Here is a 230,686-nt window from a genome sequence, read left to right as displayed (position 1 = left end):
AAAGATCCATTTGAAAAACCAGATTTCGTATTTAACTACTTATCTACTGAAGAAGATAAACGCGAATGGGTTGAAGCCATCAAAGTAGCTAGAAACATCTTGTCTCAAAAATCTTTAGATCCATTTAATGGTGGAGAAATTTCTCCAGGACCTGAAGTACAAACAGATGAAGAAATTATTGAATGGGTTAAACGTGATGGCGAAACAGCATTACACCCATCATGTAGCTGTAGAATGGGACCAAGCATCAGACGAAATGTCAGTTGTTGATCCTGAGACATTCAAAGTACATGGTATGGAAAACTTACGTGTTGTAGATGCATCTGTAATGCCGCGCACTACAAACGGAAATATCCACTCACCTGTATTAATGATGGCAGAAAAAGCATCAGACATTATCCGTGGTAAAAAACCTATGGAACCAGAAAACGTTGATTTCTATCGTCATGGTGTACATGACAAAGATGCGGGAACAGTAAAATAAAAGCAATGAACCAATCTATATAATTTAAAAACAGCAACTGGTGAAGTCATAAATTTAATGATTTTCACCAGTTGCTTATTATTTGTAGCTGTTAAAATGATACTGCTTTAGAGTTGTAAATTACAAAGAGAACTATTGATCCAATAGTTAAATAGGACTTTGATATTGATTAAATGGAAGTAGCGTGATTGGTAAAAGCGTTAATATAAAAACGATTAACTTTCCAAGTGCTTCGATTTAGGGAAGGAGTATTATGGCTTATTTATATTTATTGATTGCTATTATTACTGAAGTAACAGGCACTGTTTCACTTAAGGCTTCTGAAGGTTTTAGTAAATTATACCCAAGTTTATCAGCAATCATCTCATTTATGATTTGTTTTTATTTTTTTAGTTTAGCTATGAAATATCTACCGTTAGGCTTAAGTTACGCCACTTGGGCTGGTTTGGGATTAGTACTAAGTACAGTACTCGCAGTCGTTTTATTTAATGAAAACCTAAATCTCACAGGCATCATAGCAATCGTGTTTATACTCATAGGTATTGTATTGTTGAACACGATAGGTGTTTCAAAATAAGGAAGTATAGATTTGAATATCATCCTAGATAAGCATAGATATTTTCACTGTCACCAAAAGTGTATAACTTTTTGGTTGGCAGTTTTTTTATATTTTTCATAAATTTATAATGTGCATAATTGATAAGTTTTTATTTGAAGTTGTAATAGGTGTTTTTATGATGAGAATAAGGCTATTATAAACATAAGTTGATATAACAAATTTAAAGATGTGGGGTGTGGCAGAATGGAAAATATTAAAGTACAAATGGTGAGAACACAGTTAGATGACATACCACAGTATGATGTGCCTAAAGGTTTTGTCATTAGGAAATTTCGTAAAGGCGATGAAAAATTATGGGCTTATATAGAAACGCTAGCAGGTGAGTTTACAACTGAGGACATGGCATTAGAAAGGTTTGATAAAGAGTTTGGAGATCATGTAACAGAGATGGAACAACGTTGTATCTTCATTGAAAATGAAGAGCAGGAAGTTGTAGGCACGACTACTGCATGGTATGGCTATTTAGGTGATGATAGTCAAATGATGGGGAGAATTCATTGGGTTGGTATCATACCAAGCATATCAAGGCAAAAAGTTATCTAAGCCATTACTTAGTGCGGCAATGAATATTTTAGCGTTACATCATAATAAAGCTTATTTAACTTCACAAACGATAAGTTATAAAGCCATCAATATGTATCTTGAGTTTGGTTTTAAACCTGTACAATTAGACGATAATTATCACAGAGCTTGGCAGTTATTAGCTCAAAAATTAAATGAAAATAGGGGTGGAAACAAGCAATCAAAATTTGAAATTTGATTGCTTGTTTCCACCCCATAAGGCTAATTTAATAAAGGAATACAAGCGCTGAAACGCTTGTATAAAAACTACTCGTCTTGTTGACCAGTAATTAAATCAGAAATTGCTTTAGACGATTTACCATCTTCTAATGAACAAAAGTCATTATAGAAAGTGTCGATTTTATCTTTGTAATCTACTTTTACCTGGTCTAAGTTTTTCAAATCATCAGCTAATTTATAAGCATCTTGATAAATTGGACCTGGTAAATCTTTATGATAATCAAGATAGAAACCACGTAAATCTTGACCGTATTTATCTAAATCATAAGCGAAAAAGAACTGTGGTCTTTTTAGTACGCCGTAATCAAACATGACTGACGAATAATCTGTGATTAAACAATCTGAAATCAAGTATAATTCAGAGATGTCACTGTAATTTGAAACGTCAATTGCAAACTCTTCATAACCTCTTAAATCGAGGGCATTAGAAATTAGGTAATGCATTCTTAATAAAATCACATATTCGTCACCTAATTGTTCATGTAAGTTATCTAAGTCTATTTTCAAATCAAACAAGTATTTACCTTTTTTAACAAATTCATCATCTCTCCATGTAGGAGCGTACATAATCACTTTCTTATCTTCAGGTAAATTTAAGTTTTCTTTGATTTCTTGAAGATAGGCTTCGTCTTGTGAACGATTAACTAAAACGTCATTTCTAGGATAACCAATTTCTAGAATTTGTTCTGGGTTCATCCAGAATGCTGTTTCAAATATTTTTGATGAATAAGCATTTGGTGAAACGAGATAATCCCAACGATTTGTTTCTTCTCTGAAGTTGCGTTTATAACGATCTGTTGTTGTTCCAGGCATACGAATGACTTTCATATCGTTTGCCAAGCGTTTTAATGGCGTACCGTGCCAAGTTTGGATATAGACTTGGTTAGGCTTTTTATTTAGAAACAGTGGGAGCCTAGCATTTGATACCCAATATTTTGCTCTAGAATAAGCATCATAGTATGCTTTAGAATTTTTTCGAACCTTTTTTGCTGGGCCTGGTATTTGTATGCTGTCAGGCTTTTTTAATACCCATATAAATTCATAATTCGGATGATGTTTCATCATATATTCATAAACATATTTAGGACTATCGCTGTAATTTTTACCACCAAAAGCTTCAAATACAATTGTTTTTGGATTAACTTTATTTTCAGAATCTGTCAATTGGTAAAGTGCACGATGTTTATTTTTTCTGCGTAAAACAACATTTTTAGCTAATCTTGCTTTATTTCTAAGCTGATTAATTTTAAATGCTGATTTTCTCTTATTAAACATAAGCATGAGTGCTTCAGCGATAAATAAAGGTTTTTCATTTTTGAAAATTGTAGGAAAGAGTTGTCTTGTAACGCTTGGTAATAACTCACTATTTTGTTCATATCTTTCAGGTGTTTTTCTCAACGAAGGCTCAAACGAATATTTAAATAAATTTTTCATTTTATTTTTTATGAAACGTTTGTTTTCTTTTAAAGGTGCGCGTTGGATAGAATCTGAAAAACTATAAACATAATCGTTGAAGACGATGCCGAAATCTTGTTTAGATAACCTTGGTTTTAAGAATGGGTCATAAACTTCGCCTTTGATATAAAATGGGAAGCGACTCACACGTACAAAACCGTTTGAGTATTTTATGAAATCTAATATGAAAGACCAGTCAATAAAGACATCTAAGGCTTCATTAAATTGTAAATTATGTCCACGTGCGATAGCCGTTTTAAAGACAATATTACATGCTGAATTTTTGCGTAAAAATTGATTTGATTTAGTTTTCGTATCTAAATAGTCTACACGCACTAAGTCTTGGTCTATATATTGTGGTATATCAAGTGTAAATGAATGTATTGGTGAAATAAGTGCGTCAAATTGATTTATTTTTTTCATATAAAATGCAAGTGCATAAGAAGCTAAATAATCATCTGAATCAATGAATATAAAATATGGTGCATCTACTTCTTGCATGGCAATATTTCTTGCATGTGCATGACCTGTATTTTGTTGTAAATCAATTTCTTTTATTGGTATATCCCAATTTGCAATACTTTGTGTTGCGATTGTTTTTGAATTATCAGTTGAACCATCATTAACTAAAATTAACTCAAAATCTTGAAATCTTTGTTTTTTAAGACTAGTTAAACATCTTTCTATATAGTCTTCTGAGTTGTAATAAGTCACTATGACAGATATAGACTTCATTATTTATTCCCTCTTTTTAAAAAATTTTCTCTTTATATTTTGATATAAGGTAGAATATATCGAACTTTTTATAATATTTTCAACTATTGATAATAGCGTTGTAAGTTATTGAAATGCTCTATTAAAAAAACAATGGTTGTCAATCATCGGATGATCTGTTGATTGTAAAGCATCCATTGTATCATGTACAGTATTCACATTTGAAAAATAGGTATTTGTATATTACAAAAACCATCTTAATAATATAGTGAAGCCGCCTGTAATTAATGGTATATAGATAAAGTCACTATCCTATTTTACTATAAAAATACAATATATCCAGTAGTTAATAAGAATTCTATTGATATTAAAGTTGTCAGACGATAAAGTTTTTATTGTGCAAAGTCTTGAAATTAATTTCTTTTGATTTAGGGTATTGTCAAAGTAATAAAAATTATTTGAAATGTAAAGTGATATAACAATGATTGTAAGTATTTACAATGAAAGTGTGTTGAAGAAAGGGTGCATAATAATGACAATTAGAAAAGCAAACCAAGAAGAATTGAAAATAATCAATGAGACGATACCGACTGTATTTAAAGAAGCAATAACAGCAGACTTTGACTTATCAGATCATGCGATGAGATCAGTGTCAAAACAGTTAATAAGCGAAGGTGCTGAATATTATGTATTAATAGAAGAATCACACATGAAAGGTTTCGTACTTATAGATGACAAAACAGATTATTTTATTCAAGAAGAGTATGGATTTATATATGAGTTGTATGTATTTGATGAATATAGAAGACACGGGGTCGCTGAAGAATTAATACAATTTGTCGGCGAGTATTTTAAAGCGAAAAATATCAAAGAAGTAAGGCTGAATGTTTTTGCGAATAACTTTGCTAAAAAATTATACGAAAAAATGGGTTTTTGTGATAGAAATATAACGATGTCTATGCAAATAACAGATTAGAACAACTTGTGATTTTGCACTCGTGAAGTTTAAGTGAATGAATTGTATTTAATTAAAAAGAGTATAATAGATTTTTTGAAAAACGTATCCTTATATTAAGTTTCTGATGAAGTATTGTTCATGATTATTTAAGTTCTCGTTACTATTTATTTCATTCTCAAACAGATGATTTGTAAATATAAATAAATTGAGTATAATTTGATTTTGTTAAAAATAGTTAAGGAGAAATGAATAATGATTAATAACGACTTTGAAGATATAGTAATGAATAGAAAATCTGTAAAACTTTTTGATGAGCAAGTTAAAATACCAACTTCAGAAATGGATGAAATGATTCAAAAAGCAACAAAAGCACCGTCATCAGTGAATATGCAACCATGGCGCTTTTTAGTTGTAGAAAGTGATGAAGGTAAAGATAAATTACGTCCACTTATACGTTTTAATACACGTCAAAATGATACTTCGTCCGCAATGGTAGTTATCTTTGGGGATATGCAAAGTCATGAATACGGTGAAGAAATCTATAGTAACGCTGTTAAGCAAGGGTTAATGCCCGAAGATGTGAAAGATGAATTGCTTGGGAAAGTATTACCTTTCTATAGAAGTTTAGAAAAAAGTGAAATGAACGATATTATAAAAATTGATGGTAGTCTAGTCGCTATGCAATTCATGTTAGTTGCCAGAGCTTATGGTTATGATACGAATCCAATAGGTGGATTTGAAAGTGATCAAATAGCAACAACCTTTGATATAGATTCAGAACGTTATGAACCTGTCATGATTATAGCGATAGGAAAAGCAAAAAATCCTGCTCATGGTTCATATCGTTTACCAAGAGAAACAATTACTAAGCACGTATAATATTATAAGCTGAATCCAATTGGGGCTGAGACATAAATTTATGTCTGAGCCCCAATTATTATATTGTTAAAGAAGTTTGAGTTTATTGTAAATACTCTATAATAAATTGAGATATTTAATTATAATAGAATTAATATATGTAATATGAATGTTTTTTGAAATGGTCAAAGGGGGAAAGCTATGTGGAAATATAAAATAATGATGACACTGTTATTTACTGTTTTTATATTTTTTAGTGGACTATGCTTGCAAGACCAAAAGCAATTAGTAGATAAAATTTCATTTTATGCAGTTGGAGATAATTTAATCCATCCAGTAGTTTATCAGGATGCATTACAAGATGATAATAGTTTCGACTTTAAACCTATGTATGAATACTTACAAGAAGACATTAAATCTGCGGATATTTCGTATATAAATCAAGAATCACCAATTGGTGGAGATGAAAAAGGATTTTCAGGCTTCAAACAATTTAATACGCCGACGGATATAGCGGATGATATCGTTGATGTGGGGTTTGACATCGTTAATGGTTCGAATAACCATGCGCTTGATCAAGGGACCGATGGATTGCTGAATGAGATAAATTTATGGGGAAAATTTGACGATATTTTATATACTGGCGCGTTTAATTCACAAAAAGAGAGAAACCATATACCCGTTGTTGAGAGGAATGGAATCAAAGTTGCACTATTAAGTTATACATATGGCACAAATGATATTTCTCCTGAAAAACCGTATCATATCAACTATTTTGATGAAGCTCAGATTAAAAAAGATGTAGCGAAAGCTAAAACACAAAGTGATGCGGTTATTGTGTCGGCACATTGGGGAAGTGAAGGTAAACATAAACCAACGCGCAAACAGAAAAAATATGCTGAAGTATTTGCAAATGCAGGAGTAGATGTTGTAATTGGGACACATCCTCACGTCATCCAACCTATAGAATGGGTAGAAGGTAAAGACAATCATAAGACACTTGTAGCTTATTCCCTGGGAAATTTTTTGAATGGGCAAACTACTGGTGATGAAAGTAATGTATTAGGGGGTAATATTCGTTTTAATATTGAGAAATTGCCCAAGGGTGTAACGATTAAAGATGTTAAATGGCAATCTTTAATTACGCATTATGAAATAGCTCATCCGCTAGATGACAACACAAGACATAGTTTTAAAATGTATCCACTCAAAAGATACGATGATAAGTTAGCAAAACGACACGCATTAAGCTATGATCACGAAAATGACGTTACGAAACAGCGTTTAGAAACAATTACTAAAGATGTCATCGATAAACAATATTTAACTCCGGATAGTTACTAATATATGTGTCTGTTAATAATATTTAATGAGTAGAGGGATCTTCCAAAAATTGGAGATCCCTCTTTTTTATATTAGTAAAACTAGTATTTACTTTTTAACGTATGACTTTTTTAGCTAAATCAGTGATGTATTTGAAGAAAGCATCATGTTCAACGTGGTCAACAACTGAAATAGCTCTACCATTTAAGTTGTCAATATACGTTTGGCCTTGGCCGGCACCTTCAGTATGTACAGATACATTTACGCTATGTTGGTGAACGAGTTCAGGCATGCCAATGTAAGCTGTTGTTAATACATCCCATAAGAAGTAAGTAGAATTCGTTTGGAAATGTGTTAATGGTGGGACAGCGAGCATAGCTTACACCTAAGAAATCTACACCAGGATAATGACGTTCGTTAGCCCATGCTTGTCTAACATCCCATGTCATAGGCACTTGATTCGTGCTTTCTAAAGCTACCATTTCTATTTTGATATCCGTATCAAACACAATTTGAACAGCTTCAGGATCCCAAAAAGCATTCCATTCAGCTGTACCATCATGTTCAGGTTCTTCTACATTACCTTTATCTAAAAATGTACCACCCATCCACACAAGGCGGTCGATATTCTGAACAATAGTAGGCTCTACTGTGATAGCTTTGGCTAAATCTGTTAAGGGTCCTGTAAAAAGTAAAGTGACTTTTTGAGAATGGTCTTGTAATTTATCTATAATATCTCGGTAAGCAGGCTGTTTTAATAACAAAGATTGTTGGTTTGATGATTCGTTTAAAATAGGTAATGCATCCATAAAAAATGCATGCATTCGCCAATCTTTTGGAAAAGGATGTTTACCACGTTCTTTTGAAGCGGCCACATGTATTGGTTGGTCGGAGAAGCGGTTAATTATTTTTTGAGATGCACTTACTGCCGGTTCGATATAACTATCTGCGCCAATTGCGCTTACACCAATAAGCTCTACATCATCCATTTGTATTAAAAGAAATAAAGAGATGAGGTGATCTACGCCGCCATCATGGTTAAAATAAATTTGTTTCATAACTTGAGTGCCTCCATATGTTCATTTTTATGAGGCTATTATACCAAAGAAATCAATATGTTTCGTTCTGAATAATTAATTTAAGAATGATTTTTGAGTTGTAAAAAGTATTTATATAACATAATGTGATTTAAAATGAATTAATTTTATCTAATTGATCTTATTTTTTAATCCATGAAGTCCAATGCTATGGTAATTATAATAAATATAGAGAATAAAGTAGGGTGCTGTATCGTTTTGATATATAAGTATTTATGCATTTTAAACGCAAAATACATGGAACATTAAATTTAAATTGTTTAAAAATTTGTGCACAGGTTATGTTATGTTATATTGATAGACAAAAATTAAGGGGTGTTTTTTTTGTGAAGTTTAAAAAAGAAAAAGTTAATAGGGTAGATTCCGATCAAGCTAAAAAAAGTGTGGTTGCCACAGGTATTGGTAACGCAATTGAGTGGTTTGACTTCGGGCTATATGCGCAATTAGCGGTAGTTATAAGTGCCAATTTCTTTGGTAATTTACCGCAAGAGATGCAAATTGTATCTACATTTGCTGTATTTGCTTTTGCATTTATAGTACGACCGATTGGTGGTATCTTCTTCAGTCATATAGGGGATAAATATGGACGGAAAGTTGTATTATCATCAACAATATTACTTATGGCGGCTTCAACATTGATGCTTGGGTTACTACCAACGCAAGATCAAATCGGTATATGGGCGCCAATTCTATTACTTGTAGTACGTATGATTCAGTCATTTTCAACTGGTGGAGAGTACGCCGGTGCGATGACGTACATAGCAGAATCATCACCAGATAAAGCACGTGGTAAGTTAGGTAGTGGACTAGAAATTGGTACACTCGCAGGTAGTATTATGGCGGCAGTTCTAGCTGGTCTTATGTATGCATTGTTAAGCGATCAACAAATGGCAGACTGGGGTTGGAGAATTCCATTTATCCTTGCTCGCGCCATTAGGTATTGTAGGTATCTTCTTGCGTACAGGATTAGACGAAAGTCCTGCTTATGAATCGACATTAGAAGAACAAGAAGAATTAGAATATTCTTATTTAGATATATTTAAATATTATTGGAAAGATATCATCGTTTGTTTCGTCGGTGTAGCATTCTTAAATGTGGCTAACTACATGGTGCTATCCTTTATGCCATCGTACTTAAACTCAACCATTAACTTAGGGGGCACCATGAGTTCTATACTGAGTACAGTCACGATGTTAGTAATGATACCAGCCGTATTTTTCTTTGGTTGGTACAGTGATAAAGTTGGTAATAAGAAGACGATTTTATTTGGTTTAATTGGCTTTAGTTTATTCTCTGTGCTTGCTTTCTGGCTCATGAGTATTCCAATGATACCAGTCGTTATCTTAGGATTATTTATCATCGCACTATTCATGTCTACATTTGAAGGCGTAATGCCATCAGTGTTACCAAGTATGTTCCATACAAAAGTGAGATTACGTACCTTGTCACTTGTTTATAATATCGGTGCTCGCAATATTTGGTGGTTTGACACCATTTATTCTATCAATGTTAGTACAAACGACAGGTCAAGAAATTTCACCTTCATATTATTTGATGTTTATTAACGTCATCGGACTTATTATTTTCTTAACAATGTTTAAATCAACATCAAATAAATCATTGAGAGGAAATTATCCAAACGTTGAAAACCAAGAAGATTATGAAGACGTCATTCAAAATCCTAAAGATGCACTTTGGTGGGAAGATGAAGTTAAAAAAGATTAATAAAGTGAATTATAAGAATTAAATAATTTCGAAAGGACGCAATGCTTATTCATGGGCATTGCGTCTTTTTTATGTGATGAATCTATAAGAGTGATTTGTAATAATTTGTACAATCGTTAATTAAGCACAATATATTGCACTTAATTAAATAATATCATTGGTATAAAAAGTATAAATATATAATTTAAAAATATGTAAAAAATTATAAAAATTATCAAATTAATTAATTAATATTATAAGTTTTGTGATATTATAAAAGAAATAAAAGTTTATGGGAGGTTGGACGATATGTCAAAGACAGTGAAGATTGTCATAGCAGTCGTTATTGGGGTGTTACTCGTTGTTGGGATAGGTGGTGCGGCTACTTATTATTTCATGAAAAATTCACCGAAGAACACATATTTATTAAGTGAGCAAGAAACCGCTAAGCAAATGCAAGAATACGCTGAGGACCGTTTTGAAAATGAATTTAAATTTCAAGACAAAATGAAAGATGAGTCATATTTAATTAGTTTAGATGCAAGTGCAGATGTACCAGAGAAATTACTTAAATCATCTGATATACCAAAATCTGCAATAGATGCTTCTGGGTTAGGATTTAAAATGGGACATGATCCAGAGAACGAAAAGTCAGTACTAGCATTAAACCCTACTGTAGCCGACAATGAAATTGGGGAGTTTCAATGGGCAGCAGATAAGGACAATCAATATTACTCAGCACCAATTTTAGATGATGTTTACAAAGCTAAAAATGATGAACTCGTAGATGTTTATGAAAAATTAACGGGTGAAAAAGTGGATAGTTCATCAACTAGTTCGTCAAGCAGTTTTTCAAGTAGTTCATCAAGTATGAACAGCAACAATTCAGCAATCACGAATGATACATTGAATTTAAATTCTCTATTATCTGGTACACAAATTTCACAAGAAAAAGTTGAGAAAATTAGTGAACGCTATAGTGAATTAATTATCGATAAACTTGATGATGATAATTTTGAAAAAGAAGACGATAAGATCGATGTGGATGGCGAAGAGAAAGATACGAATAAAGTAACAATGAATATTAGCAAAGCTGAAACGAAATCAATTTTGACAGCAGTTTTAGAAAAAGCTAAAGAAGATAAAGATATTAAAGGCATTGCAGAAGACCAATTTAATGCTGAAGAATATGATGATTCAATTGATGAAGCTTTAGAAGAAGTGAAAGATGCTGATAAAGATGAATTCCCAAGTATTAAATCTGTAATATGGGAAGATGATAATCAAATTCTTAAACGTGATTTAAGATTGAAAGATAACAGCGGTGCTGAAATTAAATTAGAGGGTACAAGTCTAATCGAGGATGACAAGTTAGTTATGGATTATAACGTATCTGCTGATGAGGCTAAGATTTCGCTTAAAGGTGAGTCAACAAAAGATGATGATAAGTATGAAGATAAATATACTTTAGGTTTTGATGATGGTATTAAAGAATCAGATATCAAAGTTACAAATAAAGAAACAGTGGACGGTAACAAACGTACTGATAAAGGCGATGTCGAAATCAGTGCAAACTACGATGAAACTACAATTGAATATGAAAATAAATTAGAGACTGATGTGAAGAATAATTCACAGAAACAAGATCTCGACATTACTACAGAAGTTCAATATGAACCTGTTACAGTTAACATCAAAGGCGAAACTAAACTTAAAGAAGACATTAAGTTTGATAAAGCCGGTGCGAAAGACTTAAATACAATGTCTAAAAGTGACTTCAGTAAATTACAAAAAGAAATTTCTGATAATGCTCGGAGACATCTTGAAAGATGTTGTGAAAGATCTTGAAGATAAATAAGCATTGCAAGAATTTAAACTAAACTAAAATATTAATGAAAGGAGTGGTTAAATGAGAACATTACAATTGTTTCGCATTTACCACTCTTTTTTATTGAAAAAATGGCATTTATTTTTATATTTAGTGTTAATTATCATTGGTTTGTTTTCAACCTTACTTGTCATACAACAATTTAATCAAGATGATTCCAAATTTAGAATTGGTGTTGTAGATCGCGATCAATCGACAGAAACTGCATTAATACTTAAATCGATGGGCGATGGGACAAACTTAGGCAAAGATATTAGTATCAAGCGCTATAATAAACACGAAGCACACCAATTGTTAAAAGCTCAGAAGTTAGAAGGATACTATGTGTTTGAAAAAGGAATGACTAAGTCATTTTATAAAAATGGTAACTTGCCTATTTCAGTTTATACATATGATAAACAATCGACTAAAAGTTTAGTTATTAATCAATTAACAGGTTCAGTGTACAATCGACTCATGTTGTCTATGGGTGGGGGACTCGCTTATACATCACTTGCAGAGGATGCAGGAAAAGAAGACACGATGCTTTTATTAACAGACTTATTGTTTACAGGGTTAAATCGTACAGGTGGATTTGATTATAAACCTGTACAAATATACGATACTGCGAGCTATTATGTGATAACCGGCTATTTAGCGTCTATTTTTATCTTCGCTTTATCATTATTTTCAATTTTAAAAATGAATCAAGTAACAGCACTGAAATCTAGGTTAAGTATGTATCATTTTTCATTTGAGAAACTGACGCTTATTCGAAGTTTATTTACATTATTTTATACAAGTATCTGGGCTGTAGTTGGCTTGTTTTGGATGCTCAATGTATTGCCGAATGATTTTGAAAGCTACAATTGGTCTACTGTAGTGATTCAACTCATATATTATATCTTGATGTTGATAATCTGGCTGACGATTATTGATTTAATATCATCTAAATGGATGAATTATATTTTGAAAAGTATATTCAGCATTATCATATTGTTACTATCAGGTCTAATCATACCTACTATATATTTCAAGCATTTATTCAATGGTATTTTCACGGTACAACCATTTAGTTTTGTAACAAATCAAATGTTGGAAATCATATTAAATAATTACATTTTAGAAACGCCGCTCATGTTTTATATTAGCTTTCTATTATCATTTGTTGTATTAATATTTGTCATTGTTGGGAGGTATCGTAAATGATTCAACCTTACCTTTTTATCGTAATTGTAAAACAGTGGAAACAATACGTGTTACTAGCGCTACTATTATTATGTACCTTATTAGCGGTGTGGGGCGTATATAAGACACTCAATCAATCGTTTCAAATACCAGTGGCAGTCCAAGATCAAGAACGTTCGTCAGCATCTAAAAATTTGATTGAAGCTATAGATGGCAATGAATTTGTGCAAGTAGAGCATGTGCCGCTTGAGGAAGCATACATTGAGGAACGCGTTACTAGAAAAGAAGCGGTAGTCAGTTTGCAAATACCAGAAAATTATAGTGACAAGTTGCATAGTAATCATTTAAAAGATGCACTAACCCTATATGGCAGAGATGACTTTATTGGAGATATTACGTTAGAAATGATTAGTCGTTCTTTGTATGAACAGCAAATACCTAATATAGTGAAGTCGCACTTAGAAGATAATGATCAAGATACTTCGTTAAAAGCAGTTAATAGAAAATTAAATCAAGAAACACCAGAATCAAAGATTGCGCATTATGTTATTAATCACAGTTCTAATACTTCTATATCATTAAGTATTGTCTTTGCAATTTTATTATGCGTCAGCAGTGTTCAAATTGTGTTACATCAAAGATTGAAACAAAATGGTGCGCTGGCAAGACTGTTTATGTTCCGCTATAGTCGCCTTAAATTGTTTGGCACATATGTTATTGCACATACTATGATATTAATGGTTTTATTAAGTGTGACAGCAGTCGTGTTTCAGCAAAATTTATCGTTGATGTTTTATGTGAAATCGCTATGGGTTATTTTAATTTATGAATTAGGCGTAGCTTGGCTATTATTTAAAGTAAATACATTAAGTCATAGACTATTTATGACACTTATATATGCACTGGTGATGGGTTTAATTTATATCTTCATACAATTATAGGAGTGATAAGATGATAGAATTACAAAATATCAAAAAACATTACCGTAGTAAAAGCATCTTTGAATCGCTAGATATGACATTTGAAGATAAACAGTTAACTATTTTACTTGGTGAAAATGGGGCTGGAAAATCCACTTTGTTAAGAATGGTTTCAGGATTAGAGGAAGCGGATTATGGCAATATTACTTACTTTGGTGACCAAGTTGCAAAAAAGCAACTTCAAGATATGATCGGTTATGTACCTCAAGATATTGCGTTATTTGAACACATGACAGTAAATGAAAATATCAATTGCTTTAAGGCATTATGCAAAAATCCTATAACCGAAGACACGATAAACCAGTATGCTTCCCAACTTCATTTAACAGATAGAACAGTTGCTGTGTCGAAACTATCAGGTGGCACGAAAAGAAAAGTGAATGTATTAATAGGACTTTTAAGCAACCCGCAAATATTAATATTAGATGAACCAACTGTAGGTATAGATTTGAAATCAAGATATGATATTCATAGCTTGCTCAATAAAATGAAAGCACAATGTCTGATTATATTAACCACACATCATTTAGACGAAGTAGAAGCGTTAGCAGATCGCATTAAAGTGATCGGCACTGATCCGTTCTATAGAGATATTCTGAAAGATAAGCAATGGCATTTTGATACGTATCATAAATAAAATTAAAAAGCATATCCGTTATTGTTATAAAGCGACTTATATACAGTGACGGGTATGCTTTTATTTTTATATTAATATGTTGAATACCTTTTGAGAAATTAAATTAAATGCAATTTTTAAATAACAACGTTGTTATTTTTAATTAAATCTATTATAATTAGGAATTGTGAATTCGCTTTCATAAGTTATTAAGGGATGGGAGGACATGAAATTGTCATTTTTAAGCGAACATCTACCACTCATTTCACTCGTAATAGGGGTTGCCTTACTATTATTCTTAAATATTAAGCTCAAAATCAATAGTATTCTAGCACTCATTTTTTCAGCAATAGTGGTTGGTTTTATAAACGGGATGAAACCTGTTGCAATATTAGACACGATTAAAGAAGGATTAGGATCAACGTTAGGAAGTCTTGCACTTATTATTGGATTTGGTGCAGTACTTGGTAAATTAATGGTGGATTCAGGTGCGAGCACAACGCATTGCATCAACACTTATAAATAAATTTGGTGCTAAACATGTGCATTGGGCATTAATTATTGTAGGTGCTGTATTTGGGATTTCTGTATTTTATGAAGTGGCATTTATGATTTTAGCACCATTAGTAATTAGTATTGCTGTGGAAGCAAAAACACCATTTATGAAGTTAGCTATTACTATGGTTGTCGCCACGACACTATCTCATAGTATATTCCCACCTCAAGCAGGGCCAACTGCACTTGTAGATGCTTACAATGCAGATATGGGTATGGTTTATATATTAGGCATTATTGTCTTTGTACCTAGTGTAATTATGGCTGGTGTTGTATTGCCTAAGTTTATGAAGAAAATGGATTACCCAGTACCTCCGTTATTAAAAAAGAACAAGGTTTTTTCTGAAAGTGAAATGCCAAGTTTTGGAATGAGTTTATTTATACCACTTATTCCTGCTATTTTAATTTCTATTTCAACAATTCTAAGTTTATTTATAACTGAAGATACATTATTACATGAAGCTGTGACATTTATAGGAAGTGCAGAAATCAGTCTTATTATTGCTATTTTAACTGCTATTGTTATCTTCGGTCTTAGAAAAGGTAAAAATATGGATGACATGATGAAGACATTTGAAACTGGCTTGAAAGGTGTTGCAACGATTATATTCATAGTCGGTGCAGGTGGTGCGTTCAAAGAAGTTATATTAGAAGCTAATGTTGGGAACTATATAGCAGACATTATGAAAGATACTAATATTTCACCACTTATCATGGCTTGGCTCATTACAGCGTTAATTCGTATTGCTACTGGGCAAGGTGTAGTTTCAGCGATTACTGCAGCAGGTATTGTAGGACCACTGATCCCTACATTTAACGTAAGTCCAGTGCTTATGGTTCTTGCTACTGCGGTAGGTAGTAATACCATTACACACGTAAATGATGCTTCATTTTGGCTATTTAAAGAATACTTTAATATTTCAATAAAAGACACTTTTAAAACATGGGGCGTCTTATTATTGACGACATCAATTACTGGATTAATTGTTGTTCTAATACTAGATTTATTTATGTAATCACCTTACTAAAAGCATAATTATATATTTGAGTAACATCATAAAAAGCAGTATCTGAATGGATTAAACACAATTCCTTGTAGATACTGCTTCATTTGTGTATAAATACAATAAAAAAGTAAAATAAGGGTAAATTTGTGATTTGAAAGGCGATGAATTGGCTGAAAGTGTTGGTGTTACAACGTTTGAAGGCCATTAAGCGTAAAAGTGATATTTAATGTGAATATACTTTTAATGAATAAATGAGTAACATCGTAAAATGACACGCTATGGACTTTATCTATAGGACTGAAGGCGAATGAATTGTGCCATATCTTTATACATTAAGTAAGCCTAATTTGTATAAAGATACTTTTATATACAGTTATTACCGATTGAAAAGTCGATTTGACTTGAGTTTTTATATGCGTATAATAACTTCGTATACAAGAGTTTGTATAAAAAGTGCATTCGCCTTGTTTTGAACGTAAAATAAATTAGCAAGCACGCAAATAAAATGGTAGCAGTTTATGAATTATTTTATACTTTGTAAGCGTTGCTTTCTTATTGTTAACAAGTAACGTTAAATATTGTATTAACGAGATTTATTCCCCGCATGATTTCATATCTAATTATTAAAATTTGATACAGCATTTTACGGCGAAGTTTATCTTTTTAAATGTACTAAGCAAATCAATAAAGATTAAAGCTAAAATTTACGTAAAAAACATAATTCTAAAATAGTAAATGAAAAATCTTAGATAGTGATAATTAATATTAAGCAAACTAAGTGAAAAGTAAACTTAGTTTGCCTTTTTATGAAAATAATAGAGCGGTACTACCATGAAATAATTACATAACAAATTTTTTACAAGCCAACAGGCACCAAGTCATACAACATATATACATTCTGTAGTTTGACATCGCAGTATTTAAAGAAATGTTAAATCTGTATATAATTTGTAAAAAGGCTTTAAAACAATCGTTTATTTAATTATTATTTTAATTAGTCTTTGACTAATTGTAAAATTACGTGTATGATTTATGGATATTAATTCAAAATTTAGAATATTTATAGAAAAGGGATGAGGGTTTCGATGAATGATTTATTTGCACTAACAGATCAATACAGTTCGAACAATTATAGCCCACTTAAACTGGCTTTAACGAAAGGTCTAGGTGCTAAAGTTTGGGATGTTGAAGATAATAGCTACATTGATTGTATTTCAGGTTTTTCAGTCGTCAATCAAGGGCATTGTCATCCGAAAATTATAAAAGCATTTCAAGAGCAAAGCGAAAAAATAACTATGGTGTCACGTGCATTATATAGCGACAATTTAGGCAAATGGGAAGAGAAAATATGTTCCCTTGCCAATAAGGAAAAAGTGTTGCCTATGAATACAGGCACTGAAGCCATTGAAACGGCAATTAAGATTGCACGTAAATGGGGATCTGATGTTAAAGGTATAGCGGAAAACCAAGGCGAAATTATTGCAATGAATGGTAATTTCCATGGTCGTACACTAGGTGCCTTATCGCTATCTTCGCAAGAAAGTTATAAAAAAGGTTTTGGACCTTTGCTAGATAATATGCAATATATGGATTTCGGAGATATCACTCGCTTGAAATCACTCATTAACGAAAATACAACAGCAATTGTACTTGAGCCAATCCAAGGTGAAGGTGGCGTCAACGTACCGCCAGATTATTTCATCCAAGAGGTTCGAAACTTATGTGATGAACATAACGTTCTATTTATTGCAGATGAAATACAAGTTGGTCTTGGTAGAACAGGTAAGATGTTTGCAATGGAATGGGAAGGTGTAGAACCAGATATCTACTTATTAGGTAAGTCACTTGGTGGTGGTCTTTATCCGATCTCAGCAGTGTTAGCTAATGATGACGTGATGAAAGTACTTACACCTGGCACACATGGTTCGACATTTGGAGGTAATCCACTTGCATGTGCAGTATCAATGGCGGCATTAGATGTGTTAATTGATGAAAACTTAATCGAACGTTCTGCTGAACAAGGACAAAAATTACTTAACCATTTACAGCTGATAGACAGCAACATCATAAAAGATGTGAGAGGCAGAGGATTATTTATCGGCATTGAATTAACTGAACCAAGCACAATCTTATTGTCAAGAGATGATTGAACAAGGTGTGCTATGTAAAGAAACACAAGGAAATATTATTAGACTTGCACCACCACTTGTTATTGAAGATGAAGACATTGATAAAGTTATAAAAGTAATAACAGAAGTTTTAGAAAAAAAGTAACGCATAACACTTAAAAAAGTTCGAATATTCAGAAAGGAATGAACGTCATGATAGAAGTTGGGATAGTAGGAGGAAGTGGTTATGGTGCGGTCGAATTAATTCGATTATTACAGCACCATCCAGATGTAAAAATTAAATATATCTTTTCACATTCTAAAGCGGATGAACCAATAAAAGAAACATTTCCTCACTTAACTCATTTAACGCATCGCTACGAGGCTTTAGACACTGAAACAGTTGACTGTGATGTGATGTTCTTTGCTACACCTTCAAATGTAAGTAAACATATAGCGCCTGATTTGGTAGAGAAAAATATAAAAGTCATCGATTTATCAGGTGATTTCAGATTAACTAATAGAGATGTCTATCAACAGTTTTATGGTGAAGCGACTGCGACACAACAACAATTAGATGATGCAAATTATAGTATTGCAGAATGGTCTGAAGTAGATCAAAACAATACACAACTTGTAGCTAATCCAGGTTGTTTTCCTACTGCTACATTATTAGCGTTACATCCGTTAATAGATCAAAAAATAATTCAACAAGACTCAATTATTATAGATGCCAAAACAGGTGTTTCAGGGGCTGGAAGGTCACTGGCACAACACGTCCATTACGCTGAAATGAATGAGAACTTGAGTGCTTATGCGATTGGTAAACATAAGCATAAGCCTGAAATAGAACAGTATATCTCGCATTTAGCAGATGAAGATATCAAAGTAGTATTTACCCCACATTTAGTACCAATGACACGTGGCATACTTTCTACGATATATGTGAAGTTAAACAAGCAAACTACTAGCGAAGATTTACATGCAACTTTCAAGCAATATTATGATAGTAAACCCTTTGTACGCATTAGAGATTTAGGTAATTACCCTAAAACTAAAGAAGTATATGGTAGTAATTACTGTGATATTGGTATGTATGTTGACGAAGAAACACAAACAGCAGTGATTGTCTCTGTTATTGATAACTTAGTCAAAGGTGCAAGTGGCCAAGCGATACAAAATTTAAACTTAATGTATGGATTAAATGAAGCAACAGGGTTAATACAACTACCTGTATATCCGTAATATAAAAGAAAGGTGAGATGGGATGAAAGATATTGAAACGTTAGATACACTCAACCAATTGAAAATAGATTTACAAGGTGATGTAAGTTCTCCATTAGGTTTTATAGCCGGAGGCATGCATGTTGGATTAAGAAGAAAGAAAAAAGACTTTGGATGGATATACTCTACGACAGCAGCTGCAGCAGCAGGTACTTATACACTGAACCGTTTTAAAGCAGCGCCGTTAAAAGTTACTGAAGAAACGATTAAAAATAATCAATCGTTACAAGCCATTGTAGTGAATTCAGCAAATGCTAATTCATGTACTGGTGAAAAAGGTATTCAAGATGCCAAAGACACTCAAGCATGGGTAGCAGAGCATTTGAATTTATCCAAAGAGAGCGTAGGCGTTGCATCTACGGGCGTTATAGGATCGTTTTTACCTATGGATAAGATACAACATGGTACACAAAATGTCTTAAAAGAACAATATAATCAAAGCGAGTTTTTCAATCAAGCGATTTTAACAACGGATACATTTACTAAACATTTATCTGTGCAAGTTGAAATTGATGATATAACTGTAACAATTGGAGGAACAGCTAAAGGTTCAGGCATGATTCATCCGAATATGGCAACAATGCTGTCATTTATTACGACAGATGCCAAAATTGATGCGGACACGCTAGACAATTGTTTGAAACAAACGATTGATAACTCTTTTAATATGATTACAGTTGATGGAGATTCTAGTACAAACGATATGGTGCTTGGCTTAGCAAATGGACAAGCGAACCATAATAAACTCGATACGTTACACCCTGATTGGGAAAAGTTTGAATATGCATTAAATTTCGTGAGTCAGTATCTTGCTAAATCAATAGCTAAAGATGGTGAAGGTGCAACGAAATTAGTTACGGCTAAAGTTAAAGGTGCAAATGATGTTGCAGAAGCAAGAAAAATTGCTAAAAGTATTGTATCATCAAGCCTTGTGAAAACAGCAATTCATGGCGAAGATGCCAACTTTGGAAGAATCGTTACAGCAATGGGCTATGCTTCTGAAGACATAGAACCAAGTCAGACGAATGTTTCTTTATGTAATGTGCCTGTTGTTGAAGAAGGCATGTCAGTTGAATTTGATGAGTTACATTTAAAAAAACAATTAGAAGCAGATAACATTTATATTGAAGCATCAGTCGGTAATGGTGAAGGCGCAGCTTCGGCATATGGTTGTGACCTATCATATGAATATGTACGTATCAATGCTTCATATAGAACCTAAGGAGTGTGACCAATGAGCTATATTGTAATTAAAATAGGTGGCGACACTCTGACAAATCTACATGATTCAACAATAGAAGACATTGCACTTTTAAGACAACAAGGATTTAAACCCATTATTGTACACGGCGGTGGACCTTTTATTAATGAAGCTTTGGAGCAACAAGGCGTGTCTACACAATTTAAAGATGGTTTGAGAGTAACAACGCGTGAAGTACTTGCAGTGACAAGTCAGACATTAATTGGATCAGTGAATCCAACGCTTGTTAGCAAAATTAATAAATCAGATATTCAAAGTATTGGTATAAATGGCGTAGATGCAAAATTATTTGATGTCATCCCATTAGACGATAAATATGGTTATGTCGGTGAACCTACAGATGTCGATACTTCTGTACTTGCTTCGTTAACAGAACAATTTGTACCAGTCATTGCATCTATAGGTCAACATAGAAGTACAGGGCAATTGTATAACATTAATGCAGATACATTAGCATATAAAATCGCACAATTTTTACAGGCGCCAATTTATCTATTAAGTGATATTCCTGGCGTCATCATTGATGAAAAAGTGCAAGCTACACTGAATGCTGAACGTATCAATCACTATATTGATCAAGCGTCAATATATGGTGGTATGATTCCTAAAGTTCAAGATGCGATTCAAGCGATTGAATCAGGCTGTGAAAAAGTAGTCATTGCTCGCAGGTAATGAATCACATATTATTAAGAAATTACAAAGTGGTCAAAACGTTGGTACAACCATCCAACAATAGTACGACCAATCATATATTTAAAAAAAGGCTAACTATTTATTAACAATAAATAGTTAGTCTTTTTTAGCTTGGGAATCACCTCAAATCACTGCAATTTTTAAAAATACAAGTTCAATCATTCATTACAATGCTATATAATCGCCTATTATCCTCAGTTTCCCTAAATAAACCAAATACATCCATGAGTCTCAAATATCTTCTCAAAAGACCTCTATATCCCTTGAGGTGTTAATACCATATTTATCCTCGTCAATTATAAAATTTAAGCTAGCGTGATAATTATTTTTCTTATCAATTCTCACACCAAAGCTATCATAATCAAATGAATAATAAATATCATTTAAGTTATAATAATTTAAAATGAAATTGTAGGACAATTGAAAAAGTTTAAAATTATTTGTAAAACTGCTAAGATATGTGGCTCTAGGTTTCAAAGATTTAAATCATACTAAATATCTCGGAATTATTAAATAATAGGTTGAATATTCAGAAAGTTCCATCTATAATGATTTTTAAATCTTTATAGGAGGCATACACATGACAACTGAAATTTTAAAAGGTGAAAAAGGAAACTTTAATCTTCAAGATTATGAACATACATATAATAACTTTGATTGGAAAGAAGCGGAAAAAGCATTTTCTTGGTATGAAACAGGAAAAGTAAATATGGCATATGAATGTATAGACCGTCACGTAGATAACGGTAAAGGGCAAAAAATTGCCTTGAATTATAAAGACAGTGCACAAGAAGCATCTTTTACTTTCGAAGAATTAAAGCTAGCTTCAAATAAAGTAGCGAATCTATTAAAGACAGAAGCTAACGTAGAAAAAGGCGATAGAGTGTTTGTGTATATGCCTAGAATGCCAGAACTGTATTTTTCATTTTTAGGTATTTTAAAAACTGGAGCAATATGTGGTCCATTATTCGAAGCATTTATGGATCAAGCAGTAGAAGAACGTTTAAGCAATGCGGATGCTAAAGTCTTAGTTACAACAGAAGATTTATTACCCCGTGTGCCTTACTCAAAATTACCAGACTTAGAAACTATTATAGTTGTGGGTGACAATGTATCACCAGAACATATTGATTTTCATACAGCGTTCAAGCATGCGAGTGATAGTTTCGACATTGAATGGCTAAATCGTGAAGACCCACTTGTATTGCATTACACGTCTGGGTCAACTGGCCAACCTAAAGGCGTCTTACATGCACAGGATGCGATGATTGTGCATTACATTACAGGAAAATATGTATTAGATTTACAAGAAGATGATATTTATTGGTGTACTGGAGATCCAACTTGGGTAACAGGATCGTCCTACGGCATATTCAGTCCTTGGCTTCACGGCGTAACAAATTGTGTCATAGGTGGAAGATTCTCTCCAGAATTATGGTATGAAATGATAGAAAAATATAAAGTTACATTATGGTATACCGCACCTACAGCATTACGTATGTTGATGAGTAAAGGTGAGACATTCACTAAGCAATATGATTTATCAACTTTAAGAAGTATTTTGTCAGTCGGTGAACCTTTAAACCCAGAAGTGATTCGTTGGGGCAATGAAGTATATGGCAGACGTATACTAGATACTTGGTGGATGACAGAAACCGGTGGATTAATGATTGTGAATTATCCAAGTCAGACTATTAAATTGGGTTCTATGGGTAAACCATTACCAGGTATTACAGCAAGTATTGTCGATGACGAAGGTAATGAATTACCTCCGAATACATTAGGTAATTTAGCGTTAAAAGCAGGATGGCCTTCCATGATGAGGAAAATATGGAAAAATGAAGAAAAATTCAATTCATATTTTGTGAATGGTTGGTATATTTCTGGAGATTCAGCATATCGAGATGAAGACAATTACTTTTTCTTCAAAAGTAGAGTAGATGATGTGATTATGACATCAGGCGAAAGAGTAGGCCCGTTTGAAGTTGAGTCTAAACTTGTAGAACATCCAGCGATTGCAGAGGCAGGAGTTATTGGTATCCCTGATGACGTAAGAGGTGAAATTATCAAAGCATATGTCACATTGCGTGAAGGCGTAGAAAAAACGGATGAACTTAAAGTTGAAATAAGACAATTTGTTAAGACTGGTTTAGCCGCACATGCCGCACCAAGAGAAATTGATTTTATGGATAAATTACCGAAAACAAGTTTTGGTAAAATTATGCGTCGTGTCTTAAAAGCTTGGGAATTAGATTTGCCGACTGGAGATTTAAGTACGATTGAAAAATAATTTTCAACTAATATCCGATTAAATTTATCTGATTAATATAAAAATATTTTACAAAATAAATGAAAAAATAAAATCACAACCATGAAATATAAGCATAAGCGTGACTTAAACTCATAGGAGGTAATACAATGGGAAAAAAACAAATACATTTTAATGGCTTTATTCAGAACTCACCAACACCACATGCAATTGGTCTTTGGAAACATGACAAACATGAAGGCGCACAACATGGCACCATCGATTATTGGGTGAAGCTTGCAAAGCTTTTTGAAAAAGGGAAGTTCGATTCACTATTTATCGCTGATGTATTAGGAACGTATAGTGAATATGGCAATGATTATAAAACAGCTGTACAACATGCCGTACAAGTTCCAGATCATGATCCATTATTAGTGATATCTGCTATGGCGCAAGCAACAGAACACGTAGGATTTGCACCAACTGTATCTACGACTTATTTTCAACCATATGATATTGCGAGAAAATTTTCTACATTAGATCATTTAACACATGGCCGAATTGGTTGGAACGTTGTGACATCTTATTTAGGAAGTGAAGCGGAAAATTTAGGATTAACAGAACGTATGCCTAAAGAAACAAGATACGATCGTGCAGACGAATTTTTAGATGTAACATATAAATTGTGGGAAAGTAGTTGGGAAGATGACGCCGTTGTAAAAGATAAAGCAACCAACACGTATGCAGATCCAGATAAAGTACATTTAATTAATCACAGTGGGCGTTTCTTTAATGTCCCTGGGCCACATATTGTAGAGCCATCTCCACAGCGTACACCAGTATTATTTCAAGCAGGAGCTTCGGATAAAGGACGTAACTTTGCAGGTAAACATGCAGAAGCAATCTTTGTCGTGAATCACTCACTTCAAGGCCTAGCTAATGATGTAAATGACATTCGTTCTAGAGCAACACAACAAGGCAGAAATAAAGAAGATTTAAAGGTGTTTACTATGATTGTTCCCGTTATTGGTGATACGGTAGAAGAAGCAGAACAATTACATCAAGAGTTAATCGAACATATCACTTATGAAGGAACTGTCGCTTTATTAAGTGGACACACAGGCATAGACTTTTCTCAATTTGACCCAGATCAATATTTAGAAGATATTGAAACAGATGCGATTCAAAGCTTGTTAGATATTTATGCGAAAGATCCAACACGTAAATGGACGTTGAAAGAAGCTATTAAGCATCATGGCTTAGGTATTGGCTCAGTTCGCTTTGTCGGCACACCTACGCAAATTGCTGATGAAATAGAGCACTGGGTTGAAGTTGCTGATGTAGATGGGTTTAATATTGCGTATGGAACGATACCAAATTCATATGAAGATTTCATAGAAAAAGTGGTTCCAATATTACAAGAACGTGGCGTTTATCGTAAAGATTATGATGAAGAAAATACAACTCTTAGAGAAAATTTATTCGGTAAAGGTGAAAAGTATTTAAGATCTACGCATCCAGGATCACAATATAAACCGCAATTTAATAAGCAATATAGTTATAGTACAGCAGAAATTTAAATTCAATAGAAACAACATGCATAACAATAAAATGTTTAGTTTTTAAAAATTGAGATCCTGTCAGGTGTCTGAGAAAGTATAAGCAGTTTGAATAAATAAAGGAGGACATTAAAGATGGCAAGTGTAGCAATCATTGCAGGTGGAAATAAATTACAATCTCGTTTAACAGGTATTGTCGAGTATGCTGAAAAATATCTAGAAGATGAAGGTATTGATACAGATGTTGTACATGTTCATCAATTAGACGCAGAAGCGTTGATTACAGCGGATTTTTCTAATGCATCTATTAATGAAACGCATCAAAAAATAGAAAACGCAGATGGTATCATTATCGTATCTCCTGTATTTAAAGCAGCTTATTCAGGTATTGTTAAAACGTATTTAGATTTATTGCCAAGAGGCGCTTTCACAGGTAAGACAGTATTGCCATTAGCATTAGGCGGAACCTTTGCGCATGTATTAGCAATTCAATATAGTTTGGATCCAGTGATTAAAGAACTAGGTGCAGACACAATTCACAAAGGCAGATTTATATTAGATAAACACATCACTTCAAATGAAGACGGCACTTATGATTATGATCAAGAAGCCAAAGATGGATTAGATAAAACATTAAAAAAGTTTGTCAGTGACAAATCACAAGTCAGAGAATAATATGTTGAATATAAAAAGGATGGAAGCGAGACATTATTTATGTCACGCACCCATCCTTTTTTATGTATAAATTTATAAAGATACTAAAGACCATTGATGTTTGTCATCATAAGTTAATTTGAAGTCTTGTGTTTCAATAGCTATCGGAAATGCAGTAGATGCTTTATCGGAAAAAATCCATTTTTTATTTTCAGGTGTTAACAAAATATAACTCTCATCCTCTGAATCACACATAAAATTTAAAGCTTCTGGAGAAAATGAATGCCCTTCATGTGTTGTAAGATGGTGATTGGTTAAAGCTTGATACACATCATCCGGCTCATTACAGACAAATCCAACTTCACTAATTCTTGAAAATTCAGGTTCATCCGTCATATTAGATACTCTTGCAATGAGTTCGACAATATTACCTGAAGGATCATTAAAATAAACTGAATGTGCAACGAAAGATTCAAAATAAGTTGTATGTTGGCCATCTTCCATCAATAAAAATAAAATATTTTGATAGTGTTGTTTCATATCGTAAAAATGATTGTAAGGAATATCTATTGCAAAGTGGTAAAACGGTTGATTGATTTCTTCGGATTTTTGAAAATTTAATTGAGTTTCCCCAATTTGAACAATAAAAGAATCGTGATCAAGAACTTGAACAGGACATTCTAATGTTTCTTCGTAAAACTGCAAAGTTTCTTCCAACTCAGAGGTTAATAACGTAACGTTTTTAAATTTCATTTGTAGATCCCCATCCAATCCATTGTTTAGTTTGGCAAATAAATTTAATTAATAAGTTAATTGTACTTTATCAAAATATTAAGGAGTATGATAATATAACGAAGTTATAAAGTAAAAATACACTTTAATCTATTGAATATCCCAGGTGTTTTGTAGTATTAATAAATAAATAAAACAGACTAAATGCTAATCAAAGCACTTAGTCTGTTTTATTTATTTATTAAGTTTCAACTAAATTAGAAGAAAAACAGTGTGAAGATATATGCACTAATACCTGCGAGTGCACAATATATGAGGGCAGGCGCTAGTGTTTTTCTAATTACGCCACCTTCTTCACCCGGCATATTTACCACGGCACACACTGCAACAACATTATGAACACAAATCATATTACCTGCAGCGCCACCAATAACTTGTGCGACTAATACAGTAAATGAATCAGCACCAATTGCGTTTGCGATGTTCATTTGAATTGGTGAGAATGTAAGTGTTGATACTGTTGCGCTTCCTGTAATAAAGGAACCTAAAGCACCTAAGAACGGAGCAACAAATAACCAAACTGGGCCTAAATATTCGGACATAGCATTAGCTATATATTCAGGCATACTAATTAAGTCATTAGCATTAATACCAGAGTTAATGAATACGTGAACCATTGCGAGTGTCGCAATAAGTGTAATACCAGTTATTTTAATCGTTTTTAAGGATTCTACACTAGCTTCAGCCATATCCTTAAATGGTTTTTTCTGAATAATGATAGCAAATATTGCGGATAGTAATAAGATGGTTCCTGGTGAATACAATACTTCCCAATCTGATGAAATACTTTCAAAATTCATAATGTTAGTCCAAGTTAAATCTAAAACACTTGTTGTGAATTCTTTAATAAATGGTACTGTTCTAGTAAGTAATAATAAGACAACTACCATTAAATATGGTGCCCAAGCAGTAAGTAAACTCATTGATTCTTCTGATTTTTGCACTTCTGCAGATTCATCTAATGCGTCTTTCCACTCAGTCTTAGGTAATAGCCAACCTTTGCTTGCAGTTACAACTGCTACAACAAGTCCAGTCAACGAACCTAATATTGCTACGAACTCCGGACCAAATAAAAATGCATAAGCAAATGCTGAAACCGCGTAAACAATACCGATTAAAGCGAGCCATGGTATCATTTCAAGTATAGATTTCATTTTATTTTTCTTACCAAAGAAGACAACCATAGTAATGATTAAAATAATTGGTATAAAAATACCGCTTAATAAATCTAATGTAGCAATGCGTTCAGCTGTTGATTGGAAAAATCCACTGTCAGCATCTTGCAATGTACTAAGTCCAACTATGACAGGTGTGCCAACCGCACCGAATGATACGGCAACACTATCTGCAATTAATGCAGTAGCCACAGCGACCATTGGTCTAAAACCTAAAGCTACCATTAATGGTGCTGTCACCATAGCAGGAGTACCAAAACCTGATGCGCCTTCAATGAGTGACCCAAATAAGAATGCCACGATAATGACTTGAACACGCATATCCCCAGATATTTTTTCAAAACCTGCGTTAATACGATCTACAGCTCCTGTTTGTCGTAATGTATTAAGTAGTACAAGTGCACCGAATAAGATATATAGAATCGTAAACGTTTTATGTGTACCTTGTAATAATGAGGCAATTATAACATTACCTTTCATACCCCAAACAAATATTCCCAATAATGTAACAACAATTGCACTGATTATCATACCTTTTAAAGCTGACATACGAAGTAGCACTAAAAAGATAAACGGTACAATTACTGCACTTAAAGCAATTAATAACAGCATATATTTTAACCCCTAACTTACAAAATTAATATCATCTAGTCATATGATGATTAAATCATAATTATTGTAAACGTTTTCAAAATAAAAATCAATCTTCTGTAATTAATATATAACTTAAATAAATTATTAAACGTATCAAAAAAATAGCTATGTAGAATTAATAAAGTGCTATAGAAGTGCTGATTATATCAAAAGTATCTAAAAATAATCATTAATCGAAAGAAAACGAAAGAAAACGAAAATAAATTTGCATTATTAGAAAAAATACAATAATATAAAGACAATATATGAAAGCGTTTTCTATACGATGAAATATGAAAGGCAGCAATTAAAATTTATTTTTATCACTTAGGATTTTAGTATGTTTTGTAATTGTATAAGTAGCCACAAGTTATCAATTTAATTACATAGGGGTGTGTTAAATATGAATAAAAAATTATCGAAAATGGGTATGCCACCAACTTTATTATGGGGGTATATTGGCGTATTAATCTTTATGATGGGTGATGGATTAGAACTTGCTTGGATAAGTCCTTATCTTCATGATCACGGCTTATCCGTTCAACAAACTGCAATTTTAACGACTTGTTATGGTGTGACCATTGCAATTGGATCTTGGTTCTCAGGCGTCTTGGTCGAAATTATTGGACCGCGTAAAGTTATGTTGTTAGGCACAGGGCTGTATATTGTTGGTCATATTATATTTGTAGGATTTGCAATACCTACGATGAATTATGAACTAATGATTCCGTCGTATGCCATTCGAGGATTTGGTTATCCGTTGTTTGCTTATTCATTTTTAGTGTGGGTGGCTTACCGTTCACCTCAAAAACGATTAGGTGCGGCAGTAGGTTGGTTCTGGTTTGTATTTACAGGTGGTTTAAGTGTGCTTGGATCATTCTATTCATCATTCGCAATTCAATGGTTTGGTCATGTGTTCACTTTATGGACAGCTATTATATGGGTTCTTATTGGAACGTTTTTAGCTGTATTTGTAAACAGAGATCAATTTGAAATAGAAGATAAAGGCCATGGTGTGAAAGAACATGTAAAAGAAATGGGTGCTCGGAATTACGATATTAAAAAGAGAACCACGTGTCGCAGTGGCATGTATTGTAAGAATTATTAATCAAGCATCACAATATGCATTCCCGTTGTTCTTGCCTATATATTTAGCATCAAAGGGTATTGAAACAACAACTTGGCTTAATATTTGGGGAACAATTTTTTTCGCGAATATTATATTTAATATAATATTCGGTGCATTGAGTGACAAGATTGGTTGGAAAAATACAATCTCATACATCGGCGGTATTGGTTGTGCTGTGTTCACATTAGGATTGTATTTTGTACCAGAATTATTTACAGGTAATGTATTTGTCATCGGCACTGTAGGGTTTTTATGGGGTATGTGTCTAGCAGGATTTGTTCCAATTTCTGCGCTCGTACCTTCGCTTGTAGGTGATGGCGACAAAGGGCCGGCGATGGCTATACTAAACTTAGGTGCAGGGTTATGTGTATTTGCTGGGCCTGGATTAGTAGCGTTATTCTACGATAGTATTGGCGTAAAAGGCATGATGTACTTAATCTTTGGATTATATGTAGCAAGTGCAATTATGACACGTTTCTTAAAAACGCCTGAAGAGCGTGCAAAGCTTAGTAAGAAAGAAGCAACGTAATCGTAAAAATTATGTATTAAAAAATAAATATTTACCATTAAAAAAGTCTCATTCTAGTTTTAAAACTAGAATGGGACTCTTTTATTTTTAAAAGCTGATTATGCAATCGTTTTGAAATGGGGTGGAAATGAATGACTTATTTTTCTTGGAAGCCACCAGAAATAAATTGAGCAACGATCTGTTTGATTACAGTCACAATTTTAGTTAACAGAATCAATCACCTCCGTCAATTAAGTATTTCAGCGTCATTGTAGTACAAAAAAGTAGTACAATGCGTATTCATACATAACTCAAAAAATAAATTTCACAAGTGTTATTTATTGAAAATTCACAGTGCATAAATGCTTTGAAAAACTGCATAAATGTTAAATTCATTAGTTAAAATGAGTGCTGTTTATCAAATAATTAAAGATAACATTCTAAACTAAAATTCAACAATATACATAATAAAGCATATTTATACTTGTTTTATATGTGAATTACGTATATTATGTATATAAATCTTATAAAAATATTGGAGTGATGAAAATGGGGTTGAACACAACAGCTTTAAATAAGTTACAAGTTTTTAAAGGAGAACACTTTTTGAAAACATGCGATTTTTCAGCAGAAGAATTGAATACATTAATAGATTTTACTGGAGAGTTAAAGGAAAAGAAAAAACGTGGGATCCCTCATCCTTATCTGAAAGGAAAGAATTTAGCGTTACTCTTTGAAAAACCCTCTACAAGAACACGTTCGGCATTTAGTGTTGCTCGCGTATGATTTGGGCGCTTATCCAGAGTATTTTGGCCAAGGTGATATTCACTTAGGTGTGAAAGAATCTACAGCTGATACTGCAAAAGTATTAGGTCGTATGTATGACGGCATTGAATTTAGAGGTTATCATCAAAAAGATATAGAATCTTTAGCTAAAAATGCCAATGTGCCAGTTTGGAATGGCTTGACGAATGAGTGGCATCCAACGCAAATGATTGCGGATTTCTTTACATTAAAAGAAAATTGGGGAACTTTAGAAGGTAAAACATTAACATATGTAGGTGATGCTAGAAATAATGTAGCACATGATTTACTTATCACTGGAGCTATATTAGGCGTTAACGTACATATTGCTCGCACCTAAATCTTTACAACCTGATGAAGCAATTCAAAAGATGGCTAAGGATTATGCTCGCACAATCTCAGAGTGAAATTTTAATTACGGATGACGTGAATCAAGCAATTTATCAAACAGATGCTATCTATACAGATGTATGGTTATCAATGGGTGAGGATCAATCTGTTTTAGAAACCCGTATTAATGAATTATTACCTTACCAAGTAAATGAATCAATGTTATTGAATACGATGAATCCTAATGCAATCGTCTTACATTGTTTACCAACATTTCACGATTTAAACACTGAAGTAGGACAACAGATTTATGAAAAATATGGTTTGTCTGAAATGGAAATTACGGATGACGTATTTCAAGGTGAGCACGCTGTGATATTTGATCAAGCTGAAAATAGATTACATTCTATAAAAGCAATTATGTCAGTGACACTAGGCGATATATTTTAAGCGAAGCAATAGTCGTAGGGGAGGGAATACGAAATCAAATTTCAAATTTTGGTTTCTGTCCCTCCCCATTTTTTTGCACACCTTACGAAGTCATAGCTTGTAGTCTTCAGCACTATTATTTACCGAAAATGTTGGCTCAAAACACTGCCGTGAAACTTTTAATATGACGATGTAGATTGTGAAGTGTCCTAATGGGTGAAACAGATTATTTAATGTATAAAGAAAACTGTTATTTAAGTGAACTAAACGAGGTTTATAATAAAGGGCTTACATAAAAAGCGTTATATCCTTTTGAAAATGTTTTTCATAATGACGAATTGTATTGATTATCATTTTCTTTGCTTGTATATTTATGGTAATTAGGAGGTTAATCAATTATGAGTAAGCTATTTGAGAAAGCACAACAATTCGGTAAGTCCTTTATGTTACCTATAGCAATTTTACCAGCAGCCGGTTTATTGTTAGGTATTGGTGGCGCATTAAGTAATCCAAATACAATCAAAGCATATCCTTTATTGGATATTGAACTATTACAAAATATATTTATATTAATGTCATCTGCAGGTGATATTGTCTTCCAAAATTTACCTGTCATTTTTGCAGTAGGTGTTGCGATTGGTTTAGCCAAAAGTGATAAAGGAACAGCAGGTTTAGCTGCCATGTTAGGGTTCCTCATTATGAATGCTTCAATGAATGGTTTGTTAATTATTACAGATACATTAGCAGACGGTAATTTAGCTAAAGAAGGTCAAAGTACAGTCCTTGGAATACAAACAGTGGAAACAGGCGTATTTGGCGGTATTATAACCGGCATCATGACAGCGCTTTTACATAATAAGTTCCATAAAATATCCTTGCCAACCTATTTAGGATTCTTTGGCGGTTCACGTTTTGTGCCTATTATCACAGCATTAGGTTCTATTATATTAGGTGTCGTGATGTTCTTTATTTGGCCAACTGTGCAAGGTTGGATATTTGGTGTTGGAGGACTTGTAGATAAAACAGGAGTTATTGGTACTTTTTTCTTTGGTTTTATTTTAAGGCTTTTGGGACCATTTGGTTTACATCATATTTTTTACTTACCATTTTGGCAGACAGCGCTGGGTGGTACTTTAGAAGTGAAAGGACAAATTGTACAAGGTACACAAAATATCTTTTTTGCTCAATTGGGTGATCCTGATGTTACTAAATATTATTCAGGTGTATCAAGATATATGTCAGGTAGATTCATTACTATGATGTTTGGTTTATGTGGTGCTTGCATTGGCAATCTACCATACTGCAAAGCCAGAACGTAAAAAAGTCGTTGGCGGATTAATGTTATCTGCAGCGTTAACATCATTTTTAACAGGAATTACAGAACCATTAGAATTCAGTTTCTTATTTGTAGCACCGGTTCTTTATGTCATACATGCCTTTTTAGATGGTTTAGCGTTTATGCTCGCAGACATATTTAATATTACGATTGGTCAAACATTTAGTGGTGGTTTCATTGATTATCTATTATTTGGTATATTGCAGGGCAATGCTAAGACGAATTTCTTGTGGGTAATTCCAATAGGTATCGTTTGGTTTATGCTTTATTATATTATATTCAGATTTTGCATCACGAAATTTAATTTCAAAACACCTGGACGTGAAGAAGGCGAAGCGGCTGAAACTGTAGAAGCAACTGATCGTGCTAAAACGATTATTCAAGGTCTTGGTGGTAAAGAGAATATTGATATCGTTGATTGTTGCGCAACAAGATTAAGAGTTACCTTAAAGACTGATAAAGATGTTGATAGAAAAATATTAGAGTCGACCGAAGCGAGAGGCGTGATTCAGAAGGGGAACGGCGTTCAAATTGTTTATGGTCCCCATGTAACTACGATAAAAAATGAAGTAGAAGAACTATTAGATAGTGAACAGTCATAAACAAGCGTATAATAGTATTGTATGCATGATTCATTTTATATTAATTTGATAAAAAACAGATAATTATGTAATATAGGTTATTAAATGTTAATTATGAAAATATATAGTGATATTAGAAAGAATGGGGTAGAAATATGAACGTTATAAATTTGAAAGACCGCACAACGGCGAGTCAATATGTTGCTATAGAGCTTTTGAAACAAATAAAGTCGCAACCTAATGCTGTGTTAGGACTTGCTACGGGAAGTACAATGATTGATATCTATAAATACTTAGCGGAATTAATTAATGTTAATCACACAGAATTAACTGATGTGGTGACATTTAATTTAGATGAGTATATTGGGTTAGCGGCAGATCATGAACAAAGTTACCATGCTTATATGAAAGAGCACTTATTCAATCATAATAGCACTTGGAACGAAGATAATATTTATTTACCTAAAGGTGATGCAGAAGATGTAGAAAAAGAATGTATTGCCTATGAGCAATGTATACACAATGCGGGGCCAGCAGACATTCAAATCTTAGGTATCGGTGAAAATGGACATATTGGTTTTAATGAGCCATTTTCATCATTTGAAAGTGAAACACGCGTAGTAGATTTAACGGATTCAACAATCAAAGCAAACAGTCAACACTTCGATAATATTGAAGATGTACCTAAACAAGCTATTTCAATGGGCTTAGCATCTATTATGAGTGCGAAACGCATCATTCTAATAGCGTTTGGAAGTAATAAGCAAGATGCAATCCAACAATTAATGGATGGTAAAGTGTCAGAATCACTTCCTGCTTCAATATTGCATCAACATCCGAATGTAGAAGTTATCGTTGATGATTCAGCTTTAAATTAAATAAATATACAAAAGCGATACAAGTTTGTATTGGTTTAGAATGTCGACAAAGTTTCCGACTTTGTTGGCATTTTTTTGTGCGCGCTGTCCGCGGGCGCAACCTCAGCCTATAGTATTCGGCTAGTACATTATTAACTAATGAGGAATTGGACCAAATCGCCGACATTTTCAAGTGGTATTGAGTAATGAATGAACAAAAAATAGATTCAAAAACCAAATACATTTACAGCATTTGGTTTTGAATCTAATTTACGTAACATGTCTATTTTTATTTAATAAATATAGTTTGTATAAAAATTTTCTAATTGGAATTATAAAATCACCAATATATTCTTCTACGTGTGCATTAAAGCCTTTTTTAAATTGCTGTACACCATAATCATCAGAATTTTCACTGAAGTCTCCAGTAATGCCATAAAAATTATATCTTGGAATGTCGTTCTCTATGGCAAATTTAATCATATCCCATTGTAAACGATAAGACCCCATAAATTGGTTGTATTTAGGATTAGAACCACTAGATAGGTAATAAACTTCATCTTTCGTGTATATATAAAATGCAGCAGCTAAATTCAAGATATTTCCTTCTGTTGAAATTAATTCAATCGTCTCATTAATTTTTCTTTCGTAACTGTTTTGTTGTTGCGTTAACTGGTTCAATTTCGTTTTTGTTTTTTTAGAATTAGTGTTTTCTTGTAATTTATTCTCTAAATTTTTAATTTCTAAAAGAAGGTTATCGTTTTTCTTTTGCAATTGCTCGCTTATAATTTTCTAAATTGATATACGCGAGTTTTAACATAGAATGATTAGCATAAATTTTTTGCATTTCCTCAAAATAAGCTTTATCTCTAAATTTAAAATTATGCTTTTCTTCTGCCATTTGAAATAGTTCAAAGAATACATCGGTTTCTGAAATATCCAATGTTTTTATTTCCACACCCATTTCAAAAGTTTTTTTAATATTACGACGTGTCTGATAATCCATTTCTTTTAATATGGTACTTTCACTTTTATCTTTTAAATTTAAAACAGATAACCATCTAATTTGGCTAGTAGTAGAGTAACCAATACTATAACCTTGATGGGCATAACCTAATTTTGATAATGCATTTTTAAGCTTTTCATTATCATAGTGTTCAATTATTTTTCCATCAGTATCTCTAATATTTTCTAAAATATATGGATCTATTAAAGCGAATAATGCTTTTTGAGTTTTTAAATATACTTTTAAATTTTCAAAAAAGAATTTAATTAATATTGGATTACTATAATCTAAAACAGGACCTCTGTGAGAATAAAAGTATTTAAAAAACCTTAATGCCCTAGCTTCTGTTAATAGACAAGTCGCTATCACTTTATCATCTTCTTTAACGCCTACTAAATGTACATCGTTCTTATTCTGATTTCTATAATGAAAATGAGAATAAGACTGGGTATAATGCACAAAATGTTGATTAATAAAATCAGTGAATTCTTTTGCTGTTAATTCTACGAAGTTCATTTTTTCACCTATTTCTTAAATAATAAGAAACCTGGATCAGCAGTCCAGATCCCTAGGATCTAGTGGATTTATAGATATTTATAGATAAATATTACGAGTTTAATTCAATAAAATTCTAACATGTAATATTACATCAGTATAGATTTACATATAAAAGTTACTAAAATTGTGACAATTAAAAAAGATAAATGAAAGTGGCGTAGAGTGATTAGAAAAAAGGGGAAGTGAAGATGTTCGAATAACGTGAATAACTACATATTATTAAAATTATTTTGAAAAGAAGCAAGAAAGATTTATTTAAATAAAAAACAGCCTGGGACATAGCACATGTCTCAGGCTTATTTTTTATATTGGCAGTGGCTGACTGAATTGAAAATGCGCTTATATCAAGCTTTTAAAGAACTACTACTTCATTTATGAAGACAAGTAGTTCTTTAAAAGCGCTGAAGCACTTGTTTACAGTAGCTGTGCCGGGCTGGGTTCATACGACGAAATTTATTAGAAAAATTAGATTTCTGTCCCACTCCCTATAAAATAATATTAATATCCAGAATTGACTTTTTTACCGTCTTCATCATATTCTGTGACATAACCGTCATCATCTATAGTATATGATCCAGCTAAATTACCGTCTTTATCGGTAAATGAAAATCCCCAACCATCATCTGTTTCTTCAGGTTCTTTATAAGTATAAGTATCAGTGTCTAAACTTTCGCCTTCATATGATTCGACTTTGTCTATAACATTATCATGTGTGACATCCTCCTCATCTGAACTGGATGCGTCTTCGTCATCTTCAGATTGAGTTTCTTTTTCAAATACTTTGTCTTCATGGTCGCTAATAGCATCATCATCAAAGGTTAAAGTAACGTCAACTTCTTCTTCGTCGTTTTCAGGGCTTGAAACATTCTCGACATTTGATGTGAATTGTTTATCTTCAACTTCAGTTGTAGCATATACTTCTACTTTTTCGTCAGGTGAGTATGGACCAAATGTTTCGCTAGCGTATTCATCAAAGTCTTGTTGTTTTTCACCATTGATATAAAGCTTTAGTGAATCTGAATCGATATATGCTGAGTCAGTACTTACAGTAAAACGCTTTTGTTTGAATTGAGGATCAGCATCGTTACTTTCAGACATATCGATATGAACGACACCATCAAACTTTTTACCATCTACTTTTTGAGTAGCTTTTAAATCGTATATTCCAATAGGGAAGTCATCAAGTGTTTTTGTCTTACCTTGTTTTAGTTTCACTTGTTTCGTATCGTCGTTATGTTTGTAAGATAACGTACTATCTTCTTCAGGAAGAATGGTAACAGACGCTTCATTTACATTAAAATTATAGTTTTTAAATATGCCCCATTTTTTACCATCTTGAGAGATGTTTATGAGTTCGTTATCGCCAACCGTAACAGAAGTGCCACCCATTGTATTATCTTTCATACCTTGTGCGGCGCTTTGAATTTCATCACCAACACGTTCAGGGCTATCTGTTTCATTAATATATTTATAGACAGCTTTGGCTTCGTCTTTAGACAGAGACCCGCCGTTTGCTTTTAAATTATGAGTTAAGTTACTGGGCTTATTATTTTTTAAATCATTTGAAATAGCTTCAGCTTGTTTTGTCGGTGAAAGCTGACTTTCAATTATCTTATAAGCTGTAAATAATGCAATAATGATAACTACAATGACAGCAATTGTAATATAAAGTGGTAATTTTGATTTTTTATTATGATTGTCGTTGTTATTTGTACTACGTTGTTGATGTACAGGTGTGCCACACTGTGTACATACTTTTTGGTTTGGTTTAATTTCGGCTCCACAATTACTACAGTATTTCATTAATTAACTCTCTCCTTAATAATCTGTATTAAAATATGAATCTAAAGCACTTAAAGAATTTGAAACTGTTCCTTCAATAAGAATGCGAAGGAGGACACCTAAAATAAGAATATAAATTAAAATAGCATAAATCACGGGCATACGAAGTTGGTGCATATGACTGTGCTTTGTTGTGAGATAAATTGGTGACACTAATGTAAATAGCATAGAAATTAAAACAAGCATTGATCCAAAGCTTGGCACATTAATAGCTAGAAATAATAAGCCTAATAAGAACGCAATTACAGAAAAAGTATTAATTAATACAAAATCGGAAAGTGCTTTATGTACACTGATTTTAATGTTTAGCAGTTTAATCAATAATAATGTAATGGCAAAAATTATTGAAATAGATATTAGTATGTAAAAGGTAATGTTAAAAACGATATTAGCCTTACTTGTCGCAAAAAATGCTACCTCTGCTTGGTATAACTAAAGATAATAAAATAAGTGTAATTATAAACCCTGCAATAATGAGACTGAAAAGCGTTTTAAATGTAAATTGATGTTTACTTATAACTGCCTCATCTGTCCTAGAAAATGAGCTGGAGAAAAATAATTTTGCCTCATTAAAAATATCATCAGAATGTTTGGTAATGTTTTTGTTTGATTGACTTGGTTGTTTTGGCTGATGAGAGGTATGAGATGGTTCATGATTCTGTGATGCATCAGACTGAGATGTATGTTGATTAGTAGTTGGATTGTCAGTAGATGATTGATCTTGAAGTGTTAATTTGGTACCACACTCGCCACAAAATAAATCTTTTTTTGTAACTGACTCCCCGCAATTTGGGCAATGCATAAAAATCCCCCTTATAATATGTTTATTAAAATAGAATATCACAGTTATATCTAGTGCGCACCGCTTTTTCAAAAAAGGAAAAAATTAATAATTTAAAAAGTTATTTTTATTTAATTTTTGTGAGGGATAAAAATTTTTATAGATAATACTTGTCATTAAGAAGTGTTAGAAATCAAAAAAGAAGGCGGAAGACAAAAAATCCTCCGCTATCTCTTTTATCGAACTATTATATTTTGACATAACCTATAATTCTGACCAAATTAAATGTTGGTGGATGGCAAGGGCACAGGCACCTTTGGCCCCATTAATGGGGTGATAAACTTTCATTTGAAAATCAATTTCACCTAATCCACCGTATAAGTTTTGATAACTTAAATATTCTTTTAAAATGACATCTGTAATATCATTGTTAAATAATGGACCATGCAAATAAATTTTATTAGTATCTACTAACATGGTTAAATTATTGAGCGTAATTGCGACTGCACGCATAGCATCTTTGATAATTTGTACGATGCCACTATCGCCTAAACGATACGCTTCTATAACAGTATCTAAAGTTATATCATTTGAGTCTGCTACTAAACTTGTGAGATATGTGCTTTGAGCACTTCTATAAATAACTTTAGCTTTATTTATAATATTCATACCACCTAAATAGTTTTGTAAGCACCCTCTACGACCACATTCACAGCGTTCACCGTCTGGATGGATGATGGTATGTCCGACTTCCCCTACAGAAAAATTGGAAACTCCATATAAATTACCACGGTACATACTAGATGAAAAAATCCCTTTTACAGCATGGAAGAAGATGAAATTTTCGCCATCATTTTCTGATGTAAGTAAATGTTCATATAGACTCATACAATGTACGTTATTTTCTAAAAATACAGGCAGGTCAATACGAGAAAGTAAATTTTTCAAATCAAAACCGGACCAATCACTATTCGAAGCAATTTGTTGATCTATTTCATCAAAGTGACCTGGTAAAGCAATGCCAACTGCTTGAATATTATAAGCCGCATGTTGTTTTAAGAAATGATTAAGTTCTTCCAATATAAAGTTTGGAGTGATTTTTTTAAGAATTGTGTTGTAGTAATATCAATCATATTCTGATCAACGATATTGCCAAGATTGTCAGTTAAACATAACGTTACAAAATCTCTGGCTAATTCAATACCAACATAGTAATTATATTTATTACAAATTGTAAGTAATATTTTTTTGCGTCCTGATGTTTTTTTAGTGTCAATATCGTAATGATCAACTTCAATATCCGTAGATTTAATGAGATTATCTTGTATTAGTTCTGCGGTTACTGCAGTTGTTGTTGCTGGTGTAATTCCTGTATTTCTTGCTATGTCAACTCTTGATATAGGGCCACGTACGTATATTTCATTTAAAATTTGGCCACGTATCATCCGCTGTTTATTTGTCATGTTTGCTTTCATTTTTATCACCATAATTTCTTAATACTCTTATTATTATATTAAAAATAAAAAGTTGCAACTATATTGACACATAATTGATTATAAATTATAATTAATCAAAAACATTGAAAGCGTTTTCAAAATCGAATCTACGATGGGGTGTTGATGTGAGTAAATTTAATGACGCATTAGAAAAACATTTGTTACCAGTCGCTTCTAAATTGGGATCAAATAAAATTTTGATTTCAATGAGGGATGGCATTATCGTTGCAATGCCTTTGATTATTATTGGTTCATTATTTTTAGTAATCAGTGGTATTGCGATACCAGGCTGGATAGAGTGGCTAGAAGCACAGGGGATTCAACCATATTTAATGAAAGCAGTGAATGGGACATTCGGATTAATGGGACTAGTTGCAAGTTTTGGTGTCGCCCATAGTATTGCCCGGCAATATAATACAGATGGGGTTTCAGCCGGTATTATTGCGATGTCAGCATTTTTAGTTGTCACACCGAATGTAATGACTGGAGATAAAGTACCTGAAGAAGCAATACCTCAAATATATATGGGAAGTCAGGGTTTATTTGTAGCACTTATTATTGGTATTATTTCAGGGTTAATTTTTCAGTGGTTTATCAATAGAAACATTAGAATCAAAATGCCAGATCAAGTGCCGCCAGCAGTCGCACAAAGTTTTAGTGCATTAATACCTGGGGCAGCGATTATCATATTATGGCTTGCTGTATATATCGCATTGGATAATTTACCGTTTGGCAACATCCATGAATTAATTGTTAATACATTAGGCGTACCGTTAAGTCTGATGGGAGGAAGCTTGATCGGTACCATTATCTTAGTTGGTCTTAATAGTGCTTTTTGGTTTGTTGGTATCCATGGTGCAAACGTAGTAAATGCAGTTATGCAACCAATTTGGTTGAAAAATATTGATGAAAACCGTCTAGCATATCAAGCCAATCCACACGGAGACTTACCGCATATCATAACGCGACCATTTATTGATAATTTTGTATTTATGGGTGGTGGCGGCTCAACAATAGGTCTAGTCATCGTAATTGCGATATTAGCTTTTAAAAAACGTTCCAGTAAAATCACAAAAACGATGGCACCACTTACTTTAATGCCGGGAATATTTAATATTAATGAACCAACATTGTTTGGTTTGCCTGTTGTACTTAATGTGAGATTAATTATTCCATTTGTATTAGCACCAATGATTAATGCGACGATAACGTATTTCGCAATGTCGAGCGGGATTGTGCATCTCACCAATGGGACGGCGATGCCATGGACGATACCACCTATCATCAGTGGATTTTTAGCGACAGGGCATTATAGTGGTTCATTGGTTCAAATTGTATGTATCATTATCGATATTTTACTCTATTACCCATTTTATAGAGCAATGGAGAAATATAATTTATATTTAGAAGATAAAGAAGTAAACGGAAAAAAAGAAACGGAAGAACCAAAATAAAGGAGTAGATAATATGGTTAAGAGATTATTAAGTGCTAATGCCTCAGAAATAGTGAAAATGACGGCCGAAGAATTAAAACAAAGTATCAAAGCAAGTGATGGTCGCGTTGTTTTAGCAGAGAATGTTGTTACGCGTACACCAGTCATACCAGACATAACAAATGCAGAACTATCACGTGCATTCGGAGCAGATTTGATTTTATTAAATGGATTAGACGCGTTCAATCCTAAAGTAGAAAATATAGATGAGAAAAAACATGTCATTAAAGAATTAAGACGTCTTGTTGCAAGACCTATAGGTGTCAATTTAGAACCAGTAGATGAGCAAGCGAGCATGGCAGAAGAAAAATTAAATATTGCTAAAGGACGACAAGCAAGTTCGAAAACAGTAAAAGCTTTAGAAAAATTAGGCATAAACTTTATTTGCATGACAGGTAATCCAGGTACTGGCGTATCTAATGAAAAAATTGTTGGTGCAATTGCTGAGACAAGAGCAAATTTTTCAGGATTGATTATAGCCGGAAAAATGCACAGTGCGGGTGTAGATGAACCTGTAATTACTAAAGCATATGTTGAAAAATTTATTGATGCGAGTGCTGATATTATTTTAGTACCATCTATTGGAACAGTTCCAGGATTTGATGAAGCACAATTAAAAGACATAGTGAAAGCAGTCCATCATCATGGTGGTTTAGTCATGTCAGCAATAGGGACAAGTCAAGAGAGTTCTGACGCCAGTACAATTAGGGACTTCGCAATTCGAAATAAAATATGCGGTGTGGATATTCAACATATTGGTGACGCAGGCTATGGCGGTTTAGCTCCTGTAGAAAATATTTTTGAATTAAGTAAAGCGATACGTGGACAACGCCACACATTATCCATGATAGCGAGATCAATTAACAGATAGGGTATAGTAATAATAAATGGAGGGAATTATATGGCAGAAAAAACAATAATGCTTGTATGTGCAGCTGGAATGAGTACAAGTATGTTAGTTCAGAAAATGCAAAAAGAAGCTGAAAAACAAGATTTAGACCGTGAAATATTTGCAGTCTCAACGACAGAAGCGGATCAAAAAATTGAAGATGCTCAAGTAGATGTTTTGTTATTAGGTCCACAAGTCCGTTTTAAAAAAGATGAATATACTAAAAAATGTACAGACAAAAACATACCTGTAGAAGTCATTGAAATGACAGATTACGGTACGATGAACGGCGCAAACGTATTAAGTGCGGCGGAACGTTTAATGAGCGAATAGGGGTGGAACAATGACTGAAGAAGAGAAGAATTTGGAATTTGCAATGTCGCTCATTGCTTATAGTGGTGATGCTAAAAGTCATGCGATGGAAGCCATATTTGCAGCTAAAAAAAGTGCGTTTGATGAAGCGGAAACGAAACTGAAACAAGCTGAAGCCGCTTTGCTTGAAGCACATCATGTACAAACGAATATGTTAACAAAGGAAGCACAAGGTGAACATATCAATTTGACGCTGTTAACAGTGCATAGTCAAGACCATTTAATGACAGCAATCACTTTTAAGGATATTGCCCAGGAAATGATAGATTTATATAAAGAAGTAAAAAATAATAAATAATTGTATGATTTGTTATGGTATTGAATCAATGTCAGCAAAAGATGTAAAAGTTTAATTACTTTTACATCTTTTTTGTTTTGAAAAATAAACAAAGAAGTATCAAATTAGGTCTATGCATTTTATAATTTAAAAATAGTATTTTTTATTTAGATGTGCAACTTTTCGTATTGTGAGACGAAATAGATTACACATCCACACGTACAAGAAAGCGATTACAATATAACTGTAAGGAGGTTGCTGATGTGTTAAGCAAGAGACAACATCATATATTAACGTACTTACTTGAACGTGAAGCCTTTGTTCAAATTCATAATTTAGCAACACAGTTCAATGTATCTGAAAGAACAATACAATATGACCTTGAATACATTGAAACTATGGAAGATAAATTAGATTTAACGATTCATCGGAATAAATATGAGGGGATAAAGATTACAACGACAGCGCTTCAGTTGGCAACATTAGAGCCAAAATATACGGGAACATCGATGCATTATTCAAAGAAAGAACGCATATTATATATCACTTTGAAGTTGTTTGAATCGATTGAACCCACATCATCCCAAGTATTAGCAACATTGGTTTCAGTAACACGTCGTACAATTGTTGAAGATTTAAAAAATGTTCAATCTTGGTTAGAAGAAAACGATTTGTTTCTTGAGTACAAGAAAAATAAAGGGTTTGTAATTCAGGGTGAGGAAAATGCTTATCGTAAAGCCTATGCCACACGTGTACATGAATATTTTCAAACGCACACACATCACATGGGTCATCAACTTTTTTCGAATAAAGAGTTAGAACAAATTCGTTTAACAGTAACTTCTATATTATTAGATGCAAAATATCAATTAGTTCAAAGTGCAATTGATGGATTGATTTATCACATTTTGATTGCGCTTCATCGTACAAATGAACATTTTGCCTTCGATATACCTGATAAAGAGTATGAAAAGCTCGCTAAAACAGAGCAATTTCATATTGCACTTAAAATTAAAGAAAAATTAGAAGCTATTTTTCAGATTGAATTTCCAAAAAGTGAAGCGGCTTTTATTACTTTACATTTATTGGGTGCTAAAACGTCAGAAGTGAATGAACTCAATCAACAAATAGGCGATTTAGAGATATTAACAGAACAATTGATTGAACGTATGAGTGGTGAGTTAGGACTAGATTTAATGTCTGATAGCAAATTAGCAAATGGTTTAATCGTACATTTGAGACCTGCAATTCATCGATTGAAGTTTGATATGACGCATGCGAACCCTTTAAATAAGGAAATCCATACGCAGTATCACCATATTATAGAAGGAATTAAAAGGCATGTATGGGGCATTGAAGAAAATTACCAAATACACTTTACTGATGATGAATTATCGTATATCACATTGCATTTTGCTTCTGCGATTGAACGGATTTCAGCAGTGACCACAAATGCCATTAAAGTCGTGTTACTTTGTGGATCAGGTATAGGAACATCTCAATTATTAAAAAGTAGGATGGATCATATTTATCCAGAATTAGAAATTGTAGATGCTTATTCTATATATGAAATAGATGAAGTAATGCTAAAACATGAAGGTATTGATTATATCATTTCTACGGTTCCTTTTGAACAAGCAAGCGTACCAGTAATTAGGGTTTCGCCATTTTTAAATAAAGACGATCGAAAGCAATTAAATGAAATTATTAACCATTCAAGAGAGCGATATGTAAATGATGTTAAAGGGTTAGGGCCAACGTTACAAGAAGTATTACCACAATCTCGAATATTGACACAACAGCAAACACTTTTAAGAAATGATGCAATTAGACAATGTGTATCACCGCTTGTAAATGATCAAATCGTAGATGAGGCCTATGCTCGCTGACATTATTGAACAATTAGATGCATTTGGACCTTATATGGTAATTAGTCCTCATATTGCATTGATTCATGCTAACCATAAACATGTTAAACAACCTGTGGGATTTAGTTTAGTTCATTTTAAAACGGGTGTGATCTTTAATCATCAGCAATATGATCCAGTGCATATCATTATTACATTAGCTACGGAGCAGCCGCAGATACATTTAAATGCTTTGCGACAATTTAGCGAGCTAATCATGGAGGAAGCAACGAGAGCAACACTGTTTTCTGGAAATATAGCAGATATCATGTCATGTATTCGTGATGTAAGTCAACATTAATAAGGGGGATATAAATGAGTCCGGAAATTTTATCATCGGATAAAGTACAGATACGAGATCGAGTGGATGATTGGAAACATGCAATTCGTGTTGCATCTGAACCTCTGCTAGAACAAGGGTACTTTAAACAACAATACATTGAAAAGATGATTTATAGCGTAGAAGAATTAGGGCCCTATATTGTAATAGCACCTGAAATTGCAATAGCGCATGCTAGACCGAGTGATGATGTTAAAAAAATAGGATTAAGTTTATTGAAATTGAATCACCATATTAACTTTTCTGAGAACGGACATCATGCGTCTCTCGTGTTTGTATTAAGCGCTGTTGATAACGAGGGACATTTAGAAATTTTAAGAAATTTAGCAACAATCTTAGGGGATTCGAACACAGTTAATAAATTATTAGCAGCAACAGACATTGATGAAATAATAAATATATTTAAAGGAGAATGATGAAAATGAAAATTTTAGTTGTATGTGGTCACGGTTTAGGAAGTAGCTTTATGGTGGAAATGAATGCACAGGAAGCTTTAAAAAATTTAAATGCACCATCAGACTTTAAAGTTGAACACAGTGATGTCATGTCTGCAAGCCCTGATATGGCAGATTTATTTATTTGCGGTAGAGATTTAGAAGAAAATACAAAGCACTTAGGGGACGTTATTGTTTTAGATAACATTCTAGATAAAGAAGAGTTACAAAATAAATTGAATGAGAAATTAAGTGATTTGAACATTTTATAAATTAGAAGTAAGGGGGCAACGTTATGAAACCTATCCTAGATTTTATCGTTGATATTTTGAGTCAACCTGCTATATTAGTTGCTTTAATTGCTTTAATAGGTCTAATTATGCAGAAAAAATCAGCCACTGACATCACGTCCGGTACGATTAAAACGATACTTGGATTTTTAGTGTTAAGTGCAGGGGCGAATGTTGTAACACAATCATTAGAACCATTTGGAAAAATATTCCAACACGCTTTTGGCGTGCAAGGTGTCGTACCTAATAACGAAGCGATTATTTCAATTGCTTTAGAACAATATGGCACAACAGCAGCATTAATTATGGTATTTGGGATGATTGTTAATATCATTATCGCACGTATTACGAATTTGAAATATATCTTTTTAACAGGTCATCATACATTTTATATGGCAGCCTTTTTAGCTATATTACTGTCAGTAGGTAATATCACTGGGACATTGACAGTAATCACAGGATCTATTATTTTAGGATTGATTATGGCTATATTACCAGCGTTAGCACAACCAACAATGAAGAAAATAACTGGGACTAACCAAGTCGCTTTAGGTCACTTTGGTACGATCAGTTATTGGGCAGCTGGAGAGATTGGAAAGTTATTTAAAGGAAAGTCTAAATCAACAGAAGAAATTAATTTTCCTAAAGGCTTGAGCTTTTTAAGAGAAAGTACAATCAGTATTTCATTAACAATGACATTACTCTATTTTGTGGCAGCGTTATTTGCGGGTCCAACCTTCGTACATACAGAAATTAGTGACGGTCAAAACTTTATTGTATTTTCACTGATTCAAGGGGTTACTTTTGCAGCTGGTGTGTTTATCATATTAACGGGTGTACGTTTAATATTGGCTGAAATCGTGCCGGCGTTTAAAGGTATTTCTGAAAAATTAGTACCTAACACAAAACCAGCATTAGACTGTCCTATAGTCTTCCCTTATGCACAAAATGCTGTATTAATTGGCTTTTTTGTCAGTTTTATAGTTGGGGTCTTGGGCATGTTCGTCTTATTCTTATTTGGTGGGGTAGTTATACTTCCAGGTGTAGTAGCTCACTTCTTCCTTGGGGCAACGGCTGGCGTATTTGGTAACGCGCGTGGTGGTATTAGAGGTGCAATAGCAGGTTCAGCATTAAATGGCTTGTTAATTACATTCTTACCACTGCTGTTCTTGCCATTCCTAGGTGAACTTGGTGGCGCAGCAACGACATTCTCAGATACAGATTTCTTAGTTGTAGGTATCGTCTTTGGTAATATTGCGAAATATCTAGGGCTTATCGGTATCGCCGTTTTAGTCTTAATCTTAGCAACGGCAGCAATTTTATTACAAAAACGTACGAATCAAAAAGAAGCAGAGGAACAGTAAAATTAAATAATTAAAATAAAACAGGTGAGCATCTTATAAATTAAGGATGCTTACCTGTTTTTTTATGTCAATTTAGTATGAAGTCTTATTAAAAATAATCAATGAAACTGTAAAAGTTAATTTGTTAGCTCATAACTTTCTGCTATTAAATCTTTAATATGATTTATAGAGTTAATCTCATTTAAATTGATACTTATCCAATTGGATTTATCCATGTGATAGGCTTTGTAAAATCCTTCTTTTTTTCTTAAAGGTCCAATAAATTCTTGTCTGATTTTCAAATTTAATACATCTATTTCATCAGAGCCATTTAACCCTAATTTGTCTTGAGCAATATTCATCACTAAAGCAAACCATTTTTTGTTAGCTTTATGTCTTAAAGCTGCAAAATTCGAATAAGTTTTCCAAGGGTAATCTGGTTTCACATCATACTTACGATTTACATAATTAAAAACTTCTTCCCTATCTAACATCATTTCACCTTCTTAATCATTATCTTCCCGATTTGTTTTAATTTAATCTCTAGCAAAATTCATTTTTGTTAGTTTACAATATAATTGTTCATTATATTAAATTGTAAAATGAAATTAAATAACAATTTAAATACATATGATTTATGTGGTACAATATTGATATTGCAAGTGAAGATATCGGGGGAATGTTATAAATGTTGTACACAATTACATCAACATTACCACCAGTTCATGGTGGAAGAACGAAAGCGTTATTAAATAGAATTCAATTAATGCATAATGATTTAAATGAAACAAACACAATATTAACGACAAATTATAATCCTAACTATTATGACGTTATTAAATCATTTGTGGAAAATAATAAATTAAATGCTCAAATTAGAGTAGAAAATATTTATGATTGGCTATCTGATTTTAAGTTATTATATAATCCACACGCTAATAGTGACACAATAGAATATCATGAAGTTGAACGGGATATTGAAGGATTAACAAGTGAAATCAGAAAGAATAATAGGGATGTCGTTCGTTATTATGACGGCGATACATATGTTCTATATAGAAAATTCAGAACAGGAAGTAATATTTTAGAATTCGAAGATTTTATGACGCCTTATTGTAAAAAAAGAGTAGAGAGACATCAATATAATACTTATGGAGAATTGCATAAAAAAGTTTATTTTTCCACTAAAAATTATGGGAAAATTGCAGAAAAGTTCTACGATAGAGAAGGTTATAAATATTGTGAAAAGTTTTTTGCTGATGATGAGAACACAACACTATTATTAGTTCAATTATATAAAGAGGGTAAACATTTTAAAGCATTTGAAAATGAAAAACAGCTTTTTCAATATTATTTCCAAAACCGTTTAAAGGATGGAGATATTGTCTTTAATGACGCCAGACTTTTAGACGGAGCATTACTACAACAAACGAATAATACTAAAAATGTGTTGGTTTTTCACAACTCACATTTAGACGGCAGTAATGTAAAAAATTCCTATAAATATGCACTTACAAATTCAGAACGTGTCACTAAATATTTAGTGTTAACGAACCATCAAAAAAAGATATACAAAATTTATATTCTATTGATGATGACCGTTTTGCTGTAATTCCCCACTTTATTGAAGTAGCGGAGCCTTCTCGTGAACCTTCAAGTTTTAAAGATCAATTTATCTATATAGGTAGATTTGGATTACAAAAACAATTAGACCATCTTATAAAGGCGTATAAATTATTTCGTGAAGCAGGTTACACAAGTAAATTAGTATTATATGGAAAAGATGAAGCGGATCAATTAAAAATGATTAAAGATTTAATAAATGAATATGCTTTAAATGAGTACGTTGAGATTAATGATTATACATCCAATCCATTAGCAGAATTTAAAGCTTCAAGAGCATCATTATTAACAAGTGATTTTGAAGGATTTGGCTTAACAATTATGGAAAGTATAGCAGTTGGATGCCCTGTTATTTCGTATGATGTTAAATATGGCCCCCGAGAAATAATTGAAAATGGACAGAACGGATACTTAGTCGAACCTAATAATATTTCATATTTTGCAAAAAGCATGATGAAAATTGTTGATGAACCACTTAACAACGTAAAAAATAATGAACGATTAAAACATCAAACAGCAATTGATAATTATGCTGAATTATTGGAGCAACTTAGACGATAGAAATTAAGCAAATATTAAAATTACAAAACGCAAAATGTGGATCTGTGTTTAGATATAGAGGAGAAAATTTATGCAAATTAAAAAAGCGATTATACCCGCAACAGGTTTAGGTACGAGATTTTTACCAGCAACAAAGGCCATGCCGAAAGAAATGTTGCCAATATTAGATAAACCTACGATTCAATATATAGTTGAAGAAGCAGTGAATGCTCGGTATAGAAGATATTATTATAGTTACAGGTAAACATAAAAGAGCAATAGAAGATCATTTTGATAATCAAAACGAACTTGAAATGATACTTAAATCTAAGGGCAAAACAGACTTATTAAATGCAGTACAATATTCAAGTAATTTAGCTAATATGTTCTATGTAAGGCAAAAAGAACAAAAAGGTCTAGGTCACGCGATATGGTCGGCGAAACAATTCATTGGTAATGAACCTTTTGCGGTATTATTGGGTGATGATATTGTGAAGTCAAATACACCAACAATTAAACAATTAATGAATCAATATGACAAAACTGGTAAACCAATCATTGGTGTGCAAACAGTGAATGAAAGTGAAACACACAGATATGGTATTGTGGATCCATTAGAATCAAATGATCGATTATTTGGTGTTCGACAATTTGTAGAAAAACCTGAAAAAGGCACGGCACCATCAAACTTAGCGATTATGGGACGTTATGTATTAACACCAGAGATATTTGATTATTTAGAAAGCCAAGAAATAGGTACAGGTGGGGAAATACAATTAACAGATGCAATTGAACGGTTAAATAGTGACGATTGCGTTTATGCTTTCGATTTCGAAGGAAATCGCTATGATGTTGGTGAGAAATCAGGATTTGTCAAAACAACAATACAGTTTGCTTTAGATAATGAAGAAATGTCTGAAGATATAATTGATTTTATTAAATCACTAAATATATAATATGAATAAAGCATAAAAAAATCTCAACCAACATTGGTTGAGATTTTTTGGTTATTAAGTTATTTAACTTCGTTTGGTACGTCTTTCGGCACGTTTTTGGCCTGATATGTTTTTTTATATTCTTCACTTGCATGCCGCATTGGTATTAAATAAAGTGCTAAGGCAGCTATTAAACCTGGAATAGCAAAAGCGATAAAGTACAACGGCATAGGTAATGCAAATGTGAGTAAAAAGCCACCCATTAGTGGTCCAATCATTCCGCCGACTCTCCCAATACCAGAAGCTGTACCTAGCGCTGTGGATCTAATATAAGCTGGGAAATATTGCGATACGAAAGCTTGAACGAGATTTTGTGAACCTATGGTAGCAGCGCCTGCGATTGCAATTAAGATATAAATAACAAATATATTAACATCTTTACCTAAAGACAATAGAGATAAAGAGATAGCGCCAGCAATGTATAATGGCACAAGTAGTTTTTTGGAACCAAATTTGTCGCATAGTCTTCCGATTATAAGTGTTCCAATGATTGCTCCAACTTGTAATACGATTAAAAATACTAAACTAGAATTTAATTCATATCCAGCACGCATCATTAAATTTGGTAGCCATGTATTTAAACCAAAAATCATTAACAAACAGCAAAAGAAAGTTAACCAAAATAAGACTGTACTGAGCGCCCGATTTTCTTTAAATAGGTCCATTAAAGGCACTTTAGTAGTAGAAACTTCGATATCTTTTATCGTATCGTTCATAGATATGTTAAGTTTTGGATCAATTTTTCTTAATGTATTTACTGCTTCTTTTTTCCTATTAGTACGATTTAAATAACTAAAAGTCTCAGGTAATTGTTTAAGTAAAAAAGGTAGTGCAAATATAGGTAAAATTGCTACCCAAAAGATTGAACGCCAACCTCCGATAGGCATTAATGTTAACCCTAATACTGGTGCAAGAATACCACCAATTGAGTAGCCACATAACACAATTGAAACTACAAGATTTTTCATTCTTTCAGGTGCAAAATCAGTTGCTAGTGCAATGACATTAGGCATGATACCCCCCAAACCTAAACCTGCTAAAAAGCGATAGATGCCAAACTGTGTTGTATTTGCGGCAAACCCACAAAGACATGTAAATAAGCTGAATAAAATCAATGTGATTGCTATGACATTTTTTCTACCAATACGATCAGCTAAAATGCCAAAACCTATAGCCCCAAACATCATACCGAATAGGCCATAGCTACTTAAAGTACCTGCTTCAATTTCGGAGAGCCCCCAATCCTCAATTAACATAGGTACTGCTGTCCCGTACAAAACTAAATCATAGCCGTCGAAAATAATAAGAAAAAAGCTCCAAAAAATTAATTTGAAATGAAATTTGTTGAACTTACTTTTATTAACTACTTTGGTTGTATTGATTTCCCCCATAAATATACCCTCCATGAAATTAAACACTAATAATAAAATATAATAATAAAACAGTATATTTATCATATTAGTGTCCTTTGTTCTTTAGTGGTGATTATATAGGTGTTTTTTTACAATTACAATGAAAAATGTGAAAATTAAGAATATTTAACTGTTATGGAGTGGTAATTCAAACTGTTAGAAAACTAAGTAGAAAAGGGGTGAGTAGCGAAATCAATATGACATTTAAAGCTTAAAAAAATCACCCATTAAAATAATTTAATGGGTGATTATATATTCAATTATTAGACTAAGCTACAGAAAATAATTTAAATTATCTTGAATATTAAAGGTGTAATCCTAATAATTTAGAAATTTCTTTTTGTTTTTCTAATAAATAATATGTATCTGGTGAGTCTACCGAATCTGGTAAATTGTCTTTTACTCCTATAACAGAAATGATTCCTTCTAATTCTTTATTAAATGTAAACACAGGGAAAGAAACAGAAGAAATTGCAGGGATCAACGGTTCTTCAGCAAAAGCAATTTGTTGATTGTGAATTTTATTTAATTCTTCATCTTCGTACTCTTTTTGAGTTTCATCAAAAAAGGTTGCAAATATTTTACCGGAAGAAGATTTCGGGGGAGTACTGTACCAATTTGTGCACCAATATTTAAAATACCTTCTGCATGCCAAATTTTTGTAACGACTGGGCCTCGTCTAGTGATTACTGAATACAGCACTGTATTATTATTGTGACGGCCAATTTCTTGTAAGTATGGTGTCACAATAGCTAGAGAGTCTAAATTACCCATTGCCGACATACCCAGTTGTATGAGTTGGTTCCCTAAATGATATTCACCTGTAGTCGGATTACGATAGACTAATTCATTATTAGCTAAAGTATTCATATACTTATATAAGTTACTTTTCGTAATAGAAGTAATTTGTTGAATCTCACTAAATTTCATAGGAGATTTAGATTTCTGTAAAACATTCAATATTTTAATACCTGTATCTAAAGATTGGATATAGTCTTTACTCTTTTTATCCGCCATTTATTACTCACGCTCCTTCATGCAACCAAATTATAGCACAATATTCTACCACTATACATTTCCTAAATTTTAGTTTGAAATAATAACTTTTTATACTAATAGAAATGAATTACTACGAAAAGGAAGATTGACAATTTTCTGACAATTAATTATAATTGTTTACAAATGGTGAACTCATTATCACATGAGTGGAAAATCATTAGAAAAAATAAGTTTTTATTGATAAAGAAAACTTAAATTTTAAAACAAAGGGAGATATTTTATGAAACTGATTACTTTTAAAACAAATGGTTATTCTAGGTTAGGTACATTAACAGAAAAAAATGAAGTAGTAGATTTAAACTACGCATTTCAAGCTTTATTACAAAGCAAGGAGAAATATCGTAGTGAAACGATTGCTGAAGCATATGTTCCATCTGATGCGAAGGGGTTCATTGAAGGTGGAGAAGAAAGTTTAAACTATGCTAAAGAAGCAATCGAGTTTGCACAAGCTAAACCAGATGTATTTAATCATCAATTAATTTATAAAAAAGAAGACGTGAAAATAGAGGCGCCTATTCAAAATCCAGGAAAAATGTTTTGCGTAGGACATAATTATGAAGAACACATTAAAGAAATGGGTCGTGACTTACCTGAAAATCCAGTAGTATTTGCTAAATTTGATAATACAATCGTTGGTCCAGAAGACGATATTGTTCATTATCCTATCTCAGATAAATTAGATTATGACGCAGAACTTGCTTTTGTAATAGGTAAAGAAGCAAAAAACGTACCTGAAGCAGACGCACTTAATTATGTAGCAGGATACACAATCGTTAACGATGTGACTTATCGTGATATTCAACAAAGAACATTACAATGGCTACAAGGAAAAACAGTAGATGGCACAGCGCCAATGGGGCCATGGATTATGACTTCTGATGAATTACAAGATCCAGACGGATTAGAGTTGGTACTCACTTTAAATGGTGAAGAAATGCAACGTTCAAATACATCTAATCATGTATTCACAGTTCAAAAATTAGTTGCTTTCTTATCTGGATTAGCAACATTGAAACCAGGAGATATCGTTTTAACAGGTACACCAGGTGGCGTAGGTTCAGCACGTGATCCACAAGTATTTATGAAAGATGGCGATGTCGTAAAAATAGAAATCGATAAAATAGGTGCTTTAGAAAATAAAGTAGTTGCAGAAAATAAACAAAAATAAATTTGAAGGAGGCATATAAAATGTCGAAAATAGAAACGTATATCGAATCAATTCAAAGTACTTTAGATAATATTTTAGAAGTAGTAGATGGTTTGCCAGAAGAAACGATACGTTGGAATCCAACAGAAGATGAATGGTCTATTTTACAAATTTTAAATCATGTTAAAGAAGCGACTTCATATTGGTTAAGCGAAACTGAAACAGTATTATCAGAACCAGGTTCAAAATGGGGAAGAGGTTTGAAAGATGAAGCTAGATTAGAAGCAGTGTCTAACCCAGAAGCATTAAATGTTGAAAATGTTATACAATCAATTTCAAATTTGAAAGACGAAGTAAATGAAAGACTTTCAAAAATTGACGAAAGCCGTTTAACAGAAGAAAATCCACATCGAAATTTCGAAAAATTTGGTAATAAACCTGTTTCATTTATTATTGAACATTTTATTGACGAGCATATTGAAAAGCATCTTGGACAAATTAAAAGAAATTTAAGTAAAGTAACTGAATAAAATCATATTATAAAGGGGAGATTTTTTTATGGCAGATAAAGGAAGTTTCTTACAAGACAATGACGTAAAAGATTTCACACGAGATATTCAACAATATAATTTAGGACCACTTTGGGAAGCTATTCCTGAAGTAATGAATAAGACACCACAATCACAGGCACAGGCTTATTTATGGAGTGGGGAATTGTTGAAGAAGAAATTATCAGAGGCAGCGGAAATATTTACGCCTGACAGAGGTGGCGAGCGTCGTGCTATCTATTTTCAAAACCCAGGTTTAACTTATCGTCAACCATGGGGACATGTATCAACAACTCAGACGCTTTATGCAGCAGTGCAATTATTACAACCAGGAGAAGAAGCTCCTTCACATCGACATACGCAAAGTGCACTCAGATTTATAACTGAAGGAGAAGGCGCATATACAATTGTTCAAGGTGAACGTATATTTATGGAAGAAGGGGACTTTTTAACAACGCCTAAAAATTTATGGCATGGTCATGGTCATTTAGGTGATGAACCAATGATATGGATGGATGCGTTAGATATTCCTACTATTTATAATCTAGGTGGTACTTTCTTTGAACCATACGAAGATGGATTGCAACAACCTGATGTTCCAGATAACTTCTCTGAAAAAAGATATCGAGGTGGAATGGTACGTCCAATTGGTGATGACAAATTTGATGTAGCACCACTGGCTAACTATAAATGGGATCGTACTGTAGATGCAATCAACGGTCTTATGAACTTTGAACCTGATCCATATGATGGATTTACAGTTGAATATATTAATCCGTCAACAGGAAAATCTGCTAACCCAACGGTCGGCTCTAGAATGACACATTTACCTAAAGGCCATCATACAAAAGCACATAGACATACACACTCAGTTATATATTGTGTGCATAGAGGATCTGGTTATACCGTTATTAATGGTATGAAATTTAATTGGAAAAAAGGGGATTACTTTGTAGTTCCAAACTGGAATTGGCATGAACATGTAGCAAGTGAAGATTCATATTTATTCTCAGTTAATGATATTCCAATTATGGATCGCTTTGAGTTAGAAAGAGGAAATAGTTTAGAAGAAAACAAGGGGCATCAAAAAATAATTAGCGAATTTACAGACGATTTTCGTTAATAACATTACATGATATAAAATAACTTAATCATAATAATTTTTTAAAGTTGATTTTTAAAACAAGGGGGTAAACATCATGAGTAATGAAAATAAAAAAATGATCATTATTGGCGGCGGTATTGGAGGTTTAGCAACAGCTTTGGGTGTCTGCTCAGAATGGAAATGATGTTAAAGTTTTAGAAAAGGCACCAGAAATCAAAGAAATTGGCGCGGGTATTCAACTTGCGGCGAATGGTACAAATGTATTACAAAAATTAGGCGTAATGGATAAGATTAATGAAGTAGCTGTTTTTCCAAAACGGTTAGTATTAATGAACGCATTTACGGGTGAAGAATTATCTGCGCTAGATATCGATTCAAACTATCGTGAGAGATATGGTGCACCTTATATCGTACTTCATCGTTCTGATTTGCATCGTATTTTATTAGAAGCATGTGAAGAACATCCTGGTATTGAATTATCTACAAATCAATACATCAAAAACATAGAAACAAAAAACAACGGAGATGTAAAAGTTATAGCTAAAAATGGTGATAGCCATGAAGCAAATGCTGTTATCGGCGCAGATGGTTTATGGTCTACTACACGCGGTTATTTAATTGATGACGAACCTATTTGTTCAGGATATGTTGCATATAGAGGTGCAATTCCAATGGAAGAAGTTACTAATATTGGTAATCTGGACGACGTCTATATGTGGATTGGTCCTGATATGCATGTTGTACAATATCCAGTACGTAAAGGTGAACTTTATAACCAAGTTGTTGTATTTAAAAGTAAAAACTATCAACCAGGTAATGAACTCGCAGATGACTGGGGTACACCAGAAGAAATGGATGAAGTATTCTCAGGAACATGTGATAAAGTGCAAACTGCAGTTTCCTATATTTCAAGACAAAAAAGATGGCCAATGTTTGATCGCAAGCCAATTGATAAATGGTCAGAAGGCAACTTCACATTGATGGGCGACGCGGCGCACCCAATGCTACAGTATCTTGCTCAAGGCGCATGCCAAGCTTTAGAAGATGCATCATTCATGGCTGATATGTTAGAAAAACATGAAACAAATTATGAACAAGCATTTAAAGAATTTGAAGAAGAGCGTAAACCACGCACCACATTTGTACAAGAAAATGCACGTGTATGGGGCGAAATCATACATGGTAAAAATAAAGTGAATAATCTATTAAGAAACGCAATTTTGAAAGCGCGTACAGAACATGATTATCAATATGTAGATCAATATCATGGTGGGCATTTTCAAAATGAAGAAGTAAGTCATTAAAATATTTCATAAATTGAGCTATAAAGCATCTATGTCGTAGATGCTTTATAGCTTTTTTTAATTCTTATGAAATTTAAGATAGTTATTCTTTATAATAAACAAATTGGCTCGTCGTCGCGAGTAAAATTCCATCATAGCTCCATATTTCTCCAGTTTGATCAAAGAAGCCATCATAGAATTTTAGCGCACGCGTATGACCTAAGACTTCTCGATCGCCATGTGTTTTAAGTGTTTCTGAATCAGCATGAAAATAAATGGTAAGTGAAACTGTTCCAATCGGTACCATTTTTTCACGACGCACCCAAATACGTGGAAAGAAAGCATCACATATTGAAGTAAGTGAGAGAAAATCGAGGTTTCTCTTTGGATTGTCTTGTATCCATTGAAGCGTCGTTGAATCATGAGCATTGTTAGATTGTGTTTGTGATAACGCGAGTGGTGCCCCTTTAATAATTCGTATATCATAATTCTGTAACCAAGGTGGTGCGCCCTCTATAGAAGGAAGTGCAACTTTTTCAGCAGCTGGTACATTAGGGAAAGCTATCTCGGTAGTAGACCAAGTATCTCGTCGTTGAGCAGTAACAGCCGTTCCAGTAATGACAGTTTTATCATTTTGAGAAAGCACAATATACCAATGCTGAGTGGATCTATTTGTTCGAGTTGGTGTTGCTATAATATTAAAATCGCCATCAGCTACAGGTGCTGCGTAGTTGATAGTTAATGATGCTTGGTTCTCCTAATCGTTCTGGATGTTCTAAGACGGCACGAAGTAACGTAGATGCAATAACACCACCAAACGGCCCAATCATATTGGCATACTTTTCGGACGTATGGCCACTATAAACACCTGGCGTTTCTTCAGTTAGTTGTGTAGCTTTATCAAATGGATGATTCTGTCCCATAGTAAATCCCCCCAAAAATTATGCGTTTAATCCTTATTAATACATATTTGATTAAAATAGAATTTTAAAGAAAGCATTATACTTAATATATCCTGTTTCTACTGTGATTAAGCATTTATTTTAACTACTAGATAAAGTATTATAACGAAGATTATTGATTCCCTTTTTAAATAATACTTAGCACTTTTATTAATATTTTAATATAACTTTTAAAATGTTAACTTTCAAATAAGAAAAACATAAAAAGCATAAATTAATGTTTTAATAGACTGAATTATCTGATAATATAAAGTTAGTTTGTAAACGCTTTCAACAAAAGGGGGATTAGGATGAAAAGATGGGGGATTTTAATTGTCATTTTTTCAATTGTGCTAGCAAGTTGTGGCAAAGATAATAATTCGAATGCGTCAAATAAGGAATTTCCCAATGAAACGGTAGAAATTGTTGCACCGGCTTCTCCAGGAGGCGGGTGGGATACAACAGCTCGTGCCATTCAAAAAATTATGATTGATGAAAACTTAACCAAGCAAAATGTCAATGTTATTAATAAACCTGGAGGTGGTGGAGAGGTAGGTTGGCAATATTTAAAATCACGTTCACCGAACACCATATCTATTAATTCTAGTTTATTATTATCTAATAATGAATTAGGGCTAAGTGATTTAAGTACAGATGATTTCACTCCTATTGCTATTTTAGCAACTGAATGGATTAGTTTAACAGCATCTAATCAATCTAATTTAAGCTCTGGTAAAGAAGTGATGGAAAAACTAAAAGAAGATCCAGAATCCTTAACTATAGGTGTTGCACCAGGTTTAGGAAACAATGATCATTTAGCATTTGTTCAAGCGACAAAAGAACAAGGTGTTGATGTAGAAAAAATAGATTTCCTTGTGTATAAGAGTGGAGGAGATTTACAAACGGCTTTATTAGGTGGTCACGTAGATGTTGCATCTACTGCAGTCTCTGAAGTTAAAGAACAACACCAAACTGGGAAATTAAAAATGTTGGCAGTCACTGCAGATAAACCAGTTGAAGGTATTGAAGAAGTGCCTACTTGGGAAGAACAAGGTGTTGATGTCGTATTTCCACATTGGCGTGGGGTCATGGGACCGAAAGATATGACACCACAACAACGTGAATATTGGGATACTACAATGAAAAAAGTAGTTGAATCTGACAGATGGCAAGAAATAAGAAAAAACAATGATTGGGAAAACTTTTACAAAGATAGCGAAGAAAGTGAAGCGTTCTTAAAAGAACAACGCAAGAAATATAAAAAATTAGTCGAAGATTCAGGTCTGAAATAAGGGGGAGTATAAATGTCACGACTTGTCTTTCCAGTATTATTAATATTATTTGGTGTAGTTTATTTAGTATTAACAATTAATATACCAAAATCAAACATTGGAGACCCTAATAGTCCGATGTATTTTCCAATGTTAGTTGGTTTATTACTTCTTATAATGAGCATTGTTTATTTTTATCAAGAGTTTAAAAAACGTCACGAAGAATTCACAGCTTTTTCACAATTACTAGAAAGAAAAACATTTATACGTATCGTTTTAACAATTATCTTAACAGTGATATACGCTTTAATATTCGAACGTCTTGGTTTTTTAATTTCAACAATTATATTCTTAGGTGCGATTATGTTCTTAATTAATGGATATAAAAGATGGTTACAAAATATTTTAGTTACGGTGATTTTTTCTGGCATTGCATGGTACACATTCGCACAATTATTGAATGTCAGTTTACCTTAAGGAGGGTGATTTAAATGGGGATTGATGCAGGTAGTTTTTTAGAAGGATTATCAACTGCGTTTCATCCGATGAACCTTTTATGGGTACTTATCGGTGGTTTTCTAGGTACAGTGGTAGGTATGTTACCTGGATTAGGACCTGCGACTGCGGTTGCAGTACTGATACCTGTGACATTCGGTATGGAACCAGTAAGTGCACTGATTTTGATGGTTTCAATTTATTATGGCGCCATGTACGGTGGCTCGAGAAGTTCGATTTTATTAAATACGCCAGGTGATGGTTCAGCGATTGCGGCTACATTTGATGGTTACCCGATGACCAAAAATGGAGAGGCTGGTAAAGCACTAACTATCTCAGCTATAGCTTCATTAATAGGTGGTATTACTGCAGTGTTTGGTTTTATCATTTTAGCTAAGCCATTGTCTGCCTTCGCTTTAAAATTTGGTCCACAAGAATATTTTTTACTATTCTTATTTACACTTTCAGCTATTGTAACTTTATCATCTGGAAAGATGGTTAAGGGGTTTATTGCCACGAGTATCGGTTTAATCGTTAGTACAGTAGGTGTTGATTTACAAACAAGTATTTATCGTTTCACTTTTGACATACCTCATCTAAGTGAAGGTATCAACTTCTTAGTAGTTATCATTGGTGTATATGCAGTAGCAGAAGTGTTATATAATTATTTACATTTAGATGCATTGAAACCACCTAAAGCTGATGTAGGATCAATGAAATTATCAAAAGAAGATTGGAAACGAACAAGAGGTGCTATGTTTCGACAAAGCCCTATTGGATTTCTAATAGGTGTTTTACCAGGAGCCGGTGGCTCTATTGCGGCAATGTTAAGCTATTCAACCGAAAAACAAATTTCTAAAAATGGTAAGAATTTTGGGAAAGGTCAAATAGAAGGTGTAGTCTGCGCCAGAAGCTTCTAATAATGCTCGCATCAGTAGGTGCTTTAATACCATTATTAACGATGGGCGTTCCAGGCTCAGGGACAACAGCTGTGATTTTAGGTGCGGTAGTTATGCTAGGCTTACAACCAGGGCCTTTATTATTTGCAAACGAACCTGAAACGATATGGACACTCGTTAATAGCATGTTTATCGGTAATATATTTTTAGTGATTTTAAACATTGCTTTAATAGGATTGTTATTAAAGATATTACGTACACCGCCAAAAGTTTTATATCCACTTATTTTGGTGCTAGCGTTTATCGGTACATATACATTAGGTTATAGTATAACTGATTTCTATATTTTAATTATTTTCGGTATTATTGGATTAGTTATGAAATTATTAGATTTTCCACTTGCACCTTTGATTTTGGCAGCAATTATAGGTTCAGATATGGAACAGAATTTCCGTAAAAGCTTAATAGTTAGTAATAACAATGTAGGAGATATATTTTTGGGATCCCCAATTAGTATCGTTTTATCATTGATGACTATTTTAGCGTTGTTCTATCCGCTGATTATAAATGGTTTCAAAAAATTAATGATAAAAAAATAACATAATGAAACTTTTCAATATGTTTTATTATGAATACTTTCAAAACATAAATAAACCAAGTGCTTTTATAGCACTTGGTTTATTTTTTATAGGTATTTTTCCTTGAGACAATCTTTCTTTAATAATAAAATTATTTTTGTTTAAATAAAGTCAGTGATTTGTGCCGACTCCGGCGGGAAAAGCACTAGCCGAAGACTACAGGCTGAGGTGTGCCCGCGGAAAGCGTGCACAAAAAAATGCCAACAAAACAATAGATTTTGTCGACACTCTGAAATCAATAATAAATAGTTATTATTGAAGCATTTCTTTATATACTTTTTGGTTTTGATAAACAGTAGTTAGTAGAGGCGCATCTATTTGGTATGATGCTCGCCAAATGTAACAAATAACCTTGTAAATGATCTGCTTCAATATTTAATCCTTTTTCCATATCTCGTTGCATAGAAGTCTTGAAGTGATAAGATAATTTCGGCAGTGATTTCATATATTGATCGACGATATTATCCGAAATGGGCGCATTATGTGCACGCATAATTGAAGCGGCTTCGTTGTATAGTGACTCAATAAAATCTACGCCTCCCACGCTATCACGAATTGGTCCAATTGGCGCATGCATGAGTGTAGTAAGACTTGATAGTACAGTGATCATTAAATATTTATGCCACATACCTTGCTGGATATTTGAACTTAAAATAAATTCAGCCTTAGTATTTGAAAAAGCTTGAGCAATTTGTTCAGCACGTTCACTTTGGTCGCCATTCAATTCACCAAAAAAGAGTTTGTCAAAAGGACTTGTATGAACGATTTCACCTACGGGGTTTATCGTCGTTTCAATGACACAATAGCCACCCATGACTTTATTGTCGCCAAAAGTTGACTGTAACTTCGGTAGATGTGCGATTCCATTAAGTAATGGAATAATCACCGTATTGCCATTAACAAATGGTGTTAAATCTTCAAGGGCATGTTCTAAATGATAAGACTTAGAAGACAAGAGTACTACATCAAATGGTTTCACGCGGTCTTTTCTTGTAATAAGTTGAGGGTTAAAATGATAGTCACCTTTTTCGCTATGAATAGATAGACCATTTCGTTCTAGATATGCTTTTCTTTTTGAACGTACTAGAAATGTAACGTTTTGACCACCTTCAGCTAGGCGACCACCAAAGTAACCACCGATACCACCTGCTCCTAAGACTAAAATTCTCATTATTATGCAACTCCTCATGTTATGTATTGTTTCTATCTCGTTAATGTATATATACCACTTCATAAAATTATTACGCATACTTTTATATATATTTTATATTATTATTGTAGATGTATATATTAAATTAAGGTATTATTCTTTCTTTAAACTCCTCAAATTATAAAGTTATTTATCAGAATGATTATTGTTTCACATGGAACGAAAGTGAAAATATTTATGAAAGCAAATGATTTAGAATTTTCTAAAAACTCATTGACTAATCATGATCGCGATGCTAGGATTAAAACAATCAATTGCATATGATTTACTCTTATCTAGAGTGGTGGAGGGATGTGCCCTATGAAGCCCAGCAACCGTCGTTTTTGAAATGGTGCTAATTCACAGAAAGTAATTTTACTTTCAAAGATGAGAGAAGGTGGATACTTTCTCTTGAAAATGAAGAGAAAGTATTTTTTTATACATAGCTTTAGTCGTAAAGTAAAACAAATTATAAGGAGAGATTTGATGAAAAGGGTTATAAGTTTAGTTTCATTATTAGTATTAGTAGTTATATTGGCGAGCATGCGGAAATTCAAAGGGCGAAGGTGAAGATAAAAAAATCACGATAGCAACATCTCCAAGCACCACATGGCGAAGTGCTTAAACATGCTAAAAAAGCAATGAAAGAAGAAGGTTATGATTTAGAAATTAAGACGGTGAATGACTATAAAGTACCTAATAAATTATTGGATAAAGGCGATGTAGATGCAAACTTTTTCCAACATGTACCTTATCTAAAAGCTGAAAAAGAAGATCATAACTATAATATTGAAGAAGTAGGAAAAGTCTTAACTACGCCAATGGGTGTTTACAGTAAAAAATATAAAGATATTAAAGATATCCCTAAAGGATCAACGATTTATGTATCGAACAACCCTGCTGAAGAAGGACGCTTCTTATCATTTTTTGTTGATAAAGGCTTAATTAAAATTAAAAAAGGTGTAAATATTGAAGATGCAAAATTTGAGGATATTGTAGAAAATAAAAAAGATTTAAAATTTAATAACAAACAAGGCGCTGAATTTCTACCTAAAACATATAACAGTAAAGAAGGCGCGGCAGTTATTATGAATTCTAACTATGCTATCGATAACGGTCTAACACCACATAAAGATTCGATTGCAGTTGAGGATAAATCATCACCATTTGCAAATATAGTTGCCGTTCAAAAAGGACATAAAAATGATAAAAAATACCAAACGTTAATTAAAGTACTACAATCAAAAGATACACAAGACTTTATTAAAAAAGAATACGGTCAAGATGTCATTCCATATGAAAAATAAGATATAACACAATGCGTTTGTTACATTTTATATAGTAGTTAAAAGTATCATATATTAATATTCTATAGATAAGGTAGGGATAAAATGTCCAAAATAGGAATCATTGGACTTGGTAAAGTAGGAAGCCAAGTACTCACAGACGTCCAAAATTTAAATTTATTCTCAGATATTGTATTAATTGATACAGATACAGAAAGAGCAAGTGGTGAAGCACTGGATCATTTGCACACGCAAGGTTTACCGAATTCAACACACATCAATATTCGAGAAAGTAGTTATGAAGATTTAGCTGATGCATCATTCATTGTGATTACAGCGAGTGTGCCAACAGATCCTAATGAGGGCGATCGTGTATTGCTTGCGAAAGGTAACCGAATTATGATTGAGGAAGTCATGAAACAAATTAATCAAGTGACACAAGATGCGATTGTTATTTTAGTTTCCAATCCAGTAGATACAATTACTTATATGAGCAATGCATCTCAATATCCTTCTCATAAAATAATGGGTACTGGAACAGCTTTGGAAACATCTCGCTTTAAAACATTGATTGCGAAATATTACCAAGTTGACCCTAAGAATGTTGAAGCATTTGTGATTGGAGAACATGGACAACATGCAGTGCCAGTATGGAGTAAAGTTAGAATTTATGGCATGACATTAGATGAATTTGAACAATTGACGCATACGTCACCAATCGATAAAACACGTATAACTTCAGAAATTGATCAGGTATCTATGGATGTGTTTTATAAAAAAGGATGGACAAATGTAGCGATATCGAAAGTAGTTAATTATTTAATACAAGCAATTGCATTAAACCAACAGACCATCATGCCGTTAACTTCAATAAGTAATGAATATGGTTTGAATGAGAGTGCCTTTAGTCTACCTACATTAGTGGCACGTGAGGGTATTAAACAGAGGTTTGAAATTCAACTCAGCCAAACAGAAATTGAACAGCTTAAAGTGGCACATCAATATATACAACAAACAATTAGTAAAGTAACAAACTAATAATTGAGAGATAGTAACGAATGATAATTTCAGTTGCTATCTCTTTTTTATTTAAAACAATAATTTACAGCAGAAATTAATGCAACGTTATGCAAACAGTGAACTCCTTGCTTATATAATGAGTTATAGCTACAATGTATTTGATATTATAGGAAGCGCTTACTAATAAGGCGTGTAATAATGTGGAAAGTGCGGTGCGACTATGCAAGAAAGACATGCTAAACTTATTCGTTTAATATTAAATAATAACAATGATTATTTAAGTGCAAACGAAATAGCGAACTACTTGAATGTTTCCAACAGAACTGTACGAAGTGATATTAAGTATATTAATAGCGAGTTAGTGGAAGAACTTATTGTTAGTGTAAAAGGTAGAGGATATAAAATGAATCGTACCTTATATAGTGTGGAACAATTGACAGAAATCGTTACAGCATTTACGAATAAAGAAAGTGAAATACTGTTGAAATTAGGCTATCAGTTGCTAATGCATCAACAACCTATGACCATTGATCAATTGGAAAACGACTTTGATTTAACAAAATCAGAAGTAAATGACTATTTAAATAGAATACAATCATGGTGTACATCATTTGATATTAGTGTAAACATTACTAAGAAAAAAGGTATCACAGTTAATGGTAACGAAATGAATATAAGAAATGCGATTCTGCATTTAAATCAGCTCTCGACAAAAGACCAGACCGTAGAGCAATTCATTCTAAATGAAATACCGGAAGCACATATTCAAATGATATTTCAAATTATTAAAAGTAACTTAAGTGATTACCAAATACAAACTTCCGATATTCGAATTCGACAATTGCTTATACATCTTATTATTATATTTAAAAGAAACAATGACGATGATGCTTCGTGGGTTATAGATGAAGAATCACAAATTATAGCCCAACATTGTATAGACGAAATAAATCAAAAATTAGCATATGGGTTAAGTGATGAAACTGCAAAATTGTTTTCATTTTTTATTAGTTACTATTTTAATAAATACGATTTAGGCTTAGAAAAAGTGTTCGTTAAAAGTTACATCGATAGAATGATATATCAAATGGAAAAAAGTGTAGGAGTGAATTTCACCCAAGATAAAGCATTGCGAGACAATGTTTATTCACATTTTAGTAGAACCTATTTACGCATTGCTAAAAATGTCTACATTAACAATCCATTAACGGAAGATATTAAAAAACATTATCCTTTTGTTTTTAACACCTTATATGAAACTGTAAATCATCTGTCTAAAGACGCAAAAATAAATCTAGTAGAAGATGAAATTGCATTTTTAGCATTACATTTTCAATCATCCATAGATCGTAATGAGAAAAATCGTTTTAATATCGTAATTACTTGCTATTATGGTTTGGGTATTTCAAGTTTATTGGAAGCTAAGATAGCAAATTTAGATGATAGGATATACGTGATAGATACATTGAAGTTAGAAGATGTGTCACAGTATGATTTTTCAGGTGTCGATTCTTTAATTACGACACACTTTGTAGATAAATCTCAGGTGCCAGATACATTGCAAGTAATGGAAGTTTCGCCACTATTTTCCAACGAAGATGCTAATAAAATTCAATCCTTTATACGCCATAAGCAAAATCCTGTGCTAAATCAGGATGAATTAGCAACCATTCAATTTGATGTACACTCAGACAAACAAGAGCTAACAGAAGCATCCTATGTATTTGAACAGGCGCAAATTATTTTCAGAGACAACCATTCAGTTACCGAAAAATATATTCAAAGTGCTTTAGAAAGAGAAAAATTTTCTTCTACTTTTATAGGAAAGGGTATTAGTATTCCCCATGGCGACCCTGAAAAGGTGCTGAAATCACACGTGGTCATTTTTAAAAATATGCAGGGTTTTGGCTGGAAACAAAATAGGGCGAAATTAGTCTTTTTCTTAGCAATAGCAGAACAAGATATTCCAGCCATGAAAAAAATCATTCATACGATAGCTAATTTAACTGAAAATGATGTAGATCAGTTGCTAGTGCTTGAAGATCAAATTTTAAAAGATAAAGTAATTCAGTTAGTGAAAGAATAATTGCCACTACCAACGGCAATTATTCTTTTTTATATGCTTATGAATGCGTTTACAATTATAAGTAAGGAGGATGAACGTTATGAAAATTTTAGCGATAACATCGTGTCCAAATGGGATAGCACACACGTATATGGCTCAAGAGAAATTAGAGCAAGCAGGTAAAGAAATGGGTGTAGACATTAAAGTAGAGACGCAGGGAGGCGTCGGTGCTGAAAATGTTTTAACAGCGAAAGAAATTAGAGAAGCGGATGGGATTATCATTGCCGCAGACCGCCAAGTAGATTTATCTCGATTTGATGGGAAATTATTAATTAATGAAAGTGTTCGAGAAGGTATTCATAAACCACAAGAACTCATTCAACGTATTATCGATAAAGATGCGCACATACATCATGACGCTAATGCGACAGGCACTTCTAATCAAGATGATGAAGAGCAAAAAAGCGGCGTGCAAATGATATATCAACATTTGATGAATGGTGTTTCATTTATGGTTCCATTTATCGTTGTTGGTGGACTATTAATGGCGATTGCATTGACTTTAGGGGGCAAAGCTACACCTGAAGGTTTAGTAATACCAGAAGATTCATTTTGGAAATCAATTGAAAATATTGGGAATTTAGCATTTAGCTTTATGGTCCCTATCTTGGCAGGTTATATTGCTGTAAGTATTGCAGATAAACCGGGACTTGTGCCAGGGATGATCGGTGGTGCGATTGTCGCTGATGGTAGTTTTTATGGTAGTGACGCAGGTGCAGGATTTTTAGGTGGTATCGTAGCAGGTTTCATAGCGGGTTATATTGCAAAATGGATAAAAAATATTAAAATACCAAAAGCAATGGCTCCAATTATGCCGATTATCATTATACCGATAATATCTTCACTTATCGTAGGGCTCATTTTTATTTTCTTAATTGGCGCACCGATTGCTAGTATTTTTGAAGGCTTAACGACATGGCTGAAAGGTATGCAAGGAACAAATATCGTGATTTTAGCGTTGATTATTGGCGCAATGATTGCTTTTGATATGGGTGGACCAGTAAATAAAGTTGCATTTCTATTTGGTTCAGCACTGATTGCTGAAGGAAACTATGCGGTAATGGGTATGGTTGCTGTTGCGGTATGTACACCACCTATTGGTCTAGGTCTTGCAACATTTATCAACAAACGCAAGTTTAATAAAGGTGAAGTAGAAATGGGTAAAGCTTCATTTACAATGGGATTATTTGGTATAACGGAAGGTGCGATTCCTTTTGCTGCCCAAGATCCTTTACGTATTATACCTTCTAATATGGTAGGAGCCATGATTGCTCGCGGCGATTGCGGCAATTGGTGGTGTAGGTGATAGAGTAGCGCATGGTGGACCTATCGTAGCTGTGCTTGGTGGTATTGATCAAGTGCTCTGGTTCTTTATAGCAGTAATTGTAGGTAGTGTTGTGACAATGTTCTCAGTATTGACACTAAGAAGAAAAACACCAGCAATAGCTGGAGATGCGACGCATACAGACGCAGGAATGGCTGCGCAAACTCAGAATGATACAGAAGTAGCAACGCAAAATAGCGCTGAAATAAGCGAAGATAAACAAGCAACAACAGATGACGAAATTGAAGTGTTTCAGCAAGAGGTAATTGAAATATCAGAGAAGAAATTGACAAGAGACGAAGCAATTGAACATCTTGTAGGTCAATTAAATAAATATGATTATATTACAGATATGGAAAGACTGAAAGCAGACGTCTTAAAACGAGAAATGGAGTCGACAACGGCTATAGGCATGAATGTGGCAATTCCTCATGCTAAATCAGACGCAGTGAAAAAACCAATCGTAGCAGTTATGAATAATAAACAAGGCGTGAATTGGGATAGTTTAGATGGCACATTACCAAAAATTGTTTTCTTAATTGCAGTACCAAGTGATAGTAGTGATACTCACTTGAAATTGTTACAGCGTTTATCTAGAGCGCTAATGGATGATGATATCCGTCAAAGTTTAATCGATGCAACACATACAGAACAAATATACGATATACTAAAAGAAATATAAGTGGAGGTATGCGCATATGCCATTATTCTTACAACCCGTTTTTCAAGAACGTATATGGGGCGGTACGGCTTTAAAATCATTCAATTATGACATCCCTAATGAATATACAGGTGAATGTTGGGGGATTTCAGCACATCCCAATGGACCGAATATAATTGAGAATGGTAAACATAAAGGTAAAACACTAGAAACAGTATGGAATGAAGATAAAGCATTATTTGGTGAAACTGGTGATGCTAAATTTCCTTTATTAACGAAAATATTAGATGCAAACGATAAATTATCAGTTCAAGTCCATCCAAATGATGAATATGCACAAAAATATGAAGGTGAATATGGCAAAACAGAGTGTTGGTATATTCTAGATGCACAAGAAGATGCAGAGATTATTTATGATGTAAACGCTAAAAATCAGGATGAATTAAATGAAATGATTGATCAACAACAATTTGATACCCTTTTTAAAACAGTAAAAGTACAAGCAGGAGATTTCTTCTATGTACCAGCTGGAACAGTACACGCTATTGGAAAAGGTATTATGATTTTAGAAACACAACAATCTTCGGATACGACATATAGAATATATGATTATGATCGTGTAGATAAAGATGGAAACAAACGTGATTTGCACTTAGAACAGAGTAAAGCAGTAATTCATCTTTCAGAAGACTCACCTAATACAACGCCAATATATGAAAATATCCAAGGACAGCAGTACACACAATTTGTGTCCAATGATTTTTTCACAGTTGAACGTTGGGTAATCGATGGTAACTTAAATTATAGAAAACCGCAGGACTATTGTCTTGTTTCAATTGTTGAAGGCAGCGGACAAATCATTGTAGACGGAAGCGACTACAGTTTAAACAAAGGTGCGCACTTTATACTGACAACAGAAGACGATGAGATTCAATTTAATGGTGACATGACGATGATTGTCAGCCATGTATAAATAAGGAGAGGCGAGATGAATTTGATTTGTCACAAGGCAAATTGGTTTTGTCTGTGCCTCTTTTTATACATAATTAAGATAAAATAATAAATGATGGAGTTGGTGCTTGATGTTGAAAATTTGTGTTGATATTGGAGGAACTAAAACGATTGTTGGGCTTATCAATGAAGACTTAGAAATCGTAGCGAGTCAAAAATTTAAAACGAATAAAGATGTGCCAGAAAAGGAATTCAATGAAATTATAAGTCTGGCGAATGACTATATAACAAATTATAAGGACGTCGATAAGACTGTTTTAAATATTGCGATGCCAGGGCCGTGTGATTATACTCAAGGCGTATTTTTAAACCCACCTAATTTGCAAAAATATAATGGATTTAATGCGGGTGCTTATATAACGCAGAATAGTGAATTTAAGCCACAATTTGTTAATGATACGGATGCTCGCAATTTTAGCAGAACATCAGTATATAAAAGCACAAACTGAGGATTTTATTTATTTAACGATTAGTACAGGTGTTGGCATGGCCTATATGAAACAAGGACAATTAGTTTCTGGCGTTGACGGGAATTTTGGTGAGATTGGCCATACAGTAATTAAAAGTGATAGCAGTTACCAATGTCCTGTCTGTAAGCAATATGGCTGTGTTGAAAATGAAATTTCCGGTTTAGCGATTAGCAGAAAAGCGAGTGATATTTCACAAAGAGAAGTGAGTACGAAAGAAGCTATTGAAATGTACGTCCAAGGGGAAGATGAAACAATAATTCAAATGATTGAAGAAGTGTTAAAACTAACTCAACAACTGTGTACAAATTTATTTAGTGTATTTAATATTTATCATATTGTATTAGGTGGTGGCGTGACACAAAGTGCATTGCCTTATAAAGAAAGTATAGAAACATATGTAAAAGCACATCATTTAATACGCAATAGTCCGATTAGTATTAAAATAAGTGATTTAGAAGCCAATGTATTAACGGGTTTATATTTTGTGAATGAATCCTAATAAAAGACTACACATGTATTGTATTACTATCAAATAACGTTTTTATAAACCTATTTGAAGTGTATAACAATAGTGTGTAGTCTTTTTAAAGTTTATTTCTTTTAATAGCTAAGTATTTTCGTATATTCAATGTTTTAGATAATTGATCTGAAATCAACAAACCTAAAGCAATTGCACCTGCTATCAAAATAGCGCGAATGAATGTGTTAGTCGCGTCAGTAAAATTAAGCGTAACGAGCTGTTGTGTCGCACTGAAAGCAATACTACCTGGAACAAGTGGAATAATGCCAGGGATCATAAATAGCACAACAGGCGCTTTATATATTCGACTCATAGTATGGCTGATTAAACCTAGTGTTAAACTACCCAATAAACTTGTATATATTGTATCCATTTGTCCGTGCTCGCTTAAAATAAAATGGACGATATAACCCATGGCTCCAGCAAATCCAGCAGGAAGAAATACCTTTTTATGCGAATCGTAAATCACGTTGAAGAAATAGGAGGCGCTGAAACTGCATAAGAATGTAATTAAAATAGTCATGAAGAATCCTCCTTAAAATAGTGAATACGCAATTGCTATGCCTGAACCAATCGCAAAAGCAATAACTAATGCTTCCAAAAATTTTGCTGTAAACATAAGCATGTGACGGCCAAATAAATCTTGTATTGCGGTTGTTATTAATACGCCAGGAACGATTGGCATAACTGAAGCAAGCATGGCAGGTCCAAACATATTATCAACATTGAATAATTTAGACCCAAAGATAACGATTGTTCCTATTACAAAAGAGGCTACAAATTCAGGGATAAACATAGTCAGTGACTTGCTATGCATAAATTCTACAATTAAAAATCCTGTAGCACCGGCTATGATTGCGGTAATCGCATCTGGCCATGTACCATTTTGTAAATATAAAAAGCTCAGCGAGATAATGCCAGCTGCTATCCCTTTCTTCCACAGTGGAATTGTTACTGATGTGCGATCTATATTTTTTAAAAGGTCGTAAGCTTCTTCTATAGATAATTGATTACTTGTGAGTTTCCGTGAAATTGCGTTAACTTGAAATATTTTCAATAAGTTGGTGGTATTTTTATTAATACGCAAAATGCGTGTATCGTGTTCTTCACTTAGTGAAAAGTTGATGAACACATTTATGACATATCCTTGGCTATTGTAATAGCCCATACAAATTGCTATACGACGCATAGTATCTTCAACACGTGATACTTCAGCGCCAGAGGACAAAAGTATTTTACCGGTAAGTAATATGACATTCATGGTTATTTTATCTTTTTGATTATCCAAACATGCACCTCCCACTTATTGGCTAATTATTGTTATTATCCCAATATTAATTAACAAACACAAAGGTAAATCTCTTTATGATATAGAATAAAGGCGTTAAAATATAAAAATTACACATACAGGAGACTTCGGTTTGTGTGGTAGGATAATAGCGCGCAGTCTAAAAACGCCCAAACAAATCAAAGTTGGGCGTTTTTGATGTTATATATTTTTAGAGTGTGAACTAGATTCTTAGCATCACTAAGGAAATTTTTTTCATTAATTTCCAAGTGATGCTTTAAAACCTTTATCAAGATCTGAAATGATGTCTTCTACTTTTTCTGTTCCAACTGATAATCTTACAAGTTCTGGAAGTACACCTGAAGCTTTTTGTTCTTCTGGTGACAATTGTAAGTGTGTTGTGCTTGCGGGATGAATAATTAATGATTTAGAATCACCAACGTTTGCAACGTGTGAGAATAAATCTAATCCTTCAACAAAATTAGCAATATCGTCTACTGAACCATCAACGCCAAATGTAAGTATAGCGCCTTGGCCATCTGGTAAATATTTTTGAGCTAATTCATTGTAAGCATTGTTTTCTAAACCTGGATAGTTCACCCATGTTACATTTGGATGTTTTTCTAAGTATTGTGCGATACGTAAAGCATTTTCTGAATGACGTTCCATACGTAGGTGTAATGTTTCTAAACCAATCAAGAATTCATGAACATTGAAAGGTGATACAGATGCACCTAAATCACGTAATAATTGAACACGTGCTTTAGTGATATATGCAGCTTCTCCTACATCTTTCGCATAAGACACGCCATGATAACTAGGGTCTGGTTCTACTAAGCCAGGGAATTTACCGTTATCCCAATTGAATTTACCACTATCAACAATGACACCACCGATTGAAGTACCATGTCCACCAATAAATTTAGTAGCTGAATGAACAATAATGTCAGCACCGTACTCAAACGGACGTAATAAATAAGGCGTTGGGAATGTATTGTCAACAATTAATGGAACACCATTATCATGTGCAATATCTGCAACAGCTTCTATATCTAGAACATCAATACGAGGGTTGCCAATTGTTTCTGCATAAACAACTTTCGTTTTATCTGTAATAGCATTTTTAAAGTTTTCAGGATTGCTAGGATCTACAAAATGGACTTTAATGCCTAATTTTTTGAATGTCACTTTTAATAAATTATATGTACCACCGTACAAGTTTGAAGAAGCAACAATTTCATCACCTGTCTCAACAATGTTTAATAATGCGAGATGTATTGCGGCTTGTCCTGAAGCAGTAGCTAAAGCGCCAACGCCTCCTTCTAGAGCCGTGATGCGTTCTTCAAAGACATTTTGTGTTGGATTCATAATTCTCGTGTAAATATTACCGTCTTCTTGTAGCGAAAATAATTTTTGTGCATGGTCTGTACTATCAAATACATAACTCGTTGTTTGGTGGATAGGTACTGCACGTGATTTTGAATCATCCACTTGTTGACCGCCATGAATTGATAATGTGTCTAAATGCCATGAATTCTGACTCATAATGTAAATCCTCCTATAAATTTGAATTTTCTGATAACTAACACTATACAAGAGCTATATAGTGAATTCAAGTATTCTTATTAAAAAAGTAAGGATTTATTTTAAGTGTTTTGCAATATTTTAATTATAAAATTTGCAAAAAGGGATGAAACTATTTATAATTCATATCAGTATAGTAGGGAATAAACAAAAACATTAAAAACACCTGTGTGTGGAGGACTATAATGATTGCATATGATTTAATCGGCAATACACCTATGGTATTATTAAAATCTTTTAGTAATGAAGATGTTCAAATTTATGCTAAATTAGAACAATTCAATCCTGGCGGCAGTATTAAAGATAGACTTGGAAAGTATTTAATTGAAAAAGCTTTAGAGAACAACTTAATACAAAAAGGTGGAACTGTAGTAGAGGCATCAGCAGGCAATACGGGTATTGGCGTAGCTATTGCGACTAACCATCATAATATAAATGCAGTGATTTTTGCACCTGAAGGTTTTGCAGAAGAAAAAATATCCATTATTAAAGCTTTAGGTGCTGAGGTTAGAAGAACTGAGAAAGCATTAGGCATGCAAGGTGCTCAAGAAGCGAGCAAAGCAATTTGAATTGCAAACGGGCGCACTTTATTTAAATCAATTTGAATCTGCGAACAACCCCAAAGCATATTTAGAAACGTTGGGTAAAGAAATTACAGGAAAGTTGCCTGAAGTAGATTATTTTGTAGCAGGTATAGGTTCAGGCGGTACATTTACAGGTGTGGCAGAACATTTAACTTCATTTAATGTAGAGAATGTCATTGTTGAGCCAGAAGGTTCTATATTAAGTGGAGGAGCTCAACACGCCCATGATATTGAAGGCATCGGTTCTGAAAAGTGGCCTCAGTTTTTACCTGAATCCTTAGTTTCTGATATTGTGAAAGTGTCTGATAAAGACGCTTTTGAAAATGTAGCATTATTGGCAAAACGAGAAGGCTTACTTGTAGGAAGTTCCTCTGGTGCAGTCTTACAAGGTGCATTAGAAGTAAAAAAACATATCAATAGTGGCATTATAGTAACGATTTTTCCTGATGGTAGTGATCGATACATGTCACAAAAAATCTTTAATTATAAGGAGAATCATTAATGAATAAAAAAACACAATTAATTCACGGCGGATCTACTACTGATCCATATACAGGTGCAGTAACTACACCAATTTATCAAACAAGTACATTTATGCAAGATGACATCGGTGATATGAGACAGGGATATGAATATTCTCGTTCAGCTAATCCAACACGTAGTTCATTAGAAGGCCTTATTGCTGATTTAGAGCATGGTCAATATGGTTATGCATTTGGTTCTGGTATGGCGACCATATCTGCAGTAATCATGTTATTAGACGAAGGTGATCATTTATTAATAAATTCCGACGTTTATGGCGGCACATACAGAGCACTAACAAAAGTATTTTCACGTTTTGGAATAAAAGCAGATTTCATAGATACAACACATATAGATGAAGTGGAACAATATATTAAACCAGAAACAAAAATGTTATATATTGAAACACCATCAAACCCATTGTTACGAGTAACAGATATTAAAAAATCAGCTGAAATTGCGCAGAAACATAATTTGATATCAGTTGTTGATAATACATTTATGACACCCTATTTCCAAAACCCATTAACATTGGGTATTGATATCGTATTGCATTCAGCTACAAAATACATTGGTGGTCATAGTGATGTTGTTTCTGGTCTAGTTGCTACAAATGATGAGGACCTAGCTGAGCGTATTGGATTTATTCAAAATTCAACAGGTGGCGTGTTGGGACCACAAGATAGTTATTTATTAATTCGTGGTATTAAAACATTAGGGCTAAGAATGGAACAAGTACAACGTAATGCACTTTCAATTATTGAAATGTTGCAACAACATCCAAATGTTAAACAAGTATTCCATCCAAGTATCGCTGAACATTTAAACCATGATATCCACGAAGCACAATCAGAAGGACATACTGGGGTTGTTGCTTTTGAAGTTGAGGATATAGAAAGCGCCAAAGCAGTTATTCGAGAATCACAATATTTCACATTAGCTGAAAGTTTAGGCGCAGTAGAAAGTTTAATTTCTGTACCAGCATTAATGACACATGCATCTATTCCTAAAGACATTCGTGCCAAAGAAGGTATTGCAGATGGTCTAATTCGTCTCTCAGTTGGAATTGAAGACACTGAAGATTTAGTAACAGATTTAAAACAAGCTTTAGATCACTTAAACTAATTAATAAGAGAGCCTCTAATCATTTAGAGGCTCTCTTTGTTATATAAGATAATATTTTGTGTGTTATCAATATGTTACTGTTTGGAGCCTTTGCCTCGCTATATTGAGAAATGCTTACTGAATCTAAATTTAGATTCAATAAAAGTCTTCTAAGTATCGCATAGTTATTTTCTAGGTATACTAATCACATGACCGAGTTGTTTAGGTACCTCGAAAGATTGTTGACGATCAAAATAAGCTTTGATTTTATCATAAACAGGTTGAGGAAAATTCATGCTACGGCGTGTTTGATTACTTACACCCATCATAATAACTTCATATGTAGCGTTACGTTCGTCTTGCTGATTATACATTGTTAAGAAGAGGTGAACTCTTTTGGCATCATAATCATAAATGCGAACTTTAATATAAAACGAATCATCTAGTAGTAATTCTTTTAAAAATGAAATATGTGCTTCCATACTAAATATCGTTACTTCTTGATTAGGACGATATGAAATTGATAAATCTACAGATTCAAAGAAACCAACAACTGCATCGCTGAATATTGAATAATATTGTGCGTCGTGCATATGGTTGTTACGGTCAATCCAAGATGGTTGTACAGTATTTCTATATATGTATTCTTCTACCATGAGACCACTCCTATAATTATCTATTAATATTGGACTACATAATTGTATCAGTTTTATAGTGAAAAGTTTAAAAATTTGTTTTCTCTATAATGATATTATTATTAGTTGAAAAGTGCGTATTATATAATGTAAATACCATCAAGGATAAGTGTTTTTAGCGGTTTGAAAATTAAAGCCAAGTGAGTTACTATGAATATGTAAACGTTTACATTGCTGTGGGAGACAATACGAAGTTACATTGATAGATGTGTACAAAGGGGTTATATAATGTAATGCGATCTATTTCACAATGATGATTTTACGTTTTTAACAAAAATTACTACTAACAAAGGGGATTACTATGAAGAAGGTATTTTTAATAGGTAGTGCCTTAATTGGTATCATTGTAGGCGCCGGATTTGCTTCAGGACAAGAAATTCTACAATATTTTACTAGTTTCGGTATGATGGGCATATTTGCGGCAATTGTTTCAACAATGCTATTTTCATATATTGGTATGGTGCTTGTATGGCTAGGTAGTAAGTTTAAAGCTCAGAGTCATAATGATGTAATACATAAATTAACAGGCGGTACATTGTTTGGTAAAGTGCTTGCATGGGTGATAGATATTGTACTCATCATCGCCTTGTTTGGATTTGGTGTCGTAATGCTCGCCGGTGGTGGCTCGAACTTTGAGCAACAGTTTGGTATACCGGCAGTCATTGGAACGCTATTAATGGTTCTTTTAGTATTTTTATTCGGTATGTTACGTGTAGATAATGTGGTTAAAGTTATCGGTAATATTACACCGTTATTGATTATAGCTATTCTAGTTGTTGCTGTGTATTGCTTGTTTACAATGTCAGGTACGTTTACTGAACTTACTGACATAGCTAAGGAACATACATCAGCGGTGCCGAATTGGTTTATTTCAGGCGTTAATTACGTTTCGTTAAATATCAGTTTAGGAGCAACTATGGCAATCGTTATGGGTGGTAGTGAGAAAAATCCTAAGATAGTCGCATGGGGCGGTTTCATCGGAGGATTCGTTTTAGGTGTGATGATCATGATAAGTCATTTTGCGATACTTTCTAAAATTGAAACGGTAGGAGATTTACCAATGCCGATGTTAGGGCTTGTCAATGATATCTCACCAATTTTAGGTGTCCTTATGTCTATCATTATCTATTTAATGATATTTAATACGTGTTTAGGTATGTTCTATTCACTTGCTACACGTTTTACTACTCCTGAAACAATACAGTTTAAAGTATTTTATATCGTATCTATTTTAATTGGCTTTGCAGTAAGCTTTGCAGGATTTACAGACTTAATGTCGTTCTTTTATCCATTTATTGGTTATTTAGGATTAGTATTAATTGTGGTATTAATTTACGCACCATTTAAAGTTAAACGATTAGAGAAAAAAGGACAATTACCATAATATAATAGAAATAAAATCACTATGATCATTTATATAGGCTTTATTTTACAAATTTGAATATTAAGATAGAATGAATAGGCATAGAACTAAGAAAAACAGATTGTATTGTGAGAGGAGTACTATTATGGTATTTGTTGCATTAATATTATTTATTTTATCTTTAGTCTTACTTATTTATTCTATTGCATTATTAATGGGCAAAGATGGTTCGTTATTTAGTTTGTTTACGGACGGTGAAAAAACTTTAACTAAAGGGCAAAAGTTATTGATTTATATCGTTACGATTGTTTTATTAGTGATAAGTTTAGTCTGGTTACTTAATTTAATTTAAAAGTTGTGTCTGTAGTTAAAAATTTATATATATTTAAAAAGCCTTTAAGAATATTTTGAGTTCTTAAAGGCTTTTTTACTATCGATAGAACGTTATGAACTTTGATTTTATGCATGCTTCCCTTAGAATCGGGCAAAATCGTAAATTTTTAAATATAAAAAGGACTAATCCATTATTAAATGGATTAGTCCTTTTATTTTGAGGCTAGGTGTTTATGTCCAACCTCGAGAACAACTAATATTTTCTTAAAAAGTCAACGTCACGATTGAAGATTTCTTTAACAACGTAAGTTTGTAATGTCGTTAAAATCTTTTCAATTACTTGCGTTTTGTTAGATAAAATACGAATGCTAAAACCATGTGTTGGTAAGTGTGTAATACCAAAGCGACAATCATATGCTTGTTGCAAGTGTTTAATTTGATCGAATACGTTATCTATGAATTTTTGGTTAACATTTGGGTGGATAAAATAACAAGAACCCAAGTGACTATAATGCTCCATATAACCGATATCATCAACTTTATTTTTAGTTGGATCAAGTAACATATTATCAAATACAACGAGATCATCATCTACATAAATTTCATTTAATAAATGCATATATGTGTAGCTAAAGGCTTTACCTTCTTTAGAATATCCAGGTGTTAAAATATCTGTATAAAATAAAGCCGCTGTTGAACTCAAGTTAAATGTATTATGTTGGTAGAATTTGGCATTTTCAAAAGCGATAATTGGGTCGCCTACATATTCCGCATAAGCGTTATCTTTAATATTGAAATTTTGATATTGTTCCACATGGTCATTCAACGTTTTATAAATCTTTGTTGCACCTTGCGAAGTTAATATGACTTTCGCATTAGTGTCTATATTGAAGTTCATGTTATAGCGATCACCATCTAAATAACCGCCACCTACGTTTACAATATAAAATGTAGGAATATCAGAGCCGTTTAAGTAAACTGGACGCATTACTTTTAATGCTCTTTCAAAAAAGATATCACGCGCAACAGATTTTTTTCCGTTATTAAAAACAGTTAGATCTAATTGGCCGGTCCATTGTGGATTTGATTCAGACATTAAGCTAATCCTTTAAGAAATACATCTTGTTCAATCCACTCAAGTACATTGTCTAAGCCTTCATCGGTTTTAAGGTTTGTAAAAGTGAATGGGCGGTTACCGCGGAATGCTTTTGTATCTTCTGCCATGCGTTCTAATGATGCATCAACATAAGGCGCTAAGTCAGTCTTATTGATTACAAAGTAGTCAGATTTAATCATACCTTGTCCACCTTTGCGTGGAATTTTTTCGCCTTGTGCCACATCAATAATATAAATTGAAAAATCAACGAGTTCCGGACTGAAAGTTGCGGCTAAGTTATCGCCACCAGATTCAATGAAAATAAGTTCTATATCTTCATTGCGTTCTTTTAATTCATCAATTGCTGCAAAGTTCATTGACGCATCTTCACGAATTGCTGTGTGTGGGCATCCACCTGTTTCAACACCGATAATTCTATCTTCAGGTAATACACCTGAGTTAACTAATATTTTTTCATCTTCTTTTGTATATATATCATTAGTGATAACACCAATGCTTAAGTCTTTTGCTAAACGTTTAACAATTTTCTCGATAAGTTGGGTTTTACCTGCACCGACAGGGCCCCCGATACCTATTTTAACTGTCTCTGTCATAAAAATTGTCCTCCTAAGATATAAAAATTCTTACATTGACGTTCTCGTGTTCCATCTGGTTGATTTCTAATCCTGGCGCAGTAATGCCTAATTGGGATTCATCCAATGTCATGATATGGTCTCTTGTCTCTTTCATAAGTGGAATCATATGATGGACAATACGTTGACCAACAGTTTGCCCTAAAGGAATTGCACGTACAGCATTTTGAGTTAAACTAGACACGTTTTGATATAAATAATAATCAATAATTGTTTCGATATCGACCCCTAAATGATGTCCGAGCATCGTAAAACAAATGGCAGGATGCAACTTGGCTTTCTTCTCTTTTAGTTGTGCATTGTACCAGTCAATCCAGTCACTATCATAAAGTTCTGAAGCGAGTTTGACCATGCGGTTACCCATTTGTTTTGAACCTTGTCGTGTTTCTTTTGGTAAGTTTTGCACGAAAAGAATTTTATCTAATCGCAATATAGATTCTGAATCATTTTGATTGAGCGCATCATAGACAAGGCGCATGGCTAAGCCATCTGCGTATGTCAATTGTTCGTTTAAGAATAGCGTGAGCCATTGTTGGAAGCTTTCTTCGTCATGTACTGTGTCCCGCTGAATATAAGTTTCAAGTCCAAATGAATGACTAAATGCACCTGTCGGAAATTGGGAATCACAAAATTGAAACAGACGTAGGTGTGCATGATCAGTCATGTGAATGACCTATATGTCTAAATGCTTTATTTACTTTACGATCTTCATGTTCGTATGGAATCCCTAAATCTTTTAATAAAGATTCTACTAAGTAGTCGTATTGTACAAGCATTTCAGTTTCTGTAAATTGTGCTTGGCAAATGTCTGTTTCCAAGTTGATGCGCGATCTCTCCCATTTCTTGGAGCGTACGTGGTTTAATAACGAGTAAATCTTCAGAATTCACATCTACGATAATCATATTCGTATCGTCTTTATATAAAATATCACCATATTGTAAATCAATAGGTTGTTTTAAACGTATACCAATTTCATTACCATGGTCTGTCGTTACACGCTGAATACGTTTAACTAAATCAGAGTTTTCCAAGTATACTTTTTCTGTATGCTTACCTTTTTCACTATCAGCAATGTTAGCGATATTTCCTACAATTTCTTCGATGATCATTTTTTACCTCCTAGAATAAGAAATAGCGTTGAGTTAACGGTAGTTCAGTAGCTGGTTCACTTGTGATTTTTTCACCGTCTACGAATACTTCATATGTTTGTGGATCAACATCTATTTTTGGTGTTGCATTGTTGTTTTTCATATCTGCTTTACTTAACTTACGAATATTGCGAACAGGTCTCACTTTACGTTTTAAGCCGAGTACTTTATCAATATCATTTTCGTATGCTGTTGAAGATACGAAAGTCATTGAAGTACTTTGCATATTGCCACCTAGTTGTCCGTACATTTTACGGTACTTCAATGGTTCGGAAGTAGGGATAGAACCGTTAGCATCTCCATTAATGGCTGTATTAATGAGTCCGCCTTTAAGGATAACGTCTGGTTTTACGCCAAAGAAAGCAGGTTCCCACATGATAATATCGGCGAGTTTGCCTTCTTCAATAGAACCAACGTAATCTGAAATACCATGTGTAATTGCAGGGTTAATCGTATATTTCGCTATATAACGTTTGATACGATTATTGTCATTATGTTTACTGTCACCTTCTAATGCGCCGCGTTGTTCTTTCATACGGTGCGCAACTTGCCAAGTACGTGTGATAACTTCACCGACACGTCCCATAGCTTGAGAATCAGAACTTACCATACTAAATACGCCAATATCATGTAATACATCTTCTGCCGCAATTGTTTCTTTACGAATACGTGAATCAGCAAATGCGATATCTTCAGGGATTGCGGCGTTTAAGTGATGGGTAATCATGACCATATCTAAATGTTCGTCTACAGTATTTACTGTGTATGGAAGCGTTGGGTTTGTAGAAGAAGGTAAGATGTTTGGATAGGCAGCAGATTTAATTAAATCTGGCGCGTGGCCACCACCAACACCTTCTGTATGGTACATGTGTAATACGCGGTTTTTTACTGCGGCCATCGTTTCTTCCATGAAACCAGCTTCATTTAATGTATCGGCGTGTAATGCGATTTGAACATCATAGTCATCTGCGACTTGTAAAGCATGGTCTAATGCTGAGGGCGTTGCGCCCCAGTCTTCATGTACTTTTAAGCCAATCGCACCAGCATGTACTTGTTCTACTAATGCAGTGTGATTTACTGCTTGTCCTTTACCAGTGAAACCGATATTTAATGGCAATGATTCCGCTGCTTCTAACATGCGGTGTAGGTGCCATGGTCCTGGAGTAACTGTAGTTGCTTTTGCACCTTCAGATGCACCAGTACCGCCACCAATATGTGTAGTTATACCACTTTCAAGTGCAACTTGTGACTGTTCAGGGTTAATAAAGTGAACGTGTGTATCGATACCACCCGCAGTTACGATTTTGCCTTCTGCAGAAATGATATCCGTCGTAGCACCAATGATAATATCTACGTTATCCATAATATCAGGGTTACCAGCTTTGCCGACTGCCATAATATAGCCATTTTTGATACCTATATCAGCTTTAATGATTTTATCGTAGTCGATAATCATTGCATTTGTCATAACTAAATCTGCAACTTGTTTATCATCACGCGTGACATTAGGGTTTTGAGCCATGCCATCTCTGATAGATTTACCGCCACCAAATGTTGCTTCGTCGCCATACGTAGCGTAATCTTTTTCTACTCTTGCAAATAAATTTGTATCTCCAAGTCTTACAGAGTCACCAACAGTTGGACCATAAAGACTTGTATATTGTGATTGCGTCATTTTAAAACTCATGCTTTATACCCACTTTCTTTATTCGCATTTTCGTTTTCTTCATTAACTTCTTCTGTTGATAAATCTTCATCTCGATAGACACGAGATTCATCAATTGGCCCGTTTACTGCACCATGAAAACCATAAATTTTTCGTTTGCCAGAATATTCAACGAGTTGAATTTCTTTCTCATCACCTGGTTCAAAACGAACGGCTGCACCTGCCGGAATATCTAGTCGTTTACCATAGGCTTTTTCGTGGTCAAAATCTAGCGCTGGATTTGCTTCAAAAAAGTGATAATGTGAGCCAACTTGTATTGGTCGATCTCCAGTATTTTTCACATTAAGTATTGTGGATTTATGACCTTTATTTACTTCTATTTCTGTACGTTTAACTATAATTTCACCAGGTTTCATAATATAAATCCTCCTTTAAACGATTGGGTGATGGACGGTAATCAATTTAGTTCCGTCAGGGAAAGTCGCTTCAATTTCCATTTCTGTTAGCATGTCGGCAACGCCTTCCATTACATCATCTTCACTTAATATTTGTTTTCCGTAACTCATCAGTTCAGCCACGGTTTTCCCATCTCTAGCACCTTCAAGCAGTTCAAAACTAATTATGGCTACTGCCTCAGGATAATTTAATTTTAAACCGCGTTGTTGACGTCTACGTGCTAAATCTGATGCTACGACTAACATCAACTTATCTTGTTCACGTTGTGTAAAATGCACGAGCTTCACTACCTTTCCATTATTTATATCGTGTACGTTAATTATGTCCGCTATATAATGATATTCCGAATACTATTTAACTACAAGAATAACCCCTTGAGAGTGTGAAAAAATAAAAAAATGAATTTTATTACGGGCGATATGTATCTCTTTAAATTTAGTGGATATTAATATATTATTATTTAAGTCAAAGTATATAGAAATCAGGTGACGATGTGGACGCTATTCGGATAATATTGAAGAATATTGCGCAAGTATTATTATTGAACAATCCATGGACAGGGTTGTTTGTTTTAGTAGGTATTTTTGTAGGTAATTGGAAAGTGGGGCTAATGGCTTTGAGTGCAAGTGTCATTTCCTTATTACTTGCAAAACGAACGAATTATTCCGAAGAGGAAATCAATACAGGATTGGCCGGATTTAATCCCGTACTTACTGCCATTGCATTAACATTATTTTTAGTACCAGAATGGTATAGTGTGGTTATTGTATTAGTGGCAATTATTATAACAATGCCTATTGGTTCGGCATTTAGAGAGTTTTTCAAACCATTTGGTGTGCCAATGTTAACAATGCCGTATGTATTTGTAAGTTGGATTGTATTACTCATGTCATTCCAATTTAAATTTGTGAATGCAGATGTAAATATTTTACCGAATACTGTTCAGGAAATTGAGTTTTCTGGTCATAGTATCGACTTTATAAGTGCATTTTTAACGGGCTTCAGTGAAATCTTTTTACTCAAAAATATGATTGCGGGTATATTAATTCTTATTGGTATTTTTATTGCTTCTCGAAAAGCTGGTATATTTGCAATAATTGCAAATATTATAGGTTTTGCGACAGTCACGGTACTTGGTGGCAATCACGACCAAATTAATGATGGTCTGTTTGGCTATAATGTCATACTTACAGTGTTAGCTTTAGGTGTCGCGTTTAGTACTAGAATTCCGCGTTATATAAGTATTGTGTTAGGCATTCTGCTAACTGTCGTTTTACATGCGGGCATGACTACGCTATTAACGCCATTTGGCTTGCCGGTATTTACATTGCCATTTATTATTGCTACGTGGATTATGCTATTTGCGGGTAATCAAATGAAAGAACAACAAATAGAGTGATATAATATTTAAACTTAAAACAATAGGGCTGAAAGGATAGTAAGCCTTATTGTATGAGTTTTAAACTATAAATTTCTAATTGATTTTAAGAGTGATTTTTTAGAAAGAAGGAATATAAATGAAAAAAATAGTTGTATTGTTTGCAACCGCGGCAATTACTTTAGCAGGTTGCAGTGGATCTGGAAGTCAATCTAAAGGAAACACTTTAGACATTGAATTACCTTTAAAAACAACTTCAATCGCCCCTTATGAAACAGATGTACCAGTGAAAATTGGCGCAGCAGAATCTTTGTTTAAAGCCTCCGCAGAAGGAAAAGTTCAAAAATTATTAGTTGAATCATATAATCAAAAGTCACCAACTCAACTAGATCTAAAATTAAAAGATGATATTAAATTCCAAAATGGTAAAAAAGTGACTGGTAAAGCAGTGAAATCTAGTTTAGAAGAAAGTATTGAGAAAAGTGACTTAGTAAAAGGTTCACTTCCTATCAAAGACATTAAAGTAGATGGACAAAATGTTACGATTACGACAAAAGAAGCATATCCTGAGTTAGTTTCAGAGCTTGCTAGTCCATTTTCTGCAATCTATGATACGGAAGCAGAAGGCGATGTAAATAAAACCCCTGTTGGTACTGGGCCATATCAAATTAAAGACTATAAGCAATCTCAAAAAATTAAGTTAGATCAAAATAAAGACTACTGGCAAGGTAAACCGAAACTAGATCATATCAATGTTACATATCAAGAGGATGGTAACGCACGGACAAGTGATTTAGAATCAGGTAAAGCAGATGTCATTACAGATGTACCTGTTGAAAAAGTAAAAACACTAAAAGAGAGTGATAAAACAAAAGTATCAAATGTCTCAGGATTTAGAACAGGCTTACTCTTGTATAACCATACAAGCGATAAGATGACGCAACCTGTACGCGAAGCACTTGATAAAGTCATAGATCGTGAAAGTATTGCTGAAAATGTGTCTAAAGGTCACGCTAAACCAGCGACTGGGCCTTTTAATACCAAATTAGATTTCATAGAGAATCAACAAGTACAGAAACAAGATATAGATAAAGCCAAGCAAATCATGGAAAAAGAAGGCTATACAAAAGAACATCCATTACAATTAACAGTTTCAACATATAATGGACGTCCAGAGCTTCCAAAAATTGCACAAGTCATCCAATCAGATGCTAAAAAAGCAAATATTGATATTAAATTACGTAATGTCGATGATATTCAAGGTTATCTCAAAGATAAAAGTCAGTGGGATGCGTCACTTTATAGCTTTGGTACGATTCCAAGAGGAGACACAGGTTATTTCTTCAACCAAGCGTACAAACCAGAAGGTGCGATTAACGCAGGTGATTATGACAATGACAAAGTGACTGAACTAATAAATCAATTTAATAAAACAGTAGATACAAATGAACGTCATCATTTAACGAATGAAATTATTGATATAACGAACAAAGACTTAGCAAATAGTTATATTTCATATAATGATAATATCGTCGGTATGAGTAAAGATGTAGAAAACTTAAAAGCAACACCTGAAGGCGTCTACCTTATCGATTATAAAGTAGATAAAAAACAATGATATTAAAAAATATACTTTCTAGAATTGGACAAATGATCATTGTATTGTTTGTCCTTTCTACTATCACGTTTATATTAATGAAACTTACGCCAGGAGACCCAGTCGACAAAATCTTACATTTAGATGTAGCTAATGTTTCAAGTGAACAAATTGAAGCCACTAAACAAAAATTAGGTTTAGATCAACCCGTAGTCATCCAATATATTCAATGGTTAGGACAAATTGTACAATTGAACTTTGGTACGAGTTATCAAACCGGTGAACCTGTAATCAATGAATTGATTTATTATACGCCACCTACAGCATTCATAGCTGTTTTGACTATTATTATTGTTTTTATTGTAGCAGTGCCATTAGGTATTATTGCGGCGAAATACTATCATACTTGGATTGATACATTGATCCGTATAGTAACATCTTTTACTGTTAGTATACCGTCTTTCTTTTTGGGAACATTATTGATTTATGTGTTTGCTCAAAAACTCAACTTACTCCCATCATCCGGATTAGATTCGTTAGCGGGGTACGTCTTACCTGTGATAGCACTTAGCATAGGTATGAGTGCCTATTATGTCAGGTTAATGCGTTCTAATTTAGTAGAATTGTATCAATCAAAAGAAGTAGAAGCGGCTCGTCTCAGAGGGATGTCTGAACGTTATATTTTATGGAAAGACTTGTTTAAACCTGCTATTTTACCGGTCGTTACAGTCTTGGGTATGTCTATAGGCAGTCTTATTGGAGGCACAGTGGTTATTGAAAACTTATTTGGCATACCAGGTATTGGCCATTTCTTAGTCGATAGTATTCGAGCAAGGGATTATCCTGTCGTGCAAGGAGCAGTCCTTATGATCGGGTTCCTTGTAGTTCTAGCTAACACAATCAGTGACTTACTGCTATTATGGCTAGATCCAAAACGGCGATACAATAAAAAACGTAAAAAGACTAAAGTAGCGCGTCAGGATGGTGAGATGTAATGAAACATATGAATAAACACAATCTCATTTTCTATGTTTTTGCCTTCTATCTCATCATAATTATCATAGCGCAATTTTTTGTTTCAACTCATAGTGCATTAGAAGTACATTTAGGTAATGCTTTGGAAACGCCAAGTTTGGTCCATTGGTTAGGCACAGATGATTATGGTAGAGATTTATTATCGAGAGTTATTGTTGGAGCAAGATACACTTTACTCATTAGTTTGGTTACATTACTTGTTACAGTAATTATTGGTGTACCACTTGGACTTTTAGCAGGCTACAAAAAAGGCATCGTTGATACAGTGATTATGCGTTTAATTGACATTGGACTAAGTATTCCAGAATTTGTATTGATGATTGCATTTGCCAGCTTTTTTAAACCAAGTATTTGGAATTTAGTCATCGCCATTACAATAATTAAATGGATGACATATACAAGACTTACGCGTTCTGTAGTAAGCAGTGAAATGATGAAACCTTATATACAAATGGCTAAGCTTTTTAATGTGCCAACGCGTACAATTATTTGGAAGCATTTTTTACCACAAGTTACGCCATCTATTATTGTGCTGATGACTGTGGATTTTGGTAAAATCATACTTTATATTTCATCACTATCCTTTTTAGGATTAGGTGCGCAACCACCTTCACCTGAATGGGGTGCAATGCTTAATGCTGGACGTGACTATATTAGTTCTTATCCATTATTATTAATTGTGCCGACAACTTTAATTACACTAACAATATTATTATTCAATTTAGTTGGTGATGCGTTACGAGATAAATTATTAAAAGGGAAGCGTGATTTGGATGACTAATATACTCGAGATATCCAATCTATCAATCAAAGATAATTCAGGAACTGAACTCATCCATAATATCAATCTAGGACTAAAGCAATTTAAAGTGAATGTCCTAGTTGGTGAAAGTGGTTCTGGTAAAAGTTTAACTGCTAAAGCACTTGTTCAACGTGTACCACGCGCATTAGATATGGAATTCGATGCACTACATTACAAAAATCAAGTTGTCAGAGATATGCATACTTTATTAGGCAAAGAAATAGGCTTTATTTCTCAGGACTACACACACAGCTTTAATGATCATACAAAACTTGGTAAGCAACTTATGGCTATTTATAGAATGCACTATAAAGTGAAAAAAACAGTGGCAAAGCAATTTGTCACAAAAGCATTACAATGGGTAGATTTAGCACCTGATCAAGTTATGGAACGATACTGTTTTAGCTTATCTGGAGGCCAACTTGCCAGGGTACAAATTGCGAGTGTTTTGATGTTAAACCCAGAAGTCATTATCGCTGATGAACCAACCTCATCATTAGATGCGATAACGGGTTATAATGTAATGAATTTAATTAAACATTTAGCAGAAGTGCATCAAGTGACGTTATTAATCATCACACATAATTTATCCCACGTTTTAGATTTTAGTGACTGGATTCATGTAATTCGTCACGGAGAAGTGATAGATTCTAATCATGTTACAGCCTTTAAAAATCACAATGTAAAACCCTATAGCTTGGAGCTATTTAATTCCCGTAGCCAGCTAAGAAGGGAGAATGTTTATGATTGAATTAACAGGAATAAACTTTAAATATGATCAAGCGCCTATTTTAACTCATATTGACCTGACTATAAAAGCGGATGAAATTATTGGTATCGTAGGTGAAAGTGGTTCAGGAAAGACCACTTTAGCGCATCTCATGCTAGGTTTACTTCAACCGACCGAGGGACAAATCAACACACATGGATTAACATTATTACCTATATTTCAGCATGCATATGATAGTTTTAATCCGAAGTTTAATATAGGAAAATCCTTAGCAGAACCTATACAGTATTATAAAGGCACGGATACGAGTGATGTAAATCGAAGAATGAAAGCATTGATGACATTTATGGAATTAGATGCTAAGTTGTTAGATAGGTTACCTGATGAATTAAGTGGCGGCCAATTACAGCGATTTAATACAATACGTACACTGATGTTGGAACCAGATATGCTCTTATGTGATGAAATCACAGCTAGCTTAGATGTTATTGCAGAGCAAAAAATGATTGAAGTACTAAAAGATTATCATCACAGAACACAAAAAGGCATGTTGATGATTTCGCATGATATGGCCTTTTTAAATCATTTGGTTGAAAGAGTTATTGTAATGAAAAATGGTCACATTGTAGACGATTTTAGTATAGAAGATTTATTTAGTGATCAACGGCATGAATATACAAAACAGTTACTTTCTATATATTAAGAAAGTAACTGTTTATTTATATAACATTCACAATCATTTAGAATTTCAAATAGTAATTCTTTATATATGATTGTGTTTAATACAACTTCCTGTATAATTTAAAATACTATAAAAAAGGGGGACATAAACAATGAAGAAACTATTATTACCTTTGTTAGTGTTGGTGCTTGTACTTGCGGCGTGTAGCAATGGCTCAGAAGGTAAGTCGTCTAAAAAAGATAGCGAAAAAACAACTTACAAACAAGACTCAGGAGATAAAGTGAAAATACCTAAAGATCCTAAGCGTATTGTCGTTTTAGGGGCAACATATGCGGGTGGTTTAAAACAACTTGATGCAAATGTTGTAGGTGTTGCGAATATCGTTGATGACAGTAAAGTATTAAAAGAAAAATTTAAAGATGTTGAGAAGGTAGATGCTGAAAATGTAGAAAGCGTCGCGAAACTCAAACCAGATTTAATCATTACTTATAATACAGATAAAAACTTAAAAAAAATGAAAAAAATAGCGCCTACTGTTGCCTTTGATTATGCAAAACATGACTATAAAGAACAACACTTAGAACTTGGGAAAATTGTTGGCAAAGAAGATAAAGCAAAAAAATGGGTTGAAGACTGGGAGCAAAAAACAAAAGATGATGGTAAAGCAATTAAAGATGCCATTGGCGCAGATACAACAGTGTCTATCATCAAAGACTTTGATAAAAAAATCTATGCACTAGGTAAGACATATGGTCATGGTAGTGAGATTTTATATGACTCATTTGGTCTGAAAATGCCAGAGACAGTAGAAAAAGCAACGAAGAAAAATGATTTAGCTGATATCTCAGAAGAAGAGCTTCCTGAAATGGCTGGCGATTATGTTGTGACTCCTGTAGCAAAAGGGTCAGACTTATCATTTGAAAATAAAGAAATTTGGAAAAATACTGAAGCGGTACAAAACAATCATACATTTAAAGTAGATGAAGGTATTTATTGGTTGAATGATCCATATTCATTAGAATATGAACGTAAAGATCTAAAAGAGAAATTATTAAATAGCAATTCATAGTGAGCTGAACATACTGAGAGGACTTTTTATTTATAAAGCCTTCCAGTATGTTTTTTTATTAAAAAGTAAGTTGCTAGTTGTATTTAGGCGTACTTTTTTATTTAATAATGAATGTGTTAATCTTAAGTGAATGCGCTCACTTTTTAATGGTAAATTATGGGATTAACAGTTGAATCAAGCTTAGACGTAATTTAAATCGATAAATTCAAATAAGAATAAATAGAGATGTTAGATAAGTATTGGGGGATGTTATATGGAACAACAGCAAAAAATAAATAATTGGATTGAAATGACAAAATATGTGCACTATACAGAATCATTAATAGAAAAAACGTTAAAACAACAATATCATTTAAGCTTAAAAGAATTTTATGTACTATACGAAATTTATAAAGCAACAGGAAAAAAATATAAAATGAATGATTTAATCAAAATTGTAGATTTGAGTCAAAGTGCAATGTCGCGTTTAATCGTTAGGATAGAAAGAATGGATTGTCCGCTCGTTTATAGACAAGAATGTGTTGAAGATCAGCGTGCTATGTATATCTATCTAACTGAAGAAGGATTAACAATGACTAAAAAGGCATTAAACACATATGAACAATTGATTGAAAAGATCGACCTATCGCAAATTCGTAAACTCACTCAAATTAATGATGATTAATTCGTTAGATTTTAGCTTTTATAGTATAACCTAGGAAATAATTACTTGAACTATAAGTATAATCACAATGTAAGTGGATAAGGATTATGTAGTTTAAAGCAGATGATTAATGCCCCATATAGAGTGAGATATGGTATGGTGAGTAAAAATAGGGGGCATGTTAAAATGGATATACAATCAGCGTGGCTAAATTTACCAGTAAAAGACCTTAAAGCAAGCGAAGCATTTTATAGCGCAATTGGCTTTAAAATTCAGCAAAATGACGCTGTTTTGGATAAAATGAGAGGAATTCAAACGATTGATAATAAAATTATCATGCTTATTGAGCATAGCCAATTTAAAAAAGCAGCTCACCTTTCTAATATAGGCTCAAATGAAGCATTAGTTTCTATTTCCGTATCCCAGTTCCAAGAGGTTGATGCATTATTGAATAAAGTTGAAGAAGCGAGGCGGTAAAGTATTGCAGAGCGGTACGATGCTAGAAGGGTTTTATGGTGGTTTGTTTAGTGACATAGATGGTCATTTATTTAATATTATTGTGATGTAAAGTAAGTAGTAACATATATTGTTAGGGTTGATAACGAATTTGGAAGGATGTATACCGATGATAAAAGCAATTGCAGTAGACAAAGATGGAACGTTATTTAAATCCAATCATACGTTTGATGAAATATATTTTGAAAAAATATTTGAAGAAGTAACGAAACGTAATATAAAATTTATTGTAGCAAGTGGAAACCAATATGCGCAATTACGATCATATTTCCCAGGCAAGGAATCACAAATTACGTATGTAGCAGAAAATGGTGCTGTTACATATGTTAATGATACGTTAGTATCTTCCTCACATTTTGACCAGCAACTTACTTTTGACATTTTACAGACAATTATGGTGGATTATAATATCTCTGACGTTATAGTAAGTGGGATTAAATCAGCATATGTTAAAAGTAATTGTAGCGATGAGTTTATGAATTTTATTACCAACTATTACTATGATATTGAAAAAGTTGAAAACTTTAGTGATATCAAAGATGACCAGTTTGTTAAAGTGGCGATGAGAATCAAAGATGACGATATCGTAAAGCAAGTTAAAGCTGGTTTGGAAAGTGAATATGCACACGAAATACGTGCCGTGACAAGCGGTGCTGAGAGTGTGGATCTTATTTTACCTGGTGTGAATAAAGGTGTGGCGATTCAAGCACTTTTAAACCAATGGGGAATAGATAAAGACGAATTATTAGCTTTTGGAGATGCTAATAATGACTTAGAAATGCTTGCACTGACGACCCATAGTTATGCTATGGCAAAATGTAGTCCAGAACTTGAAAAAATAGCCCAACATCGTGCACCATCTAATGATGACTCTGGTGTATTACAAGTGATTGAAAGATACTTGAATCAAGAGGATCAAGAATAAATAGAAGTCGAAAATAATCGACGATAATGCTAAAAAAATAAGGAAGCTTCCAAGATTTAGATGGAGGCTTCCTTATTTATATACCTATTATTTTATAATTAATACAGGAAGATTCGCGCTGTTAGCAATTTTATGAGTGACATTGCCTAGGACATTTTTAATGTCTGATTTTGCACGTTTATTACTCATGACGATAATGTCATAATGATTTTCTTCTACTTCTTGTAGAATAGATTGCTTGATGTACCCTGTACTAAATCTCACGCGAACATTTAAACCAAGATCTTCTAATTTTTGAACAAATGGATCAAGTTCTTTGCCCTTTTCGTTTGCTAATTCTTCAAAATGTTTACCATCATAGCGTACTGAGGTTTGCAATTCTCCTTCAGAAATAACATTGAAAATTGTAATTTCTGCGTCATCTACGCCGACAGTTAAGTTTTGTAGTTCTTTCGGAACGTTATCGAATGTGTTGCCAAAGTCATAAGCTAATAGTATTTTCTTGTACATAATAGCGCCTCCTTTATTATTTACATACCCTAATAAAAATAATGTAATATGATTTTAAATTAAATAATTGCTGAATTTTATACGTCTAATCCTATAATATCACTTATATGCGCATAACCTTCTGTTTTAAGATATTTTGCCAAGTTCTTATTTAATTTTTTAGTAAGACCTGGACCTTCAAATACTAATGCACTATAGAGTTGTACCAGTGAAGCACCATGGCGCATCATTGTAATAACGTCATTTGTATTAAATATACCACCAGTACCAATAATTAAAAACTGACCATTTGTTTGTTTGTAAGCATAAGAAATGAGTTCTAGATTACGCTCAAATAGTGGTCTACCACTTAAACCACCAGTTTCATGTTGATTGTCAGAATGTAACTGTTCACGTTTTTGAGTGGTATTAGCTAAAATAATGCCATCAAAAGTTTCAACGATAAGGTCCAACATACGACCTAAACTATCTAAATCAAGATCTGAAGTCAGCTTGATAAAAATAGGAACGTTGATATCGTGACTGTCTTTATATGATTGAATTGCAGAACAAAGCTGTGAGAATTCATCTTTGTCATGGAAGCTTTGTAAATTTTTAGTGTTAGGTGAGCTAATATTCACAGTAAAGAAAGTTACATCATTTCTAAATGTATCAATTACTTTTATATAATCTTGATAACGTGATTCATAATCAGTAAATTTATTCACGCCCACATTCAAACCTACAGGTATTTGATAGCTATATTTACGTAAGTTACTAAGTGCCTTATTCATACCTAAATTGTTGAAGCCCATACGGTTAATTAAAGCATTATCCTCAACTAATCGGTACATACGTGGTTTTGGATTACCAGGCTGTGGTTTAGGTGTAACACCACCGAGTTCTATTGCACCAAATCCTGCTTTTTCTAAAGCTTTAGGAACTTCACAAGATTTATCAAAGCCTGTCGCAAGACCAATTGGATTGTCAAAATGAATACCATGAATTTTTTGATGTAGGGCCGCATGCTCATAATGAAATAATTGTTCGATGACTGGTAATAATTTAGAATGTTTTTGTACGAATTTCAGTGCGTCGATCGTCATACCATGTGCTTTTTCAGGATCATATTGAAATAAAATAGGTTTGATTAGTTTATACATGAGATTATCACTCCGTTAATCGAATTTTATTAGTATTGAAAATATGTATTTAAGCCAAAAGTTAATTTATATTGTTGGCCATATTGAAAATGATGTCTTTAATAGACTAGCATTTTACTGAATATATGCCTAGAGTAAATCAAGATAATTTTAAGAAGTGTCACATAAAATGTATGACAATAAGCATTATTGATTAATATATGTTGAAAACGGTAATAATAATGAAGTAACGATATTATAGTTGAAAAGTTATGGAGGGGTTACAAATGAAACAAGAATGGCAAGCACAACTTCCATTAAATCATATAGAATCTATATCATCTGTTGGTGGTGGAGATGTGAATGAAGCATTTCAAGTGAAAACGCCCGATGAAACTTATTTTTTACTCGTGCAACGTGATCGTAATGAAGCGTTCTTTGCGGCAGAGATTGCAGGTTTAAACCTTTTTGAGCAAGCTCAAATTACTGCGCCTAAAGTAATTGGGAGTGGAGAAATTAATGGCGATGCTTATTTATTATTAACCTTTTTAGATGAAGGTACGACCGGTAGTCAAAAAGAATTAGGACAGCTTGTTGCGAAAATGCATAGCCAACAATCAGCTGGAAAATTTGGCTTTGATTTACCTTATGAAGGCGGAGATATTTCATTTGATAATAGCTGGACAGATTCATGGACAACATTATTCGTGGAACGCCGTCTGGATCATTTAAAAGATGAATTATTGCGATTAAAACGCTGGACAGATGATGATGCTCAAACATATGCACATGTACGTAAGGTCATTATAGAGGCGTTGAATCAACATACAAGCAAACCATCCTTGTTGCATGGAGACTTATGGGGAGGCAACTACATGTTCTTGGAAGATGGTTCGCACGCGCTATTTGATCCGGCACCCTTATATGGTGATAGAGAATTTGATTTAGGTATTACTACTGTGTTTGGTGGTTTTACTCAAGCATTTTATGATGAATATAATAAGCATTATCCATTGAGCGATGGCGCAGAGGCACGCTTAGAATTTTATCGACTTTATTTATTAATGGTGCACTTAGTAAAATTTGGAAATATGTATGCGAATAGTGTTGATCGCTCAATGCAACAAATTTTAAATGATTGATATAAGTAACTGCATATTGTGAAACTTAGAAATAACAAACGGCTGTGCGCTTTGATATGAAAGCGCACAGCCGTTTTTTGTGAATATTTATTATATAGTTATAAATTTAATTTAAATCTAAAGTGCCCATATTTTCACGTAATTCATAGACTTTATCTGGCGTAATGTCTTCACCTAAAGGGTCAACGACTTTCAAAGTTGAGAATGTGTTAACAACTTGTCCACGAATCATTTGTAAATATTCTTGTCTTAACACATGTTGTTCTTGTTTTTCTTCAATGCTCAATGTTTCAACTTTTTCTTTATTTGCGAGTATATTAATTCTATCTAATAGTGTCATAATTTTTTCCTCCTGTAATTCATGAGGTGGAAAGTGTGGAATAATATAATTTCCTACCTCTGTTAATATATTTTTATAAGTTCTTTCATTTTCAACTAAATGTAGCATGATATGATTCGTACCTATACGTTCATATGATTTTAATATTTTTATTAAAGTATTTCTACCTAAGCGATAGCCACCTTTAATAGGTTTAACCAACTCATTTGGATTCATCGACAAATCGATAACAAGTGGATGCATAAAAGGTTTGAATACATCGTTTTGATGCCAATCTTGTAATAATTTCTTTTGCTTTTGAAAATCTTGTGGGTAAAACATCCAACCATCCATGTGCGCTTTTAACCAAGATATATCTTGGTTTGAATACCCAGTAGCAAACATTGGAATATGCTTATGTTTTGGTAATATTTGTAAACCGGCATCCTCATATAATTCAAATATAGAATTTGAGATTTGTGGCGAATGTGTTTTCCATAAATCATTTATAGAGGTTATCGCTGTTTGAAATTGCTCAGTTAAATGGTCTGTATTTACTTTAAAAGCTGGAAATTCGAATGATCGATCTCCTGTAGCAACACCTAACAATAATCGCTCATTTGAAATCAAGTCAAGAGAAGTAGTAGCTTTCGCTATATGAATTGGATGACGTAATGTAGCAACAATACTAGATGTTCCGAGAGCGATTTTCGATGTCTTGGCGCTGAGATAAGTTAAAAATACAAACGGATCGTAGTTTGTCGTTACATTTCCTAAATGTGGGCTATAAAGCGGACTGTCCCGTACAAAAAGGCTTGTAAATCCAAGTGTTTCAGCGTATTGTGCTAAATCAACTTGATGTTCCAACGACAATGCGATGTGTTCAGAATTATCAAAAGGTAACGTTAAGCCTAACGTCAAATGATCCTGTTGAAAAGTCCGTTTGAAACCATTGTGTTTTTGAATTGTTGTCACGTCTATCCCTCCTAACTTTACTTAAACAACAAGTATTAACTAACTAACACCTGTTGCTTAAATGTATTGTATTACGTTATGAAATATAATGCAAACAACATGTTTATCGATTTATTGTTTAAACGACATAAGGAGAAATGTGTTGTTTTGAAAGTGATACTATTTTCGAAGATAGGGTATAAGCTAAGAATATACTATTAAAAAAACTTATAAATTAAGGTGATATATTTTCAAAAGCTAATATTAACATTTGATTATTTTTGAAAATTTCTTTAAATTTTAATAGTATAATATATTTTGATGGAGGGTTATTTATGTTTACAAGAAAAATGATAGGTAGTATAGCTTTTTCTTTAGTAATGTTATTCGCAATTGCACCATTTAGTAGTTTTGCGGCTACGGATACGCAAAATAACGATACAACAACTCAGCCAACACAAACGCAACAAAATGATAATACAACTAATAATCAATCATCAGAAGTTATGCCAAGGGTCATATTACCTGATGAAGATAGAACACAAATTGAAAATACCACTACAGGTCATTATCAATCAGTAGGGTACATGAATATGGGATCAAATATAGCGACAGGTGTAGTCATCGATAAAAATACTGTATTAACAAATAAGCATGTTGCTAATCTTTCAAACGGCGATATGACATTTGCACCTGCAGCTAAAAATGAAGGTTCATTTCCGTATGGTGAATTTACGGAAAAAGATGTCCAACCTTATCCTGGTCAAGAAGATTTAGTACTTGTACATTTCAATACCAATGATGAAGGGCAGTCTGTAGGTGATGTAGTACAACCTGCAACAATCCAAGATGCATCAAGTGTTAGTAAAGGTGATCCTGTGACAGTAACTGGCTACCCGGGTGATAAATCATTAGCTACAATGTGGGAAAGTAAGGGGGAAGTACTGACAAATAATGGTACGCAACTTACATATGGTGCGAGTACATTTGGCGGCAACTCTGGTTCTCCAATCTTTAATGCGAATAATGAAGTAGTAGGATTACATTACGGTGGCGTAGAAGGCGAAAGTAACAATGGCGTCGCGTTAACTGGTGATGTACTAGACTTTATTAATGAAAACAAAAAATAGTTTTTTGAAAAATATTAAGCCTCTAGAGCAAATATGCATTGCTTTAGAGGCTTTTTTGTATAATTTATTTTAATACTTGGCTCATAAACAAAGGTAGTGCTTTTTCGATATAGTTACGTGCAGAAGTATTACTCGTATGAAACCAATGTTTAGCTGTGCCATATAGCCCCCAAGATAAAAAGCGAGCACTCGTAGCTAATGCTTCTCTGTCTTCATTTGGATGTTTTTGTACAATTAACGTTAAGAAAATATCTTCCAGTTCTTCTTTCACTCTCTTTTCAACTACTTCACCATATGCGACACTATTTAATTTACATTCATTATGTGTTTCTTCAATATAACTCGTAATTGTGATGAACGTTTTGCATAATGTTTCATCATTAAGTTCAGAAGATAAGGTTAAGTTATCGTTTAAATTTTTAAGAATGGTTTCTGACAATGTGTAGTCCATAATGTCATATTTATCATAAAAGTGAGCATAGAACGTAGCACGGTTAACAGTTGCGCGTTCAGTTATATCCTTCACTGTAATGGTTTGTAACTTTTTTTCTTTAGCAATGTCACGAAAGGCATCCATCAATAATTTTTTTGTTCTAGTAATTCGTGGATCAATATGTGTTGTCGTCATTGACTTCGCACCTCCTTAAATAAGTTGCAAATAATATAATTTATACAAATTATCTGGCTTTAGTTCATGAATGTCAATGTGCTTGATTTGTAATGAGTAAAAATAAATATAAAATTGAACATTAAAAATAAGGGAGTGGGACAGAAATCTAATTTTTCTAATAAAATTTCGTCGTCCCACCCCGGCACAGCTGACTAGAATTGAAAAAAGCTTGATATAAGCGCATTTTCAATTCAGTCAGCCACTGCCAATATAAAAAACTGAGGCTAAGACATGTGATATGTCCCAGCCTCTTATTTATGGCTAGATAAAGTATATATCTAAATATATTATTATTTATATTTATTGAGCAATTCTTTCCCATTTTGGTATAATATGGCTTCTAAAGTTGAACTTGAGACAATGTCATTTTCTTCTAGTTGCTCTGAAAGTACATGAACTGCTTTATGTGGCGTGTATGGCGAATCAGAGCCATATATAATTTTGTTTTCATCGGCCCAAGGTAAAAGGTTAGCCAACTGATAAGGAATCACAATACCAGCCAAATCGAAATGAAGGTGTTTCATTACTTGCTCCAAATCATCAGTGTTGTTGCTATGATTAAACGTTTCATTACCTATCTTCACACGTTGCGCTATGATTGGTAATACAGCCCCACCATGAGGGACAATCCATTGAATATGAGGATACTTACTAAAAACGTTTTGCTGACTCATATAAATAATTGTACGGGTCGTATCAAAAATAAATTCCATTAAAGGTGGCAAGATCACATCTTTCATGACCGCTACACTTGGCTTTGGTTCATTTGGATGGATTGCAACAATCGCATGTCTAGCATTTAATTTAGCTAGTACATCGTCAATCACTGGCTCACCTAGATAAATACCTCTCGCATTTGTAGGTAATGTGAAACCTAAAGCGTTGTGTTTATCTAGTGCATGGTCAATGGTTTCAATACTTTCTTCCACAAATGGTAATGGTAATGTTGCGAGAAATCCTAACTTATCAGGATGTTCTGCCACAATTTGAGCGCCATATTGGTTCACTTCTTCTGTAAGTGGCAAGATATCTTCATCAAGTGCGAGCACTAATATGTGGGCTAGAAATAGATAACACGCCAAATTCAATATCTAAAGCACGCATTAGTTTCAGATATGCATCCACTGAAAAAGTGGGCGTGGATATGCCATCGCCTTTACCTTTAAAACATTCATCTAAATAATCATTGTAACCAGGTGAAATATAATGCGCATGCCAATCTATTTTTTTCATTGATAACACTTCCTTTAATTTTTATAATTAGCACATGTTCTATAAATTTAATTACAGGTTTTTAGTAACACGTTAGCAAATTCATTAGCTTTTTAAACGTAGCCTAAACGATCAAGCTTATGTTTGTATCATTTAAATAAAAAATTTCATAATAACTCTTCAAATTTTTAATTACTATTGTAATTGTTCCCTGTTTTTTATTATTTTAAATATTTCATATTTGAATTATTAATATGGTTTTTGGTGTGAATATGGGTTAGTTATTGTTATTAATACCATGTTAAAAAGTAGTATGATAGTAATGTAGCAAGATTTCGAAATAAAGAATTGGAAATATCGCAAAGTTTAAGAGGAATATTTTGTTATAGCAAATTTTAGTATTAGTTATAATTTTAAGGTTTGAAATGAGCAAGACGTCTAAAATATTTTGATTGGAGTGAAGCATATGAGTAAAAAGATTATTATGGATTGTGATCCAGGACATGATGACGCAATTGCTTTAATTTTAGCTGGTGCAAAAAACAGCTCACTTGATGTCTTAGCAGTAACTACAGTGGCAGGTAATCAATCTGTTGAAAAAAACACAAAGAACGCATTGAATGTGCTTGAAGTTATGGGGAGAGGAGATATCAATGTCTCAGTTGGTGCAACACGTCCGTTAATTAAGCCAGCTTCATTTGCCTCGCAAATTCATGGCAACACTGGTTTGGATGGTCCAAAATTACCTGAAGTACCGTCTCTTAAACCTACGCCTGATCATGCTTGCTGATGTCATTATTAAAACATTAAAGCAAAGTGAAGCACCAGTTACCATTGTTGCGACAGGCCCATTAACTAACATAGCAACTGCATTAATTAAAGATCCAAGTATCACGCAATATATCGATTCTATAACAATCATGGGAGGCGGTACGTTTGGGAGGCTCTACCCACAAACCCCATCTAAACTTTATAGTCTATGTGCGTGACGCTCATTGAGTTAGGGGTGCGATTTTTACCGTGGCCATGTCCTCGATAGAAATTATAGTCAATATTAGATATTGAGGCGTTTATCAAATCTTCTTTATCGTTGCTGGCCATCTTATCCCACACATTGAGTATGAGGTCGTGAGTGGCCTCTATTTGTTTATGGTTGTCTTTGTTTTCCTTTTTCCTTAGTCTGCTGTCGGTTGTGCTTGGTCGAGCAGGTCGTCAGTTTCTTTGATTAGAGCCTGAAACTCATCATCACTCATTAAGTCCATAGCCCATGCTTGCCGGTACTTCTTACGCTGTCTCTTAATCTTGTCTACATCAATGACGCTTTGCTCTTCCTGCTCCTCTGTGTCCTCGACATCGACCTCTATTTCGCCGTGCTGGATAAAATCAATAAAAGCTCTCTCTACTTCTTTTGATTGTATCGTTATATTCTCGGCTGACTTATCGCTCCGACATCGGTCACATACATAGCGCTCGTCATAATCTACTGAGCCGTTCTTATTTGTCCGTTTGCTTGTGTTGAGTGTGAGCGAGCGCCCACAATTAGGACAGGTCAGCTTGCCTCTGAAAATAGCTGTGTGCTTAATACCTCGTGAGTGCGTGCGCTGTGAAATGCTTTGCATGTAGATATTATAATCATCTTCACTGATAACAGGCTCGTGCGTATTCTCGACGTACACGTCGCCTATATGCGTGTGGCCACGAGACACAGGCGACATCAGAACGTAACTAATCACTGACTTATCCCAGCGCTGGCCTTTAGGTGGGTTGTATATTGAGTTGTTAAGCTCTTCTGTAATACCCCTTATGCTGACGCCAGCTTTTGCCCTGCTGACGATATAGTCCACGATTTCTTTTTTGTCATTAGGGTAGAGTTTACCCTCAATCTTGTCATAGAAGAACGGGGGCACAGTGGTGTACACCCCTTTTTCTGTTGCTACTCGACGCCCTTGTGTCGTTCTCTCGGTAATTGTCGACCGTTCCCATTCGGCCATAGCACCTACCAGCGTTATGAACAACTTGCCTATTGCGCTTGTAGTGTCAAATACCTCTGTTGCTGAACGGAATTTGACGTCTTTTTCTTCAAATATATCTAATAGGCTCATAAGGTCTCGCACTGAGCGTGTAAGCCTATCTAGTTTGTAGACCAAGCACGAGGTCGAACTCGTCTAATCGGTTAAGTAAATTTTGCAGACCTGCTCTGTCAGTATTGCCGGCAGATTGCCCGGCGTCCACAAAGAACTCGAAATTGTCCCAGTCATGAACTTTACAATATGCTTTTAAGCGTTGCTCTTGACCCTCAATAGAGTAGCCCTCATTGGCTTGCTCTAAGGTCGAGACTCTTGTGTAAATCGCAACTTTTTTTATCATTTCTTATCCTCCTTAAATACAACTTAATTTAATTATCACAGAACACTATTGAAATCAACCCTTTAAATCTTAAATAGTATTTGCTAAAGTGTTACATGCTTGACTAAAAATTCTGAAAAGAGGGATTGAATTTATGAAAAAGGGATTATTTGGGTGTTTAGGCTGTCTCGGTGTTGTGGTTGTAATTGTCATCATAATTGCTGTGATTGCAACCGTTTTTGGTGGTGGCGATAGCTCCAGCTCTAACAAAGATGAAACGAAAGACGCCAAAATAGGCGAAAAGGTAAAAGTTGATGACCTTGAGTACACAGTTAACAGTGTTGAAACGGCAGACTCAGTAGGTAATCAATACGTTTCAAGTAATGCTGACGGCAAATATATAGTTGCAGACGTTACAGTTAAAAATAATGGCGATAAAGCTATTACTATTGATACAGAATTGTTTAAAATAATTGATGGCGACGCAACAAATGGTGCAGATGCCTCAGCATCTACTGACGCCAACACGTCAGCCTCAAACCCAAGTGACATTGGTTTCTTCTTAGAAAAACTTAACCCTGGTAATGAAAAAACAGGTAAAGTAGTGTTTGATGTATCTGAGTCAACTGCTCAATCAGATAAGACAAAAATGCAAGTCAAATCAGGCATGTTCGGAAATCAAAAAGCAAACATAAAACTGAATTAATACATTTTGACCTCACATACTATGTGGGGTTTTTTGTTGTTTAAAAATCACAAGCTCTTAAAAAATTAATGTAGCCGTCAGGTGTTCTCAGTTGGGGCTCTGTTAGGTATTGGTCAATGCCACTAGCAAGACAATCCTCGAGCCGGCACATAGAGACACGGACGGCTTTAAAACTTATATTGAAAGTATTTGCAATTTCATACGAGCTTTTCCTCCTATATTCGTAGCGTTTATGCAATGGAAACAGCAAATTTCCTGCAAATGTATCGGCCTCAAATTCTTCTTTTGTGTACTCAATGTCAGACTTATCAGAGTCATATATAGACTTTCCTGTATGGTTTAGTTTGACGTGACCGTATTCGTGAGCAAGCGTAAAACGTAACCTCTTTGAGTATCTCAAGGCATTATATACAATTATAGATTTTCTCCCTTTTCTAAAATGAAATGCCTCATAAGATTGGCCAATTTTGGAAACATCTGACCTGCTGACACCTGACAATTTAGCAAATTCGCCGAAAGTAAATAATTCGACATCAGGGTCGTTGTTAATAATCCCTTTTATATCTATTGGAAATTTATTCTCATATCCAAGTATCAGATTTGCAGTTTCTATTGCACGAGTAAACGCCTCATTTTCTTCATAATTCAAATGTAAAACTCCCTTAACGATTAGTTACTTATCATCTTTTGTCATTTCTTCCCAATTTTCAAAGAACGCCTCAAATACTTTGATAGCTTTTTTCCTATCTTCTTCGCTCATGTTTTGAGCCGCACGTTGCATGATACGAATATCCTGAGACATTTCAATGTCAGATGGTTCTGTTGTATCGTCGGCTAAAAATTCCAAAGAAACATTGAAGTAGTTTGCGACTTTCTTTAAGTTCTCTACGCTAGGGCTACTTTTAGCCCAACGCTTAATTTGCCCGTTAGAAATACCAGTTTCACGTTCTAAGTGAGCTATAGAAATTCCTTCTTTATCACACATGTTTTTTATTTTCTCATATAAATTCAAAATTTTTTTGCTCCCTTTAAAACACTGTCATATCAACGATTAGCTAATTCTCTAACTAGCTATTTAGTGAAAAAGCTAAATTTAACTGTTGCAATATAGCTAATTCTCTATTATAGTATGACATGTGCTATTGATTAGCTTACAAAAACAGCAAATAAATTTTCAGTTCTCCAAAACGTAAATTTTAATTAAAAGACTGTAATTGTAAGGTTTTGACACGTAGCAACTAAAAAGCAATACTCGAAAAATGCAACCCCATCCAACGGGACAAGTATGTCTAATTAGCTAATTACTACATTTTTAATATTAGCATATTAGCTAATTAGGTGTAAAGGGTTTTCAGTAACATTTTAGAGTATACGCTAAAAAGGAGGTAGAAAATGAGCAGTTTCGGTTCAGATGTATTTGAAGAGCTTGAACGTAAAGGCATAACCCAAAGACAGTTAGCCCAGGCGTTAGGCATATCAGCGCCGTACTTAAACGACATATTAAACGGTCGTCGAGAGGCTACATTGCAGAAAGAACGAATTAGAGCGTATCTAAAAGAAAAAGAGGAGGCTAAGCATGGCCAACGATAAGAAACGACCTGACGAGTACATGCCTCAGAGAGTAGCTCAGTTTTGGTACGAGTTCATGAAAGCGAGGGGCTATGTATAGTGAAAACCTTAACGACAAGTTTTTATACAGTAACTTTGTCAGTGGCTATCGGTTTAGCAGTTGCGATGATGTTTGATGTTTATATCGGAACAGTTGTCTCATTTGCAGTCGGTGCTATGACAGAGCTCACATTCTCAGAAATGGAAGAAAACAAAAAAGGCCTCACTCGCTCCAACGAGTAAGACCAGACATTAAGAAAATTAATTGTACGAACATTGTAAATCAAATTAGGAGGTAGCGCAAATGCTAGAAGTAAAACAGGCCTTAAAAACGTTAGAAGATAAGGGACTTAACCTGAACGAAGATAAAGCTGTCTTTCAATTAGAAAATGGCACGCTTGAAACATGGGTTGACGAAGAAGAAAAAACACTTAAAACACAATTGCATGATATGAAAACATATTTCTCAAACGAATTAAATAACAGAGATATGATGAGTATTTTATTCGAGATATCAGGTATCGAAGAGGAGGACTTGTAATGTTAGAAACTATCCTACAAGAAATCAGAGACGAGCTAAGACGCTCTAACGATTTGAAATCTAAACAGTTGCAGGACTTCACTAACACAGCAGAAGAGCCAGCAGGTTGGACGCAGTTGCCACAAGAAAAGCCTAAACAAGAGGCGCCGGCTAAGGAAGAGCCTAAGCAAGAAGAGGCGCCGGCAACAGCTGAGGCACCTGACGAGGCTACATTCAAGAAAGCTATTGCTCAAATCATCAAAAGTGGTACTAAAGAGCAAAAAGACAAAGTTAAGACTCTAATCAAAGAGTCAGGCGCCTCTAAGGTAAGCGACGTTCAAGCTGACAAGCGTCAAAGCATTATAGACGCTATTGAGGCGATGTAATGACTTCACAAAACCACTCAAGCAGAAAGCACGCATATTTGTCAGCGAGTAGTGCCAATCAGTGGTTGAACTGTCCTCCCGAGCATTAAAGCAAGTGAGGGCATAGGCGACAAGACAACAACATTTGCAGAAGAGGGAACATTCGCTCATGAACTGTCAGAGCTGTATTTCGTAAGGCTATATGATGGCATGACTGAGGATAAGTTCCAGCAAGAACTAGAACGCTACAAGCAAAACGAATACTACTCAGAAGAGTTAAGAGAATACGTTGAGCAGTATGTCGATATCGTAGAGGAAAAAGTCAACGAGGCAAGAGCTCAAGACGAGCCTATCTTGTTTTTTGAACACAGACTTGACCTCACGAGATATGTGCCCGAGTCATTCGGTACAGGCGACGTAATCATCTATTACAACGGCACAGTTGAGATTGTAGACCTCAAATTCGGCAAAGGCGTCGAAGTGTCAGCCCTTAACAATCCACAGTTAAGGCTGTACGGGCTAGGTGCCTATGAGCTACTCAAAGACTTTGAGGACGTTCACACAATCAAGACAACAATCATACAGCCGAGATTGCACAACGTATCATCTGAAAGCATGACAGCTGACGACTTAGTCAGTTGGGGGCTTAACGTAGTTAGGCCTCAAGCCTTGAAAGCCATTGAGGGCAAAGGCGAGTTTAAACCAGGCAACCATTGCCGATTTTGTAAGATACGCCACTCATGCAGAGCTAGAGCAGAGGCAAACTTGAACGCCGGCAAAGAGCTGTCGACCCCAACGACGCTCACTGACGACGAGCTTGCTGAGCTACTTCACAAACTACCTGATATTAAACGCTGGGCAAGTGATGTTGAAGATTATTGCAGAGAGCGGGCGCTTGAAAACAGTCGCAATTTTGACGGCTGGAAAGTGGTCGAGGGCAGAGCAAGTAGAAAATATGTTGATAACGAACAGGTTTTTGAAAGGCTCAAGGAGCACTACGACCCTAATGAAGTATCAGAAACAAAAGTGTTAAGCATATCTAAACTAGAGAAACAAATCGGTAAGAAGAAAGTCGCTGAGCTATTAAGCGACCTAGTAGAAAAGCCTCAGGGCAAACCGACTCTAGTGACTGAGGACGACAAACGTCAACCTATCACAGACAGTGCTGAAAGTGATTTTACTGAGTTTATTAATAAATAAAAGGCTACGGCCATTAATACTATATTATGCAACAAATCAAACTATATTATAAATCAAATTTAAAGGAGTTTTTCACAATGGCAGAACAATTAAAAACAAGAGTAATGGTATACGCAAGAGCGAGCTACGCACACATTTTTGAGCCTCAAGCAATCAACGAGGGCGATGAACCTAAGTACAACGTGAGCTTAATTATCGACAAAAATGACGAGAAATCAATAAACAATATCAACAAAGCAATTGAGAACGCTAAGCAAAACGGCAAGGAAAAATTCGGTGGTAAGATACCAGCTAACCTTTCAACGCCTTTACGTGATGGCGACACAGACAGAGAGGACGACGAGGCCTATCAAAACGCTTATTTCTTAAATGCTAAAACAAAACGTAAACCTCAAGTATTAGACATGGACGGCCAACGTACTGACGACCCTGACGAGGTTTACAGTGGTTGCTATATCCGAGTAACAGTTAACTTCTACCCTTATGCTGTATCAGGAAGTAAAGGCATTGCGTGTGGATTAGGCAATATCATGAAAGCTAAAGACGGCGAGCCACTTGCTCGGTGGAGGCGCTAAAGCAGAGGACGAGTTCGCAGAGTTTATCGACCTTGATAACGACAATTTAGACGAGCTGTTTGAATAATCAATCAAGGGAGGCAACGTCATGACCGTAATGCACATTGATATTGAAACTTACAGTAGTTACAACTTGAAAGATACAGGGGCTTATCGGTACGCCGAGGCTCCTGACTTTGAAATATTAATCATTGCTTTTTCTATTGATGGCCAGCAAGTACAGGCTATTGATATGCACGACATAGATGACAGATTGTACAAACAATTTAAATGGCACTTACTCGACCCTGAAGTCGAGAAACGAGCTTTTAATGCGTCATTTGAGCGTGTTTGTTTAGCAAAGCATTTCAGAACAGCAATGCCACCTGACGAGTGGGCTTGTGACATGGTCGACGCAACTCGTGTTGGCCTACCAGACCTCACTTGAAAAATGTGCAGAGGTGCTGGAAGTAGACGCACAAAAAGACAAAGCAGGTAAGGCCTTAATCAGATATTTTTCAGTTCCTTGCAAACCAACAAAAGTGAACGGTGGCCGAACTCGAAATCTACCTGAACATGACACAGAGAAATGGCAACAGTTTATTGATTACTGTATTAAAGACGTTGAGGCTGAAATGGCCATCGGCGAAGAAATATCAGACTTTGAGGTGCTACCTAGTGAGCAGGAATTGTGGACGATTGACCAACACATAAATGACAGAGGCGTTCACATTGACCGTCAGCTCATGCTAGGGGCTTATGAACTAGATAAAATCAGCCAGGCGCAACTCGCAGAACAAGCTCAAAAGCTGACAGGGCTCGACAATCCTAACAGCCAGCAACAACTCATGGCATGGTTTCGTGAGCAGGGCGTTGAGATTGAGAACTTGCAAAAGAAAACAGTCGGCGAGTACCTAGAGAAAACCTCAGGCAGAGCTCACAAGATGTTAGAGCTACGCCAACAAATGAGCAAGACCGGCGTTAAGAAATACAACAAAATGTATGACATGGCATGTGAGGACGACCGTATTAGAGGCATGTTCCAATTCTTCGGAGCCGGCACAGGGCGCCGGGCAGGTCGAGGCGTACAAATGCAGAACCTCACTAAGCACAAAATGACAGATGAAGAGCTAGACATAGCAAGAGAGTCAATCAAACAGCAGGACTTTGACTGGTTAGACCTGACACTCGAATACAGCTATCAAGATATACTCAGCCAGCTTGTCAGAACAACATTTACAGCTGAGCATGGCTATCAGCTAGCTGTCAGTGACTTTTCAGCCATCGAGGCACGAGTTATTGCATGGTACGCAGGCGAGCAATGGCGCTTAGATGTGTTCAATACACACGGCAAGATATACGAGGCGTCAGCGTCTCAAATGTTCGATGTTCCTGTAGAGAGTATCGGCAAAGATAGCCCTTTGAGGCAAAAAGGTAAAGTGGCTGAACTTGCACTCGGTTATCAAGGAGGCGCGGGCGCCCTCAAATCAATGGGAGCCTTAGACATGGGCATTGAAGAGGACGAGCTCAAGCCCCTAGTTGATAGCCGGCGAGAGGCGAACCCTAATATCAAGTCTTTTTGGTATAACTGTCAGAAATCAGCAATCAAAGCTATTCGCAGTGGTAAGCCACAAATGGCAAACGGGGTTAAGTTCTACACTTATAGAGGCCATCTAATACTAGAGTTGCCAAACGGTCGCTGTATCGTCTACAGAGACGCAAAGACAGCGCAAAACAGCTGGGGCTCAACGGTCGTTGAGTTTCAAGGCTTAGACATAAATCGTAAATGGACGACAGTGAAAACATACGGAGGCAAACTGGTCGAGAACATTGTACAAGCTACAGCAAGAGACCTGTTGGGCGTATCAATGGCAAGGCTCGAGAAACAAGGCTACAAGATAGTGGCTCATGTTCACGATGAACTTATTCTCGAAGTGCCTGACGACCAAGCACGACCATTTGAAAGATATTGAGGACATTATGAGCCTGCCTGTTGATTGGGCTGAGGGCTTGAACTTAAACAGCGACGGCTTTGTGAGTCCGTTCTACATGAAAGATTAAAAGGACGTGAGGAGTATTAAAACAGAATACAGTTTAACTCAACATGCTTATGAGAGATTTAGGCAACGTGTCGGCAAAGGTAATAACAAAGATGACGCATTAAACTGGATTGCTCAAGCAATCAGCAACTCAGTTTTTGTAAGGCAAACAGACGGCTACAGGTACTACAAATATGGCGAATATAAAATCGTTGTAGGCGAAGAAAACAAAGTAGTCACGATTTCATACTTTAACGACTCTCATACAAAAGAGTTTAAAAAAGAAGTTAACAAGATGATAAGAGCTAAATTCAAGGCTAAGCTACAGCCTTTTTATAGAGCTAAGAAGAGCCTGCAAATAGAAGTGTACGAGGCTAAAATCAGACAACTAAAAGCCAAGAACCCAAAAACGCAAGCAATCATTCAAGAAGAGATTTCAGAGTTAGAGACTCAGCTCATAAGAACGATTGCGAGCATAGACGAAATTATCAAGCTAGGCCAGCACTTCAACGTGCCACCTAACATGCTTGAAAGGAGTTAACTAATGACTAAATTTTTAGAGATAGTTTCCCAAATAGCATTTTATCTATTAGTTGGTTTAGTTTATGGCACAGCATTAATAGCTTTTCTTTTCGGGCTTATCTTACTACTTTTAATCGTTATCTTATAGGAGGTAAAACAATGAGCGCACTAGATGGCGTGAGCGAGTGGGGCACTTATAAGGTGCCTGTCAAGCTCACTATTGAATACGAGGCAGAGGTCACTGTTACAGCGAATAACTGGGACGATGTCTCAGAGAAAGCAGACGAATATATAAGCGAATATTATGACGACATGGCAAGTGAAGTTATGGCCATGACTGGAAAATCAGAGTTGAAGAAATGGGAGGAACGATTTTAATGCACTTTGAGGGAAGAACCAAATACCCAACAACGCCAAACGGCGAGATTATATGGCTAGATGACGCAGACAGATTGAAATTAAAATCGCTATTCGTATCAATAGACGATGTTCAGGCAAGACTCGACAACGGCTGGAAACCTTACGAGGCAATCAATTTCAGTATTAAATATAAATTGCACGACGGGCAAATTTGCTACACCCACAATACAGGCGAGCGCACGTTCTACCTTCCTGCTGAGGATATGGAAAAAGCAGAAATCGAGGTCGGACTCGACCCAAGAACAATTGCTAAACGTTTGAACAGAGGTTTTTCAATTCAAGAGGCGCTGACAAAGGCACCTGTGACCAATGACTTTAATGAAGTGAAAAAGGATATTGAAGAGCAGAAAATAAAACAGCGTAAACGAGAAGAGCACAGACGTAGAAAAATGGAAGAGTACAAAGCTCGTAAGTATAGAGAGCGTAAACCTCATTTATTCGATGGCACGCCCCAACAGCACACGCCGGGCGAGTACACACAGCATTTAATGGAAAATAACATATTCCCTAAGGTGGTTAAATAATGACGACAATACACATGTTAAATAAAGGCGATATTGTTTCTTTTGAGTACCCTATCGACTCAGGCGAAGAGATTAGAGCAGAAGTTACTGAACTACACCACGACGTTATGAGAGCAACGGTCTACGATGGAACAGAAACATATCACATAGACGACACACTGAAAATCACAGTGCTGACACCAGCAGAGACAATCGAAGAGCAACACTATCAGAGCAATACAGATGACGGCATAGACCTCATTGACTTTTGGTACATGCAAATGACGCCCGAAGAGTTTCAAGGTGCTATGAAGTCAAACCTACAAAGATATTCAACTCGATTAGGTCGTAAAGATGACCGTATAAAAGAGCTCAAGAAAATTGAGGATTACGCAAGACGCTACAGAGAGAAACTCGAGCAGGAGGCTAAATAATGAACTTTGATGAAATTACTGAAAAGCTAGGCGAATTTGAGCAGGAAATGCTCGAGCTGAGAAAAGAGAATAGACGACTCAGAGAGCAAAAGGGAAATCTCGAGGGCTTTGTCAGAGAACAGCAGAACAAACTCTCACATATTTATGAGGCGTCAGCTAAGGCACAATACGACGCTTTATTATGGCAGAAACGTTTTGAGCGTATAGAGGACTTTGTTGCATTTAAGCTGGAACTCACACCGACAAGCCTGCCGTACATGAGAGTTCGGTTTGAACTTATAGAGCTAAAGAAAAGAGAGCTACATGAACTATATCAAAACAGCCCTAGAGGCTAGGGGCGTAAGAGCTACCATAATTAGGAGGACACAATCAATGAGTAATTTAATAGATTTAACAAAGAAAATCGAACAATGGGCAGAGGACAGAAACCTGCATACAGCAGACCCAATCAAACAATACGACAAGCCGGTAGAAGAGTTCGGCGAGTTGATGAAAGGTATCAACAAACAGGACATGGACATGATTAAAGATAGTATCGGCGACATATATGTAGTTATGGTCATTTTGAGTGTTCAGACAGGTAACTCAATATTAGGATTATTAAAAAATAGTACGGTCGATACGTTAAGACCTAAGCACAGCACATTCATGTACATATCTGTCATGGACGATTTAGCGAGAGAGCTCAACAAAGGTTATTACATCTTATCGGAAATTTACGAATTGAAAAAACAACTTGCTAAAACTTGTGGCGAGTATTACCTCGATTTCACTGGTTGCGTAGTGCTTGCCTATGACGAGATTAAAGACCGTAAAGGCAAAATGATAGATGGCAAATTCGTAAAGGAGGCTGACCTGTAATGTCAATATTCACAATAGTAGTTAATGCTTTACTTTTAGTAGCTATATTTTGGCTGATATACAGAGAGGCTCGAGACAGATATAAAAACAACAGACGAGTGAACGTGCACATAGATGAAACAAATCAAGTGGCATTTATTGCACCTAGACCGAAAGCAAGTGACAGAGATATAGATTTAATAACTAACGAGCTAAGAGGCTTATACAAAACAGTCCTAGTATTTGAAAACGATGTGAGCCTAAGAGGATTAAAAAGAGGAGGCAAATAATGGGGCGTTACACAATTAAAGAGCTAGAGGACAATTTCCAACTAGCAAGGCATTACACAATGAAAGTAAGAGAACGTAAGAGGTTGAAAGCATTACAAATACGACTAGGCCTCAGCACTGAGGACATGAGCCTAATTGAGCAAGTTATTAAAGATGACAGCGAAATCGTACCAAATGACTTTGCTGACCATGAACACATAGATATAAACGATTAGAGAGGAGCACAACAGCCATGCACGAGTTAGACAATATAGAGCCATTAGAAACGCTAAAATACGATGGCAAAATGACATACGCACAAGCGACAAGCAGGCTATCAAGCTATTGGCGTAACACTGAGAAGAGCTGGAGCGAATTATTGCAAAAGCTCTCAGTGACTACTAGAACACAGGAAACTATCGCAGAATACAACACAATGAAAAAGGCTGAGCAATCAGAAATTAAAGACGTGGGAGGTTTCGTCGGAGGATATCTCAAAGAGGGCAAACGCCGTAAAGGTTACGTGATGAACCGTTCAATGTTGACCTTAGACATTGACTTTGCTGACGAGAACATGGACGAAATCATCGAAATGTTTTTCGGTTATGCCTACGCTGTGTATTCAACACATAAGCATAGAGCTACTACGCCACGCACGCGCTTTGTTGTCCCACTTAAAAGACACGTCAACGGCGACGAGTATGAGGCTGTAGCACGTAAGGTTGCAGAGTCAATCGGTATTGATTACTTTGACGATACGACCTATCAGCCACACAGACTCATGTACTGGCCAAGTACCGGCGCCGACGCTGAGTATTTGTTCACGTATCAGGACGCACCTTTTATTGACCCTGACGCCGTGCCGGCTGAGTACAAAGACTGGAAAGACCCTCTTGAGTGGCCTTATTCAGAACGAGAAACAGCAAGCTACAAACGCTTAGCTGATAAGCAAGGCGACCCACACAATAAACCTGGTATCGTTGGCGCTTTCTGTAGAGCCTACGACATACACGACGTAATAGAGCATTACTTATCTGACGTTTATGAGCAGTACGACGACACACGCTACACGTATGTAGGAGGTTCAACAGCCGGTGGCCTAGTAATCTATGAAAATGGCAAATTTGCATATTCCCACCATGGTACAGACCCAGCAGGGGGCGAGCTATGCAACAGCTTTGATTTGTTACGTGTACACAAGTTCGGCATACAGGACGAAGAGACGCCCGAAGATACACCTATTAATCGCCTACCATCTTACATTTCAATGCAGAAACTCGCACAGAACGACGGCGAAGTTAAAATAAATATGATGATGGAAACATACGAGGCTGAGGACGATTTCAGCGACTACATCGACAAAGCTGAACGTGACGAGCGTCGTGAGCGCTACAAATGGGCGACACAGCTCGACGTGGATAAACAAGGTAATGTGTTGGCCACAACGCCTAATATCGGTTTAATCCTACGCCATGATGACAGGCTGGCAGGCAAGATTGCCTATGACGAATTTAACAATCGCTTGAGCATATTAGGCTCGACGCCGTGGCGCAAGGAAGAAACAACAAGCTACTGGCGTGACGCTGATGACGCAGGCCTGCGCATATACTTAGAGCAAGAGCACGGTATCTACAATAGAAGTAAAACAGATGACGCTGTGAACGAAATTGCTACAGAGAACAAGTTCCACCCTGTCAGAGATTACCTTGACGGGCTAGAGTGGGACGGTGTCGAAAGATTAGACACATTATTCATCGACTATTTAGGTGTGGAAGATACAGAGCTCAACAGAGCTGTGACGAGAAAAGCCTTTACGGCTGGTGTTGCACGTATTTATCAGCCTGGCATTAAGTTCGACTACATGACGACGCTATACGGTGGTCAAGGTCAGTACAAATCAACAGTATTGCGCAAAATGGGTGGCGCATGGTTCAGTGAGTCACTTACAAGCGTGACAGGCAAGGAGGCCTATGAGGCATTGCAAGGCACTTGGCTCATTGAAATGGCTGAGCTGGCTGCCACTAAAAAAGCAGAGGTTGAGGCGATTAAACACTTTATAAGTAAACAGGTCGACTCATTCCGTGTGGCGTACGGCCGACATGCTGAGGACTTCCCTCGTCAATGTGTATTCTTCGGAACAACGAACAAAATTGATTTCTTACGTGATGAAACGGGAGGGCGTCGTTTTTGGGCGTTAGCCGTAGATAAGCGCAACGCTAGCAAGAACATTAATGAGCTAGATGACCCGAGCACTCACTAAGCAGTTATGGGCAGAGGCGAAACAACGCTACAATGACGGCGAAAAGCTGTACTTACCTAGTCACTTAGAGGACAGAATGGGCGAGCGTCAGGCCGTTCATACCGAAGAAAGTGTCTATCAAGGTATCGTTGAAGAGTTCATCGACACGCCTATTCCTTACACACAGGACTACAGCCGGCGTGACTTAGACCTAGACACGAAACGTGCTTATATTCAGTCAGGCAATCCTGATGTATTACCTCAAGAGCCAGCAGGTTATGAGTACAGAGACCGTATTTGTGTATCTGAGGTGTGGTGTGAATGTTTAGGCAAAGACAAAGGTAATTTCCCTAGAATGATACAAACGGAATTGAAATCAGTGCTAAAAAGTTTAAAAGGTTGGGAACCTTATACGGGAAATAATCGAGGCAGATTAAAATTTGGCATAGGATATGGAGCTCAAAAAGCGTTTTCAAGGGTCGAAAATGATTAAATTGTCAGACTTCTTGCGTTGCCCATGCGTTGCCCTGCTTTTTGGAGCTGGGACACGGGGCAAGCCCTTGAGTCTGTAAGCCTGGGAGGCTATCGTTGCCCTGGTTCCATAAAAACGGCCATCTTCTCAAAAACCATTCACAGGCAATTTTCTGCGTTGCCCTACTTCTGGGACACGCAAGAAAACCTGCGTTGCCCTGGTTCCGCTCGGTTGCCCTAAAATTTTAAGCAGGGCAACGGCCTCAGCCCTTATATGTCAAGGGATTGAGTCCTATCGTTGCCCTGGTTCCATAAAAACTCCCATTGAGCTAAAGAATAGAGTATAGGGAATATAGAGAGTGTAATAATATACCCTGTACTCCCTAACACGTATTTTTATAAGTTTGGCGAAAAAATTTAGAGATTTTTGGGCAACGCAAGGGTTGAGCCTTACGGGCAGTAAGCGTGAGGGCAGTTGCCATGTAAAATTACATTAAAAATGGGTGTAAAACTACATTTTAGCAAGGAAATGATGAAAAAATGAGAGAAAGCAAAATCGAAGAATATCTCAAAAATGAAGTTGGGAAATATTCAGGGTTATGTCTGAAATTTACTTCATCTGTTTCAGGTGTTCCTGACAGGATTGTGATACTTCCTGAAAATAGAATTTATTTTGTTGAGTTGAAACAGGAAAAAGGTCGGCTCTCAAAATTACAAAAATACATGCACAGACAATTTGAGAAAAGGGGCGTACCTGTTTACGTTCCTTACTCAAAAAATGATGTCGATAAATTTATAAATGAGGTGGTCAAGAATGGCAATTGATTTTAAGCCATATGACTATCAGGCTTATGCGATAGATAAAATCATAGATAACAAAAGATATGGTCTCTTTTTAGATATGGGACTCGGCAAAACAGTCTCAACGCTCACAGCAATTGAGCAACTCAAATATGATTACCTTGATGTAGACAAAGTGCTGGTCATAGCTCCTAAGCGTGTAGCAGAGGACACATGGGCACAAGAAGTTGATAAATGGACGCACTTAACCCATTTAGATGTTTCGCTTGTGCTGGGCACACCTAAGCAACGAGAGCAGTGCACTCGAAAAGGACGCAGACATATACGTTACGAACAAAGAAAACACGAAATGGATATGTGAAAGATTTAAAAAAGATTGGCCGTTCGATATGGTCGTAATTGACGAGCTATCCACTTTCAAGAACTCAGACAGCCAACGCTTTAAGATACTTAAAAAGAAATGGCCATTGTTTGAAAGGTTCGTAGGACTTACAGGAACGCCTGACACCTAAAAATATTATGGACTTATGGGCTCAGATATATTTGATTGATGGAGGCGAGCGTTTAGGAAAGTTCAAAACTCATTTTAGACAAAGATATTTTTACCCAACGCATAAGGTTGCTGAGCACACATTCAACTGGGAGCTGAAAGACGGTGCGAAAGATGAAATCTACAAAATGATTAGCGATGTAACTGTCAGCATGGAAAGTAAGGACTATTTGAAAATGCCTGAACGTGTCGACACAGTCAAAGAGGCTAAGCTAAGTAAAAAAGAAAGAGCCTTATATGACGAGCTAGAGCAGAATATGGTCATAGAGAACGACATAGACGACGATAAAGACATAGTGGCGTTAAACTCAGCCGGCTTGAGTAATAAGTTGTTACAGATGTCTAATGGTGCCGTTTATGCTGATGATGGCTCTATTACTCACATACATGATAAGAAACTAGAGTTATTAGACGAGATAATCGAAGAGTCACAAGGCCAGCCAATACTTGTTATGTATAACTACAAACATGATAAGGAGCGATTATTGGAACGCTACGACTTTGCTGAGACCTTAGACAGTGACAACTATATGGAGCGCTGGAACAATGGCGAAATACAAATGCTTATCACGCACCCGGCAAGTGCAGGGCATGGACTCAATTTACAGTATGGAGGTTCAATCATGGTTTGGTTTGGCCTAACTTGGAACCTTGAATATTATGAGCAGGCCAATGCTCGACTGTACAGACAAGGGCAAAAGAAAACGACTGTCATTCATCATCTACTTACTGAGAACAGCATTGACCAAAAAGTCTATGAGTCACTCAAAAATAAGAAACTTGGTCAGAATGAACTTATGAACGCAGTAAAAGCACGTTTACTTTAATTCTGAGGCCTCTCAGCCTCCACACATTGAACATAAATACAAAATAGGATAATTACCCTACAAATAGATTAAAAGCTAAAATAAGGCGTTTAAATTAGTTTATACGCTACGGAGGTTAAAACATGAAAATATATCAAAAGTTACTTGAGATTTTAATATACACAGTTTTTACAGCAATTATTCTAGGAACAGCACTGATAATACTAGGGTTGTTGCTTGTAGGAATACAAAACATTTACACATTCTTATTCTAGGAGGCCAAATCATGCAAGAGTTGAAAAAGGTTGATTATGCAAAATTAGAGGACTATATTGAAAATTTAGACAGATACAGAGAAGAGTTGAAGTTCAGAGAATATGAGCTCATGAGTAATCATGAACCCGACAACCCTGAGGGTGGCAAAGCAAATTTTGTTAACAACCCAATTGAGCAACAGGTCATTAAATGTAACCAAGACGCACAATATAGACGCTTGCGGGACGTTGTGAAAGGTACTGAAAAATACTTAAATCAATGTGACGATGAAACAATAGAGATATTTAGGCTCAAGTTTTGGGACAAGCCTTTTGATTGCAACACTTGGAACGCTATTGCTGATAGATACTACATAAGCCACTCAGGCATGAGACGATTTAAAACAGCACAGCTTGAAAAATTAGCAAAATTTATCGGCTATGTTTAAATTTGGTTTTTATACCTGTAGAAAACCAGGAATTTAGGGGTTATTATGGTAATGTGTTCAAAAAAGATGAACACTAGCAGTGATTACGGATAATCTTGGCTTGTTTATTCGACTTCTTCTAATTTTATGTTGCGACACAGACCTAATTTTTCTTTTATTACATTCTTATTTACTCCTTTAAGTCGGCTGAGAGCACCTCAGTCGGCTATTTTTATACAAAAATTTAACAAGTTATTAACGTGAAAGAGGTGGTATTTGGCATGGCACGTCAAACATTATACGAAAAACTAGATATTAAAGATAAACTCGGATTAGTTGAGGGCTGGAAAAGAGACGGCCTTACAGATGAGCAGATTGCTCACAATTTAGGTGTATCTAAGCACTCACTTATCAAGTGGAAAAAAGAGAAACCCGACTTTTCAGACGCCATAAAAAAAGGTAAAGAGGTTTCTGACTATGAGCTAGAGAACGCTCTACACAAGAGAGCAACAGGTTATTATTACAAAGAGGAAACAGTGACAAATAAAGGCGATGTAGTCGAGATAGAGAAGTACGAACACGCAAACCCTACCAGCTTAATATTCGCACTGAAAAACAGGCTACCAGCTAAATATAGAGATAAGGTTGAGCAAGAAGTTACTCAGCGTAATATTGATTTGAATATCGGAACTTACGACGATGACGACGGCGACAATTAATCTTAACTTTCCTAAGCCGACAAAAGTGTTTAACAGAAATATTTTCAATATCCTAACAGATTACAGCCATTTCACAGAGGTGCATTATGGTGGTGGTTCGTCAGGCAAGTCACACGGCGTAGTTCAGAAAGTCGTGCTCAAAGCCTTACAGGATTGGAAATATCCACGCAAGATACTATGGCTCAGGAAAGTCGGAGCAACGATTGCAGACAGTTTATTCCAGGACGTGAAAGGTTGCCTAGTTGATTTTGCAATATGGGACTTTTGCGAGTGGAACAAAACAGACAATCGAGTTACATTGCCTAATGGGGCTGTGTTCCTGTTCAAGGGCATGGATAATAGCGAGAAAATCAAATCAATTAAAGGTATCAGTGATGTAGTAATGGAAGAGGCCTCAGAGTTTCACTTGAATGACTACACACAGCTCACTTTAAGGCTGAGAGAGAAGAAACATTTAAATAAACAAATATTCTTGATGTTCAACCCTGTGAGCAAGCTCAATTGGGTATATAAATATTTCTTTACAGGCGAGCCTCACAAGAACACGCTCATACAGCAATCAAGCTACAAAGATAATAAGTTTCTTGATGAAATGACTCGTCAGAACTTGGAGGACTTGGCCAGCAGGAACCCAGCCTATTACAAAATATATGCGCTGGGCGAATTTGCTACGCTTGATAAGCTGGTTTTCCCTAAACATACTGAAAGGCTCATAAACCCTGACGAGGTCAAGCACCTACCGTCATACTTCGGCTTAGACTTTGGTTACATAAACGACCCTAGTGCTTTGATACACGTCAAAATAGACACTAAAAACAAACAGCTATATATCATTGATGAATACGTCAAGACAGGCATGTTAAATGATGAAATAGCAAATGTAATCAAGCGACTAGGCTATGCAAAAGAGCGCATAACAGCAGACAGTGCTGAGAAAAAATCTATTGCAGAGATAAAGCGTAAAGGCATTGAACGTATTAAGCCGGCAATGAAAGGCGCTGACAGTATAATGTCAGGCATACAGTTTATAAGCCAATTCGACATTATAGTCGACGAGCGCTGTACTAAGACGATTGAAGAGCTTAACAACTACACTTGGAAAAAAGACAAGAACACAGATGAATATTACAACGAACCAGTTGATACATACAATCACAGCATTGACGCCCTACGCTACAGCGTTGAAGAGCTCATGCTCAAAGACAAGCAAGGCAAAAAAGACGCTAAGCGGCTACGACGCATTAAAAGCTATTTTTAGGAGGTGCGGCATTTGGGCTCACACTATCATGTAACTAATAAACACCAGTATAATTTGAAATTTGGCAGAGAGGCAAACAGAGACATTCTTGCTAACTCGCCCGAAGAGCTAGAGAACATTGACGTGCTTAATAGCATTGTCAGTGAGCACAAGAACAATCAGGTGCCACGCTTGCGGGTGCTAGAGGATTACTTCCTAAGCCAAAATACAGGCATACTTGAGGGACAGCGCAGAAAAGACGCAGAGAAAGCTGACCATCGTGCAGTTCATAACTTTGCTAAATACATATCGCAGTTTATTGTTGGGTACCTGACAGGCAATCCGATAACGTTCACTCATAAAGATGAAGAAACGCAACAGGCAATCTATGACCTGAACGACCAAAACGACGGCGACGCTGTGAACAGTGATGTCGCATTAGACTTGAGCATATATGGCCGTGCATATGAGATTGTGTTCAGAGACGAATACGGACTCGACAGGTTCATGACCTTAGACCCTAAGAGCACATTTGTCGTATACAATCATGACATTGATAAGAAAGTCATTGCGGGCGTTCGATACTACGACACAGTAGACAAAGACAGCGTTAAGACAAATCACATTGATGTGTACACAGATACGCATATTCATCACTATGTAATCAAGGACGGCGCAACTCAGACAGTTGAGAGCTACCGAGCACTTTTATAATGATGTGCCAATCGTTGAGTATCTGAACAATAAATTTAAGCAGGGCGACTTTGAGAACGTGCTCAGCTTGATTGACTTGTACGACTCAGCACAGTCAGACACAGCAAACTACATGAGCGACACAAATGACGCAATGCTGGCACTAATTGGCAACGCTGAACTTGACGGCGAGGACGCTAAGGCGTTCAAAGACGCTAACATGATACATATTAGACCTGAAATCAATGCAAACGGTGGCGAGGGCAAAGCTGACGCTAAGTACATATACAAGCAGTATGATGTGCGGGGCTCAGAGGCCTACAAGACTAGATTGCAAGATGACATTCACAAGTTCACGAATACACCTGACATGAACGACGAGAAATTCTCAGGCCGGCAGTCAGGCGAGTCAATGAAATACAAGCTGTTTGGCTTAGAGCAATCAAGAGCCACTAAAGAGCGACTGTTCAAAAAAGGCTTAATGAAACGCTACAAGTTGCTACTCAACAACAAGAACATTGAGGGCACTAAGGCACATGACCATGAAGTAATTGACATAGCGTTCACGCCTAACTTACCGAAGTCAATGAAAGACAATGTGGAAATGGTCAACATGCTTGCTGGTACCGTATCAGAGAAAACTCGACTTGGCCTCTTAGACTTTATCGACGACCCTAGCGCAGAGCTAGAGAAGATACAAGAAGAAGAGGACGAACAAATCGACAGAGCTGACAAGCGTGAGTATAGTTTCGAGCCTGCGGCAAACGATGACGACCCACTGAAAGAGTGATAAGCTATGACAGAAAGCAAAAAATATTGGCGTGAGAGAGCAGAGCGAATAATGGCCATTGAGGCCAAAAAAGATGACGAGGTCATCGAAGAAGTGCGCAAGATTACCGGCTCGACAATGAGCCATTTAGCCAATGAGATATACAGCTTTTATGCTAAGTATGCAAATGCTGAGGGTATATCAGTCGACGAGGCTAAGAAGAAAATTCAAAAGACTGATATAAGAGAGTTTGAGGACAGAGTCGCTCAGTACGTTAAGAACAAAGATTTTAGCGAGAAAGCCAACGCAGAGCTGAGACAATACAACACTAAAATGTATGTAAGCCGAGAGCGTATGCTCATGCAACAGCTATCAGTTATCATGGCCAATGGCACAGCTCTCACAGAGGTTGAGCTTGAGAAATACCTGACTGAGTCAGTAGACAGAGAAGTCGAAAGGCAATCAGGTATCTTAGGCCAATCAGTGAGGGTAAAGCCAAACCATGTCAGAGCGATTGTAAATGCTGATTTCTACGGGCAATCATGGAGCGAGAGACTTTGGGGCAACATGGACGAGACACGCAAGCAGGTGCTCAAGACAGTGCAGAACTCATTGCTAAGGGGTCGACACCCTAACGAGTTTGTTCCTGAACTTAAAAAGAAAATGGGCGTATCTACCTCAGACGCTAAGAGATTGCTTATCACTGAAACGTCAAGAGTTCAATCAGAGGCTCAAAAGCTACACTATCAAGCTACGATGGACGAGGACTCAGAAATCGAGTTTGTGGCTAAGCTAGATGAGAGAACCTCAGACGAGTGCGGGCACCACAACGGCGACAGAATAAAAGTAAAAGACATTGTGGTCGGTGTGAACGTTCCACCTCTACACGCTCATTGCAGGTCGACAACGATACCGGCTAAGACAAACTGGCGTGACGAGTTTTTCAAAGAACGTGAGGGACGCTATAACCTTGATGACTTCGAGCTCATAGACGATGAGGACGAAGAGGACGACGTTATCGACTTGGGCATGGATTGGGACGACGAGGACGACGAGCCTGACGAGCACAAGTTCAATGACAACCTATCAGACGCATTAGGCGAAGAGCAAACAGCAGAGCTTAAACGCAAGCTCGATATTAATATGAACGCTGACGGGGCTCAAGAGTATCGCAAAATATGGAACCACTTCGCAGATGATATGGTTATCGAGCGACCTAATGGACGCAAAGGTGCTCACTTCAACCCGATGAGTGAAAAAGTTGTAATGAGTACGGACAACCTAGCTGAGCGTGATGTAATCGGTATAGGCAACAGTAAGCGTGAGGGCGATGACAACTACAGCACAGTGGTGCATGAGTTCTCACATATGATTGACCACGCAGTTATCAGAGACCTGAAAGGCTCTAAGAACATGTTGAGTGGTGCTTTCTCAGCAGACCCTACCAACTATGAGGCAGATGAAAAAGGGGACGTTGAGACGCTAGCAGAGGTAATCAAAAAAGAGCTAGACGCTAAAGCTAAAGCAGAGCTCAAAGTGCTTAAAGACGCACACAAGAACGGCGACACTGAGACATGGAACCATGCTTATAAGCCACGTTTAAATAATGGCCGTACAGTCATGGTCAGAAAGCTCAGAGAACAGTATCATGTAGGACATTCAAGTGGTTTGTCAGACATGATTGAGGCAGCGACAAATGGCATATTCAATATTGAGTATGGTCATGGTAAATCTTACTGGAAGAAACACCCAGCATTTAAAACACCTCTACAAGCGAACCTCGAGGCCTTTGCAGAAATGTCAGAGGCGTTTATGGACGAAAACAAGAGGGAAATATATGAAAAAGAATTACCTAAATCGTATGCTCTTTATATTCAAATGATTAAAACAATTGTTGAAAGGTTGGGGCTGTAAATGGAAGAGTTAGAACAGGCAAAAAAAGATTACGAGGATAAGTTCGGCGAACAGCCTCCTATGATGTTTTTAAGAGGCATGAGCCCGAGCAGAGCAAGTCAGCGCTATTAATGAGCGCATAGAAGATGGCAAAGACTTCGGCGAGCACGCCAATGAGGAGGACGAGCTATCATGAACGGACAAGGCATAGGCTATTTGAAACTGATAGCACAGAGCCTACATGGTATTCACAAAGAGCTTATCAAGCTAAACAACACGCACCCAGCCAACAGAGCTGAGGGTAAAGCAGAGAAACCAAAAAGCACAAAAGAGTTAGACCCTAAAGACTTTATATAAGCTACTTCCCTATTGCTGGGAGGTGGCTTTTTATTATGCCCAAAACGTGCTGACGGCGTAAAAAGCATGTATGGAAATCAGAGCCGACGGGCTATAAATGGAGGTAACAACATGACTGAAAAATTAAGATTAAACTTACAGCACTTCGCTGAGCAAGGCGACAATCCTGAGGGCGAACCTGACGCAGATAGCAAAACAGACGAAAACCCTGAGGGCAAGGACGACCGAGCAAGGCGAAAAGACGTTCACACAAGAAGAGGTTGACCAAATTCTTAAAGACCGTGTGGCACGTGAGAAGAAAAAAGCTGACGAGAAAGCTAAAGAGGCTGAGAAGTTGGCGAAAATGAACAAAGACCAAAAGGCTGAATATGAGCGAGAGCAAATGCAAAAAGAGCTGGACGCTTACAAGGCTAAAGAGGCACGCAACGAAATGAAACAGACAGCTAAGGACATGCTCAAGGAAAAAGACATTGGAGCAGATGACGACTTGCTAGAGATTGTTACAGCTGACACAGCTGACCAAACAAGCGAGAACGTTAAGGCTTTTACAGATGTACTTAACAAAATGGTTAAAGAGCAGGTTCAAGCTAAGCTGACACAAGGCACGCCTAAGAGCTTTCAAGCTACAGGCTCAATGAGTCGTGAGGATATCATGGGTATTAAAGACGACTCACAGCGACAAAGAGCAATCGCTCAAAACAGACATTTATTCTAAACAAATTATCGGAGGTTTTACATAATGGCAGTAGAAAATAACTTAATTGATGTAGAGGCATTAGGCGAGGCAAAGTCGATTGACTTCGCAAACAAGATGGGCGAACGCTTAAACAAATTATTTGAGGCGTTAGGTATCACAAACAAAATTCCAATGAACGTTGGTTCAGCATTAAAACAATATCGTTTCAATGTAGTAGAGTCAGAGGCTCCTAACGGCAACGTTGAAGAGGGCGAAATCATTCCGTTAACTAAAGTTGAGCGTGAACTTGTTAACATTACAGAGCTTGAGTTCCGTAAGTTCCGTAAATCAACATCAGCAGAGGCTATTCAGTCGCACGGCTATGATTTAGCAATCAACCGTACAGACGCAGAGCTTATTCGCTATGTACAGAAAAAATTCAGAACTGACTTCTTTAACACTATCGACGGCGCTGTGAACAACCCTGACCGTACAAACACTGAGGCGTTATCAGCTCCTAACTTGCAAGGTGCGTTATCTCGTGGCCGTGCTAACTTATCAGTATTACTTGATGATGAAGTGACACCTATCGCATTAGTAAACCCTAATGACGTAGCAGGACACTTAGCAGATGGTTTCATCAACTCAAACGGTTCTCAATTCGGATTGAACTTATTGACACCATATGTAGGTGTGCAAGTAATCGAGTTCGCAGACGTACCACAAGGCACTGTATACATGACTACAGCTGAGAACTTAAACGTTGCATATGCAAACCCTCAAGGCGAAATGAGCAGAGCGTTCAACTTTGCCTCAGACCAAACAGGCTTTGTTGGTGTCATTCACGACATTCAACCACAACGTTTAACAGCTGATACTGTATATGCGTCAGCAATCTCAATGTTCCCTGAAAACGTGGACGCAGTTATCGCTGTAGACATTGAGGGCGAACAAGCTGACGGTGGTTCTACTCCCGCCGAGGCCTAAGGGCGTAAGCGTTAGACCTAACGTAAAATCGGCAAGAATATCAGTTAAATAATATTTAGGAGGCTACACTATGGCAGACGTATTAAAAGTGTATCAAGGCGAGAACGTTGTAGGAACAGCAGAACGTGCAGAGGACGGCACAGCGTCAGTTACGATTGACGGCTTAGAGGCTGGTACTGAGTACGCAACAGGAACGTATCAAGTAGCTTTCAGTAATGAGGCAGGCGAGTCAGCTAAGGTTGACGTGCCATCTTTCACTACTAAGGAAAGCGCACCAAGCAGAACCTCAAAACGTTACTACAGAAACGACAGAGGACTCAGCAGACGTGAGCGCAGAATAAGGAGGCGTTAAGCAATGGCACACATTGACGGCGTAAAGCTCCTTATAGGTTTGAATGATAATAAGCAAGATGACCAGCTACAAAAGATAATCGACGTTACGGAAAAACGCCTAATATCAATGCTACCGAAAGACGTAGAGGCAGTGCCTAGTTCCCTTGATTGGGTCGTCGAAGAGGTAGCAGTTAAGCGTTACAACCGTATAGGCGCAGAGGGTATGAGCTCCGAGAGCATTGACGGTCGCTCAACAAAGTTTCAAGAGAACGACTTTGACGAGTACCTATCAATCATCGAGGACGAGTTCCCGTCTACTTCTAGTAAAAAAGGAAGTATCAAGTTCTATTGAGATATGAACATAGAGCTACCCTTGTTAAAGAGGGTCAAAAGCAATACAACCCTGACACTGGGAAATATGAAAATGCTGGTCAGCAAGTTTTCGACTCAGTTCCTTGCAACAAGTCGCCTCTCTCGCCTCAGCGTACAGCTGTAGAGTTCGGGGAGGTCACTCGTGATATAAGTATCATAAGACTAAACAATCGCTTTGACGAGCCCGTGACGCACGCCTATATAGATGGCGTTAAATACCTCATAGTTAGGCCTGTTAGATATAGACGAGACACAGTTTTCTATATTGAAGAGGTTAACTAAATGAGGATAACAGGCGTTAACAAACTCATTAAGAGAATACAGAGAAACCAACAGACCATTGACGACGACGTCGAGCACATTCTGAAAGAAAACGCTAAAGAGTTTAGAGCAGATACAGTGCTCGAGGCTCGCAAGGTCATGGTCAAAGGTTACTGGACGGGCAACCTCGCCGAGCATGATTGAAGATACTAAGCAGGGAAAAATGAGTTACATTATCACATCAAACGCACACTATTCAGGCTTTCTTGAATACGGTACTAGGTACATGGAGCCTGAGACATTTATGAAACAGATTTACCAAAAATATGGTGCTCAGGTAAACGCAGACATTGAGAGATTGCTCAAATAAGGAGGGACAAAAGCTAATGGCTAAACAATCAGCAAAATTCGAGTTATTCAATTATCTATTTAAGACTTTCAGAGCGCTGGGGGTTCCTGTTGTACGAACAAAAGAACTTCATCAAGAGCTACCTTATCCGTTTATCGTACTTGAGGACGTCGAGGACAGTATCGGCGTAATGAGTATTGATAACTATTCGGGTACGCCAACAGTGAGAGCTCACTTGTGGTGCACGGAGGACGACCTTGCTAGCGCTGACAGGGTATACATACAGATACAAGAAACTCTACTAAATGTTGAAATGCTCCCGTCTTACAGAGTAACTCTCGAGAACTTAGACACAGTAGACGCAACAGACACAACAACAAATCAAACATTACAGCATACAGTCATAGACGCAACTTACAGAGCGTCATAGGGCAGGCCTAGTCTAGGGCTTGCCTTTTATTATGCTGATAAATCAGGAGGGCATTTATATATGGCAATTAAACAAGGTTCTGACGAGTTAGCGTTAGTCCGTAAGTTAGGCGACGCTACAGAGGCAGACAAAATCATGTGGATTACAGAGTTAGAACGTGAAACAGAGCGAGATACTGACAACGAGGCTACAGTTGACGGCTCAGTTAGCTCAGGTGGTACTCAAGAGTCAACGGTAACTATCACGTCTTATATGGACGTTGATGACGAGTTAAGTGACGAAATCGAGGACGCTACAGAGGACGCAATCCCTTATGAGTTATGGGTCATCAACAAAAAGGTACAAGGCTCAGGCGAGAACGAGGGTAAATATAAGGCTGAATATCGTCAAGGACATTTCAACTCAATCACTCGTACCAACGAGGCTGACTCTATTGCAGAGTTCGAGACTGAGTTCGGCGTTTATGCTAAGAAACAAAGAGGCTGGGCGTCATTACCTGAAATCGTAGAGCAAAACAAAGCAGCTTACGGTTTCCACGACACTACAGCAGATGACCCAGCAGACGACGGACTTGCTGACGCACCTGACGAGAACATTCCACAACCTGACGAGGGTGCGACAGGCGAAGAAACTCCCTAAGGCGCCCCAAATTACTGAGGTCAGACCTAACACGAAAAGCGTTAGGCTCTCAGCTAAGTAGGGGTTAACTACACATGAGGGCGAAAAGCCCTCTCTTTTTATTACTAAATTAAAACATACAAGCGAGGTTATTTTTATTATGGAAATTCAATTCAAAGGCAAAACTGTCGACTTATCATTCGGCTTTAAAGCATTATCTATCATCGACAAACGTCTAGGCATGGAAATCGAGCAAATGAGTATCGGACAAGGCTTGCAGCTTTTAGTTCCTAACTTAGCACAAGGCAACCCAATCACTATTGGCGAGGTTATCCTTGCGGCAACAGCACATCACAAGAAAGCTCCTCAAGAGTCAGACCTTGACGACATTCTTGACGATATTGCAGAAAACGAGGGCTTTGAGGCGTTCGGCGAGCAAATCATTAAGGAACTGGGAAAGAGACCTACAACCCAAAACCTAGTACCGGACGAGTACAAACCGAAGAAACAGAGCAAGTAAGTGAAGAGCCTGACCCCCTCACTTATGACCGTGTAGTCGTTTTGTGTATGAGTGAGTTGGGCATTTACGACATTGACTACATCGACACTATGACTTTACGTGAGTTCAACTATCGTATGTACGCCTTAGAGTATGAGTTGCTCAAAGAAGAGTATCAAACATACAAATTGGCGTTTGCAATCAGAGACGTTGAGGCTAAGCGTGAGGTTGGCGTCGGTAAGAACAAAAAAGAGGAATATATCCTCAGTTCAGTCAATGATTTGATAGATTATCAGAAAAACGTTAAGCGATTGAATAAAGGCTTGCCTATTGAACTTGAGAACCCTGACAGCAAGTCGGATAAAAACAAACCATCGCTAGACGTTTTAAAACAAATCAAAAACCATAATAAAAAATAGATTGGAGGGTATATCGTGGCTAAATCTGAATATAAAATCAGCACTGAGATAGACGCAGATACGTCCAAGTTTAAAAAGCAAATGAAGTCAGCTGAGAAAGTTGCTCAAGACTTTAAACGAGTTGCTGAAAGTATAAAAGACGCTGACATCGGTGCGAACATAAAAGACTTTATGGCTAAGCTGAAACAGGCTAAGAGTGAGCTCAACGGCTTTGACGGCTCTGAGGCAGACGCAGACCTTGATTTGAACGCCTCTAGTTTCAATCGCAAATTGAGCTCAGCAAGTCGTTCACTAACAGACTTTAAGCGCCAAGCAGAGAGTGTTCAAGACGCTCGTATAGGTGCGAACATAGCAGAGTTTCAAGCTAAAATGACCAGCGCTAAAAGGAGCCTGAACAGTTTTGATGGTTCGGACGCAGAGGCAAGTGTCGACGCAGACACATCAAGATTTACAAGCAAAATGAAAACAGCGAAAGCTATCGCAAGAGACTTCGAGCAAGTAGCAAAGAATATTCAAGACGCTCGTATAGGTGCAGACATTTCAGAGTTTCAACGTAAAATGGTCAGCGCTCGTAAACAAATGGCGTCATTCAGTCGTATGAGAGCAAAGTCACGCCTAGACGTTGACAGCTCCTCAGCTATCTCAGCCATTGAGAGATTTAAGGCTATGTTACGCTCTATACCAAACAGACATCGCACACGGTTAACCGTAGACTCAAAAACAGCTATAAATGCAATTCGTGCAGTTTCTTCGTCATTGGATAACTTTGAGACTTCACTTCATAACATTGCTAACAGAGTTAGAACAGTGGGAACAGTTGCGGCAAACGTGTTCAAAGGTATGTTCCTATCAAGTATCACAACGTTAGTTCCAGCAATTGCCTCACTTGTACCAGCATTAATGGCAGTTATGAACGCTATTGCTGTTGTCGGTGGTGGTGCGGCTGGACTTGCTGGCGCATTTGCAACGGCAGGCGCGGGCGCAGTTGGTTTCGGCGCTATGGCCATGAGTGCGCTACAAATGGTTGAAGATGGCACGCTAGCTGTTACGAGAGAAGTTGAGCAGTATCGCTCGGCAGTCGACAGCCTCAAATCAGCATGGCAAGGCGTAGTTGCTCAGAACCAATCTGAAATATTTACGACACTTGCAAATGCAGTGAATACGGCAAAAGTCGCCCCGCAAGGTTTAACGCCATTCTTAGACGGTGTAGCTCAAGGTATGGAGAAAGCCAGCCAGGCTACACTGAACTGGGCTAAAGAGTCACAAACAGCAACTAGATTTTTTGAAATGATGGGCTCTACAGGCGTTAAGATTTTCAATAACATGCTTAGCGCAGTTGGTAATTTCGGCTCAGGCTTTATTGCTTTGATTACTGAACTTGCACCACTCACGGAATGGGTTTCTCAAGGTTTCGAGAACATGGGTAAATCATTCAATGAGTGGGCGAACAGTGTTGAGGGCAGTACAGCCATTCAGGACTTTACGAACTATGTGAAAACAAACTTGCCAATTATTGGCGAGATATTCAGCTCGACTTTTAAAGGTATATTCAACCTAATGAAAGCATTTGCGCCTAACTCTCAGGTTATATTTGAGTCACTAGCTCAAATGGCCAATCGTTTCGAGCAGTGGAGCGCAACTATTGCAGAGTCGGACGGGTTCCGAGCAATTCGTTGAGTACGTGCAAACAAATGGCCCTGTATTAATCAGCCTTATAGGCAATATTATCGACGTACTTGTGAACATAGCCGTCGCATTGGCTCCTCTAGGTGCTAAAGTGCTAGAAGTAGCTGAGGCGTTCTCAGCATGGCTAGCAGAGCTTACAAGAGTGCACCCTATTGTTGGCGTGCTCGTTGGGGTTATAGCCTCACTATCAGGTGTATTTATGGCATTATGGCCAGCAATTCAGTTTGTGATACAGGTTATCGCTCCTTTAATAACAGGCTTTATGAGGTTCGTTGGCGTTGGCCAAATCGTTCAAGGTCTGTTATCAGTATTAGGTGGCGCATTTGGAGCATTGAGTGCTCCTGTGTGGGCTATAATCGGCGTAGTTACAGCGCTTATAGGCATATTCGTGGCGTTGATGACAAGCTCAGAGCAACTTAGAACTCAAATGACTCAAGCGTGGGAGGCCATTAAACAAGCTGTCATGCAGGCTGTTCAGGCTATTGTGCAGTTCGTTTCTCAATTGATTTCAAGAATACAAGAAATAGTAGCGCCTTTAGTTCCTATATTCCAGCAAACCTGGCAGGACATCGTCACTGTAGTAGAGACGGCAGTAAACTTAATCGCACCAATCGTGCGGCAGGCCTGGAATACCATTAAGGCTGCGACACAGGTGGCGTGGGAGCTTATTAAAATGGTCATCACAGTTGCTATGGAGGTAATCGTTAGCACTATAACAGCATTACTTCAAGCTCTATCAGGCGACTGGTCAGGTGCTTGGCAAACTATCAGCTCAGCAGGTCAAGCTATTTGGCAGGCTATCGTTACGGCAGCACAGAACATCTTCGGCATTTTAAGAGATTGGCTTTCTAATTTATGGAATAGCATAACTCAAAATGCCACGACAGCGTGGTCAGCGTTGCAGGGGGTAGCCTCTAGCATATGGCAGGCCATTGTTTCAGCGATACAGTCCGTAGTTCAAGGATTGGTAGGCGTACTTAGCTCTATTTGGTCAGCAATCACTAGCACAGCAAGCTCTATGTGGTCAGGATTGGTCGGCATAGCGTCCTCAATTTGGGGCTCACTTGTCAGCACAATAAGTTCTATCGTTTCAAGTATCGTCAGTGCAGTGAGTTCAGCATGGTCGGCAATTTCTAGCACGACATCATCAATTTTCGGAACGGTTGCGTCAATTGTATCAAGCATTTGGTCATCAATCGTTAGCACGATAAGCTCAGTCATTTCAACGATTGTCAGCGTAGTGTCATCAGGTTGGAACAGCGTAATGAGCACGATTTCATCAATTCTCAGCTCAATTGCGTCGACCGTATCGAGCGTTTGGTCATCTATCGTCAGCACAATAAGCTCGTTCATATCATCTATTGTCAGCACAGTAACATCAGGTTGGAATAGCGTACTAAGCGCAATCACATCAGCAATGAGTGGCATTATCAGTGCAGTAACATCAGGCATGAGCAATGTAGTCAGCGCAGTAACATCAGGCGTTCAGAACGCTGTAAGCGCAGCGAAATCATTTGTTGGTGCAATGGTGTCAGCTGGTGCAGACCTAATCAGAGGTATGATAAACGGCATTAAACAGATGGCTGGCTCATTAGTGAGCGCTGCTAAAGGCGTTGTATCTAATGCCGTGAATGGAGCTAAGAGCCTATTAGGCATACACTCGCCATCGAAAGTGTTCAAAGAAATCGGTCAATACACTATGCAAGGTATGCAAATTGGACTTAACGACCGAGGCAAGAAAGTTGTACGTGATACAGGAAGAATTGCACAAGATATGACAAGTGGGTTCAACCCTGACTTGCAAGCTAAGCCTATGGTGCAAGGTATCAACCGAGAGTTGAGCAACCTTTCAGCTAGAGGGCAAGTGCAATCTAACCACACAAGCACTTTCAAGGCCGAACCTAGCAAGACTACATTACATGTACAACTCGACACAGATGACGAAGTGCTAACAGCTAAAGTAAATGGCGTTAACGCTCGTGATGGCGAGGTACTTTCATTCTAGGAGGCTTAACAAATGGACTTAAAAATCACTAAGCTAGACGGCTCCGGCTACACGCTGGGGCAATACGGCGTTACTGTGAAAGACGTTGTCATAAGTCCTATTGAGGTAGAGCACGAGAAAAGAGACATCAAGGGCTTGCACGGAACATTTGACGCAGTGCACAACATTCAAGGAGCGCACAATAAGCGTTCCTTTTGTTTTTGTTGCTGAAACATTGGCGTCCTATCCGTTGTATCGAGACTTAATATCAGAGCTGGTTTATGATGACCAGCCATTCTATGTGCAAGAAATGCGCAGACCTCAAAGACAACAATATGAATTTAAAGACACGTCATTCAATGATACAGCACTATCAGTTGACCAATACGGGTATGACACTGTTTTTGATAGCCCTCAAGGCGACAACGAAGTATCTACAGGCAAACGTTATTTTGTGCAACTTAGCGCTTGTGAAGAATTAGAGCAAAAAGGCCTGAAAGGTACAGGCTCAATGTCATTCACAACAACAGAGTTGCCGTTCGCTGAAAGTGTTGGAACTTCTCTCGACCTTGAACGTGACGGATTGAACAATGCTAGCAATCCTATTTGGTCATATGGTATGGGGCTCTCAAGAGACCCTGACACATGGCAATATACGTTCAATATCAGCGAGCAAAAAGAGCACGAGGTTTACAACTTCGGCAACGTTCCTATAGACCAATTCAACCAGCATTTAGTTATCAGGTTGAAGTTCAACAGCGAACCATCAGGCACAATCAAGTTTGGTTTTAATGGTACACAGTGCGAAATCGACACAAAAGACGCAAACATAAAAGCAGGCGACGTAGTAACTTACGAGTCTAGCGACTACTTTAAAAACGGCCTTAGTATTTTAAACAGTACAAACTACGGCATACCTGTTATGCGTGCAGGTAGAAACGACTTACTATTCGACAGCAACTACAACATAGAGGCTCAAGTCGAATGTAGGTACTACTATTATTAGGAGGTCATTTCAGTATGGCAAGAAAAGAAATCACTACGCCTTTAGACCTTAATAACTTGAATAACCACAATCAAAATTACAAGGAGCTCTACAACGAAATTCAAACAACTGATAAGCGACTTAGTGAGAACATGTGGGAAGAAATCAAAGGCGCTAACACAATGAAAATGCTCGAGCCTGTTCAAACATCTGACCAGCTCCCAAGCAACAGCTGAGGACAAATCTCTTATCACTGTTATAGATGAGCAAAGAGTTTATGCGTACGTTCATGATGAATGGCAACCGTTCAGCGAGATTGACCTCGACCCGTTCGAGCCTTTCAAAGATGAGTTAGCAGAAATCGTCTCAGCCTATGAGTCGAAGATACAAACTATCACTCAAGAAGTTCAGACGACTAAAGACTCAGCAATAGACTCTATAGAAAGCACACAGAGCCAATCTGAGAGCAATATAGAAAATACTAAGCAAACGGCTATAGACTCAGTTGAAAAAGCACAGCAAGACGCTGAGAGCCAAATAGGCGAAACTACAGAGGCGCTCAAAGGTAAAACGTCAGAACTTACAGCAATGTTCAATGATTACTTAGAGCAACTTACCGACAATCGAGATACGACACTTGTTGAAGTTGAGAACGCTAAGCAAGACGCATTGGACGCTCTCAACGATTTTCAAAGTGTCGACACATCTAATTGGCAGAAACATAAACTTACCGAAGATGACGGGTATATCCCTCGTATGGATAACGTAGACATGTCAGACTTAGACAGTTTTATGGAAATTAATTCAAAACATGTGTACCTTTTTGACCCTATCAACACACCTACGCTTGATGATGATAACGGCTATCTTACCATAATTGCTCGAAGTAGCACATATGCTCAGGCTATTTTCAGCCCTATAAACGACAATACTGTCTACATGAATAATAAAATAGGTAGCTCAAACGGTCGGGACGGCTGGGAGCCTATGAGTGGAACTAAAGTTGTATTGTTTGAGGGGCAAGCTAAATCTACTGGAGAGATAATAAACCTTAACACTTCTTATGAAAACTTTACTGAGTTAAGAGTGAAATTAAACCGTACAGGTGGTAATGAAATTTTCAATTTTGATGCAGAGAGTGGTGTAGGAATTTCTATCAATTATTCAAATGTGTACGGAGATAACAGCGAGGGCAAACTTTACGAGATGACGCTCAATAAAAAATCTCCAACTGAATTAGAGATAACTTCACAAAGGTCGCTGACTTTTAGTGGTACAGCGTCTGACGATAGTGGGGTTACTATATTAAAAATATGGGGGGTTACTTAATGGAAGATGAGAACAAAACGATTAACATTAAAGTAAATAGTGACAATGAGATAACAGCATACGCAATCGTAGGGGGCGTGAATGGCATAGATATTCCTATTGACACCTTACCTGATAACTTTAAAGGGGATTTTGACGCTAAATATTTTTTATACGTTGACGGGGAAATCACAGTCAATCCTGATTATGTAGCACCTGAAATTCATATATAGGAGGCATTACATGGCTTTAATACTTAAAGACCTAAAAGGGAACGCCTACCCTGTCGAGACTGTAACCAACCACACTGTGAGAATGAATGGCGACGGTATGCTGACATTCAATGTCATTGAGAACAGGCAAACAGAGAACTTTATCAATGACATATCTAAGCTGTGGCACGTTGAGAACGTGACGGGCAAAGACGACAAAATGGTGTATGTTGTTGTGCTTGCGAAACGTAAAGCCTTAAAAGATAAGCAGATAGTTGAGGTTACAGCGAAAGAGGAGCAATTCGACTATTTAGAAACTCATAGAGTGTATGAGAACATCACAGGCAGTCGCACAGCAGTAGACTTTTTCAACAGAATATTTGACGGCACACCATACAGCTACACTATGCTCAATGACGCATATGCTAAAGAGTGGGAAAATGCAGGCGACGGACAATCTAAGTTTGACATGTTCCTAAAAGGTTTAGAGCGTTACGGTTTTGAGTTCCAATATGAGCCAGCCTCAAAAACTTTCAAGTTGGGCGAGCGTATTTCACGCCGTCCAGCTTATTATATTTCTAAAAGGCTGAACGCAAATGACATCAGCTTTGAAGAGGACGCAACTAATTTCTATACATACGCTAGAGGCTATGGCGATTATGAGGGCGAGGACAACATGCACGAGGCCAACCTAACTCGTGAATATCCTGAAAATGCTGAAAGTCCTATGATTGAGTTGTTCGGTATCAGAGAGGCGCCACCTATCACAGATGGTCGTATTACTAAGAGAGCGACTCTTGATAAGCAACTCGAGGACTTAGTCGAGCAGTCAGCTAAACTGTCAATCGAACTTGATTTCGTAGCGCTTGGCCAAAACTACCCATTTGCTCAACCTGAAATTGGCGACGAGATACCTGTCATTGACGACACAATTAATTTCAACAGATTGCTAAGAATACACGAGATTAAAACAACAAGAGACGCACATCACATTGTTACTAAGCAATCAATTGTTGTCGGCGACCCTAAACGTGAAATCAGATACAGACAAAGTCAAGCAGGTGCGATTTCAAACATGAACGACCTGATTGCTTGGGCGCACTAAAATACGTCAATCAGTTTTACCTAGAGCAATCAATGAGGCGACTGAAATGCTACAGAAAACCTCAAGTGAGCTGACGTTCAGTGAGCAAGGCATTGTTGCTGTAGATAAAAGCAACCCGAACTATGTGGCACTGTTAAATTCAAGTGGCTTGGGTGTCAGTAAAGATGGAGGCGACACGTTCCACAATGCTATTACTCGTGGAGCCATAAACGCTAACCTGATTACGACAGGGGCATTAAACGCTGATTATATAAGAGGTGGCACGCTAGACGCAAACCTTGTCAATGTTGTCGGAGGCGATGGCGACAAATACATATCTATGAAAAACGATGAATTGAGGTTGAACGGTACCTATACAAGAATGTGGCGAGGCGAAACTACGACATCAAACGTATTTACCAGCTTAAAAAATGGCTACATAAGGTTTAGGAATAACTCAACTCAGAGCTCACTGTACATGTCCGAGTTTGGCATATCTACTTATGTAGACCAAACAGGCGAATATTTAGACGCACCAGGTAACTCATCAGGAACAATTGCATGGTGGGACAAAACCTATAGCCCGAGTGGGGCGAATGGTATCACTATAAATTCTTATGGGGGTGTGGCGGCTCTCACAAGTTATAAAAACAGAGTCATGGTTGCTGGGGGTGGCTCAGTCAACTTAGAAAGCACAAACTCAAACATATATGTTCGCCCTGACACAGGTCTGTTAGGCGACAACACATTCTCTTTCAGTCTTGCAAGTAGCAGGGAATACAGAGACGGCTATATCATGTTCGGAGGACAAGACACAGGCACATATGCAAGTGGCCTGAGATTTAGCAGAGCTTACTCAAGGCTTGAGGTTGTTGACAGTTCATACAGCACAGGTGGAGGGACTTCGATTGAGGCTGGTTATGGTAATTTCAACACAGTCAGCAGACGTGACGGAAACCAATATCTGAATATCGTCCACCCTCAATTGCTTAAAGTCGGCAGTGACGGAAAAGACAGGGTGGCCTCTCCTACTGTTTATAACAGGACTTATTCAGGCAGTGCCAACGTTTATGTTACAAGTTACGGCACGTTAGGCCGTGCTACATCAGCTAGTAAATACAAACTGAGCATAGAAAACCAATATAAGACTGAAAAAGAACAACTCGCCCACTCTAGGAACTTATTAAACCTTGACGTTCGCCATTGGTTTGATAAAGAAGAGTCGGAAATAACAGCAAAAGAGTGTGAGGTAAAAGGCGTTTGCAGTGCTGACGCTTTCAAGCTAGACAGACATGTAGGCCTAATAGCAGAAGAGGTTGAAAGTGCAGGGCTCAACGAGCATGTTGTTCGTAACGAGAACGGCGAAGTTGAGGGCATTGAGTATGACAGGCTTTGGGTTCATCTACTACCAATCATTAGAGAACAACAGCAAAAAATAGAAAATTTGGAGGCTAAAGTTTATGGAACAAAACAATAACAGTATAAGTGAACAAGTGTTAATGGCGAGATTGCAGGAAGAAATGCAAAAATCTATCAACTTACATATTCAGTTAGTAGAAACTACTAAAGAGCTAGAGGCATACAAATCACAGTTAGAACATGACGATGATTAATTGAGAGGTGTGCCAAATGGATAGTATTGACTCACGGCTCACAAATGTAGAAACTGAGCTGAAACGTATTAAAGACAGTGAAATAACAGATTTGAGAAATCAAGACAGGAAACTCGACCAAAAAATCGAGGATTATTTCAACCGTATTGACCAAAAAATAGACAGCAATTTTCAATCTCAAAAAGAGAGCTCAGATAATGTCAGAAACTCATTAGACGTAGTCAAGGAGGGGCAGTTCGAGCAGAAAATTGTTAACAAAGAAATTAGTTTAACGCTTGAGCGTTTTAATGATGAACTTACAGCCCATAAAAAAGAGAGGGACGAGAGCCGAAAAGAGATTAAATCACAGCGCCGATGGGTCATTGGTATTGCTGTGCCTCTGATTGGCTCTTTTATGATTGCAGTTATTCAAATGCTTTTCTGATAGGCGTAGCGACTCTTTGAAAGGGGGTGTTTATCATGATGAAAGCTAGAGCGTTTAAATTCGCAATTTTCGCAGGTTCATTCTTAACTTGCATGTGGTTCGGTTACGAGTGTTAGTTGAGATTTGGGTCATTGCCTGTCAGGCAGTGGCCTTTTTATTTTAATTATATTTAGGAGGCAAATTTTGGAACAGATAATCGCATTTGCTGGGGTAATCTCAGTTTTAACAATAGCAATAACAGAGGTATTCAAAAGAATTAAAGGTGTGCCAAAAACAATTATACCCGCACTGTCTATGCTTATCGGTGTAGTTATTGGAGGCGTCACTGTTTTCATTCCTGAAATCGTTACAGAGTTGTCATTCGGTGGTCGATTGTTAGCTGGTTTAATTAGTGGACTTATGGCCACTGGCATATGGGAAACATTCAAAAAACGTGACGGTAGAACGAAAGAGAATACTAATATTGGTGGGGGAAGTGTTAAGTAATGACAGAAAAATGGAATGGCGTACCTGTACGCTATGAGTTGCTACCTATCGGAACAAGACGTAGTGGCCAAAAGTTAACATCAGGAACACCAGCATTTGCAGTGGCACATGACACAGGTAACTTAAACACTACAGCACAGAACAACGTAGACTATTACAGAAACTCATATAATATTGATTGGGCGCTTGTTGCAAGTGCTCACATCTTTGTTGATGACAAAGAGGCAATCATTTGCATACCTGTTACAGAGAAAGCGTGGCACGTGCTCTACAACGCAACAACGGACAATGCCTGGTATGGTGCAGACGCTAACGACGTAGCTTTCGGCGTTGAGGGCTCATATTTCACAGATAAGGTACGCTCTAAGAAGTCACTCGATAATTTGGCTCGAGTGCCGGCTTACCTTTGTGACTATTGGAAGATTGACCACAAAACAGAAATGCCAGGCCATCAAGATATACAAGCGGGCAAAGTTGACCCTGGCAACTTACTCGAACACGCAGGCTACAGCAGGAACATAAGCAGTTTAGACAAATTGGTTATCAAATACATAGGGGGCGTGAAAGATAGCTCAGAAGAGCCCTCAAAAGAGTTGAGCGAGCCAACATCAGAGAAACCTACAAAATCGCCTCAATCTCACGTTGAACTTAAAGAGGCTATTGAGTACATGCACAGTATGAAAGGTCAATACATTGATTTTGACGGAGAATTTGCTTATCAGTGTGTTGACGTTATTACTGATTTTGTGCACCACGTTACAAAAGGTGTAAGGTTCTGGGGTAATGCGAAAGACCTTATCAACAATGTTATGCCTAAAGGCTGGAAGGTTGTCGAAAACACAGCTGACTATATCCCACCTGTTACAGCAATTGCTGTGTACACTAAAGGCATATATAGCAGATGGGGTCACACAGGCTTAGTGTGGGATAACTCAGGAGGCACAGACTCATTTACAATCCTTGAACAGAACTTTGACACTTTAGCAAACAGTCCTGCAAGGCTAAGAGTAGATGATTACTCAGGTTTAACACACTTTATCGTCCCTGACTTTGCTGACGACAGTGTCGACCTAGCAGACATCGGCACAGTTAAGCCTAAAGAGACGAAATCAGGCAAAGCGTTGAAACTTAACTCAATCCCTCCGAAAAATCTTTCATGGTCAAATCAGGCGTATTTCAAAGCAGTTGCAGATAATGCAGGGGCTGCTATTTGTAGACCTAACCACAACAATGTAATGACATTGACTACCGAAGAGTATGGTCAGGGCGACGTTTTCTATATCTATGAAATTCGTGACGGTTGGGCTCGTGTCTACAGCCCTGACAATGACGGTTATGTTTGGCATGAGCGTTTGCGTATTACTGAGATTTTCAAGCCAGCAGGTGGCGACAGCAAACACGACAAACCTGACAAGCAGGCAGTTAGCCAAAAAGAGAAAGCGAAAAAAGCTAGCAAGGTAAAAGTGGGAGGTATTCCACCGGCTACAATCAAATGGGGGCGTAAGGCGAAGTTTAGAGGTAAGCTCGACTATTACGGCGCTACGATTGCAAAACGTTCAGGCAAAAAAGGCAATTACAGCCGGAACCTCACAAGCGAAAGTTATCCAGCAGGCTATGACGATTTCTATATATTTGAAATCTTAAATGGCTGGGCTCGTGTGTACAGCTCTAGCAATAACGGCTGGGTATGGCACGAACGCCTAAGAGTTGAAGAAACTTTTTAATGTGTTGTCGTAATTAATCGGTTGTTAATACTATATTATGTTTTAGGGTAGGCACTTTGGTTTGTGCTTGCCCTATTTTTTTATGCAAAATATATTCATAATAGATGCAAAATAGGCACTTTTTGTGCATAAATATGTGCGTTGCCCTAAAAATTATCTCGAATTCGAGGCGTTGCCCTGGTTCCGTTCGGTTGCCCTGAATTTCTAACCTGGGCAACGGGTAAACCCCAACAGCCCGTTGACTTTCAGGTCTATCGTTGCCCTGGTTCCATAAAAGTTCCTATTGAGTTAAAAAATAGAGTATAGGGGATATAGAGAGTGTATTATTACATAGGCTATTCCCTAACACGTATTTTTATAAGTTTGGGAATTATTTTTTGCGATTTTTGGGCAACGCAAGGGTTTAGACTTAGGGGCGCAAGGGGTTTGGCTAGTTTCCACCTTAAAAATGGGTGGCAACGCAGGAATTTTGCATAAAATGTATAAAATCTGTTGCAATATTGGTACAAAGTCTGTATAATGAATTTTGTAAGGTAATCAATCGCCTTACAAACTCTCTTGAAAAAGGGGGTGTAAAAGTGGAGGACATAATAAAAACGCTAGCAATCGTATTCCTAGTACGACTACCGGCGTTAGTAAAGCAACTTAGATTGTGGCACCTCGGTTACCTAGACCGAAAGCCAAACAACAAAGATAAGTAATTCACTTATTGCCTAGTCCCGTTAATTCGGGGCTACCCTTTTTCAAGACCTATTGTATTACATTCTCAGGGAGGTTTCAACATATCATGATTGTTGCAATTGCTGTATGCGTTATATTAGTATTGTCCCCCGAAATAGTTAAGGTAATCAGGAAAGCACATTTTAAATATATGGATAGAAAATAAAAATTTTAAGGTTTCTGTTGCAATATTGGTACAAATGATTTATAGTGTTAACTGTAGCAGACAGAGGCAAACGAAAACAAAGGAGCGAATAAAATGAAACTTAAAAACTTATCAAACTACACAAACCAAGAATTACAGGACGTACTTACTCAGGTTAAGGCTTACTTGCAATTAGATGAGTTCGATTTCACGCTAGTGACTTTAGTAAATTACCAAGAGCGTGAAGAGGACGGCACGACTTACTATGAGATTTATGAGTCAACGCTTTTCATAGAACAAGAGACAACACTAGAAGAAATGCAAGAAATGCAAATCAGTAAGGAGCAACTTGTTAAAACATACAAAACTAAAAGAGGTCTATTGCAAGCTATGCTGAACGACTCAGATGTAGCAGGCAGCCGATACAGAATACACACAGTAATATAATCAAACGGGGCGCACAGCCCCTACTAAATAAAAAGGAGCTAAAATAATATGATTAATTTACAAGATATGTTTAAAGTAGCAGAGGATAAAATCGCAAAGGCACTTGATAGCTGTGGATATAACGGCGATTTCAGAACGATAGTAAAAAATATCATGGATATAGACGAAAGAGCTTTCGATATGCTTTGGGACGAGGACACAATCAACTCAGATGAGTATGACCTAGAAGAGGTTGACCTTGTAGAGGTACATAAGAAACTAGAGAGACTACAATAAAACACACGGGGCGCACAGCCCCTAAATACAAATTAGGAGGCAATAAAATGAATGAATTAATTAGATTAATTAAAAAGGCCGTAGCAAACCAAGACCAACAGCCGCACAATGTAACAAGAGAGGATTACAGAAACCTCAATGAACTTGAGAAAAGAGGTTATATAGTTTATAAAGATTTTAACAACGCCCCTGACATAATAGTGTTTGAAAAAGGCGAAAACTACGACCAACTTTAGGGGGGGTTAAGCAATGGATAAAAAAGAACATACAGTATTTTCAGGGCTACTTCTCAGCCTATTAGGGATTATGGAAGAGTCGAACGACCCAGCAACGAGAGACAGACTTGACGAGAAAATCAAAGAAGTAATGAAAGAGCTAAACTTAACATGGGAGGATATAGGGTAAATGAAATTCTTCATCGGGTTTATATCAGCAACGGTAATCATAGCCTTAACCTTAACAGGGGTATACGCATATAAAGAACTTAAACCAAACGACAACGATAGCGCACAAACAAAAGAACAGAACAACCAATTAAATGAAACGCCAACACAACAAACTGATAATGAACAGACAGCGCCAGCAGAGCAAGAGAATACTGAAAATGTAGAACAAACAGCACCGAGCAACCATACCATCACACGAGAATGAAAATACAGAGAAACAGGACATGAAACAAGGCATGTCAGATAATCAATATATACAGGAGCAATATAACGGATTAATAAAACATATGAAAAAAAGAGCAAGTCAAGGTGCTGACGCAGACGAGTTACACGAACTACAGTCACAACTAGATGATTATGCAACACAACATGCAGACGAACTAGACCTTGACGAGGGCTGGACACAATAATATTGACTAGGAGGTGTAGGCGATGACTGATACTAAAATCAACACAGACACTACTCAGCGACTCACAGAGCGTATAAATCAAGTGTTAGAGTCAAACGTACCGAGCAAACAGAATACAAGCTATAACAGGCCTACAGCGTTCACTTATAAGCAAGTTGAGACGTGGCGAGGTTAAACTTGAAAACGTAACATTTCAAAAAGCTATGACGCTATATGAATATGCTGACGAAATTCTAAAAGAGCAATAAAAGAGCCCAGCCTCAAATGAGGTTAGGCTCTTATTTTTATATTTGAATTAGGGCTGAGGCCAGGCGTGGCATATGTGGGGGTTTTGGTGTGTTATTCGGTAATTGGACGCCTAACGCGGAATTCAATATTTGGGTAGATGCTTGAAGCGGCTAAACGTGTCTTTGATAGTGGAGTGACGATTAATGTATTTGGACTAGATGTTACACACCAAGTATTGGCAACGGATGAAGTGATTAATCGATTTAAGCGAATCGACAATCAAATTGCTAAATTTGTCGTTGAACTTTTGGAGTTTTTCAAAGCAACTTACAAAACACATTTTAATATGGATGGCGGTCCAATACATGATGCTTGTACTATCTTGTATTTATTACAACCAGATTTGTTTACGATGCAACATACACACATAGATATTGAACATCAAAGTCCGCTTACATATGGGACGATGGCAGTCGATTTAAATGATATTACAGATAAAGAAAAAAATGCTTATTTTGCTACTGCAGTGGATGTTGAAAGCGTATGGAAACTGATGGAAAATATGCTTGGAAGTTATAGTGCTTAATGCAATGTGTAATTTTAAAATTTAAGAAGTGTAATCTAAAATAAGATTAGAGTAGTGAAAAAAGTCATTGTATAAACGATATACGATGACTTTTTTAGTTACGTCAAACTAAAGTATGAGCCTTGTCCAAGCTGTATGATTAGCGTATCAAAACTATAAAAAGTATACTAATATATCACAACTTAAATATATTAAAGGTGATTTGAATAGTGAAAAATACGATAAAAACAATTGTCTTACTTATTATTATTATAGTTCCGTTAACACTACTCATTATTAACATAGACGACATTCAAGACAGTATGAATAAAACTTTTACTGAAGAAAGTAGTAACGAGGCTGATGAAGATAGTGACAACTCATTTAGCATGTTATTTGATGGAAGTAGAGAAACAGAAACATTTGGTGAATACGAGAGAAGTAATTTTGATGGCAAACATTACGGTATAGATTATCATTTACCAGAAGATACGCCTATAAAAGCTGCTTCAGATGGTACGGTAACACGTACATTTAATAATGACTTAGGTGGGAAAGTCTTACAAATTTCGGAATCAAATGGTCAGTATCATCAGTGGTATATGCATTTAAATGATTTTAAGGTTGAAGTGGGTGACAAAGTGCAAGCCGGCGATGTCGTTGCACTTTCAGGAAATACTGGTGAACAAACTACAGGCGCTCATCTTCATTTCCAAAGAATGAATGGTGGCGTTGGTAATACGTATGCTGAAGATCCTAAATCATTTGTAGAAAAACTGCCTGATGGCGAAAAAAGTTTATATAAAAAATAATAAAAAGCTTTGGTAATATGTTGCCAAAGCTCAGAACGTAGACAAATCAAATGCTGTAAAGGCATTTGGTTTTTTTATAGATATTTTTCCTTGAGGCAATCTTTGTTCATTAATTTCAATGGCTAATTATGATTGGAAATGTAGGGAATATCTTTTCTCTAATTTAGTTATAAATTCAATTTTATTTTCGTTTGTCTTTACATAATTTCAACCAATGATTGATTATATTATTATTATTATTTTAAAAAGTGGCAGTGATTTGGGCCGACTCCTGCGGGAAAAGCACTAGCCGAAGACTACAGGCTGAGGCTGTGCCCGCGGAAAGCGTGCACAAAAAATGCCAACAAAGTCGTAGACTTTGTCGACATTATGAAGCTTTGCAGTTGGCAAAGCTTTCTGTATACATATTAGTCATTGATGTCATGTATGGAATCGTAAGCTAAATAATCTTGATGTATAGCTTCCCATAAATAGAACGCACCAATAGAAGCGCAATGCTCCCAACGTTCCGAACATAAAGAAAGCTGTGCTTTTCGTTGCGCTTTAGTTGTATCGTACAACCATTGCGCTGACCTTTGTAGGCCAACATCATGTACAGGGACAACATCTGGACGCTGTAATGTAAATAATAAAAAAACTTCGGCAGTCCATTGTCCAATACCTTTCACTTCAGTTAACGTACGAATAACTTCATCGTTGCTTAACTTGTGTAAATTTTCTAAATCTAGTTTTCCATGTTGTATATGTGTTACTAAATTATGAATATAATTAATTTTAGATTTAGATAAACCAAAAGATCTCATTTGCGTATCTTCGATTTCAGACAGTTTATCAACTGTCCATTCATCATTGAGAGCATCCGTTAACTGTTTGAAAATAGATGCGGCCACTTTTACTGTAATTTGTTGTCCTATTATAGAGCGAATTAAAGATTTTAATGGATCAGGACGAATATTGATTTGGATATTCCCAATTTTTTTAATAAGTAATGCTAATGTTGCATCTTTTTTTATTAATTGTTGAACACAGTTATCTTGTACATGAATATCCCATGTGGTCATTTCTAACATCACCTTATTTTAACAAGTCTTGAAGTACGACAGCTTGGTTATGCGCTTCATCTTTAGCCGCAAATAATAAAATAATATCTTTTTTAGTATTTGCTATGATTTCTTTAAGTTCGTTAAATGCTGCTTGCTGATCGTCATTTTCACGTAATTCTTTTTCATATTTTTCTTTGAAAGCGGCGTACAATTTAGGATCATGATCGAACCATTTTCTTAACTCAGATGTAGGCGCAAGTTCTTTTAACCAATGATCTAAATTTGCATCTTCCTTAGATACACCTCTTGGCCAAACTCGGTCTACAAGTATACGTACACCATCTTTTTGTTCATTATCATAAATTCTTTGAATGTGAATAGTCATACCATTCATCCTTTCTATAAATAAAAACCTCTTATAATACTTAATTACCTATAGTGAATAGAGAAAAACATAGTTATTTTAATTATAGAAGAATGAGAAAGGGTATATAGATACAAAGCGTAGAATAGGAGGGAGTTTAATGACAAATTTCGATAATGTGCAACCACCTCAACAATTCAAATATCGAGATAACGATGTATGTATAAAAAACTATTATGAATTCACATGTGACAATCGTATTTATTTCACTGAAAAATTCCACAAAGATTTAGAGCATCATTTATATAAATTTAACATTGAAATTTTATCTGCAATTGATGATTACGGTCTAGCAATGGATTTTAATGAAGTTGATAAGTTATATAAAAAAGAAATTGCGCCTTATCTAGATGGAAAATTAGTGAATCAAACGTTGCCGGATATGAATACTACTGCTGAAAATATCGCTTTTTGGATTTGGGAACAATTCGATAGTTTATTACCAAAAAATAATAAATTGCAAAAGCTGGAATTTTTTGAAACTGAAACACAAGGTCTTGTCATAACTTCTGAATTAATGGAAAAATAAAAGCTATTATGGAAGAAACTAAAAATCATAAGATACCAATTAAATATATAATGAAAAGCCAACAGATTACTTAATCGTTATCTGTTGGCTTTTTATTTGCTGTTTTACCGACTTATTTTAAAAAATTAAATACAAAAGTAATATTCTGAAAATTAAGATAATATGATATATTAGTAATTATTACAACTTAGGAGGAACTGCTATGATGAAAATCAGTCCGAAACAATTTATAAATAATGTATTATCAGGTGTAGCAATAGCGATTGTTGCAGGTCTGATTCCAAATGCAATTTTAGGTGAACTGTTTAAATTTCTTTCACCAACGCATCCAATATTCGAAACCATGTTACAAGTAGTAGAAAGTATACAATTTACAGTACCACTTCTTGTAGGAGCATTGATTGCAATGCGCTTCAATCTAACGCCGTTAGCTACAGCAGTAGTTGCAAGTTCGGCATTTGTTGGTAGTGGCGTTGCACAATTCAATGATGGTGTATGGACGCTTGTAGGCGTTGGGGATTTAATCAATACAATGATTACTGCGGCAATTGCAGTGTTTTTTATATTAATAGTAGGAGAACGTTTTGGTAGTTTAACGCTAATTATTTTACCAACAATTGTTGGAGGCTTGGCTGCATTTATAGGCGTACTCATACTGCCATACGTACAAATGATTACTACAGGTATAGGTAATCTGGTAAATTCATTTACAGAATTACAACCTATATTAATGTCTATGCTTATTGCACTTGCATTCAGTTTCATAATTATTTCACCGATATCCACCGTTGCTACAGCCCTAGCAATAGGTATAAGTGGTTTAGCAACTGGTTCTGCTTCGCTTGGTATCGTAGCGTGTGAAGGTGCACTTGTTGCGGGAACAATGAAAATGAATAGACCAGGCGTGCCGATCACAATTTTTCTAGGCGGCGTTAAAATGATGATACCGAATATGGTAAGACATCCTATTATTTTATTACCGATTTTTACAAATGCACTTATCACAGGATTTGTAGGTGGACTTATTGGTATAGAAGGTACAAAAGAATCTGCCGGATTTGGTATTATCGGACTTGTAGGACCCATTAGTGCCTTTAAATTTATGGAAGACTCGATATTAATGAATTTATTACTTGTATTTATCACATTCTTTGTAGTTCCATTTATTATGGGGTATTTAATTAATCTTTTCTATATGAAGGTATTAAAACTATATGATAGTAATATTTATAAATTCTTAGCATAAGAGGTTATATATTTTGAATATGAAGCGAGTAATGATTTGTAATAAACTAACATACAAATTAATTTTTTAAAAATGTATTTAGATAATCTAAAAGGCCACATAACAGTGGTCTTTTTTTATATTTCGACAAAATTAATTGCAAGTTTCGCCCCAAATTATAAATTTTATGTCGAATTTTAATTTTACAGTTTGATAACAGTAGATGGATTTGTAATATTTCAGACTATATGAAAAATTCGTAAGAAAATTGATATAAAGCGCAATATAATAACATTTAGAGGTATATGAAAAGTATATTTTATTTGTTTAGAGCGTAACAAAACAAAACGATTATATTTCAATGTTACAAAGAGAAGCTTTATCTGTAACGTTTTGTTATCTTAGTGTAATATAATTGACCGAAATTTATGGTATATTATTTGTGGCGAAAAAATAATACATAAAAATTAATTGCTTGAAGCACATAGGATAATTTAATTAACGAAAATATAATTTTACTTAAAAAGATTTAAATGGAGGATTTTTTAATTATGAAGAAGACAATTTTAGCATCATCATTAGCAGTAGCATTAGGTGTAACAGGATACGCGGCAACAGCAGACAACAATCAAGCTCACGCTTCAGAAGAAAACATCGACAAAGCGCATTTAGCTGAATTAGCACAAAGTGGTGCTGCAGAATTAAATGAAAAGCCATTACACGCAGGTGCATACAACTATGATTTCGTATTAGGTGGTTATGAATATACATTCACTTCAGATGGTCAATCATGGTCATGGGAATATGATGTAGCAGGTGCTCAAACTGCATCTTCTAACGTTTCTACAAATACAACTCAAGACGTTAGCGCGCAAGCAACTACTAACTCGAACGAAAAATCAACAAGCGAAGTAAGTACGCAACAACAATCAAGTAATGTTGACGTAAAACCAGTTGCAGCTCCTAAAGCTTCAACTACTACAAAAGTTGAAACTACACAAACAAGTACAACTACTAAAACTTACGAAGCTGCTAAAACTTCAGCTGCCGCAACAGGTGGATCAGTTAAAGCTCAATTCTTAGCTGCTGGTGGTACAGAAGCTATGTGGAATACTATCGTATTACCTGAATCAAGCGGTAACCCAAATGCTGTTAACCCAGCTGGTTACAGTGGTTTAGGTCAAACTAAAGAATCATGGGGTACTGGTTCAGTATCTACTCAAACTAAAGGTATGTTAAATTACGCTAAAGAACGTTACGGTTCAATTGATGCGGCATTAGCATTCCGTTCATCACACGGTTGGTGGTAGGATTTATATCGCTAAATCATAAAATTTAGTGATGTAAATCAAGAGAGTGACTCACAAGAGTCGCTCTTTTTTTATATACTTTAAAGTTTATTGACAAGAGCGAATATTCTGATAAAATTAAAGCTAATTAAATAAACGAAAACTTATCCAGAGAAGTTGAGGGATTTGGCCCTATGAGACTTCAGCGAGCAGACTTATGTCGTAAGTACTGTGCTACTTCCAACAAGTGACATGACTTGATAGATAGGTGACATGTGAAAACTATATGCCACTTCATTGGGTATATAGTTTTTTTATATAGGAGGACTTTTTAATGTCAATTTCAGATAGATTAGCACAAATTCCCGATAGCTACTTTGGTAAAACGATGGGGCAAAAGGTTGAACATGGGCCTTTACCATTAATCAATATGGCAGTCGGTATCCCTGATGGCGAAACGCCAAAAGGTATTATTGATTGTTTCGCCGATGCGATACGTCTTCCTGAGAATCAGAAGTATGTAGCATTTCATGGTAAAGATAGCTTGAAACAAGCAATTGTAGATTTTTATGAAAGACAGTACCAAGTAGAATTAGATAAAGAAGAAGAGGTTTGTATTTTATATGGAACGAAGAATGGTTTAGTAGCACTCCCAACATGTATTGTTAATCCGGGAGAAAATGTATTACTACCAGATCCTGGTTATACGGATTATTTGGCAGGTGTGATGTTGGCTGATGCGCAGCCTGAGCGACTGGTGCTTAAAGCGCCGTATTATTTACCTGAATGGGATAAAGTAGATAAAGATGTGTTAGCTAATACACGTCTAGTTTATTTAACATATCCTAATAATCCAACGGGTTCAGTAGCTACAAAGGCTGTATTTGATGAAGCTGTCGCAAAATTTAAAAATACAAAAACTAAAATTGTTCATGATTTTGCATATAGTGCATTTGGTTTTGATGGTAAGAACCCAAGTTTGCTTCAATCTGAAGGTGCGAAAGATTTAGGCGTAGAAATTTTTTCACTATCTAAAGGTTACAACATGTCAGGATTCAGAGTGGGTTTTGCAGTAGGGAATAAAGACATGATTCAATCATTGAAGAAATATCAATCGCATACACACGCTGGTATGTTCGGTGCGTTACAAGATGCGGCTACTTACGCGCTGAATCATTATGATGATTTTTTAGAAGAACAAAACGAAACATTTAAAAGACGTAGAAACCAATTTGAAGCAAAACTCAAAGCAGTAGATATACCTTTTGAACCGATGAAGGGCGGTATTTTCTTATGGTTGAAAACACCATCTGAATACGATGGCGAAGCGTTTGTTGAATATTTATTACAAGAACAATCTATACTTGTTGCACCTGGCATACCTTTTGGTGAACATGGGCGTAACTATGTACGTATTTCATTGGCACTTGATGATCAAGCATTGATGGAAGCGAGCAGAACGTATTCAATCGCTTAAATATCTTTATCAATAATAAAATAGGAGTGAATTTAGATGACAAGAATCAAACTTTTTGGCGTGCGTGAAGAAGATATTCCTTACATAGAAGCATGGGCAACAACAAACAAAGTAGAGGTGGATTTAGATAAAGATTTACTTACTTTAGATACAGTAGATCGTGTAGAAGGATTTGATGGTTTATCTTTATCACAGCAAATTTCATTAGATGAAGCAGTATACGAAAAATTACATGATTTTGGTATTAAACAAATTGCGCAACGAAGTGCAGGTTTTGATAGCTATGATTTAGAGTTAGCTCAAAAATATAATTTGATTATTTCAAATGTACCTTCATATTCACCACATTCAATTGCAGAATATACAGTGTCTCAAGCACTTAACTTAATTCGTAATTATAATGATATTCAACAAAAAACAGCATCTTATGATTTTAGATGGCAACCTGCGATATTATCACGTTCTATCAGAGATTTAAAAGTCGCCGTAATCGGCACAGGACGTATTGGTTCTATTGTAGGTAAAATTTTTGCTCAAGGGTTTGACGCTGAAGTTGTGGCATATGATATTGAACCGAATGAGCAATGCGAAACATATTTAACTTATAAAGATAGTGTGACTGAAGCTGTAAAAGATGCAGACATTGTCACTGTACATATTCCAGCTAGTAAAGAAAATGATTATTTATTTGATGAAGATTTATTTAATACGTTTAAGAAGGGGGCAGTATTTATCAACTGTGCACGTGGCACGATTGTAAAGACAAGTGCACTTATAGCGAGCCTTGGATAATGGAATGTTAAAAGGTGCGGCGCTTGATACTTATGAGGGAGAGAAAGGATTGTTCCCTAGTGATCAAAGAGGCACAGAACTTAAAGATGATATTTTAACTCAATTAATTGAAAGACAAGATGTTATAGTGTCTCCTCATATTGCATTTTATACAGATGCGGCAGTCGAAAATTTAATTGTGGATGCACTAGATGCAACACTAGAAGTATTGAACACGGGTGATACAGGACTGCGTGTCAATACTTTATAAAGTGGTTTTAACATAATATTAAAAGTAATATAAGTAATAAAAAAAGTGGGCGCATCAAAGATGAGGCGTCCACTATATTTGTGTACTATTCATTTATTTTACATCATAACCTTGGTCTTCGATTGCTTCTTTCATATGAGACATTTCGACTTTGCTGTCATCATAATCTACTTTAACATTATTTTCTTCAAGGCTAACATCTGCTGTGTTAACACCATCAAGGTTAGTAAGTGCTGACTCTACTGCTTGTTTACAGTGATCACAACTCATGCCTTCTACTTTAATTGTTTCTGCAGTCATACAAATCACCTCCTTAAAATAATGAATGTCTCTATTATGATTATTTTAAAATTGAATTATAATTTCATGCGTTTAAGTCTCAATGCATTAGTGACGACACTCACAGAGCTTAACGCCATTGCGAGCACCGGCAACCCATGGTGCGAGTAAGCCTAATGCTGCAATCGGTATACCAGCTACATTGTAACCAAATGCCCAAAATAAGTTTTGACGAATATTGCGTATCGTTGCTTTACTGGCTTTCATGGCTTTTGGAATTAATAATAAGTCTCCACCAAGAATTGTAACGTCAGCAGCTTCTATGGCAACTTCTGTACCTGTACCAATTGCAATACCAATGTCTGCTTGTACAAGTGCTTGGTGCATCATTGACACCATCACCAACCATGGCTACTGTCTTGCCTTGATCTTGTAGCGCTACAATTTTTGAGGCTTTTTCTTCAGGTAGTACGTCAGCAATTACTGTATCGATGCCTACCTGTTTTGCAATGGCTTGTGCAGTACGTTCGTTATCTCCAGTGAGCATCACGACTTCAATATTTAAATCATGAAGTTGTTGAATTGCTTCACTCGTTGAAGCTTTAACAGTGTCTGCAACAGCGATTGTTCCTTTTAATTCGCTATCTATGGCAATCATCATTGCTGTTTTTCCATCTTGTTCAAAACGTGATAACTGTGTTTCTGCACTGTTTATTGCAATATCTTGTTCTATCATGAATTTGCGATTACCAACGCGTAATGATTTACCATCAATCGTTGCTTTTATACCGTGACCTGGTATTGCTTCGAAATGTGCTACTTCTAAAAATGGTATATGGTTCTTTTTAGCGTAATTCACAATAGATTCCGCTAAAGGATGTTCAGAACCTTTTTCTGCACTTGCGAGTAGTTGTAACACGTCATCATCACCATCGAAATCAGTGACTACGGGTTTACCATTTGTAATTGTGCCTGTCTTATCTAATACAACAGTATTGACTTGGTGTGTACGTTCAATATGCTCGCCACCTTTAAAAAGAATGCCATTCTCCGCAGCTTTTCCAGTACCTACCATAATAGAAGTAGGTGTAGCTAACCCAAGTGCACAAGGGCAGGCGATTACGAGCACTGCGATGGCAGCAACTAAGGCAGGTTCGAATTGTCCTGTTTGTACGAGTGTAATCCATATAATAAATGTGAGTAAAGCAATGCCAACTACAATTGGCACAAAATAGCCAGAAATAATGTCAGCAAGGCGTTGAATAGGTGCTTTAGATCCTTGTGCTTCTTCCACAACTTTAATAATCGAAGCGAGCGCTGTATCTTTCCCAACTTTAGTTGCTTCTACTGTAATAGAGCCATTTTTATTCATTGTGGAACCGATGACATTATCATTTTGAACTTTCTCAATGGGTATAGATTCACCAGTTAACATAGATTCATCTATAGAAGTGGTTCCTTTAATGACTTTACCGTCTACAGGTATTTTCTCACCAGGTTTAATGACAAGGTAATCACCTTGTACAACCTCACTTAATGGAATCATTAGTTCTTCTTGATTACGTAACACACGTGCTTCTTTTGCTTGAAGGTTGAGCAATTCACTTAAAGCGTTTGTAGTTTGTGTTTTTGCGCGCGTTTCTAAATATTTTCCGAAGAGAATCAATGTAATTAGCACTGCACTCGTTTCAAAATATAAATGCGGTGTATAATTCGCAAAGCTTAACCATTTAATCATTTCATATAAACTATAGAAGTATGCGGCACTTGTACCTAAGGCGACAAGCACATCCATGTTGGCAGAGCCATTGCGTAAATTTTTATAGGCACCTACGTAAAATTGCCAACCGATAATAAATTGGATGGGTGTAGCTAATGCAAATTGAAACCATGGGTTCATAAAAATATGCGGAATTTGCATACCAAAAAGATGCACGAACATTGTAAGCAATAAGGGTGCTCGCTAAAATTGCTGAAATAATAAGTGTAGTACGTTTGTGTTGTAACTCTTGTTCTTTTTGAGAACTTTTTTCACTGGCAGCTTGTTTCGGTTTTGCGTCATAACCTATTTTTTGAATTTTTTTAATCAAATCATCAATAGAAGTCATTTCTGGATTATAAGCAATCGTTGCATTTTCAGTAGTTAAATTGACATTAGCATGTGCAACGCCAGTGTCACGGTTTAATACTTTTTCAATCCTATTCGAACATGCGGCACAAGTCATGCCGATAACATCGAGTTCCGCTTTTTCGGTTAAGACACCATAACCTGTTTTTTCAATGGAATGCGTAAGATCTTCTATGGTTGTTGATTCAGGATTATAAGCAACCGTTGCTTTTTCAGTTGTAACGTTCACAGTGGCATCTACATCATTTATTTTATTTAAGTTTTTCTCTATACGATTTGCACATGCCGCACAAGTCATACCGGTGATACCTAAAGTCGTTTTTTTCTTTTCGGTCATGAAGACAACCTCCTTTCATATATATAATTAAATATTAGTGACAGAGTCGTTTGTTAAATTGCTATATTTTTAATATACCCACACTAGGTATAAATGTCAATTTTTGTGTTTAAAAAAAGAGATTGAAATAAGGGCTTAGTTTTAAAAACTTACCGATATTTCAATCTCATAGATTCATATTTTATAAAAGATGTTGTTTGTTTACTTTGCTTAATTCTGAAACAATTTTACGACTGTCTTTGTTGAGGTGTTGTACATAAATTGTATTTTTTTCTTATGATAGTTTTCTATTAAAGTATCAATCGCATTCACTGCGGAATCATCCCATAAGTGAGCTTGACTAAAATCTAAGTAAATTATTTTATTACGTAATTCTAAATCAAGTTGATTCATCATAGAATCTATAGAGACAAAGAAAATCTGTCCTTTGATTTTGTAGTGAATAGTTTCATCGACTTCTTCATAATCTACAGTAACATTTGAAATTTTTGTAGCAAAACAAAGGGCACTTACAATGACACCAACGATAACACCTAAGGCAAGGTTACTCGTGAATAGCACAATAGCTACAGTAAGTATCATGACTAATGCATCAGTGCGTGGTGCTTTTTTCATAAATTGGAATGAATGCCAATCAAACGTCCCTACGGATACCATAATCATGATACCAGCTAATATAGGCATAGGAATTTGAACGACCCAATCACCAAATACGATAATTAAAACAATCAAAAATACACCAGCTGTAAAAGTAGAAAGGCGCGTTGTTGCACCAGAGCGAACATTAATTACGGATTGACCAATCATAGCACAGCCACCCATTGCACCAAAGAATCCTGTAATGAAGTTGGCAATACCTTGTCCACGTGATTCTCTATTTTTACTACTATACGTATCAGTTGCTTGGTCTACGATACGTGCAGTTAATAAACTTTCCACAAGTCCAACAATTGCCATAGATAACGAATAAGGCAAAATAATTTGTAATGTTTCTAAGTTAAATGGCACATCAGGAATGAAAAATTGTGGCAATGAACGTGTGATTTGTCCTAAATCACCAACAGTTTCGACTTTTGCGCCAGTTGCTAAGTAGACAATAGTAAGCAAAACAATTGCGATAAGTGGCGCGGGAATTTTTTTGAATACTCGTGGCAATAAGTAAATAATGAGTAGTGTAGCAATAACAAATAAATATGTAGGTATCGATATACCAAATATATGTTTAATCTGTGTCATAAAAATAAGAATCGCTAAAGCATTAACGAAGCCAATCATGACAGAGTTTGGGATGAACTTCATTAAACGACCAACTTTTAATACACCAAAAATAATTTGTATAATACCCATTAAGATTGTTGCTGCCAGTAAATATTGAACGCCATGGTCCTTTACTAATGGCACAATGACTAAGGCAACAGACCCTGTAGCTGCTGAAATCATTGCCGGTCTACCGCCAACAAAAGAAATAACAACTGCTATAATAAATGAAGAATATAGACCGACCATAGGATCTACGCCGGCAATGATAGAGAATGAGAGGGCTTCAGGAATGAGTGCGAGCGCCACAAGGATACCAGCTAGGATATTGGTGCCCGGAGCAGTGAGCCATTCTCGTTTAAGTTTATTTAACATCTTCTTGTACTCCTTATTTAAAATTCAATTAGACTATTATATCATATGACAGAAGTGTAGATTTAAAAAATTAGAATCAAAACAATTTCATATAAGTGACAAAGTTGTCATTTTAAAATAGCTTTTTGTTAGTTATAACAAACGAAAAGAAAAAATAATTAGCTATGATAGTTATATAGAGAAAAAGATGACAAGGAGTGAATAAACATGTCGATATTAAAAGTAGAAGGACTAACAAAAAAGTACGGTAACAGACATCAGCAACAAGAAGTATTAAAAGGGATAGATTTTTCAATTGAAAAAGGTGAATTTGTTACCATAATGGGGCCTTCAGGCTCTGGTAAAACGACACTTTTAAACGTCCTAAGTTCTATTGATTATATAACGAGTGGCACAGTTGAAATTAATGGCAATAAAATAAATAACATGAGCAACAAAGCGTTAGCAGATTTTCGTAAAAAAGAGATAGGTTTTATTTTCCAAAACTATAGTGTCTTACACACATTAACAGTAAAAGAAAATATCATGCTTCCTTTATCAATTCAAAAAATGTCTAAAGCAGAAAAAGAAAATAATTATAATGAAGTAACAAAAGCGCTAGGTATTCATGAACTGGGTCATAAATATCCGAATGAAATTTCTGGAGGACAGCAACAGCGTACTGCAGCGAGCACGTGCCTCGGTACATAAACCTGCTATTATTTTTGCTGATGAGCCTACAGGCGCATTAGATTCAAAAAGCGCACAAGATCTTCTCAATAGACTTGAAGATTTGAATGAAAGCATAGATGCAACGATTGTAATGGTCACACATGATCCAGTGGCGGCAAGCTATTCTAATCGTGTCATTATGTTAAAAGATGGTAGTGTTCATTCTGAAATATACCAAGGTGAGGACTCGAATCAAGCATTTTACAAAAATATCATTCATATGCAAACTGCTTTGGGTGGTGTAGCAAATGAGTTTTAACCAAATCGTAATTAAGAACTTCAGACAAAATATACGGCATTATGCGATGTATATATTTTCGTTGATTGTCAGTATCGTATTATATTTTAGTTTCGTTACATTAAAGTATACAGAGAGTATAAACAATGTAAATTCAATGTCTATTATTAGAAAAGGGTCTGAAGTAGGGTCATATTTCTTATTTGCGATCATACTTATATTTTTAATGTACGCAAATCAATTATTTATAAAACGACGGACACGCGAATTTGCTTTATATCAATTGATAGGTTTAACACGAAGAAATATTATGCGCATATTATTAATTGAACAGGCCGCAATGTTTTTAATAACAGGATTGATGGGCATCATTATTGGTGTCTTTGGTTCGAAGATTCTCTTAATGATTGTACTCAAGGTATTAACTATAGACACGAGTGTATCATTAACGTTCCAATTACCTGCTGTTATACAAACCATTTTATTAATTATCGTGTCTTTCCTATTGATTATGGCACAAAGTTTCATCTTTTTACGTAAGCGCAGTATATTATCAATGATGAATGATAGTACAAAATCTGAAGCAACTCAATCTAAGATGACATTTATTGAAGTTATCTCGGGCATCTTAGGCATAACCATGATTGTTTTGGGTTACTACATGTCTACTGAACTGTTTGGCAAATTCGCAGAGCAATTAATGTTCGCACCATTCGCCATTCTGTTTTTAACTATTGTAGGTGCATATCTGTTCTTTAGAAGTTCAGTGTCGTTGATTTTTAAAACAGTAAAACGTTCAAAAAATGGTAACGTGTCTATAACAGATGTTGTATTTACGTCTTCAATTATGCACAGAATGAAGAAAAATGCATTATCACTCACAATAATAGCGACGATATCTGCTGTTACTGTAACCGTGCTATGCTTTGGTGCAATCAGTAAGTCAACGATTGACGATACAGTGAAACAATCCTCACCACAAGATTTCAATTTTCTAAAAAATAAACAAGCACAACAATTTGAAGATGAATTAAAACAAAAGGATATAGGTTATAACAAAGTATATAAAGAAGTTACTCAATTAAAAGTAACTAAAGAGAATTTTTATGATTACAGTAGTAATTTTGGTGAAACTGATAAAATGTTTATAACAAGTAATAAATATTTTAATGATAAAGGTATTACGGACCATAAAGCGAAAATGATAAATATGGCTTCATCCGCAAGTATAATGAAATTTAATTTAAATACAAAAATTCAATTTGACACTAAACCAGCGCAAACATTTAAAGTAATTGATGCGAAAAAAGAAGTGGATTTTAAAAATGATGTCAGCTTTGCTTCACCAGTATTACTCATAAGTGAACAGCAATATAATCAATTAAAACCACAGGGCGAAGAAACACGTGCACAATATGGTTATGATTTGAAGAATCAAAATAATTGGAAAGAAGCTAATAAAATCGCTCATTCCGTTCATTCTGATATCTATCCTCAAAAATTAGTACGTCAAGAATTGAATGACTCTGCAGGTATTTTATTATTTGTCACATCATTCTTAGGATTAGCATTTTTAGTTGCATCAGGTTGTATCATCTATATTAAACAGATGGATGAAACAGAAGATGAGATACCGAGCTTTCGTATATTACGCAAAATTGGATATACGCATAGTGATATGCTCAAAGGGTTAGGACTTAAAGTAATGTTTAATTTTGGACTCCCACTTGTTGTGTCATTATTACATGCATATTTTGCGGCTAAAGCATTTATGTTGATCCTCAGTACTACAAATATGTTACCTGTCTATATTGTTATGGGTGCATATTCAATCGTTTATTGCATATTTGCAGTTATGTCATTTATCCATTCAAGTAGAATCGTTAAACATTCTATCTAAATCCGAATAATAAAATTAATAATTTAAAAGTTTAGTCAACACACTATAACGGAGCAGTTATAGTGTGTTGTTAGTGCATTCGTTTTATATTGTTCAAAACTAATTAAAAATTCAAAATGTTTGTATATGTTCTGAAGTGGTATCTAGCAAGTAATAGGCGTAAAAAATGGAGGTATTACAAATGAACTTAACTGAATTTCATAAACAAATTAAAGGTTATACGCAAGATAGACAGCCAGGAATTGAAAAAGATATGAATCCACAGCCACTTTCAGAAATGAAAGATTACAAGAGTGGTGGTAAATTGAAAGGAAAAGTTGCTTTGATTACCGGTGGAGATTCAGGCATTGGACGTTCAGTGGCAACACTATATGCTAAAGAGGGCGCAGACGTTGCGATTGGATATTATGATGAACATGAAGATGCTGAAGCGGTAGTACATCGTTTGGAAGCTTTAGGTGTAAAAGCAAAAGCCTATGCACATGATTTGAAAGATGTAACATCATCACAAAACTTAATTGAAAAAGTCGTAACTGACTTTGGTGGATTGAATATATTAGTTAATAATGGTGGCGTTCAATTTCCAAAAGACAATTTTGAAGATATCACACCAGAACAGGTAAAAGAAACATTTGAAACAAATATTTTTGGAATGATGTTTTTATCTCAAGCCGCAGTGCCACATTTAAGTGATGGTGACGCGATTGTTAATACTACAAGTGTGACAGCTTATAGAGGTTCGGGGCATCTTATAGATTACTCAGCGACAAAAGGCGCGATTGTTGCATTCACACGCTCGTTGGCAACTACGTTGATTGAAAAAGGCATTCGTGTCAATGCAGTGGCACCTGGCCCGATTTATACACCTTTAATTCCAGCAACATTCACAGAAGACAAAGTTGAAGATCAAGGTTCTGACACACCAATGGGACGTAGAGGGCAACCAGCTGAACTGGCACCATCTTATGTATTTTTAGCAACATACGCAGATAGTTCGTATATTACTGGGCAAGTCATACACGTCAATGGTGGAGATTATATGACGTCATAAATTTATAGATGAGGATTAAGAGAGTAAAACAGCGAGACTCCTATTGAAAAGGGGTCTCGCTGTTTTTGTTTTCCTTAAAATGTATCGAGATTGCTGAATAACGAATCTTTTAAAGCTTCCATATTTACGACAACATTGCACTTTTTAGCAACATCAATGTCATGTGTTGCTATTATGATAATTTTATTGTCATTTAAACATGCTAATAACTTATCTAGAATTTTTTCTCCATTTATTCTATCTAATGATCCTGTTGGTTCATCGGCTAGTATAATATTAGGATTTTTTAATAACAATCTAATTAAAGCGATGCGTTGTTGTTCTCCACCGCTTAATGTTGATATTTTTCGCTTTAAATCAACATTTACATTTAATTCCTTTAATAATATATTTTTACGTTTTCGTTTTTCTGCTTTCGAATGTTTTTGGAAGGCTAGTCCAATATCTAAATTGTCATCAACTGATAAATTATCTATTAATCCATAGTTTTGAAATAGATAACCTAATTGCGTTTTATAGAAATGGTTATCAGCAATTAATTTTTTGCCATTAAGATATATATGACCTGAATCTATTTTTTCAAATCCGAGCAATACTATTTAATAATGTGGATTTACCGGATCCGCTATACCCCATTAAGGCATATGACTTACCATTTTTAAATGAGTAATTTAAATCTTTAAATATAGTATTTTCTTCTTTTGTAATTGTTAATCCTTGTATTTTTATCATTATCATCACCTAATATTTTTGGGGAGCGCTTGTTTCTCAATATAGTGTATTTCTTTCACGTATGTCCCTTTATGAATGATTTCTACAAACTTTTTACTTGGATCATAACCACCGAATGTTAATTTATAGTTCAATTTTTCCCCATTCTTGGAATACGCTGTGACATCGTTATATTGCTGTGTGTGTTGTTTAACTATGGCATACGATTTTTCTTCTTGTAGAAAAGGGTTAAATCTATCAAAGTTATCATTTGTTAGGAATGTAGTAACAGTAAGTATTATGATAATAATAATAACGATAGTTAATTTTTTACTCATTATTCTAACTCCTTTAAATTGATTAGGTTATTTTTTTCTAACTTATTTATATATATACTTTGTATTAATATTTGAATAATTATAATAAAGATAAATAAAAGGAGGATTGTGCTGTTATTCATAACTGCTATAGATATAACACCAACTAAAATGACTAAACCATTACTCAATAGTAAGTATTCACTATGATTTTTAATCAAATTGAAACCATGTATTTTTCTTATCATTAAAAATTTCATGTTTTTTTCAAAGTATTGTTGGATATCAAAAATTATTGTTAATACCAGTGTGATAAAAGATAAAAGTATTGAAATAGATATAATAAGCATTTTTATGTTAAGTGCTTTAAAATCCTTTAATACGATGTCTTTGTAATTTGTAATGCCACTTACAACATCTTCTAATCCATATTCCTTCAAATGTTTATTGGTATTTTTAAAATCTTTAAACAAGTAACTACCTTGTGTGACTGATGAATAATAAAAGTTATCTCCTAGGTCTGTTGCATCTATTAATACAACTAGAGGGCTTTTACTAAAATTATTTTTTAAACTAGATCTGGTATCAAAAGTAAATATTTCAAAGTTATCATTTGTTTGTTTCATGTTAATTTCTTTATTTCGATTATTATCCTGTTGGAAGTTAATCCAATCTTTGAAATCTTTTTTAATTTCTTTTTTAAAGTTATGCGCTTTAGTTGGTAATAATAAGTCAATTGTATTTTTAGAATTGGAAAGCTCCAATCGTTTATTAAATGCACTATTATAGAAATCTACGAAATTGCTATTTAAAAAAACAACATTACCATTTTCAGGAGTGTAATTCGTAGGGTGGGGATGATATAAATTATTGTGTCTAATAAGTAATGATTCATGTTTTGCTTCAGTATTTGAGATTAATTTATGAAATTTTTTGGATATATCACTTTCTTCTGAATGAGTGTACTTAAGTGGTGCAACTTCAATGACGTAATAATCATCTAACTTTGTCCAGTACTTTTCAGTTTCTTTAATCTTTTTCAATTCATGATATGAACTTAAATTTTGTACTAACAAAATTGCTAATACAATTAGAATAATTATCTTGAACGATACAGTTATCATTCGTAATAATGTATAGGGTTTTTTGCCTTTGATAATTAGTGGTATATCTGTCTTTATAAATAGTGTATAAGAGCAAAGTGAAATTAAAAAAAGTACGCTGAATAAAATGATTATGCCTAAGAAAACACGTACTATAAAAGTAAAAGTATTGTCTAAAATGTCCAATGCTAGTGATAAAATTAGTATAGAAATTAAAAAGAAACTTAATAAGAAAGTGTAGTATAAACATTTCTTACGTATATCTTCAGATATTATTTTTGAAATTGAATAACCATGTAATTTTTTAATACCATATTCTTTGAATTTTATATTGGCTATTTGTAAAAAATAAAAAATATAAAGTATTAATATTGAAACCATAGGGAATAGCAGTCCCTTATCATTTATGACAGATAAAAATAAGACGAATTTATTTAAACTAAGTATTTCTGAATCTACGCCTTTTTCCTGTAGTAGCTGTTTAATATTGTGGGGATCAAATGAAGCGCCCATTACAAAATAATTCCCTCGGACATCTTTACTAAGAAGGGTGTCATAGTTGATATATTTATACTTAATATGATTTTGGAATTTTGGTTTTTCTTCATTAAATGAGTATATATATTTGTATGTGTCTTGATTCGTATTTAAGATAGATTTATAGATTGTTATATTTTCCTTTTGGGAAATGGATTCAATTGTTTTATAAATTTCTTGCTTATTGTGACTATAATTCCAAGCAGAAATGTTTAATATGGTATGACTACCAGGTAATAATTCTTCCTCTTCTCTTAATGTGAATATCAGGACTAATATAGTAATGATACAAAGCGTTATAATATCTAAGGTCAATTTTATTATTTTCATACAGTACCTCATCAATTAAGGAAATGAATGCAATTTGTATTCATTTCCTTGCTATTATTAGTAAACGTTGTAATATGTTCTATTTACGAAGAATGATTTTGGAGCAGATGCTCTAGCTTGGATACCAGCTCTCGTTTTTCCACTATAGGATTTATATTTACCCACTGCTGTAGAGCCATGTGCTTTATAATTATTACTGTAATATGACCAAACATATTTGCTTCCTACTCCATAATTCCAAATTCTACCTTGTGCATAGATAGTTGCCGCATTTGCTATTGTTCCAGAGCCTAATACTATTGCTAAATACAATAAAATACTTATAATAGTCTTTTTCATTTATATAGCCTCCTGTTGTATAAATTAATATTATTATATAATTATAATCGAAATATGTCATTATGCTTTTTTTACACTTACCCCTTAAAAATTTATATTTTCCCACAAAAAAAGCGCATCTCCTTTAAATATTAGGAGATGCGCTTAATTTATTTGTATGAAGGTTGTCTTGGCTAATCTATTTGTTGAAATTTATGTTAATAAGGTACAACAATTACACTATCGATACGAAATTGGGACAAGATTGACACCCAAGCATATCAGATAACGTTTGTTCTGTAATTATCTAGAAGAAAGTTGATAAACTTTAAAAGAAATCAGAAGGGATAAGATCATCTAATTGTAAGTGCTTTAATGAATCGAAATTCACACTTTCTATACTTTGAAGCAATTCACCATTTTTAGCTTGGTTATAATAATTAACTACTTCTGCTTGTACGTCATGGTCTTGGAATGTTTTAACTACGCCTAATATCAGTAATACTGCGATGGCCCCTTTAATGATTGTCTTCATAATAAATGACTCCTTCTATAAGTTTATATACTTATTCTATACCGTTTTGTACTTTGTGACATGCGTCCCTAGTATCGAAATTATATCATACCTTAGATGTATCACGACGTTACAAACTATTAAGTAACGTCTATTTATAATTTATAAACCGAATACAATAGGTAACCAGAAATATACGAATAGCGAGATGATAACAATTGCACACATGTTTAAAATAAATCCAGCTTTAACCATGTCTTGCATTTCTAATTCATCAGAACTAAATACAGCAGCATTTGGTGGTGTTGAAATTGGCAACATAAATGCGCAGGTTGAGGATACTGCGACAATTCCCATAATAATAAATGGGTCTTGGCTAATTGCTGCGGCTAAACCAATACTGATTGGCATTAACATATTAGAAACAGCTGTATTAGACATCACTTCTGTTAAGAATAAAATAGCTGTCGTCAATACGATAACAACAAGAATTAATGGTAAAGGTTCGACGAAACCTAACATACCACCAAACCATTTTGTCAGTCCTGAATCTTCAAATGCAGCAGCTAAGGATAAGCCACCACCGAACAATAACAATATCCCCCATGGTAGTTTACTCATGTCATTCCATACGAGTAACGCGCCATTAGATGACTTAGCGGGAATAAGGAAGAGTAACACAGCACCTAACATTGCTATAACTGTGTCTGATAAGTTTAAGGAAGCAGGCAAGAGACCGCCACCAATCCACAAGATACTAACGAAAAGGAAAACAATACCTGTTAATTTTTCCTCTAAACTCATCGGACCTAAATCATGTAAAGCTTTCTTTGCAAAATCTGAAGATATTTTATCGGAGTCTTCAATTTTAAATAACCATTTTGTCATTAATAAGTATAAAATGATTAACAATATAATTGTTAATGGTAAGGCGAATAACATCCATTGCGCAAAGGACACTTCTCTATTTAAAGTAGAGGAAGCGATGGCTGCGAAAACTGCATTTGGTACTGAACCAATAAGCGTTGCTAAGCCGCCGATAGATGCAGAATAAGCGACAGTTAATAATAATGCTTTCCCGAATTTGTGCGCTGATTCTGGTTTGAGGAATTGTGCATCTTTAATTTCTTTTATTAATGCTAAAGCAATTGGCAACATCATGAGTGCAGTTGCCGCATTGGAAATCCACATTGAAATAAATGCAGTTGCAATCATTGTACCTAAAATAATACGATTACTATTTGAACCCATCAAAGAAATGATGGTCATAGCAATTCGTTTATGTAAATTCCATTTTTCAATTGCCAGTGCGATAATAAAGCCGCCCATATACATAAATACGATTGGATCAGCATAAGCACTCGCGACTACTTGTTCATTTGTACCACCACTCAAAGGTAGTAATATCAGTGGAATGAGTGATGTAGCAGGTATGGGAATTGCTTCTGTAATCCACCATGTAGCCACAAAAAGTGTGACTGCAAGAACAGCACGTGGTTCATCCGCTAAACCTGTAATACTAGGTATAAAATAAAAAATGATGAAAAGTGATGGTCCTAAGATTAAACCAATTTTTTCTTTCATATGCAAAAATCCCCCCTTGTTATTGTCTACAGTTGCAAGAATATCAATTTAAAAAGAGCAAAACAATGTATTTTTTCAGAAAATTATAAAAATTAATGAAAAATGCTGTTAAAATGTATTTAATATCTTAAAATAAAAATTTATTTCAAGGGGGAAGTTCATGGTATTAGGTGCACTTATAGCTAAAGGTGACACGTGGACGTTATGGGCTATTATTATAGTTTGGGCAACAGTTAGTTTATTCCTAGAACAGCGATACAAGTGGGCAAGTACAATTTCAGGAGCAATTATAGCACTGGTGGGGGCAATGCTCTTATCAAACTTTAAAGTGATACCAACGAGTTCACCAGTGTATGACACGGTATGGGATTTTATCGTGCCACTTTCTATTCCATTATTATTATTCAGTTCAAATATTTTAAAGATATGGAAAGAAAGTAGACGATTATTATTCATTTTCATGATTGCTTCAGTAGGGACAATGATAGGTACAGTGGTCGCATTTCTTACTTTAAATCAATGGATACCTTATCTTTCTAAAATAGGTGCCATGATGACTGGAAGTTACATTGGTGGTGGCGTGAATTTTGCAGCTTTGAGTTCTAAATTTCAAACACCTGGAGACATGGTTTCTTCGACAGTAGTTGCTGATAACAGTGTTATGGCACTGTATTTCATATTACTTATAGCCCTTCCATCAATGCCTTGGATAAAAAAACATTTTACTACTAATTATAAAACTGAAACGACACCTGAGACACATCAGTCATTTTGGCAACCGAAAAAAATTCAATTATTAGATATTGCATTTTCAATGGCAAGTGCGATTGCGCTTGTGGCAGTTAGTTTCAAAATAGCAGAATTGATACAACTATGGGTACCTAAAAGTAATCTCATATTAACAATTATTGTATCTTTCTTTGGTGATTCATATTTATTATTAACAACATTGACATTAATCGTTGTTGCTATCTGGGGAGATTTCTTTGAGAAGTTAGCAGGTGCATCAGAAATCGGCACTTTCCTTATTTATATATTCTTTGTAGTCATTGGTACACCGGCTTCATTTGCTACAATTATTACAACTGCACCATTGTTGTTTGTTTTTGTCATTATTATTTTGATTTTCAATTTAGGTTTAAGTCTTATTTTAGGTAAGCTCTTTAAATTTAAAATTGAAGAAATATTGTTAGCAAGTAATGCAACTGCGGGAGGACCTACTACTGCAGCAGCATTAGCTATTGGAAAAGGCTGGTCTGGTTTAGTGGGACCGATACTTATTATTGGTACATTGGGTTATGTAATAGGTAATTATGCTCGGAACAATAATGTATCAATTACTTATCCAACTGGGATAAATTGTAAAAGGTGCTAGAATACGTAGGTGTATTTGACGAAATTTAGTGAGGGAGGGGTAAATGTATGAGTGAAAAAGAAAAGATGTTAGCAGGTGAATGGTATGACGCTAACTTTGATGAAGCTTTGGATGTTGAAAGAAATAAAGCGAAAGATCTTTGCTTTGAATTAAACCACACAAAGCCGAGCAATTCAGAAAAACGCAATGCAATTTTAACTGACTTACTCAATGATAAGCCAGATAATTTAGAAATATTAAGTCCATTTCAAGTAGATTATGGCTATAATGTTTTTTTAGGAAATAACGTATTTGTAAATCATGATTGTTATTTTATGGATGGCGGAAAGATTTTCATTGGAAATCATGTCTTTATAGGTCCTAAATGCGGACTTTACACGGCTGTCCATCCTCTTCAATATCAACAAAGAAATTCAGGATTAGAGCAAGCATTGCCAATTACTATTGGAAATCATGTGTGGCTAGGGGCCAATGTTTTAGTTTTACCAGGTGTTACGATTGGTGATGGAGCAGTCATTGGGGCAGGTAGTCTTGTGGCTAAGGATATTCCAGAAAATGTAGTAGCAGTCGGGTCACCAGCTAAACCTATCAGTAAAATAGATAATTAATAGATAAAAAGCGATGATAGCATTCATTACGTAATGGATGTTACCATCGCTTTTTTCTTGTACATAGTGTAAATAATCATGAAATATAAAAATAATCTACAATAGTCATTATCATTAAATCGTGTAATATTAAAAAACAAATTAAAATAATGTAGAAAAATATTCCGCGGGGCTTAAATTTAAAATAATAAAATTGTTCGGAATATAATAGTGAAATGTGTTAAGATATAAAAATGTGAGTGAAAAGGTAAGTAGTATAATTGTAGATTAATATATAAGATAGATGAATCTGATTTTTAGAAAGGAATCGATAAATCCGCTTATAGTTAGAATTGAAACAATTATTTCCACACAAAACATAACTACTTCAAGAAAAGGAAAGAGGCATTTCAAAGATGGATATATTAATTGGAACTTTGTTTTTAGTTGTAGTATTAGCGTTATTTACACTGTTTACATATCGAGCACCTATGGGTATGCGTGCAATGGGTGCTTTAGCAAATGCCGCAATAGCAACATTCTTAGTTGAGGCATTTCATAAATACGTAGGTGGCGACCTATTAGGTATTAAATTTTTAGGTGAACTTGGCGATGTTGCTGGAGGTCTTGGCGGTGTAGCTGCAGCTGGACTTGTAGCATTAGCTATCGGTGTTTCACCTGTATATGCTTTAGTTATAGTCGCGTCATGTGGAGGGCTAGATTTAATACCTGGTTTCGTAGCTGGGTATGTTGTTGGTTATCTAATGAAATATGCGGAAAGAAAAGTACCAGATGGTATAGATTTGATTGTAGGTATTTTAATTATTGCGCCATTAGCAAGATTAGTTGCGACGGGTATTACCCCATTAGTAAATAATTCATTGTTAAAAATAGGTGACATCATTCAAAGTTCTACAGAAATCAACCCAATTATTATGGGAATTATTCTTGGTGGTGTTATTACAGTAGTAGGAACAGCACCGTTAAGTTCTATGGCTTTAACGGCATTACTTGGTCTGACTGGTATGCCAATGGCAATTGTTGCTATGGTTTCTTTCTCATCATCATTTATTAACGGCACAATGTTTAATAAATTGAAATTAGGTGATCGTAAATCAAGAATTGCTGTTTGTATTGAACCGCTATCTCAAGCAGATATTGTATCGGCGAATCCCGTTCCAATATATACTGCGAATTTTATAGGTGGTGCATTGGCAGGTGCGGTTATCGCTTCTTCTGGAATGATAAATGATGCAACTGGTACGGCAACACCACTAGCTGGTTTCTTAGTCATGTTTGGATTTAATGATCCATTGAAAATTTTCATTTATGGCGCAATTATCGCTGTTATTGGTCTAATTGTAGGCTATGTATGTTCTAAAATTTTCAAAAATTATCCAATTGTAACGCAAGAGGATATAGAATCCCGTTAAAACATACGCTGTAATGCGTTGAACTATAAAATATTGATGAATAAAGGACGTTTAGATTTTTCAAATGAAATCTAAACGTCCTTTTATTTTTGAGATAGTTGAAACAGTAATAGCTAACTAGTTATTAATCACTGATTTGACTATTAAGTATATCTGTAATAAACATATGTCCTGGTGCGTGGGTTATCATCAATTCTGGCTTCGCATCTAGAGCGATAGATTGTGGTGTCACACCACATCCCCAAAAGACAGGAACTTCATTTTCTTTTATTGTGGCGGGTTCTCCAAAATCAGGTTTTGTAATATTATCAATACCTATTTTAGACGGATCGCCAATATGTAGTGGAGTCCCATGCATATTTTTAAAACGCGAAGTAATTTCAGTTGCTTTAATGGCTTGCCGCATTGTCATAGGGCGCATGCTTACGGTGATATTACCTGTGAATTCGCCACTTGGTTCTGCGGGTATATCAGTGATGAACATAGGTACGTTGTGCTCTTCTTCAATATGTCGAATCGGAATGCCGGCTTCTAATAACGCATGTTCAAAGGTGAAACTACAACCGATTAAAAAGCTAACCATATCATCATTAAATAGATGTGTGACATTTGTTGGTGATTCAACAAGTTCTCCATAACGATAGACGCGGTATTCTGCCACTTCTGTGCTAATATCTGCAAATTTTCCGTAGAAAGGAAATGTGGTAGAACCTTTTTCTGATACATCTAAAAGTGGACATGTTTTCGGATTTCTAAAACAAAACCTTAAAAAATCATATGCATAGCTTGAAGGTAGAATAACGACATTAGCTTGTACGTAACCTTTAGCCATACCACTTGTAGGATCAGTAAGCTCGCCATTACTAATCATTTCTCTTAATTTATGTGGTTGTATATTATCTAAATTCATAAAACCATCCCCTTAATTTAAGACTTATCGTTAGTTTAGCAAAAATAAGTCATAACAGTTAAATATATGTATATTCCAAGTTTATAAAAATTCCCCTCCATTAGTTAGAGAATGAAGGGGGATCATTTTATTTGTCGTTATTATTTTCGTGTTTTTTATCTTTTCTATGTTCTTTGTTTGATTCAGTTTCTTTATCATTACTAATAGTGCTTTGTTTATCATTTACTGAATCATCTTTTGAATCGCTAGTATTCTCATCTTCACGCTGTTCAAGTGGAATTGAATAATCTTTGTCATCATCTATATGTGTCATTTTAAAATGTTTCGTTGGTTCTCTACGTAACGCACGCATCAGTGACACAATCATTAAGAGTAAGATAATAGAGAACGGGAGCCCAGTGACGACAGAGGCAGTTTGTAAACTTGTTAATCCACCAACAATTGTCATAGATACTGAAATTGCCCCGATTAAAACGCCCCAAATTATTTTGTGTTTCGTCTTAGGATTTGCTATGCCACCTGTTGCCATGCCCGAGACAATATGTGTTGTTGAATCAGCACTTGTGACAATAAATATAAATATCAGTGCGATTGCTAAAGCACTCGTAATGTCAGCAAGAGGGAATTTAGACAATAATTCAAACAAGGCTACGGTATAGTCTTGATCTACAACGTTAGCAATATTATCATTCTCGTTGAGTGCAATTTTAACTGCGGTGCCCCCAAAACCAGCAATCCAAGTAAATGAAATTAGTGGTGGAATAATGAGTACGCCAACGATAAATTCTCTTATCGTACGTCCCCGTGAAACGCGCGCAACGAATCCACCGATAAATGGCGACCATGAAATCACCCATGCCCAATAGAAGACTGTCCATTGTTGAATCCAGCCATTGTCTCCAGTGTATGGGCTAATACGTAAACTATATTCAATAAAATGGCGCAAATAATCACCAATTGCTAAAGTGTATGATTCGAAAATAAATTTTAAATCACCAAAAATGAACATAAAGATAAGGAGTAAGGCACCTAAGCCTATATTTATGTTACTTAGCCATTTCACGCCTCTATTTAAACCAGTTACTGCCGAAGTTAAGAAAATAGCTACCATTAAAACAGTAATTGTGATTTTAGTAATATTATTATTAGGTACGTTGAAGACATGTTCTAACCCGCCGCTAATTTGCATAATACCTAATCCTATTGAAGTTGCGATACCCATCACTGTCGCAATAATAGCTAAAATATCGATGATGTTTCTGTAAGGGCGCTTATATGCTTCGCCAAATACAGGCTCCATTGCTGTTGAAATGAGTCCGTCACGGTTTTTTCTGAATTGGAAATAAGCAACGGTGAGTCCGGCAATTGCGAATATAGACCATTGTGAAATCCCCCAATGGAAGAATGTATAACCCATTGCTACTCTTGCAGACTCGGCGGACTCATCTGCGACCGTACCTGGGAAGGGAGAATGTAAATAATGACTTAATGGTTCAGCCACGCCCCAAAAGACAATCCCTACACCTAAGCCTGCTGAAAATAACATCCCAATCCAAGAATGCATAGAAAACTCAGGTTCTTCATCATCTTTACCTAATTTAAAGCGTCCGTAACGCGATACAGCTAGCGCTATTAAAAAGATATCTAAAATAAAAATAATAACTAAGAATAACCATCCGAAAGAATTTGATATGTAGTCATAAACTTGTTGTGCGTATGTTCCAAACCCCTTTGGGAAAATACCAGCAACTAAAGTGATGAGTAAAATGATAGCTACTGAGATAATATAGACCAAATTACGATTTTTTGTTTTTCTTTTATGTTTATTATTCATGGCGTTTTTTAATCATTCCTTTGTTTATTTAGGTAATAATTAGATACCCCTATTATTATCTTGATATTCATTGGGCTAAATTTGTTTGTTTTAAGGTTTAAATACAATAGAATAGATTGAGCAGTCATATAATTGCATAACGTTATTTGTGTGGGGTATAGAATCAATGAAGCAAGAAGTAAATTCCTGAGGAGGAAAATTATGAAAAGAACTGTGGAAAAAATATTAACCTGGGTAGGCATTATCTTACAGTTTATCTTAATATTTTTAATGGCTATCGTAACGCCATTTTTAAATGATGCGAGTGTGAAAGACTCACTCATACAATCAATGAATAATAGTCGAGAATTTAACCAGTTATCAAGTCAAATGACACCGTCACAATTATTAGAGATGGCGAGTAGTTTGTTTATTATAGCTTTAGGAGCCGTTATCGTATGTACAATTATCGCAATTATATTTGCATTATTAATCAATAAAATTCCTAAGGTATCAGGTGTAGTACTGATATTAATTGCAATTGTTACAGTATTTACATTTAATTGGATTACCGCATTATTGTGGTTAGTAGCCGGTATTTTATTATTAGTAAGAAAAGCCCATAAACCAAACTATGAAGGTGTTAATCATTCAAATAATAGAAGCAATACAGACAATCATTATCAAGAGCGAAATGCTGAATTAAAAGATGAATCACCTGAACAACATTCTGATGACAGAGACTTTACAGAGCAAGGGGAACTAGGCGATGATAAAGAAGAAGCATCGACTTCTGGTGAACATACGTATCAACGTCGCCAAGATCGTAAAGATAAATAAAAATGGAACAAAGTCAGTTTAAGTAATTAAATAGGATACTTTCATGGTGAACGTAAGTTGATGAACGGTAACCCTATGAATAATAAAATAAAGAAAGAGGACTAGCTGTATTTTACAATCAGCTAGTCCTCTTTTAATTATTGTATTTGATATATAATTTTTCATTATAATTTGTTAGTTTACTAGTCCATTTTGCCGTGTTTATAACTTTCATATACTTTGTCATAATTGATGTGTCCAATACCACCTACCATAAATTTTCCGAGTTTGAATAAGTTGAATACATATGCTAAACAAACTGATATTGTAACTGTGAGGATGAAAGTGAAAGCAATGTTTCTTAATGAACTATCCGCTCTCAATAAACCTAAATCATGGACAAAGAAGTAATGAACTAAATATATACAGAATGAGTAGTTACTTATAAATAATACGAATTTTGGTACATATTTTACATAGGATGAGAATAAGAAAAATAGCAAGATCACCATTGTGACATAAAATGGTATATCAAAGCGTTTAGATTCTACCCAAGTACTAACACCGAATAAATAGTTACTAATTAATATACCCGCTGACAAGATTGTGCCAAAAACAATAAGCCAAGTATATTTTTTAATATTCTTCATGAGAGACTCATAATATATGCCTGTGTAAAAACCAAGTAAGAAATAACTAATCCAACCTAAAAAGAGCATCCAACCTTCTCTTCCCCAAAACAATCCTAAAATTGGATTTTCTGATGGGGGTACAAATTCTCTAAATGCCCAATACAATGTGGCGAATATGGTTGCACCAATAATTACAGGAATAGGCTTCCATTTGATGATGTATTTAGCAAAGAGAATGTGTAGTATATAGAATTGGAAAATAATTACAATAAAGTATGTCACAGCGCCACCGTGAAACATCGTATTTGAAACATGTCCAAAGTAATCTTCTAATGTCTCAGGTTCAAAATAGAAATATGAGATAGCTAGATTAACCACGATATATGGGATACCTAAATAAATCAATTTGTTTTTAAAGAAACCAGGTTTTGTTTTAACCTGATAATTTTTCGCTAATAAAAATTCTGAAATGAATACAAATAATGGCGTACTAAACATTAGCAATAATTGAAATATTCTAATGGCAGTGCCATGTCCCACAAAATCCATCTTGGAAAACGTGGTTGTAATCGAATGAATGAGAACAATACTTAAACAAGCTATAGTACGCATCCAAAAAATAACAGACGTATATGTTTTCATAAATAGCTTAACCTCTCGATTGTTCTTTTATTTTTGAAATAAATATTGATATGATTATATTCAAGTTTAAATAGTAACATACGTAATGAGAATTCAGTGTAAATATTAGAATAAAATTTATTAAATTAGCATTTACTATTTGTACAATAACAACAATAAATTTCAATGAATATAATAGCAAATTTTAGGGAATAATGCGAAATAGGTTAGATACGATATAATTAAAAAAAGTGATTGTAAGCGATTGCATTTGTGGTGTGATACATATACAATAAAATCAAGAATGGAATAATTCCATTTGTGTTTTCTATTTACAAACTTACATGGGGGTAGAAAAATGGTAGTTAATTATCAGAATGAACCAGGTATCGATTTTACAGACAGTAAAAATGTAGAATCATTTAAAGAGGCTTTAAAGAAAGTTAAAGGTGAATTAAATCAAAAAATTCCTTTAGTAATTAATGGGGAAGAAATATTCACAAAAGATACGTATCAATCTATCAACCCTGCCAATACTACTGAAGTTATTGCAGAAGTTTCAAAAGCAACTCAAGCAGATGTGGATAAAGCATTTGAGTCTGCAAACGAAGCTTATAAATCATGGAAGAAATGGTCACACAAAGATCGTGCTGAATTTTTACTTAGAGTATCGGCAATTATTAGACGTCGTAAAGAAGAAATCTCAGCAGTGATGGTTTACGAAGCAGGTAAACCATGGGATGAAGCTGTAGGTGACGCAAGCAGAAGGTATTGATTTTATTGAATACTATGCGAGGTCAATGATGGAATTAGCGGACGGTAAACCAACATTGGATAGAGAAGGAGAACATAATAAATACTTCTATAAACCAATTGGTACTGGTGTTACAATTCCACCATGGAACTTCCCGTTTGCAATTATGGCTGGTACGACATTAGCGCCAGTAGTTGCAGGGAACACAGTACTTTTAAAACCAGCAGAAGATACACCATTAACTGCATATAAATTAATTGAAATTTTAGAAGAAGCTCGGATTACCAAAAGGTGTTGTTAACTTTGTACCAGGCGATCCAAAAGAAATCGGTGACTATCTTGTAGATAGTGTACACACGCATTTTGTAACTTTCACAGGTTCACTTGCTACAGGTACGCGAATTTTTGAAAGAGCCGCAAAAGTACAAAAAGGACAAAAATTCTTAAAACGTGTTATTGCTGAAATGGGCGGTAAAGATGCAATCGTAGTTGATAAAGATATCGACACTGATTTAGCAGCAGAATCTATCGTAAGTTCTGCATTTGGTTTCTCAGGACAGAAGTGTTCAGCATGTTCTCGTGCAATCGTACACAAAGATGTATATGATGAAGTGTTGAAAAAATCAGTTGAATTAACTAAGAATTTAACATTAGGCAATACTGAGAATAACACGAACATGGGACCAGTTATTAATAAAAAACAATTCGACAAAATTAAAAATTATATTGAAATTGGCAGTAAAGAAGGTAAATTAGAGTTCGGTGGTGGCACGGATGGTACTACTGGATACTTTATTGAACCTACAATCATCTCAGACTTAAAATCAAGAGACCAAATCATGCAAGAAGAAATCTTTGGCCCAGTTGTTGGCTTTGTTAAAGGTAATGACTTTGAAGAACTATTAGACATTGCTAACGATACAGATTATGGCTTAACAGGTGCTGTAATTACTAATAATCGTGAAAACTGGATTCATGCAGTTGAAGAATACGATGTAGGTAATTTGTACCTTAACCGTGGATGTACTGCGGCAGTTGTTGGCTATCACCCGTTCGGTGGTTTCAAAATGTCAGGTACTGACGCTAAAACAGGTAGCCCAGACTATCTATTAAACTTCTTAGAACAAAAAGTCGCTTCAGAAATGTTCTAATTAAAATTATAAAATAATTTAAAAGCCTCTCATTGCTTTGCAGTGAGAGGCTTTTTGGTGTGAATTTATTGTTTTACGTCTTTACTTTGATATTAATCATTTTATGAAAGATTTCATCTATTTCGTGTGCGGGACGTTTGATATTGTGGTCGCGCATCCACTCCATAAAACCAAATAAACTTGCGCCATATACATAAAAAATCAGTTCGATTGGAACACTTGGATCTACAGAAATACGTGACATATTATCTTTAATGTCATTTTGTAATACACGGATGAAATAATTTGTAATCGTTCGTTCAAAATCTTTGTCTTCTATTTGCTTTTCTTTAACTTTGTTAAGTTCATCGATATCTGTTATTGTTTTTTCCATAATAGTAAATGGATTGTTAATACGTTCTTTAAAATCAATTGAAAAATAATCTTTCATTAAATAAGTAATTAAATAAATGAGTAAGTCATATTTATCGTAAAAATGTTTATAAAAAGTTGTTCGATGTACCAAAGCTTCATTGCAAATTTGGTTTACAGTAATTGTTGAAAAGGGTTGTTTTTCTAAGAGATCATAAAAGCTCTTAGACAGCGCACGTTTGGTTTTAATAACACGAAGATCTTTTTCATTCATTCTACACTTCTCCTTTTTTGTAGTTTAAATAGACACATTCGCATAATTAGTTCTTTTTATAATGCGGCTGAGCTTGTAAAATGTTAATATAAATAATCTACACTATATGTATAAACTATAACGTTGATTAAATTAGGAGGCAATAGTTTGGCAAAGTTTTTGTATAAATTAGGTTCGTTTATTGCAAAACATAAATGGTGGAGTGTAGTTGCATGGGTCGTTTTACTCGTGGCAATTATTATACCGCTTACAATAAGTTCACCTAAATTTGATAATGACATCACTATGAATGGTTTAGAGTCACTCGATACTAACAAAAAAATTGAAGATGAATTTAACCAGGATAGTGAAAAAGCTCAAATAAGGATTGTATTTAAAAGCGATTCTGAGAACGGCATAGTTAAGGAAGACATGACTAAAGATATCAAAGACACATTGAATGACATCAAAGACAATGATGATGATATCAAGAATGTTTCAGATCCTTATGATAATAAACAAATAAGTAAAGATAAAACAACTGCTTTTGCAGATGTCAATTATGATGTGTCTGCTACAGCTTTAAAAGCAGATTCTAAAGATAATGTGAAAGATGAAGTTGAAAAATTAGAAGACAAACATAACGTACAAGCTGAATTAATGGGTACAGGCATGGAATCTACTGAAATTGGTGGTGCTTCAGAAGTAATAGGCATTATCGTAGCATTCGTCGTACTATTAATTACTTTTGGCTCATTTATTGCTGCAGGTATGCCAATCATTAGTGCATTACTTGGCTTAGGCACAGGTGTAGGAATTATTTCATTACTTACTTACGCGTTTGATATTCCAAACGTTACATTGACGTTAGCCGTTATGATTGGACTTGCAGTTGGTATAGATTACGCACTGTTTATACTATTTAGATATCGTCAAATAGTGAAGACAGAACCAGATCATATTAAAGCTATCGGTTTAGCTGTAGGTACAGCAGGTAGTGCTGTTATCTTTGTTGGTGTAACTGTAATTATTGCAGTTTGTGGGTTAGCACTCGTTGGCATAGACTTCTTAGCAGTCATGGGTTATGCATCAGCTATTAGCGTATTAGTAGCGGTAATTAGTGCATTAACATTATTACCTGCAATAATCAGTATTTTCCATAAGAGTATTAAGCCTAAACAAAGTAAATCAGAATTTGAAGGCGATGTTGATACAGCTTGGTCAAAATTTGTTGTAGGTAAACCTTTAGCGACAGTCTTAATTGGTCTTATTATTTTAGTAGTAGCAGCAATTCCAATTAGTGATATGCGCTTAGGCATTCCAGACGATGGTATGAAATCAGAAGATACAACACAGAAAAAAGCATATGATATTATTTCTGACAAATTTGGCGAAGGCTATAATGGTCAAATTGCTATGCTTGTGAATGTTAAAGATAAGAAAGATGATCCTCAAGCATTACAAAAAGATTTACAAGATATGACAAAAGATATTAATGATATGGATAACGTAGATATGGCGACGCCTCCACAACTAAGTGATAGTAAAGATTATGCCTTAGTTGCTGTAATTCCTGAAAAAGGACCTAACGCGCAATCTACCAATGATTTAGTCCATGATTTAAGAGATTATAATGATGATGCAAAAGACAAATATGATTTCAAAACAGAAGTCTCTGGTCAAAGTGTAATCAACATTGATATGTCTCAAAAATTAAATGAAGCAATTCCATTATTTGCGAGTGTCATTGTAGCGTTGGCATTTATTCTATTAATGGTAGTATTCCGCTCAATCATTATTCCATTGAAAGCAGTGCTAGGGTTTGTATTATCATTAGTAGCAACACTTGGCTTTACGACATTAATTATGCAAGAAGGATTTATGTCTGGTCTATTTGGTGTTGACACTACAGGACCATTACTCGCATTCTTACCAGTGATAACAATCGGTTTATTATTTGGTCTCGCAATGGATTATGAAGTGTTCTTAATGTCACGTATTCATGAAGAATACAGTAAGACACGAAACAATGAACATGCTATCAAAGTAGGTATTAAAGAAAGTGGCCCAGTTGTGGTAGCTGCAGCATTGATTATGTTCAGTGTGTTCATCGCATTTGTCTTCCAAGATGACGTGATGATTAAATCAATGGGTATAGCACTCGGTTTCGGTGTGTTATTCGATGCATTTATCGTGCGTTTACTATTGATACCTGCACTTACACAGTTGTTTGGTAAAGCATCTTGGTATATGCCAGCATGGTTAAACAGAATTTTACCAAGTGTAGATATTGAAGGTCATGAATTACAAAGTATGATGCCTGCTCAAAAATTCAGCGCATCAAAAGAAAGTTATGATCGTACATTCAACATTCACCAACAATCAACTACAACAACTAAAAATAACAATGAAATTCCAGTTGATAGAAAAACTAAAATGTTATATGACGAGATTGCGCAACAAACGGCGCAGACAGATTTCTTATATCAAGCATTAGAAGACTATCAAGCAGGTAAAAAACAACCGCATTATTACAGCGATAATAATGATGCTAACAATGTAGATAACAGTACAGAACGTCATACAACATCAAGTACAGAAAACAAAGATGAAGACGTTATGTCACTGTTAGCACAACAAAGTAAAAACATTAACAAGTTGAATGAATTAATCGAGAAAACGATAAATAAAAAATAAGTTTAATTATATTAAGATGCTTAATTATTAAGAGCATCTCTTACTGCCAACAAAATCCCGGATTTTGTTGGCAGTTTTTTTGTCCAAAGATCAATAAAATAGCATAGATTATAGCCGGATTTTTAATTTTTAATGAACCAAACAATGTAACAGCGAGCATAAAGGATGGATTACGCTTTGTGTTAGTGCTGAGAAGTAGATTGACGGTATGGAAATAGAATGAAATATATGGATACCAGAAAGGCGATATTTTTATTGTTGATGATTATATTGATTATGCTCCTATCATTTAAAGAAGCATCACGTCTACGTTATTCAACAAAGGGTCTAACACATAAATTACACTCAAAAAGTATATAATGTAAATAAGTTAAATATATTTAATATAGGAGGAACTGTCATGGTGAAACAATTAATAGATATATTGAAAGAGAAAGAAAACCGAATGATTGAGATACGCCGCTATCTTCATCAATATCCTGAGTTATCTTTCCACGAAGAAGAAACGCCTAAGTATATTGAAGATTTTTATAAAGATAAAGATTGTGAAGTAGAAACGAATGTAGGTCCGAATGGTTTGAAGGTGACAATCGATAGTGGGAAACCTGGTAAGACGATAGCAATACGTGCTGATTTTGATGCTCTACCAATTCAAGAGGACACGGGGTTAGCATTTGCTTCAAAAAATGAAGGTGTGATGCATGCTTGTGGTCATGATGCACATACAGCATACATGTTAATTCTTGCTGAAACACTTATCGAACTGAAGGATCAATTTAAAGGTAAAGTTGTTGTTATTCATCAACCTGCTGAAGAAGTGCCTCCAGGCGGTGCACAAGCGATGATTAAAGATGGTGTCTTAGATGGAGTCGACCATGTATTAGGCGTCCATGTGATGAGTCATATGCCATCTGGTAACGTATATTATCGTGAAGGCAATGTACAAACAGGTAGAGATTTCTTTAAACTTAAAGTGAATGGGCAAGGAGGACATGGTTCTTCACCACATACGGCAAACGACAGTATAGTAGCTGGAGCATATTTTGTTAATGCTTTACAAACGATTGTTTCGAGACGCTTAAATCCTTTTGAAACAGGCGTCGTAACGATTGGTTCATTTGATGGCAAAGGACAATTTAATGTGATTAAAGATAGTATTGAAGTAGAAGGCGATGTACGTGCCTTGACTGATGATACCAAACATACGATTAAAAAAGAGGTTAAACGTTTAACTGAAGGCTTAGAGGCAATGTTTGGTGTGACATGCGAATTAGAATATAATGATGATTACCCCGCATTATATAATGATCCAGAGTTTACAAAATTTGTTGCAGAATCTATTGAAAACGCTGATACAGATGCGATTAAAGGTATAGAAAGATGTGAAGCACAACCACCATCTGAAGATTTTGCATATTATGCTAAAGCTATACCTAGCACATTTATTTATGCGGGTGCTGCCCCTGATAATGGTGACATTCATCCTCATCACCATCCTAAATTTGATATCAGTGAAAAATCATTACGCGTAGCAACTGAAGCAGTAGGCGTTACGGTATTCAATTACTTAAAATAAATTATTAAAACATCAAATAAAGGTTGTAGCTTATTATACTGGGCTACAACCTTTATTTTTGTGCGCTTATGATTTTATTCTTATTTTACATGTAGTTTATGTAGTCATATTAAAGTGTATATATAGAATAATAAAAAAATGAAAAAGGATGATTAAAATGAATGCGGATAAAAAATTAAGTGAATTGCTTGAAGATTATAATAAGCCATTAAAAAAATTATTCAAATATGATAAGTCAAAGGCACTTACATTTGATAAAGAAAGTAGAAGTGCAGTTCAAGAACAAAAAGGTATTTTTGTTATCTTTAAAAATAAAAAACCATTATATGTAGGACAAGCAGGTGGGTTTATGACGGGATATAAACTTACTCAAAAAGATTTAAATGATAAGCTGGCACAATTCAATGTGAAATCAGATGCTTGGTACAGCAAAATTTAGAAAAGCCTATGTAGCACAACAAAATTTAGATGAATCAGAATTAAAAAATATTAAAGCTGAAGAACATAATTTGAAATTCCAATATATTAAAGTTAAAGGTAACCCGACACTCATTAATATCTTGGAAATACTTGCTTTAGAATATGCGAAAGAAAATGATGTCGAATTATATAATTTTCTATAAAATCACCTGATGTCAAAGCGGTGAATAGGAAGAGGGTTGATTGCTATGAATATAAGAAATTTCAATATTCGGTTTCAACACCATGATATTAAAGTGAAATTACCTAAAGGATATTTTAAGCGTAACGCTGGTCCATACCCTTTAGTTGTTGTTCAAGATGGCGATGATTTATTTAAGGATATTGAACGAGAAATCATATTTGTGGGGTTACTGCCGAATGATGATACAATTTATGCGTCTTGGCAAGATGTAGTCGAGGATGAAGCATTTTATAAAGCAGCGGATGATTATATCTTATGGATTTCTGATCAATTGTTACCTTATTTAAAAAAATGTTTCAATATATCTGAACAACGTAGGGATATAAGTATTGCCGGGGCGTCACTAGGTGGATTAGTTGCGCTTTATGCTTTATTCAAGAAACCTGATGCTTTTGGCACATATATACTGCTTTCACCTTCAATATGGTATCCAGGCTTTCTAACATTTATGAAGCAACAACATATTATTAAAGCAGAAGAACATGTTTACTGGTACATTGGCATGCTTGAAGATGAGCAACATCCAGATATCAATACCAATATCTTAGCTCAAACTGAGCAAGGCGTAGACATTTTAAATGAACTTTTAATTTCTGAACAAATGTCATTTCACTTCGTTACAAGTAATAAAGGGCTACATCAGAAAATGTATTTTAAAAAATACTTTAATAAAGCGGTAAAAAAATTATTTTAGGTAATATACCCACGAAAATATGACAAATTATAGTCAATAGTTATCAGAAAATTCAAAATAACGGCATGTAAATTCTGACCTTTATATTTAATTAATGATAATATTTAAAGTGTAAGAAATTTCAAAAGAAATCATCGTGCCTAAAATGTGTAATAATCTCATTTGTAAAATACGAATACAAGAGTCTTTTGAAATTCTAACTTTATATTATTAACAAACATAGGGGATGCTTTTATGGTAGAAAAAATGAAACAAATTTCAGGGGGTAAATTGTTGACGGGTATTGTATTATCAATATTAACTTATTGGTTATTTGCCCAATCATTTTTAAATATTGGGCCTCAAATCCAGTCAACTTTTGGAGCTAGTCCAGGTATAGTCAATATTTCTATAAGTTTAACGTCATTTGTTACCGGTGTGTTTATGGTAGTAGCTGGTAATATTTCAGATAAATTTGGTAAGGTAAAGATGACACGTATTGCACTAGTATTAAGCATCGTTGGTTCACTTATGCTTATCGTCTCAGGTAACGTTGTATTGCTGATTCTAGGTAGAGTTGTGCAAGGTTTATCAGCAGCAATTATCATGCCGGCGACGATTTCCATCGTCAATGACTTTTTTGAAGGGGACGAAAGACAAAAAGCATTGAGTTTTTGGTCAATTGGTGCATTTGGTGGTACAGGTTTATCATCCTTCTTTGCGGGAGCGATGGCAACGTTTATATCATGGCAATCTATTTTTATTTTGTCGATTATATTATCGCTTGTAGCAATGATGTTATTAAAACATTTACCAGAAAGTGAATTAATTAAAGATAAAACAAATCGTTTTGATTATGTTGGACTGACAATATTTGTGATTATGATCGCGAGTATTAGTTTTGTCATTACGCAAGGATATAAAATGGGGTGGTTGAGTACACCGACATTAGTATTATTAGCTGTCTTTATCATATGTGTATTTATGTTCTTCAAAGTAGAACGTGGCAAAAAAGTGCCGTTTATCGATTTGGAATTATTTAAAAACAAGCCTTATATAGGCGCAGTACTTGCGAACTTCTTACTTAACACAGGCGTTGGTGTGATTGCTTTATTTAATATGTACGCGCAAGGTGGATTGAAATTTAGTGCGTTCCAAGCAGGTTTACTTACTTTACCGTACTTAATTACACTTCTTATTGTTGTGCGCTTAGGTGAAAAGAGTATTAAAAGATTTGGTGCGAAACGTGCGTTGGTTATCGGACCAATATTTACAGCAATAGGTATATTATTATTTAGTTTAACGTTCTTTGGTACCTCAGGATATATCGTTGTAGCGTTAATTGCATCAGTCTTTTTTGGTGGAGGTACAGGTCTTTTTGCAACACCTGCATTGAGTACTGCAGTTTCAACTACACCACCAGAAAAAGTGGGCGTCGCTTCCGGTATATTTAAAATGGGCTCAACACTTGGTGGCGCCTTTGGTATTGCGATTATGACTTCTATTTACACAGCGATTATGCAAAGTGGACAAAGCGTACATACAGCGGCAACAACAGGTTTTATCGTTGGTGCTTGTATCGTTGGTTGTGGTGTTCTTGCAAGTGCATTAATCATACCAACACGTAAAATAAATATGTAAATATTAAAATTAAAGGGAGTGGGACAGAAATCTAATTTTGCTAATAAAATTTCGTCGTATGAACCCAGCCCGGCACAGCTACTGTAAAATGGAATATAAGCGCTTCAGCGCTTGCATAAGAACTACTTGTCTTCATAAATGAAGTAGTAGTTCTTTAAAAGCTTGATATAAGCGCATTTTCAATTCAGTCAGCCACTGCCAATATAAAAAATGAGCCTGAGACATGTGCTATGTCCCAGGCTGTTTGTTACGTTGAATGATAAAATGTACTATTCATCATGCATTTCTGATTTTTTATATTTATGTGCCAAATGTAAATCATGTGACAATGCAATAAGCGGTCTAACCGTCATCTGTACACTACCGATTACAAACAGTATTGTACCTAATGTGACAGTAGAATCACTAAAAAATAAAAAACTACCTATTAAGAATATGATGCCAAGAACTACATCGTTTAATTGGTATAGTGCTTTATAAATCATTGTGAGACGTTCAGATCTTTGAGGTGTATTAAAATTTAAATCAGCACTTTTGTTAATAGGATTTTGTTGATTTGATTTAGACATAGAAAGGCCTCCCATACATATCTTGAGTTGTCTTACTCATTCCCTTAATGGTTTACATAAAACCAAGAAAGATTTATGATAAAACAAATTCAGAAGGACAGAAAGAGGGGAGCATCATGCATTATAAAAGATACTATCAAGCACCTATCGGACGCATTGCAATAACATCTGACGGAGAGCATATCACTGGCTTGTGGCTACCCAATCAAACCGATTTCGAATTAAAATATGATGATAAGTTAGTTGAAACAGAACAACCTATCTTTGATAAAGTAGAACGTTGGTTAGACGCGTATTTCTCGGGAAATATTCCGGAAATTGATTTTCCTTTAAAAGCGTCAGGTACGGAATTTCGTGAACAAGTCTGGGCGAGCACTTTTAGAAATACCCTATGGCAAGACAGTAACTTATGGAGAACTCGCACAAATAATAGGGAAAAAAGAGGTAAAACCCAAATGTCGTCACAAGCAGTGGGTGGTGCAGTAGGCAACAATCCAATTTCAATTATCATTCCCTGTCATAGAGTTGTTGGTAAAGATGGTAGCTTAACAGGTTATGGTGGCGGCATTGATACCAAAATCGAGTTACTTAAATTAGAAAAAATGGATATGGATGCATTTTATAGACCGAAAAATAGTACAAAGCCTTGAGCCCGTAGTATTGAGAAATAAGTTAATTTTTTCAAAAACCACTCTTAAATACGCTTGTAAGTTGTAAAAAATCTCTAACTAAGTTGATAATTTAACTCAGTATGGTATTCTATTACACGTCTTTGTTAAAAAATTAAGGGATGGTGAGCATTTTGCCAAAAGAAAAAAACAATTTTCAAGTGTATTTATATATTCAGTCGCCATCATAGGATTACTTGTTTTGGTTGGTGCAATTTTCCCACAACAATTTGGGAGTATTACAGGTAGTGTGTCTACTTGGGTTTCAGATACATTCGGTTGGTATTATATGTTGTTATATACTGTAATATTAGGCTTTTGTGTGTTTCTAGCATTTAGCCCAATCGGTAAATTAAAGCTAGGTAAACCTTCGGATAAACCAGAATTTCGTACTATTTCGTGGTTAGCGATGTTATTTAGTGCGGGTATGGGGATAGGTTTAGTATTCTATGGCGCATCAGAGCCTATTTCGCATTATTTAGCACCGCCAACTGCAGATGCTGAAACAAAAGCAGCCATGTCAGAAGCATTTCAATCATCATTTCTGGACTATGGGATTCATCCATGGGCGATGTATGGTGTTGTAGCTTTGGCACTGGCATATTCACAGTTCCGTAAAGGAGAAAATGGTTTAATTTCAAAAACATTACGTCCTATCTTAGGAGATAAAGTAGATGGGCCTATTGGCACGGTTGTTGATGTGCTAGCAGTCTTTGCAACAGTAATCGGTGTTGCGGTTTCTTTAGGTGTAGGGGCCATTCAAATCAATGCTGGTCTTAATTATTTATTTGGTATACCAACTAATTCACTGGTTCAAGGTATTATTATAGCAGTCGTTACTGTCTTGTTTTTATATAGTGCATGGAGCGGTTTAAGTAAAGGTATCCAATATTTAAGTAATTTAAATATGGTATTAGCAGGCTTACTACTCTTAATCGTTTTTATCGTGGGTCCAACGCTACTCATTTTAAACATGATGACAAGTGGCACAGGAGACTATTTGAATTCGATTTTACTTAATACTTTAGACGTAGCGCCATTAAATGAACAAAAATCGGACTGGATGCAAACATGGACGATATATTATTGGGGCTGGTGGATGAGCCGGAGTCCATTTGTTGGTATATTCATCGCTAGGATTTCAAAAGGACGTAGTATTAGAGAATTTGTTGTTGCAGTTTTAGGTGTTCCAACAGTGATTAGTATCATCTGGTTTAGTGCTTTTGGTACGACAGGTATCACAGTAGGACAAAAACATGGTGAACTATTTAAATTACCGCCTGAGACACAGCTATTTGGAATCTTTAATGAATTACCCTTTGGGTTTATCCTTTCAATCATTGCTTTAGCGCTTATTGCATCATTCTTTATTACCTCTGCAGATTCAGCGACTTATGTATTAGGTATGCAGACTGCACATGGTACGTTAAACCCTTCAGGTTTTGTTAAAATTGTCTGGGGCTTAGCATTAGCGGCTATTGCGTATGTCTTATTATTAGCTGGTGGGGACACTGGTTTAGACGCCTTACAATCAGCTGCCATTATATCCGCACTGCCGTTTAGTTTTGTAGTGATATTAATGATGATTGCTTTATATAAAGATGCAAACAAAGAACGGAAATATCTAGGTTTGACATTACAGCCCAATAAAGAGCGATACGAAGCATATACTCGTAAGATTGAACAAGAACAACAAGAACAAGCGGAAAAATAATTACGTTATAACATGATACGTACATAAAACAGAGGAGATACAGTCGTAAATTGACAAATATCTCCTCTGTTTTTGTTTATTGAATAAAAAGAAAAGAGGCTGAGACATAATGACGTGTCTTAGCCTCTTTTTTTATATTGGCAGTGGCTGACTGAATTGAAAATGCGCTTATATCAAGCTTTTTTCAATTCTAGTCAGCTGTGCCGGGGTGGGACGACGAAATTTTATTAGAAAAATTAGATTTCTGTCCCACTCCCTTTTTTATATACATAAATTTATCTAAATTCAGTTAAGACGTCTCAGCACATAATTTAAAGGCATAAGCTAAATATGATAATTTAAATTATGTTCCTGAATCATGATACGATTAAGTGATTTCAGATTTAATTTAAGGTATTATAATTACGGATATGATCATTAATACTTTCAAGATAGAAAATATTCTTTTTCTCATCAGCTAATTCAGTTTCGTGATCGAATTCTAAATTATCAAAACGTTTGAAGAAAGATTCATATGTTTCAACTGAAACTTCAGTACGGTTGTTTAAAAGGTCTTTATGTCCTTGAATATCAAGTGCATCTTGGTAGCCTTTTACAATTTTACCACTAAAGAACTCGCCTACAGAACCAGAACCATAACTGAATAGTCCGATTGTATCATCTGCAGACAGGTCATGTGTTTCTAATAATGAAATCAAACTTAAGTATAAAGATCCAGTATAGATGTTACCTACATAACGATTATAATATGTAGCATCTTCATAACCAGAAGTTAAGCGTGCTTTTGTTTGTTCATCAACAGAATCTGTTAAAATTGAGTCAAGTGCTTTTTTACCCATTTTAGTAAATGGTACGTGGAAACATAATGATTTAAAATTATCTAATGTTTTATTGTAGCGACGAGCATATTCATTCCAGCTTTCTTGGAACGAATGAATGTAAGCATCTTTCGATAATGCACCATCAACGAGAGGATATGGTTGTCCACTTGGACGCCAAAAATCATAGACATCTTCAGTGAAGGCAACTGCGTCATCATTTAGTTCAAGAATACGTGGGTTTTGTGATATTATCATAGCAACTGCACCTGCACCTTGTGTAGGTTCGCCACCAGAGTTTAAACCGTAACGTGCAGTATCGCTAGCGATAACTAATACTTTTTCATCTGGACGTTGTGCTAAATAATCTTTAGCTAATTGAATTGCTTGGTGTTGCGAGCATAGCAAGCTTCTTTCATTTCAATACAACGTGCAAATGGTTGAATGCCAAGCAAGTTATGTATTTGTACTGCTGAAGCTTTCGCAGAATCAATTGCAGATTCTGTTGCAACAATAACCATACTGATTTGTTTTTTATCTTCATCAGTAATGATGTCTTTTGCGGCATTTGCGCCCATTGTAACAATGTCTTGGCTTACTGGACTAACTGCCATTTCATTTTGGCCAATGCCAAGTAGAAATTTATTTGGGTCAACTTGACGTGATTCTGCAAGTTTAGCCATATCTACATAAAATCTTGGAACGTAAAAATTAATTTGATCAATACCAATTGTCATAAAGCGTATCGACACCTTTCTATATATAAATAAGCACCTGTATCATACCAAATCACGCTTATAAAATACAATGATTTAAAATTAACTGTAAATAAAGGAGATTGAAAATGAATAAAATAGCAATCGTAAGTGCAAAACGTACACCAATTGGAAGATTTAAAGGGAAGTTAAGTAATTATTCAGCAGTTGAACTCGGAAAGAAAACATTAAAAGCAGCGATAGAAGCAATTAAATTGGATCCAAATACAATAGATCAAGTCATTTATGGCAATGTGTTACAAAGTGGAAGTGGACAAAATCCAGCGCGTCAAATTAGTATCAATGCGGGTGTACCGAATACAACGCCGCCTATGACAATTAATGAAGTGTGTGGCTCAGGACTAAAATCAATTATCCTCGGTAAACAAGCGATCCAATTGGGAGAAGCGAAAGTAGTTGCAGTTGGTGGCGTAGAAAGTATGACGAACGCACCACAACTTATTTTAAAAGAGGGAGAATCACCTGTTCAAAGCTTTATGCATGACGGTTTAACAGATGCTTTTTCAAATGTGCCAATGGGCATTACAGCAGAAAAAATAGCTGAGAAATACGATGTGACACGTGAACAACAAGATAAATTTGCAAATGATTCTCATCAAAAAGCACATCAAGCGACTGAAGCGGGTAAATTTGATAATGAAATCGTACCGTTAAAAGACGTAAATGGTGAATGGATGACAAGTGATGAAGGTATACGTGGTAATACGAGTATAGAAAAACTTGCAACTTTAAAAACAATTTTCAAAGAAAATGGCACAGTTACTGGTGGTAATGCTTCTAGTATTAATGATGGTGGTTCAACGATTATCTTAATGGACGCGACTTATGCAAAAGAACAAGGACATGAAATTTTAGCACTTCTAGGAGAGCATGCTGAAATAGGTTGTGACCCCGATTATATGGGTTATGCACCCTATCATGCAGTTACAAAATTATTAGATAAGACAGGTAAACATATTGATGATGTAGATGTTGTTGAAATGACTGAAGCATTTGCATCACAAAGTATTCCTGTTCGAGATAATTTAGGCATAGCTGAAGAAAAACTCAATCTATATGGTGGTGCGATTGCGTTGGGTCATCCAATCGGTGCAACTGGTACACGCTTGGTGACGACGCTTGTGAATGTATTGTCTCAAGAGGGTAAACAAAGTGGTATCGCTACTGCTTGTATTGGCGGCGGCTTAGGTATAGCACTAGAAATTGAAAAGGGGAATAAATAATGGAAGCGTTAGATAAGTCATTTCGTCATTTATCTCGTGAAGAGAAATTAGAGCAACTTGTTCAAAAAGGTTGGTTAAGTAATGAAAATAAAGCGGTATTGCTAAATAACCCACTTATTCCTGAAGAGATTGCGAATAGTCTAATTGAAAATGTGATTGGCCAAGGTTCTTTACCTGTAGGATTACTACCAGAAATTATTGTTGATCAAAAAGCATATGTCGTGCCAATGATGGTAGAAGAACCTTCAGTTGTTGCGGCCGCAAGCTATGGCGCTAAACTTGTCAATCAAACGGGTGGTTTCAAAGTGGTATCTAGTGAACGCTTAATGATTGGCCAAATTGTTTTTGATGGCGTAAATGATACACAGGCACTTGCACAAAAAATTAATCAGCTAGAACCACAAATCAAACAAATTGCTGACGAAGTATATCCTTCAATTATAGAAAGAGACGGGGGCTACCGCCGCATAGAAATTGACACGTTTTCAGCGGAAGGCTTATTGTCATTAAAAGTATTTGTAGATACAAAAGATGCTATGGGTGCGAACATGCTGAATACAATTTTAGAAGGTATTACAGCTTATTTAAAAAATGAATTAGACAATATTGATATTTTAATGAGTATTTTATCTAACCATGCGACAGCGTCTGTAGTTAAAGTGCAAGGTGAAATTGAAGTTTCCGCTTTATCCAAGGGTGGCCGCAATGGACAAGCAGTAGCGAAACGTATGGAACGTGCTTCTGTATTAGCTCAAGTAGACATTCACCGTGCGGCGACGCATAATAAAGGTGTAATGAATGGTATCCACGCTGTGGTCTTGGCAACAGGTAATGATACACGCGGTGTTGAAGCAACTGCACATGCATATGCAAGCAAAGATGGACAGTATCGTGGCTTAGCAACATGGCATTATGATGAGCAACGTCAGACACTGGTTGGGACGATTGAAGTTCCTATGACATTAGCGACAGTCGGTGGTGGCACAAAAGTGTTACCAATTGCTAAAACAGCGCTAGATTTAATGAAAGTAGATTCCGCTGAACAACTTGGACATGTAGTTGCGGCTGTTGGCTTGGCACAAAACTTTGCTGCCTGTCGTGCATTAGTGTCAGAAGGCATCCAAAAAGGACATATGAGCTTACAGTATAAATCATTAGCCATTGTCGTGGGTGCAGAAGGTAAAGAAATCGCACAAGTCGCAGATATGTTGAAAGATGAGCCAAGAGCCAATACAGCTATAGCACAGCAATTGTTAGATCAATTAAGAGAGAACGAATAGAAGTAGCGTATATAAAGCACTTTCAATTTGATAGTTATCATTGAATCATAGTTGGATATATTAGGGGGAGACACAATAATGTCTCCCCCTTTTTAGCGTGCTTAGTCTGAAGAAAAATAGATGTCCCTGATTAAAATGTTATAACGTTATTTTTATTACGCAATGCTACGGTTATGATTTTATTTTAAGAAAATACTATCATATACTTGTGATATAAGAAAAAGTAGAAAAGGGGTATGAATAATGGAAAACAACAACATTCCGACATTATCGTATAAAGGGAATGCAAGTACAGCTGTGCCAATACTTGCACATGAAGCGGATATCCAAACGGTTACGGCAGAACAATGGTTAAAAATCTCTGATGAGGGTTTACAACTTGAAGGGCTATGCTTTGATAAAGATGGGAATCTCCTTTTATGTGAAGTATTTGGGGGCACAATCTTTCACGTAGCTTTGCCAGAGAAAAAAGTGACAACACTATTTCAATCACAAAAACAAAATCCAGCAGACAGTTAAAATACATAAAGATGGAAGACTTTTTGTTTGCTATTTGGGAGATTTTGAAAGCTCAGGAGGCATCTTCGCAGTAGATTCAGAAGGTGAACAAGAAGTTCCAATTGTTTCAGATATTGATACTGAATATTGCGTTGACGATTTAGTATTTGATAGTAAAGGTGGATTTTATTTTACAGATTTCCGTGGTTATTCTACAAACCCTAAAGGTGGCGTATATTATGTGTCATCAGATTATAAAACGATTACACCTGTTATTCAGAATCTTGCTGTGGCCAATGGTGTGGCCTTAAGTACTGATGAAAAAACATTGTGGGTTACAGAGACAAATGCAAATCGATTACATCGAATAGATTTATTGGATGATGGTGTTACGATTGCGCCATTTGGTGCCTCTATTCCTTATCACTTCACAGGACATGAAGGCCCAGACTCTTGTTGCATTGATAGCGATGACAACCTTTATGTGGCAATGTATGGCCAAGGAAGAGTACTTGTTTTTAATACAAAAGGCTATCCAATAGGTCAAATCTTGATACCAGGACGTGACCAAGGACACATGTTGAGATCAACGCATCCTGCCTTTATTCCTGGCACAGATCAATTAATTATTAGTGCGAACGATATAGAAATGGGTGGAGACTCTTGGTTATTTACTGCTAAAGGTTTTGCTAAAGGCCATCATAGTTATCAATTTCATTAATTCTCCAACTGAATAAACAGATATAGAAAAAATGTAACTTCGACTCGGAGTTACATTTTTTCTATATTAAGGTTCTTAATGCGTAGTAATGCTCTTTAATAAAAATCGGGAAATATAATTTGACGTATTATTTTATAAAAAAGCGAGTTGTAAAAAATAGTGACCTATGTGTATAAAAAAAGTGATTTGGATAATGTAAAATAACTATAAATGTGATAATAACTACCTTTAAATAATAAATACGCTGTTGAAAGCGCATAAAAAGTTAAGTATGATATAAAATAACAAAGGGGGTGCCTACTATTTTTAATAAGAAAACTAAAAATAATGGCGAAAAGATTAGGACAAAGAAAGAATTAGGACTTACGTCTGCTTTAATTACTTTAATCATTATGATAACTTCAATGTTATTTACGGTAGCTGTGCTTGAAAAAGAGCCTCATATACCATTAATGATTGGTACGGCAGTCGCGATTATTATAACCATGCTACATGGTTACGCATTTAGCGAAGTAGAAGAAATGATGTATAAGGGGATTCGACATGCATTGCCTGCTATAGTAATCATTATTCTCGTAGGTTTAGTAATTGGCTCGTGGATAGGTAGTGGTGTAGTAGCTACTATGATTTATTATGGACTGCAATTAATCGATCCAAGATATTTTTTAGTCGTAGTAATTGTGCTCTGTGGCGTTGTGGCATTAGCTATAGGTAGTAGTTGGTCTACAATGGCGACAGTAGGCGTAGCATCTATGGGTATTGGCTTGAGCATGGGTATTTCTCCAGGTATGGTTGCGGGCGCAGTCATCTGTGGAGCTTACTTTGGAGATAAAATGAGCCCATTATCTGATACGACCAATTTAGCTTCTGGTTTGTCTGGTGTTAATTTATTTGAACATATTCAGCACATGTTTTATACAACAATACCAGCTTTGGTAATATCACTAGTTGCATTTTTCTTTATCGGTATACGTTTTGGTGATAAAAATTTTGATACAAAAAATATAGATGAAATACTGACTACGATGCAAGATAGTTTTGTGATTACACCGTGGTTACTCATAGTACCATTGGCAGTCATCGCACTTGTAGTAGTCAAAGTGCCGACAATCCCATCGATTTGCGTAGGTATTATATTAGGGTTCTTCGCGCAACTGTTTATACAAGGTGATTCCATTGTAGAGGGGTTAACAGCACTACAAACAGGTTACACGATTGAATCAGGCAATTCACTGGTTGATGAATTATTTAACCGTGGTGGTTTAGAATCGATGTTCTATACGATTTCACTTACACTTGTCGCAATGACATTTGGTGGCGTACTTGAATATTCAGGCATGTTAACTGCATTAATTTCAGTTATTTTAAAATTTGCTAAAACTACTGGATCATTAATTGCATCTGTAATAGTGTCATGTATTGGTACAAACTTTACATGTTCCGAACAATACATATCCATTATCGTCCCATCTAGAATGTACGTCGGGGCATTTAAAAAGAAAAATTTACATGCTAAAAATTTATCCAGAGCTTTAGAAGATGGCGGTACGTTAACGTCTGTATTTGTACCATGGAATACATGTGGTGTATTTATTGCTTCAACATTAGGTGTGTCTGTTATAGAATATGCGCCTTATGCAATTTTAAATTACACAGTACCAATCATATCTATTATATTTGGATATATCGGTTTTAAAATCATAGGATTAAGTGAAGAAGAAATTGAACAAAATAGAAAAGAAGAAGAAGCGAACTTAACATAATACAGCATTGTGTTTTAAAATCAGTCATCATGTTGATTTGTAACAGTTGTATTTAACACCAGTGTAGCAAGGTAAATAATATAATATGAACTCAGTTTATAGATATATATCTGATTAATTAAAATTGTCCGAATATATTGAAAAATAAATGCACTCCAAAGTTGAATGTAGTTTCAATTTTTAGGAGTGCATTTTTCATGTTTAGGGTTCGTTTTTGATAAGTATTTAAAAATAATAAGGGGCTGTGTGTTAACGTTTTTGTAACGAGTTAATATTGAAATATTGAAATTTAAACGTATACTGGAAAGTATTAATTATGTTTCAAGTAGAGGAGAACGTGCATGGATATTAAACAGATGAAGTATTTTGTTGAAGTTGTAAACCAAAATAGTATGACAAATGCTTCCAAATCTTTATATATTGCTCAGCCAACAATTAGTAAAGCGATAAAAGATTTAGAAAAAGAATTGAACATGACACTTTTCGATCGCAGTAAACGACAACTTGCATTGACTGATGCGGGAAGAGTGTTTTATCAAAAAAGCAAAGAAATTTTAACACTCTATAATGATTTGCCTAGAGAGGTTAATAGTCTACTTGGTTTAGAAACAGGTCATATCAGTATAGGTTTATCTGCAGTGATGAACATGAATAAGTTTATTCATATACTTGGTGAGTTTCATCAGAAATATCCAAATGTAACATACAATTTAGTGGAAAATGGTGGGAAGATGATTGAGACTCAGTTAATTAAAGATGAGCTTGATATTGGTATTACCACAATTCCAGTAGATCAGTCCATTTTTCATTCTGTGTTACTATACGAAGAAGAATTGAAACTCGTATTGAATAAAGAGCACAGATTGGCGAATTATGAACAAGTAGATATGAGTATGTTAAAAGATGAGGACTTTATACTATTTAATGAAGATTTCTATTTAAATGACAAAATTATTGAATCGGCTAAAAATTCAGGATTTGTGCCAAATACAATTTCTAAAATTTCTCAGTGGAACTTTATTGAAAATTTATTAAGTGCACATCTTGGTGTGAGTATCTTACCAGAGAATATTGTGAATTTACTTGATGGTAATTTTAAAAGTATAAAAATTGATGACCCAGCAATGCGTTGGGAGTTAGGCGTTATATGGAAGAAGGATAAATATTTAAGTCATGCGACTAAAAAGTGGATTAAATTTATGAAACAACGATTATAAAAAGTACTTATATAGCTTATCGTTTTTCTAGTCAGTCTTGAGAGGGCAGGAAGAAATCAAATTTTGATTTCTTCCTGCCCTTGTTTTGTTTACAACAACGTAAATAATCAAATACAAAGTCATGTAAGTGTTGTGATAACAAAGACTTTTGAATGAAAAGGGTGAATATTAAAAGTTTAATTTTAATATAATGAAATATAATAGACTTAATCGCTTACATGAATAAAAGTAATAGGTGTCATTGATAATCAATATTTTTATTATATTACATACGGGCTTATACTAGTATATGTAATCAACAAAACACCAAATAAAAATGACGATAAAGGGATGATAAAAATGCAGATGTCACTAAAGGTAGTTAGAGTTTTATTTCAAATATTAATGATTATGGCTATTACGTATGCTCGGAAATGTCTTGCAAAGTGTTCTGCACATTCCAATTGCAGGAAGCATCGTAGGCTTAATCTTATTTTTTCTCTTACTACAATTTAAAATTATCCCATCACAATGGGTTAGTAAAGGTTCGAATTTTTTCTTAACAACTATGGTATTTTTCTTTGTACCGTCTGTTGTAGGCGTCATGGATGTCGTATCTGAGATTAATTTAAATTTCATTTTATTCTTCGCAATGATTATTTTAGGAACTTGCTGTGTTGCTTTAATTTCAGGGTTTATAGCGGAGAAAATGGTTAGAACTACGGAATATGGGAATGGACAAGATTAGATGACACTTTTAAATGGTTTGATAATGATTGTCTTAACAATTGTTATGTATGTTGGAGCTAAAAAATTACAGCAAAAATTTAAAAACCCTTTTTTAAATCCAAGCACTCATATCTTCTATTGGTATTATTGCTATCTTGCTTCTATTTAATGTAGATTATCAAGGTTATATGGTTGGCGGTCAATGGATTAACTATCTATTAAACTGTACGGTGGTTTGTTTAGCTTTTCCGTTATATCAGAACCGTCATAAAATATTAAAACATGCCAATATCATATTCAGTAGTGTCTTCTCAGCAGTGATATTAAACTTTGTATTTATATTCTGCTTGTTGAAAATATTAGGTTATTCAAGAGAAGTTATTATGACGATGTTACCACGCTCCATGACTGCCGCAGTTGGTATAGAAGTTTCAAATCAACTGGGCGGGGTAGATACGATTACTGTTATGTTTATCGTCGCAACAGGATTAATTGGTAGTATATTAGGGTCTTATTTATTAAAAGTGGGAAGATTTAAGACCGCTATTGCAAAAGGTTTAACGTACGGTAATGCTTCACATGCATTTGGTACGGCACAAGCATTTGAAATAGATGGTGAGTCGGGTGCTTTTAGTTCTATCGGCATGATTTTAACAGCCGTATTAAGTTCTATTGTCTTACCGATACTCGTCCTCTTATTATATTAAGTTTTAAAAAAGAACTAGATATTTTACTGCAAACAACATCAGAAGAATCAACGATTTAAAATGATTGAAATTTGAAAGGAGCTATTTTAAAAATGGCAAAAATAAAAGCAAATGAAGCATTAGTAAAAGCGTTGCAAGCATGGGATATTGATCATTTATATGGTATTCCAGGAGATTCTATAGATGCAGTCGTAGATAGTTTAAGAACAGAAAGAAATAATATTAAATTTGTTAATGTTAGACACGAAGAAGTAGCAAGTCTAACTGCTTCAAGTTATACAAAATTGACTGGTAAAATAGGGGTAGCATTGAGTATTGGTGGCCCTGGCGTAATTCACTTACTTAACGGTATGTATGATGCAAAAATGGATAATGTACCTCAACTCATTTTAGCTGGTCAAACAGATACCACGGCTTTAGGTACGAAAGCATTCCAAGAAACAGATATTAGCAAAATGGTTGAAGATGTTTCAGTTTATAACCGTCAAATATCTGAAAATGACAAAGATATATTTGGTATTGTCAATGAAGCAATTCGTACTGCTTATGAGAAAAAAGGTGTGGCCGTATTAATCTTGCCAAATAATTTATTAACAAATAAAGTTAAAGATACAACAAATACAAAAGTGGACACTGCACCACCAAGCACGTGTAACACCAAAACCACGTAGTATTAAAAAAGCAACTAAGCTTATCAATAAAAGTAAACGTCCAGTAGTACTTGTCGGTATGGGTGCTAAACATGCCAAAGATGAACTGCTTCAATTTATTGAAGCGGTGAAAATTCCTTCAATTATCACGTTACCTGCGAAAGGTTTATTAGCAGATGCGCATCCTTATAATATTGGTAATTTAGGTAAAATCGGTACGAAAACATCTTACCAAACAATACAAGATGCTGATTTATTAATCATGATAGGTACGAACTATCCTTACGTAGATTATTTACCTAAGAAAAATATTAAAGCAATTCAAATTGATAACAATGCTGAAAATATTGGCCATCGTTTCGATGTGAATGTGGGTATTGTTGGTGACAGTAAATTGTCATTGCTACAATTAACAGATTCAGTTAAACATGTATCAGAACGTGATTTCTTAACTAAAACATTAGAAAGAAAAGCAACTTGGGACGCATGGATGACAAAAGATATGGAAGATAACAGTAAGCCAATTAGACCAGAACGTCTAATGGATGCGATAAACCAAGTAAGAACAGACGATGCAATCTTTTCTATTGATGTTGGTACAGCGACAGTATGGTCTACACGTTATTTAAACTTAACAGTTAATAATAAATTTATTGTATCTAGTTGGTTAGGTACTATGGGTTGTGCATTGCCAGGTGCCATTGTTGCTAAAACTGCATATCCTAACCGTCAAGTTGTCGGTATTGCCGGTGACGGCGGGTTCCAAATGGTAATGCAAGACTTTGCAACAGCAGTACAATATGACTTACCAATGACATTTTTTGTATTAAATAACCAACAACTATCATTTATTAAATATGAACAACAAGTGGTCGGTGAATTAGAATATGCAATAGATTTCACTGACATTGATTACGCAAAATTTGCTGAAAGTTGTGGTGGCGTTGGTTACACGTTAACTGATCCAAATAGAATTGATGAAGTAGTTGAAGAAGCAATGTCACAAGATAGACCGACAATAGTCAATGTGTACGTTGATGAAACTGCGAGCACCATTACCAGGTAAAATTGTGATGAATGAAGCCTTAAATTATGGTAAATGGGCATTTAGATCAATTACTGAAGATGGAAAATTAGACTTTGATGAAGTACCTCCAATGTCAACGGCGGTTAAACGTTTCTTATAAACTTATATTAAAGCTACCAAACAATTTTATGTTTGGTAGCTTTTTTTATTATAAAAATTACTTTTACTTAGTATGTTACATATCCTTAAACATTAAAGTTAGCACTTGAATGACTATTGAGTTGAATGTATAATAATATTCAAATATATACTTTAATGAGAGGTTGGAGGATATGAATAAAAATGAAACGTGTGAAGTTTTCTGTTATGACGAAAAAAAGGTTAATAAAGTACAGCATGATTTACAAAGTATAGATATTTCCGGTGTTTCTCAACTTTTGAAAGCAATCGCAGACGAAAATAGAGCTAAAATTACTTATGCTTTATGTCAGGAAGAAGAATTATGTGTATGCGATATCTCAAATATCATAGGTGTGACGGTCGCAAATGCCTCTCATCATCTTCGTATGCTTAATAAACAAGGGATACTCAAGTTTAGAAAAGAAGGGAAAATGGCTTTCTATTCGCCGGATGATGAACATATCAAGCAGATTATGATGATGGCATTAACGCATAGGAAAGAAGTGAGCGCTAATGTCTGAGCAACGAAGACAAAGTAACAAATAAAGAAAGTAGTACATATCGAGTACAGGGTTTTTCATGTGCCAATTGCGCAGGTAAGTTTGAAACTAATGTTAAAAAACTGCCTAATGTACACGATGCAAGTGTTAATTTTGGTGCCTCTCAAATCTCTGTGCAAGGTGAAGCAAGTATTGAGGAATTGGAAAAAGCCGGTGCGTTTGAAAATTTAAAAGTAATACCAAAAACCACAACACGTACAACTTCGAATTCAAAGTATGAACAAGAAGAAAAGATTCCGTTTTATAAGAAACATAGTACATTGATTTATTCGGCGTTATTTATGACGCTGGGTTTCATTTCCATGTTTATTAATGGAAATGAAAATATTGTAACGGCGCTTTTATTTATCACATCAATGATTGTCGGTGGCGCTTCCATGATAACAACTGGTCTCAAGAATTTGATTCAATTAGAGTTCGATATGAGAACATTGATGACAATTGCTGTTATAGGTGGTGTCCTTATCGGTGAATGGGCAGAGGTATCGGTTGTGGTGATTCTATTTTCAATTAGCGAATCATTAGAACGATTCTCCATGGATCGAGCCAGAGCATCGATTACTTCATTGATGGATGTTGCGCCGAACAAGGCTTTAATCAAACGTAATAATCAAGAAATGACTGTACATGTTGATGATATTGTCGTTGGGGACATTATGATTGTAAAACCAGGTCAAAAAATTGCGATGGACGGTATTATAATTGATGGCTACTCATCAATTAATCAATCAGCAATCACTGGTGAATCTGTTCCAGTTGAAAAGTATAAAGATGATGATGTGTTTGCGGGCACATTAAATGAAGAAGGATTTCTAGAAGTAAAAATTACAAAACGAGTTGAAGATACTACAATATCCAAAATTATACATCTCGTGGAGGAAGCACAAGCAGAACGTGCACCGTCACAGGCATTTGTAGATAAATTCGCAAAATACTATACACCTGTCATCATAGCGATTGCGGCAATGGTTGCTGTATTGCCGCCCTTATTCTTTGAAGCAAGTTGGGATAAATGGGTATATCAAGGGCTTGCAGTTCTTGTGGTTGGATGCCCGTGTGCCCTTGTTATTTCTACACCAATAGCCATCGTATCGGCAATCGGTAATGCTCGCGAAGAAAGGTGTACTTGTCAAAGGTGGCATTTACTTAGAAGAAATCGGAGCACTGAAAGCAATCGCATTTGATAAAACTGGCACTTTGACTAAAGGTGTTCCAGTCGTGACTGATTTCAAAGTTATCAATAATCGAGTGGATGAACGTGAAATACTGTCTATTATTGTCGCATTAGAATACCGATCCCAACATCCATTGGCTTCTGCAATTATGAGTAAAGCGAATGCTGAACACATTTCTTATTCAGATATTATTGTAGAAGATTTCTCTTCTATTACAGGCAAAGGTATAAAAGGTAGCATAGATGGTCGAATGACTTACGTTGGTAATTCAAAAATGTTTTCAGAATTATTAACTGCAAACAATGAAAATAAAGTTAGAAATTTAATTGCCTCTCTTCAAGAGCAAGGTAAAACAGTGATGCTAGTAGGAACGGATCAAGGTGTCGAAGCCATAATCGCTGTGGCTGATGAAGTGCGAGAAACGAGTCAGCAAGCACTGCACAAACTACATCAGGCAAGTATTGAAAACACTGTCATGTTAACAGGTGATAACCAGAATACTGCGGGAGCGATTGGTAATCAAGTTGGTGTTACAGATATAAAAGCAGAGCTTCTACCTGAAGATAAACTTAAGGTGATCAAACAATTAAAATCTAAATATAAACGCGTGGCTATGGTTGGAGATGGTGTCAATGATGCGCCAGCTTTAGCGGCTTCGACAGTCGGTGTTGCTATGGGTGGAGCAGGCACGGATGCAGCACTTGAGACGGCAGATGTAGTATTGATGGGAGATGATTTGAATAAGCTGCCGTTTACGATTAAACTGAGTCGTAAAACGCTGAATATCATTAAAGCGAATATTACTTTTGCAATAATAATAAAAATTATTGCATTGCTTTTAGTTATTCCGGGTTGGCTAACACTTTGGATCGCGATACTTTCAGATATGGGTGCAACGCTACTTGTGGCATTGAATGGTATGAGACTTATGCGAGTTAAAGAAAATGAGTAACAATTAAGCAGACAATTTTTTCGTCAAACAATAAAAGCGAGTATTATCGAACACTTTCGAGAAAGTACATTCTCTTGGCTGAAAAGCCCTTCCCCCTAAATATAAGATAAAAGCTTAATTTCTCAAATTTGATGTTGAGAGATTAAGCTTTTTTATATACAATTACAGCGTAAAATATGAACAGAAGTGATTACAGGGTTCCCTGTATCTCGTCTATATATAGTAGGCGTTTTGTATAAAAAAACAATTAACAGAAAAGCTTATTTCACAAAAAATAGGCTATATATGTAAATAAACAACAAATAGCGACTGACGTTAGTTTGGGTGAAGAAAGGAAGAGCGTGATGTTCAAATCATTTTTCAAATCAAATCGTTTTAAAACGCCACATACATATGCATTATTATTAATAATTATTGCCTTTTCAAGCTTACTTACATACTTGATACCGACGGGGAGTTTGAACGTGAGAAAAAAGATGGACAAACCTTGGTTGTTTCAGGATCTTATCAAGAAGTTGAACAACATGGTGTATCATTTTTCGATATATTTAGAGCGATACCTGAAGGATTAATCAGTGGTGGAGAAATTGTATTCTACATCTTTTTAGTAGGTGGCGCATTCGGTATCGTACATAAGACAGGCGCATTTGAAAATGGTGTTAATAAAGCGATGCAAGCATTAGGAACATATAAAGGATTTATGATTCCTTTAACAATGACTATCTTCTCTATCCTAGGGTTTTCTATTGGCTTGGCAGAAGAAACGATTATTTTCGTGCCAATCGGTATCATTATAGCTCGAACATTAGGTTATGACGCACTTACAGGCGCCGCAATGGTAATACTTGGGGCAGCCAGTGGATTTATAGGTGGTATGCTCAATCCATTTACAGTCGGTGTAGCGCAATCTGTAGCTGAATTACCCATGTTTTCAGGTTGGGGATTAAGGACAATCATCTATCTATTTATTTTAGCAGCCGCGATAATGACAGTAATGTTTTATGCAAGAAAAGTTAAGAAGGATAAAACTAAAAGTCTCGTTTATGAATTGGAACAAGCAGAAGGTGATGTGGAAGCTAGAATGTCCACGCCACGCTTTACGAAAAGACAGGCAATGGGTCTAGGTTTAATTGTTGCGGCGATTGTATTAAACGTATATGGTATTTTTACTTATGGTTGGTCGTTTAATGAAATGAGTGCCAACTTTTTACTCGCTGGTTTATTAGCAGGTTTCATTGGTGGCTTAGGGATGAATGGCACTTTTGATGCAATGATTGAAGGTATGAAAGATATACTATTTGGAGCAATGATTGTTGGTTTTGCTAAAGGTATTATTGTAATTTTAGAGAATGGTCAAGTCATCGATACAATTGTATATGGCATGACAACTTTATTAGCAGATATACCTTCTTCAATGGTAATCATAGCAATGTTTATACTACAATTTTGCTTGAATTTCTTTATACCATCTGGTTCAGGCCAAGCATTAACAACAATGCCCTTAATGGTGCCTATATCTGACTTATTAAACATTAATAGACAAGTTACTGTGCTTGCCTTCCAATATGGCGATGCGATTAGTAATGTTTTATTCCCAACGTCCGCAATTCTGATGGGCGCATTAGCTGTTGGGAAAATTACTTACACACAATGGCTTAAATTTGCGTGGAAATTAATTGTGATATGGGTCGTGATTTGTAGTATCGGGATGTCTATCGCGTTAATAATCGGTTACTAATTGCACGTCATAGTGAAAAGAAGTTATAGCATTTTGAAAAATAGAATGCGAATGGATATTGTATAAATTTTTAACTTAGTATATACTAAATTAAAAGAAATCGTCATATTGCGTGTTACTGGTTAAGCGGGCATGAGCAAACAAAGCGACTATCGGGAATAGTCTGTTTGCTCATGCCTTTTTGTGTGCGTTTTGACGGTAAAGATAGAGAAGGGATGTTTTGTATATGTTTAAAAAGTTTTTTGGACAATTGCAACGAATTGGTAAAGCGTTAATGCTACCAGTTGCAATTTTACCAGCCGCTGGTTTATTACTAGCAATTGGTACAGCAATTCAAGGGGAATCCTTACAACAATACCTTCCATTTATACAAAATGGAGGAATTCAAAATATTGCTGATATGATGGCGAGTGCAGGTAGTATTATATTTGATAACTTGCCAATCATATTTGCGATGGGTGTTGCAATCGGTTTAGCTAGTGGTGACGGCGTTGCGGCTATTGCTGCGTTTGTCGGCTATATCATTATGAATAAAACGATGGGCGCATTTTTACATGTGTCGCCAGATAACGTAAATGATGTCATGAGTGGTTATGCGAGTGTATTAGGTATACCAACCTTACAAACAGGGGTGTTCGGCGGTATTATCATTGGGGCGCTTGTCGCTTGGTGTTATAATAAATTCTTTAATATTTCATTACCATCATATTTAGGTTTCTTTGTCGGTAAACGTTTTGTGCCGATTATGATGGCACTGACTTCGTTTGTATTAGCATTTCCTATGGCTTTAATTTGGCCACATATTCAAACGGGTTTAAATGCATTTAGTGAAGGTTTACTTGACGCCAATACAGGATTATCTGTATTCTTATTCGGATTTATCAAACGTTTATTAATACCATTTGGCTTACATCACATTTTCCACGCACCGTTTTGGTTTGAATTTGGTTCATGGACTAACGCCGCAGGAGAAATTATTCGTGGTGACCAACGTATCTTTGTTGAACAAATTCGTGAAGGAAGCCATTTAACAGCAGGTAAATTTATGCAGGGTGAATTCCCAGTAATGATGTTTGGCTTACCTGCAGTTGCTTTGGCTATTTATCATACAGCGAAACCTGGAAGTAAGAAAATTGTGGCTGGTTTGATGGGTTCTGCAGCTTTAACTTCGTTCTTAACGGGTATTACGGAACCATTAGAATTCTCATTCTTATTTGTAGCGCCATTATTATTCTTTATTCATGCAATATTGGATGGTTTAGCGTTTTTAACAATGTATCTATTAGATGTGCATTTAGGATATACATTCTCAGGTGGTTTTATAGACTTTGTATTATTAGGTGTGTTACCGAACCAAACAAGTTGGTGGCTAGTGATTCCAGTAGGACTGGTATACGCAGTAATTTATTACTTTGTATTCCGATTCTTAATCACAAAATTCAATTACAAAACGCCTGGTCGTGAAGATAAGCAAGTTGAAGCTTCTACTGCAACAGCAAGTGAATTACCATTTGAAGTGTTAGATGCAATGGGTGGTCAAGAGAATATTAAACATCTTGATGCTTGTATCACACGCCTACGTGTTGAAGTAAAAGAGAAGAGTAAGGTCGATGTTGGTGGATTGAAAGCATTGGGTGCTTCTGGCGTGCTTGAAGTGGGTAATAATATGCAGGCAATATTCGGTCCTAAATCCGATCAAATCAAGCATGATATGGCTATGATTATGAAAGGTGAAATTACAAAACCAAGTGAAACGACAGTGCCAGTAGAGGACGATAATAAAGTAACGCAGATGGACGATTTGGATGAAGTAGAAATTTATTCACCAGGTAAAGGTCAAATCATACCTTTATCAGAAGTGCCTGATCAAGTTTTCGCTCAAAAAATGATGGGCGATGGTGTAGGATTTGTTCCTGAAGATGGAGAAATTGTGGCACCATTTGACGGTACGGTGAAAACAATATTCCCTACCAAACATGCCATTGGTATTGAGTCAGATGAAGGTATAGAATTACTTATCCATATTGGTATTGATACTGTTAAATTAGATGGTGCTTGGTTTTGAAAGTATGGTTAGTACAGGAGACACAATTAAAAAAGGACAAACGCTAATGCACGTTGATTTAGACTATATTAAAGCAAACGCGCCTAGTATTGTGACGCCATTGATATTAACAAACTTAGAAAACCGAACACTTGAAGTAACTGAAGTAACAGACGTGAAATCAGAACAATTGATTATGACAGTTAAACAAGACTAAATAATCATAAAGATATAAACTTTAAGTGAAACTGCAATAAAGTAGTTATATAGCAACTCAAACAGTTCGAATTAATAAAAATTCGAACTGTTTTTTATTTTTTAAGATAAAATGTTGAAATATTCTGAAATTATAAATATCATAGGAGTTATGATTATATTAAAAATGAGGGTGAAATTATGAACTATAGACCATCAATGCAAGTGATGCCTAAAGTAACACTTGTGCCACCAGAGTCAAATATGGCTGAAGCATTATATCAAACAATTAAAGAAAATTTTTCACACTTAGAACCATTTCTAGAATTTATTACGGAAGATGTTACAGTCCAAGACGAAAGTGCATATTTGAAAATGATGATTCAACAGCATGCAGACAATACAGGTCGCTTATTTCTTATTTACTATGAAGATGATCTTATAGGTACCATAGATTTACATAAAATAGATACGAAGAATCGCAAAGCAGAAATTGGTTATTGGATTGCTGAAGATTATACAGGTAAGCAAATAACAACGACGTGCGTGAAGTATATGTGTCATTATGCATTTGAAACATTAGGCTTAAATAAATTGACTATTTTAGCCGATGTTCGAAATATACCAAGCAATAAAGTGGCTGAAAAAGTTGGCTTTTCTTTTGTTGCTACTGATTATCAAGATCTATTCGATGGAGAAGTATTTAGAGATATGAACCGTTATATATTATTAAAAGAACACTTTCACTAAAATAAATTAAACACTTTCATCGCGTTTTAAAAATAATAATTTGAAAGGGGATGGATATGGATATCACAAGAGGCATAAACCATATTGGATTAACGGTACCAGATATTGAAGTTGCAACTATTTTTTTCAAAAAAGCTTTGGACGGAAAGATAGCCTATGATAGTCAAACAAAAGCCGATGATGCACGATCAGGTGAATTTGTAGAACATGTCTTAGATATAGAGCAAGGGGCAAAAATTATAAAGAAACGTATGATGGTATTTCATAATGGACCTAATATAGAAATGTTTGAATTTAAAGATGCGGCTCAGCAAAGTCCAAGCATCGTTACAAGATATGGGTTTTACACATATTTCATTTTACGTAGATGATTTTGAAACTACTTTTAAGCGAGTGATACAAGCAGGGGGCAAACCGATTTCAGAACCACACAATAATACAAAATATGAAGATACAGCAAATAATAAAACCGTATATATACGCACGCCATGGGGAAGTTTAATTGAATTACAAACTATTCCTGAGGGTTATTATTATCCAGATGACAGTGAAACTGAAGTGTTTATACCTAAAAATAAATATAAAACTTTAACTAAGGGGAATCGATGATGTTACAAAGAAAATTAAATATCGCGAATTTAAAGACACCTATTCATAAATTAGAGTCACTAAGTCAGTCACTAGGTAAAGACATCTATATTAAAAGAGATGACTATACAGGAACCGAAATTTCAGGTAATAAGGTAAGGAAGTTAGAATATACAATACAGTATGTATTAGATAACGGTTATGATACAGTCATTACAACTGGAGCAATCACATCTAATCATGCGCGTGCAACTGTTGCTGTCTGTGCACAATATAATATAGAATGTCATTTAATATTGAGAGGCACAAAGAAATACTATGAAGGAAATTTGTTTTTGGCAACGATGTTAGGCGCTCATATACATCTTATAGAACCCAATGCTTCAAGAGAAGAAGCAATGGATTCATTGTATATAGAATTAGAAGAAGGCGGTAAAACGCCATTTAAAATACCTGCAGGTGCATCTGATTGGATAGGCGCTCATGGTTATATCAATACTTATGAAGAAATATTAGAACAAGAAATCACGTTAGGCGTTCAGTTTGATTCTATTAATTTAGCTGTAGGTTCTGGTGGAACATACGCTGGACTTTGGTTTGGCAAAACGAGTAATAACTTAGAAACTCAAATCATTGGATATGCTGTAAACAAAAATGCTGAAACTTTTAAAAATAAAGTCATTGAGATTATTAAAGATTTAGATAAGGAGACGCCCTCGTTTGAATCCATTTTAATCAACGACGAATATATTGGTTTAGGATATGGTCAAGCAACGGATGAAGAACTCCAATTTTATATTGACATCGCGCAACAAGAAGGGATAATATTAGATCCCACATATACTGGAAAAGCTTTTCGAGGACTTGTTGAGGAAATAAAACAAGGTCATTATGATGATCAGCAATGCATTCTGTTTATTCATACAGGTGGTTTACAAGGCTATACACAAGAGATAAGAACGCGAATTGAACAATTAATTGATGTAAAATAATACGTAGACACTATAAAAGTCGAAAGCGATGCTTTAAAAATATAAAATGGACAATTGCTCAAAGGATATGAGCTGTTTTTAAATATTATATTATTGTATTTTGGAGCAAATACGTTGATTATTCTTCTGAAAATGTTTCATAATGAGATACAATTTGTGTGACGAGGAAGGTGTTTAAAATGACGCAAACATTGACTACGATAGAATCATTTCACGCGTTTGTTAACAAACATAAATTAGCGGTTATACATGTGATGAGAGACAATTGTAGCGTTTGTCATGCAGTTTTACCACAGATAGAAGGACTTGTAGGTGAATACACTAATGTGTCACTAGGCGTTATAAATCAAAGCAATTTAGAAGCTATCGTCGGTGAACTATCGATATTTACTGTGCCGGTAGATTTAATATATTTAGATGGAAAAGAAATGCACAGACAAGGTCGTTTTATTGATATGCAACGATTTGAACATCAGTTGAATTTGATGTATCAAAGTATAAATTAATACAAAAATAAGACACCTCGTTTTAAAGTTACTCTAACATAACTTTAAAACGAGGTGTCTTATGTATAAAAATTATAATATGACTCAGTTAACACTACCAATGGAAACTGAAATTTTGATTTCATGTTCCCATCTTTGTGTTGTTGATATTTTTAATAACACAGAATAATTAAATTGTCTCAAATAAAAATGAGGGTAATTAGATTAAAAGTTTCATGTTTCTTAAAATTAATGTATGATAAAGAATATTAATAGCGCAATAGGGGGATGTATATGCGAATAGAAAGAATCTGTCCTGATGAAGCAGAGGCATTATATACTTGTATGAAGAAAATCGACCAAGAAACGCAGTATATGTTGTATTTGCCAGATGAACGTAGTTTTGATAAAGAAGCATTTATTGATGATATTAAGCGCAATTTTTATATTGGTGTTAAAACAGATGATAATAAAATCTTAGGCTATTTGTCTGCACATATTAGTACATTGTCTAAGGTGAAACATATTGGTTATATTGTGACAGGGCTCGTTAACAACAAGCAACAGCAAGGCTTATCAACAAAAATGTTTGATGAAACAATTAGGTGGGCGAAGCGCAAGGGGTTAAGACGCTTAGAATTAAATGTGATCACATCGAATACACCTGCTATAAACTTTTACGAGAAATTAGGGTTTAAAATCGAAGGTATTAAACGTGAATCGATTTATATGGATGAACATTACTATGATGAACTCTATATGGCAATGATATTGGATCAAGACCTTATTCCTAATGCTATGCGCATGTTGTAGTTGTCTGGCGAAAAGACAAGGTAAGATTGAGCAATCAATATGTATACATAAAATTAAAATATTAAGCTTGCGTAATTGCTTTTACTAAAAATGTGAACTACTTTATTATAAAATATATATATCAGACGAATTGAAGGAGGTTATATATTTTGTTGAAAAAAATTGTAGCATTAACGAGTATTGGTGTAATAACTTCCTACTTTTATGCTAAAGTAAAAGAAAAACGTAGTTATAAAAGCTTTTTATATGAAGCAATGATAAGAGCTACTCAAATGAAAAAGCCATTTGAAAGTGTAGAAAATGCGCAAAAAATCTTGAAAATTGTGATGAAAGATACAGAGGGGCCACATAAAGGCACGGGCTATAGCTTTCGTAACGATGTTCGAACTACAAACATACAAAATACAACGACATATGTAGTGAATGATAAAGCAGATAGCCAGCAGCGAGTTGTACTGTATTTACATGGAGGTGCGTGGTTCCAAGACCCCATTAAAATGCACTTTGAGTATATAGATATACTTGCAGATGAATTGGATGCGAAAGTCATTATGCCTGTATATCCCAAAGTCCCACATGCAACTTACAAAGAAACGTTTGAATTGCTTACTGAAATCTATAATAATATAATTGCTCAAGTAGAACATCCACAACAAGTGATTATCATTGGTGATTCGGCAGGCGGTCAAATTGCATTGTCATTTGCACAATATATCAAAACATTAGGCTTAGAACAGCCAAGTAATATTGTCTTGATTTCTCCTGTTTTAGATTTAACATTATCTAATCCTGAAGCACCAGTGTATGAAAAAATAGATCCTATGTTAGGCATTAAAGGTACACAATATTTCATAGAATTGTGGACAGGCGACACACCATTAACAGATTGGCGTGTTTCTCCAATAAATGGTGCATTAGATGGCTTAGGACACATTACAATTTCAATAGGCACAAAAGAAACGTTATACCCAGATGCAGTGAAATTATCGAACTTATTAAATGAAAAAAATATAGAACATGATTTCTTACCAGGTTATAATTTATTCCATATTCATCCAATCTTTCCAATTCCGGAAAGACGACAATTTTTAGAACAACTAAAGCAAATTGTCAATAAACATTAAAAAAGGCTGTTTTTTGGCCGACTTCTGCAGAAAAGCACGAGCCGAAGACTACAAGACTTTGGCTGTGACTACGTAAAGTGTGCATAAAAAAATTGCCAACAAAGTCTTAGACTTTGTCGACATACTGAAAGGACCTTTCAATTTTTGGAAGGTCCTTTATTTTATAAAATACTACTTACGCGAGTTATTTTAGGAAACGACGCACGTAAGTAGTATTATTTATTTTTTAAATAAGCTGGGAAAAATTCTGTGAATAGGTCAATAAATGATAAATACACATCTTTTTCTACATATTCATCTACTTGATGCGCTTGACTGACTAAACCAGGACCATACATAATAAATGAAAAATCTTCGTCCTTATCTACAAGTAGGTCAGAAGCATCGGTTACACCTGGTGAAGCTTCTAAAGGTAAATCAGCATTTAAATATTTGGTGCCCATTTCGTGTGCTAATTCTGCTAGTTTATTTTGACCCGTTGTATAAACAGGTGGTCTAGACATATAAGTGTCGATTTCAATATCTGTATGATCAGTTTCAACTTGTTTTAAAATTTCATTGAAATAGGAAATGAATTGTTCGTTGTCATGTTCTGGGATTGTACGTATATTAAATTCTGACTCAGCATGTTCGGGAATGGAGTTCACTTGGTTACCGCCATTAAAGATAGTAGCATTCATAATGGCATTACCTAAAAGCGTATTACTTTTATCAAATTTTTCAAAACCTTCATCCGCTTTATAAACAAATTTCACGAGTGGCGAAATCGCATTAAAACCAAGGTGTGGCATCGAACTGTGTGAAGCTTTACCTTTTGAAGTAACACGAATATCCATTGAACCTTTATGTGCATAAACAATTCTATCTTGAGATGGTTCGGCAATAACAAGTGCTTCGACATCTTTCATATAACCTTGTTCTTGGAAAGCTTTTGCGCCTTCACCTACGATTTCTTCGCCCGCAGTTGCGAGTAAACGAATTCTTCCATGGTCTATTAACCCTTGTTCTTTGATATCAATCAAGCTGATAACCAATGCGACAAGTCCTGATTTCATATCTGCAGAACCACGTCCATAAAATTTATTATCTACTTCAGTTAATTTGAATGGGTCATATGTCCATTTATTTTTATCGCCTTCTGAAACGACATCCATATGCCCTGAAATACCTAGAACAGGCCCATCTTCACCAATTTCTGCTATTAAATTTGCACGTGTATCGTTGATTTTAATTATTTTGGAGTCGATACCATGTTTAGATAATAAACCTTTAAGATATTCACATACTTCAATTTCGTGGTCATTAACAGATTTAATACTTACTAAATCTTCTAGTACTTGAACTTTTTCTGCTTCTGAAAATTTACTCATCTTAATAAAACCCCTTTTCTTTAAATAATAACCATCTGTCAACTTAATTATATCTGAAGATTCCGACTAATTAAATTTTAACGTATTGAAATAGGGGATAAATAATGAAAGTGAAATTTATTCGAGTTTTTATTTATATTTTGAGCCCATATCGTATGTTTAACAAAAAAATCATACATGGCTCTTAGATGAAGTGCGATCTAGGGACCTTGTATGAGTATTAACATTGTGTGATAAAGTTTCTGTTTTTAATGAACTAGTAAGATTAGATTGTAATTCATCGGGTACGCGATTACTTTCAGTTGTTGTCTTTTCAGATGAAGCTTCATTATTGTATTCTACATTTTCAATGTTTGTAGGCTTATCAGTATCTAATACTGCACCCTTCATATCATTACCTTGCATACTTCCAACTAAAATCATAATGAGATAGCTACAAGTGATAAGAAATACAACACCAAGATATATAGAAACTACTAATTTAACAGATTTACTCATAAACTGCCTCCTATATAGATTTATTGTTCCCTACACACATAAGATAACATTTAATTTTTAATAACATGTTAAGAAGCAGTAAATATTATATATTTGTTTATGGCAAAATAAACCGCAATACTAAATTAAATTTAAATTTTTCGATAAAAAATATTTATTTTTTCTAAAAATATAAATGCCATTAAATAAGGGTTTATAAAGATAAAAGATGAATATTACATGTATTGTAAATTTGAATTTACGAAATATTAATCAATAATTCAAACAATTTATATTAAATCAATAACTGCATGGTAGCATAACGGTATTGATAGGTAGGAATTGTTTAAACGTTGTGAATGCTATTTTTAGTTGATACATCTTCACTATGTATTAAGAACATGATTAACCTGCTTTGATATATACATAAAATTAAATACGCTGCTGAAAAGAGGGATAAAATTTGCTACTCATCATCATATGTGTAGGTCTCATTCTTTGGCTAGGTATTGTTGAGAAAAAACAACATTCCTACAGATTAGAAAAAGTACCGATACGCATAAATATAAATGGTATAAGAGGTAAATCTACTATAACTAGATTGATTTACAGTACACTGCGTGAGGATAACTACCGAGTTATAGGTAAAACAACAGGGACAGATGCACGTATGCTGTATTGGTTTACACCAAGAGAGTATCCAGTTTATAGGAAGCCTCAAGGAGCAAATATCGGCGAACAACGTGACATTATTCGCAAAGTTGTAAAACAAAAAGCCAATGCGTTAGTAAATGAATGTATGGCAGTTAATCCAGATTATCAAATTACATTCCAAAAAGACTTAGTGAAAGCAAATATTGGTGTGATTGTGAATGTGATGGAAGATCATATGGATGTGTTAGGTCCAACATTAGATGAGGTAGCCGAAGCATTTACCGCAACCATTCCATACAAAGGACATCTTGTAGTGATGAAAGATGATTATACTAAATTTTTTGCTAAAGTTGCTAAAAAACGTAAAACAAAATTAATTGTTGTTAATAAAGAAGATGTGCCTGAATCCTATCTCAGAAAGTTCGGTTACATTGTATTCCCAGATAATGTTGCAATTGCTATGGGCGTTGCCGAAGCAATGGGCATAGATCGAGATACAGCTCTGAGTGGCATGTTAAATGCGCCACCTGATGTTGGAGCGGTTGAAGTTAAATACTTTAATGCTAACAATTCAACTAACGTTTATGTTAATGCATTTGCTGCAAATGAGCCGAAATCTTCAAAAGCAATACTAGACAAAGTTGAAACCTATAATTATCCATATAAAAAAATTGTACTTATATTAAATTGTCGTTCTGACAGGATCGACAGAACGAGACAATTTTGTGAAGATTTTTTAAAGGATGTCGAATTCGATACATTAATTTGTACTGGTAAAAGTACTCAAATGGTCAACGATGTAATGAAAGGCCAGCCGAATAAGAAGTATTTAAACTTCGAAGGTAAAGATATAAAAGAAGTTGAGCGCGCATTATATAAAGAGTCTCAAAATGCCTTGATTTTCTGTGTTGGTAACATTCACGGACCAGGTAAAGAAATAGCGCAATATATAGAAGGGATCAAATAATATGATAGGTTCAGAGTTATATTTTTCATTATTTGTGGGCATTGTACTAAGTCTCATCTTTGCCGAAAAATTTGGTATTAGTCCAGCTGGATTAGTAGTACCAGGATATTTAGCACTGATTTTTGATCAGCCGATTATGTTACTATCTGTACTCATTATTAGTTGCATTACATATTTCATTGTTAATCATGGTGTAAGCAAAATCGTAATTTTATATGGTCGTAGAAAATTTGCGGCAATGATACTTACTGGTATGGTATTAAAGTTTGTATTTGACATCATTTATCCCTTAACTCCTTTTGAAATGGTGGAGATGTCAGGGATTGGCGTTGTTATTCCAGGTATCATAGCAAATACAATTCAAAAACAAGGTGTCATTATTACTTTATCTACATGTATGTTATTAACATGTATTACTTATGTCATCTTATTCTTTTATAGCTTTATCAATTAGTAAGGAGCATAAATATGAAACAATCTAAACGATTTACTATAGAGGAACGGGTATTAAAATGGACGAAACGTCACAAAAAACGCAACTCTATATACACCGGCATTATTTTAATAGGGGCAATTGCACTTTTAATATTCACTATGTCATCACAAAAAGTTGAACCAGTTCAAGCTATGAAGAAAGCCAAGGATGATATAAGGATGACTTATTTAGGCAATATAGAAATGAATAAGCATATAAGGAAAAATAATATTAATGACACCTTTAGTCCGATAGAAAGTGTTTTAAATGCGAGTGATTACTCAACAGCAAGTTTAAAACTCACTAATTTTTCAGATGATAGAAAGACAAACATTAATATGAATTTAGAGAACGTCATGTTTTTGAAGGGTTTAAATATTAAAAGTTTAAATATTATCAACAAAGTCACCGATAATATAACAGCGAGAGAGTTTAGTAGAGCGGTAGAAGGGCAGGTCTGGTTATAATTATTTAACTGGAAATGGTTCGAATCCTATTAATAGTAAAACAGTACAGCAAACAGTTAAAGGTAAAAAAATTGCCAACGTTTCGTTTACAGACGTTGAATCTGATTACACGGACACCTTGAAAAATACAACATCGGTGAGTTTAGAACCGAATATCTATATTCCATTAATTAAAAAGTTAAAAGAGGAAAATGATTATGTTGTGGCTAATGTTGATTGGGGAATAACGGATGAACGCGCTGTTACAACAAGACAAAAGAAATATGCACATTCACTTGTTGATGCTTGGTGCAGATGTCATTATCGGTCATAACTCAGTTATTCAACAGATAGAAAAATACAAAGATACGAGTATTTTTTATAGCCTTGGTAACGTAACTTCTGAAGATTTTTTATCTAAAAATAAACAAGGCTTAGCTGTTCAGCAAAATTGGAATGGTAAAGATTCAGAATTTATGGTAACACCAATTAAATCACAAGGTGGAAAAATTACAGAATCCAATCCTAACAAAGTGGAAGAAATTAAATTATTGAACAATATTGAAAGTAAGAGTGTAGACCTTAAAAAAGAGAATGGAGGTTACGTATATGAACATTAAAACACAATGGGTGGGCATTACGGTAGTTTCAATAGTATTAGTCATCTTTTTATTAATTGTATTTGCTCGTGCGAATGAAGGCTTAGATCAATATGAACAAAATGAACTTAAAACATCGCATCACCAATATTTGTCTAAAGGAGCTTAAGTATGAGTATTTATAATAAAAAAACACTCATCGTAATCTTACTCCTTACTATAATCATTTCTTTTATCTTTTTTATAGCAACCAAAGAAGATAATTATAATAAAGATGAATTATATGAAAATAAGATTGCTGATCATGATCAAAACCCATCTGATGAAAATTATGGTGTTGCGTCTAATAACCCAATAGCAAGCCGTGTTGGTGAGAAAATTATTAAAGATGGAGGAAATGCTGTAGATGCTTCCATGGGAGTTTCATATGCATTAGCAATAACCGAGCCTCACTCCTCTGGCTTAGGTGGAGGAGGCGCAATGTTATCCTATGATGGCAAACCGAATGTTGCGCCAAAGCAATGGCAATACAAAGATATTTCATCATTTAAATATGATGAGAAAGACGAAATAGGCACACCAGGTTTTGTACGAGGGATACATGATGCCCATAAAGAAGCGGGTAAAATGGATGAAGAGAAAATCTTAAACTATGTGATTCCTTTAGCAGAAGATGGGTTTGAAGTGGATTCGGAATTAGAACGCAGTTTGAAATTATATGGTTCTGATGTTGATAGAAACTCACCATTCTTTGAAGATGACAAAACTAAAAGAGAAGGCGAAGTAGTTAAACAGCCAGAATTAGCTAAAACAATTAAAGGAATTAGAGATCATGGGCCAGACTATTTCTATGATAAAGTGGGCGAAAGTGTTTCTGATCAAGTAGATGAAGAAATAACTGAAAAAGATTTTAATAGTTATAAAACCACGAAAAAAGAACCGGTTAGTACAGATTATTTAAATACTAAAGTATATTCTGCATCTAATCCATTAGGTGGCACATTGATGCTTCAAGGTTTAGAAATAGATGAAGCAACAAACAATCAAGTGCCACAAAATACCCAATCTGCGCCAACAAATGAACAAATAGATCCAAATAATCAAACTACCCCTAATAACCGTTTAGATTATATTACTGGTATTTTAAAATCGAGAGCACTTATGTATCGAAATAGAGATATAGTCAATGGCCAAGATGAAGATTACGATGAATACTTATCTCAAGATTATTTACTAGGCAAACTAAATGAAGTGAACTTTGAAAGTAATTTCAATACAAATAATGTAGATAATACCAGTACAACACACTTTGTTGTAGTTGATAAAGAGGGCAAAGTAACAAGTACGACTAATACCTTATCAAGTTTCTTTGGTTCAGGTGATTTTATGAAGGAAGGCTTCTATATGAATAACTCTTTATCAAACTTTTCTTCTGATCCGTTAAGCCCTAACCATGGTGGGAAACATAAAACACCTAGATCATATACAGCTCCAAGTATAGTGGTGGGTCCTGATTATTATATGGGTATTGGGACGCCAGGAGGTAATAAGATTCCTACCACAACCAATGAAGTCTTGATAGATTACTTAAAGGGTAATGGCACGCTTCAAGAGTCAATAGATAAGCCACGCTTTTACAATGATGGTGGTACAGTGTTTTATGAAAATGCTATGAGTAAGGCAGATGTTGCTATTTTCAAAAGTTTAGGTTTTAAAGTAGAAGAAAAACGAAATGATCCTAACTTTGGTAGTGTGCAAGCAACACTTTACAATAAAAATGATAAGACTGTAGAAATAGGTCACGATGTTGGTAATAGATAACATAAGACGCAAGCTAAATTGATGATTCTAGAAAACAACATAAATTTGATGACAAAAAGTGAAAAGGTAGATTTCCTATTTAAGGAAGTCTGCTTTTTTGTCATATTAATTTAAATAAGTTTAGGATGTTAGTCGGAAATAAATTTTATAAAGTTCTGTAATATTTATTATTAAAGTAAAGATATGGTTTGAAATTAGAAAAAAACTGTATTAACTTGTACGGGGATGGATATAAGTAGAAAAAGACCATAATAGTTGGTAATATAATGTTTATATAATGCATTTTATGAGTAGAGTATAAAAATGGACTTATAAAATATGTTTATATAGCAAGATATTTAATAATAAAATTTAAAAAGTAAAATAAAAACTGAAAAAGCAACAACTACATAGGAGGGAAATATATGATATATGCTGGTATTTTGGCTGGAGGTATTGGATCACGAATGGGAAATGTTCCATTACCAAAACAATTTTTAGATTTAGATGGGAAACCTATCCTTATTCATACAGTAGAGAAATTCTTATTAACAAGTGAATTCGATAAAATCTTTATTGCTACACCTCAAAAATGGATTTCTCATACAAAAGATACTTTACGTAAACATAATATTAATGATGACAGAATTAAAGTTGTGCAAGGCGGCGAGGACCGTAATGAAACCATTATGAGTATCATAGAGGCAGCAGAAGCCGAAAACGGTATTACTGATGAAGATGTTATTGTTACACATGATGCAGTTAGACCATTTTTAACACATCGCATTATTAAAGAGAACATAGCAAGTGTTTTAAAATATGGTGCAGTAGATACTGTAATAACTGCGACTGACACAATCATCACATCAGAAGATGGTGAGTCTATAAAGTCTATACCAGTTAGAAGTGAAATGTATCAAGGTCAAACGCCTCAATCATTTAATATTAATTTGTTAAGAAATAGTTATAATGAGCTCTCAAGCGATGATAAGAAAATTATGACAGATGCCTGTAAGATACTAGTTGTAGCAAACAAATCTGTAAGACTAGTTATGGGAGAATTATACAATATAAAAATAACGACACCTTATGATCTTAAAGTTGCTAACTCAATCATAAAAGGTGGGATGTCGAGTGATTAATCAAGTATATCAACTCGTTGCTCCGAGACAATTTGAAGTAACATATAATAATGAAGACATTAAAAGCGATAAAGTTATTATAAGACCATTGTATTTGTCAATTTGCGCCGCAGATCAAAGATATTACACAGGTAGCAGAAATGAAAAAGTGCTGAAAAATAAGTTGCCAATGTCGTTGATTCATGAAGGTGTTGGTGAAGTTGTTTATGACAATAAAGGTGTGTTTGAGATTGGTACGAGAGTCATTATGGTGCCTAATACACCTGTGGAAAAAGATGATGTTATAGCTGAAAATTATTTACCAAGCAGTAAATTTAGATCGAGTGGATTTGATGGGTTTATGCAAGATTATGTATTTATGGATCACGATAGAGTCGTTGAAATAGATGATAGTATCGAAGATTTAAGTACAATTGCTTATTCAGAATTAGTCAGTGTAGCCTGGCATGCAATTCAACGTTTTGAACGTAAATCAATTTCATATAAAAATAGTTTTGGCGTATGGGGAGATGGGAATTTAGGTTATATAACAGCTATTTTACTCCATAAACTATATCCAGACGCTAAAATTTATGTTTTTGGTAAAACGGATTACAAATTAAGTCATTTTTCATTTGTAGAACATATATATCATATTCATGAAGTTCCAGAAGATGTCTCATTTGACCATGGTTTCGAATGTGTGGGCGGTAAAGGAAGCCAGTCTGCGGTGAATCAGATTATTGATTTGATTTCTCCAGAAGGGACAATTAGTTTGTTAGGCGTAAGTGAATATCCAATAGAAGTAAATACACGTCTTGTACTAGAAAAAGGTATAACGATGTTTGGAAGTAGTAGAAGTGGTGCACAAGATTTCAGAGATGTTGCTCAATTTTATAAAGACAATCCTGATGTCGTTGAAAAATTAGCACTTCTAAAAGGTAATGAATTTGATATTAAAACCATTAATGATGCTGTAAAAGCATTTGAAACAGATTTATCCACATCATGGGGCAAGACTGTGCTTAAATGGACAATGTAAAGAACGTGAATATATAAATATAAACAAGATAACTGAAAATTCAATTTATATTTATTTTCAACTATTCTAAATTAGTTATTAATATCGGTTCAAGGGTTTTAAAACTAATTAATTGAACAAGAGAGGGTTTTTAAAATTGAGCAAATCTAAAATAATAATTGATGACATCTATTGGGAGCGAATTCAATTATTTATTGAAGGTCACGTTAATGATATTGAGCTTAACAAGAAAAATTTTGTTTTGCGAAATTTGACTGAAACTAAAGAATTAGCGAGCAAATGATGTGAAAATTGAAGGGAATAAATTTAGAGCACGTTTTAACGTGGCGATTTTAGATGATGGAAACTATCTTCCATCTGGTGAATATCTCATTGTCTACAAGGATGATTTTGATTATATTGCCCATATCAATGAAGCGTTACTGAATCCTAATAGTTATGAATTAGATGATATCCAACTAGAAGAATATGAAGCAGAAGAAACACAAAATGGAAAAAATAATTATCTTTTGACCCATTATGAGTTTGTATTTAAAAAAGGTGGCAATTCTAAGAAAACAGAATATGCTGTTCAGCCCATGATTTCGAGCGAAGTAAATGAATTTGTATTAAATATTGATTTTAAAGCGCCTGAACCGAAAGTAAATCCAATTAAGAAAAAAATGATGGATTTGCGTTTAAAATACAATAGATACTCTTTTAATGTGCGTAATTTTGTATTTCAATCTATATTTAAAGTTACTAAATTTTTCCACTTGAAAAAAGGGAATACAGTATTATTCACTTCTGATTCAAGAGAATATATGTCAGGTAACTTTGAGTATGTATATAACGAAATGCTGCGTCAAAATTTAGATGAAAAGTATAAAATTCATGCCTTGTTTAAATCTAATATTTCAGCTAGAAGAAATTTCATTGATAAATTTAAGTTTCCGTTTTTATTAGGTAAAGCAGATTATATTTTCGTAGATGATTTTCACCCACTACTATATACAGTGAAGTTTAGAAAAAGCCAAGAAATTATACAGGTTTGGCATGCAGTTGGGGCATTTAAAACAGTTGGATATAGCCGTACTGGTAAAAAAGGCGGTCCGTTCTTTAATTCTGTTAACCACAGAAACTATACAAAAGCCTTTGTATCCTCTGAAACAGACATCCCTTTTTATGGGGAAGCATTTGGCATTAAAGAACAGAATATTATACCAACAGGCGTGCCTAGAACAGACATTCTTTTCGATGAAAATTATGAAAGAGAAATTGTAGCTGAAATGGAGCAAGATTTACCTATCATTAAAGGTAAAAAAGTTATTCTATTTGCACCAACATTTAGAGGCGGCGGCCACCACACAGCACATTACCCATTCTTTAAAATAGACTTTGCGAGATTTGCTCGCTATTGTCGTGAAAATAATGCTGTTGTACTGTTCAAAATGCATCCATTTGTAAAAAACAGATTGAATATACCTAGAGAATATGAACAATATTTTGTAGATGTATCAGATTTTAGAGAAGTTAACGACATTCTATTTGTTACAGATATATTGATTAGTGATTATTCTTCTCTAGTATATGAATTTGCAGTATTTAAACGTCCAATGCTCTTTTATGCATTCGACCTTGAAGACTATATTACTTCACGTGATTTTTATGAACCATATGAAACTTTTGTTCCAGGTAAAATTATTGAATCATTTGATGATTTAATTACAGCATTAGATAATAACGATTACGAAGTAGAAAAAGTATCACCTTTCTTAGACAAACACTTTAAATATCAAGATGGGCGATCAAGTGAACGTTTAGTAAGAAATGTATTTGGAAGTTAACTTATAGAACAACTAAAATAATAAGGTGAATATAGTGAGTTAAGTACAATGATAAATAGACTGATGGTAAGATATAGCGTATATTTTAATTGCTATTAAACTAAGTATATTGCATTGTATCTTAACTCACTTTTTATGAGGTGAAATAAAGTGAAATTTTCAATTATAGTACCAAGCTATAACTCAGAAAAATATATTGAAGAGTTATTAAACAGTTTAAAAAATCAAAAGTATGATAAAAAAGATTTTGAAGTGATACTTGTAGACGATTGTTCAACAGATGACACTCTAAAAATTGTAGAACCATATAAAGACAAAATGAATTTGATTGTGAAAAAACTTGATGCAAATTCAGGTGGTCCAGGTAAACCAAGAAATACAGCACTACAAATTGCTCAAGGAGAATATGTATTTTTTGTAGACTCTGATGATTATATTAATAACGATACGTTAAAAGATGTGTCTAAATTTGTAGATAACAATAATGCAGATGTGGTATTAGTAAGAATGGAAGGTGTAAATGGTCGTGGTGTTCCAAGGTCTATGTTTAAAGAAACGAGCGACTCTGTGACACTAGAAAATTCGAGGATCATATATACACTAGGTCCTACTAAGTTTTATAGAACCTCATTATTACGCAATAATAATATTGATTTTCCAGAAGATTTGCGTAGCGCTGAAGATCAACTATTTACAATGAAAGCTTATCTTAATGCAGATAAAATAGCCGTATTAGCTGATAAACCTTATTACTATGCTACAAAACGTGAAGGCGAACATATGAGTTCAGCCTACGTTTCACCAGAAGATTTTTACAAGGTCATGTCATTGATAACAGAAGCAATATTAGACAGTCCTTTAGATAATAAACATAAGGTGCTAGGTTATTTTATAGATCGTCATTTCTCTTTCTCAAGAACTAATAATTTTTCTCTAAAAATAGCAGATGATAAAAAAGAAGTATGGATGGATGCATTAGGTGACTTTATTCAAAAAGTACCTTCTGAAGTAGATGAATTAGTAAACGATGCGTTGAAACCATTGTTGTATTACGCACGTCTAAAAGATATGAAACATTACCAAAAGGTTGAAGAAAGTTATAAAAATGGTCGCTTTTATAACTATAATGCACATCAAGGAGAGCTAGAAATACAATTTGGTGAAAATGAGCCGTTTTTCACATTCAAACAATTGATTAAACCTGATTTAAGAATGTCACAGTTTAAATTTAATGATAAAGGATTTGAAATAGAACTAGAATTCTTAAAATCAATTATTAATCCTAATCATGTTGCGACAATGATTCAATTAAAACTTGTATCTCGAAATAAAAAAGAGCTGATTTATGTACCATTAGCAATTAATGATCAATCTCACTTTAAATTTAGTGCGTCGATGAATGATATAATCCCATACTTGGTGAAAGAAAAAGTTTGGGATGCCTTTTTAGAGATGAGAGTAGATAACATGATTGTGGAAAAACGTATTGGTAGTAAACGTGCAAAATACCCTTATGAGGTAGAGACAAGTACAATTGCAGAAAATAATAATAAATATTATCGCTTTACACCATACTTCACAAAAGATTTTGATAACCTGTCATTCTATGTAACTAACAATAAACTTTATGACATGTTAGAAGTTACTTCTAAAGACAGTAAAACAATACAATTACGTAGCTTAAAATTCAATTACTTATTATCAGAAGGTATGACAGCACTTATGTTGTCTAAACGCTTCACGTATGGTTATTTAAACAGTTTAGCAACAAACGATAAGATGACGTATCATTTAACTGTTCAAGAGAAAGTGAAAGTAAACGAACTTAAAAAGAATTTTAGAATTGAAACGCCGCACTTAATTTTAAAGTATTAATTATATATTAGTATATCTTTAAAGATATCTAAGCATAAACTCAAAATTGAATAGATGACTGTTAGAATTCTACGGAAATCTAACAGTCATTTTTTATTTAACAATATAATTATTTTATGGGGATCATGAAATATAAAATTGAAGAATTAGAAACTGTTAATACCATAGGTTCTTTATGAGCATGCATATTTAATTTTGCTAATGGATAGTTGGTATTATTTATCTGTTTTAGTATTGCAGGATTAATATATTTTTGGTTGAGCTTGTGAGGTACCAAGTGTGAAACTATACCATGATTACGGTTGAGTAACCGCGTAAAAACAGGGAAATCGTTAGAGAAGTTATGGCTAATATTGACTTCTAAGGATCTATGAGTCTTATTACTTTGATTATTAAACAGTAAAAAATGATAATGGTTTTTTGTTTTAGCTATGATGCCATAAGAAAGTAATACAACTTGATTGTTGATAAAAGGCTTCAATAAACTATAAACATGAACGATAGGCATTGCGCTTTGGTGGTGATTGATAAGCATAAAGTGTGTTTTATCATCTGTGTAATATGCATAGCCAAAGCCACCGATCTGTTGACTCAGTTCAATCAATAGTTCAATCAATAATATATGAGTAGCATCAGTCTCATTATTGAAATAAACTTTCAATGCGTTATGCGTTATTTTACTGAAGATTAATTTTTTTGATTGTTTTCTTCCAATTTGATGAAGAAATAGCGCTATATTTTGTTTTAAAGTATTTTCTGATTTAGAATAAGTTATTTTTTTTGAAATTAAATTTCCAAATGTAATCAAGTCATAATTAACATAAAAATAATCTACTTGTAATGCATTAATTTTCTTAATAATGTGAGTGAGGTTATGACCATATTCAATAAAAGGGTCTATAACAATTCCTGTTTTTAACAAAGGAAACTGGTGATTTAATCTTTTGATGAGCAATGGCATATCTTTAATAGAACTGGTTTCAAGTTCAAACAATAGCGTTATTTGTTCTAAGAAATTTTTAGTATTTAGGGTTTCTTTCAATACTTTAAGTACATGATAATCAAATGTTTCTACTAAATTTAAAGTAGTAATTTTAAATGTTAAATCATACCCTTGAGTAATTAAATATTTAATTGTATCCAATAACTGTTGCGTATCTAAATCATTTAAGTACACGAAGTCTGTATTTTTAATTAAAAAATTTACTTTAGAGAAGTTGGAATAAATATTATTTTGTATAGCATGGTAATTAAATTTTAATAAGTCTTGTAAATTATCTAACCGAATAACCATAAAAGTATCTTCGAAGTGTTGGTCAAAAGATAGGCTAGGTAGATTTAAAGTATAGGGCAATTCTATTTGATTACGAGAAAAGTTATAAATATCCGAAAAATATTTAGACAAATTAGGCTCATTAATTGCTATTTGATAAGGATTGTTGAAATAACCTTTTCTAAATTGATAAATATACCTTTTAGGAGGTACGCCAATATAATGTTTGAAATGTTTTGAATAAGTACTTACATTCATAAACTTATATTTTGTTGCTACATCATGAATCGCTTTATTATCCTGTATTAAATCAAATATGGATAAAGCGATTTTTAATGAACTTATATAGTGTTTAAAATTCATAGTTAATATTTTTGAGAATAAAATAGAGATATAGGATTGCGAAATGAAAAAAGTTTTGGATACTTGTTTAGTAGTTAAAGCATCATAGATGTTTTTATGGATATATTGCGTTAGGCGATAAACTAGCGGGTGCTTTGTGTATAGGGGTGGTAAATAATTATTTTGTAATGTCACTTTTGCTTCTTTTAGTAAAAACTCAATTATATTAGAAATATAATAATTCATTGCATTTTTGTCTTGAAAATTATTTTGGAGCTTTTGTAAAATTAAGTTTTTGAATTGCTCGACATAACGTATTTTATTAAAGTCAAAAAATGCATGGGATAAACACGTATCCTTTTCAATAAATAAAGGTAATGGGATATTTAGTTCAAGAAGATCTTGAACATCAATCATTTGATATAAATCAGCATTGTTAATTATAACGCCATTTTCTATCGTTATAATTGAGCCATTCAAATTAATTTTACATGGCTTTCCTAGTGGAAGTAGTATAATTACTTTATTTATACAGCGTGTTAATTCAGTTGTGTAATGACTTCTAATAGATAAAGAACTTATCACAAATATCACCTTTGCCTAAATATAAACCGATTGCTTTATAGTAATAACGCTATTGTACAACTGTGACATGAAAAAATGTTCGAATATCAAATAAGATTAACAAAAGGATATCTTAAAGTAATAATTAGTCATTTAGATAAATGACTTCTTAAAGAAACATGGGAATTCATTAAAATTATTGTGTTCTAAATTAACAAATAAGGTACTTTATTTAAAAAGAAAAAATCTAGATGCGTTGAAAATAAATGGGTTTGTATATATTTTTAAAATATAGGCTAAATATATGCAATAAACATAAAAGTGAGGATATAAGTGTTTGTGTTGTAAATTAAAGTGAGAGAAAGTATTAAATAATGAAAAAGTAATGCGCTTCTTGCAATTAGAACGAAAGGTGACGTACTAACTTTATGATTTATTTAAAAGGATAATAAGGGGAAGCGTGAACTATACAAGAAGATCTAAAACCACAGCCTGAAAGTGATTTTAGATCTCTTTGCAAAGGGCCTATATTGAAGTATATGCTCATTTGCTGAGAATCATGTTTATACGCTTTATTAAAACGGGTGCATAAAGTTTAATTCTGGGAATGGAATATAACTATGATGATAAACGGCACGTTTATGGGCCTTTATATAAAACGCAAACACATTCTCTACAAATATTATATAACTAACAATGTAGTCTTACAATATAAATTGCATAAATAATAAAAATTTGTACAATTTAAAGTGGAATGATTAAAATGCTTTAACTTTTTTGAAATTAAAATAAGTTAGCACTAAATAAAGAGAGAGAAATAAATTTTTAGTGGAATCATTTTTGCTTAGCATATAAGTCTATAGATTTAAAAAGTAAAATTGAACAAGTAATAAATAAAAACAAAGTGAATAAGCCATTAAATAAAGTATTTCTGAAAATTTGAAAAATAGTGATAGAGCTAAGTTTTTCTAAAAATATAGAGCCACTTGTCTTGATTTCAAACAGATCAAGGGAAAACAGTATTAACGTGATAAAGATCATATATAGTAAAGCTATGACAAAAAGGTTTAATATGTCAGACACAAATATTTTTTTCATAGTCACCAAGCTCCTCTCTTATTTCTCTATAGCCGATTAAACAATAAATAATAGTAATATGTATAAATTTACTAAAACTTTACAAAAGGTATAATAAAGCGAGTTATAGTGAACAATATAAATGCCATATAAGAAAAAGTGAGAATTTAATAAAATAACTTTAAATTTTAGGTCAAAACTGTTTAACATACCAATATTGTGCTAAAGAGTAAGTAGTTGGATTTTATCAAGAAGGGGAGGTTCAATATGTATAAAGCTATTATCTTTGATGTATATGGAACAATCTTTGATATGTCATCTTTAGAAAATGATATGACTCAATTTGATGATGAACTAGCCGCATCAATTTCAAAACTATGGCGAAAGACACAATTAAACCATATGTTTTTAAGACAAATTATGCAGCGCTATATTCCGTTTGATGATTTAACTAAAGATGCTTTACGATATGTACTGGATGAACATAAAATACAGTATAATAGAGATGATGTAAATCAATTATTTGATGCCTTTTTAGATTTAAATTATTTTAATGAAATACCACGTGTACTTTCTAGTTTGAATGCCAAAGGTTTTGATATAGGTGTACTATCCAATGGTAATGATAGTATGTTAATGCCATTAGTCGACAATTCCAAAATCAGTGACTATATAAACACTGTAATTAGTGTAGATGAGATTAAACAATATAAGCCAAGCCCTGCAAGTTATGCGCTAATATTAGAATATTATAAAATGACTAGAGAAGATATTTTGTTTGTATCTTCAAACTCCTGGGATGTAACAGGTGCGGCTAATTTTGGTTTTGATACCGTATGGGTAAACCGTAAAGGTGAACAATATGATAATAACGGTCAGTCGCCAACTATTACAGTGAATAATTTAAATGAAATGGCAAAATGGTTAGAAATGAATAAATAAATATAATAATAAAACAGCCCTAAATTTTAGGGCTGTTCAGAGTGTCGACAAAGTTTACGATTTTGTCGGCATTTTTTGTATAGACTTTTGCGATCACAGCCTGAGCCTGTAGTCTTTTTATTAACTAGTCAGGAGTCGGCCCAAATCAATGTGACTCTTCAAACAAAAATAATATGTTAGATTTAAATTTTATTTATGAAGTTGCCGAAGACAAATATTTGAAATGTATAGTATTATTTCAACGGAAGCGCACTTAAATCTAATTGGTAAAAGGCTAAATCAAGCCACGTATCAAATTTATAACCTACATTATGTATGGTGCCGGAATGCGTAAAGTTAAATTTCTTATGTAAATAAATACTATAATCATTTGTAGCATCAATACCGGCAACTAATGTTTTATAGCCATTGCTGTGGGCCTGTTGAATGATTTCTGAGAGTAATTGAGAAGCAATTCCTTTACCTCTATGGTGTTTATTAACATAAATAGAATGTTCAATTGAGTATTGATAGGCGGGCCAATCTCGAAATGAACCATAAGTAGCAAAACCGATTGCTTCTCCTTGTTCTTCATATACGATTACAGGTTCATTATTGTCGGTCTTTTTTTGAACCAAGCTTCTCGCGATTCTAGGGTTTGGGGCTTATATGTATAAACTGCTGTAGTATTGAGTATAGCGTCATTATAGATATCTAATATATTAGGTAAGTCAGATTGAACTGCGTGGCGTATCATAAAATATCATCCTTTCAGTGAGGTTTTGTAAAAAATTCATAAGTGTAGTTAGAAAATCATTTATTTATATTTAACACCTAATATGATAAATACGCAATTTATTGTTATGAAAGTTAACATCTTAGATTATATAATAGATATTACCTTAGGAAATGAATGTATAGCCTATTATGCGTTGTGCTATACTTATGTAGAATTCTATAATAATTAAAGCTAATAAAGGAGTTATAAAGCATGAAAAAATGGGGGAGCCGACTCATTTCACTTGTTGGAGTATTGCTTATATTGGCAGCTATTTATATCTTTGCCAAGCCACATATTGATAATTATTTTACTGAAAAAGAGAATAATGAAAAGGTTGAAACTTTCGATCAACAACACAATAAGAACCAACGAAAGCATGTTGAAATACCAAAAGATAAATCAAAAATGGCAGGCTATATATCTGTACCAGATGCAGATATAAAAACACCAGTTTATCCTGGACCGGCGACACCAACACAACTTAAAAGAGGTGTGAGTTTTGCTGAAGCAGATGAATCATTAGAAGATCAAAACATTGCAATTGCTGGCCATACATTCACAGGTTCATCGACCTATCAATTTTCTAATTTGCCAAAAGCAAAAGAAGGAAGCAGTGTCTATTTTAAAACTGGTAATGAGGAAAAGACATATAAAATCACTAAAATATTTGATGTAAAACCTGAAGATGTTGAAGTTCTAGAAGAACAACAATCAGATAAACAGCAACTAACTTTAATCACTTGTGATAACTATAATGACCAAACTGGTGAATGGGAAGACCGTAAAATATTTGTTGCAGAAGCAACTTAAATGAAATTAGAACGTGAAAAAAAGACCGTATCGAGACGATGGTATTAAACTACTGTGATTAAACAAGAGTGTAGTTTAACGACAAGCATGAGCTTGCAATAATCGCTTGATAACGGTCTTTTTATTATTTATCGATAACGTCGATAAAACGTTTTGTAATTTCTTTTGGACGAGTAATTGCGCCACCAACGACAGTGCAATGCACACCAAGATTAGTAACTGCTTTGAACATCTCAGGTGTAATAACATTACCTTCAGCAATGACTTTAGCATCAACATTTGCTAAAACATCTTTAAGAAATTGGAAATTATTTTCATATAAAATATGTCCTTTAGTATAAGATGTATAGCCACGTAATGTAGTGCCTACATAATCGAAACCTAATTCGTCCGCGTATTGAGCTTCTTCAAGCGTTGAAATATCAGCCATGATTTCGACATTTGGTGCTGCTTGACGAATATATGAAACAAGTTCTTGTAGTGATTCTTTAGGACGTTGTTGTTTTGTAGCATCTAAGGCAATGACTTCACATTTGCTTTCAATTAATTCGTCAATTTCTTGACTTGTTGCGGTAATAAAAACGTCTGAATTATCGTAATCACGTTTAACGATACCAATAATTGGGAGGTGAACTTCTTTTTTGATAGCAATGATATCTTCTTTAGAATTTGCTCTAATGCCAACTGCGCCACCTTCGTATGCGGCTAGAGCCATTTTTGACATGATAAATGATGAGTGTAAAGGCTCATCAGATAGAGCTTGGCATGAAACAATTAATCCTTGTGGTAACATAATTTTGCACTCCATAACTTTTAGTAGATTTAATATTAAAATTAATTTGTATCGACTTAGTAATTTTAATATAACATCAAGAAAATAATAATCAATAGTTTTCGTTGTTATGAAAAACATTTTCATATATACTTTAATTATTATTTATTTTGAAAGGGTGAATTTTATGAAATTTGAAAATCGTGTTCAACGTTATCATCATTTATTTACAAAAACTGATAAACAAATTGTTGATTACATTCAAAATAATGATTTTGATGATACATTTTCCACAATTAATTCATTAGCCTATGCAATCAAAACATCGCCGGCGACCATTACACGCTTTAGCAATAAGTTGAATTATGACAACTTTCAAGATTTGAAATTTAATTTACAACAGGAAATGACAGACAGAGTTATTGAGAATAGCCCGCTTATTCAACGCATTCATAAGTACCATCAAGATATTATTCAACAAACTGGAGAGTTTATTTCTGATGAGAAAATTCAACGTTTTGTAAACCAAATTAATCGTAGTCGTCAGATTATTTATGCTGGTCTCGGTAGTTCAGGCTTATCTGCAACTGAATTTTACTATCGTATGATGCGCATGGGATTGAAAGGGAGTGTCTCTACAGATGCACATCAAATGAAAATTTTTGCGTCCTTATTAACAGCTTCTGATACTTTTGTAGCGATTTCAAATAGCGGTGAGACTACAGAGTTAATTGCTGCAGCTGAAATTGCCCATGAACGCGGTGCTTATGTAGTCGTCATAACAAATTATGAAGGCGAGCACGTTAACACAATGCGCAGATTTAGTATTAATTACAACGGATCAATCTAGAATTAATGATACACAATTTATTAATACACAAATTGCGACACTTTTCTTAATAGATATCGTCAGTTATTTATTGCTCGGATGACGAATATATGAATAATGTCTATCAACAAACTAAAAAAGTAATTTTAAATGAATGATAATAAAAAGATAACCTGCGAAATTGGGTGCGCGACTTTCCTCATATTTACTGAACGACATGTCGTCGTTTAAGTTAGAAGAAACGCATGATTTCACAGGTCATTTTTAAAATTTAGAAATTGCACCAAATAATGAAGCGTGATTTTGTGTACGTGTAGTTTGTATAGTCTGCGTGACCATATTGTGGTGGTAAAAAACGTTCTATTTTTGGTGTGATATATTTTAGTAATTGTTGGTCTTGAGAGGATATACCGCCACCGATAAGAATTAAACCAGGATCATAGATGATTTGAATTTGTGCAATCCCTTCAGCAACAGCTTGGCTCCATTGGTTAAGAATAGATAGGGCCAGCGTGTCTTCTTGTTCAGCTAATTCAAATAGTTTAGGGACATCATCTTCATAAGGAAAAGCACGAGATAGCATTAAAGCTTTAAGTGCTGAAGTTGAGGCACGTTGCTCGAATGTCTTATTGTCTTCCGGGTTATATAATAAATAACCGATTTCGTTTGCCCTGTTACGTTCTCCATTGTATAACTGCAACGTATTGTTATAAAAAGCACCGCCGACGCCAGTACCTAGTGTAAGACAAAATATATTATCCACTTCATATTGGTGAAGGCAAAGTTCACCGAGTAAGGCGGCATTCACGTCATTAAAGACTTGTACTTGTGCACTCAGTGGTGCGAGTAAATTGTGAAAATTTGTTCCATTATAATTAGGTATCGTTGGTCCAGTGTAGACAACGATGCCGTTTTCTTCATCGATGACGCCAGCGCTAGATATGCCTACCTGTAAAGGGTTGAGATTGTGTGTGTGTTGAAAGTGCTCTACTAATGCATATACCGTATCGACGATAAGATGATTAATATTGTCAGGTGTAGAAACTTTGTGATAATCGATAAAATTTAAATCTTCGTCTAAAACAGCGACTTTAATAGCTGTTCCTCCGATATCAATTGCGACTTTATAATTTTCCATATGCGATGCCTCCTGTAACGTCTTCTTATTATATGTATCATCTTTGTATTTAAATGTGTAGTTATAATCACATTTGAAAATTATTTTCATAAAATATCATAACAAATGATGAAACTTTTCAAAAAGCTATTGCTACTATTTATGGTAGCGTTTACAATTTTAAGTGTAAATAGAAATCTATGAAAGATGATATATAAATCAGTGAGTGATGATATACATTTTTTATAATAATAACTTAAGAAAAATAGATGGAGGGTTATCACATGGAAGAGAATTTAAAAGGTTTATATGCGGCGTTGTTGGTACCATTTGATGAGCAAGGCCAAGTGAAAGAAGAAGGATTACAACAGATTGTTAAAAACGCAATTGAAACAGAAGGTTTAGATGGTTTATATGTTAATGGTAGTTCAGGTGAAAACTTTTTAATAAATAAAGAACAGAAAAAACAAATCTTTAAACTTGCAAAAGAAGCAGTAAATGATGATGTGAAGATGATTGCACAAGTCGGTTCTTTAGATTTAAATGAAGCGATTGAATTGGGAAAATATGCTACAGAGTTGGGCTATGATGCTATTTCAGCAGTTACGCCATTTTACTATCCTTTCTCATTCGAAGAAATTAAAGATTATTATTTTGAATTAATTGAAGCAACTCAAAATAATCTCATTATATATGCTATTCCTGATTTAACGGGTGTAAATATATCAATTGAGCAATTCGGAGAACTCTTCAATCACGAAAAAGTAATCGGTGTG

General features: G+C 34.9%; 188 protein-coding genes, 50 pseudogenes and 2 riboswitches (2 of these 240 running past the window's edge). Of the genes and pseudogenes, 177 read left to right on the top strand and 61 right to left on the bottom strand.

Annotation, left to right across the window (positions count from 1 at the left end):
• The 4 genes and pseudogenes from betA to ABLV95_RS11160 all read left to right on the top strand — a co-directional run.
• A pseudogene (gene betA / locus ABLV95_RS11175) lies at nt 1-484 on the top strand (choline dehydrogenase) (it extends 1,202 nt beyond the left edge of the window).
• Nucleotides 485-737: 253 nt separating this feature from the next.
• Nucleotides 738-1,061 carry a DMT family transporter gene (locus tag ABLV95_RS11170; RefSeq protein ID WP_427706081.1) on the top strand — a complete coding sequence of 108 codons (324 nt, stop codon included), beginning with the start codon at nt 738-740 and terminating at the stop codon, nt 1,059-1,061.
• A 225-nt stretch (nt 1,062-1,286) separates the two neighbouring features.
• A complete protein-coding gene (locus ABLV95_RS11165) occupies nt 1,287-1,646 on the top strand; it encodes a hypothetical protein (RefSeq protein WP_460872092.1) in 360 nt (119 codons plus the stop codon).
• A complete protein-coding gene (locus tag ABLV95_RS11160; protein ID WP_460872091.1) occupies nt 1,606-1,863 on the top strand; it encodes a hypothetical protein in 258 nt (85 codons plus the stop codon). The genes ABLV95_RS11165 and ABLV95_RS11160 overlap by 41 nt, the downstream gene beginning before the upstream one ends.
• A 68-nt stretch (nt 1,864-1,931) precedes the next feature.
• Here the strand turns inward: ABLV95_RS11160 and ABLV95_RS11155 are convergent, their stop codons facing one another.
• The gene (locus ABLV95_RS11155) at nt 1,932-4,094 is read right to left on the bottom strand and encodes a bifunctional glycosyltransferase/CDP-glycerol:glycerophosphate glycerophosphotransferase (RefSeq protein WP_427706085.1); all 2,163 of its coding nucleotides are present in this window, start codon (nt 4,092-4,094) and stop codon (nt 1,932-1,934) included.
• Between the two features lie 511 nt (nt 4,095-4,605).
• Between ABLV95_RS11155 and ABLV95_RS11150 the strand changes: the two genes are divergently transcribed.
• The 3 genes from ABLV95_RS11150 to ABLV95_RS11140 all read left to right on the top strand — a co-directional run bounded on the left by ABLV95_RS11150 (nt 4,606) and on the right by ABLV95_RS11140 (nt 7,233).
• Nucleotides 4,606-5,049: a GNAT family N-acetyltransferase gene (locus tag ABLV95_RS11150; protein WP_069816593.1), complete on the top strand. Its 444-nt coding sequence runs from the start codon at nt 4,606-4,608 to the stop codon at nt 5,047-5,049.
• 234 nt (nt 5,050-5,283) lie between these two features.
• Nucleotides 5,284-5,910: a nitroreductase family protein gene (locus ABLV95_RS11145; RefSeq protein WP_460875704.1), complete on the top strand. Its 627-nt coding sequence runs from the start codon at nt 5,284-5,286 to the stop codon at nt 5,908-5,910.
• A gap of 180 nt (nt 5,911-6,090) precedes the next feature.
• Nucleotides 6,091-7,233: a CapA family protein gene (locus tag ABLV95_RS11140; protein WP_427706087.1), complete on the top strand. Its 1,143-nt coding sequence runs from the start codon at nt 6,091-6,093 to the stop codon at nt 7,231-7,233.
• Nucleotides 7,234-7,327: 94 nt separating this feature from the next.
• On the opposite strand, the pseudogene ABLV95_RS11135 reads toward ABLV95_RS11140, so the two are convergent.
• A pseudogene (locus ABLV95_RS11135) lies at nt 7,328-8,270 on the bottom strand (nucleoside hydrolase).
• A gap of 365 nt (nt 8,271-8,635) precedes the next feature.
• Between ABLV95_RS11135 and ABLV95_RS11130 the strand changes: the two are divergent.
• The 14 genes and pseudogenes from ABLV95_RS11130 (at nt 8,636) to ssuE (ending at nt 26,055) form a co-directional block, all read left to right on the top strand.
• Nucleotides 8,636-10,035, top strand: a pseudogene (locus ABLV95_RS11130) (MFS transporter).
• 288 nt (nt 10,036-10,323) lie between these two features.
• Entirely contained in the window at nt 10,324-11,862 is a 1,539-nt protein-coding gene (locus tag ABLV95_RS11125) for a hypothetical protein (RefSeq protein WP_460875702.1), read from the top strand.
• A gap of 61 nt (nt 11,863-11,923) precedes the next feature.
• Nucleotides 11,924-13,090, top strand: coding sequence for an ABC transporter permease (locus ABLV95_RS11120; protein ID WP_427706093.1), 1,167 nt, complete (start codon nt 11,924-11,926; stop codon nt 13,088-13,090).
• Complete coding sequence (locus ABLV95_RS11115) at nt 13,087-14,010, top strand: ABC transporter permease (RefSeq protein WP_427706095.1); 924 nt, start codon at nt 13,087-13,089, stop codon at nt 14,008-14,010. The genes ABLV95_RS11120 and ABLV95_RS11115 overlap by 4 nt, the downstream gene beginning before the upstream one ends.
• Nucleotides 14,011-14,020: 10 nt before the next feature.
• On the top strand, nt 14,021-14,686 hold the full coding sequence (locus ABLV95_RS11110) for an ABC transporter ATP-binding protein (protein WP_427706097.1): 666 nt from the start codon (nt 14,021-14,023) through the stop codon (nt 14,684-14,686).
• A gap of 205 nt (nt 14,687-14,891) precedes the next feature.
• Nucleotides 14,892-15,191, top strand: a complete 300-nt coding sequence (locus ABLV95_RS11105; protein ID WP_460872088.1) for a hypothetical protein — start codon at nt 14,892-14,894, stop codon at nt 15,189-15,191.
• Nucleotides 15,154-16,236 (top strand): gluconate:H+ symporter, encoded by a 1,083-nt coding sequence (locus ABLV95_RS11100; RefSeq protein WP_460872087.1) that lies wholly within the window; start codon nt 15,154-15,156, stop codon nt 16,234-16,236. The genes ABLV95_RS11105 and ABLV95_RS11100 overlap by 38 nt, the downstream gene beginning before the upstream one ends.
• Before the next feature lie 1,076 nt (nt 16,237-17,312).
• Nucleotides 17,313-18,501, top strand: a pseudogene (gene rocD, locus ABLV95_RS11095) (ornithine--oxo-acid transaminase).
• 47 nt (nt 18,502-18,548) lie between these two features.
• Nucleotides 18,549-19,580 carry an N-acetyl-gamma-glutamyl-phosphate reductase gene (argC, locus tag ABLV95_RS11090; protein WP_460872086.1) on the top strand — a complete coding sequence of 344 codons (1,032 nt, stop codon included), beginning with the start codon at nt 18,549-18,551 and terminating at the stop codon, nt 19,578-19,580.
• Nucleotides 19,581-19,602: 22 nt separating this feature from the next.
• Nucleotides 19,603-20,841, top strand: a complete 1,239-nt coding sequence (argJ, locus tag ABLV95_RS11085) for a bifunctional glutamate N-acetyltransferase/amino-acid acetyltransferase ArgJ (protein ID WP_069833115.1) — start codon at nt 19,603-19,605, stop codon at nt 20,839-20,841.
• A 12-nt stretch (nt 20,842-20,853) separates the two neighbouring features.
• Nucleotides 20,854-21,616 (top strand): annotated as a pseudogene (gene argB, locus ABLV95_RS11080) (acetylglutamate kinase).
• 537 nt (nt 21,617-22,153) lie between these two features.
• The gene (acsA, locus tag ABLV95_RS11075; RefSeq protein ID WP_460875699.1) at nt 22,154-23,863 is read left to right on the top strand and encodes an acetate--CoA ligase; all 1,710 of its coding nucleotides are present in this window, start codon (nt 22,154-22,156) and stop codon (nt 23,861-23,863) included.
• 128 nt (nt 23,864-23,991) lie between these two features.
• Nucleotides 23,992-25,401 carry an LLM class flavin-dependent oxidoreductase gene (locus tag ABLV95_RS11070; RefSeq protein WP_460875697.1) on the top strand — a complete coding sequence of 470 codons (1,410 nt, stop codon included), beginning with the start codon at nt 23,992-23,994 and terminating at the stop codon, nt 25,399-25,401.
• A 114-nt stretch (nt 25,402-25,515) separates the two neighbouring features.
• Nucleotides 25,516-26,055: an NADPH-dependent FMN reductase gene (ssuE, locus tag ABLV95_RS11065; protein ID WP_277581968.1), complete on the top strand. Its 540-nt coding sequence runs from the start codon at nt 25,516-25,518 to the stop codon at nt 26,053-26,055.
• A 72-nt stretch (nt 26,056-26,127) separates the two neighbouring features.
• Here ssuE and ABLV95_RS11060 read toward each other — a convergent pair whose 3' ends face one another.
• Together ABLV95_RS11060 and ABLV95_RS11055 are read right to left on the bottom strand one after the other, a co-directional pair.
• On the bottom strand, nt 26,128-26,787 hold the full coding sequence (locus ABLV95_RS11060) for a hypothetical protein (RefSeq protein ID WP_460875695.1): 660 nt from the start codon (nt 26,785-26,787) through the stop codon (nt 26,128-26,130).
• Between the two features lie 236 nt (nt 26,788-27,023).
• Complete coding sequence (locus ABLV95_RS11055; protein ID WP_460872079.1) at nt 27,024-28,613, bottom strand: L-lactate permease; 1,590 nt, start codon at nt 28,611-28,613, stop codon at nt 27,024-27,026.
• A gap of 424 nt (nt 28,614-29,037) precedes the next feature.
• On the opposite strand from ABLV95_RS11055, the pseudogene ABLV95_RS11050 reads away from it, so the two are divergent.
• The 6 genes and pseudogenes from ABLV95_RS11050 to nagB all read left to right on the top strand — a co-directional run bounded on the left by ABLV95_RS11050 (nt 29,038) and on the right by nagB (nt 34,629).
• Nucleotides 29,038-30,292 (top strand): annotated as a pseudogene (locus tag ABLV95_RS11050) (MFS transporter).
• 528 nt (nt 30,293-30,820) lie between these two features.
• Complete coding sequence (locus ABLV95_RS11045) at nt 30,821-31,057, top strand: hypothetical protein (RefSeq protein WP_460875693.1); 237 nt, start codon at nt 30,821-30,823, stop codon at nt 31,055-31,057.
• Nucleotides 31,044-31,415, top strand: a complete 372-nt coding sequence (locus tag ABLV95_RS11040) for a hypothetical protein (RefSeq protein WP_460875691.1) — start codon at nt 31,044-31,046, stop codon at nt 31,413-31,415. Before ABLV95_RS11045 ends, ABLV95_RS11040 begins: the two co-directional genes overlap by 14 nt.
• A 14-nt stretch (nt 31,416-31,429) precedes the next feature.
• Complete coding sequence (locus tag ABLV95_RS11035; protein WP_460875689.1) at nt 31,430-31,855, top strand: hypothetical protein; 426 nt, start codon at nt 31,430-31,432, stop codon at nt 31,853-31,855.
• Nucleotides 31,856-32,232: 377 nt separating this feature from the next.
• Nucleotides 32,233-33,772 (top strand): annotated as a pseudogene (gene ptsG, locus ABLV95_RS11030) (glucose-specific PTS transporter subunit IIBC).
• A gap of 134 nt (nt 33,773-33,906) precedes the next feature.
• A complete protein-coding gene (nagB, locus tag ABLV95_RS11025; RefSeq protein ID WP_427706117.1) occupies nt 33,907-34,629 on the top strand; it encodes a glucosamine-6-phosphate deaminase in 723 nt (240 codons plus the stop codon).
• Between the two features lie 249 nt (nt 34,630-34,878).
• Here the strand turns inward: nagB and ABLV95_RS11020 are convergent.
• From ABLV95_RS11020 to ABLV95_RS11000, 5 genes and pseudogenes are all read right to left on the bottom strand, one after another.
• Nucleotides 34,879-36,130: pseudogene (locus ABLV95_RS11020) on the bottom strand (aminoacyltransferase).
• A 540-nt stretch (nt 36,131-36,670) separates the two neighbouring features.
• Nucleotides 36,671-37,975, bottom strand: a complete 1,305-nt coding sequence (locus tag ABLV95_RS11015) for a TcaA second domain-containing protein (protein ID WP_427706121.1) — start codon at nt 37,973-37,975, stop codon at nt 36,671-36,673.
• Nucleotides 37,976-38,408: 433 nt separating this feature from the next.
• Nucleotides 38,409-38,816: a zinc ribbon domain-containing protein gene (locus ABLV95_RS11010; protein WP_460875686.1), complete on the bottom strand. Its 408-nt coding sequence runs from the start codon at nt 38,814-38,816 to the stop codon at nt 38,409-38,411.
• A gap of 243 nt (nt 38,817-39,059) precedes the next feature.
• Nucleotides 39,060-39,875: an ROK family protein gene (locus ABLV95_RS11005; RefSeq protein WP_460872076.1), complete on the bottom strand. Its 816-nt coding sequence runs from the start codon at nt 39,873-39,875 to the stop codon at nt 39,060-39,062.
• Nucleotides 39,851-40,282, bottom strand: a complete 432-nt coding sequence (locus tag ABLV95_RS11000; RefSeq protein ID WP_460875684.1) for a winged helix-turn-helix transcriptional regulator — start codon at nt 40,280-40,282, stop codon at nt 39,851-39,853. The genes ABLV95_RS11005 and ABLV95_RS11000 overlap by 25 nt, the downstream gene beginning before the upstream one ends.
• Before the next feature lie 134 nt (nt 40,283-40,416).
• On the opposite strand from ABLV95_RS11000, the gene ABLV95_RS10995 reads away from it, so the two are divergent.
• From ABLV95_RS10995 to ABLV95_RS10960, 8 genes and pseudogenes are all read left to right on the top strand, one after another.
• Nucleotides 40,417-41,745, top strand: a complete 1,329-nt coding sequence (locus ABLV95_RS10995) for a PTS sugar transporter subunit IIC (RefSeq protein WP_460875682.1) — start codon at nt 40,417-40,419, stop codon at nt 41,743-41,745.
• Nucleotides 41,746-41,758: 13 nt separating this feature from the next.
• A complete protein-coding gene (locus ABLV95_RS10990; RefSeq protein WP_460875680.1) occupies nt 41,759-42,655 on the top strand; it encodes a haloacid dehalogenase-like hydrolase in 897 nt (298 codons plus the stop codon).
• Between the two features lie 30 nt (nt 42,656-42,685).
• The gene (locus tag ABLV95_RS10985) at nt 42,686-43,006 is read left to right on the top strand and encodes a PTS sugar transporter subunit IIB (protein ID WP_427706129.1); all 321 of its coding nucleotides are present in this window, start codon (nt 42,686-42,688) and stop codon (nt 43,004-43,006) included.
• Between the two features lie 10 nt (nt 43,007-43,016).
• A complete protein-coding gene (locus ABLV95_RS10980) occupies nt 43,017-43,343 on the top strand; it encodes a PTS lactose/cellobiose transporter subunit IIA (protein WP_069817822.1) in 327 nt (108 codons plus the stop codon).
• Nucleotides 43,344-43,585: 242 nt separating this feature from the next.
• Nucleotides 43,586-45,530, top strand: a pseudogene (locus tag ABLV95_RS10975) (BglG family transcription antiterminator).
• 14 nt (nt 45,531-45,544) lie between these two features.
• Nucleotides 45,545-45,985: a PTS sugar transporter subunit IIA gene (locus tag ABLV95_RS10970; RefSeq protein WP_069817824.1), complete on the top strand. Its 441-nt coding sequence runs from the start codon at nt 45,545-45,547 to the stop codon at nt 45,983-45,985.
• Between the two features lie 5 nt (nt 45,986-45,990).
• Nucleotides 45,991-46,275: a PTS sugar transporter subunit IIB gene (locus tag ABLV95_RS10965; protein ID WP_427706133.1), complete on the top strand. Its 285-nt coding sequence runs from the start codon at nt 45,991-45,993 to the stop codon at nt 46,273-46,275.
• A 23-nt stretch (nt 46,276-46,298) separates the two neighbouring features.
• The gene (locus tag ABLV95_RS10960) at nt 46,299-47,657 is read left to right on the top strand and encodes a PTS ascorbate transporter subunit IIC (RefSeq protein WP_460875677.1); all 1,359 of its coding nucleotides are present in this window, start codon (nt 46,299-46,301) and stop codon (nt 47,655-47,657) included.
• A 116-nt stretch (nt 47,658-47,773) separates the two neighbouring features.
• On the opposite strand, the gene ABLV95_RS10955 is transcribed toward ABLV95_RS10960, so the two are convergent.
• Nucleotides 47,774-48,130 carry an MmcQ/YjbR family DNA-binding protein gene (locus ABLV95_RS10955; protein ID WP_069833132.1) on the bottom strand — a complete coding sequence of 119 codons (357 nt, stop codon included), beginning with the start codon at nt 48,128-48,130 and terminating at the stop codon, nt 47,774-47,776.
• Nucleotides 48,131-48,324: 194 nt separating this feature from the next.
• Here ABLV95_RS10955 and ABLV95_RS10950 point away from each other — a divergent pair.
• Together ABLV95_RS10950 and galU are read left to right on the top strand one after the other, a co-directional pair.
• Nucleotides 48,325-49,820, top strand: a pseudogene (locus tag ABLV95_RS10950) (glycosyltransferase).
• Between the two features lie 70 nt (nt 49,821-49,890).
• Nucleotides 49,891-50,755 (top strand): annotated as a pseudogene (gene galU, locus ABLV95_RS10945) (UTP--glucose-1-phosphate uridylyltransferase GalU).
• A 59-nt stretch (nt 50,756-50,814) separates the two neighbouring features.
• On the opposite strand, the gene ABLV95_RS10940 reads toward galU, so the two are convergent.
• From ABLV95_RS10940 to ABLV95_RS10930, 3 genes are all read right to left on the bottom strand, one after another.
• Nucleotides 50,815-52,185, bottom strand: coding sequence for an MFS transporter (locus tag ABLV95_RS10940; protein WP_460875674.1), 1,371 nt, complete (start codon nt 52,183-52,185; stop codon nt 50,815-50,817).
• Nucleotides 52,186-52,510: 325 nt separating this feature from the next.
• Nucleotides 52,511-52,690 (bottom strand): hypothetical protein, encoded by a 180-nt coding sequence (locus tag ABLV95_RS10935; protein ID WP_460875672.1) that lies wholly within the window; start codon nt 52,688-52,690, stop codon nt 52,511-52,513.
• A gap of 41 nt (nt 52,691-52,731) precedes the next feature.
• Entirely contained in the window at nt 52,732-53,223 is a 492-nt protein-coding gene (locus tag ABLV95_RS10930; protein WP_460875670.1) for a helix-turn-helix domain-containing protein, read from the bottom strand.
• 262 nt (nt 53,224-53,485) lie between these two features.
• On the opposite strand from ABLV95_RS10930, the gene ABLV95_RS10925 reads away from it, so the two are divergent.
• The 4 genes from ABLV95_RS10925 (at nt 53,486) to ABLV95_RS10910 (ending at nt 57,369) form a co-directional block, all read left to right on the top strand.
• Entirely contained in the window at nt 53,486-54,433 is a 948-nt protein-coding gene (locus ABLV95_RS10925) for a fumarylacetoacetate hydrolase family protein (RefSeq protein WP_427706143.1), read from the top strand.
• Nucleotides 54,434-54,453: 20 nt separating this feature from the next.
• Nucleotides 54,454-54,942 (top strand): DinB family protein, encoded by a 489-nt coding sequence (locus tag ABLV95_RS10920; RefSeq protein ID WP_427706145.1) that lies wholly within the window; start codon nt 54,454-54,456, stop codon nt 54,940-54,942.
• Between the two features lie 28 nt (nt 54,943-54,970).
• A complete protein-coding gene (locus ABLV95_RS10915; RefSeq protein ID WP_427706147.1) occupies nt 54,971-56,083 on the top strand; it encodes a cupin domain-containing protein in 1,113 nt (370 codons plus the stop codon).
• A gap of 143 nt (nt 56,084-56,226) precedes the next feature.
• A complete protein-coding gene (locus ABLV95_RS10910) occupies nt 56,227-57,369 on the top strand; it encodes an FAD-dependent monooxygenase (protein WP_460875668.1) in 1,143 nt (380 codons plus the stop codon).
• 82 nt (nt 57,370-57,451) lie between these two features.
• Here ABLV95_RS10910 and ABLV95_RS10905 read toward each other — a convergent pair whose 3' ends face one another.
• Complete coding sequence (locus ABLV95_RS10905; protein ID WP_427706150.1) at nt 57,452-57,994, bottom strand: thioesterase family protein; 543 nt, start codon at nt 57,992-57,994, stop codon at nt 57,452-57,454.
• 64 nt (nt 57,995-58,058) lie between these two features.
• On the bottom strand, nt 58,059-58,271 hold the full coding sequence (locus ABLV95_RS10900) for a hypothetical protein (RefSeq protein ID WP_460872064.1): 213 nt from the start codon (nt 58,269-58,271) through the stop codon (nt 58,059-58,061).
• A gap of 329 nt (nt 58,272-58,600) precedes the next feature.
• Between ABLV95_RS10900 and ABLV95_RS10895 the strand changes: the two genes are divergently transcribed.
• From ABLV95_RS10895 to ABLV95_RS10885, 3 genes and pseudogenes are all read left to right on the top strand, one after another.
• Complete coding sequence (locus ABLV95_RS10895) at nt 58,601-59,581, top strand: tripartite tricarboxylate transporter substrate binding protein (protein ID WP_460872063.1); 981 nt, start codon at nt 58,601-58,603, stop codon at nt 59,579-59,581.
• 12 nt (nt 59,582-59,593) lie between these two features.
• Nucleotides 59,594-60,037 carry a tripartite tricarboxylate transporter TctB family protein gene (locus ABLV95_RS10890; protein WP_069817837.1) on the top strand — a complete coding sequence of 148 codons (444 nt, stop codon included), beginning with the start codon at nt 59,594-59,596 and terminating at the stop codon, nt 60,035-60,037.
• 14 nt (nt 60,038-60,051) lie between these two features.
• Nucleotides 60,052-61,553: pseudogene (locus tag ABLV95_RS10885) on the top strand (tripartite tricarboxylate transporter permease).
• 291 nt (nt 61,554-61,844) lie between these two features.
• Here the strand turns inward: ABLV95_RS10885 and panE are convergent.
• A pseudogene (panE, locus tag ABLV95_RS10880) lies at nt 61,845-62,763 on the bottom strand (2-dehydropantoate 2-reductase).
• Between the two features lie 307 nt (nt 62,764-63,070).
• Nucleotides 63,071-63,175, top strand: a riboswitch (SAM riboswitch).
• A gap of 92 nt (nt 63,176-63,267) precedes the next feature.
• Between panE and ABLV95_RS10875 the strand changes: the two are divergent.
• The 7 genes and pseudogenes from ABLV95_RS10875 (at nt 63,268) to ABLV95_RS10845 (ending at nt 71,177) form a co-directional block, all read left to right on the top strand.
• Nucleotides 63,268-64,088, top strand: a pseudogene (locus ABLV95_RS10875) (MetQ/NlpA family ABC transporter substrate-binding protein).
• An 84-nt stretch (nt 64,089-64,172) separates the two neighbouring features.
• Nucleotides 64,173-65,105, top strand: coding sequence for a lactate/malate family dehydrogenase (locus tag ABLV95_RS10870; RefSeq protein ID WP_427706158.1), 933 nt, complete (start codon nt 64,173-64,175; stop codon nt 65,103-65,105).
• 202 nt (nt 65,106-65,307) lie between these two features.
• Nucleotides 65,308-67,173: a BglG family transcription antiterminator gene (locus ABLV95_RS10865; protein ID WP_460875665.1), complete on the top strand. Its 1,866-nt coding sequence runs from the start codon at nt 65,308-65,310 to the stop codon at nt 67,171-67,173.
• A gap of 79 nt (nt 67,174-67,252) precedes the next feature.
• Nucleotides 67,253-69,218 (top strand): annotated as a pseudogene (locus ABLV95_RS10860) (fructose-specific PTS transporter subunit EIIC).
• A 16-nt stretch (nt 69,219-69,234) separates the two neighbouring features.
• The gene (gene manA, locus ABLV95_RS10855; RefSeq protein ID WP_427706164.1) at nt 69,235-70,170 is read left to right on the top strand and encodes a mannose-6-phosphate isomerase, class I; all 936 of its coding nucleotides are present in this window, start codon (nt 69,235-69,237) and stop codon (nt 70,168-70,170) included.
• Between the two features lie 109 nt (nt 70,171-70,279).
• Nucleotides 70,280-70,657 (top strand): ROK family protein, encoded by a 378-nt coding sequence (locus tag ABLV95_RS10850; protein ID WP_460872059.1) that lies wholly within the window; start codon nt 70,280-70,282, stop codon nt 70,655-70,657.
• Nucleotides 70,611-71,177, top strand: a complete 567-nt coding sequence (locus tag ABLV95_RS10845) for an ROK family protein (protein WP_460872058.1) — start codon at nt 70,611-70,613, stop codon at nt 71,175-71,177. Before ABLV95_RS10850 ends, ABLV95_RS10845 begins: the two co-directional genes overlap by 47 nt.
• 85 nt (nt 71,178-71,262) lie before the next feature.
• On the opposite strand, the gene ABLV95_RS10840 is transcribed toward ABLV95_RS10845, so the two are convergent.
• The 3 genes from ABLV95_RS10840 to ABLV95_RS10830 all read right to left on the bottom strand — a co-directional run bounded on the left by ABLV95_RS10840 (nt 71,263) and on the right by ABLV95_RS10830 (nt 74,031).
• Entirely contained in the window at nt 71,263-71,721 is a 459-nt protein-coding gene (locus tag ABLV95_RS10840) for a threonine/serine exporter family protein (protein ID WP_002506578.1), read from the bottom strand.
• A gap of 12 nt (nt 71,722-71,733) precedes the next feature.
• Nucleotides 71,734-72,486: a threonine/serine exporter family protein gene (locus ABLV95_RS10835; RefSeq protein WP_069817846.1), complete on the bottom strand. Its 753-nt coding sequence runs from the start codon at nt 72,484-72,486 to the stop codon at nt 71,734-71,736.
• Between the two features lie 258 nt (nt 72,487-72,744).
• Nucleotides 72,745-74,031 carry a homocysteine synthase gene (locus ABLV95_RS10830; RefSeq protein ID WP_069817847.1) on the bottom strand — a complete coding sequence of 429 codons (1,287 nt, stop codon included), beginning with the start codon at nt 74,029-74,031 and terminating at the stop codon, nt 72,745-72,747.
• 224 nt (nt 74,032-74,255) lie between these two features.
• On the opposite strand from ABLV95_RS10830, the pseudogene ABLV95_RS10825 reads away from it, so the two are divergent.
• Both ABLV95_RS10825 and ABLV95_RS10820 read left to right on the top strand, forming a co-directional pair.
• A pseudogene (locus tag ABLV95_RS10825) lies at nt 74,256-75,156 on the top strand (PLP-dependent cysteine synthase family protein).
• Nucleotides 75,156-76,301, top strand: coding sequence for a bifunctional cystathionine gamma-lyase/homocysteine desulfhydrase (locus ABLV95_RS10820; RefSeq protein ID WP_460872057.1), 1,146 nt, complete (start codon nt 75,156-75,158; stop codon nt 76,299-76,301). The pseudogene ABLV95_RS10825 and the gene ABLV95_RS10820 overlap by 1 nt, the downstream one beginning before the upstream one ends.
• Nucleotides 76,302-76,465: 164 nt before the next feature.
• Here ABLV95_RS10820 and ABLV95_RS10815 read toward each other — a convergent pair whose 3' ends face one another.
• On the bottom strand, nt 76,466-76,936 hold the full coding sequence (locus ABLV95_RS10815) for a thioesterase family protein (RefSeq protein ID WP_427706170.1): 471 nt from the start codon (nt 76,934-76,936) through the stop codon (nt 76,466-76,468).
• Between the two features lie 340 nt (nt 76,937-77,276).
• Between ABLV95_RS10815 and ABLV95_RS10810 the strand changes: the two genes are divergently transcribed.
• Nucleotides 77,277-78,359, top strand: a complete 1,083-nt coding sequence (locus tag ABLV95_RS10810; protein ID WP_460875663.1) for a hypothetical protein — start codon at nt 77,277-77,279, stop codon at nt 78,357-78,359.
• Nucleotides 78,360-78,483: 124 nt separating this feature from the next.
• Nucleotides 78,484-78,690, top strand: a complete 207-nt coding sequence (locus ABLV95_RS10805; RefSeq protein WP_002511563.1) for a hypothetical protein — start codon at nt 78,484-78,486, stop codon at nt 78,688-78,690.
• A 234-nt stretch (nt 78,691-78,924) separates the two neighbouring features.
• Here the strand turns inward: ABLV95_RS10805 and ABLV95_RS10800 are convergent, their stop codons facing one another.
• The 7 genes and pseudogenes from ABLV95_RS10800 to ABLV95_RS10770 form a co-directional block, all read right to left on the bottom strand.
• The gene (locus ABLV95_RS10800) at nt 78,925-79,767 is read right to left on the bottom strand and encodes an urease accessory protein UreD (RefSeq protein ID WP_427706174.1); all 843 of its coding nucleotides are present in this window, start codon (nt 79,765-79,767) and stop codon (nt 78,925-78,927) included.
• Nucleotides 79,767-80,381, bottom strand: a complete 615-nt coding sequence (ureG, locus tag ABLV95_RS10795; RefSeq protein WP_069817853.1) for an urease accessory protein UreG — start codon at nt 80,379-80,381, stop codon at nt 79,767-79,769. Before ureG ends, ABLV95_RS10800 begins: the two co-directional genes overlap by 1 nt.
• 13 nt (nt 80,382-80,394) lie before the next feature.
• On the bottom strand, nt 80,395-81,084 hold the full coding sequence (locus tag ABLV95_RS10790; protein ID WP_460872055.1) for an urease accessory protein UreF: 690 nt from the start codon (nt 81,082-81,084) through the stop codon (nt 80,395-80,397).
• Nucleotides 81,077-81,530, bottom strand: a pseudogene (gene ureE / locus ABLV95_RS10785) (urease accessory protein UreE). The gene ABLV95_RS10790 and the pseudogene ureE overlap by 8 nt, the downstream one beginning before the upstream one ends.
• 10 nt (nt 81,531-81,540) lie before the next feature.
• The gene (gene ureC / locus ABLV95_RS10780; protein WP_460875661.1) at nt 81,541-83,256 is read right to left on the bottom strand and encodes an urease subunit alpha; all 1,716 of its coding nucleotides are present in this window, start codon (nt 83,254-83,256) and stop codon (nt 81,541-81,543) included.
• Nucleotides 83,253-83,651 carry an urease subunit beta gene (locus ABLV95_RS10775; protein ID WP_427706180.1) on the bottom strand — a complete coding sequence of 133 codons (399 nt, stop codon included), beginning with the start codon at nt 83,649-83,651 and terminating at the stop codon, nt 83,253-83,255. The genes ureC and ABLV95_RS10775 overlap by 4 nt, the downstream gene beginning before the upstream one ends.
• Before the next feature lie 15 nt (nt 83,652-83,666).
• Entirely contained in the window at nt 83,667-83,969 is a 303-nt protein-coding gene (locus ABLV95_RS10770; RefSeq protein WP_069817856.1) for an urease subunit gamma, read from the bottom strand.
• A 215-nt stretch (nt 83,970-84,184) separates the two neighbouring features.
• Here ABLV95_RS10770 and yut point away from each other — a divergent pair, with 215 nt between their 5' ends.
• From yut to ABLV95_RS10720, 10 genes are all read left to right on the top strand, one after another.
• Complete coding sequence (gene yut, locus ABLV95_RS10765) at nt 84,185-85,090, top strand: urea transporter (RefSeq protein ID WP_460875659.1); 906 nt, start codon at nt 84,185-84,187, stop codon at nt 85,088-85,090.
• Between the two features lie 118 nt (nt 85,091-85,208).
• Nucleotides 85,209-86,687, top strand: a complete 1,479-nt coding sequence (gene nikA, locus ABLV95_RS10760) for a nickel ABC transporter substrate-binding protein (RefSeq protein WP_427706184.1) — start codon at nt 85,209-85,211, stop codon at nt 86,685-86,687.
• Nucleotides 86,684-87,661, top strand: a complete 978-nt coding sequence (nikB, locus tag ABLV95_RS10755) for a nickel ABC transporter permease (protein ID WP_069833156.1) — start codon at nt 86,684-86,686, stop codon at nt 87,659-87,661. The genes nikA and nikB overlap by 4 nt, the downstream gene beginning before the upstream one ends.
• Nucleotides 87,661-88,482: a nickel transporter permease gene (nikC, locus tag ABLV95_RS10750; RefSeq protein WP_460875656.1), complete on the top strand. Its 822-nt coding sequence runs from the start codon at nt 87,661-87,663 to the stop codon at nt 88,480-88,482. Before nikB ends, nikC begins: the two co-directional genes overlap by 1 nt.
• Nucleotides 88,475-89,254 carry an ATP-binding cassette domain-containing protein gene (locus ABLV95_RS10745; protein ID WP_427706188.1) on the top strand — a complete coding sequence of 260 codons (780 nt, stop codon included), beginning with the start codon at nt 88,475-88,477 and terminating at the stop codon, nt 89,252-89,254. The genes nikC and ABLV95_RS10745 overlap by 8 nt, the downstream gene beginning before the upstream one ends.
• On the top strand, nt 89,247-89,936 hold the full coding sequence (locus ABLV95_RS10740; protein ID WP_427706190.1) for an ATP-binding cassette domain-containing protein: 690 nt from the start codon (nt 89,247-89,249) through the stop codon (nt 89,934-89,936). The genes ABLV95_RS10745 and ABLV95_RS10740 overlap by 8 nt, the downstream gene beginning before the upstream one ends.
• Nucleotides 89,937-90,066: 130 nt before the next feature.
• On the top strand, nt 90,067-90,984 hold the full coding sequence (locus ABLV95_RS10735) for an ABC transporter substrate-binding protein (protein WP_427706192.1): 918 nt from the start codon (nt 90,067-90,069) through the stop codon (nt 90,982-90,984).
• Between the two features lie 253 nt (nt 90,985-91,237).
• Nucleotides 91,238-91,648, top strand: coding sequence for a MarR family winged helix-turn-helix transcriptional regulator (locus ABLV95_RS10730; protein ID WP_069817864.1), 411 nt, complete (start codon nt 91,238-91,240; stop codon nt 91,646-91,648).
• 165 nt (nt 91,649-91,813) lie between these two features.
• The gene (locus ABLV95_RS10725; RefSeq protein ID WP_460875652.1) at nt 91,814-92,104 is read left to right on the top strand and encodes a VOC family protein; all 291 of its coding nucleotides are present in this window, start codon (nt 91,814-91,816) and stop codon (nt 92,102-92,104) included.
• Nucleotides 92,105-92,252: 148 nt separating this feature from the next.
• Nucleotides 92,253-93,068, top strand: a complete 816-nt coding sequence (locus tag ABLV95_RS10720; RefSeq protein WP_427706196.1) for a Cof-type HAD-IIB family hydrolase — start codon at nt 92,253-92,255, stop codon at nt 93,066-93,068.
• Between the two features lie 87 nt (nt 93,069-93,155).
• On the opposite strand, the gene ABLV95_RS10715 is transcribed toward ABLV95_RS10720, so the two are convergent.
• Both ABLV95_RS10715 and ABLV95_RS10710 read right to left on the bottom strand, forming a co-directional pair.
• Nucleotides 93,156-93,578, bottom strand: a complete 423-nt coding sequence (locus ABLV95_RS10715) for a universal stress protein (protein WP_460875650.1) — start codon at nt 93,576-93,578, stop codon at nt 93,156-93,158.
• A 77-nt stretch (nt 93,579-93,655) separates the two neighbouring features.
• On the bottom strand, nt 93,656-94,720 hold the full coding sequence (locus ABLV95_RS10710) for a quinone-dependent dihydroorotate dehydrogenase (RefSeq protein ID WP_460875648.1): 1,065 nt from the start codon (nt 94,718-94,720) through the stop codon (nt 93,656-93,658).
• A 266-nt stretch (nt 94,721-94,986) separates the two neighbouring features.
• On the opposite strand from ABLV95_RS10710, the gene ABLV95_RS10705 reads away from it, so the two are divergent.
• A complete protein-coding gene (locus ABLV95_RS10705) occupies nt 94,987-95,841 on the top strand; it encodes a fructosamine kinase family protein (RefSeq protein WP_460872053.1) in 855 nt (284 codons plus the stop codon).
• Between the two features lie 106 nt (nt 95,842-95,947).
• Here ABLV95_RS10705 and ABLV95_RS10700 read toward each other — a convergent pair whose 3' ends face one another.
• On the bottom strand, nt 95,948-96,181 hold the full coding sequence (locus tag ABLV95_RS10700; RefSeq protein WP_069817870.1) for a DUF896 domain-containing protein: 234 nt from the start codon (nt 96,179-96,181) through the stop codon (nt 95,948-95,950).
• 3 nt (nt 96,182-96,184) lie between these two features.
• Nucleotides 96,185-97,135 (bottom strand): annotated as a pseudogene (locus ABLV95_RS10695) (LLM class oxidoreductase); the annotation flags it as partial.
• A gap of 314 nt (nt 97,136-97,449) precedes the next feature.
• On the opposite strand from ABLV95_RS10695, the gene ABLV95_RS10690 reads away from it, so the two are divergent.
• Nucleotides 97,450-98,244 (top strand): trypsin-like serine peptidase, encoded by a 795-nt coding sequence (locus tag ABLV95_RS10690; protein ID WP_069817872.1) that lies wholly within the window; start codon nt 97,450-97,452, stop codon nt 98,242-98,244.
• Nucleotides 98,245-98,308: 64 nt separating this feature from the next.
• Here the strand turns inward: ABLV95_RS10690 and ABLV95_RS10685 are convergent, their stop codons facing one another.
• The 3 genes from ABLV95_RS10685 to ABLV95_RS10675 form a co-directional block, all read right to left on the bottom strand.
• Nucleotides 98,309-98,872, bottom strand: a complete 564-nt coding sequence (locus tag ABLV95_RS10685) for a TetR/AcrR family transcriptional regulator (RefSeq protein WP_460875646.1) — start codon at nt 98,870-98,872, stop codon at nt 98,309-98,311.
• A 332-nt stretch (nt 98,873-99,204) separates the two neighbouring features.
• Nucleotides 99,205-99,963 (bottom strand): amidohydrolase family protein, encoded by a 759-nt coding sequence (locus ABLV95_RS10680; protein WP_460875644.1) that lies wholly within the window; start codon nt 99,961-99,963, stop codon nt 99,205-99,207.
• Nucleotides 99,950-100,147: a hypothetical protein gene (locus ABLV95_RS10675; RefSeq protein ID WP_460872050.1), complete on the bottom strand. Its 198-nt coding sequence runs from the start codon at nt 100,145-100,147 to the stop codon at nt 99,950-99,952. Before ABLV95_RS10675 ends, ABLV95_RS10680 begins: the two co-directional genes overlap by 14 nt.
• A 445-nt stretch (nt 100,148-100,592) precedes the next feature.
• Here ABLV95_RS10675 and ABLV95_RS10670 point away from each other — a divergent pair.
• Nucleotides 100,593-101,079: pseudogene (locus ABLV95_RS10670) on the top strand (nucleoside hydrolase); the annotation flags it as partial.
• Nucleotides 101,080-101,301: 222 nt separating this feature from the next.
• On the opposite strand, the gene ABLV95_RS10665 reads toward ABLV95_RS10670, so the two are convergent.
• The gene (locus tag ABLV95_RS10665) at nt 101,302-102,228 is read right to left on the bottom strand and encodes a recombinase family protein (protein ID WP_460875642.1); all 927 of its coding nucleotides are present in this window, start codon (nt 102,226-102,228) and stop codon (nt 101,302-101,304) included.
• 25 nt (nt 102,229-102,253) lie between these two features.
• Nucleotides 102,254-102,493, bottom strand: coding sequence for a recombinase family protein (locus ABLV95_RS10660; protein WP_460875640.1), 240 nt, complete (start codon nt 102,491-102,493; stop codon nt 102,254-102,256).
• Nucleotides 102,494-102,626: 133 nt separating this feature from the next.
• Between ABLV95_RS10660 and ABLV95_RS10655 the strand changes: the two genes are divergently transcribed.
• Complete coding sequence (locus ABLV95_RS10655) at nt 102,627-103,178, top strand: DUF4352 domain-containing protein (protein ID WP_460875638.1); 552 nt, start codon at nt 102,627-102,629, stop codon at nt 103,176-103,178.
• A 40-nt stretch (nt 103,179-103,218) separates the two neighbouring features.
• Here ABLV95_RS10655 and ABLV95_RS10650 read toward each other — a convergent pair whose 3' ends face one another.
• Together ABLV95_RS10650 and ABLV95_RS10645 are read right to left on the bottom strand one after the other, a co-directional pair.
• The gene (locus tag ABLV95_RS10650) at nt 103,219-103,827 is read right to left on the bottom strand and encodes an ImmA/IrrE family metallo-endopeptidase (RefSeq protein ID WP_460875636.1); all 609 of its coding nucleotides are present in this window, start codon (nt 103,825-103,827) and stop codon (nt 103,219-103,221) included.
• Nucleotides 103,828-103,851: 24 nt separating this feature from the next.
• Entirely contained in the window at nt 103,852-104,190 is a 339-nt protein-coding gene (locus ABLV95_RS10645; protein WP_081225180.1) for a helix-turn-helix domain-containing protein, read from the bottom strand.
• Between the two features lie 380 nt (nt 104,191-104,570).
• Here ABLV95_RS10645 and ABLV95_RS10640 point away from each other — a divergent pair, with 380 nt between their 5' ends.
• From ABLV95_RS10640 to ABLV95_RS10360, 57 genes and pseudogenes are all read left to right on the top strand, one after another.
• A complete protein-coding gene (locus ABLV95_RS10640) occupies nt 104,571-104,768 on the top strand; it encodes a helix-turn-helix transcriptional regulator (protein ID WP_427706212.1) in 198 nt (65 codons plus the stop codon).
• Between the two features lie 78 nt (nt 104,769-104,846).
• On the top strand, nt 104,847-105,029 hold the full coding sequence (locus ABLV95_RS10635) for a hypothetical protein (protein ID WP_081225178.1): 183 nt from the start codon (nt 104,847-104,849) through the stop codon (nt 105,027-105,029).
• A 61-nt stretch (nt 105,030-105,090) separates the two neighbouring features.
• On the top strand, nt 105,091-105,327 hold the full coding sequence (locus ABLV95_RS10630) for a hypothetical protein (RefSeq protein WP_460875633.1): 237 nt from the start codon (nt 105,091-105,093) through the stop codon (nt 105,325-105,327).
• Nucleotides 105,327-105,692: a hypothetical protein gene (locus ABLV95_RS10625; RefSeq protein WP_460875631.1), complete on the top strand. Its 366-nt coding sequence runs from the start codon at nt 105,327-105,329 to the stop codon at nt 105,690-105,692. Before ABLV95_RS10630 ends, ABLV95_RS10625 begins: the two co-directional genes overlap by 1 nt.
• Nucleotides 105,692-106,871: pseudogene (locus tag ABLV95_RS10620) on the top strand (DUF2800 domain-containing protein). Before ABLV95_RS10625 ends, ABLV95_RS10620 begins: the two are co-directional and overlap by 1 nt.
• A 77-nt stretch (nt 106,872-106,948) precedes the next feature.
• A pseudogene (locus ABLV95_RS10615) lies at nt 106,949-107,513 on the top strand (DUF2815 family protein).
• A 21-nt stretch (nt 107,514-107,534) separates the two neighbouring features.
• Nucleotides 107,535-109,486 (top strand): annotated as a pseudogene (locus ABLV95_RS10610) (DNA polymerase).
• A gap of 6 nt (nt 109,487-109,492) precedes the next feature.
• Nucleotides 109,493-110,005 (top strand): hypothetical protein, encoded by a 513-nt coding sequence (locus ABLV95_RS10605; protein ID WP_460875629.1) that lies wholly within the window; start codon nt 109,493-109,495, stop codon nt 110,003-110,005.
• A 140-nt stretch (nt 110,006-110,145) separates the two neighbouring features.
• The gene (locus tag ABLV95_RS10600) at nt 110,146-110,364 is read left to right on the top strand and encodes a hypothetical protein (RefSeq protein WP_460875627.1); all 219 of its coding nucleotides are present in this window, start codon (nt 110,146-110,148) and stop codon (nt 110,362-110,364) included.
• Nucleotides 110,364-110,930 carry an SA1788 family PVL leukocidin-associated protein gene (locus ABLV95_RS10595; RefSeq protein ID WP_460875623.1) on the top strand — a complete coding sequence of 189 codons (567 nt, stop codon included), beginning with the start codon at nt 110,364-110,366 and terminating at the stop codon, nt 110,928-110,930. Before ABLV95_RS10600 ends, ABLV95_RS10595 begins: the two co-directional genes overlap by 1 nt.
• A complete protein-coding gene (locus tag ABLV95_RS10590) occupies nt 110,930-111,343 on the top strand; it encodes a DUF3310 domain-containing protein (protein WP_435373857.1) in 414 nt (137 codons plus the stop codon). The genes ABLV95_RS10595 and ABLV95_RS10590 overlap by 1 nt, the downstream gene beginning before the upstream one ends.
• Nucleotides 111,343-111,678 (top strand): hypothetical protein, encoded by a 336-nt coding sequence (locus ABLV95_RS10585; protein WP_460875621.1) that lies wholly within the window; start codon nt 111,343-111,345, stop codon nt 111,676-111,678. The genes ABLV95_RS10590 and ABLV95_RS10585 overlap by 1 nt, the downstream gene beginning before the upstream one ends.
• 37 nt (nt 111,679-111,715) lie before the next feature.
• Nucleotides 111,716-112,204 carry a MazG-like family protein gene (locus ABLV95_RS10580; RefSeq protein ID WP_460875618.1) on the top strand — a complete coding sequence of 163 codons (489 nt, stop codon included), beginning with the start codon at nt 111,716-111,718 and terminating at the stop codon, nt 112,202-112,204.
• A complete protein-coding gene (locus tag ABLV95_RS10575) occupies nt 112,204-112,473 on the top strand; it encodes a hypothetical protein (protein ID WP_460875616.1) in 270 nt (89 codons plus the stop codon). Before ABLV95_RS10580 ends, ABLV95_RS10575 begins: the two co-directional genes overlap by 1 nt.
• Nucleotides 112,473-112,688: a hypothetical protein gene (locus tag ABLV95_RS10570; RefSeq protein WP_460875615.1), complete on the top strand. Its 216-nt coding sequence runs from the start codon at nt 112,473-112,475 to the stop codon at nt 112,686-112,688. The genes ABLV95_RS10575 and ABLV95_RS10570 overlap by 1 nt, the downstream gene beginning before the upstream one ends.
• Before the next feature lie 17 nt (nt 112,689-112,705).
• Nucleotides 112,706-115,184 (top strand): annotated as a pseudogene (locus ABLV95_RS10565) (VapE domain-containing protein).
• Between the two features lie 518 nt (nt 115,185-115,702).
• Nucleotides 115,703-115,987 carry a VRR-NUC domain-containing protein gene (locus tag ABLV95_RS10560; protein ID WP_358246572.1) on the top strand — a complete coding sequence of 95 codons (285 nt, stop codon included), beginning with the start codon at nt 115,703-115,705 and terminating at the stop codon, nt 115,985-115,987.
• Nucleotides 115,977-117,340: pseudogene (locus ABLV95_RS10555) on the top strand (SNF2-related protein). Before ABLV95_RS10560 ends, ABLV95_RS10555 begins: the two are co-directional and overlap by 11 nt.
• Before the next feature lie 265 nt (nt 117,341-117,605).
• Nucleotides 117,606-118,022 (top strand): transcriptional regulator, encoded by a 417-nt coding sequence (locus ABLV95_RS10550; protein WP_460875613.1) that lies wholly within the window; start codon nt 117,606-117,608, stop codon nt 118,020-118,022.
• Between the two features lie 260 nt (nt 118,023-118,282).
• Nucleotides 118,283-118,720 carry a helix-turn-helix domain-containing protein gene (locus ABLV95_RS10545; RefSeq protein WP_460875611.1) on the top strand — a complete coding sequence of 146 codons (438 nt, stop codon included), beginning with the start codon at nt 118,283-118,285 and terminating at the stop codon, nt 118,718-118,720.
• Entirely contained in the window at nt 118,701-119,978 is a 1,278-nt protein-coding gene (locus ABLV95_RS10540) for a PBSX family phage terminase large subunit (RefSeq protein WP_460875609.1), read from the top strand. The genes ABLV95_RS10545 and ABLV95_RS10540 overlap by 20 nt, the downstream gene beginning before the upstream one ends.
• A gap of 12 nt (nt 119,979-119,990) precedes the next feature.
• Nucleotides 119,991-121,440, top strand: a pseudogene (locus ABLV95_RS10535) (phage portal protein).
• A gap of 6 nt (nt 121,441-121,446) precedes the next feature.
• Nucleotides 121,447-123,333 (top strand): minor capsid protein, encoded by a 1,887-nt coding sequence (locus tag ABLV95_RS10530; RefSeq protein ID WP_460875607.1) that lies wholly within the window; start codon nt 121,447-121,449, stop codon nt 123,331-123,333.
• A gap of 171 nt (nt 123,334-123,504) precedes the next feature.
• Nucleotides 123,505-123,669: a hypothetical protein gene (locus ABLV95_RS10525; RefSeq protein ID WP_423164899.1), complete on the top strand. Its 165-nt coding sequence runs from the start codon at nt 123,505-123,507 to the stop codon at nt 123,667-123,669.
• A gap of 111 nt (nt 123,670-123,780) precedes the next feature.
• The gene (locus ABLV95_RS10520) at nt 123,781-123,933 is read left to right on the top strand and encodes a hypothetical protein (RefSeq protein ID WP_460875604.1); all 153 of its coding nucleotides are present in this window, start codon (nt 123,781-123,783) and stop codon (nt 123,931-123,933) included.
• A 19-nt stretch (nt 123,934-123,952) separates the two neighbouring features.
• Nucleotides 123,953-124,384, top strand: coding sequence for a DUF4355 domain-containing protein (locus ABLV95_RS10515; RefSeq protein ID WP_460875602.1), 432 nt, complete (start codon nt 123,953-123,955; stop codon nt 124,382-124,384).
• Between the two features lie 24 nt (nt 124,385-124,408).
• The gene (locus ABLV95_RS10510) at nt 124,409-125,332 is read left to right on the top strand and encodes a capsid protein (protein ID WP_460875600.1); all 924 of its coding nucleotides are present in this window, start codon (nt 124,409-124,411) and stop codon (nt 125,330-125,332) included.
• A gap of 70 nt (nt 125,333-125,402) precedes the next feature.
• The gene (locus ABLV95_RS10505; RefSeq protein ID WP_460875598.1) at nt 125,403-125,684 is read left to right on the top strand and encodes a fibronectin type III domain-containing protein; all 282 of its coding nucleotides are present in this window, start codon (nt 125,403-125,405) and stop codon (nt 125,682-125,684) included.
• Nucleotides 125,685-125,687: 3 nt separating this feature from the next.
• Nucleotides 125,688-126,017 carry a phage head-tail connector protein gene (locus ABLV95_RS10500; RefSeq protein ID WP_115341895.1) on the top strand — a complete coding sequence of 110 codons (330 nt, stop codon included), beginning with the start codon at nt 125,688-125,690 and terminating at the stop codon, nt 126,015-126,017.
• A 302-nt stretch (nt 126,018-126,319) separates the two neighbouring features.
• Nucleotides 126,320-126,668, top strand: a pseudogene (locus ABLV95_RS10495) (HK97-gp10 family putative phage morphogenesis protein).
• A 16-nt stretch (nt 126,669-126,684) separates the two neighbouring features.
• Nucleotides 126,685-127,077 (top strand): hypothetical protein, encoded by a 393-nt coding sequence (locus ABLV95_RS10490; RefSeq protein ID WP_423164894.1) that lies wholly within the window; start codon nt 126,685-126,687, stop codon nt 127,075-127,077.
• A 60-nt stretch (nt 127,078-127,137) separates the two neighbouring features.
• On the top strand, nt 127,138-127,716 hold the full coding sequence (locus ABLV95_RS10485) for a phage major tail protein, TP901-1 family (protein WP_460875595.1): 579 nt from the start codon (nt 127,138-127,140) through the stop codon (nt 127,714-127,716).
• Nucleotides 127,717-127,855: 139 nt separating this feature from the next.
• Entirely contained in the window at nt 127,856-128,215 is a 360-nt protein-coding gene (locus tag ABLV95_RS10480; RefSeq protein WP_460875593.1) for a tail assembly chaperone, read from the top strand.
• 47 nt (nt 128,216-128,262) lie between these two features.
• Entirely contained in the window at nt 128,263-128,613 is a 351-nt protein-coding gene (locus ABLV95_RS10475) for a hypothetical protein (RefSeq protein ID WP_107365545.1), read from the top strand.
• A 15-nt stretch (nt 128,614-128,628) separates the two neighbouring features.
• Nucleotides 128,629-130,290: a hypothetical protein gene (locus ABLV95_RS10470; RefSeq protein ID WP_460875589.1), complete on the top strand. Its 1,662-nt coding sequence runs from the start codon at nt 128,629-128,631 to the stop codon at nt 130,288-130,290.
• Nucleotides 130,256-132,304: a hypothetical protein gene (locus tag ABLV95_RS10465; RefSeq protein WP_460875585.1), complete on the top strand. Its 2,049-nt coding sequence runs from the start codon at nt 130,256-130,258 to the stop codon at nt 132,302-132,304. Before ABLV95_RS10470 ends, ABLV95_RS10465 begins: the two co-directional genes overlap by 35 nt.
• Nucleotides 132,305-132,316: 12 nt before the next feature.
• Nucleotides 132,317-132,514 carry a hypothetical protein gene (locus ABLV95_RS10460; protein ID WP_460875583.1) on the top strand — a complete coding sequence of 66 codons (198 nt, stop codon included), beginning with the start codon at nt 132,317-132,319 and terminating at the stop codon, nt 132,512-132,514.
• Between the two features lie 19 nt (nt 132,515-132,533).
• The gene (locus ABLV95_RS10455) at nt 132,534-133,289 is read left to right on the top strand and encodes a phage tail family protein (RefSeq protein ID WP_460875581.1); all 756 of its coding nucleotides are present in this window, start codon (nt 132,534-132,536) and stop codon (nt 133,287-133,289) included.
• A 14-nt stretch (nt 133,290-133,303) separates the two neighbouring features.
• Nucleotides 133,304-133,504 carry a hypothetical protein gene (locus ABLV95_RS10450; protein ID WP_460875579.1) on the top strand — a complete coding sequence of 67 codons (201 nt, stop codon included), beginning with the start codon at nt 133,304-133,306 and terminating at the stop codon, nt 133,502-133,504.
• A gap of 352 nt (nt 133,505-133,856) precedes the next feature.
• The gene (locus tag ABLV95_RS10445) at nt 133,857-134,597 is read left to right on the top strand and encodes a hypothetical protein (RefSeq protein ID WP_460875577.1); all 741 of its coding nucleotides are present in this window, start codon (nt 133,857-133,859) and stop codon (nt 134,595-134,597) included.
• A complete protein-coding gene (locus tag ABLV95_RS10440) occupies nt 134,597-134,809 on the top strand; it encodes a DUF2977 domain-containing protein (RefSeq protein ID WP_460875575.1) in 213 nt (70 codons plus the stop codon). The genes ABLV95_RS10445 and ABLV95_RS10440 overlap by 1 nt, the downstream gene beginning before the upstream one ends.
• Before the next feature lie 10 nt (nt 134,810-134,819).
• Nucleotides 134,820-135,893: a phage tail protein gene (locus ABLV95_RS10435; RefSeq protein ID WP_460875573.1), complete on the top strand. Its 1,074-nt coding sequence runs from the start codon at nt 134,820-134,822 to the stop codon at nt 135,891-135,893.
• A 46-nt stretch (nt 135,894-135,939) separates the two neighbouring features.
• Nucleotides 135,940-137,349, top strand: coding sequence for a structural protein (locus tag ABLV95_RS10430; protein WP_460875571.1), 1,410 nt, complete (start codon nt 135,940-135,942; stop codon nt 137,347-137,349).
• On the top strand, nt 137,333-137,485 hold the full coding sequence (locus ABLV95_RS10425) for a hypothetical protein (RefSeq protein WP_460875569.1): 153 nt from the start codon (nt 137,333-137,335) through the stop codon (nt 137,483-137,485). The genes ABLV95_RS10430 and ABLV95_RS10425 overlap by 17 nt, the downstream gene beginning before the upstream one ends.
• 16 nt (nt 137,486-137,501) lie before the next feature.
• On the top strand, nt 137,502-137,909 hold the full coding sequence (locus ABLV95_RS10420) for a DUF2951 family protein (protein ID WP_460875567.1): 408 nt from the start codon (nt 137,502-137,504) through the stop codon (nt 137,907-137,909).
• A gap of 183 nt (nt 137,910-138,092) precedes the next feature.
• The gene (locus ABLV95_RS10415; RefSeq protein ID WP_460875563.1) at nt 138,093-138,395 is read left to right on the top strand and encodes a holin; all 303 of its coding nucleotides are present in this window, start codon (nt 138,093-138,095) and stop codon (nt 138,393-138,395) included.
• Complete coding sequence (locus tag ABLV95_RS10410; protein ID WP_460875560.1) at nt 138,395-140,119, top strand: N-acetylmuramoyl-L-alanine amidase; 1,725 nt, start codon at nt 138,395-138,397, stop codon at nt 140,117-140,119. Before ABLV95_RS10415 ends, ABLV95_RS10410 begins: the two co-directional genes overlap by 1 nt.
• Before the next feature lie 578 nt (nt 140,120-140,697).
• Nucleotides 140,698-140,820 carry a hypothetical protein gene (locus tag ABLV95_RS10405; protein ID WP_230620705.1) on the top strand — a complete coding sequence of 41 codons (123 nt, stop codon included), beginning with the start codon at nt 140,698-140,700 and terminating at the stop codon, nt 140,818-140,820.
• Between the two features lie 278 nt (nt 140,821-141,098).
• Complete coding sequence (locus ABLV95_RS10400; RefSeq protein ID WP_460875558.1) at nt 141,099-141,431, top strand: hypothetical protein; 333 nt, start codon at nt 141,099-141,101, stop codon at nt 141,429-141,431.
• Between the two features lie 48 nt (nt 141,432-141,479).
• Nucleotides 141,480-141,707: a hypothetical protein gene (locus tag ABLV95_RS10395; RefSeq protein WP_460875556.1), complete on the top strand. Its 228-nt coding sequence runs from the start codon at nt 141,480-141,482 to the stop codon at nt 141,705-141,707.
• A 47-nt stretch (nt 141,708-141,754) separates the two neighbouring features.
• Nucleotides 141,755-141,943, top strand: a complete 189-nt coding sequence (locus ABLV95_RS10390; protein ID WP_460875554.1) for a hypothetical protein — start codon at nt 141,755-141,757, stop codon at nt 141,941-141,943.
• A gap of 13 nt (nt 141,944-141,956) precedes the next feature.
• The gene (locus tag ABLV95_RS10385; protein ID WP_423164879.1) at nt 141,957-142,112 is read left to right on the top strand and encodes a hypothetical protein; all 156 of its coding nucleotides are present in this window, start codon (nt 141,957-141,959) and stop codon (nt 142,110-142,112) included.
• Nucleotides 142,113-142,358: a hypothetical protein gene (locus ABLV95_RS10380; RefSeq protein ID WP_460875551.1), complete on the top strand. Its 246-nt coding sequence runs from the start codon at nt 142,113-142,115 to the stop codon at nt 142,356-142,358.
• 19 nt (nt 142,359-142,377) lie between these two features.
• Nucleotides 142,378-142,563: a hypothetical protein gene (locus ABLV95_RS10375; protein ID WP_460875548.1), complete on the top strand. Its 186-nt coding sequence runs from the start codon at nt 142,378-142,380 to the stop codon at nt 142,561-142,563.
• A gap of 22 nt (nt 142,564-142,585) precedes the next feature.
• Entirely contained in the window at nt 142,586-142,738 is a 153-nt protein-coding gene (locus ABLV95_RS10370; protein ID WP_460875546.1) for a hypothetical protein, read from the top strand.
• Between the two features lie 158 nt (nt 142,739-142,896).
• A pseudogene (locus ABLV95_RS10365) lies at nt 142,897-143,377 on the top strand (nucleoside hydrolase); the annotation flags it as partial.
• Between the two features lie 209 nt (nt 143,378-143,586).
• Entirely contained in the window at nt 143,587-144,168 is a 582-nt protein-coding gene (locus tag ABLV95_RS10360; RefSeq protein ID WP_277575653.1) for a M23 family metallopeptidase, read from the top strand.
• Nucleotides 144,169-144,575: 407 nt separating this feature from the next.
• Here ABLV95_RS10360 and ABLV95_RS10355 read toward each other — a convergent pair whose 3' ends face one another.
• On the bottom strand, nt 144,576-145,229 hold the full coding sequence (locus ABLV95_RS10355) for a DNA-3-methyladenine glycosylase family protein (protein WP_427706284.1): 654 nt from the start codon (nt 145,227-145,229) through the stop codon (nt 144,576-144,578).
• 13 nt (nt 145,230-145,242) lie between these two features.
• On the bottom strand, nt 145,243-145,596 hold the full coding sequence (locus ABLV95_RS10350) for a DUF488 domain-containing protein (RefSeq protein ID WP_427706286.1): 354 nt from the start codon (nt 145,594-145,596) through the stop codon (nt 145,243-145,245).
• A gap of 139 nt (nt 145,597-145,735) precedes the next feature.
• Between ABLV95_RS10350 and ABLV95_RS10345 the strand changes: the two genes are divergently transcribed.
• The 5 genes and pseudogenes from ABLV95_RS10345 (at nt 145,736) to ABLV95_RS10325 (ending at nt 151,197) form a co-directional block, all read left to right on the top strand.
• A complete protein-coding gene (locus ABLV95_RS10345) occupies nt 145,736-146,164 on the top strand; it encodes a 6-pyruvoyl trahydropterin synthase family protein (protein ID WP_427706288.1) in 429 nt (142 codons plus the stop codon).
• 202 nt (nt 146,165-146,366) lie between these two features.
• Complete coding sequence (locus ABLV95_RS10340; RefSeq protein ID WP_460875543.1) at nt 146,367-147,410, top strand: PTS transporter subunit IIC; 1,044 nt, start codon at nt 146,367-146,369, stop codon at nt 147,408-147,410.
• A gap of 530 nt (nt 147,411-147,940) precedes the next feature.
• Entirely contained in the window at nt 147,941-148,699 is a 759-nt protein-coding gene (locus ABLV95_RS10335) for an aggregation-promoting factor C-terminal-like domain-containing protein (protein WP_427706292.1), read from the top strand.
• Between the two features lie 140 nt (nt 148,700-148,839).
• A riboswitch (SAM riboswitch) is annotated at nt 148,840-148,949 on the top strand.
• 63 nt (nt 148,950-149,012) lie between these two features.
• Nucleotides 149,013-150,171 (top strand): annotated as a pseudogene (locus ABLV95_RS10330) (aminotransferase class I/II-fold pyridoxal phosphate-dependent enzyme).
• A 20-nt stretch (nt 150,172-150,191) separates the two neighbouring features.
• Nucleotides 150,192-151,197: pseudogene (locus ABLV95_RS10325) on the top strand (D-lactate dehydrogenase).
• A gap of 93 nt (nt 151,198-151,290) precedes the next feature.
• Here ABLV95_RS10325 and copZ read toward each other — a convergent pair.
• The 3 genes and pseudogenes from copZ to ABLV95_RS10310 form a co-directional block, all read right to left on the bottom strand.
• Nucleotides 151,291-151,497 (bottom strand): copper chaperone CopZ, encoded by a 207-nt coding sequence (gene copZ, locus ABLV95_RS10320; RefSeq protein ID WP_069818151.1) that lies wholly within the window; start codon nt 151,495-151,497, stop codon nt 151,291-151,293.
• 56 nt (nt 151,498-151,553) lie between these two features.
• Nucleotides 151,554-153,941: pseudogene (locus ABLV95_RS10315) on the bottom strand (heavy metal translocating P-type ATPase).
• 181 nt (nt 153,942-154,122) lie between these two features.
• Nucleotides 154,123-155,573: pseudogene (locus ABLV95_RS10310) on the bottom strand (SulP family inorganic anion transporter).
• A gap of 207 nt (nt 155,574-155,780) precedes the next feature.
• On the opposite strand from ABLV95_RS10310, the pseudogene ABLV95_RS10305 reads away from it, so the two are divergent.
• From ABLV95_RS10305 to ABLV95_RS10295, 3 genes and pseudogenes are all read left to right on the top strand, one after another.
• Nucleotides 155,781-156,543, top strand: a pseudogene (locus tag ABLV95_RS10305) (ABC transporter ATP-binding protein).
• Nucleotides 156,533-158,422, top strand: coding sequence for an FtsX-like permease family protein (locus ABLV95_RS10300; protein ID WP_427706302.1), 1,890 nt, complete (start codon nt 156,533-156,535; stop codon nt 158,420-158,422). Before ABLV95_RS10305 ends, ABLV95_RS10300 begins: the two are co-directional and overlap by 11 nt.
• A gap of 181 nt (nt 158,423-158,603) precedes the next feature.
• The gene (locus tag ABLV95_RS10295; protein WP_427706303.1) at nt 158,604-159,473 is read left to right on the top strand and encodes an SDR family oxidoreductase; all 870 of its coding nucleotides are present in this window, start codon (nt 158,604-158,606) and stop codon (nt 159,471-159,473) included.
• A 74-nt stretch (nt 159,474-159,547) separates the two neighbouring features.
• On the opposite strand, the pseudogene ABLV95_RS10290 reads toward ABLV95_RS10295, so the two are convergent.
• The 6 genes and pseudogenes from ABLV95_RS10290 to ABLV95_RS10265 form a co-directional block, all read right to left on the bottom strand.
• Nucleotides 159,548-160,205, bottom strand: a pseudogene (locus tag ABLV95_RS10290) (ATP-binding cassette domain-containing protein).
• Between the two features lie 5 nt (nt 160,206-160,210).
• Nucleotides 160,211-160,522 (bottom strand): YxeA family protein, encoded by a 312-nt coding sequence (locus tag ABLV95_RS10285; RefSeq protein ID WP_427706307.1) that lies wholly within the window; start codon nt 160,520-160,522, stop codon nt 160,211-160,213.
• On the bottom strand, nt 160,522-162,471 hold the full coding sequence (locus tag ABLV95_RS10280; RefSeq protein ID WP_427706309.1) for a DUF1430 domain-containing protein: 1,950 nt from the start codon (nt 162,469-162,471) through the stop codon (nt 160,522-160,524). The genes ABLV95_RS10285 and ABLV95_RS10280 overlap by 1 nt, the downstream gene beginning before the upstream one ends.
• Nucleotides 162,472-162,528: 57 nt before the next feature.
• Nucleotides 162,529-162,810 carry a lactococcin 972 family bacteriocin gene (locus ABLV95_RS10275; protein WP_427706311.1) on the bottom strand — a complete coding sequence of 94 codons (282 nt, stop codon included), beginning with the start codon at nt 162,808-162,810 and terminating at the stop codon, nt 162,529-162,531.
• Nucleotides 162,811-163,117: 307 nt separating this feature from the next.
• On the bottom strand, nt 163,118-163,324 hold the full coding sequence (locus tag ABLV95_RS10270; protein ID WP_069818160.1) for a hypothetical protein: 207 nt from the start codon (nt 163,322-163,324) through the stop codon (nt 163,118-163,120).
• Nucleotides 163,325-163,465: 141 nt separating this feature from the next.
• Nucleotides 163,466-164,887, bottom strand: a complete 1,422-nt coding sequence (locus ABLV95_RS10265) for an SLC13 family permease (protein ID WP_460875539.1) — start codon at nt 164,885-164,887, stop codon at nt 163,466-163,468.
• Between the two features lie 160 nt (nt 164,888-165,047).
• On the opposite strand from ABLV95_RS10265, the pseudogene ABLV95_RS10260 reads away from it, so the two are divergent.
• The 3 genes and pseudogenes from ABLV95_RS10260 to ABLV95_RS10250 all read left to right on the top strand — a co-directional run bounded on the left by ABLV95_RS10260 (nt 165,048) and on the right by ABLV95_RS10250 (nt 168,282).
• Nucleotides 165,048-166,245, top strand: a pseudogene (locus tag ABLV95_RS10260) (DUF819 domain-containing protein).
• 64 nt (nt 166,246-166,309) lie between these two features.
• A complete protein-coding gene (locus ABLV95_RS10255) occupies nt 166,310-166,870 on the top strand; it encodes a sugar O-acetyltransferase (RefSeq protein WP_427706316.1) in 561 nt (186 codons plus the stop codon).
• A 395-nt stretch (nt 166,871-167,265) separates the two neighbouring features.
• Nucleotides 167,266-168,282 (top strand): PTS sugar transporter subunit IIC, encoded by a 1,017-nt coding sequence (locus tag ABLV95_RS10250; protein ID WP_460875535.1) that lies wholly within the window; start codon nt 167,266-167,268, stop codon nt 168,280-168,282.
• 124 nt (nt 168,283-168,406) lie between these two features.
• Here the strand turns inward: ABLV95_RS10250 and ABLV95_RS10245 are convergent, their stop codons facing one another.
• Nucleotides 168,407-169,192: a putative hydro-lyase gene (locus ABLV95_RS10245; protein WP_460872007.1), complete on the bottom strand. Its 786-nt coding sequence runs from the start codon at nt 169,190-169,192 to the stop codon at nt 168,407-168,409.
• Nucleotides 169,193-169,319: 127 nt separating this feature from the next.
• A complete protein-coding gene (locus ABLV95_RS10240; protein WP_460875531.1) occupies nt 169,320-171,026 on the bottom strand; it encodes a BCCT family transporter in 1,707 nt (568 codons plus the stop codon).
• A 201-nt stretch (nt 171,027-171,227) separates the two neighbouring features.
• On the opposite strand from ABLV95_RS10240, the gene ABLV95_RS10235 reads away from it, so the two are divergent.
• On the top strand, nt 171,228-171,845 hold the full coding sequence (locus ABLV95_RS10235; RefSeq protein WP_427706324.1) for a DUF4064 domain-containing protein: 618 nt from the start codon (nt 171,228-171,230) through the stop codon (nt 171,843-171,845).
• A gap of 182 nt (nt 171,846-172,027) precedes the next feature.
• On the opposite strand, the gene ABLV95_RS10230 is transcribed toward ABLV95_RS10235, so the two are convergent.
• Nucleotides 172,028-173,098 carry an acyltransferase family protein gene (locus tag ABLV95_RS10230; RefSeq protein WP_427706326.1) on the bottom strand — a complete coding sequence of 357 codons (1,071 nt, stop codon included), beginning with the start codon at nt 173,096-173,098 and terminating at the stop codon, nt 172,028-172,030.
• A gap of 337 nt (nt 173,099-173,435) precedes the next feature.
• Here ABLV95_RS10230 and pruA point away from each other — a divergent pair.
• Nucleotides 173,436-174,982, top strand: a pseudogene (pruA, locus tag ABLV95_RS10225) (L-glutamate gamma-semialdehyde dehydrogenase).
• A 73-nt stretch (nt 174,983-175,055) separates the two neighbouring features.
• Here the strand turns inward: pruA and ABLV95_RS10220 are convergent.
• Complete coding sequence (locus ABLV95_RS10220) at nt 175,056-175,607, bottom strand: TetR/AcrR family transcriptional regulator (protein ID WP_069818170.1); 552 nt, start codon at nt 175,605-175,607, stop codon at nt 175,056-175,058.
• 147 nt (nt 175,608-175,754) lie between these two features.
• Between ABLV95_RS10220 and ABLV95_RS10215 the strand changes: the two genes are divergently transcribed.
• The 5 genes and pseudogenes from ABLV95_RS10215 to ABLV95_RS10195 all read left to right on the top strand — a co-directional run bounded on the left by ABLV95_RS10215 (nt 175,755) and on the right by ABLV95_RS10195 (nt 182,837).
• The gene (locus tag ABLV95_RS10215; RefSeq protein ID WP_460875528.1) at nt 175,755-178,283 is read left to right on the top strand and encodes an MMPL family transporter; all 2,529 of its coding nucleotides are present in this window, start codon (nt 175,755-175,757) and stop codon (nt 178,281-178,283) included.
• Nucleotides 178,284-178,683: 400 nt separating this feature from the next.
• Nucleotides 178,684-179,859: a M20 family metallopeptidase gene (locus tag ABLV95_RS10210; protein ID WP_460875526.1), complete on the top strand. Its 1,176-nt coding sequence runs from the start codon at nt 178,684-178,686 to the stop codon at nt 179,857-179,859.
• 157 nt (nt 179,860-180,016) lie between these two features.
• Nucleotides 180,017-180,482 (top strand): annotated as a pseudogene (locus tag ABLV95_RS10205) (hypothetical protein).
• A gap of 45 nt (nt 180,483-180,527) precedes the next feature.
• A complete protein-coding gene (locus tag ABLV95_RS10200) occupies nt 180,528-181,217 on the top strand; it encodes an alpha/beta hydrolase (protein WP_427706328.1) in 690 nt (229 codons plus the stop codon).
• 234 nt (nt 181,218-181,451) lie between these two features.
• Nucleotides 181,452-182,837, top strand: a complete 1,386-nt coding sequence (locus tag ABLV95_RS10195; RefSeq protein ID WP_427706330.1) for an MFS transporter — start codon at nt 181,452-181,454, stop codon at nt 182,835-182,837.
• A gap of 269 nt (nt 182,838-183,106) precedes the next feature.
• Here the strand turns inward: ABLV95_RS10195 and ABLV95_RS10190 are convergent, their stop codons facing one another.
• Entirely contained in the window at nt 183,107-183,406 is a 300-nt protein-coding gene (locus ABLV95_RS10190) for a YrhK family protein (protein ID WP_069818176.1), read from the bottom strand.
• A gap of 116 nt (nt 183,407-183,522) precedes the next feature.
• On the opposite strand from ABLV95_RS10190, the pseudogene ABLV95_RS10185 reads away from it, so the two are divergent.
• Both ABLV95_RS10185 and ABLV95_RS10180 read left to right on the top strand, forming a co-directional pair.
• Nucleotides 183,523-184,056: pseudogene (locus tag ABLV95_RS10185) on the top strand (methylated-DNA--[protein]-cysteine S-methyltransferase).
• Nucleotides 184,057-184,243: 187 nt separating this feature from the next.
• Nucleotides 184,244-185,788, top strand: a complete 1,545-nt coding sequence (locus tag ABLV95_RS10180; RefSeq protein WP_460876752.1) for a BCCT family transporter — start codon at nt 184,244-184,246, stop codon at nt 185,786-185,788.
• Between the two features lie 383 nt (nt 185,789-186,171).
• On the opposite strand, the pseudogene ABLV95_RS10175 reads toward ABLV95_RS10180, so the two are convergent.
• Nucleotides 186,172-187,343: pseudogene (locus tag ABLV95_RS10175) on the bottom strand (hydroxymethylglutaryl-CoA synthase).
• A 107-nt stretch (nt 187,344-187,450) separates the two neighbouring features.
• Here ABLV95_RS10175 and ABLV95_RS10170 point away from each other — a divergent pair.
• The 18 genes and pseudogenes from ABLV95_RS10170 (at nt 187,451) to ABLV95_RS10085 (ending at nt 208,772) form a co-directional block, all read left to right on the top strand.
• Complete coding sequence (locus tag ABLV95_RS10170) at nt 187,451-188,605, top strand: thiolase family protein (protein ID WP_460875523.1); 1,155 nt, start codon at nt 187,451-187,453, stop codon at nt 188,603-188,605.
• The gene (locus ABLV95_RS10165) at nt 188,605-189,885 is read left to right on the top strand and encodes a hydroxymethylglutaryl-CoA reductase, degradative (protein ID WP_427706338.1); all 1,281 of its coding nucleotides are present in this window, start codon (nt 188,605-188,607) and stop codon (nt 189,883-189,885) included. The genes ABLV95_RS10170 and ABLV95_RS10165 overlap by 1 nt, the downstream gene beginning before the upstream one ends.
• 243 nt (nt 189,886-190,128) lie before the next feature.
• Nucleotides 190,129-191,104 (top strand): annotated as a pseudogene (locus tag ABLV95_RS10160) (SMP-30/gluconolactonase/LRE family protein).
• Between the two features lie 293 nt (nt 191,105-191,397).
• Nucleotides 191,398-192,867, top strand: coding sequence for a Na+/H+ antiporter NhaC (gene nhaC, locus ABLV95_RS10155; RefSeq protein WP_460875519.1), 1,470 nt, complete (start codon nt 191,398-191,400; stop codon nt 192,865-192,867).
• Nucleotides 192,868-193,208: 341 nt separating this feature from the next.
• Nucleotides 193,209-194,084 carry a cidABC operon transcriptional activator CidR gene (cidR, locus tag ABLV95_RS10150; protein WP_427706344.1) on the top strand — a complete coding sequence of 292 codons (876 nt, stop codon included), beginning with the start codon at nt 193,209-193,211 and terminating at the stop codon, nt 194,082-194,084.
• A 339-nt stretch (nt 194,085-194,423) separates the two neighbouring features.
• Nucleotides 194,424-194,811, top strand: a pseudogene (locus ABLV95_RS10145) (CidA/LrgA family protein).
• Nucleotides 194,812-195,499: pseudogene (locus ABLV95_RS10140) on the top strand (LrgB family protein).
• A gap of 92 nt (nt 195,500-195,591) precedes the next feature.
• Nucleotides 195,592-197,336: pseudogene (locus tag ABLV95_RS10135) on the top strand (pyruvate oxidase).
• Between the two features lie 172 nt (nt 197,337-197,508).
• Nucleotides 197,509-197,877, top strand: a complete 369-nt coding sequence (locus ABLV95_RS10130; RefSeq protein WP_460871998.1) for an ArsR/SmtB family transcription factor — start codon at nt 197,509-197,511, stop codon at nt 197,875-197,877.
• Nucleotides 197,874-200,043 (top strand): annotated as a pseudogene (locus ABLV95_RS10125) (heavy metal translocating P-type ATPase). The gene ABLV95_RS10130 and the pseudogene ABLV95_RS10125 overlap by 4 nt, the downstream one beginning before the upstream one ends.
• 344 nt (nt 200,044-200,387) lie before the next feature.
• A pseudogene (locus tag ABLV95_RS10120) lies at nt 200,388-201,781 on the top strand (YfcC family protein).
• A gap of 226 nt (nt 201,782-202,007) precedes the next feature.
• Nucleotides 202,008-204,042, top strand: a pseudogene (ptsG, locus tag ABLV95_RS10115) (glucose-specific PTS transporter subunit IIBC).
• Between the two features lie 179 nt (nt 204,043-204,221).
• Entirely contained in the window at nt 204,222-204,770 is a 549-nt protein-coding gene (locus tag ABLV95_RS10110) for a GNAT family N-acetyltransferase (RefSeq protein WP_069833195.1), read from the top strand.
• Nucleotides 204,771-204,826: 56 nt separating this feature from the next.
• Nucleotides 204,827-205,379: pseudogene (locus ABLV95_RS10105) on the top strand (VOC family protein).
• Complete coding sequence (locus ABLV95_RS10100; protein ID WP_460875516.1) at nt 205,379-206,350, top strand: D-cysteine desulfhydrase family protein; 972 nt, start codon at nt 205,379-205,381, stop codon at nt 206,348-206,350. Before ABLV95_RS10105 ends, ABLV95_RS10100 begins: the two are co-directional and overlap by 1 nt.
• Nucleotides 206,351-206,529: 179 nt before the next feature.
• The gene (locus ABLV95_RS10095; protein WP_460875514.1) at nt 206,530-206,856 is read left to right on the top strand and encodes a thioredoxin family protein; all 327 of its coding nucleotides are present in this window, start codon (nt 206,530-206,532) and stop codon (nt 206,854-206,856) included.
• A 273-nt stretch (nt 206,857-207,129) separates the two neighbouring features.
• Nucleotides 207,130-207,648: a GNAT family N-acetyltransferase gene (locus ABLV95_RS10090; RefSeq protein ID WP_427706358.1), complete on the top strand. Its 519-nt coding sequence runs from the start codon at nt 207,130-207,132 to the stop codon at nt 207,646-207,648.
• Nucleotides 207,649-207,797: 149 nt separating this feature from the next.
• A complete protein-coding gene (locus ABLV95_RS10085) occupies nt 207,798-208,772 on the top strand; it encodes an alpha/beta hydrolase fold domain-containing protein (RefSeq protein ID WP_427706360.1) in 975 nt (324 codons plus the stop codon).
• Nucleotides 208,773-208,987: 215 nt separating this feature from the next.
• On the opposite strand, the gene ABLV95_RS10080 is transcribed toward ABLV95_RS10085, so the two are convergent.
• Nucleotides 208,988-210,142: an ArgE/DapE family deacylase gene (locus ABLV95_RS10080; protein ID WP_460871996.1), complete on the bottom strand. Its 1,155-nt coding sequence runs from the start codon at nt 210,140-210,142 to the stop codon at nt 208,988-208,990.
• A gap of 171 nt (nt 210,143-210,313) precedes the next feature.
• The gene (locus ABLV95_RS10075; RefSeq protein ID WP_427706364.1) at nt 210,314-210,640 is read right to left on the bottom strand and encodes a hypothetical protein; all 327 of its coding nucleotides are present in this window, start codon (nt 210,638-210,640) and stop codon (nt 210,314-210,316) included.
• A 442-nt stretch (nt 210,641-211,082) separates the two neighbouring features.
• On the opposite strand from ABLV95_RS10075, the gene pgsB reads away from it, so the two are divergent.
• The 9 genes and pseudogenes from pgsB (at nt 211,083) to ABLV95_RS10030 (ending at nt 221,424) form a co-directional block, all read left to right on the top strand.
• Nucleotides 211,083-212,240 (top strand): poly-gamma-glutamate synthase PgsB, encoded by a 1,158-nt coding sequence (gene pgsB, locus ABLV95_RS10070; RefSeq protein ID WP_427706366.1) that lies wholly within the window; start codon nt 211,083-211,085, stop codon nt 212,238-212,240.
• Between the two features lies 1 nt (nt 212,241).
• The gene (gene pgsC / locus ABLV95_RS10065) at nt 212,242-212,694 is read left to right on the top strand and encodes a poly-gamma-glutamate biosynthesis protein PgsC (protein ID WP_002506667.1); all 453 of its coding nucleotides are present in this window, start codon (nt 212,242-212,244) and stop codon (nt 212,692-212,694) included.
• 14 nt (nt 212,695-212,708) lie between these two features.
• Nucleotides 212,709-213,781, top strand: a pseudogene (locus tag ABLV95_RS10060) (CapA family protein).
• Nucleotides 213,771-213,929, top strand: coding sequence for a hypothetical protein (locus ABLV95_RS10055; RefSeq protein WP_172793174.1), 159 nt, complete (start codon nt 213,771-213,773; stop codon nt 213,927-213,929). The pseudogene ABLV95_RS10060 and the gene ABLV95_RS10055 overlap by 11 nt, the downstream one beginning before the upstream one ends.
• 2 nt (nt 213,930-213,931) lie before the next feature.
• The gene (locus tag ABLV95_RS10050) at nt 213,932-215,581 is read left to right on the top strand and encodes a gamma-glutamyltransferase (protein ID WP_460875511.1); all 1,650 of its coding nucleotides are present in this window, start codon (nt 213,932-213,934) and stop codon (nt 215,579-215,581) included.
• A 404-nt stretch (nt 215,582-215,985) separates the two neighbouring features.
• Nucleotides 215,986-216,702 carry a D-ribitol-5-phosphate cytidylyltransferase gene (locus tag ABLV95_RS10045; protein ID WP_340754835.1) on the top strand — a complete coding sequence of 239 codons (717 nt, stop codon included), beginning with the start codon at nt 215,986-215,988 and terminating at the stop codon, nt 216,700-216,702.
• Complete coding sequence (locus tag ABLV95_RS10040; protein WP_427706370.1) at nt 216,695-217,723, top strand: alcohol dehydrogenase catalytic domain-containing protein; 1,029 nt, start codon at nt 216,695-216,697, stop codon at nt 217,721-217,723. The genes ABLV95_RS10045 and ABLV95_RS10040 overlap by 8 nt, the downstream gene beginning before the upstream one ends.
• Nucleotides 217,724-218,007: 284 nt before the next feature.
• Nucleotides 218,008-219,549, top strand: a complete 1,542-nt coding sequence (gene tarL / locus ABLV95_RS10035; RefSeq protein ID WP_460875509.1) for a teichoic acid ribitol-phosphate polymerase TarL — start codon at nt 218,008-218,010, stop codon at nt 219,547-219,549.
• Between the two features lie 150 nt (nt 219,550-219,699).
• The gene (locus tag ABLV95_RS10030; RefSeq protein WP_427706374.1) at nt 219,700-221,424 is read left to right on the top strand and encodes a glycosyltransferase; all 1,725 of its coding nucleotides are present in this window, start codon (nt 219,700-219,702) and stop codon (nt 221,422-221,424) included.
• A gap of 109 nt (nt 221,425-221,533) precedes the next feature.
• Here ABLV95_RS10030 and ABLV95_RS10025 read toward each other — a convergent pair whose 3' ends face one another.
• Nucleotides 221,534-223,456, bottom strand: coding sequence for a helix-turn-helix domain-containing protein (locus ABLV95_RS10025; protein ID WP_427706376.1), 1,923 nt, complete (start codon nt 223,454-223,456; stop codon nt 221,534-221,536).
• A 1,491-nt stretch (nt 223,457-224,947) separates the two neighbouring features.
• Between ABLV95_RS10025 and ABLV95_RS10020 the strand changes: the two genes are divergently transcribed.
• Nucleotides 224,948-225,622 carry a haloacid dehalogenase type II gene (locus ABLV95_RS10020; RefSeq protein ID WP_069817170.1) on the top strand — a complete coding sequence of 225 codons (675 nt, stop codon included), beginning with the start codon at nt 224,948-224,950 and terminating at the stop codon, nt 225,620-225,622.
• Nucleotides 225,623-225,855: 233 nt separating this feature from the next.
• Here ABLV95_RS10020 and ABLV95_RS10015 read toward each other — a convergent pair.
• Nucleotides 225,856-226,358: pseudogene (locus ABLV95_RS10015) on the bottom strand (N-acetyltransferase family protein).
• Nucleotides 226,359-226,592: 234 nt separating this feature from the next.
• On the opposite strand from ABLV95_RS10015, the gene srtA reads away from it, so the two are divergent.
• Nucleotides 226,593-227,192, top strand: a complete 600-nt coding sequence (gene srtA / locus ABLV95_RS10010) for a class A sortase SrtA (protein ID WP_427706380.1) — start codon at nt 226,593-226,595, stop codon at nt 227,190-227,192.
• A gap of 124 nt (nt 227,193-227,316) precedes the next feature.
• Here the strand turns inward: srtA and ABLV95_RS10005 are convergent, their stop codons facing one another.
• Nucleotides 227,317-227,985: an N-acetylmannosamine-6-phosphate 2-epimerase gene (locus tag ABLV95_RS10005; RefSeq protein ID WP_069817164.1), complete on the bottom strand. Its 669-nt coding sequence runs from the start codon at nt 227,983-227,985 to the stop codon at nt 227,317-227,319.
• A 166-nt stretch (nt 227,986-228,151) separates the two neighbouring features.
• On the opposite strand from ABLV95_RS10005, the pseudogene ABLV95_RS10000 reads away from it, so the two are divergent.
• Nucleotides 228,152-228,951 (top strand): annotated as a pseudogene (locus tag ABLV95_RS10000) (MurR/RpiR family transcriptional regulator).
• Between the two features lie 106 nt (nt 228,952-229,057).
• Here ABLV95_RS10000 and ABLV95_RS09995 read toward each other — a convergent pair.
• Nucleotides 229,058-229,931, bottom strand: a pseudogene (locus ABLV95_RS09995) (ROK family protein).
• A gap of 263 nt (nt 229,932-230,194) precedes the next feature.
• On the opposite strand from ABLV95_RS09995, the gene ABLV95_RS09990 reads away from it, so the two are divergent.
• A protein-coding gene (locus ABLV95_RS09990) for an N-acetylneuraminate lyase (RefSeq protein ID WP_069817158.1) crosses the window boundary here: on the top strand, nt 230,195-230,686 show its 5' portion. The gene runs 390 nt beyond the window's last position; 492 of the gene's 882 nt are visible here — the first part of the coding sequence; the start codon lies at nt 230,195-230,197; its stop codon lies off the right edge, out of view.

The sequence above is a fragment of the Staphylococcus sp. Mo2-1 genome, assembly GCF_046721385.1.
Lineage (GTDB): Bacteria > Bacillota > Bacilli > Staphylococcales > Staphylococcaceae > Staphylococcus > Staphylococcus equorum_A.
This window is presented reverse-complemented; position numbering and strand designations above follow the sequence as displayed.

Bases quoted from the DNA above. Each gene is read 5' to 3' on its own strand.
- ABLV95_RS10735 (WP_427706192.1), top strand. From the start codon at position 90,067: ATGAAGAAACTATTATTACCTTTGTTAGTGTTGGTGCTTGTACTTGCG.
- ABLV95_RS10265 (WP_460875539.1), bottom strand. From the start codon at position 164,887: ATGAAAGAAAAAATTGGTTTAATCTTAGGACCATCACTTTTCATCATT.
- ABLV95_RS11070 (WP_460875697.1), top strand. From the start codon at position 23,992: ATGGGAAAAAAACAAATACATTTTAATGGCTTTATTCAGAACTCACCA.
- ABLV95_RS10275 (WP_427706311.1), bottom strand. From the start codon at position 162,810: ATGAAAAAGACTATTATAAGTATTTTATTGTATTTAGCAATAGTATTA.
- ABLV95_RS10505 (WP_460875598.1), top strand. From the start codon at position 125,403: ATGGCAGACGTATTAAAAGTGTATCAAGGCGAGAACGTTGTAGGAACA.
- ABLV95_RS10740 (WP_427706190.1), top strand. From the start codon at position 89,247: ATGATTGAATTAACAGGAATAAACTTTAAATATGATCAAGCGCCTATT.
- ABLV95_RS10485 (WP_460875595.1), top strand. From the start codon at position 127,138: ATGGCAATTAAACAAGGTTCTGACGAGTTAGCGTTAGTCCGTAAGTTA.
- ABLV95_RS10810 (WP_460875663.1), top strand. From the start codon at position 77,277: ATGAAGAAGGTATTTTTAATAGGTAGTGCCTTAATTGGTATCATTGTA.
- ABLV95_RS10640 (WP_427706212.1), top strand. From the start codon at position 104,571: ATGAGCAGTTTCGGTTCAGATGTATTTGAAGAGCTTGAACGTAAAGGC.
- ABLV95_RS10520 (WP_460875604.1), top strand. From the start codon at position 123,781: ATGACTGAAAAATTAAGATTAAACTTACAGCACTTCGCTGAGCAAGGC.
- ABLV95_RS10230 (WP_427706326.1), bottom strand. From the start codon at position 173,098: ATGAAAACATATACGTCTGTTATTTTTTGGATGCGTACTATAGCTTGT.
- cidR (WP_427706344.1), top strand. From the start codon at position 193,209: ATGGATATTAAACAGATGAAGTATTTTGTTGAAGTTGTAAACCAAAAT.
- ABLV95_RS10220 (WP_069818170.1), bottom strand. From the start codon at position 175,607: ATGAATGAAAAAGATCTTCGTGTTATTAAAACCAAACGTGCGCTGTCT.
- ABLV95_RS10930 (WP_460875670.1), bottom strand. From the start codon at position 53,223: ATGGCGGATAAAAAGAGTAAAGACTATATCCAATCTTTAGATACAGGT.
- ABLV95_RS10550 (WP_460875613.1), top strand. From the start codon at position 117,606: ATGCAAGAGTTGAAAAAGGTTGATTATGCAAAATTAGAGGACTATATT.
- ABLV95_RS10100 (WP_460875516.1), top strand. From the start codon at position 205,379: ATGTTACAAAGAAAATTAAATATCGCGAATTTAAAGACACCTATTCAT.
- ABLV95_RS10745 (WP_427706188.1), top strand. From the start codon at position 88,475: ATGACTAATATACTCGAGATATCCAATCTATCAATCAAAGATAATTCA.
- ABLV95_RS10420 (WP_460875567.1), top strand. From the start codon at position 137,502: ATGGATAGTATTGACTCACGGCTCACAAATGTAGAAACTGAGCTGAAA.
- nikA (WP_427706184.1), top strand. From the start codon at position 85,209: ATGAAAAAAATAGTTGTATTGTTTGCAACCGCGGCAATTACTTTAGCA.
- ABLV95_RS10435 (WP_460875573.1), top strand. From the start codon at position 134,820: ATGGCTTTAATACTTAAAGACCTAAAAGGGAACGCCTACCCTGTCGAG.
- ABLV95_RS10020 (WP_069817170.1), top strand. From the start codon at position 224,948: ATGTATAAAGCTATTATCTTTGATGTATATGGAACAATCTTTGATATG.
- ABLV95_RS10715 (WP_460875650.1), bottom strand. From the start codon at position 93,578: ATGTACAAGAAAATACTATTAGCTTATGACTTTGGCAACACATTCGAT.
- ABLV95_RS11115 (WP_427706095.1), top strand. From the start codon at position 13,087: ATGATTCAACCTTACCTTTTTATCGTAATTGTAAAACAGTGGAAACAA.
- ABLV95_RS10165 (WP_427706338.1), top strand. From the start codon at position 188,605: ATGGAAGCGTTAGATAAGTCATTTCGTCATTTATCTCGTGAAGAGAAA.
- ABLV95_RS10585 (WP_460875621.1), top strand. From the start codon at position 111,343: ATGAACTTTGATGAAATTACTGAAAAGCTAGGCGAATTTGAGCAGGAA.
- ABLV95_RS11145 (WP_460875704.1), top strand. From the start codon at position 5,284: ATGATTAATAACGACTTTGAAGATATAGTAATGAATAGAAAATCTGTA.
- ABLV95_RS10525 (WP_423164899.1), top strand. From the start codon at position 123,505: ATGAACGGACAAGGCATAGGCTATTTGAAACTGATAGCACAGAGCCTA.
- ABLV95_RS10580 (WP_460875618.1), top strand. From the start codon at position 111,716: ATGAGTAATTTAATAGATTTAACAAAGAAAATCGAACAATGGGCAGAG.
- ABLV95_RS11010 (WP_460875686.1), bottom strand. From the start codon at position 38,816: ATGCATTGCCCAAATTGCGGGGAGTCAGTTACAAAAAAAGATTTATTT.
- ABLV95_RS10790 (WP_460872055.1), bottom strand. From the start codon at position 81,084: ATGACTGATCATGCACACCTACGTCTGTTTCAATTTTGTGATTCCCAA.
- ABLV95_RS11125 (WP_460875702.1), top strand. From the start codon at position 10,324: ATGTCAAAGACAGTGAAGATTGTCATAGCAGTCGTTATTGGGGTGTTA.
- ABLV95_RS10895 (WP_460872063.1), top strand. From the start codon at position 58,601: ATGAAAAGATGGGGGATTTTAATTGTCATTTTTTCAATTGTGCTAGCA.
- ABLV95_RS10960 (WP_460875677.1), top strand. From the start codon at position 46,299: ATGAAACCTATCCTAGATTTTATCGTTGATATTTTGAGTCAACCTGCT.
- ABLV95_RS10595 (WP_460875623.1), top strand. From the start codon at position 110,364: ATGCACTTTGAGGGAAGAACCAAATACCCAACAACGCCAAACGGCGAG.
- ABLV95_RS10915 (WP_427706147.1), top strand. From the start codon at position 54,971: ATGGCAGATAAAGGAAGTTTCTTACAAGACAATGACGTAAAAGATTTC.
- ABLV95_RS10250 (WP_460875535.1), top strand. From the start codon at position 167,266: ATGGATATATTAATTGGAACTTTGTTTTTAGTTGTAGTATTAGCGTTA.
- ABLV95_RS10090 (WP_427706358.1), top strand. From the start codon at position 207,130: ATGCGAATAGAAAGAATCTGTCCTGATGAAGCAGAGGCATTATATACT.
- ABLV95_RS10450 (WP_460875579.1), top strand. From the start codon at position 133,304: ATGGCAAGAAAAGAAATCACTACGCCTTTAGACCTTAATAACTTGAAT.
- ABLV95_RS10375 (WP_460875548.1), top strand. From the start codon at position 142,378: ATGAAACAAGGCATGTCAGATAATCAATATATACAGGAGCAATATAAC.
- ABLV95_RS10925 (WP_427706143.1), top strand. From the start codon at position 53,486: ATGAAACTGATTACTTTTAAAACAAATGGTTATTCTAGGTTAGGTACA.
- ABLV95_RS10395 (WP_460875556.1), top strand. From the start codon at position 141,480: ATGATTAATTTACAAGATATGTTTAAAGTAGCAGAGGATAAAATCGCA.
- ABLV95_RS10800 (WP_427706174.1), bottom strand. From the start codon at position 79,767: ATGTCTGAATCAAATCCACAATGGACCGGCCAATTAGATCTAACTGTT.
- ABLV95_RS10025 (WP_427706376.1), bottom strand. From the start codon at position 223,456: ATGATTGATGTTCAAGATCTTCTTGAACTAAATATCCCATTACCTTTA.
- ABLV95_RS10295 (WP_427706303.1), top strand. From the start codon at position 158,604: ATGAACTTAACTGAATTTCATAAACAAATTAAAGGTTATACGCAAGAT.
- ABLV95_RS10340 (WP_460875543.1), top strand. From the start codon at position 146,367: ATGATGAAAATCAGTCCGAAACAATTTATAAATAATGTATTATCAGGT.
- ABLV95_RS10985 (WP_427706129.1), top strand. From the start codon at position 42,686: ATGGCAGAAAAAACAATAATGCTTGTATGTGCAGCTGGAATGAGTACA.
- ABLV95_RS10725 (WP_460875652.1), top strand. From the start codon at position 91,814: ATGGATATACAATCAGCGTGGCTAAATTTACCAGTAAAAGACCTTAAA.
- ABLV95_RS10890 (WP_069817837.1), top strand. From the start codon at position 59,594: ATGTCACGACTTGTCTTTCCAGTATTATTAATATTATTTGGTGTAGTT.
- ABLV95_RS10600 (WP_460875627.1), top strand. From the start codon at position 110,146: ATGAGCGCACTAGATGGCGTGAGCGAGTGGGGCACTTATAAGGTGCCT.
- ABLV95_RS11140 (WP_427706087.1), top strand. From the start codon at position 6,091: ATGTGGAAATATAAAATAATGATGACACTGTTATTTACTGTTTTTATA.
- ABLV95_RS11105 (WP_460872088.1), top strand. From the start codon at position 14,892: ATGAAATTGTCATTTTTAAGCGAACATCTACCACTCATTTCACTCGTA.
- ABLV95_RS10730 (WP_069817864.1), top strand. From the start codon at position 91,238: ATGGAACAACAGCAAAAAATAAATAATTGGATTGAAATGACAAAATAT.
- ABLV95_RS10345 (WP_427706288.1), top strand. From the start codon at position 145,736: ATGACAAATTTCGATAATGTGCAACCACCTCAACAATTCAAATATCGA.
- ABLV95_RS10500 (WP_115341895.1), top strand. From the start codon at position 125,688: ATGGCACACATTGACGGCGTAAAGCTCCTTATAGGTTTGAATGATAAT.
- ABLV95_RS10845 (WP_460872058.1), top strand. From the start codon at position 70,611: ATGCTCGCAATTTTAGCAGAACATCAGTATATAAAAGCACAAACTGAG.
- ABLV95_RS10190 (WP_069818176.1), bottom strand. From the start codon at position 183,406: ATGTCTAAATCAAATCAACAAAATCCTATTAACAAAAGTGCTGATTTA.
- ABLV95_RS10705 (WP_460872053.1), top strand. From the start codon at position 94,987: ATGAAACAAGAATGGCAAGCACAACTTCCATTAAATCATATAGAATCT.
- ABLV95_RS10350 (WP_427706286.1), bottom strand. From the start codon at position 145,596: ATGACTATTCACATTCAAAGAATTTATGATAATGAACAAAAAGATGGT.
- ABLV95_RS10270 (WP_069818160.1), bottom strand. From the start codon at position 163,324: ATGAAGACAATCATTAAAGGGGCCATCGCAGTATTACTGATATTAGGC.
- ABLV95_RS10710 (WP_460875648.1), bottom strand. From the start codon at position 94,720: ATGTATAAACTAATCAAACCTATTTTATTTCAATATGATCCTGAAAAA.
- ABLV95_RS10820 (WP_460872057.1), top strand. From the start codon at position 75,156: ATGAATAAAAAAACACAATTAATTCACGGCGGATCTACTACTGATCCA.
- ABLV95_RS10460 (WP_460875583.1), top strand. From the start codon at position 132,317: ATGGACTTAAAAATCACTAAGCTAGACGGCTCCGGCTACACGCTGGGG.
- ABLV95_RS10300 (WP_427706302.1), top strand. From the start codon at position 156,533: ATGAGTTTTAACCAAATCGTAATTAAGAACTTCAGACAAAATATACGG.
- manA (WP_427706164.1), top strand. From the start codon at position 69,235: ATGCCATTATTCTTACAACCCGTTTTTCAAGAACGTATATGGGGCGGT.
- ABLV95_RS10390 (WP_460875554.1), top strand. From the start codon at position 141,755: ATGAATGAATTAATTAGATTAATTAAAAAGGCCGTAGCAAACCAAGAC.
- ABLV95_RS10690 (WP_069817872.1), top strand. From the start codon at position 97,450: ATGTTTACAAGAAAAATGATAGGTAGTATAGCTTTTTCTTTAGTAATG.
- ABLV95_RS10480 (WP_460875593.1), top strand. From the start codon at position 127,856: ATGGAAATTCAATTCAAAGGCAAAACTGTCGACTTATCATTCGGCTTT.
- ABLV95_RS10240 (WP_460875531.1), bottom strand. From the start codon at position 171,026: ATGAATAATAAACATAAAAGAAAAACAAAAAATCGTAATTTGGTCTAT.
- ABLV95_RS10560 (WP_358246572.1), top strand. From the start codon at position 115,703: ATGAGAGAAAGCAAAATCGAAGAATATCTCAAAAATGAAGTTGGGAAA.
- ABLV95_RS10210 (WP_460875526.1), top strand. From the start codon at position 178,684: ATGGTGAAACAATTAATAGATATATTGAAAGAGAAAGAAAACCGAATG.
- ABLV95_RS10130 (WP_460871998.1), top strand. From the start codon at position 197,509: ATGAATAAAAATGAAACGTGTGAAGTTTTCTGTTATGACGAAAAAAAG.
- ABLV95_RS10900 (WP_460872064.1), bottom strand. From the start codon at position 58,271: ATGGGACAGAATCATCCATTTGATAAAGCTACACAACTAACTGAAGAA.
- ABLV95_RS10045 (WP_340754835.1), top strand. From the start codon at position 215,986: ATGATATATGCTGGTATTTTGGCTGGAGGTATTGGATCACGAATGGGA.
- ssuE (WP_277581968.1), top strand. From the start codon at position 25,516: ATGGCAAGTGTAGCAATCATTGCAGGTGGAAATAAATTACAATCTCGT.
- argJ (WP_069833115.1), top strand. From the start codon at position 19,603: ATGAAAGATATTGAAACGTTAGATACACTCAACCAATTGAAAATAGAT.
- ABLV95_RS11165 (WP_460872092.1), top strand. From the start codon at position 1,287: ATGGAAAATATTAAAGTACAAATGGTGAGAACACAGTTAGATGACATA.
- ABLV95_RS10095 (WP_460875514.1), top strand. From the start codon at position 206,530: ATGACGCAAACATTGACTACGATAGAATCATTTCACGCGTTTGTTAAC.
- ABLV95_RS11035 (WP_460875689.1), top strand. From the start codon at position 31,430: ATGAAGCAATTCAAAAGATGGCTAAGGATTATGCTCGCACAATCTCAG.
- ureC (WP_460875661.1), bottom strand. From the start codon at position 83,256: ATGAGTTTTAAAATGACGCAATCACAATATACAAGTCTTTATGGTCCA.
- ABLV95_RS10195 (WP_427706330.1), top strand. From the start codon at position 181,452: ATGGTAGAAAAAATGAAACAAATTTCAGGGGGTAAATTGTTGACGGGT.
- acsA (WP_460875699.1), top strand. From the start codon at position 22,154: ATGACAACTGAAATTTTAAAAGGTGAAAAAGGAAACTTTAATCTTCAA.
- ABLV95_RS10575 (WP_460875616.1), top strand. From the start codon at position 112,204: ATGTCAATATTCACAATAGTAGTTAATGCTTTACTTTTAGTAGCTATA.
- nikC (WP_460875656.1), top strand. From the start codon at position 87,661: ATGAAACATATGAATAAACACAATCTCATTTTCTATGTTTTTGCCTTC.
- ABLV95_RS10625 (WP_460875631.1), top strand. From the start codon at position 105,327: ATGTTAGAAACTATCCTACAAGAAATCAGAGACGAGCTAAGACGCTCT.
- ABLV95_RS10660 (WP_460875640.1), bottom strand. From the start codon at position 102,493: ATGATAAAAAAAGTTGCGATTTACACAAGAGTCTCGACCTTAGAGCAA.
- argC (WP_460872086.1), top strand. From the start codon at position 18,549: ATGATAGAAGTTGGGATAGTAGGAGGAAGTGGTTATGGTGCGGTCGAA.
- ABLV95_RS10865 (WP_460875665.1), top strand. From the start codon at position 65,308: ATGCAAGAAAGACATGCTAAACTTATTCGTTTAATATTAAATAATAAC.
- ABLV95_RS10815 (WP_427706170.1), bottom strand. From the start codon at position 76,936: ATGGTAGAAGAATACATATATAGAAATACTGTACAACCATCTTGGATT.
- ABLV95_RS10840 (WP_002506578.1), bottom strand. From the start codon at position 71,721: ATGACTATTTTAATTACATTCTTATGCAGTTTCAGCGCCTCCTATTTC.
- ABLV95_RS10335 (WP_427706292.1), top strand. From the start codon at position 147,941: ATGAAGAAGACAATTTTAGCATCATCATTAGCAGTAGCATTAGGTGTA.
- ABLV95_RS10920 (WP_427706145.1), top strand. From the start codon at position 54,454: ATGTCGAAAATAGAAACGTATATCGAATCAATTCAAAGTACTTTAGAT.
- ABLV95_RS10235 (WP_427706324.1), top strand. From the start codon at position 171,228: ATGAAAAGAACTGTGGAAAAAATATTAACCTGGGTAGGCATTATCTTA.
- ABLV95_RS10080 (WP_460871996.1), bottom strand. From the start codon at position 210,142: ATGAGTAAATTTTCAGAAGCAGAAAAAGTTCAAGTACTAGAAGATTTA.
- ABLV95_RS10200 (WP_427706328.1), top strand. From the start codon at position 180,528: ATGAATATAAGAAATTTCAATATTCGGTTTCAACACCATGATATTAAA.
- ABLV95_RS10475 (WP_107365545.1), top strand. From the start codon at position 128,263: ATGAGTGAGTTGGGCATTTACGACATTGACTACATCGACACTATGACT.
- ABLV95_RS10355 (WP_427706284.1), bottom strand. From the start codon at position 145,229: ATGACCACATGGGATATTCATGTACAAGATAACTGTGTTCAACAATTA.
- ABLV95_RS10440 (WP_460875575.1), top strand. From the start codon at position 134,597: ATGGAAGATGAGAACAAAACGATTAACATTAAAGTAAATAGTGACAAT.
- ABLV95_RS10685 (WP_460875646.1), bottom strand. From the start codon at position 98,872: ATGACGACAACACATATTGATCCACGAATTACTAGAACAAAAAAATTA.
- ABLV95_RS11045 (WP_460875693.1), top strand. From the start codon at position 30,821: ATGGGGTTGAACACAACAGCTTTAAATAAGTTACAAGTTTTTAAAGGA.
- ABLV95_RS10370 (WP_460875546.1), top strand. From the start codon at position 142,586: ATGACTGATACTAAAATCAACACAGACACTACTCAGCGACTCACAGAG.
- ABLV95_RS10050 (WP_460875511.1), top strand. From the start codon at position 213,932: ATGAGTATTTATAATAAAAAAACACTCATCGTAATCTTACTCCTTACT.
- ABLV95_RS10590 (WP_435373857.1), top strand. From the start codon at position 110,930: ATGACGACAATACACATGTTAAATAAAGGCGATATTGTTTCTTTTGAG.
- ABLV95_RS10630 (WP_460875633.1), top strand. From the start codon at position 105,091: ATGCTAGAAGTAAAACAGGCCTTAAAAACGTTAGAAGATAAGGGACTT.
- ABLV95_RS10490 (WP_423164894.1), top strand. From the start codon at position 126,685: ATGGCTAAACAATCAGCAAAATTCGAGTTATTCAATTATCTATTTAAG.
- ABLV95_RS10055 (WP_172793174.1), top strand. From the start codon at position 213,771: ATGAACATTAAAACACAATGGGTGGGCATTACGGTAGTTTCAATAGTA.
- ABLV95_RS10430 (WP_460875571.1), top strand. From the start codon at position 135,940: ATGCTACAGAAAACCTCAAGTGAGCTGACGTTCAGTGAGCAAGGCATT.
- ureG (WP_069817853.1), bottom strand. From the start codon at position 80,381: ATGACAGAGACAGTTAAAATAGGTATCGGGGGCCCTGTCGGTGCAGGT.
- ABLV95_RS10965 (WP_427706133.1), top strand. From the start codon at position 45,991: ATGAAAATTTTAGTTGTATGTGGTCACGGTTTAGGAAGTAGCTTTATG.
- ABLV95_RS10970 (WP_069817824.1), top strand. From the start codon at position 45,545: ATGAGTCCGGAAATTTTATCATCGGATAAAGTACAGATACGAGATCGA.
- copZ (WP_069818151.1), bottom strand. From the start codon at position 151,497: ATGACTGCAGAAACAATTAAAGTAGAAGGCATGAGTTGTGATCACTGT.
- ABLV95_RS10980 (WP_069817822.1), top strand. From the start codon at position 43,017: ATGACTGAAGAAGAGAAGAATTTGGAATTTGCAATGTCGCTCATTGCT.
- nagB (WP_427706117.1), top strand. From the start codon at position 33,907: ATGAACGTTATAAATTTGAAAGACCGCACAACGGCGAGTCAATATGTT.
- ABLV95_RS10385 (WP_423164879.1), top strand. From the start codon at position 141,957: ATGGATAAAAAAGAACATACAGTATTTTCAGGGCTACTTCTCAGCCTA.
- ABLV95_RS10110 (WP_069833195.1), top strand. From the start codon at position 204,222: ATGAACTATAGACCATCAATGCAAGTGATGCCTAAAGTAACACTTGTG.
- ABLV95_RS10410 (WP_460875560.1), top strand. From the start codon at position 138,395: ATGACAGAAAAATGGAATGGCGTACCTGTACGCTATGAGTTGCTACCT.
- ABLV95_RS10245 (WP_460872007.1), bottom strand. From the start codon at position 169,192: ATGAATTTAGATAATATACAACCACATAAATTAAGAGAAATGATTAGT.
- ABLV95_RS10830 (WP_069817847.1), bottom strand. From the start codon at position 74,031: ATGAGTCAGAATTCATGGCATTTAGACACATTATCAATTCATGGCGGT.
- ABLV95_RS11120 (WP_427706093.1), top strand. From the start codon at position 11,924: ATGAGAACATTACAATTGTTTCGCATTTACCACTCTTTTTTATTGAAA.
- pgsC (WP_002506667.1), top strand. From the start codon at position 212,242: ATGATAGGTTCAGAGTTATATTTTTCATTATTTGTGGGCATTGTACTA.
- ABLV95_RS10850 (WP_460872059.1), top strand. From the start codon at position 70,280: ATGTTGAAAATTTGTGTTGATATTGGAGGAACTAAAACGATTGTTGGG.
- ABLV95_RS11060 (WP_460875695.1), bottom strand. From the start codon at position 26,787: ATGAAATTTAAAAACGTTACGTTATTAACCTCTGAGTTGGAAGAAACT.
- ABLV95_RS10400 (WP_460875558.1), top strand. From the start codon at position 141,099: ATGAAACTTAAAAACTTATCAAACTACACAAACCAAGAATTACAGGAC.
- ABLV95_RS10510 (WP_460875600.1), top strand. From the start codon at position 124,409: ATGGCAGTAGAAAATAACTTAATTGATGTAGAGGCATTAGGCGAGGCA.
- ABLV95_RS11055 (WP_460872079.1), bottom strand. From the start codon at position 28,613: ATGCTGTTATTAATTGCTTTAAGTGCAGTAATTGTACCGTTTATCTTT.
- ABLV95_RS11110 (WP_427706097.1), top strand. From the start codon at position 14,021: ATGATAGAATTACAAAATATCAAAAAACATTACCGTAGTAAAAGCATC.
- ABLV95_RS11155 (WP_427706085.1), bottom strand. From the start codon at position 4,094: ATGAAGTCTATATCTGTCATAGTGACTTATTACAACTCAGAAGACTAT.
- nikB (WP_069833156.1), top strand. From the start codon at position 86,684: ATGATATTAAAAAATATACTTTCTAGAATTGGACAAATGATCATTGTA.
- ABLV95_RS11150 (WP_069816593.1), top strand. From the start codon at position 4,606: ATGACAATTAGAAAAGCAAACCAAGAAGAATTGAAAATAATCAATGAG.
- ABLV95_RS10870 (WP_427706158.1), top strand. From the start codon at position 64,173: ATGTCCAAAATAGGAATCATTGGACTTGGTAAAGTAGGAAGCCAAGTA.
- ABLV95_RS10005 (WP_069817164.1), bottom strand. From the start codon at position 227,985: ATGTTACCACAAGGATTAATTGTTTCATGCCAAGCTCTATCTGATGAG.
- ABLV95_RS10445 (WP_460875577.1), top strand. From the start codon at position 133,857: ATGTTCAATGATTACTTAGAGCAACTTACCGACAATCGAGATACGACA.
- ABLV95_RS10700 (WP_069817870.1), bottom strand. From the start codon at position 96,181: ATGACACTATTAGATAGAATTAATATACTCGCAAATAAAGAAAAAGTT.
- ABLV95_RS10380 (WP_460875551.1), top strand. From the start codon at position 142,113: ATGAAATTCTTCATCGGGTTTATATCAGCAACGGTAATCATAGCCTTA.
- ABLV95_RS10675 (WP_460872050.1), bottom strand. From the start codon at position 100,147: ATGAAAAAAATAGATTGGCATGCGCATTATATTTCACCTGGTTACAAT.
- ABLV95_RS10530 (WP_460875607.1), top strand. From the start codon at position 121,447: ATGACAGAAAGCAAAAAATATTGGCGTGAGAGAGCAGAGCGAATAATG.
- ABLV95_RS10940 (WP_460875674.1), bottom strand. From the start codon at position 52,185: ATGGGGGAAATCAATACAACCAAAGTAGTTAATAAAAGTAAGTTCAAC.
- ABLV95_RS10540 (WP_460875609.1), top strand. From the start codon at position 118,701: ATGACGACGGCGACAATTAATCTTAACTTTCCTAAGCCGACAAAAGTG.
- ABLV95_RS11170 (WP_427706081.1), top strand. From the start codon at position 738: ATGGCTTATTTATATTTATTGATTGCTATTATTACTGAAGTAACAGGC.
- ABLV95_RS10075 (WP_427706364.1), bottom strand. From the start codon at position 210,640: ATGAGTAAATCTGTTAAATTAGTAGTTTCTATATATCTTGGTGTTGTA.
- ABLV95_RS10955 (WP_069833132.1), bottom strand. From the start codon at position 48,130: ATGTTAGATAGGGAAGAAGTTTTTAATTATGTAAATCGTAAGTATGAT.
- ABLV95_RS10285 (WP_427706307.1), bottom strand. From the start codon at position 160,522: ATGAGTAAAAAATTAACTATCGTTATTATTATTATCATAATACTTACT.
- ABLV95_RS10280 (WP_427706309.1), bottom strand. From the start codon at position 162,471: ATGAAAATAATAAAATTGACCTTAGATATTATAACGCTTTGTATCATT.
- ABLV95_RS11000 (WP_460875684.1), bottom strand. From the start codon at position 40,282: ATGGTGATAAAAATGAAAGCAAACATGACAAATAAACAGCGGATGATA.
- ABLV95_RS10170 (WP_460875523.1), top strand. From the start codon at position 187,451: ATGAATAAAATAGCAATCGTAAGTGCAAAACGTACACCAATTGGAAGA.
- ABLV95_RS10425 (WP_460875569.1), top strand. From the start codon at position 137,333: ATGGAACAAAACAATAACAGTATAAGTGAACAAGTGTTAATGGCGAGA.
- ABLV95_RS10655 (WP_460875638.1), top strand. From the start codon at position 102,627: ATGAAAAAGGGATTATTTGGGTGTTTAGGCTGTCTCGGTGTTGTGGTT.
- ABLV95_RS10990 (WP_460875680.1), top strand. From the start codon at position 41,759: ATGGTTAAGAGATTATTAAGTGCTAATGCCTCAGAAATAGTGAAAATG.
- srtA (WP_427706380.1), top strand. From the start codon at position 226,593: ATGAAAAAATGGGGGAGCCGACTCATTTCACTTGTTGGAGTATTGCTT.
- ABLV95_RS10570 (WP_460875615.1), top strand. From the start codon at position 112,473: ATGGGGCGTTACACAATTAAAGAGCTAGAGGACAATTTCCAACTAGCA.
- ABLV95_RS10805 (WP_002511563.1), top strand. From the start codon at position 78,484: ATGGTATTTGTTGCATTAATATTATTTATTTTATCTTTAGTCTTACTT.
- ABLV95_RS11015 (WP_427706121.1), bottom strand. From the start codon at position 37,975: ATGAAATACTGTAGTAATTGTGGAGCCGAAATTAAACCAAACCAAAAA.
- ABLV95_RS10775 (WP_427706180.1), bottom strand. From the start codon at position 83,651: ATGAAACCTGGTGAAATTATAGTTAAACGTACAGAAATAGAAGTAAAT.
- ABLV95_RS10255 (WP_427706316.1), top strand. From the start codon at position 166,310: ATGAGTGAAAAAGAAAAGATGTTAGCAGGTGAATGGTATGACGCTAAC.
- ABLV95_RS10545 (WP_460875611.1), top strand. From the start codon at position 118,283: ATGGCACGTCAAACATTATACGAAAAACTAGATATTAAAGATAAACTC.
- ABLV95_RS10665 (WP_460875642.1), bottom strand. From the start codon at position 102,228: ATGAGCCTATTAGATATATTTGAAGAAAAAGACGTCAAATTCCGTTCA.
- ABLV95_RS10720 (WP_427706196.1), top strand. From the start codon at position 92,253: ATGATAAAAGCAATTGCAGTAGACAAAGATGGAACGTTATTTAAATCC.